This window comes from Variovorax sp. Varisp46, from assembly GCF_059491885.1.
The window spans coordinates 57,672-284,803 of the sequence record NZ_CP168515.1; the positions used below are offsets into that span (position 1 = coordinate 57,672).

Annotated in this window: 194 protein-coding genes, 1 tRNA gene and 2 pseudogenes (2 of these 197 cut by a window edge); 108 read left to right on the plus strand and 89 right to left on the minus strand. The window is 67.2% G+C overall.

Annotated features, from left to right (window positions below; genetic code table 11):
• From ACEN9N_RS00280 to ACEN9N_RS00300, 5 genes are all read left to right on the plus strand, one after another.
• Positions 1-1,004: the 3' portion of a sensor histidine kinase gene (locus tag ACEN9N_RS00280; RefSeq protein ID WP_495655123.1), read on the plus strand. The gene continues 841 nt to the left of window position 1, outside the view; only the last 1,004 of its 1,845 coding nucleotides appear in the window; its start codon lies beyond the left edge, outside the window; the stop codon is at positions 1,002-1,004.
• Between the two features lie 32 nt (positions 1,005-1,036).
• Positions 1,037-2,191 (plus strand): rod shape-determining protein RodA, encoded by a 1,155-nt coding sequence (rodA, locus tag ACEN9N_RS00285; protein WP_007831412.1) that lies wholly within the window; start codon positions 1,037-1,039, stop codon positions 2,189-2,191.
• 121 nt (positions 2,192-2,312) lie between these two features.
• The gene (gene tldD / locus ACEN9N_RS00290; RefSeq protein ID WP_413315118.1) at positions 2,313-3,773 is read left to right on the plus strand and encodes a metalloprotease TldD; all 1,461 of its coding nucleotides are present in this window, start codon (positions 2,313-2,315) and stop codon (positions 3,771-3,773) included.
• 46 nt (positions 3,774-3,819) lie between these two features.
• The gene (locus ACEN9N_RS00295; RefSeq protein WP_007831416.1) at positions 3,820-4,353 is read left to right on the plus strand and encodes a hypothetical protein; all 534 of its coding nucleotides are present in this window, start codon (positions 3,820-3,822) and stop codon (positions 4,351-4,353) included.
• A gap of 228 nt (positions 4,354-4,581) precedes the next feature.
• Positions 4,582-5,700, plus strand: coding sequence for a 3-deoxy-7-phosphoheptulonate synthase (locus tag ACEN9N_RS00300; protein WP_495655124.1), 1,119 nt, complete (start codon positions 4,582-4,584; stop codon positions 5,698-5,700).
• Here ACEN9N_RS00300 and ACEN9N_RS00305 read toward each other — a convergent pair.
• Both ACEN9N_RS00305 and mpl read right to left on the minus strand, forming a co-directional pair.
• Positions 5,697-6,206, minus strand: coding sequence for a cupin domain-containing protein (locus ACEN9N_RS00305; RefSeq protein ID WP_007831420.1), 510 nt, complete (start codon positions 6,204-6,206; stop codon positions 5,697-5,699). The genes ACEN9N_RS00300 and ACEN9N_RS00305 overlap by 4 nt on opposite strands.
• On the minus strand, positions 6,203-7,606 hold the full coding sequence (mpl, locus tag ACEN9N_RS00310) for a UDP-N-acetylmuramate:L-alanyl-gamma-D-glutamyl-meso-diaminopimelate ligase (protein ID WP_495655125.1): 1,404 nt from the start codon (positions 7,604-7,606) through the stop codon (positions 6,203-6,205). Before mpl ends, ACEN9N_RS00305 begins: the two co-directional genes overlap by 4 nt.
• Positions 7,607-7,717: 111 nt before the next feature.
• On the opposite strand from mpl, the gene ACEN9N_RS00315 reads away from it, so the two are divergent.
• From ACEN9N_RS00315 to ACEN9N_RS00345, 7 genes are all read left to right on the plus strand, one after another.
• Positions 7,718-8,314, plus strand: a complete 597-nt coding sequence (locus ACEN9N_RS00315) for a hypothetical protein (RefSeq protein WP_413333377.1) — start codon at positions 7,718-7,720, stop codon at positions 8,312-8,314.
• A complete protein-coding gene (locus ACEN9N_RS00320) occupies positions 8,315-8,860 on the plus strand; it encodes a TlpA family protein disulfide reductase (protein ID WP_495655126.1) in 546 nt (181 codons plus the stop codon).
• A gap of 100 nt (positions 8,861-8,960) precedes the next feature.
• Positions 8,961-9,431, plus strand: coding sequence for an acetyl-CoA carboxylase biotin carboxyl carrier protein (accB, locus tag ACEN9N_RS00325; RefSeq protein ID WP_495655127.1), 471 nt, complete (start codon positions 8,961-8,963; stop codon positions 9,429-9,431).
• A gap of 2 nt (positions 9,432-9,433) precedes the next feature.
• Positions 9,434-10,783 (plus strand): acetyl-CoA carboxylase biotin carboxylase subunit, encoded by a 1,350-nt coding sequence (accC, locus tag ACEN9N_RS00330; RefSeq protein WP_007831429.1) that lies wholly within the window; start codon positions 9,434-9,436, stop codon positions 10,781-10,783.
• A gap of 14 nt (positions 10,784-10,797) precedes the next feature.
• Positions 10,798-11,682, plus strand: coding sequence for a 50S ribosomal protein L11 methyltransferase (prmA, locus tag ACEN9N_RS00335; RefSeq protein ID WP_413315114.1), 885 nt, complete (start codon positions 10,798-10,800; stop codon positions 11,680-11,682).
• A 55-nt stretch (positions 11,683-11,737) separates the two neighbouring features.
• Entirely contained in the window at positions 11,738-13,081 is a 1,344-nt protein-coding gene (locus tag ACEN9N_RS00340) for a zinc-ribbon and DUF3426 domain-containing protein (RefSeq protein WP_495655128.1), read from the plus strand.
• A 62-nt stretch (positions 13,082-13,143) separates the two neighbouring features.
• Positions 13,144-14,046: a carbohydrate kinase family protein gene (locus ACEN9N_RS00345; RefSeq protein ID WP_413315112.1), complete on the plus strand. Its 903-nt coding sequence runs from the start codon at positions 13,144-13,146 to the stop codon at positions 14,044-14,046.
• Between the two features lie 82 nt (positions 14,047-14,128).
• Here ACEN9N_RS00345 and ACEN9N_RS00350 read toward each other — a convergent pair whose 3' ends face one another.
• The 8 genes from ACEN9N_RS00350 to ACEN9N_RS00385 all read right to left on the minus strand — a co-directional run bounded on the left by ACEN9N_RS00350 (position 14,129) and on the right by ACEN9N_RS00385 (position 24,429).
• A complete protein-coding gene (locus ACEN9N_RS00350; protein ID WP_413315111.1) occupies positions 14,129-14,635 on the minus strand; it encodes a histone H1-like DNA-binding protein in 507 nt (168 codons plus the stop codon).
• Between the two features lie 196 nt (positions 14,636-14,831).
• Positions 14,832-16,034 carry a ribonucleotide-diphosphate reductase subunit beta gene (locus ACEN9N_RS00355; RefSeq protein WP_413315110.1) on the minus strand — a complete coding sequence of 401 codons (1,203 nt, stop codon included), beginning with the start codon at positions 16,032-16,034 and terminating at the stop codon, positions 14,832-14,834.
• Between the two features lie 185 nt (positions 16,035-16,219).
• Positions 16,220-19,135 carry a ribonucleoside-diphosphate reductase subunit alpha gene (locus ACEN9N_RS00360; RefSeq protein ID WP_007831437.1) on the minus strand — a complete coding sequence of 972 codons (2,916 nt, stop codon included), beginning with the start codon at positions 19,133-19,135 and terminating at the stop codon, positions 16,220-16,222.
• A 349-nt stretch (positions 19,136-19,484) separates the two neighbouring features.
• Positions 19,485-20,108 (minus strand): 1,6-anhydro-N-acetylmuramyl-L-alanine amidase AmpD, encoded by a 624-nt coding sequence (gene ampD / locus ACEN9N_RS00365; RefSeq protein WP_007831439.1) that lies wholly within the window; start codon positions 20,106-20,108, stop codon positions 19,485-19,487.
• A complete protein-coding gene (locus ACEN9N_RS00370) occupies positions 20,095-21,660 on the minus strand; it encodes a sigma-54-dependent transcriptional regulator (protein ID WP_495655129.1) in 1,566 nt (521 codons plus the stop codon). The genes ampD and ACEN9N_RS00370 overlap by 14 nt, the downstream gene beginning before the upstream one ends.
• Positions 21,661-21,665: 5 nt before the next feature.
• Positions 21,666-23,363: a two-component system sensor histidine kinase NtrB gene (locus tag ACEN9N_RS00375; protein WP_007831441.1), complete on the minus strand. Its 1,698-nt coding sequence runs from the start codon at positions 23,361-23,363 to the stop codon at positions 21,666-21,668.
• A complete protein-coding gene (locus ACEN9N_RS00380; protein ID WP_413315107.1) occupies positions 23,360-23,620 on the minus strand; it encodes a PP0621 family protein in 261 nt (86 codons plus the stop codon). Before ACEN9N_RS00380 ends, ACEN9N_RS00375 begins: the two co-directional genes overlap by 4 nt.
• Positions 23,617-24,429, minus strand: coding sequence for a cytochrome C assembly family protein (locus tag ACEN9N_RS00385; RefSeq protein ID WP_007831443.1), 813 nt, complete (start codon positions 24,427-24,429; stop codon positions 23,617-23,619). Before ACEN9N_RS00385 ends, ACEN9N_RS00380 begins: the two co-directional genes overlap by 4 nt.
• 184 nt (positions 24,430-24,613) lie before the next feature.
• Here ACEN9N_RS00385 and ffh point away from each other — a divergent pair, with 184 nt between their 5' ends.
• A complete protein-coding gene (ffh, locus tag ACEN9N_RS00390; RefSeq protein WP_056597394.1) occupies positions 24,614-26,002 on the plus strand; it encodes a signal recognition particle protein in 1,389 nt (462 codons plus the stop codon).
• A 190-nt stretch (positions 26,003-26,192) separates the two neighbouring features.
• Here the strand turns inward: ffh and mdoH are convergent, their stop codons facing one another.
• The 7 genes and pseudogenes from mdoH to ACEN9N_RS00425 form a co-directional block, all read right to left on the minus strand.
• Positions 26,193-28,199: a glucans biosynthesis glucosyltransferase MdoH gene (gene mdoH, locus ACEN9N_RS00395; RefSeq protein ID WP_007831446.1), complete on the minus strand. Its 2,007-nt coding sequence runs from the start codon at positions 28,197-28,199 to the stop codon at positions 26,193-26,195.
• 5 nt (positions 28,200-28,204) lie between these two features.
• A complete protein-coding gene (locus ACEN9N_RS00400; protein ID WP_056509013.1) occupies positions 28,205-28,408 on the minus strand; it encodes a hypothetical protein in 204 nt (67 codons plus the stop codon).
• 193 nt (positions 28,409-28,601) lie between these two features.
• Positions 28,602-29,990, minus strand: a complete 1,389-nt coding sequence (locus ACEN9N_RS00405) for a sigma 54-interacting transcriptional regulator (RefSeq protein WP_007831448.1) — start codon at positions 29,988-29,990, stop codon at positions 28,602-28,604.
• Positions 29,987-30,604, minus strand: a complete 618-nt coding sequence (locus tag ACEN9N_RS00410) for a hypothetical protein (protein ID WP_413333231.1) — start codon at positions 30,602-30,604, stop codon at positions 29,987-29,989. Before ACEN9N_RS00410 ends, ACEN9N_RS00405 begins: the two co-directional genes overlap by 4 nt.
• Positions 30,605-30,704: 100 nt before the next feature.
• Positions 30,705-32,049 (minus strand): annotated as a pseudogene (locus tag ACEN9N_RS00415) (sensor histidine kinase).
• Between the two features lie 71 nt (positions 32,050-32,120).
• A complete protein-coding gene (gene miaB / locus ACEN9N_RS00420) occupies positions 32,121-33,470 on the minus strand; it encodes a tRNA (N6-isopentenyl adenosine(37)-C2)-methylthiotransferase MiaB (protein WP_413316243.1) in 1,350 nt (449 codons plus the stop codon).
• 81 nt (positions 33,471-33,551) lie between these two features.
• A complete protein-coding gene (locus ACEN9N_RS00425; protein ID WP_007831453.1) occupies positions 33,552-34,010 on the minus strand; it encodes a hypothetical protein in 459 nt (152 codons plus the stop codon).
• A 254-nt stretch (positions 34,011-34,264) separates the two neighbouring features.
• Here ACEN9N_RS00425 and ACEN9N_RS00430 point away from each other — a divergent pair, with 254 nt between their 5' ends.
• Positions 34,265-35,428, plus strand: coding sequence for an efflux RND transporter periplasmic adaptor subunit (locus ACEN9N_RS00430; protein WP_413316255.1), 1,164 nt, complete (start codon positions 34,265-34,267; stop codon positions 35,426-35,428).
• A complete protein-coding gene (locus ACEN9N_RS00435) occupies positions 35,425-38,583 on the plus strand; it encodes an efflux RND transporter permease subunit (RefSeq protein WP_413316245.1) in 3,159 nt (1,052 codons plus the stop codon). Before ACEN9N_RS00430 ends, ACEN9N_RS00435 begins: the two co-directional genes overlap by 4 nt.
• Positions 38,584-38,651: 68 nt before the next feature.
• Here ACEN9N_RS00435 and ACEN9N_RS00440 read toward each other — a convergent pair whose 3' ends face one another.
• Genes ACEN9N_RS00440 through ACEN9N_RS00460 form a run of 5 tightly spaced genes read right to left on the minus strand, consistent with a single transcriptional unit; the run spans position 38,652 to position 42,134 of the window.
• Positions 38,652-39,296 carry a histidine phosphatase family protein gene (locus ACEN9N_RS00440; protein WP_413316247.1) on the minus strand — a complete coding sequence of 215 codons (645 nt, stop codon included), beginning with the start codon at positions 39,294-39,296 and terminating at the stop codon, positions 38,652-38,654.
• 20 nt (positions 39,297-39,316) lie between these two features.
• The gene (locus ACEN9N_RS00445) at positions 39,317-39,940 is read right to left on the minus strand and encodes a DUF4136 domain-containing protein (protein WP_413316249.1); all 624 of its coding nucleotides are present in this window, start codon (positions 39,938-39,940) and stop codon (positions 39,317-39,319) included.
• 46 nt (positions 39,941-39,986) lie between these two features.
• On the minus strand, positions 39,987-40,919 hold the full coding sequence (gene ttcA, locus ACEN9N_RS00450) for a tRNA 2-thiocytidine(32) synthetase TtcA (RefSeq protein WP_413316251.1): 933 nt from the start codon (positions 40,917-40,919) through the stop codon (positions 39,987-39,989).
• 43 nt (positions 40,920-40,962) lie between these two features.
• Complete coding sequence (locus ACEN9N_RS00455; protein WP_007831468.1) at positions 40,963-41,343, minus strand: dihydroneopterin aldolase; 381 nt, start codon at positions 41,341-41,343, stop codon at positions 40,963-40,965.
• 8 nt (positions 41,344-41,351) lie between these two features.
• Positions 41,352-42,134 (minus strand): SDR family oxidoreductase, encoded by a 783-nt coding sequence (locus ACEN9N_RS00460; RefSeq protein WP_007831470.1) that lies wholly within the window; start codon positions 42,132-42,134, stop codon positions 41,352-41,354.
• A 21-nt stretch (positions 42,135-42,155) separates the two neighbouring features.
• Here ACEN9N_RS00460 and ACEN9N_RS00465 point away from each other — a divergent pair, with 21 nt between their 5' ends.
• From ACEN9N_RS00465 to ACEN9N_RS00485, 5 genes are all read left to right on the plus strand, one after another.
• On the plus strand, positions 42,156-43,271 hold the full coding sequence (locus ACEN9N_RS00465) for a class I SAM-dependent methyltransferase (protein WP_495655130.1): 1,116 nt from the start codon (positions 42,156-42,158) through the stop codon (positions 43,269-43,271).
• 542 nt (positions 43,272-43,813) lie between these two features.
• Positions 43,814-44,704 (plus strand): TauD/TfdA dioxygenase family protein, encoded by an 891-nt coding sequence (locus tag ACEN9N_RS00470; protein WP_495655131.1) that lies wholly within the window; start codon positions 43,814-43,816, stop codon positions 44,702-44,704.
• A gap of 25 nt (positions 44,705-44,729) precedes the next feature.
• The gene (locus ACEN9N_RS00475; protein WP_413315339.1) at positions 44,730-45,740 is read left to right on the plus strand and encodes an ABC transporter substrate-binding protein; all 1,011 of its coding nucleotides are present in this window, start codon (positions 44,730-44,732) and stop codon (positions 45,738-45,740) included.
• Positions 45,740-46,588 carry an ABC transporter ATP-binding protein gene (locus tag ACEN9N_RS00480; RefSeq protein WP_413315338.1) on the plus strand — a complete coding sequence of 283 codons (849 nt, stop codon included), beginning with the start codon at positions 45,740-45,742 and terminating at the stop codon, positions 46,586-46,588. The genes ACEN9N_RS00475 and ACEN9N_RS00480 overlap by 1 nt, the downstream gene beginning before the upstream one ends.
• Positions 46,585-47,454 (plus strand): ABC transporter permease, encoded by an 870-nt coding sequence (locus ACEN9N_RS00485; protein ID WP_495655132.1) that lies wholly within the window; start codon positions 46,585-46,587, stop codon positions 47,452-47,454. Before ACEN9N_RS00480 ends, ACEN9N_RS00485 begins: the two co-directional genes overlap by 4 nt.
• A gap of 20 nt (positions 47,455-47,474) precedes the next feature.
• On the opposite strand, the gene ACEN9N_RS00490 is transcribed toward ACEN9N_RS00485, so the two are convergent.
• Positions 47,475-47,867, minus strand: a complete 393-nt coding sequence (locus ACEN9N_RS00490) for a DUF5329 family protein (RefSeq protein WP_495655133.1) — start codon at positions 47,865-47,867, stop codon at positions 47,475-47,477.
• Positions 47,868-47,979: 112 nt separating this feature from the next.
• On the opposite strand from ACEN9N_RS00490, the gene hisN reads away from it, so the two are divergent.
• Genes hisN through ACEN9N_RS00515 form a run of 5 tightly spaced genes read left to right on the plus strand, consistent with a single transcriptional unit; the run spans position 47,980 to position 51,911 of the window.
• Complete coding sequence (gene hisN / locus ACEN9N_RS00495; RefSeq protein WP_413315335.1) at positions 47,980-48,768, plus strand: histidinol-phosphatase; 789 nt, start codon at positions 47,980-47,982, stop codon at positions 48,766-48,768.
• 12 nt (positions 48,769-48,780) lie between these two features.
• A complete protein-coding gene (locus tag ACEN9N_RS00500) occupies positions 48,781-48,975 on the plus strand; it encodes a DUF2905 domain-containing protein (RefSeq protein ID WP_007831478.1) in 195 nt (64 codons plus the stop codon).
• 17 nt (positions 48,976-48,992) lie between these two features.
• Positions 48,993-49,919: an ROK family protein gene (locus ACEN9N_RS00505; RefSeq protein WP_413315334.1), complete on the plus strand. Its 927-nt coding sequence runs from the start codon at positions 48,993-48,995 to the stop codon at positions 49,917-49,919.
• Between the two features lie 25 nt (positions 49,920-49,944).
• Positions 49,945-51,468, plus strand: a complete 1,524-nt coding sequence (locus ACEN9N_RS00510) for a tetratricopeptide repeat protein (protein WP_413333213.1) — start codon at positions 49,945-49,947, stop codon at positions 51,466-51,468.
• Positions 51,465-51,911, plus strand: a complete 447-nt coding sequence (locus ACEN9N_RS00515; protein WP_413315330.1) for a DUF1877 family protein — start codon at positions 51,465-51,467, stop codon at positions 51,909-51,911. Before ACEN9N_RS00510 ends, ACEN9N_RS00515 begins: the two co-directional genes overlap by 4 nt.
• Positions 51,912-51,918: 7 nt before the next feature.
• On the opposite strand, the gene ACEN9N_RS00520 is transcribed toward ACEN9N_RS00515, so the two are convergent.
• Positions 51,919-53,364: an aminotransferase-like domain-containing protein gene (locus ACEN9N_RS00520; RefSeq protein WP_495655134.1), complete on the minus strand. Its 1,446-nt coding sequence runs from the start codon at positions 53,362-53,364 to the stop codon at positions 51,919-51,921.
• Between the two features lie 179 nt (positions 53,365-53,543).
• Between ACEN9N_RS00520 and ACEN9N_RS00525 the strand changes: the two genes are divergently transcribed.
• On the plus strand, positions 53,544-53,876 hold the full coding sequence (locus ACEN9N_RS00525) for a hypothetical protein (protein WP_495655135.1): 333 nt from the start codon (positions 53,544-53,546) through the stop codon (positions 53,874-53,876).
• A 116-nt stretch (positions 53,877-53,992) separates the two neighbouring features.
• Here ACEN9N_RS00525 and otsA read toward each other — a convergent pair whose 3' ends face one another.
• The 4 genes from otsA to ACEN9N_RS00545 all read right to left on the minus strand — a co-directional run bounded on the left by otsA (position 53,993) and on the right by ACEN9N_RS00545 (position 59,330).
• Positions 53,993-55,378 carry an alpha,alpha-trehalose-phosphate synthase (UDP-forming) gene (otsA, locus tag ACEN9N_RS00530; RefSeq protein WP_495655136.1) on the minus strand — a complete coding sequence of 462 codons (1,386 nt, stop codon included), beginning with the start codon at positions 55,376-55,378 and terminating at the stop codon, positions 53,993-53,995.
• Positions 55,375-57,297, minus strand: a complete 1,923-nt coding sequence (locus ACEN9N_RS00535; protein WP_413315326.1) for a glycoside hydrolase family 15 protein — start codon at positions 57,295-57,297, stop codon at positions 55,375-55,377. The genes otsA and ACEN9N_RS00535 overlap by 4 nt, the downstream gene beginning before the upstream one ends.
• Positions 57,294-58,085, minus strand: coding sequence for a trehalose-phosphatase (gene otsB / locus ACEN9N_RS00540; protein ID WP_495655137.1), 792 nt, complete (start codon positions 58,083-58,085; stop codon positions 57,294-57,296). The genes ACEN9N_RS00535 and otsB overlap by 4 nt, the downstream gene beginning before the upstream one ends.
• Before the next feature lie 81 nt (positions 58,086-58,166).
• On the minus strand, positions 58,167-59,330 hold the full coding sequence (locus ACEN9N_RS00545; protein ID WP_413315324.1) for a tRNA nucleotidyltransferase/poly(A) polymerase-related protein: 1,164 nt from the start codon (positions 59,328-59,330) through the stop codon (positions 58,167-58,169).
• Positions 59,331-59,493: 163 nt separating this feature from the next.
• Between ACEN9N_RS00545 and ACEN9N_RS00550 the strand changes: the two genes are divergently transcribed.
• A complete protein-coding gene (locus ACEN9N_RS00550) occupies positions 59,494-60,219 on the plus strand; it encodes an OmpW/AlkL family protein (RefSeq protein WP_413315323.1) in 726 nt (241 codons plus the stop codon).
• A gap of 22 nt (positions 60,220-60,241) precedes the next feature.
• On the opposite strand, the gene ACEN9N_RS00555 is transcribed toward ACEN9N_RS00550, so the two are convergent.
• The 3 genes from ACEN9N_RS00555 to ACEN9N_RS00565 form a co-directional block, all read right to left on the minus strand.
• Positions 60,242-60,928: a glutathione S-transferase family protein gene (locus tag ACEN9N_RS00555; RefSeq protein WP_007831497.1), complete on the minus strand. Its 687-nt coding sequence runs from the start codon at positions 60,926-60,928 to the stop codon at positions 60,242-60,244.
• A 110-nt stretch (positions 60,929-61,038) separates the two neighbouring features.
• Entirely contained in the window at positions 61,039-61,566 is a 528-nt protein-coding gene (locus ACEN9N_RS00560) for an MgtC/SapB family protein (protein WP_413315321.1), read from the minus strand.
• A gap of 10 nt (positions 61,567-61,576) precedes the next feature.
• The gene (locus tag ACEN9N_RS00565; RefSeq protein WP_495655138.1) at positions 61,577-63,610 is read right to left on the minus strand and encodes a lytic transglycosylase domain-containing protein; all 2,034 of its coding nucleotides are present in this window, start codon (positions 63,608-63,610) and stop codon (positions 61,577-61,579) included.
• Positions 63,611-63,619: 9 nt separating this feature from the next.
• Here ACEN9N_RS00565 and ACEN9N_RS00570 point away from each other — a divergent pair, with 9 nt between their 5' ends.
• A complete protein-coding gene (locus tag ACEN9N_RS00570; protein ID WP_007831500.1) occupies positions 63,620-64,237 on the plus strand; it encodes a 5-formyltetrahydrofolate cyclo-ligase in 618 nt (205 codons plus the stop codon).
• 9 nt (positions 64,238-64,246) lie between these two features.
• On the opposite strand, the gene ACEN9N_RS00575 is transcribed toward ACEN9N_RS00570, so the two are convergent.
• Positions 64,247-65,230 (minus strand): LysR substrate-binding domain-containing protein, encoded by a 984-nt coding sequence (locus ACEN9N_RS00575; RefSeq protein ID WP_007831501.1) that lies wholly within the window; start codon positions 65,228-65,230, stop codon positions 64,247-64,249.
• A gap of 173 nt (positions 65,231-65,403) precedes the next feature.
• On the opposite strand from ACEN9N_RS00575, the gene ACEN9N_RS00580 reads away from it, so the two are divergent.
• Complete coding sequence (locus ACEN9N_RS00580) at positions 65,404-65,721, plus strand: DUF2917 domain-containing protein (RefSeq protein WP_056597326.1); 318 nt, start codon at positions 65,404-65,406, stop codon at positions 65,719-65,721.
• A gap of 76 nt (positions 65,722-65,797) precedes the next feature.
• Here the strand turns inward: ACEN9N_RS00580 and ACEN9N_RS00585 are convergent, their stop codons facing one another.
• Entirely contained in the window at positions 65,798-66,214 is a 417-nt protein-coding gene (locus ACEN9N_RS00585) for a BLUF domain-containing protein (RefSeq protein WP_495655139.1), read from the minus strand.
• A gap of 136 nt (positions 66,215-66,350) precedes the next feature.
• Between ACEN9N_RS00585 and ACEN9N_RS00590 the strand changes: the two genes are divergently transcribed.
• The gene (locus ACEN9N_RS00590) at positions 66,351-67,076 is read left to right on the plus strand and encodes a Crp/Fnr family transcriptional regulator (RefSeq protein ID WP_495656434.1); all 726 of its coding nucleotides are present in this window, start codon (positions 66,351-66,353) and stop codon (positions 67,074-67,076) included.
• A 13-nt stretch (positions 67,077-67,089) separates the two neighbouring features.
• Here ACEN9N_RS00590 and ACEN9N_RS00595 read toward each other — a convergent pair whose 3' ends face one another.
• The gene (locus ACEN9N_RS00595; protein WP_495655140.1) at positions 67,090-67,926 is read right to left on the minus strand and encodes a DUF6279 family lipoprotein; all 837 of its coding nucleotides are present in this window, start codon (positions 67,924-67,926) and stop codon (positions 67,090-67,092) included.
• 49 nt (positions 67,927-67,975) lie between these two features.
• Here ACEN9N_RS00595 and glmU point away from each other — a divergent pair, with 49 nt between their 5' ends.
• Positions 67,976-69,403 (plus strand): bifunctional UDP-N-acetylglucosamine diphosphorylase/glucosamine-1-phosphate N-acetyltransferase GlmU, encoded by a 1,428-nt coding sequence (gene glmU, locus ACEN9N_RS00600; RefSeq protein ID WP_413315318.1) that lies wholly within the window; start codon positions 67,976-67,978, stop codon positions 69,401-69,403.
• A 12-nt stretch (positions 69,404-69,415) separates the two neighbouring features.
• Here glmU and ACEN9N_RS00605 read toward each other — a convergent pair whose 3' ends face one another.
• Positions 69,416-69,907, minus strand: coding sequence for an Lrp/AsnC family transcriptional regulator (locus ACEN9N_RS00605; RefSeq protein WP_413315317.1), 492 nt, complete (start codon positions 69,905-69,907; stop codon positions 69,416-69,418).
• A gap of 139 nt (positions 69,908-70,046) precedes the next feature.
• On the opposite strand from ACEN9N_RS00605, the gene glmS reads away from it, so the two are divergent.
• Complete coding sequence (gene glmS, locus ACEN9N_RS00610) at positions 70,047-71,927, plus strand: glutamine--fructose-6-phosphate transaminase (isomerizing) (RefSeq protein ID WP_495655141.1); 1,881 nt, start codon at positions 70,047-70,049, stop codon at positions 71,925-71,927.
• A gap of 465 nt (positions 71,928-72,392) precedes the next feature.
• Here the strand turns inward: glmS and ACEN9N_RS00615 are convergent, their stop codons facing one another.
• Positions 72,393-73,007 (minus strand): hypothetical protein, encoded by a 615-nt coding sequence (locus ACEN9N_RS00615; RefSeq protein WP_495655142.1) that lies wholly within the window; start codon positions 73,005-73,007, stop codon positions 72,393-72,395.
• Between the two features lie 42 nt (positions 73,008-73,049).
• Positions 73,050-73,772, minus strand: a complete 723-nt coding sequence (locus ACEN9N_RS00620) for a hypothetical protein (RefSeq protein ID WP_495655143.1) — start codon at positions 73,770-73,772, stop codon at positions 73,050-73,052.
• A 643-nt stretch (positions 73,773-74,415) separates the two neighbouring features.
• Here ACEN9N_RS00620 and ACEN9N_RS00625 point away from each other — a divergent pair.
• Both ACEN9N_RS00625 and ACEN9N_RS00630 read left to right on the plus strand, forming a co-directional pair.
• Positions 74,416-75,399 carry a hypothetical protein gene (locus ACEN9N_RS00625; RefSeq protein WP_495655144.1) on the plus strand — a complete coding sequence of 328 codons (984 nt, stop codon included), beginning with the start codon at positions 74,416-74,418 and terminating at the stop codon, positions 75,397-75,399.
• A gap of 125 nt (positions 75,400-75,524) precedes the next feature.
• Positions 75,525-75,602: transfer RNA gene (locus ACEN9N_RS00630), tRNA-OTHER, on the plus strand.
• 374 nt (positions 75,603-75,976) lie between these two features.
• On the opposite strand, the gene ACEN9N_RS00635 is transcribed toward ACEN9N_RS00630, so the two are convergent.
• Positions 75,977-76,300 carry a hypothetical protein gene (locus ACEN9N_RS00635; RefSeq protein WP_495655145.1) on the minus strand — a complete coding sequence of 108 codons (324 nt, stop codon included), beginning with the start codon at positions 76,298-76,300 and terminating at the stop codon, positions 75,977-75,979.
• Positions 76,301-76,310: 10 nt separating this feature from the next.
• On the minus strand, positions 76,311-77,342 hold the full coding sequence (locus tag ACEN9N_RS00640; protein WP_495655146.1) for a hypothetical protein: 1,032 nt from the start codon (positions 77,340-77,342) through the stop codon (positions 76,311-76,313).
• A 372-nt stretch (positions 77,343-77,714) separates the two neighbouring features.
• On the opposite strand from ACEN9N_RS00640, the gene ACEN9N_RS00645 reads away from it, so the two are divergent.
• Positions 77,715-79,487 (plus strand): hypothetical protein, encoded by a 1,773-nt coding sequence (locus tag ACEN9N_RS00645; RefSeq protein ID WP_435461001.1) that lies wholly within the window; start codon positions 77,715-77,717, stop codon positions 79,485-79,487.
• A gap of 34 nt (positions 79,488-79,521) precedes the next feature.
• On the opposite strand, the gene ACEN9N_RS00650 is transcribed toward ACEN9N_RS00645, so the two are convergent.
• Positions 79,522-80,439, minus strand: coding sequence for a hypothetical protein (locus ACEN9N_RS00650; protein ID WP_495655147.1), 918 nt, complete (start codon positions 80,437-80,439; stop codon positions 79,522-79,524).
• A gap of 681 nt (positions 80,440-81,120) precedes the next feature.
• Here ACEN9N_RS00650 and wrbA point away from each other — a divergent pair.
• From wrbA to ACEN9N_RS00670, 4 genes are read left to right on the plus strand one after another with little or no spacing between them, the layout of a single operon-like run.
• On the plus strand, positions 81,121-81,720 hold the full coding sequence (gene wrbA / locus ACEN9N_RS00655) for an NAD(P)H:quinone oxidoreductase (protein WP_495655148.1): 600 nt from the start codon (positions 81,121-81,123) through the stop codon (positions 81,718-81,720).
• Positions 81,721-81,746: 26 nt separating this feature from the next.
• Positions 81,747-82,211 (plus strand): ester cyclase, encoded by a 465-nt coding sequence (locus ACEN9N_RS00660; protein ID WP_495655149.1) that lies wholly within the window; start codon positions 81,747-81,749, stop codon positions 82,209-82,211.
• Positions 82,208-82,978, plus strand: a complete 771-nt coding sequence (locus ACEN9N_RS00665; RefSeq protein WP_495655150.1) for an SDR family NAD(P)-dependent oxidoreductase — start codon at positions 82,208-82,210, stop codon at positions 82,976-82,978. Before ACEN9N_RS00660 ends, ACEN9N_RS00665 begins: the two co-directional genes overlap by 4 nt.
• A 25-nt stretch (positions 82,979-83,003) precedes the next feature.
• Complete coding sequence (locus ACEN9N_RS00670) at positions 83,004-83,663, plus strand: hypothetical protein (RefSeq protein WP_495655151.1); 660 nt, start codon at positions 83,004-83,006, stop codon at positions 83,661-83,663.
• Positions 83,664-83,678: 15 nt separating this feature from the next.
• Here ACEN9N_RS00670 and ACEN9N_RS00675 read toward each other — a convergent pair whose 3' ends face one another.
• Positions 83,679-84,587: a LysR family transcriptional regulator gene (locus ACEN9N_RS00675; protein ID WP_495655152.1), complete on the minus strand. Its 909-nt coding sequence runs from the start codon at positions 84,585-84,587 to the stop codon at positions 83,679-83,681.
• A 100-nt stretch (positions 84,588-84,687) separates the two neighbouring features.
• Here ACEN9N_RS00675 and ACEN9N_RS00680 point away from each other — a divergent pair, with 100 nt between their 5' ends.
• The 3 genes from ACEN9N_RS00680 to ACEN9N_RS00690 all read left to right on the plus strand — a co-directional run bounded on the left by ACEN9N_RS00680 (position 84,688) and on the right by ACEN9N_RS00690 (position 86,361).
• The gene (locus ACEN9N_RS00680) at positions 84,688-85,545 is read left to right on the plus strand and encodes a pirin family protein (protein WP_495655153.1); all 858 of its coding nucleotides are present in this window, start codon (positions 84,688-84,690) and stop codon (positions 85,543-85,545) included.
• Between the two features lie 57 nt (positions 85,546-85,602).
• Complete coding sequence (locus tag ACEN9N_RS00685; RefSeq protein WP_495655154.1) at positions 85,603-86,031, plus strand: DoxX family protein; 429 nt, start codon at positions 85,603-85,605, stop codon at positions 86,029-86,031.
• Positions 86,032-86,232: 201 nt separating this feature from the next.
• Positions 86,233-86,361: a hypothetical protein gene (locus tag ACEN9N_RS00690; RefSeq protein ID WP_495655155.1), complete on the plus strand. Its 129-nt coding sequence runs from the start codon at positions 86,233-86,235 to the stop codon at positions 86,359-86,361.
• Positions 86,362-86,587: 226 nt separating this feature from the next.
• On the opposite strand, the gene ACEN9N_RS00695 is transcribed toward ACEN9N_RS00690, so the two are convergent.
• Positions 86,588-87,541 carry a quinone oxidoreductase family protein gene (locus ACEN9N_RS00695; protein ID WP_495655156.1) on the minus strand — a complete coding sequence of 318 codons (954 nt, stop codon included), beginning with the start codon at positions 87,539-87,541 and terminating at the stop codon, positions 86,588-86,590.
• Positions 87,542-87,804: 263 nt separating this feature from the next.
• Here ACEN9N_RS00695 and ACEN9N_RS00700 point away from each other — a divergent pair, with 263 nt between their 5' ends.
• The 3 genes from ACEN9N_RS00700 (at position 87,805) to ACEN9N_RS00710 (ending at position 91,060) form a co-directional block, all read left to right on the plus strand.
• A complete protein-coding gene (locus ACEN9N_RS00700; protein WP_495655157.1) occupies positions 87,805-88,200 on the plus strand; it encodes a hemerythrin domain-containing protein in 396 nt (131 codons plus the stop codon).
• 148 nt (positions 88,201-88,348) lie between these two features.
• Positions 88,349-90,547, plus strand: a complete 2,199-nt coding sequence (katG, locus tag ACEN9N_RS00705) for a catalase/peroxidase HPI (RefSeq protein ID WP_495655158.1) — start codon at positions 88,349-88,351, stop codon at positions 90,545-90,547.
• Positions 90,548-90,667: 120 nt separating this feature from the next.
• Entirely contained in the window at positions 90,668-91,060 is a 393-nt protein-coding gene (locus tag ACEN9N_RS00710) for a carboxymuconolactone decarboxylase family protein (protein WP_007836531.1), read from the plus strand.
• 20 nt (positions 91,061-91,080) lie between these two features.
• Here the strand turns inward: ACEN9N_RS00710 and putA are convergent, their stop codons facing one another.
• Positions 91,081-94,809 carry a trifunctional transcriptional regulator/proline dehydrogenase/L-glutamate gamma-semialdehyde dehydrogenase gene (gene putA, locus ACEN9N_RS00715; protein ID WP_495655159.1) on the minus strand — a complete coding sequence of 1,243 codons (3,729 nt, stop codon included), beginning with the start codon at positions 94,807-94,809 and terminating at the stop codon, positions 91,081-91,083.
• 173 nt (positions 94,810-94,982) lie between these two features.
• Between putA and ACEN9N_RS00720 the strand changes: the two genes are divergently transcribed.
• The 3 genes from ACEN9N_RS00720 to ACEN9N_RS00730 are packed head-to-tail and all read left to right on the plus strand — an operon-like array spanning position 94,983 to position 97,339.
• A complete protein-coding gene (locus ACEN9N_RS00720) occupies positions 94,983-96,083 on the plus strand; it encodes a hypothetical protein (protein WP_495655160.1) in 1,101 nt (366 codons plus the stop codon).
• Between the two features lie 60 nt (positions 96,084-96,143).
• Positions 96,144-96,755, plus strand: coding sequence for a helix-turn-helix domain-containing protein (locus ACEN9N_RS00725; protein WP_478179869.1), 612 nt, complete (start codon positions 96,144-96,146; stop codon positions 96,753-96,755).
• Positions 96,752-97,339: a GNAT family N-acetyltransferase gene (locus tag ACEN9N_RS00730; RefSeq protein ID WP_495655161.1), complete on the plus strand. Its 588-nt coding sequence runs from the start codon at positions 96,752-96,754 to the stop codon at positions 97,337-97,339. The genes ACEN9N_RS00725 and ACEN9N_RS00730 overlap by 4 nt, the downstream gene beginning before the upstream one ends.
• On the opposite strand, the gene ACEN9N_RS00735 is transcribed toward ACEN9N_RS00730, so the two are convergent.
• Positions 97,309-98,040, minus strand: coding sequence for a DMT family transporter (locus ACEN9N_RS00735; RefSeq protein WP_495655162.1), 732 nt, complete (start codon positions 98,038-98,040; stop codon positions 97,309-97,311). The genes ACEN9N_RS00730 and ACEN9N_RS00735 overlap by 31 nt on opposite strands.
• A gap of 353 nt (positions 98,041-98,393) precedes the next feature.
• Between ACEN9N_RS00735 and ACEN9N_RS00740 the strand changes: the two genes are divergently transcribed.
• From ACEN9N_RS00740 to ACEN9N_RS00755, 4 genes are all read left to right on the plus strand, one after another.
• Entirely contained in the window at positions 98,394-99,272 is an 879-nt protein-coding gene (locus ACEN9N_RS00740) for a LysR family transcriptional regulator (protein WP_007836542.1), read from the plus strand.
• Between the two features lie 131 nt (positions 99,273-99,403).
• A complete protein-coding gene (locus tag ACEN9N_RS00745) occupies positions 99,404-104,155 on the plus strand; it encodes a CapA family protein (protein WP_495655163.1) in 4,752 nt (1,583 codons plus the stop codon).
• The gene (locus tag ACEN9N_RS00750) at positions 104,152-105,108 is read left to right on the plus strand and encodes an alpha/beta hydrolase family protein (RefSeq protein ID WP_495655164.1); all 957 of its coding nucleotides are present in this window, start codon (positions 104,152-104,154) and stop codon (positions 105,106-105,108) included. The genes ACEN9N_RS00745 and ACEN9N_RS00750 overlap by 4 nt, the downstream gene beginning before the upstream one ends.
• Positions 105,105-106,184: an aldose epimerase family protein gene (locus ACEN9N_RS00755; RefSeq protein WP_495655165.1), complete on the plus strand. Its 1,080-nt coding sequence runs from the start codon at positions 105,105-105,107 to the stop codon at positions 106,182-106,184. The genes ACEN9N_RS00750 and ACEN9N_RS00755 overlap by 4 nt, the downstream gene beginning before the upstream one ends.
• 31 nt (positions 106,185-106,215) lie before the next feature.
• On the opposite strand, the gene ACEN9N_RS00760 is transcribed toward ACEN9N_RS00755, so the two are convergent.
• The 6 genes from ACEN9N_RS00760 to ACEN9N_RS00785 form a co-directional block, all read right to left on the minus strand.
• Positions 106,216-107,307, minus strand: a complete 1,092-nt coding sequence (locus ACEN9N_RS00760; RefSeq protein WP_495655166.1) for a tetratricopeptide repeat protein — start codon at positions 107,305-107,307, stop codon at positions 106,216-106,218.
• A gap of 79 nt (positions 107,308-107,386) precedes the next feature.
• The gene (locus ACEN9N_RS00765) at positions 107,387-108,703 is read right to left on the minus strand and encodes a tetratricopeptide repeat protein (protein WP_495656435.1); all 1,317 of its coding nucleotides are present in this window, start codon (positions 108,701-108,703) and stop codon (positions 107,387-107,389) included.
• A gap of 118 nt (positions 108,704-108,821) precedes the next feature.
• Positions 108,822-110,126, minus strand: coding sequence for a tetratricopeptide repeat protein (locus tag ACEN9N_RS00770; RefSeq protein WP_495656436.1), 1,305 nt, complete (start codon positions 110,124-110,126; stop codon positions 108,822-108,824).
• 134 nt (positions 110,127-110,260) lie between these two features.
• Positions 110,261-112,336, minus strand: a complete 2,076-nt coding sequence (locus ACEN9N_RS00775; RefSeq protein ID WP_495655167.1) for a phospholipase D-like domain-containing protein — start codon at positions 112,334-112,336, stop codon at positions 110,261-110,263.
• A gap of 53 nt (positions 112,337-112,389) precedes the next feature.
• Positions 112,390-115,095, minus strand: a complete 2,706-nt coding sequence (locus ACEN9N_RS00780; RefSeq protein WP_495655168.1) for a type VI secretion system Vgr family protein — start codon at positions 115,093-115,095, stop codon at positions 112,390-112,392.
• A gap of 268 nt (positions 115,096-115,363) precedes the next feature.
• Positions 115,364-116,323: an SMP-30/gluconolactonase/LRE family protein gene (locus ACEN9N_RS00785; protein WP_495655169.1), complete on the minus strand. Its 960-nt coding sequence runs from the start codon at positions 116,321-116,323 to the stop codon at positions 115,364-115,366.
• A 133-nt stretch (positions 116,324-116,456) separates the two neighbouring features.
• Here ACEN9N_RS00785 and ACEN9N_RS00790 point away from each other — a divergent pair, with 133 nt between their 5' ends.
• On the plus strand, positions 116,457-117,230 hold the full coding sequence (locus tag ACEN9N_RS00790) for an SDR family NAD(P)-dependent oxidoreductase (RefSeq protein WP_495655170.1): 774 nt from the start codon (positions 116,457-116,459) through the stop codon (positions 117,228-117,230).
• Positions 117,231-117,338: 108 nt separating this feature from the next.
• Here the strand turns inward: ACEN9N_RS00790 and ACEN9N_RS00795 are convergent, their stop codons facing one another.
• Entirely contained in the window at positions 117,339-118,298 is a 960-nt protein-coding gene (locus ACEN9N_RS00795) for a LysR family transcriptional regulator (protein WP_007831791.1), read from the minus strand.
• Positions 118,299-118,446: 148 nt separating this feature from the next.
• Here ACEN9N_RS00795 and ACEN9N_RS00800 point away from each other — a divergent pair, with 148 nt between their 5' ends.
• The 10 genes from ACEN9N_RS00800 (at position 118,447) to ACEN9N_RS00845 (ending at position 131,143) form a co-directional block, all read left to right on the plus strand.
• Positions 118,447-119,901, plus strand: coding sequence for an aldehyde dehydrogenase family protein (locus ACEN9N_RS00800; RefSeq protein ID WP_007831789.1), 1,455 nt, complete (start codon positions 118,447-118,449; stop codon positions 119,899-119,901).
• A 50-nt stretch (positions 119,902-119,951) separates the two neighbouring features.
• Positions 119,952-120,917 (plus strand): ABC transporter substrate-binding protein, encoded by a 966-nt coding sequence (locus tag ACEN9N_RS00805; RefSeq protein ID WP_056509196.1) that lies wholly within the window; start codon positions 119,952-119,954, stop codon positions 120,915-120,917.
• A 12-nt stretch (positions 120,918-120,929) separates the two neighbouring features.
• Positions 120,930-122,000: a multiple monosaccharide ABC transporter substrate-binding protein gene (gene chvE / locus ACEN9N_RS00810; RefSeq protein WP_007831785.1), complete on the plus strand. Its 1,071-nt coding sequence runs from the start codon at positions 120,930-120,932 to the stop codon at positions 121,998-122,000.
• Positions 122,001-122,026: 26 nt separating this feature from the next.
• The gene (gene mmsA / locus ACEN9N_RS00815) at positions 122,027-123,553 is read left to right on the plus strand and encodes a multiple monosaccharide ABC transporter ATP-binding protein (protein ID WP_042673160.1); all 1,527 of its coding nucleotides are present in this window, start codon (positions 122,027-122,029) and stop codon (positions 123,551-123,553) included.
• Positions 123,540-124,751 carry a multiple monosaccharide ABC transporter permease gene (gene mmsB / locus ACEN9N_RS00820; RefSeq protein WP_007831782.1) on the plus strand — a complete coding sequence of 404 codons (1,212 nt, stop codon included), beginning with the start codon at positions 123,540-123,542 and terminating at the stop codon, positions 124,749-124,751. The genes mmsA and mmsB overlap by 14 nt, the downstream gene beginning before the upstream one ends.
• A 6-nt stretch (positions 124,752-124,757) precedes the next feature.
• The gene (locus ACEN9N_RS00825) at positions 124,758-126,281 is read left to right on the plus strand and encodes a sugar ABC transporter ATP-binding protein (protein ID WP_495655171.1); all 1,524 of its coding nucleotides are present in this window, start codon (positions 124,758-124,760) and stop codon (positions 126,279-126,281) included.
• A gap of 117 nt (positions 126,282-126,398) precedes the next feature.
• Positions 126,399-127,433 carry an ABC transporter permease gene (locus ACEN9N_RS00830; protein WP_007831778.1) on the plus strand — a complete coding sequence of 345 codons (1,035 nt, stop codon included), beginning with the start codon at positions 126,399-126,401 and terminating at the stop codon, positions 127,431-127,433.
• Entirely contained in the window at positions 127,430-128,461 is a 1,032-nt protein-coding gene (gene yjfF, locus ACEN9N_RS00835; protein WP_413315387.1) for a galactofuranose ABC transporter, permease protein YjfF, read from the plus strand. The genes ACEN9N_RS00830 and yjfF overlap by 4 nt, the downstream gene beginning before the upstream one ends.
• Positions 128,462-128,465: 4 nt before the next feature.
• Positions 128,466-130,202, plus strand: a complete 1,737-nt coding sequence (locus tag ACEN9N_RS00840) for an IlvD/Edd family dehydratase (RefSeq protein ID WP_495655172.1) — start codon at positions 128,466-128,468, stop codon at positions 130,200-130,202.
• 23 nt (positions 130,203-130,225) lie between these two features.
• On the plus strand, positions 130,226-131,143 hold the full coding sequence (locus tag ACEN9N_RS00845) for a dihydrodipicolinate synthase family protein (protein ID WP_495655173.1): 918 nt from the start codon (positions 130,226-130,228) through the stop codon (positions 131,141-131,143).
• Between the two features lie 434 nt (positions 131,144-131,577).
• On the opposite strand, the gene ACEN9N_RS00850 is transcribed toward ACEN9N_RS00845, so the two are convergent.
• From ACEN9N_RS00850 to ACEN9N_RS00870, 5 genes are all read right to left on the minus strand, one after another.
• Positions 131,578-131,832 (minus strand): hypothetical protein, encoded by a 255-nt coding sequence (locus tag ACEN9N_RS00850; protein WP_007831762.1) that lies wholly within the window; start codon positions 131,830-131,832, stop codon positions 131,578-131,580.
• A 133-nt stretch (positions 131,833-131,965) separates the two neighbouring features.
• Complete coding sequence (locus ACEN9N_RS00855; RefSeq protein WP_495655174.1) at positions 131,966-132,454, minus strand: hypothetical protein; 489 nt, start codon at positions 132,452-132,454, stop codon at positions 131,966-131,968.
• A 68-nt stretch (positions 132,455-132,522) separates the two neighbouring features.
• Positions 132,523-132,933: a hypothetical protein gene (locus ACEN9N_RS00860; RefSeq protein WP_495655175.1), complete on the minus strand. Its 411-nt coding sequence runs from the start codon at positions 132,931-132,933 to the stop codon at positions 132,523-132,525.
• Positions 132,934-133,090: 157 nt separating this feature from the next.
• Positions 133,091-135,658: a cyanophycin synthetase gene (gene cphA, locus ACEN9N_RS00865; protein WP_007831759.1), complete on the minus strand. Its 2,568-nt coding sequence runs from the start codon at positions 135,656-135,658 to the stop codon at positions 133,091-133,093.
• Positions 135,655-137,907 carry a cyanophycin synthetase gene (locus tag ACEN9N_RS00870; protein ID WP_495655176.1) on the minus strand — a complete coding sequence of 751 codons (2,253 nt, stop codon included), beginning with the start codon at positions 137,905-137,907 and terminating at the stop codon, positions 135,655-135,657. The genes cphA and ACEN9N_RS00870 overlap by 4 nt, the downstream gene beginning before the upstream one ends.
• Before the next feature lie 139 nt (positions 137,908-138,046).
• Between ACEN9N_RS00870 and ACEN9N_RS00875 the strand changes: the two genes are divergently transcribed.
• Both ACEN9N_RS00875 and ACEN9N_RS00880 read left to right on the plus strand, forming a co-directional pair.
• On the plus strand, positions 138,047-140,362 hold the full coding sequence (locus tag ACEN9N_RS00875; RefSeq protein ID WP_495655177.1) for a cyanophycin metabolism-associated ABC transporter: 2,316 nt from the start codon (positions 138,047-138,049) through the stop codon (positions 140,360-140,362).
• The gene (locus ACEN9N_RS00880) at positions 140,359-140,838 is read left to right on the plus strand and encodes a cyanophycin metabolism-associated DUF1854 family protein (RefSeq protein WP_495655178.1); all 480 of its coding nucleotides are present in this window, start codon (positions 140,359-140,361) and stop codon (positions 140,836-140,838) included. Before ACEN9N_RS00875 ends, ACEN9N_RS00880 begins: the two co-directional genes overlap by 4 nt.
• A 3-nt stretch (positions 140,839-140,841) precedes the next feature.
• Here ACEN9N_RS00880 and ACEN9N_RS00885 read toward each other — a convergent pair whose 3' ends face one another.
• The 3 genes from ACEN9N_RS00885 to ACEN9N_RS00895 all read right to left on the minus strand — a co-directional run bounded on the left by ACEN9N_RS00885 (position 140,842) and on the right by ACEN9N_RS00895 (position 144,685).
• On the minus strand, positions 140,842-141,513 hold the full coding sequence (locus ACEN9N_RS00885; RefSeq protein ID WP_478179877.1) for a hypothetical protein: 672 nt from the start codon (positions 141,511-141,513) through the stop codon (positions 140,842-140,844).
• A 113-nt stretch (positions 141,514-141,626) separates the two neighbouring features.
• Positions 141,627-143,147, minus strand: coding sequence for an alkaline phosphatase (locus ACEN9N_RS00890; protein ID WP_495655179.1), 1,521 nt, complete (start codon positions 143,145-143,147; stop codon positions 141,627-141,629).
• A 44-nt stretch (positions 143,148-143,191) separates the two neighbouring features.
• Complete coding sequence (locus ACEN9N_RS00895) at positions 143,192-144,685, minus strand: alkaline phosphatase (protein WP_478179879.1); 1,494 nt, start codon at positions 144,683-144,685, stop codon at positions 143,192-143,194.
• Between the two features lie 233 nt (positions 144,686-144,918).
• Here ACEN9N_RS00895 and queC point away from each other — a divergent pair, with 233 nt between their 5' ends.
• Complete coding sequence (queC, locus tag ACEN9N_RS00900; protein ID WP_007831740.1) at positions 144,919-145,623, plus strand: 7-cyano-7-deazaguanine synthase QueC; 705 nt, start codon at positions 144,919-144,921, stop codon at positions 145,621-145,623.
• On the opposite strand, the gene ACEN9N_RS00905 is transcribed toward queC, so the two are convergent.
• The gene (locus ACEN9N_RS00905) at positions 145,605-147,395 is read right to left on the minus strand and encodes an ABC transporter ATP-binding protein/permease (protein WP_413315393.1); all 1,791 of its coding nucleotides are present in this window, start codon (positions 147,393-147,395) and stop codon (positions 145,605-145,607) included. The two genes, queC and ACEN9N_RS00905, sit on opposite strands and share 19 nt — an antisense overlap.
• Before the next feature lie 108 nt (positions 147,396-147,503).
• Positions 147,504-148,064, minus strand: a complete 561-nt coding sequence (locus tag ACEN9N_RS00910; protein ID WP_495655180.1) for a phosphonate degradation HD-domain oxygenase — start codon at positions 148,062-148,064, stop codon at positions 147,504-147,506.
• Between the two features lie 187 nt (positions 148,065-148,251).
• Here ACEN9N_RS00910 and ACEN9N_RS00915 point away from each other — a divergent pair, with 187 nt between their 5' ends.
• The 6 genes from ACEN9N_RS00915 to ACEN9N_RS00940 all read left to right on the plus strand — a co-directional run bounded on the left by ACEN9N_RS00915 (position 148,252) and on the right by ACEN9N_RS00940 (position 155,597).
• Positions 148,252-149,286 (plus strand): putative 2-aminoethylphosphonate ABC transporter substrate-binding protein, encoded by a 1,035-nt coding sequence (locus ACEN9N_RS00915; protein ID WP_007831737.1) that lies wholly within the window; start codon positions 148,252-148,254, stop codon positions 149,284-149,286.
• A gap of 118 nt (positions 149,287-149,404) precedes the next feature.
• Complete coding sequence (locus ACEN9N_RS00920) at positions 149,405-150,487, plus strand: ABC transporter ATP-binding protein (RefSeq protein ID WP_495655181.1); 1,083 nt, start codon at positions 149,405-149,407, stop codon at positions 150,485-150,487.
• 3 nt (positions 150,488-150,490) lie between these two features.
• Positions 150,491-152,206: a putative 2-aminoethylphosphonate ABC transporter permease subunit gene (locus ACEN9N_RS00925; protein ID WP_413315396.1), complete on the plus strand. Its 1,716-nt coding sequence runs from the start codon at positions 150,491-150,493 to the stop codon at positions 152,204-152,206.
• Positions 152,206-153,336, plus strand: a complete 1,131-nt coding sequence (locus tag ACEN9N_RS00930; protein ID WP_413315397.1) for a TIGR03364 family FAD-dependent oxidoreductase — start codon at positions 152,206-152,208, stop codon at positions 153,334-153,336. The genes ACEN9N_RS00925 and ACEN9N_RS00930 overlap by 1 nt, the downstream gene beginning before the upstream one ends.
• Before the next feature lie 49 nt (positions 153,337-153,385).
• A complete protein-coding gene (phnX, locus tag ACEN9N_RS00935) occupies positions 153,386-154,219 on the plus strand; it encodes a phosphonoacetaldehyde hydrolase (RefSeq protein WP_495655182.1) in 834 nt (277 codons plus the stop codon).
• 112 nt (positions 154,220-154,331) lie between these two features.
• On the plus strand, positions 154,332-155,597 hold the full coding sequence (locus ACEN9N_RS00940; RefSeq protein ID WP_495655183.1) for an MFS transporter: 1,266 nt from the start codon (positions 154,332-154,334) through the stop codon (positions 155,595-155,597).
• On the opposite strand, the gene ACEN9N_RS00945 is transcribed toward ACEN9N_RS00940, so the two are convergent.
• Positions 155,545-156,963, minus strand: coding sequence for an aminotransferase-like domain-containing protein (locus ACEN9N_RS00945; protein WP_495655184.1), 1,419 nt, complete (start codon positions 156,961-156,963; stop codon positions 155,545-155,547). The genes ACEN9N_RS00940 and ACEN9N_RS00945 overlap by 53 nt on opposite strands.
• Positions 156,964-157,062: 99 nt before the next feature.
• Here ACEN9N_RS00945 and ACEN9N_RS00950 point away from each other — a divergent pair, with 99 nt between their 5' ends.
• Genes ACEN9N_RS00950 through ACEN9N_RS00960 form a run of 3 tightly spaced genes read left to right on the plus strand, consistent with a single transcriptional unit; the run spans position 157,063 to position 159,261 of the window.
• The gene (locus tag ACEN9N_RS00950) at positions 157,063-157,251 is read left to right on the plus strand and encodes a DUF2970 domain-containing protein (RefSeq protein WP_042673158.1); all 189 of its coding nucleotides are present in this window, start codon (positions 157,063-157,065) and stop codon (positions 157,249-157,251) included.
• Positions 157,248-157,964 carry a c-type cytochrome gene (locus tag ACEN9N_RS00955; protein WP_007831721.1) on the plus strand — a complete coding sequence of 239 codons (717 nt, stop codon included), beginning with the start codon at positions 157,248-157,250 and terminating at the stop codon, positions 157,962-157,964. The genes ACEN9N_RS00950 and ACEN9N_RS00955 overlap by 4 nt, the downstream gene beginning before the upstream one ends.
• A 13-nt stretch (positions 157,965-157,977) precedes the next feature.
• Positions 157,978-159,261, plus strand: a complete 1,284-nt coding sequence (locus ACEN9N_RS00960; RefSeq protein WP_495655185.1) for a c-type cytochrome — start codon at positions 157,978-157,980, stop codon at positions 159,259-159,261.
• Positions 159,262-159,279: 18 nt separating this feature from the next.
• Here the strand turns inward: ACEN9N_RS00960 and ACEN9N_RS00965 are convergent, their stop codons facing one another.
• From ACEN9N_RS00965 to gspG, 17 genes and pseudogenes are all read right to left on the minus strand, one after another.
• Positions 159,280-161,289: a lipoxygenase family protein gene (locus ACEN9N_RS00965; RefSeq protein WP_495655186.1), complete on the minus strand. Its 2,010-nt coding sequence runs from the start codon at positions 161,287-161,289 to the stop codon at positions 159,280-159,282.
• Between the two features lie 174 nt (positions 161,290-161,463).
• Positions 161,464-162,858, minus strand: a complete 1,395-nt coding sequence (locus ACEN9N_RS00970) for an 8-oxoguanine deaminase (protein WP_495655187.1) — start codon at positions 162,856-162,858, stop codon at positions 161,464-161,466.
• A gap of 20 nt (positions 162,859-162,878) precedes the next feature.
• Positions 162,879-165,149, minus strand: a complete 2,271-nt coding sequence (locus ACEN9N_RS00975; protein ID WP_007831714.1) for a phosphocholine-specific phospholipase C — start codon at positions 165,147-165,149, stop codon at positions 162,879-162,881.
• 20 nt (positions 165,150-165,169) lie between these two features.
• Positions 165,170-165,367 carry a hypothetical protein gene (locus ACEN9N_RS00980; protein ID WP_495655188.1) on the minus strand — a complete coding sequence of 66 codons (198 nt, stop codon included), beginning with the start codon at positions 165,365-165,367 and terminating at the stop codon, positions 165,170-165,172.
• A gap of 206 nt (positions 165,368-165,573) precedes the next feature.
• Positions 165,574-166,473: a 5'-nucleotidase gene (locus ACEN9N_RS00985; protein WP_007831710.1), complete on the minus strand. Its 900-nt coding sequence runs from the start codon at positions 166,471-166,473 to the stop codon at positions 165,574-165,576.
• Positions 166,474-166,488: 15 nt separating this feature from the next.
• Entirely contained in the window at positions 166,489-167,070 is a 582-nt protein-coding gene (locus tag ACEN9N_RS00990; RefSeq protein WP_495655189.1) for a DUF7822 domain-containing protein, read from the minus strand.
• Positions 167,071-167,086: 16 nt separating this feature from the next.
• Positions 167,087-168,325, minus strand: a complete 1,239-nt coding sequence (gene gspF, locus ACEN9N_RS00995) for a type II secretion system inner membrane protein GspF (RefSeq protein WP_495655190.1) — start codon at positions 168,323-168,325, stop codon at positions 167,087-167,089.
• A gap of 14 nt (positions 168,326-168,339) precedes the next feature.
• On the minus strand, positions 168,340-169,731 hold the full coding sequence (locus ACEN9N_RS01000) for a GspE/PulE family protein (protein WP_042673156.1): 1,392 nt from the start codon (positions 169,729-169,731) through the stop codon (positions 168,340-168,342).
• A gap of 5 nt (positions 169,732-169,736) precedes the next feature.
• Complete coding sequence (gene gspD, locus ACEN9N_RS01005) at positions 169,737-172,031, minus strand: type II secretion system secretin GspD (RefSeq protein ID WP_495655191.1); 2,295 nt, start codon at positions 172,029-172,031, stop codon at positions 169,737-169,739.
• Positions 172,032-172,036: 5 nt separating this feature from the next.
• On the minus strand, positions 172,037-172,837 hold the full coding sequence (gene gspN / locus ACEN9N_RS01010; protein ID WP_413315181.1) for a type II secretion system protein N: 801 nt from the start codon (positions 172,835-172,837) through the stop codon (positions 172,037-172,039).
• A gap of 19 nt (positions 172,838-172,856) precedes the next feature.
• Positions 172,857-173,402 carry a type II secretion system protein M gene (locus ACEN9N_RS01015; protein ID WP_413315182.1) on the minus strand — a complete coding sequence of 182 codons (546 nt, stop codon included), beginning with the start codon at positions 173,400-173,402 and terminating at the stop codon, positions 172,857-172,859.
• The gene (gene gspL / locus ACEN9N_RS01020) at positions 173,399-174,616 is read right to left on the minus strand and encodes a type II secretion system protein GspL (protein WP_413315183.1); all 1,218 of its coding nucleotides are present in this window, start codon (positions 174,614-174,616) and stop codon (positions 173,399-173,401) included. Before gspL ends, ACEN9N_RS01015 begins: the two co-directional genes overlap by 4 nt.
• A 125-nt stretch (positions 174,617-174,741) precedes the next feature.
• A complete protein-coding gene (gene gspK / locus ACEN9N_RS01025) occupies positions 174,742-175,731 on the minus strand; it encodes a type II secretion system minor pseudopilin GspK (protein ID WP_007834142.1) in 990 nt (329 codons plus the stop codon).
• Positions 175,728-176,417: pseudogene (locus ACEN9N_RS01030) on the minus strand (PulJ/GspJ family protein). Before ACEN9N_RS01030 ends, gspK begins: the two are co-directional and overlap by 4 nt.
• A complete protein-coding gene (gene gspI, locus ACEN9N_RS01035) occupies positions 176,417-176,800 on the minus strand; it encodes a type II secretion system minor pseudopilin GspI (RefSeq protein WP_495655192.1) in 384 nt (127 codons plus the stop codon). The pseudogene ACEN9N_RS01030 and the gene gspI overlap by 1 nt, the downstream one beginning before the upstream one ends.
• On the minus strand, positions 176,797-177,309 hold the full coding sequence (locus tag ACEN9N_RS01040) for a prepilin-type N-terminal cleavage/methylation domain-containing protein (RefSeq protein WP_007834132.1): 513 nt from the start codon (positions 177,307-177,309) through the stop codon (positions 176,797-176,799). Before ACEN9N_RS01040 ends, gspI begins: the two co-directional genes overlap by 4 nt.
• On the minus strand, positions 177,284-177,724 hold the full coding sequence (gene gspG / locus ACEN9N_RS01045; RefSeq protein ID WP_042673496.1) for a type II secretion system major pseudopilin GspG: 441 nt from the start codon (positions 177,722-177,724) through the stop codon (positions 177,284-177,286). The genes ACEN9N_RS01040 and gspG overlap by 26 nt, the downstream gene beginning before the upstream one ends.
• 50 nt (positions 177,725-177,774) lie before the next feature.
• Between gspG and ACEN9N_RS01050 the strand changes: the two genes are divergently transcribed.
• A complete protein-coding gene (locus tag ACEN9N_RS01050; protein ID WP_007834127.1) occupies positions 177,775-178,404 on the plus strand; it encodes a type II secretion system protein N in 630 nt (209 codons plus the stop codon).
• Between the two features lie 5 nt (positions 178,405-178,409).
• On the opposite strand, the gene ilvA is transcribed toward ACEN9N_RS01050, so the two are convergent.
• Positions 178,410-180,026 (minus strand): threonine ammonia-lyase, biosynthetic, encoded by a 1,617-nt coding sequence (gene ilvA, locus ACEN9N_RS01055; RefSeq protein WP_495655193.1) that lies wholly within the window; start codon positions 180,024-180,026, stop codon positions 178,410-178,412.
• A 49-nt stretch (positions 180,027-180,075) separates the two neighbouring features.
• Here ilvA and ACEN9N_RS01060 point away from each other — a divergent pair, with 49 nt between their 5' ends.
• Complete coding sequence (locus ACEN9N_RS01060; protein ID WP_413315186.1) at positions 180,076-181,206, plus strand: site-specific integrase; 1,131 nt, start codon at positions 180,076-180,078, stop codon at positions 181,204-181,206.
• Between the two features lie 93 nt (positions 181,207-181,299).
• Here ACEN9N_RS01060 and ACEN9N_RS01065 read toward each other — a convergent pair whose 3' ends face one another.
• Positions 181,300-182,502 (minus strand): porin, encoded by a 1,203-nt coding sequence (locus tag ACEN9N_RS01065; protein WP_042673499.1) that lies wholly within the window; start codon positions 182,500-182,502, stop codon positions 181,300-181,302.
• Between the two features lie 269 nt (positions 182,503-182,771).
• Between ACEN9N_RS01065 and ACEN9N_RS01070 the strand changes: the two genes are divergently transcribed.
• Positions 182,772-183,221, plus strand: a complete 450-nt coding sequence (locus ACEN9N_RS01070; protein WP_007834112.1) for an OsmC family protein — start codon at positions 182,772-182,774, stop codon at positions 183,219-183,221.
• Between the two features lie 9 nt (positions 183,222-183,230).
• Here ACEN9N_RS01070 and coq7 read toward each other — a convergent pair whose 3' ends face one another.
• On the minus strand, positions 183,231-183,860 hold the full coding sequence (gene coq7 / locus ACEN9N_RS01075) for a 2-polyprenyl-3-methyl-6-methoxy-1,4-benzoquinone monooxygenase (RefSeq protein ID WP_413315187.1): 630 nt from the start codon (positions 183,858-183,860) through the stop codon (positions 183,231-183,233).
• 282 nt (positions 183,861-184,142) lie between these two features.
• Between coq7 and ACEN9N_RS01080 the strand changes: the two genes are divergently transcribed.
• The 8 genes from ACEN9N_RS01080 (at position 184,143) to ygiD (ending at position 193,550) form a co-directional block, all read left to right on the plus strand.
• Positions 184,143-185,405, plus strand: coding sequence for a porin (locus tag ACEN9N_RS01080; protein WP_495655194.1), 1,263 nt, complete (start codon positions 184,143-184,145; stop codon positions 185,403-185,405).
• A 195-nt stretch (positions 185,406-185,600) separates the two neighbouring features.
• A complete protein-coding gene (locus ACEN9N_RS01085; protein WP_007833981.1) occupies positions 185,601-186,581 on the plus strand; it encodes an ABC transporter permease in 981 nt (326 codons plus the stop codon).
• Positions 186,582-186,585: 4 nt separating this feature from the next.
• Entirely contained in the window at positions 186,586-187,857 is a 1,272-nt protein-coding gene (locus ACEN9N_RS01090) for a M20 aminoacylase family protein (protein WP_007833982.1), read from the plus strand.
• 31 nt (positions 187,858-187,888) lie between these two features.
• Entirely contained in the window at positions 187,889-189,475 is a 1,587-nt protein-coding gene (locus ACEN9N_RS01095) for an ABC transporter substrate-binding protein (protein WP_007833984.1), read from the plus strand.
• Positions 189,476-189,546: 71 nt separating this feature from the next.
• Positions 189,547-190,458, plus strand: a complete 912-nt coding sequence (locus tag ACEN9N_RS01100) for an ABC transporter permease (RefSeq protein ID WP_007833986.1) — start codon at positions 189,547-189,549, stop codon at positions 190,456-190,458.
• A 19-nt stretch (positions 190,459-190,477) separates the two neighbouring features.
• Positions 190,478-191,548: an ABC transporter ATP-binding protein gene (locus ACEN9N_RS01105; RefSeq protein WP_007833988.1), complete on the plus strand. Its 1,071-nt coding sequence runs from the start codon at positions 190,478-190,480 to the stop codon at positions 191,546-191,548.
• Positions 191,545-192,552, plus strand: coding sequence for an ABC transporter ATP-binding protein (locus tag ACEN9N_RS01110; RefSeq protein WP_007833990.1), 1,008 nt, complete (start codon positions 191,545-191,547; stop codon positions 192,550-192,552). The genes ACEN9N_RS01105 and ACEN9N_RS01110 overlap by 4 nt, the downstream gene beginning before the upstream one ends.
• 77 nt (positions 192,553-192,629) lie before the next feature.
• Entirely contained in the window at positions 192,630-193,550 is a 921-nt protein-coding gene (ygiD, locus tag ACEN9N_RS01115) for a 4,5-DOPA-extradiol-dioxygenase (protein WP_495655195.1), read from the plus strand.
• Positions 193,551-193,572: 22 nt separating this feature from the next.
• Here ygiD and zwf read toward each other — a convergent pair whose 3' ends face one another.
• Positions 193,573-195,045 (minus strand): glucose-6-phosphate dehydrogenase, encoded by a 1,473-nt coding sequence (gene zwf / locus ACEN9N_RS01120; RefSeq protein ID WP_413315194.1) that lies wholly within the window; start codon positions 195,043-195,045, stop codon positions 193,573-193,575.
• Between the two features lie 155 nt (positions 195,046-195,200).
• Between zwf and ACEN9N_RS01125 the strand changes: the two genes are divergently transcribed.
• The 4 genes from ACEN9N_RS01125 to ACEN9N_RS01140 are packed head-to-tail and all read left to right on the plus strand — an operon-like array spanning position 195,201 to position 200,206.
• A complete protein-coding gene (locus tag ACEN9N_RS01125; protein WP_042673464.1) occupies positions 195,201-196,211 on the plus strand; it encodes an ABC transporter substrate-binding protein in 1,011 nt (336 codons plus the stop codon).
• Between the two features lie 12 nt (positions 196,212-196,223).
• Complete coding sequence (locus ACEN9N_RS01130; protein ID WP_495656437.1) at positions 196,224-198,485, plus strand: ABC transporter permease; 2,262 nt, start codon at positions 196,224-196,226, stop codon at positions 198,483-198,485.
• The gene (locus ACEN9N_RS01135) at positions 198,482-199,531 is read left to right on the plus strand and encodes an ABC transporter ATP-binding protein (protein WP_007834001.1); all 1,050 of its coding nucleotides are present in this window, start codon (positions 198,482-198,484) and stop codon (positions 199,529-199,531) included. Before ACEN9N_RS01130 ends, ACEN9N_RS01135 begins: the two co-directional genes overlap by 4 nt.
• Before the next feature lie 12 nt (positions 199,532-199,543).
• Positions 199,544-200,206 (plus strand): HAD family hydrolase, encoded by a 663-nt coding sequence (locus ACEN9N_RS01140; protein WP_007834003.1) that lies wholly within the window; start codon positions 199,544-199,546, stop codon positions 200,204-200,206.
• Here ACEN9N_RS01140 and ACEN9N_RS01145 read toward each other — a convergent pair.
• On the minus strand, positions 200,152-200,823 hold the full coding sequence (locus tag ACEN9N_RS01145; RefSeq protein WP_413335588.1) for a lipocalin family protein: 672 nt from the start codon (positions 200,821-200,823) through the stop codon (positions 200,152-200,154). The genes ACEN9N_RS01140 and ACEN9N_RS01145 overlap by 55 nt on opposite strands.
• Positions 200,824-201,051: 228 nt before the next feature.
• Between ACEN9N_RS01145 and tal the strand changes: the two genes are divergently transcribed.
• The 3 genes from tal to ACEN9N_RS01160 all read left to right on the plus strand — a co-directional run bounded on the left by tal (position 201,052) and on the right by ACEN9N_RS01160 (position 204,040).
• Entirely contained in the window at positions 201,052-202,008 is a 957-nt protein-coding gene (gene tal / locus ACEN9N_RS01150) for a transaldolase (protein WP_007834007.1), read from the plus strand.
• 2 nt (positions 202,009-202,010) lie between these two features.
• Positions 202,011-203,564 carry a glucose-6-phosphate isomerase gene (gene pgi / locus ACEN9N_RS01155; RefSeq protein WP_495655196.1) on the plus strand — a complete coding sequence of 518 codons (1,554 nt, stop codon included), beginning with the start codon at positions 202,011-202,013 and terminating at the stop codon, positions 203,562-203,564.
• Positions 203,565-203,707: 143 nt separating this feature from the next.
• Complete coding sequence (locus tag ACEN9N_RS01160; RefSeq protein ID WP_007834009.1) at positions 203,708-204,040, plus strand: DUF805 domain-containing protein; 333 nt, start codon at positions 203,708-203,710, stop codon at positions 204,038-204,040.
• A gap of 31 nt (positions 204,041-204,071) precedes the next feature.
• Here the strand turns inward: ACEN9N_RS01160 and ACEN9N_RS01165 are convergent, their stop codons facing one another.
• Both ACEN9N_RS01165 and ACEN9N_RS01170 read right to left on the minus strand, forming a co-directional pair.
• Complete coding sequence (locus ACEN9N_RS01165; RefSeq protein WP_413332217.1) at positions 204,072-205,124, minus strand: 4-hydroxythreonine-4-phosphate dehydrogenase PdxA; 1,053 nt, start codon at positions 205,122-205,124, stop codon at positions 204,072-204,074.
• Between the two features lie 46 nt (positions 205,125-205,170).
• Positions 205,171-206,145 carry a Bug family tripartite tricarboxylate transporter substrate binding protein gene (locus tag ACEN9N_RS01170; RefSeq protein WP_413315199.1) on the minus strand — a complete coding sequence of 325 codons (975 nt, stop codon included), beginning with the start codon at positions 206,143-206,145 and terminating at the stop codon, positions 205,171-205,173.
• A gap of 94 nt (positions 206,146-206,239) precedes the next feature.
• On the opposite strand from ACEN9N_RS01170, the gene ACEN9N_RS01175 reads away from it, so the two are divergent.
• The 11 genes from ACEN9N_RS01175 to xylB all read left to right on the plus strand — a co-directional run bounded on the left by ACEN9N_RS01175 (position 206,240) and on the right by xylB (position 218,104).
• A complete protein-coding gene (locus ACEN9N_RS01175; protein ID WP_007834019.1) occupies positions 206,240-207,169 on the plus strand; it encodes a LysR family transcriptional regulator in 930 nt (309 codons plus the stop codon).
• Between the two features lie 179 nt (positions 207,170-207,348).
• Positions 207,349-208,659, plus strand: a complete 1,311-nt coding sequence (locus ACEN9N_RS01180; RefSeq protein WP_495655197.1) for an ABC transporter substrate-binding protein — start codon at positions 207,349-207,351, stop codon at positions 208,657-208,659.
• A gap of 148 nt (positions 208,660-208,807) precedes the next feature.
• The gene (locus ACEN9N_RS01185; RefSeq protein ID WP_495655198.1) at positions 208,808-209,665 is read left to right on the plus strand and encodes a carbohydrate ABC transporter permease; all 858 of its coding nucleotides are present in this window, start codon (positions 208,808-208,810) and stop codon (positions 209,663-209,665) included.
• A 149-nt stretch (positions 209,666-209,814) separates the two neighbouring features.
• Complete coding sequence (locus ACEN9N_RS01190) at positions 209,815-210,648, plus strand: carbohydrate ABC transporter permease (protein WP_413315201.1); 834 nt, start codon at positions 209,815-209,817, stop codon at positions 210,646-210,648.
• Between the two features lie 17 nt (positions 210,649-210,665).
• Positions 210,666-211,706, plus strand: coding sequence for an ABC transporter ATP-binding protein (locus tag ACEN9N_RS01195; protein ID WP_413332221.1), 1,041 nt, complete (start codon positions 210,666-210,668; stop codon positions 211,704-211,706).
• A 76-nt stretch (positions 211,707-211,782) separates the two neighbouring features.
• Positions 211,783-213,174: a D-arabinitol 4-dehydrogenase gene (gene dalD, locus ACEN9N_RS01200; RefSeq protein WP_495656438.1), complete on the plus strand. Its 1,392-nt coding sequence runs from the start codon at positions 211,783-211,785 to the stop codon at positions 213,172-213,174.
• On the plus strand, positions 213,171-213,959 hold the full coding sequence (locus ACEN9N_RS01205) for an L-iditol 2-dehydrogenase (RefSeq protein ID WP_413315203.1): 789 nt from the start codon (positions 213,171-213,173) through the stop codon (positions 213,957-213,959). The genes dalD and ACEN9N_RS01205 overlap by 4 nt, the downstream gene beginning before the upstream one ends.
• A 28-nt stretch (positions 213,960-213,987) precedes the next feature.
• Positions 213,988-214,659: a transaldolase family protein gene (locus tag ACEN9N_RS01210; protein WP_495655199.1), complete on the plus strand. Its 672-nt coding sequence runs from the start codon at positions 213,988-213,990 to the stop codon at positions 214,657-214,659.
• Between the two features lie 20 nt (positions 214,660-214,679).
• Positions 214,680-215,648, plus strand: coding sequence for a carbohydrate kinase family protein (locus ACEN9N_RS01215; protein ID WP_495655200.1), 969 nt, complete (start codon positions 214,680-214,682; stop codon positions 215,646-215,648).
• 12 nt (positions 215,649-215,660) lie between these two features.
• Positions 215,661-216,614 carry an AraC family transcriptional regulator gene (locus ACEN9N_RS01220; RefSeq protein WP_413315206.1) on the plus strand — a complete coding sequence of 318 codons (954 nt, stop codon included), beginning with the start codon at positions 215,661-215,663 and terminating at the stop codon, positions 216,612-216,614.
• A 20-nt stretch (positions 216,615-216,634) separates the two neighbouring features.
• The gene (gene xylB / locus ACEN9N_RS01225; RefSeq protein ID WP_495655201.1) at positions 216,635-218,104 is read left to right on the plus strand and encodes a xylulokinase; all 1,470 of its coding nucleotides are present in this window, start codon (positions 216,635-216,637) and stop codon (positions 218,102-218,104) included.
• 161 nt (positions 218,105-218,265) lie between these two features.
• Here the strand turns inward: xylB and groL are convergent, their stop codons facing one another.
• The 3 genes from groL to ACEN9N_RS01240 all read right to left on the minus strand — a co-directional run bounded on the left by groL (position 218,266) and on the right by ACEN9N_RS01240 (position 221,998).
• Complete coding sequence (gene groL / locus ACEN9N_RS01230; protein ID WP_495655202.1) at positions 218,266-219,918, minus strand: chaperonin GroEL; 1,653 nt, start codon at positions 219,916-219,918, stop codon at positions 218,266-218,268.
• A 29-nt stretch (positions 219,919-219,947) separates the two neighbouring features.
• A complete protein-coding gene (locus ACEN9N_RS01235) occupies positions 219,948-220,238 on the minus strand; it encodes a co-chaperone GroES (RefSeq protein WP_007835162.1) in 291 nt (96 codons plus the stop codon).
• A 158-nt stretch (positions 220,239-220,396) separates the two neighbouring features.
• Positions 220,397-221,998, minus strand: a complete 1,602-nt coding sequence (locus ACEN9N_RS01240; protein WP_495655203.1) for a phospholipase D family protein — start codon at positions 221,996-221,998, stop codon at positions 220,397-220,399.
• Between the two features lie 175 nt (positions 221,999-222,173).
• Here ACEN9N_RS01240 and ACEN9N_RS01245 point away from each other — a divergent pair, with 175 nt between their 5' ends.
• The 4 genes from ACEN9N_RS01245 to ACEN9N_RS01260 form a co-directional block, all read left to right on the plus strand.
• Positions 222,174-224,270, plus strand: coding sequence for a TonB-dependent siderophore receptor (locus ACEN9N_RS01245; protein WP_495655204.1), 2,097 nt, complete (start codon positions 222,174-222,176; stop codon positions 224,268-224,270).
• Positions 224,271-224,297: 27 nt separating this feature from the next.
• The gene (locus tag ACEN9N_RS01250; RefSeq protein ID WP_495655205.1) at positions 224,298-225,488 is read left to right on the plus strand and encodes a PepSY-associated TM helix domain-containing protein; all 1,191 of its coding nucleotides are present in this window, start codon (positions 224,298-224,300) and stop codon (positions 225,486-225,488) included.
• On the plus strand, positions 225,485-225,673 hold the full coding sequence (locus ACEN9N_RS01255; RefSeq protein WP_042673654.1) for a hypothetical protein: 189 nt from the start codon (positions 225,485-225,487) through the stop codon (positions 225,671-225,673). Before ACEN9N_RS01250 ends, ACEN9N_RS01255 begins: the two co-directional genes overlap by 4 nt.
• Positions 225,674-225,736: 63 nt before the next feature.
• Positions 225,737-227,132, plus strand: partial view of a TonB-dependent receptor domain-containing protein gene (locus ACEN9N_RS01260; RefSeq protein ID WP_495655206.1) — the 5' portion only. Its footprint extends 740 nt past the window's final position; 1,396 of the gene's 2,136 nt are visible here — the first part of the coding sequence; it begins with the start codon at positions 225,737-225,739; its stop codon lies off the right edge, out of view.

The window sequence follows — 227,132 nt, forward strand, 5'->3', positions numbered from 1 at the left end:
TGCGCTGGCCGATCGCGGGCGTCGTGGCGGGGACGGTGCTGTCCAGTGCGCTGTCGCTGCAGCGCGACGAGCCGATGTGGCTCACCGGCTGGCTCGCCGTCGAGATCGTTTTCGTCCTGGCCTTCGCCGGCGCCTTCGCGGTTGCCACCCTGCGCAAGCCGAACGCCGAGAAGCTGCTGGTGGCCGGCGCTGCCCTGGTGACGGTGGCCTTCGGCACGCGCGACTGGCTGGTGATCCGCCTCGGCGACGCCTATGGCGAGACCACCTGGGTGCGCTATTCGTCGGTGTTCTTCGGCGTGGCGCTGCTGCTGATCGTGCTGCGGCGCTTTCGCGCGGCGAGCGTGCAGGCGCGCGGCTCGGTCGCGGCGCTCGCCGAGCGGGTGGCCCAGCGCGAGCGCGAGCTCGCGGCCACCTACGCAGAGCTCGAAGCGGCGGCGCGCGACCAGGCGCGCACCCACGAGCGCGAACGCATCCTGCGCGAGATGCACGACGGCGTGGGCTCGCACATCAGCTCGGCGATCCGGCAGCTGCAGTCGGGCCAGAGCAGCTCGGGCGATCTGCTGCGCACGCTGCGCGATTCGCTGGACCAGCTGAAGCTGTCGATCGATTCGATCCACCTGCCGCCGGGCGACGTGGGCGCGCTGCTGGCGGCGGCGCGCTACCGGCTGGAACCCCGGCTGGCGGCGGCGGGCATCGAGTTCGAATGGGCGGTGGACGAGGTGGAGCCGGTAGAAGGGCTCGACGCGCTGGGCATGCGGCAGTTGCAGTTCCTGCTGTTCGAGGCGATCTCCAACGTGCTGCAGCATGCGCAGGCCACCGTGCTGCGGTTCGAAGCCGGCATGCAGGGCAAGACGGTGCAGCTGCGGGTGATCGACAACGGCAAGGGCTTCGACGCGGTGAAGCACCTGCCGCGGTCGCTGGCGGAGCGCTCGGGGGCCATCGGGGCCCGGCTGGCGGTGGAAAGCCGACCCGGGCGCACGGTCGTTCAGCTCGAATTCGATTGAGGGGGCTGGCGGGGCAGGGATAATCCGCCCCCATGTCTGCCGTGTTCAACCAGCCCTCCCTGGCGCGTCGCATCGCGCCCATCTTCCAGGGCTTCGACGGCTTTCTGGCCTTCGCCGTGCTGCTGCTCGCGTTCGCCGGGCTGCTGACCATGTATTCCTCCGGCTACGACCACGGCTCGCGCTTCGTCGACCATGGCCGCAACATGCTGCTGGCCGGCTTCATCATGTTCGCGGTGGCGCAGGTGCCGCCGCAGCGGCTGATGCTGGCGGCCGTGCCGCTCTACACGATGGGCGTGGCCCTGCTGGTGGCGGTGGCGCTGTTCGGCATCACCAAGAAGGGCGCCACGCGCTGGATCAACGTGGGCGTCGTGATCCAGCCCAGCGAAATCCTGAAGATCGCGATGCCGCTGATGCTGGCCTGGTGGTTCCAGCGGCGCGAGGGCCAGCTGCGGCCACTCGATTTCGTGGTGGCGACGGTGCTGCTGGCGGTGCCGGTCGGCCTCATCATGAAGCAGCCCGACCTCGGCACCTCGCTGCTGGTGCTGGCGGCCGGGCTGGCGGTGATCTTCTTTGCCGGGCTGCCATGGAAGCTGATCGTGCCGCCGGTGCTGATCGGCGCGGTGGCCGTCACGCTGATCGTGGGTTTCGAGTCGAGGCTGTGCGCCGACGGGGTCGACTGGCGCGTGCTGCACGACTACCAGAAGCAGCGCGTGTGCACGCTGCTCGACCCCAGCAAGGACCCGCTGGGCAAGGGCTTCCACATCATCCAGGGGATGATCGCCATCGGTTCGGGCGGGGTGGGCGGCAAGGGCTTCATGCAGGGCACCCAGACGCACCTCGAGTTCATTCCCGAGCGCACCACCGACTTCATCTTTGCCGCGTATTCCGAGGAGTTCGGGCTGATGGGCAACCTGGCGCTGATCTCGGCCTTCATCCTGCTGGTCTTTCGCGGGCTGGTCATCGCGACCAACGCGGCCACCCTGTTCTCGCGCCTGCTGGCGGGAGCGGTGACGATGATTTTCTTCACCTATGCCTTCGTGAACATGGGCATGGTCAGCGGCATTTTGCCGGTGGTGGGGGTGCCGCTGCCGTTCATCAGCTACGGCGGCACCGCCATGGTGACGCTGGGGCTGGGGCTGGGCATCCTGATGTCCATCGCCCGGGCCCGAAAACTGGCTCAAAGCTAGCGCACCCCCAGGCCAGGAACATCGGGGAACCGGCCTTGCCGGGCCTCTGGTGTCCCCGGCAGGGGGAAGGCGAAGCGACGCGAAGTGCGCGCAGCCTGGGGGCGAGCCATAGAATCCTGAAATGATCTCTCGCGAACCCACCATCGAGCGCCTCGCCACGGCGCAACAGCTCCTGCTCACGCCGTTCGGACTCGACGAATCGCACCTGAGCAAGGCCTTGGCCGAGATCACCGCGCACCGGGTGGACGACGCCGACCTGTACTTCCAGTACACCCGCAGCGAAGGCTGGAGCCTCGAAGAGGGCATCGTCAAGACCGGCAGCTTCAGCATCGACCAGGGCGTTGGCGTGCGCGCGGTCAGTGGCGAGAAAACCGCCTTCGCTTACTCCGACGATATTTCCGAAGCCTCGCTGCTCGACGCGGCGCGCACGGTCCGCTCCATTTCCTCCGCTGGCCGCACCGGCCGCGTGAAGACGGCGACCCGCAAGATCGCCTCCAGCCGCTCGCTCTACGACGGCATCGACCCCATCGCCACGCTCGACAGCACCGCCAAGGTGAAGCTGCTCGAAAAGGTCGAAAAACTGGCCCGCTCGCGCGATCCGCGCGTCGCGCAGGTCATGGCCGGCCTCGCAAGCGAATACGACGTGGTGCTCGTGGCCCGCGCCGACGGCACGCTGGCCGCCGACGTGCGCCCGCTGGTGCGCCTGTCGGTCACCGTGATCGCCGAGCAGAACGGCCGTCGCGAAATCGGCTCCGGTGGTGGCGGCGGGCGTTTCGGCCTGGCCTATTTCACCGACGAGCAGATCGCCGAATACGTCGACCACGCCGTGAAGGCCGCGCTGACCAACCTCGACGCGCGCCCGGCCCCGGCCGGCGAAATGACCGTGGTGCTCGGCTCCGGCTGGCCCGGCATCCTGTTGCACGAGGCCATCGGCCACGGGCTCGAGGGCGACTTCAACCGCAAGGGCTCCAGCGCATTCTCGGGCCGCATCGGCCAGCGCGTGGCGGCCAAGGGCGTCACCGTGCTCGACGACGGCACCATTGCCGACCGCCGCGGCTCGCTCAACGTCGACGACGAGGGCAACGCCAGCCAGCGCAACGTGCTGATCGAGGACGGCATCCTCAAGGGCTACATCCAGGATGCGCTCAACGCGCGCCTCATGAAGGTCAAGCCCACCGGCAACGGCCGCCGCGAGAGCTACGCCCACGTGCCGATGCCGCGCATGACGAACACCTACATGCTCGGCGGCGACAAGGACCCGAAGGAAATCGTCGCCAGCATCAAGAAGGGCCTGTACGCCACCAACTTCGGCGGCGGGCAGGTCGACATCACGAGCGGCAAGTTCGTGTTCTCGGCCAGCGAGGCCTACTGGGTCGAGAACGGCAAGATCCAGTACCCCGTGAAGGGCGCGACCATCGTGGGCAACGGCCCCGACGCGCTCACCCGCGTGACCATGATCGGCAACGACATGGCGCTCGACTCCGGCGTCGGCACCTGCGGCAAGGAAGGCCAGAGCGTGCCCGTGGGCGTCGGCCAGCCGACCCTGCGCATCGATGGTTTGACCGTAGGCGGAACGGCCTGAGAGCTTGCTAAGCTGCGCTCCTTCACAAACTAGGAAGGAGCTTTCGATGATGAGGATCAGGATCAATTCGTCCGCGACCCTGTGGGCCGTGACTGCAGCGGTGGCGCTGGCAGGCGCAGGCTGCGCGTCGCGCGGCGGCAGCCAGGGCGCGGCTGCGCCGGCACCCGCGGCCGCTCCCGCCGCACCGGCCCGCGGCGGCGCGAAGGCCGGCATGGATGCCCAGGGCAACGTGGTCGATTCCTCCAAGGTCGAGGCTGGCAGCGGCCGCACCGTCAAGGGCCTGAACGGCTACGAAGGCGAGATCACCGGCAACCCGGCGCGCAACAGCAAGTTCGCGCGCCTGCAGATCGGCATGAGCGCCAGGCAGGTCACGGACCTCGCGGGCCCGCCGACCGACCAGGGGGCCTACGTCACCGGCAAGGCCTTCATTCCGTTCTATTTCGGCAGCGACCGCCACCGCTACGAAATGACCTACAAGGGGCAGGGGCGGCTGGTCTTCGCGGGCGGCGGCATGGGCGACTATTCCAGCGGCAACCTGATCTGGATCATCCACAACCCGAACGAATCGGGCTACCGATAAACAACGCACGTCCCGGCCGCTTGACCGGGATTTTTCTTTCCGTGCTACATTTCGCCTCCATGTCCGCTCTTCGCGCTTATTTCTTTGCCTACTTTTGGTTCCCGGTTTCCGGCGGACGAGAGGCGAGCGCGTAAAGCAAACGAACACCCTCCCAAAACCGCCGGTGGCCTCAAGCCCCCGGCGGTTTTTTTATGCCCTGACGACATTCACTCCAACAAGGAAGCACCCATGAGCACGAACACTGCCCCCGCCAGCGACAGCTGGTATGCGAGCGTCGAAAAAACCAGCAAGACCGACGACGAACGCATCAAGGACATCAACGTGCTGCCCCCTCCCGAACATCTGATCCGCTTCTTCCCGATCCGCGGCACGCCGGTCGAAACGCTGATCGAAGGCACGCGCCGCAGCATCCACAACATCATGGCCGGCAAGGACGACCGGCTGCTGGTGATCATGGGTCCCTGCTCGATCCATGACCCGGCCGCCGCGCTCGAATACGCCCGCCGCCTCAAGATCGAGCGCGAGAAATACGCCGGCACGCTCGAGATCGTGATGCGCGTGTACTTCGAGAAGCCGCGCACGACGGTCGGCTGGAAGGGCCTCATCAACGACCCGTACCTCGACGAGAGCTTCCGCATCGACGAAGGCCTGCGCATCGCGCGCCAGCTGCTGATCGACATCAACCGCCTGGGCCTGCCGGCGGGCAGCGAGTTCCTCGACGTGATCTCGCCGCAGTACATCGGCGACCTGATTTCCTGGGGCGCCATCGGCGCGCGCACCACCGAAAGCCAGGTGCACCGCGAACTGGCCTCGGGCCTGTCGGCTCCGATCGGCTTCAAGAACGGCACCGACGGCAACATCCGCATCGCCACCGACGCCATCCAGGCGGCGGCGCGCGGCCATCACTTCCTGTCGGTGCACAAGAATGGCCAGGTCGCCATCGTGCAGACCAACGGCAACCGCGACTGCCACGTGATCCTGCGTGGCGGCAAGGCGCCGAACTACGACGCCGCCAGCGTCGAGGCCGCCTGCAAGGACCTGGAAGCCGCCAAGCTGCCGCCCACGCTGATGGTCGACTGCAGCCACGCCAACAGCTCAAAGCAGCACCAGAAGCAGATCGACGTGGCGAAGGACATCGCTGCGCAGATCGCCGGCGGCTCCAACCGCGTGTTCGGCGTGATGGTCGAAAGCCACCTGCAGCCGGGCGCCCAGAAGTTCACGCCGGGCAAGGACCAGCTGTCGGGCCTCGAGTACGGCAAGAGCATCACCGACGCCTGCATCGGCTGGGACGATTCGGTGCAGGTGCTCGACACGCTCTCGCAAGCGGTCAAGCAGCGCCGGGGTTAAAGCATTTCGGCCAGGTCGGGCCAGTGGTGCCGCATCGACGCAGCCTCGCTGCTGTCGGTCGGGACCATCGAGAAGTCGGCGAAATCGAAGCCCGGCCCGACCATGCAGGCGACCAGCGTGTAGTCGCCCGAGCTGTGGCCCTGAATCGGCCGGGCGGCCTGCCATTGGCCGGCGGGCACCACGTGCTGGGGGCGCGTGCCGTGTACATCGACCGGGCCCAGCTTCACGTGGGCCGGCGCCGTGCGCATCGCGGCGTCGCAGGTCCACAGTGCCAGCGGCACGCCTTCAAGATGAACCCAGACCTCGTCGGACAGCACCCGATGCCAGCGCGAATGCTGGTTTGCTTCGAGCAGGAAGTAGATGCTGGTCAGCGCGCTGCGGGGCGCGCGGCCGTCGACGGGCTCCACGCTGGCGGGCGATCGGAACACCTCGGCATACCAGCCGCCCTCGGGGTGGGGCTGGAGCTTCAGGGCGTCGATCAGCTCACGCGCGCGCATGGCGCTCATGATGCGTGGGTGGCGCGTAGCGCCGCAAGCAGTTTGTCGTGCACGCCGCCGAAGCCGCCGTTGCTCATGCAGACGATGTGATCGCCCGGCCGGGCGGCGGCCACGACCTGCCTCACGAGCGGCTCGATGGCCCCGGCCACCTGCGCGCGCGCGCCCATCGGCGCAAGCGCCGCCGCCGCGTCCCAGTCGAGCCCCGTCGTGTGGCAGAACGACAGGTCGGCCGACTCCAGGCTCCACGGCAACTGCGCTGCCATGACGCCCAGCTTCATCGTGTTGCTGCGCGGTTCGAAGGCCGCGAGGATGCGCTCACTTTGCTTGCCGGCCGCGTCGAGCTTCTGGCGCAGGCCGTCGAGCGTGGTGCGGATGGCCGTCGGATGATGCGCGAAATCGTCGTAGACCGTGATCGCCCCGCCGTTGTGCTCGACCGTGCCGCGCAGTTCCATGCGCCGGCGCACATTGCGGAAGCTGCCCAGCGCCCGGGCCGCTTCGGCCGGCGCCACACCCACGTGCTCGGCCGCGGCGATGGCGGCCAGCGCATTCATCTGGTTGTGCAGGCCCGAGAGCTCCCATTCGACCCGGCCGACGACTTCGCCCCGCTGCAGCACGTCGAAGGCGTCGTGCGAGCCGCGCGCCTGCCATTCGCCGCCGGCACCGAAGCGCGCGAGTTCGCTCCAGCAGCCCAGGGCCAGCACGCGCTGCAGGCTTTCTTCGGCAGCGTTCACCACCACCCGGCCGGTGCCCGGCACCGTGCGCACGAGGTGATGAAACTGGCGTTCGATGGCGGCAAGATCGTCGAAGATGTCGGCATGATCGAACTCGAGGTTGTTCAGCACGGCGGTGCGCGGCCGGTAGTGCACGAACTTGCTGCGCTTGTCGAAGAAGGCCGTGTCGTACTCGTCGGCCTCGATCACGAAGGCAGGGCCGTCGCCCAACCGGGCCGAGACGCCGAAGTCCAGCGGCACGCCGCCCACCAGGAAGCCGGGTGCCTTGCCGCCTTTTTCCAGCACCCAGGCCAGCATCGACGTGGTCGTCGTCTTGCCATGCGTGCCGGCCACGGCCAGCACATGGCGGCCCAGCAGCACGTGTTCGGCCAGCCATTGCGGGCCGCTGGTGTAGGGCTTGCCGGCGTCGAGGATGGCCTCCATCAGCGGGAACTTGGGGCTGCCGTCAGGCAGCCGCGCCCGGGACACCACGTTGCCGACCACGAACATGTCCGGTGCCAGGGAGAGCTGCTCGGCGCCGAAACCCTCGATCAGGTCGATGCCGAGGGCGCGCAGCTGGTCGCTCATCGGCGGGTACACGCCGGCGTCGCAGCCCGTGACCCGGTGGCCTGCCTCGCGCGCCAGGGCGGCCACGCCGCCCATGAACGTGCCGCAGATACCCAGAATATGAATGTGCATCGGTCGATTCTAGGGAAGCGGCATGCCGCGCCCGTGCCGGGGCCGCGTGTTTTTCCCGCTCTTCGTACTGATGTTCATGTGAGGGGCGCCCGCTGCGGGCAAAATGCCCCGATGGACACGTCCAAGCGTGAAATTGCCGCTGCTGCTGCCCGCCTCGTCGTCGAGGAGGGGCTGGAATACGGCCCGGCCAAGCGCCGGGCCCTGCGCGACCTGGGCCTTTCGGCGCGCACCGCGCTGCCGAACAACGACGAGGTCGAGGCCGAGGTGCGCGAGTACATCGAGCTTTTCTGCGCCGATACCCAGCCTCAGGAACTGCATGTGTTGCGGCTGCTCGCGCTCGAGTGGATGGAGCGCATGGCCGCGTTCCGCCCCCATGTGGGCGGTGCCGTGTGGCACGGAACGGCGACACGGTTGTCGGATATTTATATTCAGTTGTTCTGCGATGACTCCAAATCGGCCGAAATCGCCTTAATTGATCACCATGTGGACTATGAGCCGCGCATGGTGACCGGCTTCCACGGCGAGCAGGTCGAGGCCCTGAGCGTGCATGCTCCGAGCCGCGTGCTCGGCGAGGAGATCGGTGTGCACCTGCTGGTCTACGACCTCGACGACCTGCGCGGTGCCCTGAAGCCCGACGCCCAGGGGCGCGCGCCGCGGGGCGACCTGGCTGCGCTGCGCCGACTGATCGAACAAGAAAAGGACAAGTGAATGATTTCTTCGCCCACCCGACGCGGCATGCTTTATGCCGGCGTGGCGGCAGCGGCTGCGGCCGCCGGGTTTGGCGGCGCCTGGTGGAAGGAGCGCAGCAGCGGCGCGGGCGGTGAGATGCTCGACGCGGCCTTCTGGGCCCAGAGTTTCGAGCGGCCGGAGGGTGGTGACCTCGTGCTGTCGAGCTTGCGCGGCAAGCCGCTGCTGCTCAACTTCTGGGCGACGTGGTGCCCGCCATGCGTCGAGGAAATGCCCCTGATCGACGCCTTTTTCCGCGAACAGGGTGCTAATGGCTGGCAAGTGGTCGGATTGGCCATCGACCAGCCGAGTGCCGTGCGCAAGTTTCTGCAGCGTACGCCGGTGACCTATCCGACGGGCCTGGCCGGCTTGCAGGGCACGGAGCTGGTCAAGAATCTAGGCAACACGGGCGGCGGTTTGCCCTTCACGCTGGTCCTGAATGCGAACGGCTCCGTGGCCGCCCGTAAAATGGGCAAGCTCGATGCTGCCGACCTGAACACTTGGCGGCGTGAACTGGTTCACGGTTAGAATCACTTCCTTACGCTGGCGTTAGACGCCGAAAGCCGAAAATCACCGATTTTCGAACAAGTTATATCCTGAAGACCGGCTCAGCCGGCACTGGAGTCCCATGGATCTGCGCAAACTCAAGACACTGATCGATTTGGTGTCCGAATCGAATATTTCCGAACTGGAAATCACGGAAACCGAAGGCAAGGTTCGCATCGTCAAGGGCGGTGGTGCCGCCCCCGTGCAGTATGTGCAAACCCTGGCAGCGCCTCAGGCGGCCGCTGCACCGGCAGTCACCGCTGGTGCTCCGGCGGCATCCGCCGTGGCCGGCGCACCGGCAGCCGAAGCCGCCCCGACAGGCCATGCCGTGAAGTCGCCGATGGTCGGCACCTTCTACCGTTCGTCCAGCCCGGGCGCCCCGGCGTTCGTCGAGGTCGGCAGTAAGGTCACCGAGGGCGACACCGTCTGCATCATCGAAGCGATGAAGATCCTCAACGAAATCGAAGCCGACAAATCCGGCACGATCACCCAGATCCTCGGCGAAAACGGCCAGGCGGTCGAATACGGACAGCCGCTGTTCATCATCGAGTGACCATGTTCAAGAAGATTCTGGTTGCGAACCGGGGGGAGATTGCACTCCGGATTCAGCGTGCCTGCAGTGAACTCGGCATCAAGGCCGTGATGGTCTATTCCGAGGCTGACCGCGAAGCGAAGTACGTCAAGCTCGCCGAAGAAGCGGTGTGCATCGGTCCGGCCCCGTCGGCGCAGAGCTACCTCAACATGCCGGCGATCATTTCGGCGGCCGAAGTGACCGACGCCGAAGCCATCCACCCCGGCTATGGCTTCCTGAGCGAGAACGCGAACTTTGCCGAGCGCGTGGAGCAAAGCGGTTTCCAGTTCATCGGCCCGACGCCCGACAACATCCGCACGATGGGCGACAAGGTGTCGGCCAAGCAGGCCATGATCAAGGCCGGCGTGCCGTGCGTGCCCGGCTCCGAGGGCGAACTCTCGGACGACGCCGCCACCAACAAGCGCATCGCGCGTGCCATCGGCTACCCGGTCATCATCAAGGCGGCGGGCGGCGGCGGTGGCCGCGGCATGCGCGTGGTGCACACCGAGGCGGCGCTGGTCAATGCGATCCAGATGACCAAGGCGGAAGCCGGCGCGGCCTTCAGCAACCCGGCCGTGTACATGGAGAAGTTTCTCCAGAACCCGCGCCACATCGAGATCCAGATCCTCGCGGACAAGCACAAGAACGCGGTCTACCTGGGCGAGCGCGACTGCTCCATGCAGCGCCGCCATCAGAAGGTGATCGAGGAATCGCCCGCCCCGGGCATTCCGCGCAAGCTGATCGAGAAGATCGGCGAACGCTGCGCTGCCGCCTGCAAGAAGATCAACTACCGCGGCGCCGGCACCTTCGAGTTTCTCTACGAAAACGGCGAGTTCTATTTCATCGAGATGAACACGCGCGTGCAGGTGGAGCACCCGGTGACGGAGTTCACCACGGGCATCGACATCGTCAAGACGCAGATCATGGTCGCGGCCGGCGAGAAGCTGCCGTTCACGCAGCGCCAGATCCAGATGCACGGCCATGCCATCGAGGTGCGCATCAATGCCGAGGACGCGTGGAAGTTCACGCCGTCGCCAGGCCGCATCACGATGTGGCATCCGCCGGGCGGCCCGGGCGTTCGCGTCGATTCGCACGCGTACACCAACTACTTCGTGCCGCCGAACTACGACTCGATGATCGGCAAGATCATCGTCTACGGCGACACGCGCGAGCAGGCCATGGCCCGCATGCGCACGGCGCTCAACGAGACCGTGATCGAAGGCATCCAGACCAACATTCCGCTGCACCGCGAACTGATGGTCGATTCCAAGTTCATGACGGGCGGCACCAACATCCACTACCTCGAAGAGTGGCTGGCTGCGCACAAGCGCTGACCCGGGACGTCGCGATGTTCGAACTCCGCCTGATGGCGCCGGAAGACCGGGTCGAAACGCTCGGTGAAGCGCTCGATGCACTCGATGCATTGAGCGTGTCGGTGGAAGACGCCGACGCGCAGACCGATGCAGAGCAGGCACTGTTCGGCGAACCGGGCATGCCGCCGCCGAAAGAAGGCTGGCAGCGTTCGCGCGTGATCGCGCTGTTCCCCAACGAGGCGCTCGCGAAAGAGGCCGCGTCGGTGCTGGTGCTGCAGGACTTCTTCGAAGGCTGCGAGGTGCTCGGCATCGCGCCCGTGCCCGAGCAGGACTGGGTACGCCTCACGCAATCGCAATTCGCGCCGGTCGAGATCACGCCCGAGTTCTGGATCGTGCCGACGTGGCACGAGCCGCCCGGGCAGGCCAGGCAGGTGATCCGGCTAGACCCCGGCCTGGCCTTCGGCACCGGCACGCATCCCACCACGCGCATGTGCCTGCGATGGATCGCCACGCAAGGCACGCTCGGCAACCAGCGCGTGCTCGACTACGGCTGCGGCTCCGGCATTCTCGCGATCGGTGCGGCGAAGTTCGGTGCAGCCGAGATCGACGCCGTCGACATCGATGAAGCCGCGGTCTCCTCGACCCGGCTCAATGCCGAGGCCAACGGCGTCCGGCTGAACGCCGGCCTGCCCGAAGCGGCCAAGGGCCACTACGACACCGTGCTCGCCAACATCCTGGCCACGCCGCTCAAGGTGCTCGCGCCGCTGCTGCGCAGCCATGTGAGGGCGGGTGGATCGCTGGTGCTGGCCGGCATTCTCGAGCGCCAGGCCGACGAGTTGAAGGAAGCCTACGCGCCTTACGCCGCGCTCGAAGTCAGCGACACCGAGGACGGCTGGATCCTCATGACCGCGCGCTGCTGAGCCACCGCATCGCGCCCCTCTCGCGGCGAGGGCGCAACCCTACAATCGCCCGGTCATGAGTCTCGTCACGCGCTGCCCTGCCTGCACCACCACCTTCAAGGTGGTGCGCGACCAGCTTCGCATTTCGGACGGCTGGGTGCGCTGTGGCCGGTGCAGCCACGTGTTCGACGCCACGCTCGATCTGCACGAGGCGCCAGATGGCGCCCCGGCAAATGCGTCGCCGCCGGTGCCGGGTGGCGGCTACATGCCGGGACTGGTCGAATCTTCCCCGGAGTCCGAAGCGACGCCCCCTCCGGAACGCCGGAAGCCGGCGGAAGATGCGGATTTCGTCGGCGACGAGCCCGAGCCACAACCTCTGCACACGCTGCCACCGGGAGTTCCGGCATCCGCACCGTCACCTGCGGCTGTGTCGCCGCCGGCGTTCTCGCTGTCATTGCCCGAACACGGCATTGACGAGCCGTGGTCCGACCTCGACGCCAGCGAACCCGCGTGGAAGCCGCCGCCGAGCACGCTGCCACCGTTTCCGAACATCGACCTGAACCTCGCTTCGCCGCCCCCAGCGCCGTCGCCTCCGGCACCGCCGCTGCCCATTGCCTCGCGCATCAGGACGCGCGCGCTGATCGAGCATGCGAGCATCGACGACGATGGGGAGGGGGAGCGCCAGCAGCAAGAGAAGGACCATGACCAGGTGCAGATGCAGAAAGCGCTGCGCCGGGCCCGCATCAAGTCGGCCAAGATCGCGAGCGCCAAGGCCCGCGAGGAGCGTGCAGCCGCGAAGGCGCCGGCCGTGGTGGTGCAATCCGAGAGCGAAAGCGAGCCTGCCCCTGCGTTCTCCTCGGACTTGGAGCTGCCGGTGGGCCATCCCCTCGCGGACGAGGACGAGCTTGCCGAGAAGGCGCCCGGCTTCTGGCAGCGCAAGGGTGTGCGCATCGTGCTGATCTTGCTGGCGGTGCTCGCCGTGCTGCTGCTCGTCGTTCAGGTCATTCGCCATGAGCGCGACGGCATCGCGGCGCGCCAGCCGAACCTGCGGCCTGCCCTCGCGGCGCTGTGCCAGCACACCGGCTGCGAACTCGCTGCCCTGCGCCAGATTGGCGACATCGTCATCGAAGGCGCGGCCTTCGCGCGTGAGAAGAGCGGAGGCAACGACTACCGCCTGAGCTTCACCCTGCGCAATGGCGCGACCGTGCCGCTCGCCATGCCGGCCGTCGAGCTCTCGCTGCTCGACACGCAGGAGCGCGCCGTGGTGCGTCGCGTGCTGATGCCGGCGGACTATGGCGCGCCGGCAGTACCGCCGGCCCGCGCCGACCGCGCGGCCTCGCTGCCCCTGGCCTTGTCCGCCTCGGAGGCCGCGGCGCTGCCACCCATCGCGGGCTATCGCGTCGAGGCTTTCTATCCCTGAGCGGCGGCGCCTGCCTGCACGCGTCCTTTTTCCTCCCCAATTCTTTTATCAACGGTGCACCCATGGCAGCAGTGATTTGCGGTTCCCTCGCATTCGACACCATCATGACTTTCGAGGGCCGGTTCGCCGACCAGATCCTTCCGGACCAGTTGCACATTCTCAATGTGTCGTTCCTGGTGCCGACCCTGCGTCGTGACTTCGGCGGCTGCGCGGGCAACATCGCCTACAGCCTCAATGCATTGGGAGGTACCGCGCTGCCCATGGCCACGCTCGGCAGCGACGGCGCGTCGTACCTCGAGCGCATGCGCTCGCTGGGCATCGATACCGGGTTCGTGCGCCAGCTCGACGACACCTTCACCGCGCAGGCGATGATCATGAGCGACGTCGACAACAACCAGATCACCGCCTTCCACCCCGGAGCGATGCAGCAGGCGCACATCACGAAAGTGGCGGCGCGTGACGATATCAAGCTCGGCATCATCGCGCCCGATGGCCGCGACGCGATGCTGCAGCACGCGGAGCAGTTCGCCGCCGCGGATGTCCCGTTCGTGTTCGATCCGGGCCAGGGCCTGCCGATGTTCGACGGCGAGGCGCTGCGCCATTTCGTCGACCTTGCGAGCTGGGTTGTGGTGAACGACTACGAAGGCAAGATGCTTTCGCAGCGCACCGGCTGGAGCCTGGCCGAGATCTCGAAGCGCGTGCGCGGCCTGGTCGTTACGCTGGCGGCCGAGGGCTGCGAGGTATGGACCGATGGCGAGCGCGAGCATGTGCCTGGCGTGGTCGCGACCGAAGTGGTCGAGCCCACGGGTTGCGGCGACGCCTGGCGCGGCGCGCTGCTGTTCGGTCTGGAAAAGGGTTGGCCGCTGGCGCGATGCGCCGCACTTGGCAACAAGGTCGGTGCGCTCAAGATCGCGCAGCGCGGCCCGCAGAACTACGAGATCGACCGAAAGGCCCTGGGTCTCTGATCTTCCTTCTTCCCGAAGCACCAATAAAAAAGCCCGGCACCGCAAGGTACCGGGCTTTGCGCCTTCAAGGCCGCTGAGAAGCTCAGGGCTTGCTGGCCGTGGGGAACGGCCAGGCTGCCTGGGGATTCAGCGTCGTTTGCGCTGCAGGGGCAGGCGCTACGGCTGCGGCCTTGGCGGGCGCAGCGGCCTTGGGAGCCTTCTTCGCAGCAGGCTTCTTGGCAGCAGGCTTTTTCGCGGCTTTCTTGGCCGCGGCCTTTTTCGCAGGCGCCTTCTTGGCAGCAGCCTTCTTCGCAGGGGCCTTCTTCGCGGCTGCCTTCTTGGCAGGAGCCTTCTTCGCCGCCGCCTTCTTGGCAGGAGCCTTCTTCGCTGCGGCCTTCTTGGCCGGAGCCTTCTTGGCCGGTGCTGCCTTCTTCGCGGCTACCTTCTTGGCAGGCGCCTTCTTGGCGGCTACCTTCTTCGCTGCGACCTTCTTGGCCGGAGCCTTCTTCGCAGCTACCTTCTTGGCGGGAGCCTTCTTGGCTGCGACCTTCTTGGCCGGAGCCTTCTTTGCAGCGGCTTTCTTAGCCGGCGCTTTCTTTGCAGTTGCCATTTCTATTTCTCCTTGATCAAGTTGAAAAAATCAACCTATTGAAGCACTCCACGCACGTTGGGTAGCGTGAAGCGATTCATGGCGTTGGAATCTGAGCCCAGCACCATGAACACCTGAGCCCTCGTCCATGCCGCGCTCTTCGGCGCGATCGGTGGCAAGGGCAATTCTTGAATTCATTAATTATTGTCGGAAAGATTCAATCCCAGGAGAGCGCACCACCCGACTGGTACTCGATCACGCGGGTTTCGAAAAAGTTGCGCTCTTTCTTCAGGTCAATCATTTCGCTCATCCAGGGGAAGGGATTTTCTTCGTTCGGGAAGAGCGTTTCGAGGCCGATCTGCTGCGCACGCCGATTGGCGATGTACCGCAGGTAGCCCTTGAACATGGAGGCGTTCATGCCGAGCACGCCGCGAGGCATGGTGTCTTCGGCGTATTTGTATTCGAGCTCGACGGCGCGCATGAAGAGCGCCTTGATCTCGGCCTTGAACTCCGCCGTCCACAGGCCGGGGTTCTCGAGCTTGAGCTGATTGATCAGGTCGATGCCGAAATTGCAGTGCATCGACTCGTCGCGCAGGATGTACTGGTACTGCTCGGCGGCGCCGGTCATCTTGTTCTGGCGGCCGAGCGCAAGGATCTGCGTGAAGCCGACGTAGAAGAACAGGCCCTCCATCAGGCAGGCGAACACGATGAGCGATTTGAGCAGCGTCTGGTCGGTCTCGTGCGTGCCGGTCTTGAAGAGCGGGTCGCTGATGGCTTCGATGAACGGGATCAGGAACTGGTCCTTCTCGCGGATCGACGGCACTTCGTTGTAGGCGTTGAAGATCTCGCTCTCGTCCAGGCCGAGCGACTCGACGATGTACTGGTACGCGTGCGTGTGGATCGCTTCCTCGAAGGCCTGGCGCAGCAGGAACTGGCGGCATTCGGGCGCCGTGATGTGGCGGTAGGTGCCCAGCACGATGTTGTTGGCGGCCAGCGAGTCGGCGGTCACGAAGAAGCCGAGGTTGCGCTTGACGATGCGGCGCTCGTCTTCGGTCAGGCCGTTCGGGTCTTTCCAGAGCGCGATGTCGCGCGTCATGTTCACTTCCTGCGGCATCCAGTGGTTGGCGCAGGTGGCGAGGTACTTTTCCCAGGCCCATTTGTACTTGAACGGCACCAGCTGGTTGACGTCGGTCTGACCGTTGATGATGCGCTTGTCGGAAGCCTTGACGCGCTGGGCGACGGGTGCCGCGGCACGCATCGCGTGTTGCTGCGCAAGCTGTGCAGTTTGCGCGAGCGACGAAGTCGGAGCATCCACCACACGGCCTGCGGGCGAACCGCTGGTCGATGCGTTGTGGTGCTGCAATCCTTGCTGCATATCCTTTGGTAAGGAGGGCTTGACTTCTTCGTCCCAGGTCAACATAGAAAAATCCAATGCTCAATTATCGGAGCAACGCGTGAGAGTTGCAAAGTGCTCGTTCACACCGTGCTCCATTTATGTGGTTGTTATGTTGCTCGCATGCGTCGCGCGGTGTCGGTCAATGCCTCGATTGACCGAACGCCGCGCGATTTTTTTCTTCGCACGCGCCTCGCTGATTCAGCGCAGCGTCACTGGCACGCTTCGCAGGTCGGATCGTCGACACCGCAGAACGCGATGTCGGTGGCGGGCATCGCGCTCATCTGCGCCTTCGCTGCGGCAGCGGCGGCTTCGAGTGCGCTCATGCCCGAGGGTGCGTCGTTGCCCGACGACACTGCGTTGAGACGGCCCGATTGCACCGTCGATTTTTCGGCGTGCGTCGCGCTCTGCGTGCGCAGGTAGTACGTGGTCTTCAGGCCGCGCACCCATGCGAGCTTGTAGGTGTCGTCGAGCTTCTTGCCCGATGCGCCGGCCATGTAGATGTTCAGCGACTGCGCCTGGTCGATCCACTTCTGGCGGCGCGCGGCGGCCTCCACCAGCCATGTCGTTTCGACTTCGAACGCGGTGGCGTAGAGCGCCTTCACGTCCTGCGGCACGCGGTCGATGGGGCGCAGCGAGCCGTCAAAGTGCTTCAGGTCCATGACCATCACGTCGTCCCACAGGCCCAGGCGCTTCAGGTCGCGCACCAGGTAGTGGTTGATCACGGTGAATTCGCCCGACAGGTTCGACTTGACCGACAGGTTGCCGAAGCAGGGCTCGATCGAAGCGTCCACGCCGATGATGTTCGAGATGGTCGCGGTCGGGGCGATGGCCACGCAGTTCGAATTGCGCATGCCGTCGGCCTTGATCTTCTGGCGCAGCGTGTCCCAGTCGAGGGTGGCCGAGCGGTCGACCTCGACGTAGCCGCCGCGGGCCTTCTCGAGCAGGTCGAGCGAGTCGATCGGCAGGATGCCCTTGTCCCACAGCGAGCCCTTGTAGCTCGAGTACTTCCCGCGTTCGCGGGCCAGCTCGGTCGAGGCCCAGTAGGCGTGGTAGCAGATGGCTTCCATCGACTCGTCGGCGAACTGCACGGCTTCCTGCGAGGCGTAGGGAATGCGCAGTTCGTACAGCGCGTCCTGGAAGCCCATCAGGCCCAGGCCGACCGGACGGTGGCGCAGGTTGGAGTCGCGCGCCTTCTTCACGGCGTAGTAGTTGATGTCGATCACGTTGTCGAGCATGCGCATCGCGGTCGAGATCGTGCGCTTGAGCTTTTCCTGGTCGACCTTGCCGTCCTTCAGGTGCTGCAGCAGGTTCACCGAACCCAGGTTGCAGACGGCGGTTTCGGTGTCGCTGGTGTTCAGCGTGATCTCGGTGCAGAGGTTCGACGAGTGCACCACGCCGGCGTGCTGCTGCGGCGAGCGCACGTTGCAGGCGTCCTTGAACGTGATCCAGGGGTGGCCGGTCTCGAACAGCATCGTGAGCATCTTGCGCCACAGGTCGGTCGCCTGGATGGTGCGCGCGGGCTTGATGTCGCCGCGGGCAGCCTTCTCTTCGTAGGCCACGTAGGCCTTTTCGAAGTCGGCGCCGAACAGGTCGTGCAGGTCGGGCACGTTGGAGGGCGAGAACAGCGTCCAGGTGCCCTTTTCCATCACGCGGCGCATGAACAGGTCGGGAATCCAGTTGGCAGTGTTCATGTCGTGCGTGCGGCGGCGGTCGTCGCCGGTGTTCTTGCGCAGCTCCAGGAACTCCTCGATGTCGAGGTGCCAGGTTTCCAGGTACGTGCAGACCGCGCCCTTGCGCTTGCCGCCCTGGTTCACGGCCACGGCCGTGTCGTTCACCACCTTCAGGAACGGCACCACGCCCTGCGATTCGCCGTTCGTGCCCTTGATGTGGCTGCCCAGCGCGCGCACGCGGGTCCAGTCGTTGCCCAGGCCGCCGGCGAACTTCGAGAGCAGGGCGTTTTCCTTGATCGACTCGTAGATGCCGTCCAGGTCGTCGGGCACGGTGGTCAGGTAGCAGCTCGACAGCTGCGAGCGCAGCGTGCCGGCGTTGAACAGGGTGGGCGTGCTCGACATGAAGTCGAACGACGACAGCACTTCATAGAACTCGATGGCGCGGGCTTCGCGGTCGATTTCGTTCAGCGACAGGCCCATGGCCACGCGCATGAAGAACGCCTGCGGCAGCTCGATGCGGGTCTTGCGCACATGCAGGAAGTAGCGGTCGTACAGCGTCTGCAGGCCAAGGTAGTCGAACTGGTTGTCGCGCTCGGCCTTCAGGGCGGCGCCCAGGCGGGGCAGGTCGTACTGCAGCAGTTTCTCGTCGAGCAGCTCGTTCTCGACGCCCTTCTTGATGAACTGCGGGAAGTAGTCGGCGTAGGCGGTGGCGCGCTCGACCGGCATCACTTCGCGGCCGATGATTTCCTTGAAGATCGTGTGCAGCAGCAGGCGCGCGGTGGCGAAGGTGTAGTCGGGGTCCTTCTCGATCAGCGTGCGGGCTGCGAGGATGGACGCCTTGTAGACCTCGTCGAGCGGCACGCCGTCGTACAGGTTGCGCATCGTCTCGGCGACGATCGGCGCGGCCGTGATGCTGTCGCCCAGGCCTTCACAGGCGGACTCGATCAGGCCCTTGAGTTCGTTCAGGTCGAGCGCGACCAGTTCGCCGTTGTCCAGCACGTGCAGCGCGGGCGCGGCCGGCACGTCCTGTTCGCCCTGCTTCGAACGCTCTTGCGAGCGGCGCTCGCGGTACAGCACGTAGGCGCGGGCGATTTCATGGTGGCCGCCGCGCATCAGGCCGAGCTCGACCTGGTCCTGCACGTCCTCGATGTGGAAGGTGCCGCCGCCCGGACGCGAACGCACCAGCGCGCGGATCACACCCTGCGTGAGCACATCGACCGTTTCGCGCACGCTGGCGGAAGCCGCGCCCTGGGTGCCGTGCACGGCCAGGAAGGCCTTCATCATCGCGATCGCGATCTTGTTCGGCTCGAAGGGAACAACGGCGCCGTTGCGCCGGATGATCTGGTAGTGGGCGAGGTTCTGGCCGCTGGGGGAGCCAGCAGTGTCTCGCTGCTGTTGCAGTGACGTCGAGGGAACGGCACGCGGGGTCGATTGGGGGTTCAGGGCTGTTTGCATTCGCTTCCTCTCGGTTGGCAATTCTTGTTGGATGGCGGCGCCTGGTCGGGGCACCGCGCCGGTGTGGATGACCGGACGGAGGACACTATATCTAGGGTGCCGGGGGTCTACAAGCCACTACAGGTAGTGTTTTGCGGCAATTTTTGGTAGTAGGGGTAACTATCTAGGCATCGGCACGGCCGTCGATGCCGCGTGGACACTGGACTATGGTCGCGCAACCCGCATGGAGCTTGGCTTGCAAGACGATTTGGGCCTGCAGGGCGCATGGTTGCTGCATCGCGCGTTCGCAACTTTCGTACTGCTGCGCTGCACGAGTGGCGCATCGCGGGGCGCCGGGCGATTGAAAAAATTAGCGCTGCGTCACCTGCGGCGGAAACATCTGTGGATTCCAGCCGAGCTGTTCGCGCAGCCGACGCCACTCGAAGCCCGCGCCTGGGTCCTGCTTGCGGCCCGGCGCGATGTGCTCGTGGCCGGCGATGTGCGCGATCGGATAGTGCTGCGCGACCGCTGCGCACAGGCTCGCTAGCGTCTCGTATTGCGGCTCGTCGAACGGCTGGCCCTCGAGTCCTTCGAGCTCGATGCCGACGGAGTCATCGTTGCAGTTGCCGCGGCCGCGCCACGACGATGCGCCGGCGTGCCAGGCACGGTCGTCGCAACTCACGAACTGCCAGAGTTCGCCGTTGCGGCGCACGTAGAAATGAGAGGACACCTCGAGCCCGCGGATCGACTGGAAATAGGGGTGCGCGTCCCAGTCGAGCTGGTTGGTGAAGAGCCGCTGCACCGCATCGCCGCCGTATTCGCCGGGCGGCAGGCTGATCGAGTGCAGCACGATGAGGTCGGTCTGCGCGCCAGCGGGCCGGGGCCCGAAGTTGGGCGAGCGCAGCGCCTTCGCGAAGCGGTACCAACCGGCTTGCCAGAGTCCGTCGTCGCCGTTGTCAGGAGCGCCGGGCGTGGGTGCTTCAGTCGTCGGCATGGTTGCTCGCGCCATCGTCGCCGTTGGGCGTGGTGATGCCCAGCCGCGCGATGCGGTAGCGGATCTGGCGCAGGCTCATGCCGAGCCGTGCGGCGGCCGCGGTGCGATTGAAGCCGCTCTCGTGCAGCGCGCGCACGAGGATTTCGCGCTCCTGCTGGTCGAGGTAGGCCTGCAGGTCGGAGGGCAGCGGCGGCGGTGCGGCCTTGGGTGGTGCGACCGGTGCCATCGGCAGCGGGGCCGGCGCGGCAGCGGATGCATCGGCGGCGGGCGACAGCGGCGCCGGCGCGGATGCCGCGGCTTCGACGGAGGCGGTGAAGCCGCCCATCAGATCGAGGTGCAGTTCGTCGCCGTCGTTCAGCGCCACCGCGCGGTGCAGCAGGTTCTCGAGCTCGCGCACGTTGCCGTTGAGCGGGTGCTGCGCGAGGCGGCGCAGCAGGTCGTCCGAAAGGTGCGGCACCGGCAGCCCGCCGTCCTGCGCGATGCGCGACAACAGCGCGGCGCACAGCGCGGGCAGGTCCTCGCGGCGCTCGCGCAATGCGGGCACCGCGATCTCGATCACGTTGAGGCGGTAGAAAAGGTCTTGCCGGAAACGGCCTGCCTGCACTTCGGCGTGCAGGTCTTTATGGGTGGCGCTCACGATGCGCACGTCGACGGCATCCTCCTGCGTCGAGCCGATCGAGCGCACGCTGCGCTCCTGGATCGCGCGCAGCAGCTTCGACTGCATGGCCAGCGGCAGGTCGCCGATCTCGTCGAGAAACAGCGTGCCGCCGCGCGCGGCCTGGAAGTAGCCGTCGCGGTCCTGCGACGAGCCGGTGTACGAGCCCTTCTTGGCACCGAAGAACTCGGCTTCGAGCAGGTTCTCGGGAATCGCGCCGCAGTTCACCGCGACGAACGGACCCTCGCTGCGCTGGCTGCAGGCATGCACCGCGCGCGCCACCAGCTCCTTGCCGGTGCCGGACTCGCCGCGTACCAGCACCGGTGCCATGCCGCGCGCCACCTTGGCGATGCGCGACTTGACGAGGCGCATGGGCTCCGACTCGCCCACGAGACGGTCGAGTGCGGCGATGCCGGTGCTGGAGGTGGCCACCACGGCGTCGCTGATGACGTTGTTGTTGACGGCGGGCGCAGCCTGCGCCAACTTGGCCGTCGGCTGCGGCGCGTGCCGCGCCTGCACCGCGGAGGCCACCACGGCGCGGAACTGCTTCAGATCGACCGGCTTCGTGAGGTAGTCGAAGGCGCCGGCCTTCAATGCTTCCACCGCGTTCTCGGCGGAGCCATAGGCCGTCATCACCACGCAGCGCTCGCTGCGCTGGTCTTTCTGGATGCGGTGGATGATTTCCATGCCTTGCCCGTCGGGCAGCCGCATGTCGGTGATCACCGCGTCGAAACGGCCGGCCTCCAGGTGCTCCCACGCTTCCGACACGCTGCCGGCGGCCTCGACGCGATAGCCCTCGCGCAGCAGCGTCAGTTCGTACAGCGTGCGCAGGTCGGGCTCGTCGTCGATGACCAGGATCTGCGCCGGCCGCTGTGTGGAAGGGGTGGAGTTGCTCACGGGCGTTATTGTGTCAGCCGGTTTTCGCTGGCGGCAAAGCTGACGAAGAATTCGTTGCCCTCGGGTCCGCCCGGCACCAGCGCGCGCCGCTCATAGCCGATGGTGGCGCCGTGCCGCCGGCACAGTTCGCGGCACAGGAACAGGCCCAGCCCGCTGGAGCGGCTCTCGGATGAGAAAAAGGGTTCGAACAGGTGCCGCTGCACCGCCGGTTCCAGCGGCGCGCCGTCGCTCCACACCATCAGGCTCGGGCGGTTGCTGCCGCCGCGCTGCTGCGCGGTCAGCACCTGGATCGAGCCTTCGCTCTTGCCGGCGTAGCGTGAGGCGTTGTCCAGCAGGTTCACGATCAGCCGGCGCAGGTGCTCGGCGTCGAAGCGCACCTCGCTGCCGGGCGCGTCGAGCGACACCAGTACGCCCTTGCGCTGGGTCTGGCGCACCCATTCCTCGGCCAGCACCTGCACCGCGGGGTCGAGCACGACCTGCTCGCCGAGCGACAGCACGCGCTGCTGGCGCGCGCGCGAGACGTCGAGCACGTCGTCCACGATGCGCGCGAGCCGCTGCGCGTTGTGCTGCACCATGCTCGTGAGCTTGCGGTGCGCGGGATCGGTCAGGTCTTCGTTGAGCAGCGCGCTGGCCTGCGTGATGGCGGCCAGCGGATTGCGGATTTCATGCGCCACGGCGGCCGACATGCGGCCCATCGCGGCCAGCTTCTCGGTGCGGATGCGGGCCTCGAGCTCGCGCAGGTCCTGCAGGAACATCACGCACAGGCTGTCGAGGCGCTGGTCGCTAGTGGGCGTGAGCCGCGTGCGCACGCGCACTTCGCGCGCCGCACCGCGCGCCTGCGCGACGGGAATTTCTTCCGTCTGCGGCGCCCGGCGCGCGAAGGTCTGGCGCGCCAGCGCGGCCAGTGCATGCCAGGCGGGCTGGGCATGCAGCGGGAACGGCAGCGTCAGCTTCGCCAGGCCCTGGCCGAGGATCGCGTCGGCCGCCGGGTTGGCCGCATGCACCAGGCCTTCGGCGTCGATCACCAGCACGCCTTCGCTCAGGGTCTCGATCACCAGGTCGTTGACCTGCGCCTGCATCTGCGCGCTGCTGCGGCTGCGCTGCGCCACGGCTTCCTCGCGCGCCAGCCGGCGGGCCATTTCGTGCGCGAGCAGCGCCACCACGAACAGCCCGGTGCCGGTGAGCGCCGCCTGCACGAAGCGTGCCGACGAATCGACCGGCTGCTGCAGCCAGTGCCAGCCCGCGTCGGCCAGCAGCAGCAGCGTGACGGTGGCGGTGGTGCCCAGGCTCACGATCATGGTGCCGAGCACCGCGCTCATGAGCACCGGCAGCGCGAACAGCGGCGTGTAGTTGACGCTGCCGCCCTGAAGCACCTGCAAGGCGGTGAAGGCGGCCAGGTCGATGCCGATGGTCAGCAGCCAGAGCGCGGCGAAGCCGCGGATCGGCGGCTGGACGCGCCTGTAGCGCATGCCCAGCCAGGTCGCGACGAGGTACAGGGCCGAGATGGCGATGGCCACCGGCTGCATCGTCTGCCCGATGGCAAAGGCCACGCCCTGCAGCAGCACCAGCACCAGCGCGACGAAGCAGCGCGCGCCCATGAAGCCGCGCCAGAGCCGGATCAGCGCCGTGCTCTCGTCCGGGTGCTGGTCGAGCACGTCCCAGTCGGTGACCGGCTCGCCGCGCGCCCAGAGCGGGGAACTCATCGCGCGGCGGCCGCTTCGCGGTGCGCAGCGCTGCAATAGACCGCGCCGCCTGGGCCGGAGATGGCGTCGGTCGCGGGCAGGTGCAGCCCGCAATGAGCGCAGCGCACCATGGCCTGCGGCGGCCCGGGCGGAGTGGGGACGCGTTGCTGTGCCTTGGCCGCACGCTCGCGCATGGCGTCGCGCATTTCTTCGCGCCGGTTCTTGCGCCAGAGCCAGATCGCGACCCAGAGCACCGCGAGAACGAGGAGGTATTTCATACGGGAGGCCGGGCCAGCACCACTTCGAACACGAAGCGGGAACCCACGTAGGCCAGCAGCAAAAGGGCGGAGCCGGCATACAGCACGCGCCGCGCCGTACGGCCGCGCCAGCCGAAGCGGGCGCGGCCGGTCAACAGGATCGCGAAGGTGAGCCAGGCGAGCACCGAGAAGGTGGTCTTGTGGTCCCACTTCCAGACACGGCCCGCGGCGCCGTACAACTGTTCGCTGAACAGCAGGCCGGCCAGCAGCGTGGCCGACAGCAGTACGAAGCCGGCTGTGACGAAACGGAAGGTGAGCCGCTCGAGCGTGAGCAGCGGCACGCCGCCCTGCGGTTCGGCGGTGGCGAGCCGGATCTGCTTTTCGGCGCGGGTGATCAGCCAGGCGTGCACGACCGCAGCGCCGAACAGGCCGTACGAGGCGATGCCGAGCGCCAGGTGCAATGGCAGCCACGGCGAGGCCGTGACATGCAGCGGCGTGCCCGGGAACAGGATGGCCAGCAGCACCGCGGCCGCGCCCAGCCAGGCCAGCGCGCGCCGTACTTTCAATTGGGGATACATGCGGCTTTCGACCGCGTAGACGGTGAGCACCAGCCACGCGGTGACCGACAGGGCGGGCGCAAAGCCGAAGCGCGGCTCGCCGCCGATGAGGCCGTGGACCAGCACGGCGGCATGCAGAAGCCATGCAATGCCGAGTGCCCACTGGGTCGATTGGCGGCTCAGTCTTGCGCCGGCAGCGGCGACAAAACCGTAGGCAGCCCCGGCGGCGATGCCCAGCGCCACGCCGAGTGGGGAGGGGATCGCTAAAATCATCGGCTGGAGTTTATCTCCCCCAGGCTTGCGCACTTCGTGCCGCAGCGCCAACCCCCTCACCGGGGGCGGCACCGGAGGCCCGGCCAAGCCGGTTCCCCGGCGTCTCGCGAAGGGGCGCAAGCCGCCGATTCAGGTACACGACTTTCCAATGACCCGCTGCGGCGGGCAGCAAGGCATCCCGCTCATGGCCACCGCCCTCACAGAAAAGTTCTCCCGCCTCGTCAAGACGATGAGCGGCCAGGCCCGCATCACCGAAAGCAACGTGCAGGACATGTTGCGCGAAGTGCGCATGGCGCTGCTGGAAGCCGACGTGGCGCTGCCCGTGGTGCGCGACTTCGTGGCCCGGGTGAAAGACAAGGCGCTCGGCCAGGAAGTGCTGGGCTCGCTCAAGCCGGGCCAGGCGCTGGTCGGCATCGTCAACCGCGAACTGGCCGCCACCATGGGCGAGGGCGTGTCCGACATCAACCTCGCGGCTCAGCCGCCGGCCGTGATCCTCATGGCCGGCCTGCAGGGCGCCGGCAAGACCACCACCACCGCCAAGCTGGCCAAGCACCTGATCGAGAAGCGCAAGAAGAAGGTGCTGACGGTGTCAGGCGACGTGTACCGCCCCGCCGCCATCGAGCAGCTCAAGACCGTCACCAAGCAGGCCGGCGCCGAATGGTTCCCGAGCACGCCCGACCAGAAGCCGCTCGACATCGCGCGCGCAGCGCTCGACCACGCCAAGCGCCACTATTTCGACGTGCTGCTGGTCGACACCGCCGGCCGCCTTGCGATCGACGAAGCGCTGATGACCGAGATCAAGCAGCTGCACGCGGCGGTCGACCCGGTCGAGACCCTGTTCGTGGTCGATGCCATGCAGGGCCAGGACGCGATCAACACCGCCAAGGCCTTCAAGGAAGCGCTGCCGCTCACCGGCATCATCCTGACCAAGACCGACGGCGATTCGCGCGGCGGTGCGGCGCTGTCGGTGCGGCAGGTCACGGGCGTGCCGATCAAGTTCGCCGGCACCAGCGAGAAGATCGACGGCCTCGAGGTATTCGATGCCGAGCGCCATGCGGGCCGCATCCTCGGCATGGGCGACATCGTCGCGCTGGTCGAGCAGGTCACGGCCGGCGTCGACGTGGCGGCGGCGCAGAAGCTCGCGGCCAAGGTCAAGAGCGGCGCGGGCTTCGACCTGAACGACTTCCTGGGCCAGCTGCAGCAGATGAAGCAGATGGGCGGGCTCTCCAGCCTGATGGACAAGCTGCCCACGCAAATGGCCGCCAAGGCGACCGAAGCCGACATGACGCGCGCCGAGCGCGACATCCGCCGCAAGGAAGGGATCATCCAGAGCATGACCCCGCTGGAGCGCCGCAAGCCTGAGCTGTTGAAGGCCACGCGCAAGCGCCGCATCGCGGCCGGCGCCGGCGTGCAGGTTCAGGAGGTGAACCGCCTGCTCAACGAGTTCGAGCAGATGCAGGGGATGATGAAGAAGATGAAGGGCGGCGGCCTCATGAAGATGATGAAGAAGATGGGCGGCATGAAGGGCATGGGCGGGATGGGCGGCCCTGGTGGCCCGAAGCTGCCGTTCTGAGCGAACGCCACACGCACATATATATATAAGAAGGCCCGCCGATTCGCACCGGCGGGCCTTCTGTCTTCAGGGCTGCACTTCGTAGACCTGCTGCGCCTCGGCGGCTGCGTGCAGGTCAGCGCGACCTGCATGCCCGCCATGAAAAAAGCCGACCCTGAGGCCGGCTTCGGGGCGCTGTGTCTTCAGCGCATCAGGCGGTTGCCAGTGCAGCAGGCCGCGCGAGGCGAACCGCATGCATCCACGCACGGCGCAGCACGGCCGGCGAGCGCGATTCCTCTGGAATCAGCAGGAAGCCGCGATCGCGCAGCGTGGTGCCCAGGGCGATCTGGCTGGTCAGCACCGTCAGCGGGATCGCCAGCAGCAGCGGCAGGCCGACGGGCATGAGCCAGATCAGCGCGCTCGGGTCGATCATCGCGACGCCGACGGCCAGCATGGCGATCACCAGCGTCATGGGGGCCAGCTGCGACGCGGCGACCTTCCACGGCACGGCGGCGGCTTCGCGCGGGGGCGACTTCCAGTCGAGCTTGATGCCGGTGAGGGCGACCAGCACGAACAGCGAGTGGGCCAGCATGCGGACCGGGGCCTGCACGATGGCGAGGCCGCTTTCCATCATGGAGCTCTTCACGAGGCCCCACACACCGCCGTACTGGCGTTGCTCGCCGCGCATCAGCACGGCAGCGATGCCCAGCACGCGCGGCAGGAACAGCAGGCACAGGGTCCAGACCCACAGGCCGGCCAGTTCGGCGGGCAGCACGCTCCAGCTCGACACGAGGCTCGAGCCGCTGAGCCACAGGGCGGTGCCCAGCGTCAGGAAGGCCAGCCACAGCGGGGCGGAGACGTAGGCCATGGTGCCGGTCACGAACATCGCGCGGTGCACCGGGTGGATGCCGGGCTCGGCCATCAGGCGGGCGTTCTGCAGGTTGCCCTGGCACCAGCGGCGGTCGCGCTGCAGTTCGGCCAGCAGGTCCGGCGGTTGCTGCTCGTAGCTGCCAACGAGGTCGGACACCAGCCACACGTTGTAGCCGGCACGGCGCATCAGCGCGGCTTCGACGAAGTCGTGCGACATGATGCCGCCCGACATGCCGCCGGTGCCCTTGATCGGGGCCAGCGCGCAATGCTTCATGAAGGGTTCGACGCGGATGATCGCGTTGTGGCCCCAGTAGTGCGATTCGCCCAGTTGCCAGAACTGCATGCCCAGCGTGAACAGGCGGCCCGTCACGCGGGAAGCGAATTGCTGTGCGCGGGCATGCAGCGTGACGTGGCCGATGGCCTGCGTCGCGGTCTGGATGATGCCGGCGGTGGGATTGGCTTCCATCAGCTTGACCATCGAGGTCAGGCAGTCGCCGCTCATCACCGAGTCGGCGTCGAGCACGACCATGTAGCGGTAGTCCTTGCCCCAGCGGCGGCAGAAGTCGGCCACGTTGCCGGCCTTGCGGTGCGTGCGGCGGGTGCGCAGGCGGTAATACACCTCGACCTGCGGCTGGTTGGGGCTCTCGGCCAGGGCGGCACGCAGGTCTTCCCAGGCGGCGCGCTCGGCGGCGGCGGTCTCGGGGTTGTAGCTGTCGGACAGCACGAACACGTCGAACTGCTTTGCGTGGCCGGTGGAGGCGACCGATTCGCAGGTGGCGCGCAGGCCGGCGAATACCGTGGCAACGTCTTCGTTGCAGATCGGCATGATGATCGCGGTGCGGGCCTCGGGGTTCATCGGGTGGTTGGCCACCTGTTTCGCCGACAGGGCGTGCTTGTCACCGCGTACCGAGACGTAGAAGCCCATGAGCGCGGTCACGAAGCCGGTCACGACCCAGCCCGAGAGCAGGCCGTACAGGCCGATCTGGCCGTATTCGAGCCAGACGTTGTCGTAGTCGGGTTGCACGCCGGCGAACAGCGTCGAGGCGATCACGGTGCTCAGCACGGTGAGCAGCATGAACGCGTTGCGGCGCTGGGCTGCGGCACGCTGCCATGGTTGGCGGGCTTCGGCCGGGCCGGCGCTTTGGCGCTTGCCGCCGGCACCGAGCCTGACCAGCAGGGCGGTGCCGATGCTGTTCCAGAAACCGCGCCAGGGGCGGGGCGTCATCGAACCGCGGTTGACTGGCGGGGCGGTGACCGAATTGGGATGGCGTTCCTCGCGAACCGCGCTGCGGTGCGAAAAATCGGTGTCGGCCAGCACGTTCAGTTGGGAGAAGTCGTTCGGCTTCATGTGATTTACCAACGTTGCTTGTCGAGGGAAGGGGTGTCGCCAATGGCAGGAAAGCGCTTGATCACGCAATCCGGCTCGGCGCCGCCAGCGCTTGCGAGCGCGGCGAGCGAATGGCCCGCGGCACGGGGCCGCGAGGAGGAAAACTGCTTTTGACGCAGGCCGTCGCGCTGCTGGCGCAGTGCGAAAGATGGGCTGGTTAGTGCTGTCATGCCAGTACAGGGGCAAACCCTGTGCCAGGCTGAAAAAATGCTTTCAGATCAACGACTTGGACCGATCCGGAGGTGTTTTTCGCGGGAGGAGGCTGCCGGAAGGCCTCCAAACCCCTCATTTTGTCGCCGAATCCCGACAAGCCTCCTGGGCGGGTAGGGATTGGCTATATAAATCAATGACTTAGGGGCGTCGCTACTCGGCGACAGGGTCCCCGCCAGGAGCGACAGCGTCGGCCTTGAAGTGGCCTGGCGTGAGTTCGTGCTTCTGCAGAAGCCGGTAGAACTCCGTGCGGTTGCGATCGGCCAGGCGGGCCGCATCGGCCACGTTGCCGTCGGTCAGTTTCAGCAGGCCGACGAGGTAGTCGCGCTCGAAACGCTGCTTGGCCTCGGCGTAGGTCTGGACCTCGACCGTCGGCACGCGCAGCGCGCGCTGCACCAGCGCCAGAGGAATCAGCGGCGAGCTCGACAGTGCGCAGACCTGCTCGACCACGTTGAACAGCTGGCGCACGTTGCCCGGCCAGGCGGCCGTGGTCAGCGCCTTCAGCGCCTCGGGTGCGAAGCCCGACAGCCGCTTGCCGTACTTGGTCGACAGGCGCTGCAGGAAGTGGTTGGCCAGCAGCGGAATGTCCTCGCGCCGCGCCGACAGCGGTGGCAGCGTGAGCGTCACCACGTTCAGGCGGTAATACAGGTCTTCGCGGAACTGGCCGGCCTCCATTGCGGCGTCGAGGTCGCGATGTGTGGCCGAGACGATGCGCACGTCGACCTGGATCGACTGGCTCGCGCCCAGCGGGCGCACCGCGCGCTCCTGCAGCACGCGCAGCAGCTTGACCTGCAGCGCGGGCGGCATGTCCCCGATTTCGTCGAGCAGCAGCGTGCCGCCGTCGGCCTGCTGGAACAGGCCCTTGTGGTTGGCATGGGCGTCGGTGAAGGCGCCCTTCATGTGGCCGAACAGCTCCGACTCGAGCAGCGCTTCGGGAATGGCGCCGCAGTTGACCGCCACGAAGGGCTTGTCGGCGCGCGCGCTGGCCTTGTGGATCGCGCGCGCGAGCATTTCCTTGCCGGCGCCCGAGTCGCCGCGCAGCAGTACCGAGGCGTCCGACTTGGCGACCATGCGCGCCTCGGCCAGCAGCTCGGCCATGCGGTTGCTGCGGCTCACGATCTCGGAGCGCCAGCTGTCGTCGCCGGCCTTGCTCGGCGTGGTGGCGGGCGCGCCGAGCGCCAGCGCCTGCGCGATCTTGTCGAGCAGCTCACGGCCGTCGTAGGGCTTGGTGAGGTAGGTGAACACGCCACGCGCCGTGGCCTCGACCGCGTCGGGGATGGTGCCGTGCGCGGTGAGCAGGATCACCGGCAGCGAGGGATGGCGCTTGCGGATCTCGTCGAAGAGCTGGAGGCCGTCGCGCCCGGGCAGGCGCACGTCGCTCAGCACGAGCTGCGGGTGTTCGATCTCGAGCTGCGTGAGCGCAGTCTCGGCCGAGGTGACGGCCGTGACCTGGTAGCCCGCCGAGCTCAGCCGCATCGAGAGCAGTCGCAGCATGTCCGGGTCGTCGTCGACCACGAGGAGGCGGGCGCCGGTAGTGCTCATGGGGTCGGTTTGCTTCCGTTGGGCGCCGCCGGTGCTGCGGGCGCCGTGTTGGGCCGCGCGAAGCTGCGCTCGATGGCGCGCAGCGCTTCGATGCGGTCGTTCAGCTGGTCGATGCGGCGCTGGCTGTCGCGCAGCTGCTGCACCTGCTTGTCGCGATCGTCCTCGACGCGGCGCTGCTCCACGTAGCGCGCGGCCAGGGCTCGTGCCAGCGGGTGCAGGGCCTGGGCCTCGGGTGCGGGGTTGGCGATCACGCGCTGCAGCAGGCCCAGGGCACGCGCCAGGTCGGCCGGCACGCGGGTCTGCGAGAGCAGCAGCGCCAGCTGCATCTGCGTGGTGGGCGAATCGCCCGGGTCGCCGATGCGGGAGATTTCCGTGCTCAGGTCGGCGCCGTTCAGCGGGCGCACCTTGTCGGCATACGACAGCATGGCCGCCTGCGGCCCCTGCGTCATCAACGTAAAGAGCGACGAGGCGGGCTGCGTGGCCGGCGCCTTCGGCTCAGCCTCCACCGGCATCACGCGCGGCACGACCGGCGGCGGCGGCAGCGCCTCGGCCTCCGCGGGCGGCTTGGGCTGCGTGGCGCAGGCGGCCAGCAGCAGGACGAAAGGCACGGTCATCGCCCCGGCGAAGGAGGAACGGCGGACGAACGAAAAAGACATGGGTCGAAGAAAGGACGCGAGGCGGTGAGGCAGTGTTGGAGAGGAGACGCCAGGGTGGTCAGGCCGTGCGCGGCAGTTCGATGCGAAAGCGAGCACCGGGTCCGCCCGGCTGCAGGGTGATGCGGCCCCCGTGGGCTGCAATGTACTCCTGCACGATGGAAAGTCCGATGCCCGTGCCTTTCACCGTGTGCTCGGGCTGGCGCTCGCCGCGGAAGAAAGGTTCGAAGATCCGGTCGCGGTCGCCCTCGGCGATGCCCGGCCCGGCGTCGTTGACGTCGATGTGCACTGCCTCGGGCGTCCCCGATACCGCCAGGGTGATGACACCGCCCGTTACCGAAAAGCGAATGGCGTTGCTCAGCAGGTTGGCGATCGCGGTGCCGAGCTTGGTGCGGTCGACCGTGATCGCGATGGGGTCGCCCTCGGCCCGCACGCGCAGGCCATGCGACTGCCATTGCAGGCGCTGGGCCTCGATCTGCTCCTCAATCAACGGCAGCAGCTCGGTGCGCTCGCGGCGCAGTTCGCGCGCCTCGAAGGCGGCGGCGTTGAAGCGCAGCAGCGCCTCGATCTGGCCCTGCAGCGACACGGTGTTCTGCTGCAGGATCTGCGCAACCTCGAGCTGCGCCGGGTTCAGCGGACCGGTCACTCCGTCTTCGAGCAGCGAGACACCCTCGCGCAGCGCGGCCAGCGGCGTCTTCAGCTCGTGCGACACGTGGCGCAGGAAGCGCGCCTTGTCGGCATCGAGCTCGGTCAGGCGCAGCCGCAGCCACTCGAGCTGCTGCGACACGCGCCGCACGTCGGCCGGGCCGCGGATGTCGATGGGCTCGTCGAGCCGGTTCTGGCCGAGGCCGACGATGGCGTGCTCCAGCCGCTTGAACGGCCGAGCCAGCCAGATGCCGAAGGCCAGCGCCAGCGACACGGCCAGCACGCTGGCGGCCACCACTTCGCGCATCAGCCGGCGGCGCGCGTTCTCGATGCGCCTGGCCAGCGCGTCGTTCTGCGTTTCGATCAGGAACTGCGCCTGCTGCGCAAGGTTGGTGTTGAGCGCGTCGAGTTCGCGGAATTGCATCGCCATCGTGCTCTCGCGGGCCAGGGCGCTGTCGGCGTTGCCGCTCATCAGGCCCTCGATCACGCCGAGCTGGGTGCGCCACATCTCGATGCCGGCGGGCGCCAGGCCGTTCTTCTCCAGGCGCTCGAGCACCTGGTGCGCCTCGCGCGCAGCGTCGTCGAAGCGGCGGCGCAGCACTGCGTCGTTGAGCACCAGCGACTGGCGCCCGGCGCGCTCCATGGCCGCGCTGCGCCTGGGCCGCGCCCGACAGGCGCAGCGCGCGCGCGGCCGCGTCGCGGCTCTGCGTCATCAGCGCGTCGTACTGCAGCACCGAACGCAGCGCCACGCCGACCAGCAGCGCGGTGATCAGCAGGAAGGCAAACAGCAGGAGCTGCTGGAACGAGCCCCGGGTAGACGGTCGCTTCGCCATCAGTGGGCGAGCACCGGCATCGGCGATTCGCTCGTCACGACCTCGCCGCGCAGCGTGTAGGCCAGCGAGCGCGTGATGCGCAGGTCGGCCATCTGGCCGACGAGGCGCGCGTCGCCTTCGAAGTTGACGACGCGGTTGCAGGCGGTGCGGCCCATGAGTTCGTTCGCGTCCTTGCGCGAGGCGCCTTCCACCAGCACGCGCTGCGTGGTGCCGACCAGCGCCTGGCCGAAGCGCTTCACGTTGACGTCGATCACGGCCTGCAGCGTGTGCAGGCGAGCGAGCTTCACTTCATACGGCGTGTCGTCCTGCAGCGCGGCGGCGGGCGTGCCGGGGCGCGGGCTGAAGATGAAGCTGAAGCTGGCGTCGAACTGGCAGTCGTCGATCAGCTTCATCATCTTGTTGAAGTCGTCGTCCGTCTCGCCAGGGAAGCCGACGATGAAGTCGCTGCTCAGGGCGAGCTCGGGTCGAATGGCGCGCAGCTTGCGCACCGTGCTCTTGTATTCCATGGCGGTGTAGCCGCGCTTCATCGCCATCAGGATGCGGTCGCTGCCGTGCTGCACCGGCAGGTGCAGGTGGCTCACGAGCTGCGGCACCTTGGCATAGGCCTCGATCAGCCGGGGCGTGAACTCGTTCGGGTGGCTCGTGGTGTAGCGGATGCGCTCGATGCCGGGGATCTCGGCGACGTATTCGATCAGCAGCGCAAAGTCGGCGATCTCGGCGGTGTCGCCCATCCTGCCGCGGTAGGCGTTCACGTTCTGGCCCAGCAGCGTGATCTCGCGCACACCCTGCTCGGCCAGGCCGGCGATCTCGACCAGCACGTCGTCGAGCGGGCGGTTCACCTCCTCGCCGCGGGTGTAGGGCACCACGCAGTAGCTGCAGTACTTGGAGCAGCCTTCCATGATCGACACGAAGGCCGTCGCGCCCTCGACGCGCGCGGGTGGCAGGTGGTCGAACTTCTCGATCTCGGGGAAGCTGATGTCCACCTGCGGGCGGTTCAGGCGCTCGCGGTCGTTGAGCATCTCGGGCAGGCGGTGCAGCGTCTGCGGGCCGAACACGATGTCGACGTACGGCGCGCGCGCAATGATGGCCTCGCCCTCCTGGCTCGCCACGCAGCCGCCCACGCCGATCTTCACGCCCCTGGCCTTCAGGTGCTTCACGCGGCCGAGGTCGGAGAACACCTTTTCCTGTGCCTTCTCGCGCACCGAGCAGGTGTTGAACAGGATGAGGTCGGCCTCGTCCACGTTCTGCGTGGGCTCGTAGCCCTGCGCGGCGTTGAGCACGTCGGCCATCTTGTCCGAGTCGTACTCGTTCATTTGGCAGCCGAAGGTCTTGATGAATACTTTTTTCATGGGGAGCTCTCTCTCATGCCCTCCGCAACAACGGGGAGGGCTCGGCGGCGGGCAGCGCATGGGCCGCGCCGCCGTCTTTGCCTACTGCGTGTTGACGGTGTCGTTCGAGGTGAACGGCCAGATGTTCAGGAACGGCTTGTTCAGCGATTCGCGTGGGGCCGAGGCTTCGTCGGCCGTGAGGATCCAGACCTCGCGCAGCAGGCCGGCGGCATCGCGCGTGTAGTTGACCAGGTACTTCTGGCCGGTGATGGCGCCGGGCATGACCAGCATGTTCTGCGGGCTCCGGATGCGCGCGCCGGCCCCCAGCCGATCCGCATGGCCGTCGAGGTCGACGTCGGGCGCGTTGAGGACCGTGAACTTGCCGCGCAGGGTGCCGATGGGGAAATTGCGGCCCCCAACGAGCGATTCGTTCTGGGTCTGCGGCCGGGGCACTTCGTCCTGCGCGCTGGCGGTGAGCGGAAAAAGGCCTGCCGCAGCAATGGCTGCTGTGCAAAGCGCTATGAAGGTGAGAGCATTCGTGGGTGTCTTGCAGCGGTTCATGGGGTTTATCCAGAGGCTGTGGAGCGGCGATTTTAGCGAGGGGGTGCGGTTCCCCGGCGCCGGCCACAGCAGGTAGTGTGGGGCTTTTGGTTGACTGGCTTTACATTTCTTTACGGGGGCCACGAACACCGGGAGTCGGCCGCTGATCCAATAGCCGCTGTCAGCCCAAAGTGCACAAAGAACCCATGAAGAAAAATGTCGCCGTCGCCCTTGCGGGCGTGTTGATCGTAGCCGTCGCGGGCGGGTGGTGGAGCATGTCCGGGGACAAGTCTGCCGGCAAGGACGCAAAGGCTCCGGCCGCGAACAGCAGCGGCGGCGCACCTGCACTCGTGACGCTGGCCACGGCGCAGAAGCAGGATGTGCCGGTGACTGTGCAGGTCAACGGCAGCGTGGTGTCTCTCAACAGCGTCGACCTGCGTCCGCAGGTGACGAACACGGTGAGCGCGGTGCATGTGAAGGAAGGCCAGTTCGTCAAGGCCGGCCAGCTGCTCTTCACGCTCGACGACCGCAACGACCAGGCCAACCTCGCCCGCGCCCGCGCGCAGCAGCAGAAGGACGAGGCCACCATGGCCGACCTGGAGCGCCAGTACAAGCGCAGCCAGGACCTCGTGGCGCAGAACTTCATCGCCAAGAGCGCGGCCGACGCCACGCTCTCGCAGCTCCAGGCTCAGCGCGCCTCCGTGGCCGCCGACCGCGCGGCCGTGCAGTCGGCGCAGGTAGCGCTGGGCTACGCAACGCTGCGCGCGCCCATCGCCGGGCGCATCGGCGCCGTCAACATCTACCCGGGCACGCTGGTGCAGCCGACGCTGTCGCTCGTCACCATCACGCAGCTCGACCCGATTGCCGTGAGCTTCCCGGTACCCGAAGGCAACCTGCAGGATCTGCTGGAAGCCGCGCGCACGCACGCCAAGGTCGAGGCCGTCGTCACCGGCGGCAAGGCGCCGCTGAGCGGCACGCTCGACTTCGTCGACAACACCGTCGACCCGCAGATCGGCACGGTGCGCGCCAAGGCCGTGTTCGCGAATGCCGACCAGAGCCTGTGGCCAGGCCAGTTCGTGGGCACGCGCATCACGGTGCGCACGCTCAACGGCGCCACCGTAGTGCCGGCCGCGGCGCTGATGATGCTGTCCGACGGCACTTCGCTCTATGTGGTCGACGGGGGCAAGACCGCCACGCGCCGCAAGGTGAAGACGCTGCACACCTTCGGCACCAATGTGGCGGTAAGCGGCGTGGAGCCGGGCGAGCAGGTGGTGATCGAGGGCAGCCAGAACGTGCGCCCGGGCGGCAAGGTCCGCGTCGATGCCAAGGCGCCGGGTGCGCCTGGCGCAACGGGCAACGGCACCACCGGCGTCACGCCCGGCAGCGCCGCTTCTTCCGACGGCGCCGACATCAAGCCGCCGCAGCGGGAACGCGCATGAACATCTCTGAGCTCTGCATCCGCCGTCCGGCGATGACGGTGCTGCTGTCCGCGGCGGCCGTGGTCGTCGGCATCTTCGCGTACTTCAGCATCCCCGTCGCCGCGCTGCCCAGTTACAACACGCCGGTCATCAACGTCAATGCGCAGTTGCCGGGCGCGAGTCCGGACACCATGGCGAGTTCGGTGGCACTGCCGCTCGAAAAGCAGTTCTCCACCATCCCGGGCCTGCAGACCATCAGTTCGGTGAACACGCAGGGCGTGTCCTCGATCACGCTCGAATTCGTGAGCAGCCGCGACATCGACGCCGCCGCGGTCGACGTGCAGGCCGCGCTGCTGCGCGCCCAGCGCCAGCTGCCGCAGGAGCTCACGCAGCTGCCCTCGTACCGCAAGGTCAACCCGGCCGACGCGCCGGTGCTGTTCATCGCGCTGATCTCGCCGTCGATGAACCCGTCGGAGCTCAACGACTACGCCGAGAACCTGATCTCGCCCACGCTGTCGACCATCGATGGCGTGGCGCAGGTGGGCGTGTACGGCCGCAAGGCTTTCGCGGTGCGCATCAAGGCCAATGCCGACCTGCTCAACGCGCGCAACATCACGCTCGACGAATTGGCCAAGGCCGTGAACTCGGCCAACGCCAACACGCCGGTCGGCGTGCTCGACGGCCCGCGCCAGACGCTCACCATCCAGGCCAACCGCCAGCTCCTGAAGGCGGCCGACTTCGCCAAGCTGATCGTCGGCCAGCACAACGGCGCGCCGGTGCGGCTCGACGAAGTGGCCACCATCGAGGACAGTTTCGAGTCGGTGAAGACCGCGAGCAGCTTCAACGGGCAGGACTCGATCTCGCTGGCCGTGCAGCGCCAACCCAACGCCAACACCGTGCAGGTGGTCGATGCGGTGCGCGCGCTCATCCCGCGCTTCAAGGCGGAGCTGCCGCAGTCGGTCGAGATCCAGATGGTGAACGACCGCTCCATCTCCATCCGCGAGGCGGTGCACGACGTGCAGCTCACGCTGCTGGGCACCATCGCGCTGGTGGTGCTGGTGATCTTTCTGTTCCTGCACCGGCTGGTGGCCACGCTGATCCCGGCCGTGACCATTCCGATTTCGCTGATCGGCGCGGTGGCGCTGCTCTATGCCTTCGGCTACAGCCTGGACAACATCTCGCTGCTCGGCATCACGCTGGCCGTGGGGCTGGTGGTGGACGACGCCATCGTGGTGCTGGAGAACATCATGCGCTACGTCGAGAAGGGCATGGACCCGTTCGCGGCGGCGCTGCGCGGCGCGCGCGAGGTGGGCTTCACCATCGTGTCGATCTCGATCTCGCTGGTGGCCGTGTTCATCCCGATCTTCTTCATGCCCGGCGTGATCGGCCTGCTGTTCCACGAGTTCGCGGTGGTGGTGGCGCTGGCGGTGCTGGTGTCGGCCGTGGTGTCGCTCACGCTGGTGCCGATGCTCGCGAGCCGGCTGCTCAAGCAGGTGCCGCGCCGTGCGGGCGCGCTCGATCACGAAGAAGAGCATCCCGAGCCGGGCACGGCCATCGGCCGAGCCTTCGAGCGCGGCTACCGCGCGGTGCACGCAACCTACATGCGCTCGCTCGGCTGGACGCTGATGCACCGCAAGGTGATGCTGGCGATCGCGGGGCTGACCTTCGTCGTCACCGGCTGGCTGTTCGCGACCATCCCGAAGGGCTTCTTCCCCGAGGAGGACATCGGCCAGATCCAGATCACGACCGAGGCTGCTGAGGACATTTCATTCAGCGCCATGAAGGCGCTGCAGGACCGCGTGGCCGCCACCCTCAAGGACGACGCGAGCGTCAACTACGTGAGCTCCTTCGTCGGCGTGGGCGGTCCCACGGCCACGCAGAACTCCGGGCGGCTGTTCGCGGTGCTCAAGCCGCGCAGCGAGCGCCCGCCAATGGCGAAGGTGCTCGAATCGCTGCGCCAGCGCTTCCGCGAGATCCCCGGCATTGCCGTCTACATGCAGCCGGTGCAGAACCTGCGCCTGGGCGGACGCCAGAGCAAGGCGCGCTTCCAGTACACGCTGCAGAGCGTGAACGCGGGCGAGATGGTGCCGTGGGCCACGCGGCTCATGGAGCGCATGCGCGCCGACCCGGCTTTCCGCGACGTGACCAGCGACTCGCAGAACCGCGGCCTGCAGGCCACGCTCGACATCGACCGCGACAAGGCCGGCGTGCTCGGCGTGGCGGTGGGCGACCTGCGCACCGCGCTCTACAACGCCTACGGCGATCGCCAGATCGGCAGCATCTACGGCACGAGCAACACCTACCAGGTGATCCTTTCGGCGGCCGACAACGATCGCCAGTTCGAGGAAGACGTCTCGCGCCTGTCAGTGCGCAGCACCACGGGCAGGCTGGTGCCGTTGTCGGCCTTCTCGACCGTCAAGCGCACCGTGGGGCCGACCGCGGTCAACCACCAGGGCCAGCTGCAGGCGGTGACGGTGTCGTTCAACCTCGCGCCCGACGTGCCGCTGGGCGACGCGACCGCGAAGATCGACCGCTTCAAGGACGAGCTGAAGATGCCGCCCTCGATCATCACCACCTACGGCGGCGACGCGGCGGTGTTCCAGAGTTCGCAGTCCAGCCAGGCGGTGCTGCTGGTGCTGGCGGTGCTCGTGATCTACGTGCTGCTCGGCGTGCTGTACGAGAGCTACATCCACCCGATCACGATCCTCGCCGGGCTGCCTTCGGCGGCGGTGGGCGCGCTGATCTCGCTGAAGCTCTTCGGCTTCGACCTGACGCTGATCGCGACCATCGGCATCCTGCTGCTGATCGGCATCGTGAAGAAGAACGCGATCATGATGATCGACTTCGCGCTCGATGCGCAGCGCACCGAGGGCCTGCAGCCGGTGGACGCGATCCGCGAGGCCTGCCGCCTGCGCTTCCGGCCGATCATGATGACCACGCTGGCCGCGCTGATGGGCGCGCTGCCGCTCGCGCTGGGCCTGGGCGCCGGCGCCGAGCTGCGCCAGCCGCTGGGCGTGGCGGTGGTGGGCGGGCTGATCTTCTCGCAGGTGATCACGCTGTACATCACGCCGGCGATCTACCTCGCGCTGGACCGCTACAGCGGGACGGGGCCGATGGTGAATCTGCCGGACGAGGCGAAGGCGGAAGCGGGCCATGGGGCTGCTTCGCACGCTTGAGGGATTCGGGGGCGTGTGCGAAGGGCGCACCTCGGACAACACACACAGCGCATCGTGAAGAGCGATGCTTAGCTCGTCGTCTCGTCGAGCGCGTCACCTGCCGTCAGATGGGCGGTGTCGCTCCAGCCCACGAGGCTGAAGCCTTCCGGCGTCCAAAGCATGCGGTTGATCGCGGCATTGCCGAGTTGCCAGGTGCGCGGCGCCTGCAGCTCCTGGCGGGTGGCGGCGCGGTAGAGCACGTCCATCACGCCGCCGTGCGCGACCAGAACCACCAGTTCGCCCGGATGGCGCGCCGCCAGTTCGGCGGCCACGCCAGTCACACGGTCGCGGAACATCAGCAGGCTCTCGCCGCCCTCGGGCTCGAATTCGGGATCGCGCTCGCGCCAGAGCCTGGCCTGCACGGGCAGCGTGGCTTCGATCTCGGCAAAGCTCAGGCCCTCGAAGTTCCCGAAGGCCCGCTCGCGCAGGCGCGGCTCGGGCTGCACGGCCAGGCCGTGGGGCCTGGCGATTTCCTCGGCGGTCTGCCAGGCGCGCGAGAGGTCGCTGGCATAGACGACGCCGATGGGCTCGTCGGCCAGCGCACTGCCGGCGCGCTGTGCCTGCCAGATGCCCGTGGCGTTGAGCCCGATGTCGAGCTGGCCCTGGATGCGGGTGTCGACGTTCCAGGCGGTTTCGCCGTGGCGAACGGCGATCAGGCGGGTGGCTTCTTCCATCCGGGGAATTCTAGAAGGCGCTACTTCCGGGCCTGCGCCGTCGGCAGCTCGATGTTGACCCGGCGCTCGCCCTGCGGCGGGTTCGGGAAGCCCTGCAGCGCGGCCTGGAACATCACCGGCAGGATCGCCGTGCTCGAGGTGTAAGGGCCGTCGTTCCGGGCGCGAGTTTCGTACACCACGCGGTTGGAGCCTGCCTCGCGCAGCACGATGCTGACCTCGCGCTCGTACCAGGGGTTGGCCGGCGGCGCGAACATCGGGCCGCCATACCAGCCGCCGCCGTACCAGCGCCGGCCGTAGTTGCCATAGCCGCCGTAACCGTAGCCCCAGGGACCGTTGTAGAGCCACGGATCGGCCCAGGGCGAGAGGCCTGCCGTCACGCGCGCGCCGATCTGCGCGGTGTACTGGGGCCTGGCATCGTCGCGGCGCAGGCCGACCTTGTCGAGCGCGGCGCCGGCCATGGCTTCGAGCGATTCCTGCCGCGCGCCGTCGGCCTGCTGCGAGGGCAGGCGGTCGAAGCGGTAGGTGGCGCCGGGGGCCACGGTGCCGATGGAGGAAAAGCTCTTCACGTCGCTGTCGACCACCCAGGAGGTGGCGCAGCCCGTCAGGCTTGCGGCAAGAAGAAGAGCCGAGAACGCAGATTTCATGAGGGTCTCCGGGCGCTGAAGCCCAAAATTCCCCTGGGTTGCCCGTTCAGCCCTGGACGATGCGCAGGGCGGCAGGTGCCTGGGAGAGCAAATCGAAGGAAGGCGGGTCGAAGGCCTTGTCGCCATCGTCGTTCGCCACGCCCGTTGCCTTCAGACCCTTGAAGTCATGCTGCGTTCCGTCGAGCAGGTGCGAAGGCACCACGTTCTGCATCGCGGTGAACATGTTCTCCACGCGGCCGGGATACTTCTTGTCCCATTCGCGCAGCATTTCGCCTACCTGCTTGCGCTGCAGGTTTTCCTGGCTGCCGCACAGCGTGCACGGAATGATCGGGAACTCGCGGTGCTGGGCCCAGCGCACCGTGTCCTTCTCGGCCACGTAGGCCAGCGGGCGGATCACGACGTGCTTGCCGTCGTCGCTCACCAGCTTGGGCGGCATGCTCTTGAGCTTGCCGGCGAAGAACATGTTGAGGAAGAAGGTCTGCAGCATGTCGTCGCGGTGGTGGCCCAGCGCGACCTTGGTGGCGCCCAGCTCGTCGGCCACGCGGTACAGGATGCCGCGGCGCAGCCGGCTGCACAGGCCGCAGGTGGTCTTGCCCTCTGGAATGACGCGCTTGACGATGCTGTAGGTGTCCTGGTTCTCGATGTGGAAGTCCACGCCCAGGTCGCTCAAATACCTGGGCAGCACCTCTTCGGGAAAGCCGGGCTGCTTCTGGTCGAGATTGACCGCGACGATGTCGAAGTGAATCGGCGCGCGCGCCTTCAGCTTGAGCAGGATGTCGAGCAGCGCGTAGCTGTCCTTGCCGCCCGAGACGCACACCATGACCTTGTCGCCCTCTTCGATCATGTTGTAGTCGACGATGGCCTGCCCGACCTGGCGGCACAGGCGCTTTTCGAGCTTGTGCGTTTCGCGCTCGATCTTCAGGGAATTGGCAGTGGCGTCGGCGGCGGCGGGCGCCTCGTCGATCCAGACGGCGTTCATGGGCAGCAATGTCTTGGGGGGAAAGGGGGGATTTTGCCCCGGATCACCATTCCCCGGCTTCCATGCGGATCGCCACCTCGCAGTCGTCGAAGATTTCGAGCTTGGCGATCTTCACGCGCACGCCCAGCACGCCGGGCAGTTGCAGCAGGCGCTGCACCAGCTTGCCGATCAGGCTTTCGAGCAGGTTGACGTGCTCGGCGGTGCACTCCTCGATGATGATGCGGCGCACCTTGCGGTAGTCGAGCACGTGGAAGATGTCGTCGTCCTGCGGCAGCAGCGGTTGCGGGCCGAGGCTGAGCTCGGCATCGACCAGGATCGGCTGCGGCGCCGTCTTTTCCTGCTCGAGGATGCCCAGGTTGGCGTCGAAGCGCAGGCCCTGGAGGGTGAGTGTCTGGCGGCCTTGCACGGGCATGGGAATGGACATGGTGGTGCTCACATGAGCGAGAAATCGCGCTCGAATTTCATCAGGTGCTGGCCGCCGTCCACCAGCAGCGTGGTGCCGGTGATCGAGCGGTTCTCCAGCGCGAACCTCACCGTGGCGACCACGTCGTCCGGGGTGGAGGAGCGGCCCAGCGGCGACAGCTTGTGCAGCTGCGCGAACCTGTCGTCGTCCAGCATGTGGCTCGCCAGCGTAAGGCCGGGCGCCACGCCGACCACGCGCACGCGCGGTGCAAGGGCCAGCGCCAGCATCGGCGTGGCGGCTTCGAGCGCGGCCTTGGAAAGTGTGTAGCTCAGGAAGTCGGGGTTCGGGTTCCAGAGCTTCTGGTCGAGCAGATGGACCACCGCGCCTTGCGCGTCGCGGGCCGCCAAGTGCTCGTGCAGGGCATGCGCCAGCAGGATTGCCGCGCCGGTGTTGCTGCGCGCATGGCGCTCCATGAGTGCGTAGCTGAAGGTGGCGGCCTCGTCGTGCTCGAACAGCGCGGCGCTGTGCACCACGGCATCGACGCCGCGAAAGCGCGCGACCACGCGCGGCAGCAGGGCGCGCGTGGCCTGTTCGTCCTCGAGGTCGGCCGCGAAGAGCGCCGAATCGCCCGAGAGCGCGGCGCAGTCGGCCACCGTCTGCTCGGCCTCGGTGCGCGAACTGCGGTAGTGCACCGCCACCTGCCAGCCGCCCGCGGCGAGCGCCAGCGCGATCTCGCGGCCCAGCCTGCGGCCCGCGCCGGTGACGAGGACGGTGCGGCGGGAAGCGGAGGAGGAGGGCGCGGCGGGGCTCATGCGAGGAGGGAGAATGGCGCTGTGACGACAAAGACGACCCCCAGCAGTTTACCCACCGCCCTCGACCACCTCATCGCGCGCTCCGTCGAGCGCGCGGGCGGATGGATCGGGTTCGACCGCTTCATGGCGCTCGCGCTGTACGCGCCGGGCCTGGGCTATTACGCCAACACTTCGGCCAAGTTCGGCCACATGCCCTCGTCGGGCAGCGACTTCGTGACGGGGCCCGAGTTGACGCCGATGTTCGGGCAGACCCTGGCGGCGCAGGTGGCGCAGGCACTGGAGAAGACGGGCACCGACACGGTGTGGGAATTCGGCGCAGGCTCGGGGGCGCTCGCGGTTCAACTGCTGCATGCGCTCGACGAGATGGGGCGCAGTGATGTGCGCTATCGCATCGTCGACCTGTCGGGCACGCTGCGCGAGCGGCAGCAGCAGGCGCTGGTGCGCTATGCGGACCGCGTTGAATGGCTCAACGAGCTGCCCGATTCGATGGAAGGCGTGGTGGTCGGCAACGAGGTGCTCGATGCGATGCCCGTGCAACTGCTGGCGCGTGTGGGTGGGCAGTGGTTCGAGCGGGGCGTGGTGCGCAACGCGCAAGGCGACGGCTGGGCCTGGGCCGATCGCGTCGCCGAACTGCGGCCGCCAGTCGAGGTGCCCGGCGAGCACGACTACCTGACCGAGATCCATCCGCAGGCGCGGGCCTTCATCGCCACGCTGGCCGACCGGCTCGGCAAGGGCGCGGCCTTTCTCATCGACTACGGTTTTCCCGAGGCCGAGTACTACCACCCGCAGCGCCACATGGGCACCGTGATGTGCCACCGCGCGCACCAGGCCGATGGCGACCCGCTGGCCGACGTGGGCTACAAGGACATCACCGCGCACGTCGACTTCACCGGCATTGCGTTGGCGGGGCAGGACGCGGGGCTCGAAGTGCTGGGCTATACGAGCCAGGCGCGGTTTCTGCTGAACTGCGGGTTGCTGGCTCGGATGGAAGCGGGGTCCGTCGCGGAGCGGGCGATGGCGGCGCGGCTGATCCATGAGCACGAGATGGGGGAGTTGTTCAAGGTGATTGGCTTTGCCGTCGGCGAGGCTTGGGATGCGATGGGGTTTGCCGAAGGGGATCGCAGTCATACGCTTTGAGCGGTTGGCTTGGGTTGTTTTCCGGGGCCGGGCGACCCCACTGTCTGCGACCCTTCGCTTCGCTACGGGCAACCTGCGGTGCTCGCGTTTCGCGGGGTCTCGCAGAACTCGCTTCGCTCAAACAGCTGCGAGCCCTGATCCGCGAAACGCTGCGCTCCTCGGCGCAGCCAGAGGGGAGGGGAACCCTCCCGGGCCTTTGCTTCGCTTGGCCACCAAGTCACCGCAGGCGCAAAGCGCCTGCGGTGACTTGGTATCGGCTTTTGGTTTTGGTATTGGCTGTTCCGGAGCCGAGCGCAGCGACGGCGCGTTCTGCGGACCCCCTCCGGAGTCGAGCACCGCAGGCTGCCCGTAGCGAAGCGAAGGGACGCAGACAGCAGGGTCGCCTTTTCTTTGCTTACTTTCTTTTGGCGAAGCAAAAGAAAGTGAGTCGCCTGCCGGGGCGAGACCCGGCCCCGGAAAGACATCAGCCCCTCAAAACAAAGTCATAAGCTAGCAACAAAGAGTTCGTTGGCGATCCAAACCCCGCCCCCTACATTCCCGGCATGACTGCCGCCCCCACCAGCGAGGTAAATGCCCCTTCGCAGCACTTCGAAGTGCGCCCTTTCGATGCCCCGGTCGGCGCCGAGGTGGTAGGCCTCGACATCTCGAAGCCCATCAACACCGAAGACTTCATCCGCCTTCACAAGGCCCACCTCGACCACCACGTCCTGGTCTTCCGCGACCAGCAGATCACCCCGCAGGAGCACATCGATTTCAGCCGCCGCTTCGGCCCGCTCGAAATCCACGTGCTGCACCAGTTCCAGCTGAAGAACCACCCCGAGGTCCTCATCGTCTCCAACATCAAGGAGAACGGCGAGCCCATCGGCCTCGGCGATGCGGGCGTCTACTGGCATTCCGACATCTCGTACAAGCCCAACCCCAGCCTGGGCTCCCTGCTGCATGCCCAGGAACTGCCGAGCGAAGGCGGCGACACGCTGTTCGCCAACCAGCATCTTGCATGGGAATCGCTGAGCCCCGAGCTGCAGCAGCGCATCCTGCCGCTGAAGGCCGAGCACAGCTACCTCGCCAAGTACGAAGAGTTGCGCGCGAAGAATCCGTGGCGGCCCAAGCTCTCGCAGGCGCAGATCGACCAGGTTGCGCCCGCCGTGCAGCCGGTGGTGCGCACGCACCCTGAGACGGGCCGCAAGGCACTGTTCGTCAGCGAGCATTTCACGACGCGCATCGTCGGCCTGCCCGCGCAGGAAAGCGATGCCCTGCTCGCCGAGCTGTTCGCGCACAGCGTGAAGCCCGAGTTCGTGTACCGCCACAAATGGGCGCCGCACGACCTGGTGTTCTGGGACAACCGCTCGCTGATGCATCTCGCGGCGGGTACGCCCGACCACCTGCGCCGCCGCCTCAACCGCACCACGATCGTCGGCGATACCCCTTTCTGATCTTCTCGTTCCCGGACCGACTTCAATGAACCGCTTCACCCGCAAAGCCGCCGCGCTCGTCGCCGGCCTGGGCCTCCTGGCCGGCAGCCTCGCCGCACACGCCGAGGGCCGGATCCGCATCGCCGAGCAGTTCGGCATCGTCTACCTGCTGCTCAACGTGGCGCAGGAGCAGAAGCTCATCGAGAAGCACGCGAAAGCCGCGGGTGTCGATGCCAAGGTCGAATGGGTCAAGCTCTCCGGCGGCTCGGCGGTGAACGACGCGCTGCTCTCGGGCAACATCGAGATCGCGGGCGCCGGCGTGGGGCCGCTGCTCACGCTCTGGGACCGCACCAAGGGCCGGCAGAACGTGAAGGGCGTGGCCTCGCTGGGCAACTTCCCGTACTACCTGGTGAGCAACAACCCGAACGTGAAGACCATCGCCGACTTCACCGACAAGGACCGCATCGCACTTCCTGCCGTGGGTGTCTCGGTGCAGTCGCGCGTGCTGCAGTTCGCCTCGGCCAGGCTCTGGGGCGACAAGGAGTTCGACAGGCTCGACAGGATCAGCGTGGCGGTGCCGCACCCCGATGCTGCAGCGGCCATCATCAAGGGCGGCACGGAGATCACGGGGCACTTCGGCAATCCGCCGTTCCAGGAGCAGGAGCTCGCGGGCAATCCGAATGCGCACATCGTGCTCAACTCGTACCAGGTGCTGGGCGGTCCGTCGTCTGCAACGGTGCTGTACGCAACGGAGAAATTCCGCAGCGAGAACCCGAAGACGTACAAGGCCTTCGTCGATGCGCTCGACGAGGCGGCGAAGTTCGTCACCGCCAACCCTGAGAAGGCGGCCGACATCTACCTGAAGGTGAGCAACGCCAAGCTCGACCGCGATCTGCTGTTGAAGATCATCAGGAACCCCGAGGTGCAGTTCAAGACCACGCCGCAGAACACCTATCCGCTGGCGGAGTTCATGCACCGAGTGGGCGCGATCAGGAACAAGCCGGCTTCGGTGAAGGACTACTTCTTCGACGATGCGCAGAACGTGTCGGGCAACTGATGAGCGGCACGGCGGCGGTCCTTGATTCGCGGGGTGACTCCCTCTCCCGCGAGCGGGAGAGGGGGCAAGACACTGCCGCGGCACCGGCACTGCTGCGGGTCGACAATGTCAGCCTCGAATACCGCACCCCCCAGCGCCTCGTCCGCGCCACGCACCGCGTGAGCTTCGACGTGCATGCCGCCGACCGCTTCGTGCTGCTCGGTCCCTCGGGCTGCGGCAAGTCCACGCTGCTGAAGGCCGTGGCCGGCTTCATTCCCCCGGTCGAAGGTGAGATCCGCATCGACGGCCGGCGCGTGGCGCAGCCCGGTCCCGACCGCATCGTCGTGTTCCAGGAGTTCGACCAGTTGCCGCCGTGGAAGACCGTCAAGCAGAACGTGATGTTCCCGCTGCTCGCTTCGCGCACGCTGGGCCGGAAGGAGGCCGCGGAACGCGCGCTGCACTATCTAGGCAAGGTCGGCCTGGCGAAGTTCGCCGAAGTGCATCCGCACCAGCTTTCCGGCGGCATGAAGCAGCGCGTGGCCATTGCCCGCGCGCTCGCGATGCAGCCGCGCGTGCTGCTGATGGACGAACCCTTCGCCGCGCTCGATGCGCTCACGCGCCGCAAGATGCAGCAGGAACTGCTCGAGCTGTGGGACGAGGTGCGCTTCACGCTGCTGTTCGTCACCCACTCCATCGAGGAGGCGCTGGTGGTGGGCAACCGCATCGCGCTGCTGTCGCCGCACCCGGGGCGCATGCGCGCCGAGGTCAACAGCCATGGCTTCACACTGGCGAGTGTGGGCGGTGCCGAATTCCAGGGCACGGCGCAGCGGATCCACGACATGCTGTTCGAGGAAGAGGCCGTCGCATGAGTGCCATCGTCCCGCCGGTCCGCCCCGAGTACGAGCGCACGCTGGAGCCCTTCACCGAAGCACCGGTGGAGCGTTCGCTGCCGATGGGCGAGCGCATCTGGTCGCAGGCATGGCTGCGCAAGGGCCTGATCCTCGCCGTCGTCGCCGTGCTCTGGGAGCTCGCGGCCCGCTGGCAGGACAACGACCTGCTGCTGCCCACCTTCACCGCCACGGCAACGGCGCTGTTCGGAGGCCTCGCGAGCGGTGAGCTGATCGAGAAGGTGCGCATCTCGCTGGCCGTTCTGTTGCAGGGCTACCTCGCCGGCGTGCTGCTGGCCTTCGCGCTCACCACGCTCGCGGTGTCGACGCGCGTCGGCCGCGACCTGCTGGACACGCTCACGTCCATGTTCAACCCGCTGCCCGCCATTGCGCTGCTGCCGCTGGCGCTGCTGTGGTTCGGGCTGGGCCGCGGCAGCCTCGTGTTCGTGCTGATCCATTCGGTGCTGTGGCCGTTAGCGCTCAACACCTATGCCGGCTTCCAGGGCGTGCCCGAGACGCTGCGCATGGCGGGGCGCAACTACGGCCTGAAGGGCCTGCCCTACGTGCTACAGATCCTGGTGCCGGCGGCGCTGCCGTCGATCCTGTCGGGGCTGAAGATCGGCTGGGCCTTTGCATGGCGCACGCTGATCGCGGCGGAGTTGGTGTTCGGTGCCTCGTCGGGCAAGGGCGGGCTGGGCTGGTACATCTTCCAGAACCGCAACGAGCTCTACACCGACCGCGTGTTCGCGGGCCTCGCCCTGGTGGTGCTGATCGGCCTGCTGGTCGAGAGCCTGGGCTTCAAGACGCTGGAGCGCCTGACCGTTCGCCGCTGGGGCCAGCAGCGCTAGAGAGCGCGGACGAGGCCCTCTCAGCCGCCGGTCTTCTTCGCGGCCTGCCGCAGCGCGCGCAGCTCGCTGTTGAGAAACTCGTTGGCGTCGCGCACCATGCCATCGGTCAGCTTCACCTTGTAGGCCTGCCCCGTCATCTCCGAGCGCGAGGCGCAGCGCTCGATGAAGTCCTCGGCCGTCACCAGTTCCTTTTTGAAGTAGTCGTACTTCGCCTGCATGTGCTTGGCGGCATCGGCGGCGTTGTATTCGTTGCCGTTGCGCATGAAGACCATGGCCGACATCTTCGAGACGCGCTGGATCAGCGTGTCGATCAGCTTTTCCTCCGTGGCGGAAGGGGTGGCGTGGGCCAGCAGGGCCGAAGCGCCGAGCAGGAGGGCGAGCCACGCGCTTCGCAGCAATCTGGATGAAGTCATTTGTCGTGTTCCCTGGCAATTTCCGGGCCATGCTAGGGCTGGCGCCACTGCCGTGTCAAACCCGGCCCGGCTCGGGTCTAATCGCAGCTTTTGGCACGTTCTCCTCTCTCCCATGAGCTCTTCGACCCCCGATCTCCCGTCGATTGCCCAGGCGCTGGCCGATGCCGCGGCCGCGCAGTCGATGCGCTACTTCCGCACACCGCTGGACATCATCACCAAGGCTGATGAAAGCCCCGTCACGCTGGCCGACCGCGCGGCCGAGACGGCCATGCGCGACATCCTTGGCGCTCGCGTGCCGGCCGACGGCATCTACGGCGAGGAGCATGGCCCCGAGCGGCTCGACGCCGGGCGCATCTGGGTGCTCGACCCCATCGACGGCACGCGCAGCTTCATCACCGGCTCGCCGCTGTGGGGCACGCTGATCGGCGTGCTGGAGGGCGGCCGCGTGGTGCTGGGCATGGTCGACATGCCGGTGCTCGAGGAGCGCTGGATCGGCCACAACCCCAAGGACGGGGGCAAGGGCGCCACGCGCGACGGCCAGCCCGTGCGCGCGAGCGGCTGCACCGACGTGGCCAAGGCCCGCATCGTCACCACCTCGCCCGACATCTTCGCGCCGGCCGACTGGGCCGCCTTCGACAGGCTCAGCCGCCAGTGCGCGATGCGCCGCTTCGGCGGCGACTGCTACGGCTACGCCCAGCTGGCGGGCGGCACCATCGACCTCGTGGTCGAAACCGGCCTGCAGCCCTACGACTACCTCGGCCCGGCCGGGCTGATCGAGGCGGCGGGCGGCGTCATCACCGACTGGCAGGGCCAGCCGTTGGGGCTGAAGTCCGACGGGCGGGTGATCGCGGCGGCAACGCCCGAACTCCACCGGCAAGCCATGGCCATTCTCTCGGCCTAGACTGTTGTCCATATGTTCCGCTGGCTGATCGTCGTCGTCCTGGCACTGGTGCTCATGAGCGGGCTGGCCGCCTGGCTGCGCCGCTTCGGCTTCGGACGCCTGCCCGGCGATTTCGAGTTCCGCGCCTTCGGCCGCGAATGGCAACTGCCGATTGCGAGCACGGTGGTGCTCAGCATGATCGCGGCGCTGGTCGCGCGCCTTCTGTAGACAAGAGACAAACAGCAATGAGAGCCTGCGTAGACATCGGCGGCACCAAGGTGGCCGTGAGCCTTTCCGCCTCGAGCGACGCGCCGCTGATCGGCCGCCGCAGCGAGCCCACGGCCAAGACCGGCGACAACGATGCGGTGGCAGTGCAGATCATGCGGATGATCGACGAAGTCTGTGCGCAGCAGGGCATCGATGCGGCGAGCATCGATCGCGTGGGCGTGTCGTCGGCCGGGCCTTTCGAGCTGCGCGACGGCCAGGTCGAACTGGCCACGCCCAACATCTGCGGCGGCATCGCCGGCCCGGCGCGCGGCCTGCCCAACACCTGGATGACCGCGCTGATCGAGGCCCCGCTGGCAAAGCGCTTCGCCCGCGTGCGGGTCGAGAACGACGCCGTGGCCGCGCTGGAGGCCGAGCGCCATTGGGGTGCGCTCCAGGGCGTGGACGATTGCGCCTATGTCACCTGGAGCACCGGCGTCGGCGTCGGCCTGTGCGTGGACGGCCGCGCGTTGCGCGGCAAGAACGGCAACGCCGGCCATGCCGGCCACAGCTTCGTGGTGGACGACGCCAGCGGCGCGCTGTGCGGCTGCGGCAACGTCGGCGACGTCGAAGGGCTGATTGCCGGCAACTCCATCGCGCGGCGCTTCGGCCAGCCTGCGGCCGATCTTTTCAGTTCGGCTGCGGGTGGCGAGCGGCATTCGCTCGAGATCGTCGATGCGCTGTGCCGCGTGATGGGCCGCATGCTCTACAACCTGATCGCCACGCTCGACCTGCAGCGCATCAGCCTGGGCGGCAGCGTGTTCTGGCACCACCGCGACTTTCTGCTGCCGAGGCTGCAGGCACAGGTCGACGGCAAGCTGCCGCCGCTCACGCACGGCGTGCGCCTCGTGCCTGCCGGCCTGGGCGACAAGGTCGGCGACTACGCGGCGCTGGCGCTGCTCGACTGAACGGCCACGCGCGCCGGCGAAACCAATGACTCAGCTGCCCCGCCGCCGCTCCTATGCCTACCTGCTGTGGCTGGTGGGCGGCTTCATCGGGGCGCATCGCTTCTATTTGGGGAGCTACCTGGGCGGCGCGGCGCAGCTGGCGCTGCTGCTGTACGGAATGGCGGGCCTGCCGGGATCGCGTTTCGGCCTGGTGCTCGTCCTGCCGTGGCTGCTGTTCGACCTCTACTGGATTCACCGGCAGCTGGCGCGGCAGGGTGCGGCCGGGGCCAGGAAGGAAGACGCCGCGGCCCGGCGCAACGTCCGCCGCGCCGCGGCGAGCGACGCCAAGGACTTCGACCTCGCCGCCCTCGCCGAAGCCAGCCGGCTGCAGGAGCGCTTCGTGGCCGCAGCCGAGGCCGACGACTGGGCCGGGGCCGTCGCCATCGGCGAGCAGGTCGTCGCCAGCGCGCGCCGCGTGTTCAAGGGCCCGCACCAGAACCTCGCGATGAGCCTGTGCATGCTGGGGCAGGCCTGCCACCAGCTCGGCGCCCTCGACAAGGCCCGGGCCTGCCTTGAGGAAAGCCTGTCCATCGGCCGCAAGATCGGCATGCCGGCGGAGGACATCGACATCGCCCGCAAGGCACTCGACCTGGCCCTGGCCGACATTGAGGAGCGCAAGGCCCGCGGCGCGGCATCCGATGAGCAGGGCGCATTGCTGAAGCTGCTCGAAGACCGCGAGGCGCGCTACCGCGACGCGCTGGCCCAGGGCGACCTGCCGAGTGCCGAGAAGCTCTGTGCCGAAACCGTCGCCGCCAGCCGCCGGCTGTACGGCGGCCCGCACAAGGCCGTGGTGCTCCACCTGTCCAGCCATGCGGAGCTGTGCCGCCGGCTGCACTGGAACGACGAGGCGCAGGCCGCGGCCGACGAGGCGCTGGCCATGGCCGGGCAGCTCGGCCTCGACGACAGCTGGCGGCGCGGGCCGACCAACACCCTTGCGCTGCTGCACGCCGCGGCCGGGCGCTCCGACGAGGCCGAAACGCTCTACAAGAAGACCATCGCCATGGCGGTTGCCGAGGCCCGGGGCGGCTCCAGCGACGGTGTGGTGCGCGCCTTCAACAACCTCGCGTTCCTCTACGCCGACTCTGGCCAGGACGAGAAGGCGGAGCTCTGCTACGCGCGCGCCCTCGTGCACCTCGACAAGCTCCCGCCGGGCGAAGGCGATGCCGAACTGCATTCCGACATGCTCAACAACTTCGCCGGCCTTTACATGGCGCGGCGCGACTTCGTCCGGGCCCGTGAACTGTTCGAGCGTTCGCTCGACATCCAGCAGCGCGACTGCCGCGGCATCTCCCCGGCGGCCGCCACCGCCCACAACGACCTGGGGCTGATCGCGCAGGAAGAGGGCGACCTGCGCCAGGCGCTGGTGCACTTCAAGCGCACGCTGCTGCTCAACCAGATCTGCTCGCCCGACCACTTCAGGAACATCGACAACGCGCAGCGCAACATCGACAGCGTGAGCATGGCGCTCGCGGCCGTCGCACGCGCCGCACGCATGGAGCCCAGCACTTGAGCATCGGCGCTGCCTTCTACGCCCTCGACCGCTACCGGCTGCGCGCGCTGGTGATCGATCCGTCCACCGTGTCGGACTTCCTGCACTCGCCCGCCGAGCAGGGCGGTCCGCACGACAGCCAGACGGTGGAACAGGCCTGGGACGTGGTACGCACGCTGATGCCCGAGGCGGTGGATGGCGAAGAGCTCGAAGGCACCGACGGCCTGGGCTGCATCTATCTCACGGCGGCCCACGTGGAGCGCGCGGCGGCGCGGCTCGCGCAGTGCGACGTGGCGGAACTGATGGGCCGTTTCATGGGCGAGCCGGCAAAGTTCGCCGAGCTCTACTGGGCCAGGGTCTGGCAGGACGGCACACAGGATCTCGCGGGCTTCATGGAAGGCGTGAAGCGATTCTTTGCAGCCGCGGCCGCTAGGCGCGACGCGGTCGTCTTCTACATCGTCTGAATCGCAGCTAGCCCGGCGGCCGCACGGCCGCCACGATCTCGCCCAGCCGCCTCAGCCCCGCATCCACCGCCTTCGAATACGGCCAGCCGCAGTTGAGGCGCAGGTAGTTGTCGAAGCGCCCCGAGTTCGAGAACTGCGCGCCCGGCGCCACCAGCACGTGCTCGCGCAGCGCGGCTTCGAACACGTCCACCGACGAGCGCTGCGCCGGCAGCTCGACCCACAGCTGCAGCCCGCCGCGCGGCAGGTTCAGCCGCGTGCCGGCCGGAAAATACCTGGCGATGGCGTCCGCCGTCTGGTCGCGCTGCACGTGCAGCCGCTCGCGCAGCCGGCGCAGGTGGCGGTCGTAGGCACCGCTGGCGATGAACTCGCCCGCCGCGATCTGCGCCAGCGCCTCGTTGTTGCGGGTCTGCGCGTACTTGAGCATTTCCACCTGCGCATGCCAGCGTCCGGCGGTGATCCAGCCCAGTCGCAGCCCCGGCGCCAGTACCTTGTGCAGCGAGGCGCAATAGATCACGTTGCCCGTGCGGTCCCACGACTTCATGGCGCGCAGCGGCGTGTCGCTTTCCACAAGGTCGCTGTAGGTGTCGTCCTCGACCAGCGCAATGCCATGGCTCTCGCACAGGTGCACCAGCCGCTGCTTGTGGGCGTCGGGCATCACGCTGCCGATGGGGTTCTGCAGGTGCGGCACCACCACCACGGCCTTGATGTCGTCGTAGGTGTGGATGGCGAGGTCGAGCGCCTCGAGGGAGATGCCGGTCTGAGGGCTGGTCGGGATCTCCAGCGCGCGCAGCCCCAGGCTTTCGAGCACCTGCAGCAGTCCGTAGAAGGTGGGCGACTCCACGGCCACCGTGTCGCCTGGCTTGGCGATCGCGCGCAATGCGAGGTTCAGCGCCTCGATGCAGCCGTTGGTGACGAGCACTTCGTCGGGCGACACCGTCATGCCGACGCGCAGGTTGCGCTGCGCCAGCGCCTCGCGGAACTGCTCGTGGCCTTTCTGCGACGAGGCGGTGGTCAGCAGCTCGGGCCGCTGGCGCAGCGCGCGCGTCATCGAGTTGCGCAGCGCCTCGGCCGGATAGAGCTCGGGGGCTGCGCGGGCGATGGCGAAGTTGAGCTTCACGCCCGTGTGCCGGCCGCGCGCCATGAAGTTGGCCATGCGCGCCCGCATGCTGACGAACTGCGCCGGGTCGGGCGGCACGCCAGCCACCGGCTCTTCCATCGGCGCGATGGCCAGCCGCTGCGGCCGCCGCACGAAATACCCCGAGCGGTCGCGTGCCTCGACCCAGCCGTCGCTCTCCATCGCGCGGCAGACCTGCAGCGCGGTCGACAGGCTGATGTCGTGCAGCCGCATCAGGCTGCGCAGCGACGGCATCTTGTCGCCCTGCTTGAGCGAACCAATGTGGATCGCGTCCACGTAGTGCGCGGAGAGCTGGCGGTAGAGCGGTAGCGAGTCCATGGCGTCGATGTTCCCCGCACCGGGCATCCGAAAACAGATGCAGTTGCTCGGGAAAACGACCATAACAGATGCGTTCACAGCCGGGCTGTTCCGGTCGCAATAGCCGTGGCGTGTGCCTGTTTTTTGAGTGGCCGGATTTCTACGATCGATACCCGAATCACCGCTTTTCAAGGCACGCCATGATCACCACGCTCACCTCCGCACCTGCCTCCGTCATCCTGGAGCCGGGCCAGTCCCTGCGTACCGCTGTCGATGCCGGCACGTGGCTGCAGGTGGCCGAGGGCCGGGTGCGCGTGGTGTCCCCGCCCGGGTGGTTCGGCGAGACGGTGTTCATGGCGCAGGCGGTGCTGAACGAGGGCGATATGCATCACCTGGCGCATGGCGGCTGGATCGAGGTGTCTGCGCTGGCGACGGCGCATCTGCGGATTCATGCGCCGGCGGCGGGGCTGGTTTCAGGACCCGAACAGGGCCGGCCGGTGATGCGTTTCGTGCGCTTGCTCACTGGCTGGTGAGCGTCTCATTCCGTGGCGCGTGCGAAGGACGCCCATCAACGACTGCTCAGTCCAACGCTCACCCCGTCGGCGTGAGCGCGCCCCGAACTGAACTGAACTGAACTGAACAGACAGTTTCAGCGCTCGCTCGCAGCCTCCCGCAGCGCATCGAGAAAGCTCCGGCGCCACCAATGGATGTCCTGCTCGCGAATGCGAGACAGCAGCTTCTGGTGCCGTTCGCGCCGCTCCTCCAACGGCATCTGCAGCGCCTGCTGCACCGTCTCGGCCGTGCCATGGGTGTCGTACGGATTCACCAGCAGCGCTTCCTTCAGCTGCTCGGCCGCGCCGGCAAAGCGCGACAGCACCAGCACGCCCGGGTCGGCCGGGTCCTGCGCCGCGATGTATTCCTTGGCCACGAGGTTCATGCCGTCGCGCAGCGGCGTCACCAGCCCGACGGCCGCCGCGCGGCACAGCCCCGGCACGCGCTTGCGCGCCACCATGCGGTGGATGTAGCGCACCGGCATCCAGTCGAGCTCGCCGTAGTCGCCGTTGATGGCGCCGCACAGCGATTCGAGCTCGCGCCGGATGTCGCCGTACGCATCGACCGTCTCGCGCGTGGGCGAGGCGATCTGGATCAGCGTCGCGCTGCGCCGGTTCTCGGGGTAGTTGGCCAGCAGCTCGCGGAATGCGCGCACGCGCTGCGGAATGCCCTTGGAGTAGTCGAGCCGGTCGATGCCCAGCAACAGCCGGCGGCTCGAGTACTCGCGCTTCATGGTCTCGTACATGTCGCGCGACTCCTTCGCGTGCGTGAGCGCCGCGAACTCGTCGACGTCGATGCCGATCGGGAAGGCGTTGCTGCGCACCGTCTGCCCGTAGGCGCGGTACATGTCGTTGCCCAGGTACTCGCCGTGGGCCTCGTTGCGCACGTAGTGCTCGAAGTGCTGCACGTCCTGCTGCGCCTGGAAGCCGATCAGGTCGTAGGAGAACAGCGAGCGCATCAGCCACGCGTGCTGCGGAATGGCCGCGGTGATGATCTGCGGGGGCAGCGGAATGTGCAGGAAGAATCCGATGCGCTGCCTGCAGCCCATGGCGCGCAGATCGGCCGCCAGCGGGATCAGGTGGTAGTCGTGCACCCAGATGATGTCGTCGTCCTTCAGCAGCGGCAGCAGCTTGCGCGCGAACAGCTGGTTCACGCGCCGATAGCCGCCGATGAAGCCGGCCTCGAAGTGCGCCAGGTCCAGGCGGTTGTGGAACACCGGCCACAGCACGTCGTTGCTGTAGCCGAGGTAGTAGCTGTCGTGGTCCTCGCGGCTCAGGTCGATGGTGGCGAGCGTGACATTGCCGGCCTGCTGCCTGTGCAGTTCGCCTTCGCCGGTCGGGCCACCCTCGACGATCTGTCCGCTCCAGCCGAACCACAGGCCGCCGCTTTGCTGCAGGCTCTCGCCGAGCGCCACGGCGAGGCCGCCGGCCGCCGGCTTGCGCGGGTCCGCCACGCGGTTGGAAACGACGACGAGTCGGCTCATATGCAGGAATCCCAGGGCGCCGACAGGCGCACGGCCGCATTGATGATGCCGACCATCGAATAGGTCTGCGGAAAGTTGCCCCACATCTCGCCGGTGACCGGGTGCGTGTCTTCCGACAGCAGGCCCAGCGGGTTGCGTGCCGCGAGCATGGTCTCGAAGATCTGGCGCGCCTCGGCCTTGCGGCCGATCTTGGCGAGCGCGTCGATGCGCCAGAAGGTGCAGATGTTGAAGGCGGTCTCGGGCTTGCCGAAGTCGTCGGCGGCCTCGTAGCGGCGCATGTAGGGGCCGTCGCACAGCGACTTTTCCATTGCATCCACGGTGGAGATGAAGCGGGGGTCGCGCGCGTCGATCAGGCCGACCTCCACCATCAGCAGGATGCTCGCGTCGAGCTCGTGGCCGCCGAAGCTTTCGGCGAAGGCCTGGCGCTCCTCGCACCACGACTTGGCGAGGATCTCTTCCTTCATGCGCGAGGCATGGCCGTGCCAGTAGGCCGCGCGCTCGGGCAGGTTCAGCGCGCGTGCGATCTTGGAGAGCCGGTCGCAGGCGGCCCAGCTCATCAGCGCCGAGCTGGTGTGCACGCGTGCGCGCGTGCGCAGCTCCCACATGCCGGCGTCGGGCGTGCCGTACACGCGCACCGCCTGCTCGCCCACCGCCTCCAGGTGCGGAAACTCCGCCGCGCCCGCGCGGCTGAGCAGCCGATGGTCGTGGAAGGCCTGTGCCGCGCCGAGCACGATGTTGCCGTACACGTCGTGCTGGAAGTGCTCCTGCGCCTGGTTGCCCACGCGCACCGGACCCATGCCGCGGTAGCCCGGCAGGCCTTCGACGAAGGACTCGGGCAGCTCGCGCTCCAGCCCGATGCCGTACAGCGGCTGGATGTGCTCGCCGTGCGAGCCGATCACCACGTTGCCGAGCCAGCGCAGGTAGTCTTCCATGGTGCCCACTTCGCTCAGCGAATTGAGCGCGCGCACCACGAAGAAGGCGTCGCGCAGCCAGCAGTAGCGGTAGTCCCAATTGCGCTGGCTGCCCGGCGCCTCGGGGATGCTGGTGGTCATGGCGGCCACGATGGCGCCAGTGTCCTCGTACAGCGAGAGCTTGAGCGTGATGGCCGCGCGGATCACCGCCTCCTGGTACTCGAAGGGAATGGCCAGGCGCTTGCTCCAGGTGCGCCAGTAGGAGATGGTTTCCTGCTCGAACTTGCGCGCGGTGTCGGCGATGCCGTCGAGCAGCGTCTCGTCCACGCCGAACATGAAGTTGTATTCGCGCGAGATCACGAAAGGCTGGCGCGCGAGGATGTGCGAGATCGAGGCGTCGGTGTTCAGCCGCAGCGTCACGTCGGGACCGACGTAGCGGATGTGGTTGCTGCCGCGCGTCACCTCCTCCGGCGCCACGGCGCCCCATTGGAAGCGCGGGTCGAGCGACACGCGCACGCGCGGCGCTCCGGCGATCGGCCGCACGCGGCGCACCATCATCAGCGGGCGGAAGTAGCGCGAGCGGCTGTAGAAGCGCGGCGCGAAGTCGGTGATCTCGATGCCCTGGCCCGCGCTGTCGAACAGCTGCGTGCGCAGCACCGCGGTATTGGGTTCGTACCACTGCTTGCTGGAGGCGAAGTCCTCGATCTCGATGGCCCAGGCGCCGGCGTCTTCGCCGGGATGCAGCAGGGCATTGAAGACCGGATCGCCGTCGAAGCGCGGCAGGCAGCACCACACGGCACGGCCGCGCGCGTCGATGAGCGCGCTGTAGGCGCAGTTGCCGATCACGCCCACGTTCAGCGAAGGTTCGGCCGGCGGCGCGAAGCCGCGCGTTCCGGGCGCGGCGGCCGCCTTTGCATCGACGGGGGCCTTGTCGTCGGGACCGGCGGCACCGGCCAGCGCCTCGCCCGCGCGGTCTTCGGGAGCCTCCATCAGTTGTTGCTCGCTCATCGGGGGCTCCTCGGGGGTTCGGTGTTCTTGTTTTCGGGGGCTGTCAGCAGGTCGCGTGCCTGCACCAGCCATTCATAGACGTCGCGCGGCGATTCGAGGCGGTGCAGCGCCAGGCTCGGCCCGGAGCCGACCTTGACGGCGATGCCGCCGCGCGGCTGCACCACGGCAAAGCCGGTTTCGTCGGTGGTGTCGTCGCCGAGGAAAACCGGCATGCGGCCCGCGAAGGGCGCTTCGCTCATGAAGGCCTCGATGGCGATGCCCTTGTGCACGCCGGTAGGCTTCACCTCGAAGACGAACTTGCCGTGCATCAGCTCGAGCTGCGGTTCGTGCGCGATGGCGCGCGACATCGCGTCGCGGCACACCGCCTCGAGTTGCGGCGCGAGCCGGTAGTGCAGCGCGATGGCGGCGTGCTTGCGCTCCACCAGCAGGCCTTCGTGCACACGCGCGAGTTCGTTGGCGATGTCGAGGATGGATGCGAGGTCGGGCGCGCGCTGCTCCTGCATATGGCCCTCGGCGTCGCGGCGCTGCACGCCGTGCTCGCCGGCCGCGGGCAGGCGCAGCGGAGCCAGGAAGCGGTCGATGGAATCGATCTGGCGGCCCGACACCACGGCGAGCGCGCCGCCGAGCAGGTCGCGCAGATCGCCCAGCAGGGGCACGAGGGCAGGGGGAATCTCGATGGCTTCAGGCGTGGGCGCGAGTCCGACCAGCGTACCGTCGAAGTCGAGAAAGAGGGCTGCGTCCCGGCCTAACGGAGGAGGCAACTGCAAGTTGCTGGAGGACTTTGGCATTGGGAAAAACCATAACACGCGCCATCATGCGCGCGTGTCGGCAAATGCCGAATCTCCCTTTGGCGTCAGCGGGCGGCCGTTTCAGGTTCGTGCCGGCAGCGATGCCGCGACGGCTTCCACCCGCGCCCGGTGAATCGCCTCGCCGATCTTCGGGCCGGTGGCACCCGACTGCTGCGCAGCCTTCGCCACCGCATCGGTGGCCACTGCCGCCGCCGTTGCCAGCACCGCGAGCAGGCGCTCGCGCTGCGGGTAGGTCGCGTTGCCGAAGCCGGGCCGGCCGCGCGCATCGCACTCGCAGGCCAGCAGCGCCTCGGCGAAGCGTGCGGGCTTGCGGAAAGCATCGCAGCGCTCCAGCAGGCGCACCAGCCCCGTTGCATCGAGTGCGCCGCTGCCGTCGACGTGGCCATGCTCGCGCGCCACCACCTCGGCCAGCTCCCGGATGTCCACCGGCACGCGCCAGCGGTCGCACACCTGCTGCAGCTGCGGTTGTCCAACGCTGCGCATGAGGCAGGCGAAGCGCACCGCCAGCGAGGCCCGCAGGCGCGCACCGGCATCGATGGCCGCCATGGCTTGCGTGCCGGTTTCGATCCCGGGCAGCAGCACGGCCAGCGCGCCGCAGTCGCGCAGCACTTCGAACATGCGCGAGGGACGCGCTTCCATCAGGCCGCGCGACAGCTCCTGCCACACGCGTTCGGGCACCAGCGCATCGGCCTCGCCGGCCGCGACCATCTCGCGCATCAGCGCCATCGTTTCCGGGGCGACGGAGAAGTCGTCGAAGCGGGCCGCGAAACGCGCCACGCGCAGGATGCGCACCGGGTCTTCGCGGAAGGCGTCCGTCACGTGGCGCAGCACCTTGTCGCGCAGGTCGCGCTGGCCGTGAAAAGGGTCGGCGAGCGCGGCGGGCGTGGGGTCGAAGCGGCCGTCGGCGCCCACCAGCTCGGCCGGCAGCGCGATGGCGTTGACGGTCAGGTCGCGGCGCGCGAGGTCTTGTTCCAGCGTGACGTCGGGCGCGGCATGCACGGTGAAGCCGCGGTAGCCCGGGGCGCTCTTGCGCTCGGTGCGGGCCAGCGCGTATTCCTCGCGCGTCTCGGGGTGCAGGAACACCGGAAAGTCGCGCCCCACCGGCAGGTAGCCCCGGGCCACCATTTCTTCGGGCGTCGCGCCGACCACCAGCCAGTCGTGGTCGGACACCGGGCGCTCCAGCAGGCGGTCGCGCAGTGCACCGCCAACGAGAAAAATCTTCATGGGTGCAGTGTAGGGATACTCCCGGGTTCAAAAAATAGAACGGTCGTTCGATAATTTTCGAAGCAAACCGGGTAATCGTTCGTCGACCGGACGAAATGAAGCGGCAGACACAAGCCAGCTCCCGAATCCGCGGAGGGATCTTTCAACCAAAGGAGCAATTCGCATGAAGAAGACGATGTTTGCGCTGGCAACTCTGGGGGCCTTGGCGTCCGGAAGTGCGATGGCGCAACAGGCCGGCAACTGGGTCCTCGGCACGGGCTGGTTCCATCTGTCACCGCAGGATTCCAGCAAGCCGCTGACCGTGACTTCGCCCATTCCGGCCGTGCTGCCCGGCTCCGGCGCGAGCGCCAGCGACTCCGACACCCTCGGCCTCAGCGCCATGTATTTCCTCGACAGCCACTGGGCGGTGGAAGGCGTGTTCGGCGTGCCGCCGAAGTTCAAGCTCGACGGCACCGGCACCCTGGGCCGCGTCGGCCAGCTTGGCGAGGCCCGCCAGTGGAGCCCGACCATCCTGGGCAAGTACTACTTCAACGAGGGCAACGACGCCTTTCGTCCCTATGTCGGCCTGGGCGCCACCTACGTCTGGTACAGCGGCGTCAAGCTGACCTCGAACCTGCAGGGCGCGCTGGCCAGCCAGTTCCACCAGTCGCCGTTTGCGGTCAACACCACGGCCAAGCTCGACAGCTCGTTCGCACCCGTGGTCAACGTCGGCGTGGCCTACCAGTTCGACAAGCACTGGGGCCTCTCGTTCTCGGTGTCGTACATCCCGCTGAAGACCAAGGCCAAGCTGACCACGACCTCGGTCACCGGCCTGCCGGTGGCCACCAGCGAGGCCAGCCTGAAGCTGAACCCCATCGTGACCTACCTCGCGGCCACCTACCGGTTCTGACCTGCCACCTGCCTCCAGGACCCTAGCGCCGGGTGCGGTAGGGCTCTTCGAATGGCAGGAAGTCCTTCTCCGCCAGTGCATCGTCGATCCAGGCCTTGACGCCCGGCAGCGCCTGCACGCGCTCGATGTAGGCCGTGATGTGCGGCGGCACCGGCAAGCCAAAGGTCTTGATGCGCGTGCCGACCGGTGCGAAGTAGGCGTCGGCGATGCCGAACTGGGCGCCGAACAGCATCGGGCCGCCGTGCGCCTCCAGCAGGCCGCTCCACATCTGCACGATGCGCGCGAGGTCGCTGGCGACTTCAGGCACCTCCTTCATCAGCCGCGCACCCACTTCGGGCAGCGAAGCCTCGATGTTCATGCCGCAATGGTTGCGCAGGCCGCCGAAGCCCGAATGCATTTCGGCGCAGACGCTGCGCGCGCGCGCACGGTCGGCCACCGACCGGGGCCAGAGCTGCTTCTCGGGGAAGGCTTCGGCGAGGTATTCGGCGATGGCCAGCGTGTCCCAGACGACGAGTTCGCCGTCCACCAGCACCGGCACCTTGGCCACCGGGTTGAGCGCGCCGATGGTGTGCTTGAACTGCGAGTCGGCATCGAACGAATCGAAGCGCAGCACGACTTCCTCGAATTCGATGCCGGCCTGCTTCATCAGCACCCAGGGCCGCATGGACCACGACGAGTAATTCTTGTTGCCGACATAGAGCTTGCGCATGGGGAGGCCTCCGTTCGTTGCGGTGATTCGGGAAAAGCCTTCGATGCTAGCCGGGCGCTGCCCAGCGATTGATGCCGAACGCGGCGCGAATTGATGCGGGGGCGCCGCGCTCAGCGTTTGCGGGCGTCGCCGCCATCGCCCTTCGGTGGACTGCCCATGCGCTCGATCAGGCTCACGAGGTGCGGCACCAGCGCCAGCACGGCGAGCGCGAGCAGCGCGCTCAATATGGCGGTGGTCTCCCGGCCGAGCCCGCAGGCCATGCCGATGGCGGCCGTCATCCACAGCCCCGCGGCGGTGGTCAGGCCCTGCACATGGCTCTCGTCCTTGCCCTGCTTGAGGATGGTGCCGGCGCAGAGAAAGCCCACGCCCGCCACCAGCCCCTGGATCACGCGGCTCATGTCGGCCGGCACGATGCCGGTCTGCTGCGGGATCAGCACGAACATCGCCGAGCCGATGGCCACCAGCATGTGGGTGCGCACGCCCGCAGCCTTGCCCTGCTGCTCGCGCTCGAAGCCGAGCACGAAGCCCAGTGCGCCCGCGAGCGTGAGGCGCAGCACGATGCGCGTGAGCTGCGCGACGTCGGCCGCGTCCGAGAACTCGGACGCGATGGTGGCGAGGACCTCGTCGCGCCAGCTCATCGGGCGGGCCTCAGGGCAGGTCCTTGTTCGGTTCCGGCTCGGCCGCGTCGCGCGGCCCCACGCGGCCCAGGCGCTCCTTCAGCGACTGCGGCCGGCCGCTGATGATGGCGGCGTAGTTGGTGGTGTTGGCCAGCACCTTCTTCACGTAGTCGCGCGTCTCGGTGAACGGCACGTTCTCGGCCCAGATGGCGGCGTCGAGCATCGGCCCGTTGCGCCAGCTGCGCGGGCGGCCGGGGCCGGCGTTGTAGGCGGCGGCGGCCAGCGCCATCGATCCGTCGAAGTCGTCGAGCGCGAGCTTCAGGTAGTTGGTGCCGATGGTGATGTTGGTCTCGCGGTCGTTGATCTGGCCGGGCGAAAAGTCCGACATGCCGATCTTGCGGGCCGTCCAGCGCGCGGTGGCGGGCATGACCTGCATCAGGCCCGAGGCGCCGACGCCGGAGCGTGCATCCATGATGAAGCGGCTTTCCTGGCGGATCAGGCCGTAGACGTAGGCCGGGTCGAGGCCGATGTCCTGGGCCTTGCGCAGCACCGTGTCGTGGAAGGGCATCGGGAAGCGCTGCTCCACGTCGACCACGCCCTTGGTGCGCTCGCTGGTGTTGATGCAGCGGTCCCACACCTCGCGCTGGCAGGCGAAGTCGGCCGCGGCCAGCAGCGCGCGGTCGTCCATGCCGCCCTTGTCGTGCAGGTTGGTGGCGTAGTTCCACTCGCGCGTGCCTTCGGGGCGCAGGCCCATCGCGATGGCGTAGAGGCCGCGGGCGAGCGCCGGGTTGTTGCGCGCGGCGGCCTTTTCCTCGGGCGTGAGCGGGGCGGGGCGCGTGGGCACCATGGTGCGCTGGCCCAGCTCTTCGAGCGCCAGCATTTCGTAGAAGCCGCGCGAGCCGGCGATGCTCTGGTAGAGCTCGCGGGCCTGGGCGCGGCGTTCGTCGCCGCCGACGCTGGCCAGGGCGCGGGCTTTCCAGTAGACCCAGGTCGGGTCGAGCTGGGCGGTTTCGCTCATGGCGTCGATGGCGGGCGCCACCTCTTTCCACTGGCCCGCACGCAGGGCGGCGCGCACGCGCCAGCCGAGCATGTCGTCGGACAGGTCGCCGTTCTTCGTGACGTTGGCGAAATAGCTGCCGGCCTGCGGCCAGAGCTTGATGGCGGCGGCGCGGCCGATGGTTCCCCAGAGCCAGTTGCGCTCTTCGGCGGAGAGCATCGGGCCCCACTTGCTGTCGAGCTGCGAGGCGGCCAGTTCGGGATCGGCAATGGCGACCTTGATGAGCGCCAGCACCACCAGCTCCTTGCGCGACTTGGCTGCCACGAAGGCGCGGCCGGTCAGGAACTTGGCCGAGCTGGCGTTGAGCTCGTCGAACAGCGGCAGCGCATCGGGCGCGGCGATGGTGACGGCGGCGCGCGCGGCCTGCGGGCGGTTGGCCTCGATGGCCAGGCGGGCCTTCTTCCAGACGTCGTTGGTCGACATCAGGCGGGCGGCGACCATGCGGTCTGCGGCGGTGAGGCAGCCGTCGTCCAGGTCTTTCTGGGCGAGCCAGCTGCGACGCACCTCGTCGGCCTGCGCCTGCGTGGCGGTGCCGCTGCGCAGCGTGTCGACCAGGACCGCGTAGCAACGCACCTGTGCATCGTCGCCCATGCGGAAGCCGTCGAGCGAGGCGGAGAAGTTGTCCCAGTCGCGGCGCTGGCCGGTGAGCAGCAGCCAGTCGTTGCGCAGGCGATCTTCCTGGTAGGTGCCGGGGTAGCGCGCGAAGAAGTCCTGCACTTCGTTGGGGGCGGCTTCCTGCAGGCGTGCCTTGAGTTCCCAGTAGGCGGCCCAGGGTTCCAGCGCATGGCCTCGGGCTTGCGGCAGCAGGGCGGCCAGGCGGGTTTTGTCGCCGCGCTGGAAGGCCTGCTTCATCTGGATCAGCACGTCGTCGTTGGTGTTGCCGTTCTGTGCCGCGGCGGGCTGCTGCGAGAGCAACGCGGCGAGGGCCAGGACAGCGGAAAAAACGAGTGCGGGGGTTGTGTTGCGCGGGTAGGCGCGCTTGGGTGCCAAAATGCTTGGGAACTGCATCGGGGGATTATGGACAAGTCAAAGGATGCCGGCACTTCGGCGACGGCGAGTTTTCTGAAGGATCAGCTGCGCAAGGCATTGATCGCACAACGCCTGGCCATGCCGGACCGGCTGACACGCGCAGACCTGCTGCAGCGCGTGATGCGCATCTGGCTGGTGGGCCGGCCCGACACCGTGATTGGCGCCTACTGGCCGATCAAGGGCGAGTTCGATCCGCTGCCCGCGCTACATCGATGGAAGGAAGACGGCGAGCTGATGGAGGAGGCGCAGCGTCGCCGCATCGGACTGCCGGTGATCGACAAGGTCCACAAGACGCTGACCTTCCATGCCTGGTACCCGGGCTGCCAGATGGAAGAAGACGCCTACGGCATTCCCAAGCCCAAGGACACCGAGCTGATCGTGCCGACCCTGCTGTTCGTGCCCTGCGTGGGCTACAGCGCGGGCGGCTACCGGCTGGGCTATGGCGGCGGTTTCTACGACCGCACGCTGGCCGCGCTGGAGCCGCGGCCGTTCACGGTGGGGCTGGGGTTCACCCACGGCTTCCTTGAAGACTTCGAGCCAGAGGCGCACGACCTGCCGCTCGACGCGATCCTCAACGACAACGGCGTCGTCTGGCCAACGAGCTGAGCGGCTCGGTCAGTCGATGTTGTCGACGGTGTCCGGATCGGGCACCTCGCCGATGGTTTCGCGCGTGGTCACGGCCTGCAGCTGCAGCCAGTCGCAGAAGGCCCTGATCTCCGGGCGAAGCGCATTGCGCGGCCCGGCGATGAGCCAGTAGGACATCGGCGAGTCCATGCGGTGCTGCGGCAGCACCTCCACCAGGTCGCCGTTGGCCAGGCTCTCGGCAATCAGCGAACTGCGCGCCAGCGTCACGCCCTGGCCGGTGAGCGCGGCCTGCACCATCTGGTAGGCGTAGTTGAAATAGAGCCAGCGCTTGGGCTGTGCGCGCTCCAGCCCGTTCACCTCGAACCAGCGGCGCCAGGTCAGCCACTCCAGGTGCGTGCGGTGCGCGTCGCCGGCCTCGATCAGCGTGAACCGGGTGATGTCCGCGGGCGTCTTGATGGGCGGGTTGCTCTTCAGCAGCCAGGGGCTGGCCACGGGCGTCAGCGTTTCGCCGAACAGGCGCACGGCGCCGGCGGGCATGCTTTCACGCGGGCCGTAGCGCAGGGCGATGTCCACGTCTGCCACTTCGAGGTCGACCGCGACGTCGCTGGCGTCGATGCGGATGTCGATCTCGGGGTTGTCGCGCTGGAAGGCCTCCAGCCGCGGGATCAGCCACATCGAGGCGAACGAGGCAAAGGTGGTCAGCGACACGCTCTGGCGTCCCGCGCTCTGGCGGATCTGGCGCACGGCCATGTCGATGCGCGGCAGCGACTGCTGCACCGCCAGCAGCAGCAGGGCGCCGGCGCTCGTGAGCTCCACCGCGCGCGTATGGCGCAGGAACAGGGCCACGCCCACCTCTTCCTCGAGCGATTGGATCTGGCGGCTCACGGCCGACTGGGTCAGCGCCATTTCTTCCGCTGCGGCGCGGAAGTTCAGGTGCCGGGCCACCGCCTCGAAGGCGCGCAGGTGCCCGGCGGAGATCGGGCGGGAGCGCAAATGGGTCTGCGAATGTTGCATGGGTATGACTTTGGAGGGCGAGTCGGCGTCCAGGTCGATTGATGCTGAACACGCATCAGTAGGCTAACTCGTTTTCATTGGACCGCCAACGCCGTAGAAACGATCATTCATTCCCGAACTGCGCTATTGCCTCTTTCTGTCAAGCGCTTCGGCAAAGCCCAAGGAGTTACACCATGTCCACCGCTGTCTGCACCACCGAATCGTTCTCGCCCCTGTCCGTTCCTGCCCGCGCCGCCGCCGTTCCGCCGGCCGTGCGCCGTGGCGCCTGGCAGATCGCGCCCGGCGAGGCGATGAGCCTGAAGGCACGGTCGGCCAGCATCCTGCGGGTCAAGCAGGGCCGGGTGTGGATCACGCCCGACGCCACGCTGCGCAATCCCAGCGAAGACCTGGTGCTCGCACCCGGCGAATCGCTGACGGTGGCCGCGGGCCAGCGCATCGTGATGGAGGCGTGGGACGGCTACGGCGCGACCTACAGCTGGGACAACGCCTGATCGACCGCCCGCCTCCAGGAGCTGAAAAAGCGGCCTTCCGGCCGCTTTTCTCTTTTTGGGGAACCGGCCGCTCCATTCAGCAGTTGATGTCGAAGCTGGGCTGCAGGTCCAGGAAGTGCCGAAGGGCCGCCTCGCCGTCCAGCACGTGCACGCCGGCCATCAGGTCGAGGCCCTCGCATTCGGCCAGCCCCATGCCGAAGCCGCTGTAGCGGCGGGCCTCCAGGGGGGCCTCGTAGAGCACCCTGACGTCGACATGGCGCGGATCCTTCTCGATCTGCCGCATCAGCATGTCGACGGCCTCGCGCGGGCCTTCCAGGTGCTGGCAGAAACGCAGGCCGTCGAACACCAGCAGCCCCGTGATGCCGCGCTCCGCGTTGCGCGCGCGTGCCTGGGAAGTGATCGACCCTACGGTAGCCGGGGACTGGTCCTGGGCCAGCGTGCTGCAGTAAAGGACCTCGTGGAGCGGGAGTTTCTGCGGTTGTTCGTCTGTCATGCGTCTGGTGAGGGGAGGACGTGCGCAGTGTAGGAAAGCCGGGGACGCCGCGAAATGTCAAAAGACACAGGCGAACGGCCTATAGTGAAGCGTGAAATTCGAGGACTACCCCGTTGCCGCGTCGCCTCCCCAGGGCATGAATCCGTGCGACCAATGCGTATTGCGCCGCCTCGATGCGTTCCTGCCGGTCTCGGGCGAAGAACTCGCGACCATCCAGGCGTTTCGCGTCGGCTCCCGGCGGGTGGAAGCCGGCAGCTCGATCATCGACGAGCACCGGCGCAGCCCGCAGCTCTTCACCCTCTATTCGGGCTGGGCCTTTCGCTACAAGACCTTGAGCGACGGCCGGCGGCAGATACTGAGCTTCCTGCTGCCCGGCGACTTCCTCGGTCTGCAGGACGAGTTCGCCGACGGCCACACGCACGGCGTGGAGGCGGTGACCGACGTCGCGCTGTGCGCGTTCTCGCGCGAGCGGCTCTGGGAGCTGTTCCATGCCCAGCCCAAGCTCGGCTACGACATCACCTGGCTGGTGGCGGGCGAAGAAAAGATGGTCGACGACAGCCTCGTCACCTCGGGGCGGCGCAACGCCGCCGAGCGCGTGGCCATGCTGCTGATGCACCTGTACCGCCGCGCGGAACGCGTGGGCATGGTGCGCGACGGCTGGGTCGAGTTTCCGTTCAACCAGCAGCACATCGCCGACGCGCTCGGGCTCTCGCTGGTGCACACCAACAAGACGCTGCGGCGGCTGCAGCGCCTGGGGTTCTACAAGATCGACGCCGGCTGGCTGCGCATCATGGAGCCGCATGCGCTGGAAAAGCTGGGCGACTACTTCGAGCGCCCGATGCGTCCCACGCCCTTGATCTGAGGAGGCAGGCCCTTCAGCGCGTGGCCGTCAGCTGGCGCAGGTCTTCCTGGTAGGCCTGCAGCCGGCGCACCGCCTGCGCGCGCTGGCTGGCGGTGGTGCTGTTGTGCAGCGCCGCCGTGTTGCGGCAGCCTTCCTGCAGCAGCGCCTGCTGCTGGTCGCGCCAGGGTCCGGGCGGCGGCTCAGCGATGCGCTGGATGTAGTCGTGCAGCGCGGCGCGCGCCTCGGCGGGCGATGGCTTGCCGGCGACGAAGCCGCGCAGCACCGCCAGTGCGTCCTGCTGGCGCCTGCGGCGCTCGGCATCCGTCAGCCGCGGGTCGAACACCGACTGCGCCGCCTGCTGCTTCAGCAGGTCGCGCTGCTCGTCGGTGAGCCGGCCATAGAAATCCTCGGCCCGGTCGAGGGCCCGGTCGTAGCGCTTTTCCTGCACCTGCGCCGGAGTGCGCTCGAGCCAGCCCTTGCGGTATTCGGCGTTGACCTTCGCGTACTTGCGTTCCAGCTGCTGCAGCTGGGACTCGCTCAGGCTGAGCGCCAGTTCGGTACCAGCGAGCTCGGCGCGCTCGGTCACGGCCAGCAGGCGCTCGCGGATGCGGTCGGTCATGGCGCATACCTGTGCCGGCGTCACCTCGCCCGGCGCCAGCGCCTGCGCCTCCTGCAGCAGCGAGGCGATGCGCGGCAGCTCGTTCTGCCGGTGCCAGGCCAGCAACTGCTCGAGTTCGTCGCGCACCTTCGGAGTCTGCGCACCGTTGAAGTCCAGGTAGGCGTCGAGCCGCCAGTAGCTCACCGTGGGCAGGTTGTTGTAGGCCAGCTTGATCGCGCTGCAGGCGCCCAGGGCGGCGGCGGCAAGCAGCACGCCGATAATCCGCGCCACTGCAGCGCAACGAAATCGGGAAGAAAAACGCATGAATCAAACTCCGCAACAAGACAACCAGGGGCCGGTCGACATCGTCATCATGGCCGCCGGCAAGGGCACGCGCATGAAAAGCAGGCTGCCCAAAGTGTTGCATCGATTGGGTGGCCGCGCCCTGCTGGCGCATGTGGCGGGCACCGCCGCGCGCATCGGTGCGCGCAGCGTGGTGGTTGTCACCGGGCACGGCGCGGCCGAAGTCGAGGCTTCGCTGGACAGCGGCATCCCTGGTGCCACGCTGCGCTTCGCGCGCCAGGAGCCGCAGCTCGGCACCGGCCACGCGGTGCAGCAGGCCGCGCCGCTGCTGCCGGACGACGGCACGGTGGTCGTGCTGTCGGGCGACGTGCCGCTGATCGGCGAGAACACGCTGCGTGCGCTCATCGCGGCCAGCGGGGGACAGCGGCTCGCGCTGCTGACCATCGAATTCGACGACCCGAGCGGCTACGGACGCGTCATCCGCGCGGCGGGCGGTGGCGAGGTCACTGCCATCGTCGAGCACAAGGACGCAAGCGAAGCGCAGCGTGCCGTGCGCGAGATCTACAGCGGCGTGATGGCAGTGCCCGCGCGCCTGCTCAAGGGCTGGCTCGCGCGGCTGGACAACAGGAACGCGCAGGGCGAGTACTACCTGACCGACGTGGTGAAGTTCGCCGCCGCCGACGGCGTGCCCGTGGTCGCGCACGTCACCGCCGATGCCCTTCAGGTGGCCGGCATCAACAGCCCCGCCCAGCTCGCGGCGCTCGAACGTGCCTGGCAGCTGCGCCAGGCCAACGCGCTGATGGAGCAGGGCGTGCGCCTGGCCGACCCGGCGCGCTTCGACCTGCGCGGCACGCTCGAATGCGCGGGCGACGTGGAGATCGACGTCAACTGCATCTTCGAAGGCGTGGTGTCGTTGGGCGAGGGCGTGCGCATCGGTGCCAATTGCGTGATTGCCAATGCGCGCATCGAGGCCGGTGCAGTGATCCACCCGTTCACCCACGTCGACGGCGAGAAGGCTGGCGTGACGGTGGGTGCGGGCGCACTCGTCGGCCCCTTCGCGCGGCTGCGTCCCGGCGCGCAACTGGGCGCGGAGGTCCACATCGGCAACTTCGTCGAGGTCAAGAACTCGACGCTGGCCCCCGGCGCCAAGGCCAACCACCTGGCGTACCTGGGCGACGCCACCGTGGGCGAGCGCGTCAACTACGGCGCGGGCAGCATCACCGCCAACTATGACGGCGCCAACAAGCACCGCACCGTGATCGGCGACGACGTGCACGTGGGCAGCAACTGCGTGCTGGTGGCGCCGGTCACCATCGGCGCGGGCGGCACCATCGGCGGTGGGTCGACCATCAACAAGTCGACCGAGCCTGGCGCGCTGACCGTGGCGCGCGGCAAGCAGGTCAGTTTCCCGAACTGGAAGCGCCCGCAAAAAAAACCGAAGGCCTGATCGCCTTCTTCCTCATGCCCGGGGTGCCAGCGGCACCTTGGGCTCGAACTTGGCGCGCTTGAGGCTGAAGAAGGCCTTGACGTTGCGCACGTTCGCATCGGCCGTGAACAGGCGCTGCGTGAGCGCGCCGTAGTCCGGCATGTCGCGCGCGGCCACCACCAGCACGAAGTCCGGCCCCGGCGACACGCGCCAGCACTGCTGCACCGCGTCGTCTGCGATCACGCGGGCCTCGAAGGCGTCGAGCGACGCGGCGTCCTGCCGGTCGAGCGAAATCTCGATCACCGCCTGCAGGCCGTGGCCCAGCGCCGCGGCGAGCCGGTCGGGCGACAGCAGCGCGACCTGGCGTTCGATGAGCCCTTGCTCGTGCAGCCGCTGCACCCGGCGCAGGCAGGTGGGCGGCGAGATGCCGGCATCGGCGGCCAGGCGCTGGTTGGTCTGCGAGGCGTCGCGCTGAAGGGCGTCGAGCAGGCGCAGGTCTATTGAATCTAGCGATATTGATTCCATATTCGGTGAAATTATGGAATAAAAATCCATACATGTAATGGCATGAAATAAAAAGTCAAAACTATCGGTATTAAGAAGACATATTTCTTTCTGGCCTGCCTACCATTCAGGCTCCTCTCCATTCAAAAGGCAGCTCACCATGTGCGGCATCGTCGGGGCAGCGTCCCATCGCAACATCGTTCCGGTCCTGGTCCAGGGCCTTCAGCGGCTCGAATACCGCGGCTATGACTCGTGCGGCGTGGCGGTGCATGCCGGCGGCCTGACGCGCGCGCGCACCACCTCGCGCGTGGCTGACCTCGTGGCGCAGGTGCGCGACGACAAGGTCGAAGGCCTCACCGGCATCGCCCACACGCGCTGGGCCACGCACGGTGCGCCGGCGGTGCACAACGCCCACCCGCATTTCAGCCATGGCCCCGGTGCCGATGCGCCGGCCGCGCGCCCAGGCCGCATTGCGCTCGTGCACAACGGCATCATCGAAAACCACGAAGCCCTGCGCGCCACGCTCGAAGCCAGGGGCTACGTGTTCGAGAGCCAGACCGACACCGAGGTCATCGCTCACCTCGTCGACAGCCTCTACGACGGCGACCTGTTCGAAGCCGTGAAGGCCGCCGTGCTGCAGTTGCACGGCGCCTATGCCATCGCCGTGATCTGCCGCGACGAAGCGCAGCGCGTGGTCGGCGCACGCGCGGGTTCGCCGCTGATCCTCGGTGCAGGCAAGGACGGCGCAGAGAACTTCCTCGCCAGCGACGCGATGGCCTTGGCCGGCGTGACCGACCAGATCATCTACCTCGAAGAAGGCGATGTGGTCGACGTGCAGCCCGGCAAGTACTGGATCGTCGACAGGAACCACAAGCCCGTGACGCGCGTCGTGCGCACCGTGCAGGCCCACAGCGGCGCGGCCGAGCTCGGCCCCTACCGCCACTACATGCAGAAGGAAATCTTCGAGCAGCCGCGTGCCATCGGCGACACGCTCGAAGGCGTGGAAGGCATCGTGCCCGAGCTGTTCGACGGCGTCGGCCAGGATGGCGCCACGGGCGCCAGCGCCCACCGCGTGTTCCAGGACATCGACAAGATCCTCATCCTCGCCTGCGGCACCAGCTACTACAGCGGCTGCGCCGCCAAGTACTGGCTCGAAGGCATCGCGAAGATTTCCACGCAGGTCGAGATCGCGAGCGAATACCGCTACCGCGACTCCGTGCCCGATCCGAAGACGCTGGTCGTCACCATCAGCCAATCGGGCGAAACCGCCGACACGCTGGCCGCGTTGAAGCATGCGCGCTCATTGGGCATGGAGCAGACGCTGACCATCTGCAACGTGGCCACCAGCGCGATGGTGCGCGAGTGCAAGCTGGCGTACATCACGCGGGCGGGCGTGGAGATCGGCGTGGCGTCGACCAAGGCCTTCACCACGCAGCTCGCGGGCCTGTTCCTGCTCACGCTGGCCATCGCGCAGGCGAAGGGCCGGCTGAGCGAAGCCGACGAGGCGCGCTACCTGAAGGAGATGCGCCACCTGCCTGTCGCGCTGCAGTCGGTGCTGGCGCTGGAGCCGCAGATCATCGGCTGGGCCGAGGACTTCGCGCGCAAGGACAACGCGCTGTTCCTGGGCCGCGGGCTGCACTACCCGATCGCGCTCGAAGGCGCGCTCAAGCTCAAGGAAGTGACGTACATCCACGCCGAGGCCTACGCCGCCGGCGAGCTCAAGCACGGCCCGCTCGCGCTGGTGACGAGCGAGATGCCCGTGGTGGCCGTCGCACCGAACGATGCGCTGCTCGAGAAGCTCAAGAGCAACCTGCAGGAAGTGCGCGCGCGCGGCGGCGTGCTCTACGTGCTGGCCGACGGCGACACGAAGATCACGAGCAACGAAGGGCTGCACGTGATCCGCATGCCGGAGCACTACGGCGCGCTCTCGCCGATCCTGCACGTTGTGCCGCTGCAGCTGCTGGCGTATCACACGGCGTGTGCGCGGGGGACGGACGTGGACAAGCCGCGCAACCTGGCGAAGAGCGTGACGGTGGAGTGAGTGCGGGCGAACGCCAGGGCTTTCTTTTGTTCTTTGCCATTAATGTCTGAGACAGCGCATTAAAGTCCGAGACAGCGCATTAATGATTGAGACGTGGCCGCCGGTAAGCAACGCCAAGCAGTCAACTCTGCAACTGCGACCAGTTTCACGGACGGAACCATGCACGCGGGCCAGCCCAAATGACTTCGACGGAAGACTTCTTGGCTGCAAAGTAGCCCGTGTCCGTCGTTTCGTAGGCATCTGGTGAACTCGCCTTGATGACGGCTGCGGCGAACAACCTGCTGCCAGTGATGCGGCAGCGCTCTTCGATACGGCTGACAGGATGGCAGTAGAGGGGTAAGGAAGAGGCGCTGCGGAAGAGCCATTAGGAATTGGGGATGTTTTGCGCGATGCCGAGCGAGGAGAGGGCCGTCGTCTTCACCCGCATGCCACCTCCGAAAAAAGGCCACGATAGTTCGGGCAAGGTCAGGACTTGCCCTTAAGGGATGAGTGGAACGCAACCATGTCTTGGATCGCCTGTAGGAGCGTGGTCCTGGCTGAGTTGACAGTTGGCCGAGTGCGACTCGCGCCTTCTTTCGTGCGAGAGGTGGAGTCAATCCCCAGCGGCTCCAGTTCAGCAGGCGAAAGCTGACTGGCCGCGTAGCTGATCTTCCCGAGAGCTGCGGCAACATCAACAGCCATGCTTCCGGGGGCATGGGTCAAACGAAGGAGTTGTTCCTCGCTGGGGGCCGGCAGACCCTTCAACCTGTTCACTAGGAGTGCAATTGTTGCAGGCCCGGTGCCGTTGACTTGTATGTTCTCCAGGGAGGCTTCGATTCGTTCCAACTCTTCAATCAGCCGAGATGAAATTGATGCCACTGTCACCGAGGTGATGCGTGCGGATCGCATGGCTTCCCTTTGCTGTCGATCTTCCGCGGCGAAGGTAGCCCAAACTGCCACGAAGACGGCAGCCATTGTTCCAATCGCGGATGCCCAGCTTGCCCAATCTGACGGCTGCACGGGTGGATGGCAGTAAAAAATCCCGCCCACGACTGCCGCCAGACCAATGGTAACGGCCCACACTACGGCTCGAACAGTCATCCTCAATCCTCCAAGTCGCCGGAGTATAGGCAGGAGAAGCGACTAGCCTCCAATCTTCCCGGCCAGCCCTCCGATGATTGCAGCTACAACTGGATGAGAAAGAAACTCGGCCAACTTTGACTTTGCAGCCTCCTTATCCGGGGGGGCTACATTTGAGGCATCGATCTTAGAAATCAGCTCTGCGACTGAGAGCAACATAACCGGTGCGGCAATGGAGTGTCCCGCGACGTTGACATGTCCTGAAACCGGGCCATTGAACGTGATATTGGTGTTGGACATCGGTTTCTCCTGATGTAGTTGGGCGTACATGGGACAGTCTGAATAATGGAGCGGCTCTACGTGGCTCCAAGTCCAGCGCCAGTCTTTTTCCGCAGGAGCAGGATCTTCCTCGATCAATCGTTCGCCAATCTGTCGATCAACCGGGTCGTCTCCCACGAGAATGAGCGTACTGCCGAACAGCTTGAATGTGTCGTAGGCGACCTCTGGGCAGAAGTTCGAGAAGGACTTAGGTGCCGTGTTATGAGACGTGATTGAGGTCTCTGTCTCGGCTGTCGCAGGAGCGAGTTCGTGGGAGTGCCATTTCGCGAGAGTGATGTCATGCAACGCCTTCGACATCCGGGTCGTGATTCCCGTGTCTGAGAGAAGTGCCGCAGAATAGAAGTAGCGGGGACAGCGTTGGATGTTCGCATGCGGACATCGGCCCGGGAGGCCTTTTCGCTCGCTCTGCGCTGAGTACCACGCAAGGTCGGGATAGATTGGTGGCATGTTGCTTTCTTAGGGCATTGATCAACGTCCAGAACGGCAGGGTGTCCACTCCATTAATTGGGGCTGTTCTGAGCCGCAGGCCTCAAGCGTAGCGTCTCTCTCTGATCGCCGCTATTGGATCCTTATCGAGTCGTTTGGCTCCACGGTGTCTACACGTCACGTGAAGTGCTCGCAGTTGCACAGCAAGTAAATGCAGTAGCAGCTGATTAGCACGAGGCTCCAGCCCTGTGGATCTGGGCGGTCGCTGGCACCCAGCGAGGTGGCAAGATTCGTCGACGCGGCTGTGCAGATGCGTGGGCAAGCGTTCAAGAACGCCGCGTAGATAAGCGGTAAGCGTGCGGGGAAGTCAGGTTGACGACCGCTTGCGGCCACAGTGCGATCAACTCTTGGCAGCTGTTGTCATGACCGAGAACGACCCGTTGCAGACGTTCGTAGGAGGCGCCGCAACGCACGAGGGCCGCTGTTCGAGTCAACTCTCATCCGCTCACGATGCTCGCGTCGGGGGGGGGGCGAAGAACGACGGAAACTGGCGATCAAATTCGAAGCATCAGGTGAATGTGCAACGGATTTCCTAGTACCTACAATGCTCCGCTGACAAGGGGAGAGCAGGGTGGCGAGACCTAAGAAATCGGCAGAGAACTTCATGACGGAATTCGCCGTCAGCCTTATTAGTTCTCGGTACTTGCTGACCTCGGCTAATCAGCTGATGTCAGACGGAGAGATGCCTCCGAACGAACTGGAGGTCTCGAAGAACTGTCACATCTATATGGTCGTTACACGGCCGGCCGTTCACTTCGATCCCTCCGACTTCACGTACGCCGACGGTGTGATCTCAGGCTCGCTCGTCTACCGCAATGACGACGGCGAGCAACGGCATCAATTCTCCAGTCCGTTCCCGCTCATGGACGGCGCGATTCGACTTGATCTGTCGCCGTACCCTTACAACGAAATCAGGACGTATGACTCGGAAGGAAGCATCGTCCGCTGGATGCCAGCGAACGCGGTCAGCGTTTACCAAACTCAACTGTCCTACGAACACGCATTTCGCAAGCTCAAAGTGCTGTACGTTGGTCAGTCATACGCAGGCGGGCACAGCTCTGCGTTTGATCGCCTTCGAAAGCACGACACGCTGCAAAAAATTCTTGCTACCACCGCCTATGAATCGCCTTCGAGCGAGATCCTGGTGCTGACCGTCGAATACTTGCCGCCACGGCTCATTAGCATGATGAACGGAATGGACAAGAGCTTGATCCGCGACGAGCGAGACGAGAAGCGTTTCACCAAGGCATTGGATGCCGACTTCAGCAAGAAGCTCCAGATCTCACTGGTCGAAGCAGCTCTCATCCGGTACTTCCAGCCGAAATACAACACCGTCTACAAGAAGAAGTTCCCATCTCGCGACCTGAAGGTGCTTCAAGAGTGCTACCAGTACGACTTCTCCAGCCTCGCGGTGGAATTTGACACGTCTGAGCTGCGGATGGTGACGTACTCGGATGTTGTGGCACCCAGCGACCACCACATTGCAAACTTTATGCTCACTGATGATGCTGCTCGAACGCAGTTCTTCGCGATGCGGAGCCGCCCCGGCGACGTTGACCTAACGACTCCTATCGCGGCGTCGAAGTAGTCAGACCAAAGAAGTCTGGGCGTCGTCAGGGCCAAGGCTTAGCGTACCGAAAGCAGCCGCTCGACGAAGGCAGCTCCTGGCCGAGGGCCGCCGCTTTCAGGCAGCCCGTCGCTATGACGCCCTTGGGCAGCGTGGCGGAATTTGGTAGACGCATGTGCAAACTCATCCTCTCGCAGGTACAGGTTCGACCCCTGTCGCTGTCCATCCTAGGCCAACCGTAAACCAGTCGCCGCAACCGACTGGTCCTGGCCGAGGCCGGGCGCTCGCCACAGGATTGGCGGGCGGCTGCTCAGCGACAGTATGCGGTCATTGTGAGCTTGCTGGCATCGGGCTTCAACTCAACAAGGAGCTGGGAGTCTTGAGCTGATCGGAGTTCTACTTTCTCTGGGCAAAAGTCTGCAGTGTTGCAGAGGGAAGTCCAGGCAGATGGGCCCCGAGGTGAGGTATCTGCCCGTCACGCTTGGCTCCGCCGAGAACACCGACCCAGCTGCCGCCCGTGGCACCGGGGGGCGGGGTCGCCCATGGAGATGGCAGCCGCCGCAGGATCGAGGCTGAGCGCAACCAACAACGCGCCGATTTAGCCCGTGTTTCGTGTTTGTGTCTCGAAGATGTATCGCTCGACTTCGCTAGATGCAACGCCCGGCGCGTTCCGGGCTTTGCCGAAGTCGTAGAGCGACTTGTAGAGGTTTGACGCAGCAAGCGCGTAGTCGTCGAAGCCTTTCCAGTGCTGAGCGATCAACTCTCTGATGTCGCTTTCGGAAGGCGGTCGCCGCGAGTAGCGGATCACTGCCCACACGAATGCGTGAAAGCGCGCTAGATCGTTGTCATGACCGGTGTACCAGGCGTCGTGTTTGATCCACGAATCGAACGCACGCTGAGTTGTCGGTGCCAGTTTCGTCATCTATGACCTCCTAAACCAGCGTCAGCTCGAAACTGCCAGAGTTTTTGAAGTCGAGCACCTTGGGGCCGGCGCCTGGCATGTCGAACGACATTCGCATCGTCGACGTGAAGTCGCCAGCGAACTTCTGGCCAGCAAGATGGCCACGGGCCTCGATGACTACTTGGACGCGAAAATCCACGGGCGCATTCGCATGCTGCCACGTGTTGATGTCGATAGTGGGCGAGCCCTTAGGAATCAACATTTCGCGAGCAGCTCGAAACACTGTTGGATGCGCTGGGTCAGTTGAGAGCACGTCATCGTCGGTCACGAGGTCAACGATGTTCAGGCCGATCTGCTCGTTCATGGTCTGCAGCACGTTCACCGCAACCTCTGTTCGGTAGCTGACCGTGATCCCACCATCGGGCCGGCGGGATGCAGAACCATCGACGATGCTCACTGTCATTTGGTCAATGGGCGCGATTGCCGGTTCGACTCGGTGGACTTTCAGGCGGCCGCTGCTGATCCGAAGTGTTGATCGCAGGCCGGGGCCCAGCGGCTCCCCGTCGTCGATCACGATGTCCGGATGGTCTCGAAGCATCGCAGCTGGTCCGAGAGTGTTGGTGATCGCAGCGAGGCGCTGCGGTATCTCTTCGTACGCAAATTCCAGCACCGGCGCGGCGTCTGGCCCGCGATTCGTCACGTAAAGGCGAAATTGCCGGCCATTCGTGACCAAGAAATAAATGGCTCTGACCTCCGGATGGTTTGCGTATGACCATGCCTGAGCTTCAACAGCGGCATCCAGCGGGTCGGCCGGCGCCTTGGCTTCGATGATCCAGCGAACTCGACCGCCGGCTTCCAAGACGTAGTCGGCTTTGCCACGCAAGGGCGGATCGTTCGCTTTTTCGCGCCCGAGCTGCACGCGGCTGTAGGTCAGGCTGAGTTCTCGCAGGACGTTGTGCTCGGTGCCGGTGCGATACCCCATCGCCTTGATCAAGGGTGCGATCACTTCCTCGCGAACGTCAGCTTCGTTCATCGCGTCGAAAACAGGTGCTCCAAGTTCCATCGCTAGTCCCTCCAGTTCGCAGCGTAGCGCAACGCCACCCTAGTGGGGATGTGGTGCCGGACTTCAGATGGATCGACCAGCTGTCATGGGTTAGAACCTACCGCGGTCAGACAAATCTGCTGCTGCTACTACGATAAGCCTCTCGGAGGCGCATGCCGAACTTGGTGTCTCTGCCGATGACCGGCGCACCGCCATGCATCTGCTTGCGCGTCGGAAGATTCATTGTTCGCCCTTAGATCAGCGTCGCGTAGGTCGTCGCGTTGAGCGTGTGCCATAGTCTGCCTAGTTCCCTTCAGACGCAATGGGTTTTACTTGAACGCAAGAGAAGAGATCAGTCGAGGGTGGGCGCGCTGGACAGCCCGCACTTTCAGGATGCGCTATCCGCAATACGAGACTCGGCTGTACGAGGATTCGACAGGCTTTGTGCTGCACAGCAACATCCCGAACGAAGACCTAGTCGCGGTCCAGGCTGTTGTTGACCACGAGATCCGACCTGTCACCTGCCGCCTGCGACTCGTCAACGCGATTCACGCCGGTGCCACGCCCATCGACGTCACGCAGGACTATGAAAAGGAGCTATGGCTTCATGATTCGCCCTTGTCCGTACCTGCTTTGAACCAGCTTCTTGGTCTTGCTGATCCGGACGTACCAATGGGAGGGCTTGACGCTACTCCCGACGGTGGGTGGCTTTTCAAGAGCTTCGAGGCCTTGGACGAAGTCCAGCGCAACCAATTGCGCTCAGCCATGAAGACGCTGGGGTTCACGGCAGATGTGCAGTTCGAAACGGTGCCCCGGCCCGACCAGAATCCGCCACGACCCTCAGGAGGCGTGGCGGATTTCGATCTTTCACTGGTGTCATCCCGATCCGAACGCCTGGGCCCTGGGGTAAGGCTGCTGCTCGCACAGGATGAGGACGAGTGGCGGGTGTTTCTCAAGCAGCGGGGCATGCGGGAGCCGATGCAGCCAACCATCGACGAGAGCGGAGATTGCCTCTTCGATGCGGCAGACAAAAGTGATGTGCGCCTTTCTGAGTTGCTGACACTGTACGAGCGCGTAAACCTCATTCCGGACCACAGCGATCCCAGTTGGATGCAACGCCACGGCATCGGCATAGTGGACTTGCAGGAACTGATAGGGCTCGGGCGCTGCAAGATCATCCTGCCGTTTTCGGCGGCGCGATATGCGCCTGCGTTGCTTGAGGCGGTCGCCGAGGTCGACCGGGAGGCGCTTGTGTTGTCGCGCTCACTTGCTAGGCGGACGATCATTGCCGGGCAGGCCAAAGATCCGTTGCTCTACGGACCTTTCACCGCATCCCAGAGAGCCGGAATGCTCTCGTTGCTTCACCTCACCACAAGTGGCGCCGCGGGTGCTGAGGGCGTCTTGAGCCAAAGCTACGCGTCGATCCTGCGGGATCAGCACTATGCCTTCATGATGAATGGCGCGACCGCCTGTTTGGGCGGCGGGATCGGCGCCTATCTAGGCGAGTTGATCTTCCGATTGAAAGGTAAGGATGCGCGGCTGGAACTTAGTACCGCGGGCGCGGCGGTGGAGTGGGCACTGGGACTTGGTGCGGCGCTCATCCCCCGCAGTTTTTCGGGGGGCTATGACGAAACCGGCAATTGCCACACAGTGGCTAGCTTCATAAGCCGCTCGCAAGGGAAGCCCGTCGATCCGGTCGCACCGCGTATGCACACGCTTGTCGATGGCCTGTTGGCGCTCGCCGACGTGCCCGCCATGGAGGTCGCGCGCAACTTCAAGGGGGCTCCAGCCCATCGGTTCCGAACTCTCGCCGCACGCCTTATGCGCCAGGCTCCGTCCCTGGAGTCCATGGAAGAGGTGGTCCAACAGATCAACGCCGAGACACAGAAATTTGAGCGCCGCCGAGACCGGCTGAAAAAATGGCAACTCGACACAGTCGCCGTGGGAGTGCTGGCAAAGCCAGTGGCAGATGCTTTCGATGCCCGTTTCGGTTACTACGCTTCGGTGGGCGCATCTGTTCTCTACAACCTCCTTTCTGCGCGGGCTCCTGAGCGGGTAAAGGAGGAGGTAGGCACGGTCACGGCCGTCATGCAAGGACTGATGCTAGGTGCCAGCCTGGATGCAGTAATCGTCAGCCGTTCTCGCGCACGACTTCCGAACGGCTGACTCGGTCAAGCGGATTTCAAAAACAGCTGAATCCTCACGACTCGATGTCCGCCTCGAGGACGCAAGGAGTTCCGTCGGGCAGATGGATGACCAGGCGCCCTCGATGGCCCAGCTTCTTGGCTGCCGTATTAACCGCGATCACCAGATGGCGCATGGTGCTGGAGCCGGTATCGGCCTGGAATTGTGGAATCACGTAGTGAGCGACGAAATCGATGATCTGACCGAAAGCCTGGTGATCGCCATCGGCCGCCGCCACGCTCACGCGGATGGCCAGTGCGTCCAACAGATTGTCTGTAACGTTTGCATGTTTGAAATTTAGAGCCGCTGTCCTCCCGACCGGCATCGCGTTGATCTGGTAGCTCTCGGGGAATTCGAAGGACACCATGCCCCGTACCCGCTTGTCGATGTTGGCCTGGTCAAGTTCGATCCAGAAGCGCAGGATCTGACGCGCGTGGGTGCGCCACCCATCGTCACCAATGTTTGCGACACTGAACGCGAGGATCGGTGGCCCTAATGTCAGCACGACCTCCTCCTCGCTGCCGTGTCGCGCGGAAAACGAAGGGGCGGGACCGCCCGGTTGCGGGGTGACGCGCAGTGCATTGAGATGGGTGATTTGGACCAACTCAGCCGTCTGATAGATCGCAATGTCGCCCGTGCGCTTTTTGACGTGGACGAAGATTAATGGGTAGCGATGCGCGCATAGCCACTTCACGGAGTCTTGGCCTTCGTAGGAGCCAAAGTCATCGGTGCTTTTGACCTGCGCAAGGTAGTAGTTACGAATGGACAAGCGCTGGCCGATACGCTCACCAAGGGCGCACTGCAGATCGATTCCCACATCTTCCTGTCGCGGCAGAAGTGCTGCCATGCCGAGTGCGGAAAGCGCATACTGAGCTAGGTACTCAGAGCGGGATCCTTCGTGGAGATTGGCGGCGAGTGAGCCAGTTTGAGGCATGGCAGTTGATCCAAGGTGACGAGTTCGGCGGGTCTCTAGATGGGCGCGCTCGGGTCTTCCGGACACTCCTCTCGGAGGGCTAAGAGTCTTGTCTAGCGGCCCCTAGGCCGATCAGGCCGAGCGATCTAGGCATTGGCGGCTGCACATGTCTCAGACATTTGTGGACGGGTTCGAGACAAAATTCCCGTGTCGCGGACCTCGTCTCGGACTTTAAACTCAGATCGTAGGGTTCGAGATGTGCATTCTCATACACATGTGTGTCTCAGACTTCAACGGCGACGAACAGCTTTGCCCAATCACAATAAAGTCAGTCAAGAACAATAGAGTCTGTCGCACTCACAACTCAAACTGAGTTCAAGGGCGCTTTTGCCCGCGGCAGGTTCTCTATGTTGGATTCCACCGACCTCTGACCTTAAGGGGGCAATTTTCGGTGGCACTCAACAGCCAGCCCATGCGCATCTGCAGCACGACGCTCTTGCCGTCATGGACGACGGCGCATTAGGGGGCCGATGGGAACCCCCTTTTCCGGTGCAGTAGTCCATCCATTTTCTCGATGGATTCCATCGAAACAAACAGGCTTTCGCGAGAGATGCCTGGCTCCTACGCTAGCGCCATGTCATCGAAGTTCAGTCTTCGTTCTTCGTCCGCCGGCGTTCGGCGATTCCTTTCCAGGAGATACCCATGAGCAAAGTTCTTGTCCTGTACTACTCGTCCTACGGCCACATCGAAACGATGGCCCGGGCCATCGCCGAAGGCGCCCGCAGTGCCGGTGCCGAGGTCGACATCAAGCGCGTGCCCGAGACCGTGCCGCTGGAAGTCGCGAAGGGCGCGCACTTCAAGCTCGACCAGTCGGCGCCGGTCGCAGCAGTGGCCGATCTCGAAAAGTACGACGCGATCATCGTCGGCACCGGCACGCGCTTCGGCCGCATGTCGTCGCAGATGGCGGCGTTCCTGGACCAGGCCGGCGGCCTGTGGGCGCGCGGCGCGCTCAACGGCAAGGTGGGGGCGGCCTTCAGCTCGTCCGCCACGCAGCACGGCGGCCAGGAGACGACGCTGTTCTCGATCATCACCAACCTGCTGCACTTCGGCATGACCATCGTGGGTCTGCCGTACAGCCACCAGGGCCAGATGAGTATGGACGAGATCGTCGGCGGCGCGCCCTACGGCGCCACGACCGTGGCCGGCGGCGACGGATCGCGCCAGCCGACCGAAATCGATCTGGCCGGCGCGCGCCACCAGGGCGAGCTGGTGGCCCGGACCGCGGCCAAGCTTTTCGGTTGAGTGCCGGGCTGCCAAGGAGAACCACCATGAGCCAGCAGAACACCGCAGGCGAAGCGGCCAAGGCCGTCGTGCGCCGCAACACCGAAGAGGTCCAGGGCGGCGGCGACTACGCGCTCTTCGACGCGCTCTTTGCCGACAACTTTCTCGACCACACGCCGCAGCCCAACTGCACGCCCGACAAGGCGGGCGCCCTGGGCCTGTACAAGACGCTTCGCGCCGCGTTTCCCGATTTCCATGCCGAGATCCATTGGCAGCGCGTGGACGGCGATGTGGTGACGACCTTCAAGACCTACCACGGCACGCACCAGGGCGAGGTGTTCGGGATTGCGCCCACGGGCCGCAAGATCCACTTCGAGACCGTCGACGCGATGCGCGTGCAGGACGGAAAGATCACCGAGCACTGGGGCGTGGCCAACCTCTTTTCGCTGCTGCAGCAGCTCGGCGCGTGGCCGCCGGCCGCCGCAAGCGCCCGCGAGGGAGCACGGCAATGAGCGACATTCTCAAAGACAAGGTCGTTGTCGTCACCGGCGCCGCCAGCGGCATCGGGCGCGCGATCGCCATCGGCGCCGCGCAGCATGGCGCCAGGGCGGTGATCGTCTCGGACATCACCGAAACGTCGAACGAAGGCGGCCGCACCACGACCTCGGAGATCGAGGCGCTGGGCGTGGCCGTGCGCTTTCACCGCACGGACGTGAGCCAGCGCGCGCAGGTCGATGCGCTGGTCGAGGCGGCGGCGGAATTCGGCGGCGTCGACGTGATGGTCGCCAACGCCGGCATCACGCTGCGCTCGGACGGCCCCGACGTGGCCGAAGACGACTACCGGCGCCTGATGACCGTCAACCTCGACGGCGTGCTGTTCAGCGCGCAAGCCGCCGCGCGGCAGATGAAGGCGAATCGCAAGGCCGGCAGCATCGTGCTGATGGCCAGCATGGGCGGGATCGCAGGCGCCGGCATGACCGTGGCCTATTCCACCAGCAAGGGCGGCGTGGTGCTCATGGCCAAGGCCCTGGCGGATGCGCTCGGGCCCGACGGCATCCGCGTCAACGCGGTCGCGCCGGGCGTCATCGACACCCACCTGGTGCGCACGAACCCGGGTATCGCCGCCGCGTCCGAAGGTTTTCGGCAGCGCACGCCGCTGCGCCGGCTCGGCAAGCCCTCCGAGATCGCGGACGCGGTGGCGTGGCTCGGTTCGGACATGGCCAGCTATGTGAGCGGCATCGCGCTGCTCGTGGACGGCGGCTTGCTGTCGGTGATCTGAACCGCGCCTGGACAGGAGAAACACCATGCACGCCGAGCCCGTGAACCCGAAGAACCAGCGCCTGGACACCGCGGACGCACTGACGCTGATGCGCGTGCCGCCGAAGTTCGACGTCACCGAGTGGCCGCGCCAGGTCGAGGCCTTTCTGCAGGCGACCGAGAAGCCGCTGCACCGGGCCATCCTGAAGAACTACCTGCGGCACTTGCTGCTGGAGGTGGCGGGCTACTGGGACCGGATCATCGTGCCCGAGCTCACGGTCGACGAGCCCGAGTACCGCGTCGGCGACCGGGGGGCGGTGCATGTCCTGTCGGGCAAGGCGGCAGTGGAGGGTTTCTACCGGCAGACCTTCGAGACCCGGCAGAACGTCATGGGCGCCCGGACGATGAACATGGGGGTGGAGGACTACGGCGTGACCACCGAGGCCGTCTGGACGCACGTGGTGCCCGGTGCCTGCCTGAAGGACCATCCGGTCGATGCCGACCCGCGCGCCTGGTACCTCATGAACCACCACCTGTTCCAGATCTTCACGTACACGCGCGACGCGCAGCCCAAGCTGATCTCGGAGCGCATCTACGACGATCCGCAGAGCTACAGCTACGAGAAGCTCGCGACCGCGGATGTCGTGACGCCGGAGATGGCGCGCGCACAGCTGGCGCCGTTTCTTGCGCGGGCGACGCTCGCGTAGCGCCGCCTCGCTGCATCACGCGCGGGCGGGCGAATCGGCCTGCTTGAGCTGCTCGAGAAACCAGCGCCCGGCCGGCCCCGGCGGCGCATCCTTGCGGTAGGCCGCGAACATCGCGATGGGCGGTGTGCGCGGCTGGAAGTTCTCGATCTGGATCTGCACCAGCGCGCCGGTGTCCAGGTCGTGCCGTACCATGGCCTGTGGCATGTGTCCCCAGCCGAACCCCGCGCGCAGGAAGGCGTGCTTCGCGCCCAGGTCCGCCAGGCGCCAGGTCGAGGGCGAGAAGACGCCATAGGTCTTGCCGTCCGACAGGCTCGTGCGGTCCGTGAGGACCAGCTGCACGTGGTCTTCCAGCTCGCGCATCCGGATCAGCCCCTTGCGGCGCGCCAGCGGATGCGCGTTGCCCGTCACCGTGACCATGGGCACGTCGAGCAGCTTCTCGGCCTCCACGGCATCGGGCACGACGGGCATGGACCCGATGATGCCCAGGCGGCACGTGCCCTGCAGCACGGGCTGGATGACGGCGCCCAGCGCCTCCACATAGAGCCGAAGCGGCGTATGGGGAAAGGCCGCGCGGAACAGGCCGACGGCCACCGTCAGCGACTCCATCGGGTACATCACGTCCACCGCGACCGACAGCTCGGGCTCCAGCCCTTCGGCCATGGTGCGCGCCTTGGCCTTGAAGCCGTTCATGCTGCTCACGACCGCGCGGGCCTCTGCGAGGAGGGCGGTGCCTTGCTCGGTGAGCTGCGGGTAGCGCGCCGAGCGGTCGAACAGCTGCACGTCGATCTGCGCCTCGAGGTTGGCCAGCGTCTGGCTGACCACCGATTGCGCCCGGCGCAGCTTGCGGCCCGCCGCCGAGAAGCTGCCTTCGTCGGCTGCCGCGATGAAGGTGCGCAGTTGGTCCATGGACAAGCCGTCGAGCATCTATCGTTCCTTTGGATGGTTTTCATCGAAAGATATAGGCTTCTCAGGGGGATGTCCAGCTCCTAACCTTCAGGCCATCTCATCACCTGAAGGAAATTTCATGGAGCACGCAGTCAGCGAATCCCCGCCGGCCCTGTCTGTTCAGACACGCCGCATCGTGGCCCGCACCCGGGGCCGGGCGCACGGACCGGTCACGCGCGTCGTCAGCCCCGCGGACCTCGGCGAGCTGATCAAGCCGTTCGTCTTTCTCGACTACTTCGATTTCAAGCCGACCGGCAACGCGCTGTTCCCGATGCATCCGCATTCGGGCATTGCAACGATCACCGTGCTGCTCTCGGGCGACCTGCGTTACGAGGACACGACCGGCGCGTCGGGCACGCTGTCCGCGGGCAGCGTCGAATGGATGCGGGCCGGGGATGGCGTGTGGCACGACGCGAGCCCGAGCGGGTTCGAGCGCTTCCAGGGCTACCAGGTGTGGGTCGCGTTGCCGCGCAGCCTGGAGAACCGCATGGCGCAAAGCCAATACCTGCCCGCCGAGGCCGTGCCGCAGGCCGGCCCCGCGCGCATCGTGCTGGGGCGCCATGCCGGCGCGCACAGCCGCGTGGCCGCGCCGGAAGGCATGAACCTGCTGCACGTGCGGCTGGCCGCGGGCGAGCGCTGGCGCTACCAGCCGCCCGCGGGGCACGACGTGGCCTGGACCCACGTGCACCGCGGCGGACTCTTGGTGGCCGGCGACCGGCTGCAAGGCGAGCTCGCGGTGTTCGACGAATCGAACAGCGCCATCGATTTCACTGCCGAAGGCGACACCGACTTCATCGTCGGGTCGGCCGTGAAGCACCCGCACGACCTGGTGCTGGGCTACTACTCCGTTCACACCTCGCCCGAGGCGCTTCAACGAGGCGAGGCGGAAATCGCCCGGCTCGGGCGGCAGCTTCGTGCGGACGGACGCATCCGTTGATTCCATCTCGCTCTTTTTTTCAACCCTGTGCTTTCAACCAACCTTAGGAAATTCATCATGAACACAACCATCGACAACAAGAACTCCGTCCTGCCTTTCGTCGGACGCATCCTCCTGGCCACGATCTTCATCATCAGCGGCCTCGGAAAAATCGCGGCGCCCGAGGCAACCCAGGGGTACATCGCATCCGTCGGGCTGCCAGCGCCGCTGCTCGGCTACCTTGCGGCAATTGCCGTCGAACTGGGTGGCGGTGCGCTGCTTGTGGCGGGCTACCGCACCCGGGTGGTTGCAGCCGGGCTCGCGGCCTTCTCGATCGTCTCTGCGCTCATCTTCCACCACGCGCTGGGCGACCAGAACCAGCTGTTCCACTTCCTGAAGAACCTCGCGATGGCCGGTGGCCTGGTCCAGGTCGTGGCCTTCGGCGCCGGTGCCTTCAGCATCGACAACCGCAAGCAGGTGCCGCGTCATTCGCTGGCCGCCCGCTGAGCTGACGTGAACACAAGGCCCGCCCCAGTGATGGGGCGGGCTTTTTTTCGCGGGGGCGGGGAGGCGACTCCCGGCAGATTGCGTTGAAGCCAGAGCGCCATCCATCGGTCGAATCGATGGCTCGGATCGAGAAATTCAGGCTTCTGCGCGAGGCGAAATCTCCCTAACCTGTCACTTGAATCATCCCATCAGGAGATCGAAATGAAGCTCTGGAATTTCATCGACAAGCACCACGAAGACCTCGGCGTTGCGCTCTTCGTTCTTCCTTGCCTGCTGACGGCGTTTGCGACGGCCGGGATCGTTTTCGGCATCGGCCTGCTGTTCCGCTAGGACCTCGCCGTATCGGCGTTGCGGCGTCGGGTGGAGGAGGGCGGCCGATACTTTCGCCCTTCGCGCCCGCCGCCCTCAAGGCCTTCATGCCTGCAGCGTTTCGCAGGCGCGCGTCACGCAGAGAAGGGTGATGCGATCACGGCACTTGCTTGAATGCAAAAAAAGCCCGCCAGTATTGCTGGCGGGCTTTTTTTCTTTTATAGGGAAGCGCCGAAGGCGCGTCGGGTCAAGGCACCAGGATGGCCGACCCCGAGCGACTGCGGGCTGCGATGTCTGCATGCGCAGTGGCCGCAGCCGACAGCGGATAGCGCGTGACCTCGATCTGGCCGAAGACGCCGGCGCGCAGCGCATCGAACACTGCGCGTGTCGCCCGGGCGCGCGCATCGCCTTGCAGATGCTGCGCCATCGGGCCGCCGAGCACCTTCACACCCCGGGCCGCGAGCGAGGGCGCGTCGATCTCGGGTGCACCGGAGGCGGCGCCGATGTTGACGATCGTCCCGCCGTCGCGAACGCTCGCGTGCGAGGCCGCGAAGGTGGCTTTTCCGACGAACTCGTAGACGATGTCGACACCCTGCGGTGCGATCGTGCGGATCTGCGCAGCGAGGTCGGCGTCGCTGGAGACCAGCGCGTGGTGCACGTCGGCGCGCAGGGCATCGCGCTTGCCAGCGCCCGCGGTGCCGATGACTGTGGCGCCCCGGGCCCTGGCCCAACGGGCGAGCAGCAAGCCGACGCTGCTGGACGCGCCCTGCACCAGGATCGTTTCGCCGGGCTGCAGTCGGTGGAACCCGTTCAGCGCGGTCCATGCGGTCAGGCCCTTGGTCAGCACGGTGGCCGCCTGTTCGGTCGAAACGTCGTCAGGCAGCTTCACCAGCGCCTCGGCTTCAATCAGCCGATCGGCCGCATAGCTGCCCGGCGCCAGGAAGTAGGCCACGCGATCGCCCGCGGCGAACGTCTCGACGCCGGGGCCGACAGCCTCGACCACACCGGCGCCCTCGACGCCCGGCACCGACGGCAAGGCCACCGGATAGATGCCCTGGCGAAAGATCGTGTCGATGAAATTGACGCCGATGGCGTCGTGGCGCAGGCGCACCTGGCCGGGACCCGGCGCGCCGACGCTGCGGTCTTCCACCTGCAGGACTTCGGGGCCGCCGTAGGCGTGGAAACGGATGACTGTGCTCATGATGGGCTCTCTTCTGGACGGTAGGGACTTGGGATGGTTGTCAGCAGGGCACCAACGTCGGCGATCTGCATGTCCAAAGAGTAGGGGCGCTCCATCCATCGGAACAGCCTGTTTTTCTAGATGGTTCCTATCTGAAAGGAAGATGAGTCAGGGCTCACGCATCGGCGATGAAGTCGATGTCGTTCCAGTAGTTGGGGCCTCGAACAAGACAAGGCCAACACCCTCATCTGACACTGGGCAACAACCCCGGCTACCGGGCCTTCGTGATAGCGCGCGCGGCTTCTGCGGAGAGCAAGAAGCGCGAACTCACCAACCACATCTGCACGGAACTCACCGTCCATGCACAGATAGAGGAAGAGATCTTCTACCCCGCGGTGCGCGCGGCCATCAAGGAGACGGACCTGCTCGACGAAGCCGAGGTGGAGCATGCAAGCGCCAAGGACCTGATCGCGCAGATCCAGGAAGCCACGGAGATCGACGAAAAGTTCGATGCCAAGGTCATCGTCCTTGGCGAATACATCGACCATCATGTGAAGGAAGAGCGCAACGAGATCTTCGTGAAGGCGCGCGCCGCCCGCGGCCTGGACCTGGTCGCCATGCGCGGGCAACTGGCCGCGCGCAAGGAAGAGCTGATGGAGGAACTCGACGCCATGGCCTGAGTTCGCGCGCAGGGGGCTCTCCGCAAGACCGAAGGCGATCTCATAGCAATGCGCTATGAGATCAATATGCTCAATCTGGTTGTTGAAGGGGCAGTCCAAACCTAGACTGGCTCCGATCGCGAGTGATCGACAACCAAAGGAGAACCCCTTGTCCGATGAAACGAAGTGCCCCTTCCCGGGCCATGCGCGCACGCACTCCATGACGGGTGCTTCGGCAAATGCAGGCTGGTGGCCCAACCAGCTGAACCTGAAGCTGCTGCACCAGCACACCGCCAAGTCCAATCCCATGGGCGAGGCGTTCGACTATGCCGAGGAGTTCAAGAGCCTCGACCTCGACGCGGTGATCAAGGACCTCCAAGCCCTGATGACCGATTCGCAGGATTGGTGGCCCGCCGACTACGGCCACTACGGCCCGCTGTTCATCCGCATGGCCTGGCACTCCGCGGGCACCTACCGCACCTCCGATGGCCGCGGCGGCGCGGGCAACGGCGCGCAGCGCTTCGCCCCCCTCAACAGCTGGCCCGACAACGGCAACCTCGACAAGGCGCGCCGGCTGCTGTGGCCGATCAAGCAGAAATACGGCCGCAAGATTTCCTGGGCCGACCTGATGATCCTCACCGGCAACGTCGCACTGGAGTCGATGGGCTTCAAGACCTTCGGTTTCGCCGGCGGCCGCCCGGACATCTGGGAGCCCGAAGAGGACATCTACTGGGGGCCGGAAGGCAAGTGGCTGGCCGACGAGCGCTACAGCGGCGATCGCGAGCTCGCCAATCCGCTGGCCGCCGTGCAGATGGGCCTGATCTACGTGAACCCCGAAGGACCGAACGGCAACCCCGACCCGCTCGGCTCGGCGCGCGACATCCGCGAGACCTTCGCCCGCATGGCCATGAACGACGAGGAGACCGTGGCGCTGACCGCAGGCGGCCACACCTTCGGCAAGGCCCATGGCGCGGGCGACCCGGCCAAGGTCGGCGCGGAGCCTGAAGGCGCCGACATCGAGGAACTGGGCCTGGGCTGGAAGAACAGCTTCGAAAGCGGTATCGGCGTCCACGCCACCACCAGCGGTATCGAAGGTGCCTGGACCCCCACGCCCACCAAATGGGACAACAGCTACTTCGAGACGCTGTTCGGCTACGAATGGGAACTCACCAAGAGCCCCGCGGGCGCGCACCAGTGGAAGCCCAAGGGCAGCACCGGCGCGGACACCGTGCCCGATGCGCATGACCCGGCCAGGCGCCACGCCCCGATGATGACCACCGCCGACATGGCCATGCGCGTCGATCCGGCCTACGAGAAGATCTCGCGCCGCTACATGGCCAACCCGCAGGAATTCGCCGATGCGTTCGCCCGCGCCTGGTTCAAGCTGACGCACCGCGACATGGGGCCGCGTGCCCGCTACCTCGGCGTGCTGGTGCCGAAGGAAGAGCTGATCTGGCAGGACCCGATTCCCGCCGTGGACCATCCGCTGGTCGACGACAAGGACGTCGCAGCGCTGAAGGCCAAGGTCCTCGCCTCGGGCCTCACCGTATCGCAACTCGTGGGCACGGCCTGGGCCTCGGCCTCGACCTTCCGCGGCAGCGACAAGCGCGGTGGCGCCAACGGTGCGCGCATCCGCCTCGCGCCGCAGAAAGACTGGGAGGCGAACCAGCCGGCCCAGCTGTCGAAGGTGCTGTCGGTGCTGGAAGGCATCCAGAAGGAGTTCAACGGCGCGCAGTCCGACGGCAAGAAGGTCTCGCTCGCCGACCTGATCGTGCTGGCCGGCAATGCGGCGGTCGAGGCTGCGGCGAAGAAGGCCGGGCAGGACGTGACGGTGCCCTTCTCGCCGGGACGCATGGACGCTTCGCAGGCGCAGACCGACGCTGCCTCCTTCGCTCCGCTGGAGCCGCAGGCCGACGGTTTCCGCAACTATCTCCGCAAGGGGATCGACGGGGCGTCCGCCGCGGGGCTGCTGCTCGACAAGGCGCAACTGCTGACCCTCACCGCACCCGAGATGACGGTGCTGGTCGGTGGCCTTCGGGTGCTGAATGCGAACGTGGGCCAGTCCGGCAACGGCGTCTTCACCAAGCGCCCGGAGACGCTCAGCAATGACTTCTTCGTGAACCTGCTCGACATGAACACCGGCTGGAAGAAGTCCGCGACGACCGACGGCGTGCTGGAGGGACGCGACCGCAAGACGGGCGCGCTCAAGTGGACCGGCACCGTGGCCGACCTCGTGTTCGGTTCCAACTCGCAGCTGCGCGCGGTCGCGGAAGTCTATGGGGCCAGTGATTCGCAACAGGTCTTCGTGCGGGACTTCGTGGCCGCCTGGACCAAGGTGATGAACCTCGATCGCTTCGACCTGCGGTGATTGCGGGCGGCCGGTTGCGGCCGCGCCGAGCAGCAGTACAGCCCGAGCCTGGTTCCGGAGAGTCCCGAACCAGGCTCGGGCGTATTCAAGGACAACAGCCTTCGACACCAGGAGCCTTGCATGAAACCCCAGCCCATCGAATACGCCGCCGCTTCCGAGGAAGTCAGGGCGGTCTTCGACGACATCAGGACCACGCGCAACGTGCCGGACGTCAACAACTTCTGGAAGTACCTCGCCAACGACCCGGCCACGCTCAGGCGCACCTGGAGCAGCCTCAAGGAAGTGATGGCGCCCGGCGCGCTCGACCCGGTCGTGAAGGAGATGGTCTATCTCGCCGTGAGCGTCACCAACAGCTGCGGCTATTGCATCGCGAGCCATCACGCCGGTGCCGAGAAGGCCGGCATGACGCCCGCGATGTTCGCCGAGCTGATGGCCGTGGTCGGCATGGCCAACGAGACCAACCGGCTGGTGAACGGCTACCGCGTGCCCGTCGATCCGGCCTTCGACAAATAGCGGGTGTCGGCGGCGCGCGTTCAGCCGATCGTCATCAGGCTCGCGTTGCCTCCCGCCGCAGCCGTGTTGATGCTGAGTGCGCGCTCCACCACGAGGCTTTCGAGCGGTATGTCCGCGTCGCCGGTCGCGAAGGCGCGTACGCCGACGATCGGGCCCGGGCGCGCCGCGATGCGCTGCATCACGCCCGGCAGGCCTTGCGCGCTGCCGTGGCGCAGCGCGACGTCGAACACCACTGTGTCGGACGCCCAGTCGTTCGCGATGGCCACGCACTGCTGCACTTCGGCCGGCAGCGAAGCGCGAAGGCCCTGCGCGGCGGCGTCGGCGGGCCAGATCGCGGTGCTGCCGACCGACAGCACGGCGGCCAGCTGCGCCAGCCGGTCCGCTTCTGCATCCGCACCCGGGTCGACCAGGCACAGCACCGCTTCGCGCGGCGCCAGCGTGTAGACGTTGCGCTCGCCGGTCGGGCCGGCCAACGTGCGCGAACTGCCCGAGCGCGACTGCGCGGCAAAGCGCGCGCATTGCGCCGCCAGCGCGGGGCGGCCGGTGGCTTGCGCCCAGCGCGACAGCGCCGACAGTCCGGCCTGCGGCGCCGAAGCGGCATCCGCCACCGCGCGCGCCATCGCATCGTCGGGCCGCGCCGACAGCATGCGCAGCATGTACAGCGGCCCGCCGGCCTTCGGCCCGGTGCCCGACAGGCCCTCGCCGCCGAACGGCTGCACGCCCACCACCGCGCCGACGATGTTGCGGTTCACATAGACGTTGCCCGCCTTGGCGTTCTCCACGATCTGCGCGATGGTTTCGTCGATGCGCGTGTGCACGCCCAGCGTCAGCCCGTAGCCCGTGCCGTTGATCTGCCCGACCAGCGCACCCAGGTCGCGGCGGCGGTAGCGCACGAGGTGCAGCACCGGCCCGAACACCTCGCGCTGTAGCTCCGCGATGCTGTCGAGCTCGATCAGCGTGGGCACCACGTAGGTGCCGTTGCGCGTGTCGTGCGCGTATTCGCGGGCCTGGCGGAAGACCTTGCGGCCCTTCGAGCGCATGGCCGCGATGTGGCGCTCGATGCCGTCGCGCGCCTCGGCGTCGATCACCGGGCCGACGTCGACGGCCAGCCGCGCGGGGTTGCCGATGCAGGCCTCGGCCATCGCGCCCTTGAGCATCTCGACGAGCCGGTCGGCCGCTTCCTCCTGCACGCACAGCACGCGCAGCGCGGAGCAGCGTTGTCCGGCGCTGTCGAAGGCCGAGGCCATCACGTCCGCGACCACCTGCTCCACGAGCGCCGACGAGTCGACGATCATCGCGTTCTGCCCGCCGGTCTCCGCGATGAGCGGCACGGGGGCGCCATGCGCGCCCAGCCGCTGCGAGAGCGTCTTCTGCAGGATGCGCGCCACCTCCGTCGAGCCGGTGAACATCACGCCCTGAACGCGCGCGTCCGCCACCAGCGCGGCGCCGACGGTTTCGCCCCGGCCGGGCAGCAGCTGCACCGCGGCGCGCGGCACGCCGGCCTCCCACAGCACGCGCACCGCCTCGGCCGCGACGAGCGGTGTCTGCTCGGCTGGCTTGGCCAGCACCGGATTGCCCGCCGCGAGCGCGGCCGCCACCTGGCCGGTGAAGATCGCCAGCGGAAAGTTCCACGGGCTGATGCAGACCATCGGGCCGAGCGCGCGGTGCGTGTCGTTCGAGAAGTCGCTGCGTGCCTGCGCCGCGTAGTAGCGCAGGAAGTCGACAGCCTCGCGCACTTCGGCGATGGCGTTGGCGAACGTTTTTCCGGCCTCGCGCGTCAGCAGGCCGAGCAGCCGGGGCATGCCTTCCTCGAGCTTGCCGGCGGCGCGTTCGAGCAGGGCGGCGCGTTCGGCGGGTGGCGTGGCGGCCCATGCCGGAGCGATGCCATGGGCCTGGGCAATGGCCGATTCGACGTCGGCCAGCGTGGCTTCCTGCACCTGTCCGACGATGTCGCGATGATCGGCGGGATTGGCGACGTCGGCCGCCTCGCCGTGCGGCACGGCTTGCGCGAGCATCGGCGCCGCGTGCCAGTTTTCAAGGGCGCTGCCGGCCAGCGCATGGCCCAGTGCGCGAAGGCTGTCGTCGTTTGCGAGGTCGAGCCCTTGCGAGTTGGCGCGCTGCTGGCCGTACAGCGCCGCGGGCAGCGCAATGGCCGGATGCGGCAGGCCCATCGTGCCTTCCTGCGCAGCCATGCGCTCGACCGTGGCGACCGGGTCTTCCACCAGCGCGTCGAGCGGGATCGCCGGGTCCGCGATGCGGTTCACGAACGAGGTATTGGCACCGTTCTCCAGCAGGCGGCGCACCAGGTAGGCCAGCAGCGTCTCGTGCGTGCCCACCGGCGCGTAGATGCGGCACGGCCGCCCGAGCGGGCCGACCACCTGTTCGTACAGCGGCTCGCCCATGCCGTGCAGGCACTGGAACTCGTATTGCCCCGGCTGATAGCGCGACGGCTCCGCCATCGTGTAGATCGCGGCCAGCGTGTGGGCGTTGTGGGTCGCGAACTGCGGGTAGACGGCATCGGGCGCATCGAGCAGCTTGCGCGCGCAGGCGAGGTACGACACGTCGGTGTAGGCCTTGCGCGTGTAGACCGGGTAGCCGCCGAGCCCGTCGATCTGCGCGCGCTTGATCTCGCTGTCCCAGTAGGCGCCTTTCACCAGGCGCACCATCAGCCGGTGCCGGCTGCGGCGCGCGAGATCGACCACGAAGTCGATCACGAACGGGCAGCGCTTCTGGTACGCCTGGATCACGAAGCCGATGCCGTTCCAGCCCGCGAGCGCCGGCTCGAAGCACAGCCGCTCCAGCAGGTCGAGCGAGAGTTCGAGGCGGTCGGCTTCCTCGGCGTCGATGTTCAGGCCGATGTCGTACTGCTGCGCCAGCAGCGCGAGCTCGCGCAGCACCGGATACAGCTCGGCCATCACACGCGCGTACTGCGCACGGCTGTAGCGCGGGTGCAGCGCAGAGAGCTTGATCGAGATGCCCGGCCCTTCATACACGCCGCGGTGGTTCGAGGCCTTGCCGATCGCGTGGATCGCCTCTTCGTAGGCCACGCGGTAGCGCTTCGCGTCTTCCATGGTGAGCGCCGCTTCGCCGAGCATGTCGTACGAATAGCGAAAGCCCTCGGCCTCCAGCTCGCGCGCATTGCCGAGCGCCTGTGCGATGGTTTCGCCGGTGACGAACTGCTCGCCCATCATGCGCATCGCCATGTCCACGCCCTTGCGGATCAGCGGCTCTCCGCCCTTGCCGATCAGGCGCGTGAGCACGGCCGACAGGCTGGTTTCGCTGTGCGTGGCCACGAGCTTGCCCGTCAGCAGCAGGCCCCAGGTCGCGGCGTTGACGAACACCGAAGGGCTGCGGCCCGCATGCGATTGCCACTGGCCGTGCGCGATCTTGTCGCGGATCAGCGCGTTGCGCGTCTCGGCATCGGGAATGCGCAGCAGCGCCTCGGCCAGGCACATCAGCGCCACGCCTTCCTGCGACGACAGCGCGTATTCCTGCAGCAGGCCCTGCACGAGGCCGGCGCGGCCGCCTGCGTTCTTGCGGTCGCGCAATTGCTGCGCGACGCGGTGGGCGAGTTCCTGTGCTTCCTCTGCCTGGCCTTTGGGCAGCCGGGCCTGCGCGAGCAGCGGTGGCAGTGCCTGCGGTTCGGGGCGGCGACAGGCCGCTGTGATGAGGGCGCGCAGCGGCGAGGGATCGGGCGGCAGTCCGTCGGCGAATGCCGTGAAGGAAGAGGGCAGAGGGTCGGGGCTCATGGGAGGTTTGTGCTGGGAATTGTTGGATGATCCGCGTCCCGATGCCGAATTTGTGTTCAAAGAACGGCGCTTCGATAGAGTAAAACGCTATGTAAAGCAGCGGACAAGTCAGGTTCGTCGGGGGCGGTGGGCAGAGAATCCGCGTTCCGTTCCATCCCGGGAGTCGCACGAACATGCTCAGCTACAGATGGTTCTTTTCCTTGGCCCTCGCGGCCGCGTGCATCGCGCCCTGGCCGACGCATGCGGCAACGGCCGATGCCTCCACCTGTTTGAATTCGGCCGCCGCTGGATGCTTCCGCAGCTTCACACCGCCAGGATCCGGAGGCGCGCTGCACTACTACTCCTCGCTCGATCCCGATGCACCGGCGACAGGCGCCACCGCCGGGCCGACGAAAGCGCTGATCGCCATGCACGGCCATTCGCGCGACGCCAACAAGACATTCGAGGCAGCGCTGAGCACCCTTCGCAACGCCGATGCGCTCGGCGACACGCTGGTGATCGCGCCGCTCTTCCAGGTCGCGGCCGACAAGGCGGTGGCCGGACGCTGCAACACGGTGGGCGTGCCCGTCGCGCAGCCCGGCGACCTGCTGTGGACCTGCGGCTCCTGGCTCGAAGGCGCGCGCTCGGCCTCGGGCAGCCGCATCGGGTCCTTCGCGGTGATGGACGCGCTGGTGGCCGACATCGCGCTGCGCTGGCCCAGCCTGCGCACCATCACCGTCGCGGGTTTCTCGGCGGGCGGACAGTTCGTGCAGCGCTACATCGCCTTCACGCAGCACGACGGCACGGCGGCGGGCAATCCGGCGATGCGCTACGTGGTGGCCGATCCGAGCACCTGGCTCTACTTCGATCCGGTGCGTCCGCAGCTCTCGCCTGACGGCGCCTCCGTGACCGGCTTCTCCGTGCCTGACGCATCCGCGTGCCCGCAGATGAACCGCTGGAAATACGGCACCGACGGCCTGCCCGCCTACTTCGGGCGCACAGCCGCGCAGGCGCGCCAGCAGTACGTGCAGGCCGACATCAGCTATCTCGAAGGCGCGCTGGACAGCAACGACGCGAAGGGCACGGCATACCGCGTGCTCGACAAGTCCTGCGCGGCGCTTGCGCAAGGCTCGTTTCGCATGCAGCGCGGCCTGGCCTATGCGCAGTACGACCGCAAGCTGCTTGCGCCGGACAAGCGCCGGGAGGTCGTGGTAGTGCCGGGCTGCGCGCACGACGTGGCCTGCGTGTTTCCCTCCGAGGCGGCACGCGCCGCGCTGGTCGGCCCTTCTCGCTGATCGGAGCAGCCTGCCGGCGGGCTTGACGCGATTTCCTTTATGGTGGACATTTAATCCAGTATGAAGGAAATCAAGGAGTCGGCCGAAACGGAAGCCCCGTCCGGCCTCAATGACCGCATCGCCCAGCGCGTGCGCGACCTGCGCGCGGCCCGAGGCCTCTCGCTCGATGCGCTGGCCACGCACTGCGGGGTGAGCCGCTCGATGATCTCGCTGATTGAGCGCGGCGAAAGCAGCCCCACCGCCGTGCTGCTCGAGAAGCTCGCAACCGGTCTCGGCGTGTCGCTGGCTTCGCTGTTCGAGGCGCCCGCGCCCGCCGCCGATCCGGTGGCGCGCCTGGCCGGCCAACTGCAGTGGCGCGACCCGCACTCCGGCTATGTGCGGCGCAACGTGTCGCCCGACGGTTTCGCATCGCCCATCCAGATCGTCGAAGTGATGTTCCCGTCCAAGGCCCGCGTGGCCTATGAAACAGCGGCGCGCGAACCCCTGATTCACCAGCAGGTGTGGGTGCTCGACGGCGTCATCGAACTCACGCTGGGCGACGAGCGCCACCGGCTCGAAACCGGCGACTGCCTGGCGATGGTGCTCGACCGTCCCATGAGCTACTACAACCCCTCGCGCAAGACCACCCGCTACGCCGTCGTGATCGCTACCGCGCCCTTTTCCTGGAGATGAACATGCCGACCCTCACTGCCGATGCGCCGCGCATCCGCCTGCTGTCCACCGTCACCGGCACGCAGCTGCAGGGCCTTGCCGCCGTGCTGGCCGATTGCGTCGATGGCGGCGCATCGGTGAGCTTCATGCAGCCGCTGGCCGAAGAGCGCGCCCAGGCCTTCTGGCGCCACGTGGCCGACGGTGTGGCGCGCGGCGAACGCGCGTTGCTGGTGGCCGAGGACGCCGAAGGCATCGTGGGCACGGTGCAGCTCGTGCTGGCCCAGCCCGAGAACCAGCCGCACCGCGCCGAGGTGTCCAAGATGCTCGTGCACCGCCGCGCACGCCGCAAGGGCATCGGCGCGCTGCTGATGCAGGCGGCCGAACAGGTGGCGCGCGAGCACGGCAAGACGCTGCTGGTGCTCGACACCTCCAGCGCCGAAGCCGAGCGGCTCTATGCGCGCGTGGGGTGGACGCGGGTGGGCGCGATTCCCGGCTTTGCCCTGTTGCCGCAGGGCGGGCTGTGCGCCACCACCTTCTTCTATCGCGAGCTGATCGAACAGGGCCCTGGCAGTGATCATGGCGCGGCGGCTCCGCAGGTGCGGTAGGTCTGCGGCGCCGGTGTGACCTGCGCCGCCTTTGCCGCGGAAGCCTTGCGGTTCGACGCCGTATGGAGCAGCAGCGCCACCACCACCATCGCCATGCCCACGGCCTCGTTCACCGTAGGCAGCCTGCCCAGCGCCGCGCTCATCAGCAGCGCCGACACCGGCACGAAGTTCAGGAACGCCGTGCCCGTGACGGCCCCGAGCGTGCGCACGCCGTAGTTGAAAGCCAGCACCGAGATGGCCGAAGGCACCACGCCCACGAAGAACAGGGCCTGCCAGGACAGGCGCAGGCCTTCCAGGCTGGGCACTGCCGACCAGCCCAGCACAGCGGCCCCGATTGCCGCGGCCAGCAGCACGGGCCACGAGGCCAGCACCGTGAGCGCGGTGTACTCGATCACGTCGAGTCCGGGAAAGCGCGTGGCGCCGCGCGTGTACCAGACCCAGCCCAGCGTGCCGGCGAACGCGATGGCGTCGCCGAAGAGCGTCGTCGACCCGGCGGACGCACCCGCGCCGAACAGCAGGCCCGACACGATCGCCACGCCCGCCAGCGCCAGCGCGCTGGTCAGCAAGGTCGCTCGCGACGGACGCACGCCGTCGAGCGCCCAGCGCACCAGCTGCGCGGTCATGGGCGTGGTGGCGATGATCACCGCGCCGTGCGAAGGCACCGAGTGCGCAAGGCCGACCAGCAGCATCACGCTGAACACGCCGAAGCCGGCCGCTGCGCAGCTTGCGCCAGGGCGCCGCGCCGCGCGGCAGGATCAGCAGTACGAACAGCAGCGCCGACAGGGTGTAGCGGATCAGCGTGAACCACACCGGTTCGACATGGTGCAGCACGCCCTTGCTCACAAGGAACAGGGAGCCCCACCCGGAGGTGGCGAGCAGCAGCGCGGCGATGCCGCCCAGGCGTTGGCGTTGGAACATGGGGGAGCCTCTTCTTGCAATGATCGATGCCCCAAGAATCGGTGCTGGAGGCCGCCATTGCCATTCGCTTCTTTGGACAGGGGGCTCCAGAAAAACGAACGGACCGATCCGGCCCTGAAGCTCACAATCCATCGCCATGGAGCTCTATCAACTCAAGACCTTCGTCGCCATCGCGAAGGAAGGCAGTCTGACCCGCGCCGCCGAGCGCGTGTTCACCAGCGCGCCGGCGGTCAGCGCGCAACTCAAGGCGCTGGAAGACGAACTCGGCGTGAAGCTGTTTGAGCGCACGCCGCGCGGCATGTCACCCACCGAGGCCGGCCTCAGCCTGCTCGAAGAGGCCGAACGCACGCTGGCCTCCGCCACGCGCATGCGCTCGGCGGCCGATCAGCTGCGCGGCGCCGCGCAGGGCGTGGTGCGTTTCGGCACGGTGGTCGATCCCGTGGCGCTGCGGCTCGGCGAGGTGCTGGTGAAGCTGGCGGAACGCCATCCGCAGGTTGCGCTGCAGCTGAGGCAGGGGCTGTCGTACGAAACGCTTTCCGCCGTGCAGCGCGGCGACCTTGATTGCGCCTACGTGCTCAGCGACAGCGAGCAGATCGAAGGACTGGAACTGCGCCGCCTCGGTGCGGTCGATCTCGTCGTGGCCCTGCCGTTGCCCGTCGCCGAGGCGCACCCCGGCCTGTCGCTCGACCAGCTCACGAACATGCCGTGGGTAGGCACGCCGCCTTCATGCATCCTGCGCGTGCATCTGGAAAAACTGTTCGCCGGCGCGGGCCGCGAATACCGCCAGGGCCGCACGGCCGACGGCGAGAGCGCCATCCGCAGCATGGTAGCGAGCGGCATGGGCGCGGGGCTGATGCGGCTCGACCAGGCCGAGCAGGGCGAGCGCAACGGCGAGCTTGCGATATGGAACGGCTGGCGGTCGCATACGTGGCTGTGCTGGGTTGCACGGGGGGAGGGCAAACGTCCCGTGGCGGTGGAGGCGGTGCGCAGCGCGGTGATGGAGGCCTGGGGCTGAAACGATGCCTCTCGTTCGGGGCGCGCTCGCGCCGACGGGGTGCCCTGTGCACGCACCTCCGAAACGCACCCGACGCGGCGCAAAGCATTGCCGCGGGGTACCATCCCCGCCGCCGCAACGCTCCGCTCTCCATGAACGCTGAAATCGCTGCCCTGCCCGCCTCCAATCCTCTCGCCGATCTGCTGAGCCGCGCCCGGCAGGCCCTGGCGGATACGGCGGGCGCGCTGCCCGTGCCATCGACTGCCACCAACGAGGCGGGCTGCGTGGTGTTCCTGGCCGTCGGCGAAGACAGCAGCCGGGCCCGCGTCGCTTCGGGCCGGGGCGCCGACTTCGACGCCGCATGGCGTGCCGCCGCCGAGCAAGCGAAGCGCACCGGCCAGGCAGCGCAGCGCCTGCGCGCCGAGGTGGTCGACAAGGTCGAGCCCATGAGCTGGGGCGCGCTGAAAGCGAAGTTGGCGCAGACCAAGCGCAACTACTTCAACGAGGGCATCGCCTTCGATGCGCGCTTCGAAGTCGCGCTGCTCGCGCAGGAAATGCTCGGCAGCGCGATCCTCTACAACGGCGACGTGGAGCATGCCGAACCCAATACGGGCAACCTGCGCCTGCACTGCAAGCGGCGCTTCGGCCGCGAGATCGACTTTCCCGCGGACGACGCGGCGCGGGTCTGGTGCTTCACCACGCGGGCCGTGTACGTGGACGCCGAGGGTGCCTGGCCCCTCGCCGCCGAAGGGCAGGCGGCCGGATTCCGCGAGCTGCGCGAATGGAACGCGCCGCAGGTCCACGCGCTGATCGACGCCGCCGGCAACTACCTGGCCGAGCAGGTCAAGCCCACAGGCGAGTTCCACTACGGCTGGTTTCCCTGCTTCGACCGCCCCATTCCCACCTACAACACGCTGCGCCATGCCAGCTCCACCTACGCAATGCTGGAGGCGTGGGAGCTCACGCGCAGCGACGCGCTCAAGGCGGCCATCGACCGCTCGCTGGCCTTCCTGACCGGCACGCTGATCCGCCAGGCCAAGTTGCCGGACGGCACGCGCGCCGCCTACCTGCTGGACATCGGCAGCGAGATCAAGCTCGGCGGCAATGCCGTGTGCCTGCTCGCGCTGGTCAAGTACACCGAGCTCACGGGCGACCCGCAATACCTGCCGCTGCTGGAGCAGCTCGCGCTCGGCATCCGCCACATGCAGGACCCGCAGACCGGCAGCTTCGTGCACGTGCTCAACGCGCCCGCGCTCGACGTCAAGGACCGGTTCCGCGTCATTTACTACGACGGCGAAGCCGCCTTCGGCCTGATGCGCCTGTACGGGCTCACGCGCGACGCGCGCTGGCTCGCGGTCGTCGAGAAAGCCTTCGAGCATTTCATTGCCGCCGAGCACTGGCGCGCGCACGACCACTGGCTGAGCTACTGCGTCAACGAACTCACGCGCTACAGGCCCGAGACGCGCTACTACCGGTTCGGCCTGCAGAACGTGGCGGGGTACCTCGACTTCGTGCTGGAGCGCATCACCACCTTTCCCACGCTGCTCGAACTGATGATGGCCGCGCGCGACATGGTGCTGCGGCTGGAGGCCGACCCCGCATTGCGCCCGCTGCTGGTGGAGCTCGACCGCGACAAGTTCGACCGCGCGCTGGCGTACCGCGCGCGCTATCTCGCCAACGGCCATTTCTGGCCCGAGCTGGCGATGTTCTTCCGCAACCCGGCGCGCATCGCGGGCTCGTTCTTCATCAAGCACCACAGCTTCCGCGTGCGCATCGACGACGTGGAGCACTACCTCTCGGGCTATGTGGCGTACCACCGGATGCTGAAGGCGGGCGAGGCGCTGCAGCAGGCAAAGGCGGCGACCGGCGTCGTCGCCTGGGGCGGCGACGTCAACCTCGCGCGCCGCCAGCACTACCGGCTGCACGAACTCGGCGGCGCGCACAGGATGCTCGGCGGCATCGCCGCGCTGCGCGAGGCCGACCTGCGCATCGTGAACCTCGAATGCGTGGTCGCCGCCAGCGGCGAGCAGGGCGTCGACAAGGGCGAGTCCGCTCCCTACTACTACCGCGCCCGCCCCGAAATGCTCGCGGTGCTGACCGAGGCCGGCATCGGCATGGTCGCCACCGCCAACAACCACAGCGGCGATTACGGCCCCGATGCGCTCATGGAGCAGCACGGCCTGCTGGATGCTGCGGGCATCGCCCATGCCGGCACCGGCCGCACGCCGGAGGCCGCGCTGCGGCCCGCGTTCCGGCGCGCGGGTGGCGTGCGCGTGGCGCTGTTCTCGCTCGACGCCACGCAGTCCCGCTTTGCTGCCACTGCCGCACGCGCGGGCGCTGCCTGGCTGCCGCTGGGCGACCCGGCCGCCTGGACCGCCACGCTCGCACCGCGCATAGAGGCCGCGCGCCGCGAGGCCGACGTGGTGCTCGTGGCGGTGCACTGGGGCGACAACCTGGAGACCCAACCGACGCAGGCCGAGATCGCCGTCGGCCATGCCATCGTCGATGCCGGGGCGGACGCGATCCTCGGCACCTCGGCGCATGTGCTGCAGGGCATCGAGATCTACCGCGGCCGGCCGATCCTGCACGACGCCGGCGACCTGCTGTTCGATTCGGTGCGCAACGACTTCGGGGATTCGGGCGTGTTCTCGCTGACGCTGGGCCCGCGCGGCGTCGAGGAAGTGATGTTCACGCCCATCGGCGTCGGCTTCGGCTTCTCGCGGCAGCTCGCGGGCGACGAGGCGCAGGCACTGAGCGAACGCTTCGCCGCGCAATGCCGCGCGCTCGGCACCGAGATGGTCCCGGCGGCCGGAGGCCGTTGCGCGGTGCGGCTGTCGCCGCCCGAGCGGCCCGCCTTCCGGCCCGAACCGGCTTCCGCGGTTGCGCCGGTTGCGCGGCCGGCGCCCCTCGTCGGTGCTGTGCCTGCACCGCGGCCCGAGTGGCTGGCCGACGCGGTGCCTGGCGACGCGCGCATCACGCCGCTGCAGATCGGCCCGCTGCGCCTGGTGGGCGTTCGCTGCGCGCCTCGGCAGATCGTCGGGCGCCGGCTGCTGTGGGTCGAATCGTTCTGGACCGTCGATGCACCCCTCGCGGCCGACCTGCGCGTGCAATTTCGCGCGTTGCCGATGCGCAGCACCCGCATGCCGCCATGGGGCGAGGGCATGGAGCACGACCCCTGCGACTGGATGTGGCCCACCAGCCGCTGGGAGCCCGGCCGCATCTACCGCGACCGCTACGGCCTGCGTGCGCCGCGCGCCGGCCTGCTGGAAAGCGACGTGCTGCAGCTCGAAGTGCGCGTGCGCGGCGACGCGCCCGAGCTGCCGCCAGCGCGCCGGCTCCCGCTGTGGTGCGGCCTGCGCGTGCCTGATTTTCCGACGCCCTTGCCCGAGCGCGCCGCGCCCGTGCTCGCGGCCGACCGCCCCGGCGCGGGCTCCGAGCTCGAGCCTGTGTGGACCGTCGCGCAGCTGCAGCAGATCACCGGCGGACACTGGCTGGTCGAGCCGCTGCCCGGATGGTCCGTCAACTCGGTGGTGCGCGGGCCGGTCCACATGGGGCTGCTGCCGAAGCCCTCTCTCTTCATCGCTTCCGACTACCGCACGCTCGCCGCGCACGAGAACTACAGCAAGCCGCGCACCGACAACTGGGACCGTCACCTCGAACTGCCCGGCCTGCACCCTGCGCTGGCCGGCGCCGTGGTCGCGCACCCGGTCGACGGGCTCGACCCGGCCTTTCCGCTGCTGCAGGTGGACGACCCGATCGCCGCGATGCTGGCCATGGGCGCTGCCGCACGGGCGCGCTACAAGGGCTTCGTGGTGGGCGTGACCGGCACGGTCGGCAAGTCGTCCACCATCGCGATGCTGCGCGACCTGCTGCCCGAGCGTGCGCGCGTGCACACCACCATCGACAACTACAACTCGCGCGTCGGCGTGCCGGCCATGCTGGCCAACCTCGGGCCCGACGTGGACGTGTGCATTCTCGAAATGGCGCAGAGCGGGCTCTGGATGGACCGCGGCCCGATCTCGCTGGTGGCGCGGCCGCACGTGGCCCTCATCACCGAGATCGGCCTGTCGCAGACCCGGCAGGCCTCGACGCTGGAGCTCACCGCCGCCTACAAGTCGCGCATCTTCCTGGGCCTGGAGCCCGGCGGCGTGGCGATCGTGCCCGACCACATTCCCTGCCTGCGGCAGGTGGTGGATGCCGCCGCGTGCACGGCCGGTGCGATCTGGGTGGTGGGCAGCGGGCCCGACGCGAACGTGCGCCTGCTCGATACCCGGCCCGAAGCGCGCGGCGGCTGCCGCGTGCGCATCGCGATCCCGGGGCGCACGCTGGAATACCTGTTCCCGGTCGAGAGCGCGGGGCTGGTGCGCAATTCGGCGCTTGCGCTCGCGGCCCTGCTCGCCATGGGCTTCGACGGCGAGGCCGCCTGCGCGCGCATGCCCCAAGTGCGCCTGCCGGCCTCGGTGATGCAGGTGCGCGCACTGCGTACGCAGGCCGGCGTGCAGGCCACGCTGATCGACGACAGCTGGAACGCGGAGATCATGTCGATGCGCAACGCCATGGAGTTCGTGCGCAACTGGCAGCGTGCGGAGAGCGGCCCGGTGGCGCGCAAGATCGGCGTGCTGGGGCGCATCGTCAATCTCGACGGGGAAGCCGAGGCCATGCACCGCGGCCTGGCCGCACCGCTGCTGGCATCCGGCATCGAGCACCTCGTGACGCACGGCGACGAGATGCGCTGGCTGCGCGAGGAGGTGCCGGCCGAACTGCTCGGCCCGCACTTCGACGACGCTGCGCAGCTCGCGGGCTACCTCGGCGGTTTCCTGCGCGACGGCGACCTCGTGCTGGTGAAGGGCGACCGCGTCGGCTCCGACTTCGGCCGCGTGCCAGGGCTGCTGCAACGGCTATGAAGACGCCGGGCCTCTTGCTGCGGTACATGCGCGGTGTCCTGGTGCTGCTCGCGCTGGTGCAGGCGGCCTGCGCGCAGCGCACCGGCCCCGACGTACCCCGGCCCTTCGTCGCGAGCAACGACGAGGTGCTGCACTGGAACCAGCCCGCCGATCGCGCGAGCTGCCCCGACCGGCTCGGCTACCTGTGGGTGCGGCCTGCCGAGGGGCCGGCCTGCATCCGCTACTTTGCGAGCGACGACATCGACGGTGCGCGCATGGCCATCGTGCAGTTCTCGGGCGACCGCGACGGCGTGATGGACCAGGCGCCCGAGCGCATCCCCGGCAACACCGAACCCCTGCGTACGCTCGACGCGCAGCGCAGCCGCGACCGCGCCGGCGTGCCGTGGATCTTCATGGCGCGGCCCGGCACGTACGGCTCATCGGGCGATCACCGCAAACGCCGCCAGCTGGTGGAGTTCCACGCGCTCGATGCTGCGCTCGATGCGCTCATGCAGCGCCACAAGCTGCAGCGCATCGTCATCGTCGGCCACAGCGGCGGCGCCACCGCGGGCGCCGCGCTGCTCACGCTCGGCCGCACGCGCGTGGCCTGCGCGGTGCTCACGTCGGGCGCCTACGGGCTGCTTGAGCGCGCACGCATGCTGGGCCGCTCCAGAGACGGCCGCACCGACACCACCGGCAGCGCGCAGTTCTACGACCCGCTCGACCACGTGGGCGGCATCGCGCGCGACCCGGCGCGGCGCATCGTGCTGATCGGCAGCCGCGACGACAGGAACACGCCCTTCGCGCTGCAGGAGCGCTTCGCCGACGCCGTGGCCAAGGCCGGCCACCGCATCGAGCTGCGCACGCACGCGGGGGAGCCGCCCGACTACCACGATCTCAAGGACAGCATCGCGCTGCGCACCGCCTCGCAGTGCGCGCGCGAGGCGATGCTTCAGCAAGCAGGAAATACATGAGCAAAAGCAACATCACGTCGCGCGAGTTCGGCCGCATGCCCGACGGCCGGCCGGTCACCGAACACACCCTCGACAACGGCCGCGGCCTGAGCCTGAGTGCCATCAATCATGGCGGCATCGTCACCGCGTTGCGCGCCCCCGACCGCCACGGGCGCAGCGGGAACATCGTGCTGGGCCTGCCCACGCTCGCCGACTACCTCAAGCCGCATCCGCATTTCGGCACCATCGTCGGACGCTTCGCCAACCGCATCGCGGCGGGGCGCTTCACGCTCGACGGCACATCGCATCAACTGGGGCTGAACGACGGCGTCAACTCGCTGCACGGCGGCGCGAAAGGCTTGGGCACGCGCTTCTGGGAGATCGTGCCGGTGACGGTGCAGGAGGCCGGCGGCGACATCGCCATCGAGCTGCGCTACACCAGCGCCGATGGCGAAGAGGGCTACCCCGGCGAGCTGCGGCTGACAGTGCGCTACACGCTGTCGGCAACCGCCAACACATGGCGCATCGACTACAGCGCCACGACCGACAAGCCCACGGTTCTGAACCTGAGCCATCACGACTACTTCAATCTTGGGGGCAGCGGCTCGGTGATGGACCACCGCCTGACGATTCCCGCGAGCCGCTACTGCCCGGTGGACGCGACGCTGATCCCGACCGGCGTGGCCGACGTGGCTTCGACGCCGTTCGACTTCCGCACCGCGACCCGCATCGGCGAGCGCATCCGCGAAGGCCACGATCAGCTGCTGCTTGCGCATGGCTACGACCACAACTGGGTGCTCGACAGGGCTCAAGCCGAGCACGGCCTTGCGCTCGCGGCGCGGCTGGAGCACGAGGCCACGGGCCGCGTCATGGAAGTGCACACCAGCGAGCCCGGCGTGCAGTTCTATTCGGGCAATTTCCTCGATGGCAGCCTCTTCGGCAGCGCGGGCGCGAGCCTGCGGCAGGGGGACGGGCTGTGCCTGGAGACCCAGCATTACCCCGACTCGCCGAACCGGCCGGAATTTCCGTCAACGGTGCTGCGGCCGGGGGAGCGCTTCCACAGCGCGACCGAGCATCGGTTCGGGGTGCTTGGCTGAGCCTTCGTGCATCCGGTGCGGCGCGGGGACTTCAGTTCCATCGCCGACCCGGTGCAGTCAAGTCCCGCGCGTCCAGGCGCGTGTGAGCGGACAGCAGGCCGCGCTCGGCACCTTCGAGCTGGCTGGTGCGCTGGGATGATGGTGCCGGCGCCTGCGACGGCGAAGAAGCAGCAGGCACCACAGCCTTGGCGGCATCGATGAGCGTCTTGGGCTCGCTCATGTCCCACTGGGGCAGCGGTGCCGGGGGAAGGGGCAGTACCTTGTCGAGGTTGGGGAAGCGCAGGTCGGGGTTGTGGTAGAGCGCGTCGCCAAGAGCGTTGTAGCGGTCTGCGCGCGACTTGTCGACGGTACCGCTGACCAATGGAGTACCTCTACTGAATGCACCTCGTAAGTAATTCGCGCTTTTCTCGCTACCAAACTTGACGCCTTCATGCAGCACCTTGAGTGCGCGGGAATAGTCCTCACCCAAGGTCGGATCATTGCCGTTTAGATCCGCCCCAAGCTCGTATGCGGCGGGGCCATAGCCTTGTGCGAATGCGCACTCCAGCATCTTGCGCGAGATTGTCCTGTTCGCCCAGAACGATGGCGGATCGTTGTAGGCACCAATCAGCTTTTGCCCAATGTGTGTCTGCGACGCCATGCTTCCCATGTCCGCCGCCTTCTGCCAGAACGCATACGCCACCGTCGCATCCTGCTTGAGCGATCCAACGCCGCCCATGTACATCGTGCCCATGTTGTCCCAGGCCGCCGGCACCCCCTTGCGCATCAGGTCTTCGGTCAGCTCGATGGCCTTCTCCGGGTCTTGCTCAATGCCCAGCCCTTGCAGGTAGAGCCCTGCCAGGTTGAACTGCGCCTTCCAATGGCCCAGCTTCATTGCCTGCCCGTAGAGCTGTGCCGCCTTGGCGTAATTGCGGTCCTCTGACCACTTCTCATAGCTCACGAGCGCCAGCGCCTGCTGGAACAGTGCTTCGGCTTCTGCCGTGATGGGCGGGTTGGCGGCAGCCTCGTGCTTGCACGCGAAGTCCTTGCGGTGCGGATCGAACTTGTCGAGCCTGGTGAAGCGCGGCAGCTTGCTGTCGGACATGAAGGGTTGGTGAGGCTGGGCTTTGGAGTCGTCTTGCATGGGGCATCCCGCCAGAAGGAGTACAGCGGCAAACAGGGTCGCCGCCCCGGCTGTGCGGGTGCCTTGCATCACCGTGCGTTCACCCCGCCACGGGCGGATTGCCCACGCCGACCTGCGGAATCCTGCTGAAGCCCAGAGGGTTGGCCTGGTTCCACCAGGTCCAGATGACCTGCGCCGGATCGATGTCCAGGTGCTGCTCGCGCGGATCGGGAAAGGGCTGGCCTTCCATCACGTAGGACTGGCGATGCCACTGGTTGAACGATGCCGCATGCGGGTGGTCGTCCGGTACGCGCGCCTGCCAGATGCCCGTGACAAGGCAGCGCGCGGCGCCGCTGCATCGCACCAGCGGTGTGGGCAAGTCGGCCTCCCGCGCGATGCCTTGGGCCACGCGCGTGTGAGTGGCAAGAACGCCTCGCTCGAAACTTTTGAGCTGACTGGTGCGCTGGGATGTGGGTGCCGGCGCCTGCGATGGCGAAGAGGCTGAAGGCACCACGGCCTTGGCGGCTTCGATGAGCTTCTTCGGCTCGCTCATGTCCCACTGGGGCAGCAGCGCTGGAGGGAGGGGAAGCACCTTGTCGAGATTTGGGAAGAGAAGGTCGGGGTTGTGGTAGAGCGCATTGGCGAGGGCGTGATAGCGATCAGCTCTTGACGTATCTGGACCTCCTTGTACTGGTGCTTCTCCGCCTCGAAACGAAGCACTCAAGTAGCCTGCGCTTTTTTGGCTGCCAAGCTTCACACCCTCGTGAAATATCTTGAGCGCCCGCTTGTTATCTTCTTGAAGTTCGGAGTGTGTCCCTACGAGAGTGATTGCCAGTTCAAAGGCCCCATTCGCTGAGCCTTGGGCGAACGCGCACTCAAGCATCTTCAGCCCGATAAGACGATTTCCCCAGAAAGTCGGTGGTTCATCGTGCGTGGCCTTCAACTTGGCTCCGATGTATGCCTGTGATGCCATGCTCCCCATGTCTGCCGCTCTTTGCCAGAACGCATAAGCCACGGTCGCATCCTGCTTGAGCGAACCGATGCCGCCCATGTACATCGTGCCCATGTTGTCCCAGGCTGCAGGCACGCCTTTGCGCATCAGGTCTTCGGTTAACTCGATGGCTTTCTCGGGGTCTTGCTCAACTCCCAGACCTTGCAGGTATGAGCCGGCAAGGTTGAACTGCGCTTTCCAGTGGCCCAGCTTCATCGCTTGATCGTAGAGCTGGGCCGCCTTGGCGTAGTTGCGATCCTCGGACCATTTCTCGTAGCTCACCAGCGCCAGCGCCTGCTGGAACAGTGCTTCGGCTTCTGCCGTGATGGGCGGATTGGCGGCAGCCTCGTGCTTGCAGACGAAGTCTTTGCGGTGCGGATCGAACTTGTCGAGCCTGGTGAAGCGCGGCAGCTTGCTGTCCGACATGAAGGGTTGGTGAGGCTGGGCTTTGGAGTCGTCTTGCATGGGACATCCCGCCAGAAGGAATGCGGCAGCAAACAGGGTTGCCGCCCCGGCTGTGCGGGTGCCTTGCATCACCGCGCGTTCACCCCGCCACGGGCGGGTTGCCCAGGCTGACTTGAGGAATCCTGGCGAAGCCCAGATGGTTGGCCTGGTTCCACCAAGTCCAGATGACCTGCGCCGGATCAATGTCCAGATGCTGCTCGCGCGGATCGGGGAAGGGTTGCCCCTCCATCACGTAGGACTGGCGATACCACTGGTTGAACGATGCCGCATGCGGGTGGTCGTCAGAGACCTGTGCCTGCCAGATGCCCGTGACGAGGCAGCGCGCACTGCCGCTGCATCGCACCCGCGGCGTCGGCAACTCGGCCTCGCGCGCGATGCCCTGGGCCACACGCGTGTGAGTGGCAAGAACGCCTCGCTCGGCACCTTCGAGTTGACTGGTGCGCGGGGATGTCGGTGCCGGGGCTTGCGATGGGGAAGGAGCGGCAGACACCACGGCCTTGGCGGCATCGATAAGCTTCTTGGGCTCGCTCATGTCCCACTGGGGCAGCGGTGCTGGAGGAAGGGGCAGCACCTTGTCGAGATTGGGAAAGCGCAGGTCGGGGTTGTGATAGAGCGCGTCGCCAAGAGCGTTGTAGCGGTCTGCGCGCGACTTGTCGACGGTACCGCTGACCAATGGAGTACCTCTACTGAATGCGCCTCGTAAGTAGTTGGCACTTCTCTCGCTACCCAATCTTGTCCCTTGATGAAGCGCACGCAGGGCGCGCGGATAGTCCTCGTCTATGACACTTAGAGTAACGCCCAATTCAAAGGCTGCCTGCCCAGACCCCTGAGCAAACGCACATTCGAGCATCTTCAATCCGATCGCACGATTTCCCCAAAACGAAGGCGGCTCGTCGTGATTGCCAAGCAGCTTGGCGCCTATGTACGTTTGCGATGCCATGCTTCCCATGTCCGCCGCCTTCTGCCAGAACGCATACGCCACCGTCGCATCCTGCTTGAGCGATCCAATGCCGCCCATATACATCGTGCCCATGTTGTCCCAGGCCGCCGGCACCCCCTTGCGCATCAGGTCTTCGGTCAGCTCGACGGCCTTCTCGGGGTTCTGTTCGACACCGAGACCTTGCAAGTAAAGCCCCGCCAAGTTGAACTGTGCCTTCCAGTGGCCCAGCTTCATTGCCTGCTCGTAGAGCTGGGCCGCCTTCGCGTAGTTGCGGTGCTCCGACCACATCTCGTAGCTCACGAGCGCCAGCGCCTGCTGAAACAGTGCTTCGGCTTCTGCGGTGATGGGCGGATTGGCGGCGGCCTCGTGCTTGCAGACGAAGTCCTTGCGGTGTGGATCGAACTTGTCGAGCCTGGTGAAGCGCGGCAGCTTGCTGTCCGACATGAAGGGTTGATGAGGCTGGGCTTTGGAGTCGTCTTGCATGGGACATCCGGTCAGAAGAAGAGCAGCGGCGAACAAGATTGACGCTCCCGCTGTGCGGATACCTTGCGTCATCCAGGTTGTGGAGATGTGCATGACTAGGCAAACTTGACGAATGGGACACCGCGAGGGTCCTCAAAGGGATAGATGAAGCTGCCTTCTTCGGAAGGCCTCCCTCCCGTTCTCAAGGCCTGATTATTTTTCATCCGATCGAGCCAATCCTTGTGCGCTTTCGCTGTCTCCTCCCTCGTACAGTCCCTCCCATCCAAATCATCCCCCGCCAGATTCCCCCACACCCGCTTCCTCGCCGCCTTGGTGAACGCATACTCCTCCGTGCACAGGTTCAGTTCGCTGTCTGCCGCCATGCTGCGCGCGTTGAGGTTCGCGCTGCCCAGCGTCAGGTATACGTCGTCCACGATCATCAGCTTGCTGTGGATATAGATCTCCCGGTAGCGCCTGGGCGTGATGTTGAAGTCGCTCAGGTTCTCGGGGTTCACGTCGTCGGCGTGGCCCCTGGCCTTCTCTTCCACGCCGGCCTGCGCGTCCTGAGCCTCGCTGTCGCGCGCCTTGATGCGGATGTTCTTCGCCCGGTTCGCGCTGTCGAAGGTCAGCAGCATCGCCACCAGCGGCTTGATGCCCAGTTCCTGCAGCTGCGCCTGTGCATCCACCGGCACCGTGTTGGCCGAGGCGCCCACCAGCCCGCCGCCGCCCCGGGCGCCCGCCTGCCGGCGCTTGCGTTCCCCCTGCACCTTCTTGTCGTACTCGCCCATCTGCGCGCCGGCACCCAGCGTGCCGACCGTGTCGTAGGTGCTGGGGACCATCTGGCCGCGCTCGGGCTGCGGAATCACCACGAACAGGTGCAGCGGCGCCATGTCGGTGGGCGCCGCACCTGCCTCCTGCATGGCGCGGCGGTAGCGCCTGCGCACGTCCTTGAGCAGCCTGGGCCACTCGCTCAGCTGGAAGTACTGGTTCTCCACATAGATGTAGTTCAGCGCGTTGGCGCTGGCCAGCGTGTAGCCCTTGAGGATGGTGCCGTCGTCGGATTCCGGCTGGGTGCGCTGGATCTGCACGCGGCAGCGCGAGCCTGACGGGCGCGGGATGTCTCGGGCCTGGATCGACTGGCGCCGGTCGCCCAGCTTTTTGCTGAACGCTCCCGCCCCGTTGGCAGGAAAGAGGCTGCCCGCAGGTCCTGGGATCACCTGCACACCGGCCGCGCTGTCCCAGCCCTGCACGAAGTTCCGGTTCAGGCAGTGCAGCGCCTCGCCCTGCACCCGGATGGCGTAGTCCCGGTATGGCTTGCGGTGCCAGCGCACCTCGTCGTAATTGGTGTAGCTGTTGGGGCTGAGCTCGCGCCGGGGGTCGTTGAAGGCGTGCGAGGTGGTGTCCCAGTAGTCGGTCACGCTGTTCAGGCCCATCACGTAGCCGCAGACGTTGCGCGGCCTGCCGCCGGCGGCAGGCTCGTAGTCGATCAGGATCGGCTTCTGGTGATGGGTGCCCACCGCGATCATGCTGGCGGCCTCGCTCAGGTCGCGCTTCGAGTCGGGCAGGTAGCGCGCCAGGTTGGAGTGGATTTCGAGCGGGCTGCCGCGGCGCAGCCGCACTTCCAGGTTCTTGAAGCGCCCGGCCAGCGCGTCTTCCCACCACTGCTTGCAGTAGTTGGAGCGGTCAGTCAGCACCCAGGCGGAATTGGAACGGTTGTCGTAGGAATCGGCGCCCTCAGGCCAGGTGGTCCGGCTGGTCTTGGAGAAGGAGGTGGGCGCCCAGAACGCGGGAAAGTCCGGCACGTTGCCCGCCGCCTTGTTGACCACCAGGCTGTCGAACCACAGCAGCATGCGCACCTTCACGCCCTCGCCGGCCTTGCGCACCAGCAGGTCACCGTAGGTGGTGCCGTGCGGCCAGGTGGTTCGGCTGCGGGTCAGCTCCATGCCGGGGTCGAAGCCCCACAGCACCAGGTCGATGCTGCTGCCGGCCGCGAGGATGTCTTTCTCGATGGCGGCGAAGCCTTCCTGCCCGCACATGAAGAATTGCAGCGCGTTGTTGTCGTGGATCGGGTGCGTCCTGTGGTCCTTCTCCAGAAACCATTGCAGCGTGCCCTTGCTGCGCCGCTTGATCATGTCGACGTGGCTGACTTCGGGCTTTTGGATTTCGTCGAGGAGCTTGTTCAGATCAGCCATGTCGGTTGTCGGCTCGAGAGAGGTTCATCATAGGGCGGCGTCGATGAGGGCCATCAAGTGGACGCCTGGCCGGCATCCGAGCCGCGCTCGCGCTGCGACCGGCGCTTCGAGCTGTCTTGCCCATCGCCGCGGTACCCCTTGTTGGACAGCTGATGCTCGTTGTACCGGGACTGCCCGGGATCGGGTTCCATCCGGTCCGGCGCCACCGGAACATCGTGGACGGTTCCGTTGAAGAGCCGGACCTGGTAGCGTGCGCCTTTCTCGGCGTGCTCGATGGTCAGCCGTCCGTGTTCATCGAACAAGCCTTTGCGGATTTCGGCGCCATTCTTCAGTAGGGTGTAGGACTGGCCTGAGAAAAGCAGGGGCGAGGGACCGGGGACGTGCTGTACGGAGAACGCGATCTGCGGATCAGGAGGTGTCTCCTTCAAAGCCGCAGCCGTCGATCGGATCGGGGGCACCGGCTTGTTCGCAGGCCCGACCAGGCTGTGCGTTGCCGCATGCTCGCGCCAGATGCCCATCGTGCCGTGCTCGATGCCATTCGCGTTCCAGCGCGTGTAGCTCGAGCCGCCGTTGATCAGCACCTCGTCCCTGGCGGTGATCGTGATGCGGTTGGCCTCCAGCTTGATGTTCATCTTGGCCAGCACATTGACGCTGGCCTTCAGCGCCCTGATGTCGATATCGGAACTGCCGGCGGTGAGTTTCATGCCCGCCTTGTGGGCGAACAGGCGCACGGCCTCCTTCGCACTGACCAGCAGGCTCTTGCCGGCGCCGATGCTGGCATGCGCGCCGCTGGTGAGAGCCGTGTGCTCGCCACTCACGATGTGCGTGCTGCCGGCGGCCGTGGCCTGGATGCCCGCGGGGCTGGCCAGCGTCAGGTGCGGCTCCTGGAATTCGGGGAAGATGCCGTGGGCCGGGTCGCTGCCCTGGCCCCTGATGTCGTCGTTCTGTTCCTTGAGCGCCTTGGTCACTGCATCCTGGTCGCCGCTCTCGTGCGCCTTGGCTTCCTGCGCAGCCTGACTCAATCCTTCGTGCAGATCACGTGCCTGGGTGAGCCTGGCGGTGGTCTCGCGCATGTCCGCGATGTGGGCCTGGGCGTTCGCGCGAGCCTCGGTGCTCAGCAGCAGGCCGTTCGCGGCGCGCACCGCGCCGTGCCCGTCGGTGCGCAGTTCGAAGCCCTGGCCCCGGTCGTCCTTGCGGCCTGCCACGTCCTCGATGCGCGCGATGTGCCCCAGGCTCAGGCTGGAGCTTTGATGGTCGCTCTTGAGCTGGGCCTGGACCTTGCCGCTCGAATCATCGAGTGCGAGATGGTTGCTGCGGCCGCCGCCCAGTTCCCGGCTGCGGATGCCCGAAAGGTGCTTCTGATCGGGTAGCTGCCAGGCCGGCATCTCGTCGGCGTTGTGCACACGCCCGGTGACGATGGGGCAGTCCGGATCGCCATTGAGGAAGTCGACGATGACCTCCTGCCCGATGCGTGGCAGCGCGGCCATGCCGAAGGTCGAACCCGCCCAGGCCGTCGACACGCGTACCCAGCAGCTGGCGTGCTCGTTGTCCTCGCCGATGCGGTCCCAGTGGAACTGGACCTTGATGCGGCCGTATCGGTCGGTCCAGATTTCTTCGCCGGCCGGGCCGACCACCTTCGCCGTCTGCGGTCCCTCGGTCCACGGCTTGGGTGTCGTGCGCCGCGGGCGCCAGGCGAAGCTCGTGGGCTGGGCATCGAAGGTGAAGCGCTGCACGGAGCCCTCGGCGCCGTTCTGTCCTTCACTGGCCTGGATGGTCTCTTGCAGGTGATAGCCGACACCGAGCAGCAGGTACTGCCGGTTCTGGTCGTCGCGCGGGTGGCCGGCGAGGCGGAAGGTGTGGCCCGGCGCCAGTTCGCGCAGGTTGGAGCGGCCCCTGGCCCGGCGGCGTTCGCTCAGTTGCTCCTCCGTGCGGAGGCGCGCGTAGTCCTCGCCGTCGCCGTGCTGGATGAAGCCACCCGGCCACTCGTAGGCTTCATGGCTGTCGTGGTCATGGCCGGGCGGCATTTGCTGGCGGCTCGCCAGGTCGGCCCTCGGCTTTTCGAAGTCGTAGTCGTCGGTGTAGTGGTGGCCGGAGCGAATCTCTTCGGCCTGCTCCCATGCATGAATGCGCTCGCCGGGCTCCAGGCCTCCCGTCATGCCCGAGTGTTCGTGGGGGTGGTAGCGCACGGTCTCGCCGCCAGGCAGGGGGCCGTGCGAGCTGGCGATGTCGTCGGCGAAGACCAGCACGTGCTGCTCGGCTGCATGCCGGAAGAAGAAATAGATGCCTTCGTGCTCGCACAGGCGCGAGACAAAATCGAAGTCGCTCTCGTGGTACTGAACGCAGTAGTTCCAGGTGCGGTAGCTGCGGCTGAGCTTCTGCTCGAGCGGGTGGCCGTAGCGCCCGAGCACCGCGGCAAGGATGTCCGGAACGGTCTGGTCCTGGAAGATGCGGAAGTCGCTTCGGCGGGTGGCGAGCCAGAGCCAGGGACGCAGCCGCATCTTGTAGAAGGACTGTCGCGCGTCTTGCTGCGAAAGGCCGAAGCGCGTGACGATGCCGGCAAGGTGGCGCAGGGCGCCGCTCTCGGTTTCCATCGCGACGGTGGCGGCCTTGCCCAGCAGGGTCTTGGGATCGATGGCGTTGCTGCTGCCCAGCAGATCGATTTCAAAAACGTAAGCCTGGCTGAGCGTCTCTCGACCGACGAGGCGATGGAATTGCAGTGCCTCGCCCAAGGGCGTCTGGATCGTGACGCGGCGCTTCATGGCTGCCGCAGGCGTGCGAGCACGCCTTCGAAGTTGGACATGGGACTCCCTGAATGCGCCTGCCGCTACGGATGAGGGCTGGCTTTTTCCGGGGATTATGTAAGCCCTTGTACTGGCGCCGTAAGTACACGAAAGTAACAGCGCCCGGAACTAGTGCGCAGTTGATGCTTGGCGCTAAGGGCTTGAAACAAGCGTGATCTCCGCGGCATCGTCCAGTTCTACGGCGCGGGTGCGCACCTGCGTCTCGCGGGCGAGTCTGGCAGCTTCTTCAGCCCGCGAACAGCGCCGCCGGCACCCCCGGGCTGCCGATGCGCACCCTGAACAGCCCGCCCGCCAGCGGCTCGGCCGCCTGCTGTTCGGCCGTGAGTCCGTTGCGCGCGGTCGTGATGTAGAGCGTGCACAGGTCGGCGTCGCCGAAGGCGCAGTCGGTGACGTGGCTCGCGGGCAGCGGGATGCGGCACAGCTCGGCCGCGCTCACCGGGTCATGGCAGGTCACGCAGGAGCCGCCCCAGTGCGCGATCCAGAGACGGCCGGCCGCGTCGGTGGTCATGCCGTCGGGCAGGCCATCGGGCTTCGGGAAGCGGTGCCACAGGCGCCGGTTCGACACCGTGCCCGCCTCCACGTCGAAGTCGTAGGCGTAGAGGTTGTTGCGCGCCGTGTTGTTGAAGTACATCGTGCGCCCGTCGGCCGACCATGTCGGGCCGTTGGTCACCTCGAAGCCGTCGTCGTGCCTGGTGCAGCGGCCGTCGGCGTCGTAGCGGTAGAGCGCGCCGGTCGGTGCCTGGCAGTCGAAGTCCATGCTGCCGCCCCAGAAGCGGCCGCGGCTGTCGCACTTGCCGTCGTTGAAGCGGTTGCCGGTGCGCTCGGGCTCGGGCTCGGGCTGGTGCAGGTAGCGCGGCTTCGCGTCGTCGCCGGGCGCGGTGGTGTCGAACAGCGCGAAGCCGCGGCGCAGCGTGACGATGAGGCCCGGCGCCGAGGCGCGCTCGGCGATGGCGGTGATCTCCTCGTCGAAGGTCCAGGTTCGCTGCGCGCCGCTGGCGGGGTCGTAGCGGAACAGGCGCGGCGTGAGGATGTCGATCCAGTAGAGCGCTTGCTCGCGCTGCGACCACATCGTGCCCTCGCCAAGGTTGGCGCCGGCGGCCCAGATGCATGCGAGCTCGCCTGCGACCGACGGCACGGATGCAGATGCGGATGAAGGGGGGAGGACGCCTGTCTCTTGCTTGTTCATTTGTTTTTTCCTCGTCATGTCTTCTTGACTCGGCGGATCGTATCAAGGCATATTGATAACGGAAATTTAAAATTTAGGCATTGATGAATATGCTTTTTGCAATGTCAGTTGCCGAGCACCCTGGAGACTTTTCTTGAATTCCCCCCCACATTCCATTTATCCCAGCCTGAAAGACCGTGCCGTTTTCGTCACCGGTGGCGGCAGCGGCATTGGCGCTGCCATCGTCGCAGCGTTCGCAGCCCAGGGCGCGCGCGTCGCCTTCATCGATATTGCCGAGGGTTCCAGCGCGGCGCTCGCACGGCAGATCGAGGAGGCCGGCCACGCGGCGCCGTGGTGGCGCGCCTGCGACGTGCGCGACATCGCCGCGCTGCAGAAGGCCATTTCCGACGCGGCCACCGAGCTCGGCGACTTCGCGGTGCTGGTCAACAACGTGGCGAGCGATGACCGCCACACGCTCGAATCGGTCACGCCCGACTACTACGACAACCGCATGGCCATCAACGAGCGGCCGGCGCTGTTCGCGATCCAGTCGGTGGTGCCGGGCATGAAGCGCCTGGGCTTCGGCTCGGTGGTCAACCTGGGCTCCACGGGCTGGCAGACGAAGGGCTCGGGCTACCCCTGCTACGCGATCGCCAAGTCGTCGGTGAACGGCCTCACGCGCGGGCTCGCGGTGGACCTGGGCCGCGACCGCATCCGCATCAACACTGTGTCGCCCGGCTGGGTGATGACGGAGCGCCAGGTGAAGCTGTGGCTCGACGACGAAGGCGAACAGTCGCTCAAGCGCAACCAGTGCCTGCCCGACAAGCTGATGCCGGAAGACATCGCGCGCATGGTGCTGTTCCTGGCATCGGACGACGCGAAGATGTGCACGGCCCAGGAGTTCACCGTGGACGCCGGCTGGACCTGAACGGAATTGCTGTGCGCGGAATGCCGCGGAACCGGCTTTGCCGGGCCGCTGGCGTTGCCCCCTGCAAGGGGGTTGGCGAAGCGACACGAAGTGCGCGAAGACTGGGGGTTAGTCCAGTTCCAGTTTCCGCCCGTACACGCTCACAGCCGCCGTCTTCAGCGCCTTCATCATCACCTTCGCCGCCGGCGACGGCAGCCGGTCGGTGCGCGTGATGATGCCGAAGGCGTCCATGTGGCAGGGCATGTCCAGTGGCAGCAGCGACACGATGCCGTGCGCGGCGTAGTAGCGCGCCACGTCGGTCGCCAGCACCGCCACCATGTCGCTCTGCTGCAGCATGCGCGTGATGAAGAGCAGCGCCGGGCTCTCGATGGTGTTGGTCGGCGGCGCCAGGCCTTCTTCCTGGAACATCAGCTCGAAGCGATGCCGCAGCACGCTGCCCGCGGGCGGCACGATCCAGCCTGCGCTCACCACGTCGCGCAGCGTGAGCCCGCTCACGCCCAGCAGTGGATGGCCCGGCCGCACCAGCGCGCACACCGGCTCTTCGCTCAGTGCTTCGTAGCGCAGCTGCGACTTGTCGTGCTCGGCGAAGAGGCGCGCCACCAGGATGTCGAGCTTGCCCTGCTCGAGCCGCTCGATGAGCACCGGGCTGGTCTCGATCTCCAGCGACACGCGCAGGTCGGGCTGCTCGCGCTTGACCATGGCCACGGCCGGTGGCAGCAGCGTGAGCCCGGGCGCGGTGATGGCGCCCACGCTCACCTGGCCGAAGCGCCCGGCCTTGAGCGCGGTGAGCTCGTCGTGCGCCTGGTTCAGGCTCGCGAGCGCCACACGGGCGTGGCGGATCATGGTCTCGCCGTACCAGGTGGGGCGCATGCCGCGCGGCAGGCGGTCGAACAGCGGCACCTCCAGCACGTCTTCCAGGTCCTTCAGCAGCTTGGAGGCGGCGGGCTGCGTCATGTTGAGCACCTGCGCCGCGCGGTGGATGTTGCCTTCCTCGGCCAGGGCCACGAGCAGCAAGAGCTGCCGGGTCTTGAGGCGGGCGCGGATGAACCAGTGGTTGTAGTTGGTCATGTCTCTTTGACTTGAAACGAAGGACTGATCGGGTTTTCCAGAATCCAATGATCGATATCCATTTTGCTTAAAAAACAATTGGATTGATATCATTTTTGTTTCTAGACTCGCCGCACATCCAGAACTACAGAGACAAGGCCCCCGCCCGGTGATTCACGGCGAGCTCCATCAGAACGTGCGGCAGTACATCAATGGCCGCTGGGAAACCAGCGCGACCACGGGTGTGAGCGCCAATCCCTCGGACACCAGCGAAGTGGTGGCCGAGTACGCACGCGCCGATCGCCGCCAGGCCGAGGCCGCCATCCGCGCGGCCACCGAGGCCTTTCCCCATTGGAGCCACAGCACGCCGCAGCGGCGCGCCGACGTGCTCGACCGCATCGGCGCAGAACTGCTCGCACGCAAGGACGACCTGGGCCTGCTGCTGGCGCGCGAGGTGGGCAAGACCCTGCCCGAGGCGGTGGCCGAAGTGGCGCGGGCGGGCCAGATCTTCAAGTTCTTCGCGGGCGAGGCCCTGCGTGGCGGCGGCGGCGAGAACGTCGCCTCGGTACGCGCGGGCGTGCAGGTCGACGTCACGCGCGAGCCGGTCGGCGTGGTCGGGCTCATCACGCCGTGGAACTCGCCGTTCGTCATCCCGGCATGGAAGATCGCGCCCGCGCTGGCCCACGGCAACAGCGTGGTGTTCAAGCCGGCCGAACTGGTGCCGGCCTGCGGCTGGGCGCTGGCCGAGATCATCAGCCGCGCCGCCTTGCCGGCCGGCGCCTTCAACCTCGTGATGGGCAGCGGCCGCGAAGTGGGACAGGCGCTGGTCGACAGCGCGCTGGTCGATGCGCTGAGCTTCACAGGCTCGATGGCCAACGGCGAGCGCATCCTGCAGGCGGCAGCTTCGCGCCGAGCCAAGGTGCAGCTCGAGACCGGCGGCAAGAACGCGCTGGTGGTGCTGGCCGATGCCGACCTCGACCGCGCCGTCGACTGCGCGGTGCAGGGCGCCTATTTTTCCGCCGGCCAGCGCTGCACCGCGTCGAGCCGGCTCATCGTCGAGGCAGCGGTGCACGACGCCTTCGTGGCCAGGCTGCGCCAGCGGCTCAGGACGCTGAAGATCGGCCATGCGCTGGAGCGCGGCGTCGACATCGGCCCGGTGGCCGACGAGGAGCGCCTCGCGCAGAACCTCGCCTGGGTCGAAGTGGCGCGCGAAGAGGGCGCCGAGCACGTGTGGGGCGGCGAAGCGCTCGAACGCGCCACCGCCGGCCACTACATGAGCCCCGCGCTGTTCCTGGCCAAGCCGGCGCACCGCATCGCGCGCGAGGAAATCTTCGGCCCGCTGGCCTGCGTGCTGCGCGCCGACAACTACGATGAAGCACTCGCGCTGTGCAACGACACGCCCTTCGGCCTGTGCGCGGGCATCTGCACCAATTCGCTGAAGCACGCGATGCATTTCAGGCGCCATGCCGTGGTCGGCATGACGATGGTCAATCTGCCGACCGCAGGGGTGGATTTCCACGTGCCCTTCGGCGGCCGCAAGGGGTCGGGCTACGGGCCGCGCGAACAAGGGCGCCACGCCGCGGAGTTCTACACGACGGTGAAGACCGGCTACATGCTGGCCTGAGCCACAAAAAAACCGTTCTCAACAAGCAAGTCAACAGAAGGAGACATCCCATGACGATGAATCGCCGCACGCTCAACACCGCACTGGCCGCCGCCGCCCTCGGCGGGCTGCTGCCCGTTTCTGCGCTCGCGCAGAAAAAACTCGTGCTCGGCTTCGCGCAGGTGGGCGCCGAGAGCGAATGGCGCACTGCCAACACCGAGTCGATCAAGTCGTCCGCGAAGGACGCCGGCATCGAGCTCAAGTTCTCCGATGCGCAGCAGAAGCAGGAAAACCAGATCAAGGCCATCCGCTCGTACATCGCGCAGAAGGTCGACGTGATCGCGTTCTCGCCCGTGGTCGAGTCGGGCTGGGAAACCGTGTTGCGCGAAGCCAAGGCCGCCAAGATCCCGGTGGTGCTGACCGACCGCTCCGTCAACACCAAGGACGACTCGCTCTACGTGACCTTCATGGGCTCGGACTTCACCGAAGAAGGCCGCAAGGCCGGCCGCTGGCTGGTCGAGAAGATGAAGGACCAGAAGGGCGACGTGAACATCGTCGAGCTGCAGGGCACCGTGGGTTCGGCGCCGGCCATCGACCGCAAGAAGGGCTTCGAGGAAATCATCAAGGCCGACCCGAAGTTCAAGATCATCCGCTCGCAGACCGGCGACTTCACGCGCGCCAAGGGCAAGGAGGTGATGGAAGCTTTCCTGAAGGCCGAGGGCAAGAAGATCAACGTGCTCTTCGCGCACAACGACGACATGGCCATCGGCGCGATCCAGGCCATCGAAGAGGCCGGCCTGAAGCCCGCGAAGGACATCACCATCATCTCCATCGACGGCGTGAAGGGGGCGTTCGAAGCGATGATCGCGGGCAAGCTCAATGTGTCGGTCGAATGCAGCCCGCTGCTCGGCCCGCAACTGATGAGCGCCGTGAAAGACATCAAGGCAGGCAAGACGCTGCCCAAGCGCATCGTGACCGAAGAAAGCATCTTCCCGATGGAAGTCGCTGCCAAAGAGTTTCCCAATCGCAAGTACTGAGAGCCCACACCCATGAAACGCAAATTCCTCAAAGCATCGCTCGCGGGCATCGCATTCGCCATCGTCGGCTTCACGCCGCTGGCCAATGCGCAGGACAAGGGCCTGATCGCGATCTCGATGCCCACCAAGTCGTCGGCCCGCTGGATCGCCGATGGCGCCAACATGGTCAAGTACTTCAAGGACAAGGGCTACAAGACCGACCTGCAGTACGCCGACGACGACATCCCCAACCAGCTCGCGCAGATCGAGAACATGGTGACCAAGGGCTCGAAGGTGCTGGTCATCGCGGCCATCGACGGCACCACGCTGTCCGACGTGCTGCAAAAGGCGGCCGACAAGGGCGTGAAGGTCATCGCGTACGACCGGCTCATCAAGGGCTCGAAGAACGTCGACTATTACGCCACCTTCGACAACTTCCAGGTTGGCGTGCTGCAGGCGCAGTCGATCGAGAAGGCGCTCGACCTGAAAAGCGGCAAGGGCCCGTTCAACATCGAGCTGTTCGGCGGCTCGCCGGACGATAACAACGCCTTCTTCTTCTACAACGGCGCGATGTCGGTGCTCGACCCGTACATCAAGAGCGGCAAGCTCGTGGTGCGCAGCAAGCAGATGGGCATGGACAAGGTCGGCACGCTGCGCTGGGACGGCGCGGTGGCGCAGGCGCGCATGGACAACCTGCTGTCGGCCTACTACACCAAGGACCGCGTCGACGCGGTGCTGTCGCCGTACGACGGCCTCTCCATCGGCATCCTCTCGTCGCTCAAGGGCGTGGGCTACGGCTCGGGCTCGCAGCCGATGCCGGTGGTGTCGGGGCAGGACGCCGAGGTGCCTTCGATCAAGTCGATCCTGCGCAAGGAGCAGACCTCGACCGTGTTCAAGGACACGCGCGAGCTGGCCAAGGTGACGGTGGCCATGGCGGACGCCATGCTCTCGGGCAAGCAGCCCGAGGTGAACGACACCAAGACCTACAACAACGGCATCAAGGTCGTGCCCTCGTACCTGCTGAAGCCGGTGAGCGTGGACGCGTCGAACTGGAAGCAGGTGCTGGTCGACAGCGGCTACTACAAGGAAAGCCAAGTCAAGTGAGTCAAGGCGAACGCACGATCCTCGAAATGCGCGGGATCACCAAGACGTTTCCGGGGGTGAAAGCCCTCAGCAACGTCAACCTCGCCGTGCGCGCGGGGGAGATCCACGCGGTGGTCGGCGAGAACGGCGCGGGCAAGTCGACGCTCATGAAAGTGCTGAGCGGCGTCTACCCGTGCGACTCGTACACCGGCGAGATCCATTTCGAGGGCGAGCTTCGCCGCTTCAAGGGCATCGCCGACAGCGAGAAGCTCGGGATCATCATCATCCACCAGGAGCTCGCGCTGGTGCCGCTGCTCTCGATTGCCGAGAACATCTTCCTCGGCAACGAGATTGCGAACGGCGGCGTGATCGACTGGTTCGCCGCCTATGCGAAGACGCGAGAGCTGCTTGCCAAGGTGGGCCTCAAGGAGTTGCCCACCACGCTCGTGACCGACCTCGGTGTCGGCAAGCAGCAGCTGGTGGAAATCGCCAAGGCGCTGGCCAAGGAGGTCAAGCTCCTGATCCTCGACGAGCCGACCGCGAGCCTGAACGAGAACGACAGCGATGCGTTGCTGATGCTGCTGCTGGAGCTCAAGCGCCAGGGCATCGCGTCGATCCTCATCTCGCACAAGCTCAACGAGATTTCCAAGGTGGCCGATTCGGTCACCGTGCTGCGCGACGGCGCGACGGTCGAGACCATGGACTGCCGCGGCCAGCCGATCAGCGAGGACCGCATCATCCGCGGCATGGTGGGGCGCGACATGGCGCACCGCTATCCGCAGCGCCATCCGAAGATCGGCGAGACCGTGTTCGAGGTGCGCGACTGGCGCGTGCACCATGCGCTGCACGCCGACCGCGAACAGATCAAGGGCGTGAACCTGAACGTGCGCAAGGGCGAGATCGTCGGCATCGCGGGCCTCATGGGCGCGGGGCGCACCGAGCTCGCCATGAGCGTCTTCGGCAAGTCCTACGGCCAGCGCATCAGCGGCTCCGTGCTCATGCACGGCAAGCCCGTGGACGTGGGCACGGTGCGCAAGGCCATCGACCACGGCATCGCCTACGTCACCGAGGACCGCAAGGGCCTGGGGCTGGTGCTGGAGGAAGACATCCGCAAGAACATCAGCCTGGCCAACCTCGATGCGATCGCCGATTCGTCGGTCATCGACAACGGGCGCGAATTCAAGGTGGCCAACGAATACCGCAAGGCACTCAACATCCGCTGCTCGGGCATCGAGCAGCTGGTGGTCAATCTGTCGGGAGGCAACCAGCAGAAGGTGGTGTTGAGCAAGTGGCTCTTCACCAAGCCGGAACTGCTGATCCTCGACGAGCCCACGCGCGGTATCGACGTGGGCGCCAAGTACGAGATCTACACCATCATCGACCAGCTTGCGAGCGAGGGCAAAGGCATTCTCATGATTTCTTCGGAACTGCCGGAACTGCTCGGCATGTGCGACCGCATCTACGTAATGAACGAGGGGCGCTTCGTCGCCGAATTTCCGGTGGCCGAGGCCTCGCAGGAACGCATCATGCATGCCATCGTGAGCTCGGGGAGTTCGATCCATGTCGCAGCCTGAAGTCAACGCGGTGAAGGCCGCCGTTCCCGCCTCCGAGGCGCCGAAGCTGCATGTCGGCTTCCTGAAGAACAACCTGCGCGAATACGGCATGCTGATCTCGCTGGTCGCGATCATGGTGCTGTTCCAGGTGCTGACCGACGGCACGCTGCTGCGGCCGCTGAACCTCACCAACCTGCTGCTGCAGAACAGCTACGTGGTCATCATGGCGCTGGGCATGCTGCTGGTGATCGTGGCGGGGCACATCGACCTGTCGGTGGGCTCGGTCTGCGGCTTCATCGGGGCGCTTGCAGCGGTGCTGATGGTCGAGTACGAATGGCACTTCGTGCCGACGGCGATCGTGAGCATCCTCGCGGGCGCCGTCATCGGCGCCGCGCAGGGCTGGTTCGTCGCGTTCCGCAAAATCCCGTCGTTCATCGTCACGCTCGCGGGCATGCTGGTGTTCAAGGGGCTCACGCTGGCGCTGCTGGCGGGACAGTCGGTGGGGCCGTTCCCGGTGGAATTCCAGCGGCTCAGCTCGGGCTTCATTCCCGATCCGCTGGGCGGCGACGCATTGCGCACCACCTCGCTGGTCGTGGGCGCGCTGGCCGCCGCGGCGCTGGTGTTCTTCAAGCTGCGCGGGCGCGCCAAGCTGGCGGCGCACGGCATGGAGCAGGAGCCCTACGCCTTCTTCCTCGTGAAGAACCTGTTCTTCGCGGCCATCATCCTGTTCTTCAGCTACCTGCTGTCGACCTACAAGGGCCTGCCCAACGTGCTGATCGTGATGGCGGTGCTGATCGTGGTGTACGACTTCGTCACCAACCGCACCACCGTCGGCCGGCGAATCTATGCGCTGGGCGGCAACGAGAAGGCGGCGCGGCTGTCGGGCGTGAAGACGCAGCGGCTCGCCTTCCTCACCTTCGTGAACATGGGCGCGCTGGCGGCGCTGGCCGGGCTGGTGTTCGCGGCGCGGCTCAATACCGCGACGCCGAAGGCCGGCCTGGGCTTCGAGCTCGACGTGATCGCGGCCTGTTTCATCGGCGGCGCCTCTGCCTCGGGCGGCGTGGGCCGCGTGATGGGCGCGGTGATCGGCGCCTTCATCATGGGCGTGATGAACAACGGCATGTCGATCCTGGGCATCGGCATCGACTACCAGCAGGTCATCAAGGGCCTGGTGCTGCTGGCCGCGGTGTTCATCGACGTCTACAACAAGAACAAGTAGCCGCGCATGACAGACGGCAGCCTCAGCCCCGTGCTCGAGCTTCGGGGCATCCACAAGCAGTTCGGCAGCATCCAGGTACTGCGCGACGTACGGCTCAACCTGTACCCGGGCGAGATCCATGCGCTGATGGGTCAGAACGGCGCGGGCAAGTCGACGCTGATCAAGGTGCTGACGGGCGTGCTGCCGTCGAGCGGCGGCGAGATGTTCCTCGACGGCCAGCCGATCCAGCCGCACTCGCCGCTCGACGCGCAGAAGCTGGGCATCAGCACGGTCTACCAGGAGGTGAACCTGTGCCCGAACCTGTCGGTGGCGGAGAACGTGTTCGCGGGGCGCTATCCGCGTTGCGGCGCGGCGCAGGGCTTTCGCATCGACTGGGCCGCGGTGAACCGCCGCGCCGAAGAGCTGCTGGGGCGCATCGGGCTCGACATCGACGTGACGCGGCTGCTGTCGGGCTACTCGGTTGCGGTGCAGCAGATGGTGGCGATTGCGCGTGCGCTGGGCGTGTCGTCGAAGGTGCTGATCCTCGACGAGCCGACATCGAGCCTGGACGACGACGAGGTGGAAAAGCTGTTCGAGGTGCTGCGGCGCCTGCGCGGCGAAGGGCTGGCCATCGTCTTCGTGACGCACTTTTTCAACCAGATGTATGCGGTGTCGGACCGCATCACGGTGCTGCGCAACGGCAGCTGGATCGGCGAGTGGCGTGCCGCAGACCTGGGGCCGCAGGCGTTGATCGCAGCGATGCTCGGGCGTGAGCTGGCGGCGCAGTCGGCGCGTCCCGCTGCCTTGCCTTCGTTCGATGAGGCCGCACCCGCATTGCTGCAAGCCGAAGGATTGGGCCAGGCGGGCCAGCTGCAGGCGACGGATTTGCGTGTGCGTGCCGGCGAAGTCGTCGGCATCGCGGGCCTGCTGGGCGCGGGCCGCACGGAACTCGCAAGGCTGCTGTTCGGGCTGGAGTTGCCGGACCGCGGCGTGCTCAAGGTCGATGGCCGCACCATGAGCTTCTCGAACCCGGCCGATGCCATTCGCGAAGGTCTTGCGCTGTGTCCCGAAGAACGCAAGACCGATGGCATCGTTGCCGAGCTGTCGGTGCGCGAGAACATCGCGCTGGCGCTGCAGGCGCGCCTGGGCACTCGGCGCTTCCTGTCGCATGCCGAGCAGACCGAGATGGCCGAGCGCTTCGTGAAGTCGCTCGGCATCAAGGCCGCGAGCGTCGAAACGCCCATCGGGCTGCTGTCGGGCGGCAACCAGCAGAAGGCCATGATTGCGCGCTGGCTCGCGACCGAGCCGCGCCTGCTGATCCTCGACGAGCCCACGCGCGGCATCGACGTGGCGGCCAAGCAGGAGATCATGGAAGAGATCCTGCGGCTCGCGAAGGCGGGCATGGCGGTGATCTTCATCTCGTCGGAAATGAGCGAGGTGGTGCGCGTGGCGCACCGCATCGTGGTGCTGCGGGATCGGCAGAAGGTGGGCGAGCTGCCGGGCGGCTCGAGCGAGGACGAAGTCTACGAAATGATTGCAGCGACAACATGACTCTCCCCCAGTCTTCGCGCACTTCGTGTCGCTTCGCCAACCCCCTTCCGGGGGCGACACCAGCGGCCCGGCAAAGCCGGTTCCGCGGTATCTCCCGCATCAAAGAAGCGCTTTGACATGAACCGCCTTTCATCCTTCATGAGCCACCGCCTCGCCTGGCCTCTCGTCACATTGTTCCTGCTGCTCGCGGTGAACATCGCCTTCAACACCAGCTTCCTGCATCTCGAATGGCGCGAAGGCCATCTCTACGGCAGCCTGATCGACATCCTGAACCGCGCGGCGCCTCTGGTGCTCGTGTCGCTGGGCATGACGCTCGTGATCGCGACGCGCGGCATCGACATCTCGGTGGGCGCGGTGGTGGCCATCGCGGCGGCGCTCGCGGCCTGGATGATCGGTGGCTCGGTGGCCAATGACGTGAGCCGCTTCCCGATGCCGCTCGCCATCCTCGCGGCCATCGGCATCGCATTGCTGTGCGGGCTGTGGAACGGGCTGCTGGTCGCCAAGGTCGGCATGCAGCCGATCATCGCGACGCTGATCCTCATGGTGGCGGGGCGAGGCATCGCGCAGCTCATTGCCGACGGGCAGATCATCACGATCTACTACAAGCCCTTCTTCTTCCTCGGCAGTGGCTACCTTCTCGGGCTGCCGTTCTCGCTGTTCATCGTGGCGGCGGTGTTCGTGCTGCTGTACCTGGCGATCACGCGCACGGCGCTGGGCCTGTTCATCCAGGCAGTGGGGATCAACCCGACGGCGGCGCGCGTGGCGGGCGTGCAGGCGCGGCGGCTGATCGTCGGTGCGTATGCGTTCTGCGGTGCCTGCGCGGGTGTGGCGGGCTTGCTCATCAGCTCCAACGTGAAGAGCGCGGACGGCAACAACGCGGGGCAGCTCATCGAGCTCGACGCGATCCTGGCGGTGACGCTGGGTGGCACGGCGCTGACCGGCGGGCGCTTCAGCCTCGTGGGCAGCGTGATCGGAGCGCTGATCATCCAGACGCTGACCTATGCGATCTATTCGCTGGGGGTGCCGCCGGAGATCAACCTTGTCGTGAAGGCGGGCGTGGTGTTTGCCGTGATGCTGCTGCAGTCGCCGGAGTTCAGGTCGCAAGTGCGGGCGCTGGCGCAGCGGCCGGTGCATGAAGAGGGGCGGGCATGAGCGCGGTGATCGATACGGGACCCTCACCCCAGCCCTCTCCCGCAAGCGGGAGAGGCGGCAAGAGGGGAGGGCTCAATCCAAAGTACCTGCCGTTGGCGGCGACGATTTCGCTGTTCGTGCTGGTGGCTACGCTGGGTTCTGTTTTCTACGATGGCTTCTTCTCGGCGCAGGTGTTCCTCAACCTGCTGATCGACAACGCCTTCCTGATCGTCGTGGCCGTGGGCATGACCTTCGTGATCCTTTCGGGCGGCATCGATCTGTCGGTGGGCTCGGTGATCGCGCTGACCACCATGGTCTCGGCCTCGCTGGTCGAGAAGCACGGCTGGAGCCCCGGCATCGTGATTCCGCTGGTATTGGCGATGGGCACGGCTTTCGGCGCGTTCATGGGGCTGCTCATCGAGCGCTTCCGGCTGCAGCCTTTCATCGTCACGCTGGCCGGCATGTTCCTGGCGCGGGGGCTGTGCTACCTGATCAGCATCGACTCGATCAGCATCACCAACGAGTTCTACTCGGAGGTCTCGCAGATCCGCATTCCGATCTGGGGCGAGGCTTCGGTGTCGATCAGCGCGGTGATCGCCGTCGTGGTGCTGCTGGCGGCGATCTTCATCGCGCATTGCACGCCCTTCGGCCGCGCGGTGTACGCCATCGGCGGCAGCGAGAACTCGGCGATGCTGATGGGCCTGCCGGTGCGCCGCACGCTGGTCGGGGTGTACACGCTCTCGGGCTTCTGCTCGGCACTGGCGGGCGTGATCTTCACCTTCTACATGCTCTCGGGCTACGGGCTGCATGCCATCGGGCTGGAGCTGGACGCCATCGCGGCGGTGGTGATCGGCGGCACGCTGCTAACGGGCGGCGTGGGCTATGTGGCGGGCACGCTGTTCGGCGTGCTGATGCTCGGGATCATCCAGACCCTCATTTCATTCGACGGCACGCTGAGCTCGTGGTGGACCCGCATCGTGGTCGGCGCGCTGCTGTTCGTTTTCTGTTTGTTGCAACGCTTTTTCACCTCGCGCACTCCGCGCCGCTGACTCAATGACAAAAAAACTGCGCTCGACCGAATGGTTCGGCTCCGCCGACAAGAACGGCTTCATGTACCGCAGCTGGATGAAGAACCAGGGCATCCCGGACCATGAGTTCGATGGCCGCCCGATCATCGGCATCTGCAACACCTGGTCGGAACTCACGCCGTGCAACGCGCACTTCCGCAAGATCGCCGAGCACGTGAAGCGCGGCATCTCGGAGGCGGGCGGCTTTCCGGTGGAATTCCCTGTTTTCTCCAACGGCGAGTCGAACCTGCGGCCCACCGCGATGCTCACGCGCAACCTCGCGAGCATGGACGTCGAGGAAGCCATCCGTGGCAACCCCGTCGACGCGGTGGTGCTGCTCACAGGCTGCGACAAGACCACGCCCGCGCTGCTGATGGGTGCGGCGAGCTGCGACATCCCTGCCATCGTGGTCACGGGCGGGCCGATGCTCAACGGCAAGCTCGAGGGCAGGAACATCGGTTCGGGCACGGCCGTGTGGCAGCTGCACGAGTCGCTGAAAGCGGGCGAGATCAACCTGCACCAGTTCCTCTCGGCCGAGGGCGGCATGTCGCGCTCGGCGGGCACCTGCAACACGATGGGCACGGCCTCGACGATGGCCTGCATGGCCGAGGCGCTCGGTACCTCGCTGCCGCACAACGCGGCGATTCCGGCGGTCGATGCGCGGCGCTACGTGCTCGCGCAGATGTCGGGCATGCGCGCGGTGGAGATGGCGAAGGAGGGGCTCACGCTGTCGAAGATCCTCACGCGCGAGGCCTTCGAGAACGCCATTCGCGTGAACGCGGCCATCGGCGGATCGACCAATGCAGTGATCCACCTGAAGGCGATCGCGGGGCGCATCGGCGTCGAGCTGGAGCTGGAGGACTGGACGCGCATCGGCAGCAATACGCCGACCATCGTCGACCTGATGCCTTCGGGGCGCTTCCTGATGGAAGAGTTCTACTACGCCGGCGGCCTGCCCGCCGTGCTGCGCCGGCTCGGCGAGAACGGTCTGTTGCCGCACCCCGCTGCGCTCACCGTCAACGGCCAGTCGATCTGGGACAACGTGCGCGATGCGCCCAGCCTCGACGACGAGGTGATCCGCCCGCTCGACAAGCCGCTGATCGCCGATGGCGGCATCCGCATCCTGCGCGGCAACCTGTCGCCGCGCGGCGCGGTGCTCAAGCCCTCTGCCGCATCGCCGGAGCTGCTGAAGCACCGTGGGCGCGCGGTGGTGTTCGAGAACCTGGAGCACTACAAGGCACGCATCGTCGATGAAGACCTCGACATCGACGCAAGCTGCGTGATGGTGCTGAAGAACTGCGGTCCCAAGGGCTACCCCGGCATGGCCGAGGTCGGCAACATGGGGTTGCCGCCCAAGCTGCTGCGCCAGGGCGTGAAGGACATGGTGCGCATCTCCGATGCGCGCATGAGCGGCACGGCCTACGGCACGGTGGTGCTGCACGTCGCGCCCGAGGCGGCCGACGGCGGGCCGCTGGCGGCGGTGCGCGACGGCGACTGGATCGAGCTCGACTGCGATGCGGGGCGATTGCACCTCGACATCAGCGACGAGGAACTGGCGGCGCGCCTCGCTTCGCTGTCTTCTTCGGATGCACAACCGATGAGCACGCGCGGCGGCGGCTACCAGAAGCTCTACGTCAACCACGTGCTGCAGGCCGACGAAGGCTGCGACTTCGACTTTCTCGTCGGCTGCCGCGGCTCGGCCGTGCCGCGCCATTCGCATTGAACCCACGCAAGCAACGAAACATCATGACCCCCAGATACCGCGGCATCTTCCCGGTGGTGCCTACCACCTTCACCGAACAGGGCGAACTCGACCTGGAGAGCCAGAAGCGCTGCGTCGATTTCATGATCGACGCGGGCTCGGACGGCCTGTGCATCCTTGCCAACTTCTCGGAGCAGTTCGTGCTGTCCGACGAGGAGCGCGAGGTGCTCACGCGCACCATGCTCGAACACGTGAAGGGCCGCGTGCCGGTCATCGTGACCACCACGCACTACAGCACCAAGGTGTGCGCCGAGCGCAGCCGCCGCGCGCAGGACATGGGCGCGGCCATGCTGATGGTGATGCCGCCCTACCACGGCGCGACCTTCCGCGTGCCCGAGCCGCAGATCTTCGAGTTCTACGCGCGCCTGTCGGATGCGGTGGACATCCCGATCATGATCCAGGACGCGCCGGCCAGCGGCACAGTGCTGTCGGCGCCGTTCCTCGCGCGCATGGCGAAGGAGATCGAGCAGGTCGCGTATTTCAAGATCGAGACGGCCGGTGCGGCCGCCAAGCTGCGCGAGCTGATCCGCCTGGGCGGCGAAGCCATCGAAGGCCCGTGGGACGGCGAGGAGGCCATCACGCTGATGCCCGACCTCGATGCCGGCGCGACCGGCTCCATGACCGGCGGCGGCTATCCGGACGGCATTCGCCCGATCATCGAGGCGCACCGTTCGGGCGACCGCGACAAGGCCTTCGCGCTGTACCAGCAGTGGCTGCCGCTCATCAACTACGAGAACCGGCAGGCGGGCCTCCTGGCCTGCAAGTCGCTCATGAAGGAGGGCGGCGTGATTGCTTGCGAGGCGCCGCGGCATCCGCTGCCCGCGATGCACCCCGCGACGCGCGACGGCCTGATCGAGACGGCGAAGCGGCTCGATCCGCTGGTGCTGCGCTGGGGGAGATAGCCGGTTCGCCGTCCCGGGCGAAGTAGGGCGCGAGGATCTCGGTCATCGCGCGGGCGGTGAACGCCGGCATCACCTGCACGAGCGAGCCGGCCGCAAAGCACGGCAGGAGGCCGCCGATCGGCGCCTGGATCAGCCCGAGGCCCGCGACCGCCGCGGCGTTGTAGGCGTCGGTGCCGTTCACCGTGACGATGGAGCGCATCGGCTGCATCCGGTAGCGGCCCTGGGCGGCGTCGAAGTCTTCCCGACCCGCGTCATTCGGCGAGAGGGTCTGTGCGAAGTGCACGATGCGGTGCTGCGCGCGCAGGCTTGCACACGAACTTCGACGCGATGGTCGCGGGCTTGCTCGGGGAGGGGAGTCGCTGGGTGAATGCCCAGCGCATCGAGGTGTCGGGCGGGATGCTGGTCTGAACACGCGGGGGGTGCCCCCGCGGACTTCAGCTTTTCTCGAGTTCGGTGACTTGCAGCGACAGGTCGAACAGCTTGGACTTGCTGGCGTAGTAGCGGTCGAGCCGCCATTCCTTCAGGATGTCCATCGCGAGCTCGAAGCTCTTGTAGTCGAGGTTGTAGAGCGTGACCAACTCGAAGCTGCGTTCGGACTCGAGAGCCAACACGAGCTGGGCCAGGATCTTGGCCGATTCGTTGGCCGGGTCCGTTTCGATGAATCGGCGAGCGACCTTGATGGCATTCATGGGAAAGGATTCCTCGGTAGGCAGGGACCGAGAACTATAGCTAGCAGGCCTGCGCCTTTTATGACAGTACTGTGACAGTAAGGGCATCGCCAGCCGCCGGCAGCGCCTGGCGATGCTTCTTCAGCGAAGACGCTCAGCGCAGGGGCGCGGGCATCGGCCGGGGCATGGGCATCGGCTCGGGCATCGGGGCCGGCATCGGCGTCGGTTCCGGCGCCATCGCCGGTGCGGGCATCACGATGGTGGTGACCGATTCGCGGATCACGCCCCCACCCATCACGCTGCCGTCGACGCTGGCCGTGCTGTTGCCGCTGCTGCCGAGCACGCGGGCCTCGCAGGCGGCGCGGTCGTCTGGCTGCTGCTGCAGGCCGCAGCGGGCGAGCGCATTGGCGCGGTAGTCGGGTGCGCTGGTCAGGCCCCCGCGCGCGGCTTCCAGGCGCGCGGCGCCGGCTTCGCGGATGCAGGCGGCGCGGTCCTGCTGGTTGTGGCCGCAGACCGCCAGTTCCTGCTGGTAGGTGCCCGAGGCTGCTGCGCCGCGCGGCGACGCTGCAAAGGCGATGCTGCCGGCTGCAAGCCCGCCGGCGGCGAGCATGGTGAAGATGATTGAGCGAGTGGTGCTTTTCATGGATGGCTCCTTGAAGCGAGCTTGAAAACCTGGGAAATATTGGAAGCGCCCGAGGAGGGCGGGTTCCTTCAGCGTGCCGGCATGGTCTGCGGCGGCAGCGGCGTCACGGTTTCGCGGATCACGCCGCCGCCCATCACGCTGCCGTCGATGGTGGTGCGTGCGCCGCCCTCGATGCGGGCTTCGCAGTCGGGCCGCTCGGCGGCCGGCAGTTCGCCGCAGCGGGCGAGGGCGTTGACCTGCTCCCGGACCGGGCTCGGACTGGTAAGGCCGCCGCGGCTCGCTTCCTGGCGGGCCGCGCCGGCTTCGCGCAGGCAGGCGGCGCGGTCCTGCTGTACACCGTCGCAGGTGGCGCGTTCCTTCTGCATGCGGGCGTCAGACCCCGGCGCCTGCGCGCCGGCGGTCTGTGCGCCGAAGGCCATGAAGCCGCTGGCGGCGAGGCATGCCGCTGCGGACAGGATGGAACGAACTGTTGTTGTCATGCGGGCTCCTTGGTGAAAGCACGCCCTCCCTGTAATGAGGTGCGTGACAGGAGCCTTAGTCTGGCGTGGCCGGGGGCTGCGGGTCTGTGGGACAGCCGCGCCCGCCGACCGGGCCGGACGCGCCCCTGCATGTGGGACGTGTCCGGCAAGCGGGGCTTCAGCCCGCTGCGATGCGCTGTGCCAGGTGAGCGAGCGCTTCCTCGACCTGGTCCACGAGGATCAGGGACAGGTCGCCTGGCTGCAGGCGGGCCAGCGCGGCGTCGATCGCGACGAACTCGCCGCGGATCTCGTCGATCTGGCGGGTGCGGGCCGCACCCTGCAGGCCCTGGCGCAGCAGTGCCATCACTTCGCCGTCGGCGCGGCCGCGCTGTGCAGCATCCTGATAAAGGATCACGTCGTCGAAGGCTTCGCCGAGGATGGCCGTCTGGTCGCGGATGTCCGAGTCGCGCCGGTCGCCCGCGCCGCTGATCACCACCGAGCGCTTCTTCGCCGGCATCGTGTCCACCGCCGACACCAGTGCGCGCATGGCGTCGGTGTTGTGGCCGTAGTCGGCGATCACGGTGGCGCCGCGGTAGTCCATGACGTTGAAGCGCCCCGGCACGCCGGCCGCGTCGTTCATGAAGCTCGCGAGGCCGCTGCGGATGGTGTCCCAGTCGAGGCCCACGGCCCAGGCCGCGGCCACGGCGGCCATCACGTTGTCGACCTGGAAGCCGATGGTGCCGCCGCGCGTGATGGGCACGTCGCGCAGCGCAATGCGCTCGCGCCACGAGCCTTCGGCCGCGACCAGCGTGTCCTGGTCGACGTACACGGTGCGCTTGCCCTGCGCGCGGTGCGTGGCCATCACCGGGTGCATGCGGTCGGCGGTGAAGAAGATCACGTGGCCGGGGCAGCCGGCCGCCATGGCGGCGACGTTCACGTCGGCCGCGTTGAGCACCGCGTAGCCGTCGGCGGCCACATTGCGCACGATCACGCGCTTCAACACCGCGAGGTCTTCGACGGTGGTGATGTAGTTCAGGCCCAGATGGTCGCCGCTGCCGATGTTGGTGACCACTGCCACCTGGCAGCGGTCGAAGCCGAGGCCTTCGCGCAGCACGCCGCCGCGCGCCACTTCGAACACGGCCGCGTCGACATCGGGGTGCATCAGCACGTTGCGCGCGCTCTTCGGGCCGCTGCAGTCGCCACTGTCGGTCTGGCGGCCGTCGACGTACACGCCGTCGGTGTTGGTCATGCCGGTGCGCAGGCCGCTCGATGCGAGCAGGTGGTTGATGAGGCGCGCCGTGGTGGTCTTGCCGTTGGTGCCGGTGACGGCGACCACGGGAATGCGGCCGTCGTCGCCGTGGGCGTACAGGGTGTCCATCACCGCTTCGCCGACCGCGCGGCCGCGGCCGAACGAGGGCGAGATGTGCATGCGCAGGCCGGGCGCGGCATTCACCTCGACCACGCCGCCGTGCTGTTCCTCGAGCGGGCGCAGCACGTTCTCGCAGACCATGTCGACGCCGCAGATGTGCAGGCCGACCATCTGCGCCGCATCGACGGCGCGCGCCGCGACTTCGGGGTGCACCGTGTCGGTCACGTCGGTGGCGGTGCCGCCGGTCGACAGGTTCGCGTTGTTGCGCAGCACCACGCGCTGGCCGCGCGCGGGCACGCTGTCGGGCGTGAGGCCCTGGGCCTCGAGCCGGCCGATGGCGATGTCGTCGAGGCGAATCTTCGTGAGCGAAGTGGCGTGGCCCTCGCCGCGGCGCGGGTCGAGGTTCACGGTGTCGACCAGCTGGCGCACCGTGGCGCTGCCGTCGCCGATCACCTGTGGCGGATCGCGCCGCGCGGCGGCCACGAGGCGGTCGCCCACCACCAGCAGGCGGAAGTCGAAGCCGGGCAGGAATTTCTCGACCATCACCTCGCCGTAGACGGCGGCCGAGTCGTAGGCCGCGAACAGTTCTTCGCGCGAGTTGATGTTGACGGTGACGCCCTTGCCCTGGTTGCCGTCCTGCGGCTTCACCACGACCGGCAGGCCGATCTCGTTGGCAGCAGCCCAGCCGTCTTCGGCGCTGGCCACGGGGCGGCCCAGCGGCACCGGCACGCCGGCGGCGTTGAGCAGCTGCTTGGTCAGTTCCTTGTCCTGCGCGATCGATTCGGCCACGCCGCTGGTGCTGTCGACTTCAGCGGCTTGAATGCGGCGCTGCTTGGAGCCCCAGCCGAACTGCACCAGGCTGCCGCTGGTCAGCCGGCGATACGGAATGCCGCGCGCCACGGCGGCATCGACGATGGAGCCGGTGCTCGGGCCCAGGCGCTCGGATTCATCGAGGTCGCGCAGCTCGGTGATGGCGGCGTTGGCGTCGAAGGCAGTGTCGGCCAGGGCGGCCTCGATCAGCTGCTCGGCCAACTCGATCGCACGGCGGCCGACGGCTTCTTCGCTGTACTGGAACACGACCTGGTAGACGCCTTCTTCCACGGTGGGCGAGGTGTGGCCGAAGTTGACGGCGCAGCCGGCCTGCGCCTGCAGCGCCACGGCGGCGTTCTCGAGCACATGGGCCAGCGCCAGCGGTTGACCCAGCACCATCGGGTGCAGTTCGCCGATGGTCGGGAAGCGCGCGCGCAGGCGGGCTTCGAAGCCGGCCAGCTTGCTGATGGCGTTCTCGTCGCCTTGGCAGGCAACCACCGCTTCGATGGCAGTGTGGCGGCTCCAGAGATTGGGGCCGCGAAGGGCTCGGATGCGGGTGACTCTCATGCGAATTGCTGTTGGGGGTGTTGCGACGAGAGCGGCTGGGTCTGCGACAGCTGCAGCGAGGCGAGCGCCGCCTGCAGGTCGGCCTCGAAGGCCTCCACGCCGGCGCCGATCAGGTTCAGCGGAATGCCCATTGCCCAGGCGGCGGCCACGGCGGCCAGCAGGCTTTCGAGGCTCACGCCGGCATGGGTGGCGCGCCACACGGTCAGCCGGCCGAGGCCGGGCAGGAACGATTCGCTGTTGCCGTTGGCCAGCACCACACGGTCCTGCCGCACCAGCACGGCCTTGCCGCCGGCGCGCTGATGCGCCGTGAGTTCGGCGGCCTGCGGGTCGGCCGAATAGAGGATGACGGCGCCGTCGCACAGCGGCGCGAGGCCGGCCACGCGCGGGTCGCCCGCATTCAGCACGGCCGTGCCTTCGGACAGCACCACGTCGACCTGCGTGCGCAGCACCTTGACCATCTGGTCGCTCTCGGTGATGTCGTAGTCGGCCAGGGCTTCGAAGCCGTCGAGATCGGTGACGATGCCGACTTCGCAGCGGTCGTAGGGGAGACCGTCGCGCAGGATGGTTTCGGCGCCGTTCTCGATCACCACGGCCTGCACGGCGCGGTTCACGAGCAGGCGGTGGCCGGCGTCCCAGTTGGCGCTGTCGCGCGCATCGACGCGGCGGCGTTCGAGGAACAGGCCGTCGCGGCAGGCGAGGCCGGTCTGGCGCCCGCCCAGGCCGATCAGCCAGGCCACGAGGCGCGCCAGCACGGCGGTGTCGCGCGAGCCGGCCACGCCGACCACGGGAATGCGCCCGGGCGTGTCGTTGGGGAACAGGTGGTCGCAGATGGCGCGGCCCACCGGGCGCGGCGAACCGACGGCCGGCTTCAGGTGCATCAGCAGGCCGGGGCCGGCATTGACTTCGACGATCGCACCGCGCTGCGGGCCCAGCGGCTTGGAAATGTCCTGCGCCACGAGGTCGATGCCCGCGATGTCAAGGCCCACCACGCGCGCGGCGAGCACGGCGGCGTGCGCGACTTCGGGGTGGACCTGGTCGGTGCAGTCGTTGGCCATGTTGCCGTTGCGCTGGATCGTGACCACGCGGCCGGCGGCCGGCACGGCGTTGGCGTCCAGCTCCTGGCGCTTGAGCTCGAGCTGCAGCTTGGCGTCGCTGTCGATCACGATCACGTCGAGCGGAAACTCTTCCTCGGCGCCGCGGCGCGGGTCGCTGTTGAGCTGCTTGTCGATCAGGTCGCGCACGCTGCTCTGGCCGTCGCCGGTCACGGTGATGATCTCGCCGCGCGCGGCCGCCACCACTTCGCCGCCCACCACCAGCAGACGGTGCTCGTGGCCGCGGATGAAGCGCTCGACCATCACGTCGCTGCCCTCGGGCTCGGCGACCGCAAAGGCGGCCATGACTTCTTCACGCGTTGTCAGTTCGAGCGACACGCCGCGGCCGTGGTTGGCGTCGGAAGGTTTCACGGCCACCGGCAGGCCGATGTCCTCGGCGGCTTCCCAGGCTTCTTCGGCGTTGGCGACCACCTGGCCTTCGGGCACCGGCACGCCGCAGCTCGCGAGCAGGGACTTGGTCAGCTCCTTGTCGCTGGCGATCGATTCGCCGATGGCGCTGGTGTAGTCGGTCTCGGCGGTCCAGATGCGCTGCTGGTTGGCGCCGTAGCCCAGCTGCACGAGGTTGCCGCTGTTCAGGCGCATGTGCGGAATGCCGCGGTCGGTGGCGGCGGCCACGATGGCCGCGGTGCTCGGACCGAGGTAGCAGTCTTCCACCTTGGCCTTGACCGCGTCGACGGCCTTCTGCACGTCGGCGGCGCTGAACGGGTCGTTGTTGATGGCCGCCATCAGCAGGCGGTGGCCCTCGGCCAGCGCCACGCGGGCGACCTGCTCGTCACGGGCGCGGAACACCATGCGGTAGACGCCGTGCTCGGAGGTGCTGCGGGTCTGGCCGAAACCGGTCGGCATGCCGGCGAGGTTCAGCAGTTCGATGACCACGTGCTCCAGCACGTGGCCGGACCACGTGCCCTCGGTCAGGCGCTGGATGAAGCCGCCGCGCTCGCCGACGCCGCAGTGGTGCTCGATGAGCGCCGGCAGCAGGCCGGTCAGGCGGTCGGTGAAGCCGTCGATCTTGTTGGAGGGGAAGTCTTCCAGCTGGCCGAGGTCGAGCCAGACTTCGAGTACCGGACGGTAGGTCCAGAGGTTCGGACCGCGCAAATAGTTGATGCGCAGCAGGCGGATGTCGTCGAAACGGGTCATGCAAACGTTCGAAGTGCTTTGGCCGAGCACCACGGCGCCTTCAGGCGCGCCCATGGCAATCGGTCAGAATCGGCGCCCGACCAAGGGCGCCATGACGCGGTCCATGCGGCCCGCGACGGGCAAGAGTCAGAGAAACACAATGCAACATCACGATCCAGTCGGCACCCGGGAGGGCGAAACAGAGGCGGCTTCAGACGCGCTGAAAAACCGGCTCGCAGTCGCGGAAAACGTTCTGGTAATACTGTCGGTTGACCTCGACGACCAACTTCGCTTCGCTTGCGGCCTAGTCGCGCTGACTGACCAGAGGCTGATCGCGCTCGAACCGGGCGGCGAATGGCGTGAGTGGCCGCTAACCGATGCAGCCCTGGAACTGCGCCTGTCCGACCACTCGGGGGTGGGAACCCTCGATTTGACGGGGCCTTCGGGCCGTTTGGCCCGCTGGCGCTACACCCTGGCCGGACAGGTCGCGGCGCTGCGCCTGCTCAAGTTGTTCGGCCAGCGAACGGCCGGTGTCGCCAAGGAGACAGCAGGGGCCGTCGAGGTTGCCGACGGCGAAGAGGGCACCCCCGACGCCGAACTCCAGACCCCGCCATCGACCTGGGTGCTGCTGCGCCTGGGCCGTTTCGCCGGCCCGTACCGCAAGCAGCTGATCCTGGGATTCGTACTCACCCTGATCTCCACCGCCGCCACGCTGGTGCCGCCGTACCTGACCATCCCGCTGATGGACGACATCCTGATCCCGTTCCAGAACGGGCAGAAGATCGACACCATGCGCGTGGGCCTGTACCTCGGCGGCCTGCTGATCGCGGCGCTGGTCGGCTGGGCGCTGGGCTGGGCGCGCACCTACCTGCTGGCGCTGGTGTCCGAGCGCATCGGCGCCGACCTGCGCACCACCACCTACGAGCACCTGCTGACCCTGCCGCTCGACTATTTCGGCGGCAAGCGCACCGGCGACCTGATGGCTCGCATCGGCTCCGAAACCGACCGCATCAACGTCTTCCTGTCGCTGCACGCGCTCGATTTCGCCAACGACGTGCTGATGATCGTCATGACGGCGGCCATCCTGATCTCCATCAATCCGCTGCTGGCCGTGGTCACGCTGGTGCCGCTGCCCTTCATCGCCTGGATGATCCACGTCGTGCGCGACCGCCTGCGCACTGGCTTCGAGAAGATCGACCGCGTCTGGTCCGAGGTGACCAACGTGCTGGCCGACACCATTCCCGGCATCCGCGTGGTCAAGGCCTTCGCGCAGGAGCGCCGCGAGGCCGAGCGCTTCCGCGTCGCCAACACCTACAACCTGCAGGTGAACGACAAGCTCAACCGCACCTGGTCGCTGTTCACGCCGACCGTGTCGCTGCTCACCGAAATCGGCCTGCTCGTGGTGTGGGCCTTCGGCATCTGGCAGGTGGCGCGCGGCAGCATCACGGTGGGTGTGCTCACGGCCTTCATCGCCTACATCGGCCGCTTCTACACGCGGCTCGACTCGATGAGCCGCATCGTCTCGGTCACGCAGAAGGCCGCCGCGGGCGCCAAGCGCATCTTCGACATCCTCGACCACGTGAGCAATGTGCCCGAACCGGCAAAGCCGGTTCCTGTCGGCCTTCCGGCCAAGCCGGGGGAGGTGCCGCGCGTGCAGGGCCGCATCGAGATGAGCGGGCTGGGCTTTCGCTACGGCTCGCGCGCCGTGATCCACGACCTCGACCTGACCATCGAGCCCGGCGAGATGATCGGCCTCGTGGGCCACAGCGGCTCGGGCAAGAGCACGCTGGTCAACCTCATCTGCCGCTTCTACGACGTGACCGACGGCGCCATCAAGGTCGACGGTACCGACATCCGCCGCTTCGCCGTGGCCGACTACCGGCGCCACGTAGGGCTGGTGCTGCAGGAACCCTTCCTGTTCTTCGGCACCATCGCGCAGAACATCGCCTACGGCAAGCCCGACGCCACGCGCGAAGAGGTGGTTGCCGCGGCCCGCGCGGCCCATGCGCACGACTTCATCCTGCGGCTGACGCACGGCTACGACTCGCTCGTGGGCGAGCGCGGGCAGGGCCTGTCGGGCGGCGAGCGCCAGCGCATCAGCATTGCGCGCGCGCTGCTGATCGATCCGCGCATCCTGATCCTCGACGAGGCCACCTCGGCCGTGGACACCGAGACCGAGAAGGAAATCCAGAAGGCCTTGGACAACCTCGTGCAGGGCCGCACCACCATCGCCATCGCGCACCGGCTGTCGACATTGCGCAAGGCCGACCGGCTCGTGGTCATGGACCGCGGCGAAGTGGTCGAGGTCGGGCCGCACGATGCCTTGATGGCGAAGCAGGGCGCCTACTGGCGGCTCTACCAGGCGCAACTGCGCCAGGGCGACGACGATGCGAGCGAAGGCGCCGCCAATGAGCGCGCCAGTGCGCAAGCCCCCCTGGCCATCAGCCACGCAGCACATCCGGCGGGCGACGCATGACCGAACTCAACACCCCATCTTTCGAACTCGAACGCGACGCCTTCGGCCGCCTCGTGCTGACCGACGCGCAGGGCGAGCGCCATGTGGGCGTCACGCCCGTGCGGGCCTTTCCGCTGAGCGCGCCGGGCCATGGCGTGTCGCTGGTCGGCAGCGAAGGCCGCGAGCTGGTCTGGATCGACAGCGCCGACCAACTGCCGGCGCGGGCCAGGGTGCTGCTCGAAGAAGAACTCGCGGTACGCGACTTCGCGCCCACGCTGCTGCGCCTGCACGGCGTGTCGAGCTTCGGCGTGCCCAGCACCTGGACCATCAGCACCGACCGCGGCGACACCAGTTTCGTGCTCAAGGCCGAGGAAGACATCCGCCGGCTCGAAGGCGGCGCGCTGCTCATTGCGAGCGCGCACGGCGTGCAGTTCCGCATTCCCGACGTGAAGACGCTCGACCGCGCGTCGCGCAAGCTGCTCGAGCGTTTTCTCTAGCGCTCAGTCCAGCAGGTCTGAGTACTCGCCGCGCTCGTAGGCATCGGCGGTCTTCCACGGCAGCGTCTTCGGCGCCGCGATGGCCGAGGCGGTCATCACGTTGAGCGAGGTGCCGTGCGCATTGCGTTGCTCGATCTTGCGCGCATAGCGGCCGACCGTGTCCCACTCGATGCGCAGCGTGCTCTCGCCCTGCTGCACTTCGTAGCGCTGCACGCCCCTGCCAGCCGCGCCGAGCGGCTTCATGCGCGGCAGGCTCGCCGGATCGACCAGCCAGTAGGCATTCGCCCACGAGCCGCCATAGCCGACGTTGCCGTAGTCGGCGGCGTCGACCTCGATCACCTTGCGCTGCTCGCGCAGCACCATGCCCACCTGCACCTTGCCGGCCGCATCGCGGCGCAGCCACAGCGGCGCGGCTGTGTTGTCGGCGTGCGAGTGGCCGATGTGCACCTTGCCTTCGCGGGCCTCGTGGTCATGGTCGGCGCGCAGCACGGGCGGCAGCTCGCGCTCGACCCACACGGTGCCGGCGCGGCGGAACATCAGGTCGGCATAGCGGCTGTCGCGCTGCACGCCGTCCTTGCCAATCGACATCACGTGGTGCTGGATGCGCAGGTTCTGGTCGGGCGCCTCGGCATCGCCGGCGGCGCTGGCCGCCAGCGGAAGGCTCAGAACGGCCATCAGCACCATGCCAGGGATACCGCGGAACCGGCTTCGCCGGGCCGCAGGTATCGCCCTCTGCAAGAGGGTTGCCGAAGCGACACGAAGTGCGCGAAGGCTGGGGGTGTGCTTGATCACAGTCCGGCCGCTTCCTTGACCTTGTTGAACACCTTGATGTTCTCCATGGTGCCCTTGAAGCTCTTCGAGCCCGCGCCGCCGGCGAACAGCATCACGTCGCCGCCGCCGTGCGTTTCCGCGCCGGGCGTGCCGAGGTTGATGCCGACTTCCTGCAGGAAGTTGTCGTCCGTGGTGTCCATCGCGGTCTGGTCGTCGCGATCCGTGTCGCGTTTGGGTGCGATCCACGGCCTGTTGCCGTCCTCGGGGTTGGTCTGGCTGGCGAGCGTTGCATTGGGGCGGCCGCCGTTGCCGAACACCAGCGTGGTGTAGGGCTTGCCATCGGCCGCCTTCAAGGGCTTGCCGTCGGCGTAGCCGTTGACGAGGCCGAGGATCGGGTTGCCGATTTTCGGGTAGCCGTTGAAGGCGATGGCATGGTCATGGTCAGCCGTGACCACTACCAGCGTGTTCTGCAGGCCCGGGTCCTTCTTGTTCATGTAGTCGAGCGCGGTCTGGATGGCCGCGTCGAAGGCCAGCGTGTCTTCCAGCGCGCGCTTGGCATTGGTGCCGTGCAGCGCGTGGTCGATGCGCCCGCCTTCGACCATCAGGAAGAAGCCCTTGTCGTTCTTGCTGAGCACGCCGAGCGCTTTCTCGGTCATGTCGGACAGGCTCGGCTGGTCGAGGCTCTGCTTGACGCGGTCCAGCTCGTAGGCCATTTCGCTCTGCGAGAACAGGCCCAGCAGCTTGCCCGTGGCGGCCGTGTCGATGGCCTTGAGCTTGGTGCCCGTGTCGACGTAGGTGTAGCCCTTGGCCGTCATCGCGGCCACCAGGTCCACGTTGTCGGTGCGCTTGCTTTGCGCATTGGTCGACTTCGGCAGGTAGTTGCGCTGGCCGCCGCCGAGCAGCACGTCGACGCCGTCGAGCAGCTTGGGGTTGTAGTTCGGGTGGCCCGGAACGCTCTGCTCTGCGATGGTGTTGTAGCCGTTGCGGTTGCAGATGTGCGCGTAGGTGGTGGCCGGCGTGGCATGGCCGACGCGCGTGGTCGACACGGCGCCGACCGCGCGGCCCTTGGCCTTGGCGAGCTCGAGCAGCGTGTCGGCCGCCTTGCCGTTGGTCGACGGGCAGGTGGTGTCTTCGCCGTTGATGTACTGCTTGCCGGTGCTGTCGACGGCGGTGGTGTCGCTCGACATCGAGATCACCTCGTTGCGCATCTTCACACCGGTCATGTAGGCCGCCATCGAGGGCGCGCTGTCGGTGGTCTGGCCGTCGAGCGAGAAGGTCTTCACGCGCGCCGCGTAGGGCAGCGACTGCATGACGAGGTTGGCGCGCTCGGGGCTCACGAGCGAACCGGGCTTGGCGGCCAGTTGCTTCTCGCCCTTGTAGATGCGCGCGGCGGTCACGGTGACAGGGCCCATGCCGTCGCCGAGGAAGAAGATGACGTTCTTGGCTTCGCCGGCGGCGTGGGCGCTGCCGGCCAGGGTGCCGGCGGCGGCGCAGACGAGGGCGGCGGCCAGACGGGTTTTGCGAGTGATGCGGTTCATGGTCGTGTTCATGGTTGTGCTCATCGGTGCGTGCGGAGTGCCCCTCACAGGCCGACCGCCTTCTTGATCAGGCCGAACACGTCGGTGTTGGTGATGACGCCGGAGAAGTTGTCGGCGCCCAGGCCCTGAGCACCGAGGAAGACGTCGGCGCCGCCATGGGTTTCGGAGTCGCTGGCCGCATCCATCGGCACGACGGCTTCCTGCTTGTAGTCCTTGCTTTCCAGTTCGGCGTCGCTGATCGGGCCGCGCGTGGCGAGACGGCGCGGGCCATTGCCGAAGCCGATGATGGTGTAGGGGTTGCCGCCCACGTCCTTGCTGGTCTTGCTGGTGTCTACATAGTCCTTCACCAGGCCGAGCACGCCCGGCTTGCCGGCCTCGGTCTTGCCGGTGCGCGCGGCATAGCCGTTGAGCTGCAGCGTGTGGTCGTGGTCGGCCGTGACCACCACCAGCGTGTTCTTCAGGCCCGGATCGATCGCCTGCATCTTGTCGAGCGCGAGCTTGATGGCGTCGTCGAAGGCGCCGGTGTCCTGCAGCGCACGGCGCGCGTTGGTGGCGTGCAGCGCGTGGTCGATGCGGCCGCCCTCGACCATCAGGAAGAAGCCCTTCTTGCGCGCCGCCAGTGCATCGATGGCCTTGCCGGTCATCTCTGCCAGGCTCGGTTCCTTGGTGGCGTCACGGTCCAGGTCGTAGGCCATGTGGCTCTTGGTGAAGAGGCCGGCGATCTTGGTGGCGCCGTCTGCAGGCAGCTTGTCGAACTCGCTCTTGCTGCCGGCATAGCTGTACTTGGCAGCCTTCAGTTCGGCGATCAGGTTGCGCTTGTCGTTGCGCTTGCCGCCGTCTTCCTTGGCGGTGAAGTAGTCGGTGCCGCCGCCGAAGAACACGTCGACGCCGTCACCGAGCTTGCCGTTGTAGCCCGCGCCGCCCGGCACCAGCGCCGCGGCGATGGTGTTCTCGGCGTCGCGGTGGCACACATGCGAGTAGGTGGCGGCGGGCGTGGCGTGCGTGATGCGCGTGGTGGTCACCACGCCGGTCGCATAGCCCTTGGCCTTGCTCTGCTCGAGCAGCGTCTCGACGGCCTGGCCGTTGCCCGAGGGGCAGGTGCTGTCGAAGCTGACGTGGTAGGCCTTGCCCGAGGCGTCGGTGGCCTTGGTCTCGGGGCTCATCGAGATGACTTCGTTGTTCATCTTGACGCCGGTCATGTAGGCCGACATCGAGGGGGCGCTGTCGGTCACCTGGGCGTCGTTCGAATAGGTGTGGACGAAGGCCGTCTCTGGCAGTGTGTCCATTGTCAGGTCGCCGTCCTCGCCGACCTTGTAGATGCGCGCGGCGGTCATCGTGGTGATGCCCATGCCGTCGCCCAGGAAGAACAGCACGTTCTTCTGGGGTTGCGCGGCGGGCGGTTGCGCGGCCGGCGGCGCAGTGGTCGGCGGCGGGATCAGTGGCAGCAAGGAAAAGCCGTTGCTGTTGCCGCTGCCGCCGCAGGCGGTCAGCAGCAGCGAGAAACCCAGCAGTGCTGGGGCAATGAAGCGTTGGGTCATGCGACTCCCTTCGATGGTTGTTCGACCGGTGCGCATGACGCGCACCGTTTCTGGGAGTGAAATCTAAAGACGTCAGATGACTCGGCGGTGACGATGCACATCCGCCGAGAAAGTTCAGCCCATTTCAAAAAAGAAAGGCGGCGGAATTCGCCGGCGTGTCATGCCCGGCTGCCAGCGGGCGCGGCCTGCGAAAATCGCGTCTTTGGACTACAGCGGCCTCGCCGTTGACGGATATGCCCCTGCACACCACCGCCCTCGTTCTGTTCTCCGGCGGCCAGGACTCGGCCACCTGCCTCGCCGATGCGCTCTCGAAGTACCAGCGCGTCGAAACCCTGGGCTTCGACTACGGGCAGCGCCACCGCGTCGAGCTCGACGTGCGCGGCACCGTCCTCGCGAAGATGCGCGAGCGTTTCCCCGTCTGGGCGCCCCGCCTCGGCGAAGACCACGTACTCACGCTCGCGGCGCTGGCGCAGCTCGGCGGCTCCTCGCTGACCGAAGAGGTCGCCTTCGCCATGCAGGCCGACGGCCTGCCCAACACCTTCGTGCCCGGGCGCAACCTGCTGTTCCTCACGCTGGCCGGCGCGCTGGCGTACCGGCGCGGGCTGCAGGTGATCGTCACCGGCGTCTGCGAGACCGACTTCTCGGGGTACCCCGACTGCCGCGACGACACCATGAAGGCGATGCAGCTCGCGCTCTCGCTCGGGCTGGAGCGCCGCCTCGTCATCGAGACGCCGCTCATGTGGATCGACAAGGCCGAGACCTGGGCCATGGCCCACCGCCTGGGCGGCGAGCCGCTGGTGGAGCTGATCGTGGAAGAGACGCACACCTGCTACCTGGGCGACCGCGTGCACCGCCAGGCCTGGGGCTACGGGTGTGGCGAATGCCCCGCCTGCGAGCTGCGCAAGAAGGGCTGGGAGCGCTACGCCGCGGCGGGTTGAGCCGCCGAGATGTTCAGCCGGTAGCGCGCGCCGCCCGCCGTTGCTTCTTCCTGCGGCACCAGCGTCCAGCGCTGGTTGTGGAAGTCTCCGACGGCTGCGCGGTGCGCGATCGACACCATCGCGCCGCCCGCTGCATGGACCATGTCCGACAACCGCTTGTAGAGCACACCCTCGGCCTGCGCATCGAGTGCGCTGGTGACCTCGTCGGCGAAGAGCCATGCCGGTTTCTTCAGCAGTACGCGTGCGATGGCCAGGCGCTGCTGCTCGCCGCCGGAGAGTTTCTGGCTCCATGAATCGCTGTCGTCCAGGCGGCTGGCCAGGTCGGGGAGGAGGGCGTCGGTCAGGGCCTTGCGAAGCTGCTCGTCGGTGAAATCGGCGGCGGGGTTCGGGTAGGTCAGCGCGTCGCGCAGCTTGCCGTCGGGCACGTAGGGGCGCTGCGGCATGAACACCGCGCCGTCTGGCATCTTCACGTGCCCGCTCGCGAACGGCCAGATGCCGGCGAAGGAGCGGAACAAGGTCGACTTGCCGCTGCCCGAGGAGCCCTGCAGCAGCACGCTGTCGCCGGGTTTCACGGCCAGCGCGGCGCCGCTCAGCAGCGAAGTGCCGTTTGGCAGCGCCACAGAGAGGTCGTCGCTGCGCAAATCGGCCGCCTCCCCGCGTTGCAGCGGCATGGCCTGCGCCGCGTGGGCGCGCATCGCGTCGTCGAAGCTGGTCAGACGGTCGGTGGTGGCGCGCCAGACCGCGACCTTGTCGTAGTTGTCGACGAACCAGCTCAGCGAGTCCTGCACCTTGCCGAATGCAGACGAAATCTGCATCAGCTGGCCCAACTGGATCGCGCCGCTGAAGAAGCGGGGCGCGGCCACCACGAACGGGAAGATCACCGCAGCCTGCCCGAAGAACGAGGTGAAGGTGATCAGGTTCTTCTGCTGCTTGATGAGCAGCAGGTAGTTGCGCAGCACGCTGCCAAAGCGCATGTCGAGCTGGCCGTGCTCGACCTTCTCGCCCCTGTCCAGCGCGATCGCCTCGCTGTATTCGCGCACCCGCACCAGGTGATGCCGGAAGTCGGCCTCGAAGCGCTGCTGGCGGAAGTTGGTGCCGATCAGCGGGCGGCCGATGAAATGCGTGATGACGGTCCCGACCACGCAGTACGCGATCGCCAGCCACACCATGGCGCCCACGATCTGGTAGGTGGTGCCGCCCATCGAGAATTCGACGCTGCCCGACAGCCCCCAGAGGATGCCGACGAAGCTCACCAGCGTGACCACCGCATTCAGCAGGCCCATCGACAGCGTCATCGTGTAGTCGGTGAAAAGCTGCATGTCTTCCTGGATACGCTGGTCGGGGTTGTCCGGTGTCTGGCCGTCCTTGTTCGCGTAGCGCGCGAGTTCGAGGTGATAGAAGGTGCGGTTGGCCATCCAGCGCGTCATGTAGTCGCGCGTCATCCAGCTGCGCCAGCGCAGCTGCAGCAATTGCGTCACATAGAACTTGAGCACCTGCAGCGCGATGTTGAAAAAGGCCAGCACGACGAACACGCGGATCTCGCGCCAGAAGACCGCCGCATCCTTGTTCTGCAGCCCGTCGTAGAAGCGCCCGTACCACTGGTTGAAGAGCACCAGCGCGTAGACGTAGGCCAGGTTGAGCGCGACGATCGCCGCGAACATGGTCCTCGCGCGCCATTTCTCCTCGGACCTGAAATAAGGCGCCGCGAGCGCAAAGACGCGCCTCAGAACCTGGGTGAACGTGGCGGCTCGCGCCGTGACGGATGAAGACATGCAGGTTTCCTCGCAGGCGCAGGTGCGCCGGACATCATGAGGAAACCATAGTAGACAAATGTTTCTTAAATGGACCTGAAACCCGGCCGCTGGGCAAAAAAAGTACCTTCAGCGCAGAAGGACCCGCGCAGCCGTCGAAAGAAAATGCGCCAGCGGCGGTGTCTTCAACCCCTCGACCTTCGCCTCTTCGTCCCAAAGCCTCAGCCGCACCGCATCGTCGGCCCAGCGATGCTCGGCAAAACGGGCCGCCGCTGCCGCATCCATCACGCCGCCCTGCAGTGCAAGGCTGCGCACGGAATCCGGTGAGAGCTTCGAGAAATAGTCCGGCCGCATCGCGCACAGATAGCGCTTGGCATCCACGTGCAGCCGTATCGGCTCGCGCACTTCCACGTCGAAGGCGCCGCGCAGCAGCGGCAGCGCGATGTATTGATGGCGATCGTCGATGCCCAGCTCGGTGGGCGATTGCGCGAGCGTCTGGTGCTCGGCGATCAGCAGGTGTCCAAGGTCGTGCAGCAGTGCGGCCGTGACCAGCGCGTCGCTCGCACCCGCCTGCTCGGCGAGCCATGCGCACTGCAGCGCGTGTTCGAGCTGCGAGACCGGCTCGCCCGCGTAGGCCACCCCGCCGCGTTCGGCGAACAGGCGTGCGATCTCGGCGAGGTCGAGTGTCATGGAGTTGAAACGAAGCAAACGCCAAGCGCGTGCGGCAGCCTGTGAAGCGTCGTCCCGCGCCATGACATCCGTGTGACGCATCTGACAAACCCCTGTCACACGGCACTGCGAGCATCGCCGCGTCCACGGCCGAGCCGTGCGTACTTTCGTCCGCGTACTTTCACTCCTTCCCGAGGGATCTCCCATCATGTCGTTCCGCTTCATCCGCCGCGTTGCCGTGCCCGCCGCGTTGTTCTCGCTGGCCTTCGCAGCCTCCGCGCAAGGCCGCACCGAGCTGCTGGTCTACACCGCGCTCGAAGCCGACCAGGTGCAGGCCTACAAGGCCGCGTTCGAAAAGGAAAACCCGGCCGTCGAACTGAAGTTCGTGCGCGACTCCACCGGCATCGTCACCGCCAAGCTGCTGGCCGAAAAGGCCAACCCGCAGGCCGACGTGGTGTGGGGCCTGGCCGCCACTTCGCTGATGCTGCTCGACAAGGAAGGCATGCTCCAGCCCTATGCGCCCAAGGGCCTGGACGCCGTGAAGGCCACCATGCGCGATCCGGCCAACCCGCCCAAGTGGGTCGGAATGGACGTGTGGTCGTCGGCCATCTGCTTCAACACCGCCGAAGCCACGAAGAAGAACCTGCCCAAGCCCACCAGCTGGGCGGATCTCACCAACCCGGTCTACAAGGGCCAGATCACCATGCCCAACCCCGCGGCATCGGGCACCGGCTACCTCATGGTGTCGGGCTGGATCCAGATGATGGGCGAGGAAAAAGCGTGGAAGTACATGGACGCGCTGCACCAGAACATCGGCATCTACAGCCAGTCGGGCAGCAAGCCCTGCCGCCAGGCCGGCGCCGGCGAATTCGCGCTCGGCATGTCCTTCGAATACCGCGCCAACAAGACCAAGCGCGACGGCGCCCCCATCGACATCGTGCTGCCCAAGGAGGGCCTCGGCTGGGACATGGAAGCCACCGGCATCATCAAGACCAGCAAGAAGCAGGACGCCGCCAAGGCGCTGGCCGACTGGGCCGTCACCAAGCAGGCCAACGAGCTCTACGCGAAGAACTTCGCCGTGCTCGCGCTGCCGGGCATCCAGGAGAAGCTCGAATTCGTGCCGGGCGACGTCGAGAAGCTGCTCGCCAAGAACGACTTCACCTGGGCCGCCGCGAACCGCGACCGCATCCTCACCGAATGGTCCAAGCGCTACGAATCGAAATCCGAAAAGAAGCCGATGTGATGAGCTCGCCCCCAGTCTTCGCGCACTTCGTGTCGCTTCGCCAACCCCCTACCGGGGGCAACACCTGCGGCCCGGCGAAGCCGGTTCCGCGGTGTTCCTTGACTGACGGGCTTCGACCATGACCAGCTTTCTTTCCCTCCGCGGCATCGGCAAGTCCTTTGGCGCCACCCGCGTGCTCGACGGCATCGACCTGGACATCGAGCCCGGCGAATTCGTGTGCCTGCTCGGTCCCTCGGGTTGCGGCAAGACCACGCTGCTGCGCATCGTGTGCGGCATCGAGCGCGCCGACAGCGGGCGGATCCTGCTCGGCGGCCAGGACATCGCGGGCCTGCCGCCGGCGGCGCGCGGCTTCGGCGTGGTGTTCCAGTCGTATGCGCTGTTCCCCAACCTCACGGCGGCGCAGAACATCGCCTACGGCCTGCATCCCACCGGCGCACTGGCGCGCGAGATGGCCAAGCGCTCGCGCGAGATGCTCGACCTCGTCGGCCTCGCTGCGCACGCCGACAAATACCCGGTGCAGCTCTCGGGCGGCCAGCAGCAGCGCATCGCACTGGCGCGTGCCCTCGCGCCGAACCCGCGCCTGCTGCTGCTCGACGAGCCGCTCTCCGCGCTCGACGCGCAGGTGCGCGCGAGCCTTCGCAGCGAGATCCGCTCGCTGCAAAAGCGCCTGGGCATCGTCACCATCATGGTCACGCACGACCAGGAAGAAGCCCTCTCGATGGCCGACCGCGTGGTGCTGATGCACAACGGCCGCATCGAGCAGGCCGGCACGCCCGACGAGCTGTACCGCCAGCCGCGCACCCGTTTCGCGGCGGGCTTCGTCGGCCGCATGAACATGCTGCCCGCGACCGTGCTGGCCGAGGGCAAGGTGCGCGTGCGCGACAGCGAACTGTTCTGCACGCCGAGCAACCTCGGCACCCTGAGCGTGGGTTCGCAGGCCACCGTGGGCATCCGCCCCGAGCACGTGGTGGTCAAGCGCTTCGGCACCGAACTGGGCGCCAACAGTTTCGCGGCGCGCCTGCTCGACACGGAGTTCTTCGGCAACCGCACCTCGGCGCGGCTGGCTTGCGAGCCACTGGGCATCGAGATCGAGGCCGAGCTGCCGGCCGACGCGCGCTACGGCGGCGAGGAGCCGCTGGTGCCCAGCAGCATGGTGCACATCCAACTGCCCCTGAATGCGCTGTCCATCCTGGCGCACTGAGCCATGAGCAGTTCTCCCGATGCCATCGCCGTGCGGCCGATGGTGCTGCCGCGTGGCAGCGCGTTCGACCGCGAGCGCTGGCTGACCGGTGCGGCCGTCGCGTTGCTCGTGCTGCTGCTGGCCGTGATCGTCGCGCTGCCCGTCGGCGCGCTCGTGGGCCAGAGCTTCTTCGACCGCGCGGGCGCGTTCGTCGGCCCGGCGAATTTCGCGCGCTACCTCGACAGCCCGGCGCTCGTGCAATCGGCCTTCAACAGCCTGTGGCTCGCGGCGATCAGCGCGGTGGTCTGCACGGCGATCGCCTATGTGTACGCCTATGCGCTGACGCTCTCCTGCATGCCGGCCAAGGGCGCGCTGCGCGCGGTGGCGCTCATTCCGCTGCTCGCGCCCTCGCTGCTGCCGGCCATCAGCCTGGTCTACCTGTTCGGCAACCAGGGCCTCTTCAAGGGGCTGATGGGCGAGGCCTCGATCTACGGGCCGCTGGGCATCGTGCTCGGCTCGGTGTTCTGGACGCTGCCGCATGCGCTCCTGATCCTCACGACCGCCATGGCCACGTCCGATGGTCGGCTCTATGAAGCGGCGCAGACGCTCGGTGCCTCGCGCTGGCGCATCTTCCGCACCGTGACGCTGCCGGCCTCGCGCTACGGCCTCATCGTGGCCACGATGGTGGTGTTCGTGCTGGTCATCACCGACTTCGGCGTGCCCAAGGTGGTCGGCGGCCAGACCGGCGTGCTCGCGACCGACATCTACAAGCAGGTGGTCGGGCAGCAGAACTTCCAGATGGGCGCGGTGGTGGGGCTCGTGCTGCTGATTCCGGCGGTGCTCTCCTTTCTCGTCGAGCGGCGCGTGCGCAGCAGGCAGGCGGCGGCGCTTTCGGCGCGCGCCACGCCCTACCAGCCGGAGCCCGTGAAGACGCGCGACCGCGCGCTGCTCGTGTTCTGCGCCCTCACGGCCTGCGCCATCCTCGTGATGATCGGCATGGCGGTGTTCGCATCGCTCGCCACCTACTGGCCGTACAAGCTCGCACCATCGCTGAAGAACTACGACTTCAGCAACATGGACGGCGGCGGATGGGGCAGTTACTTCAACTCGCTGCGCCTCGCAATGTGCGCGGCGGTGGCGGGCGCGCTCGTCACTTTTATCTCTGCCTACCTGGTGGAGAAGCCGCGCCATTTCGGCCTCTTGCGCGAGCTGCTCAACCTGCTGGCGAACCTGCCGCTCGCCGTGCCCGGGCTGGTGCTGGGCGTGGGGTACATCTTCTTCTTCAACTCGCCGTCGAATCCGCTGAACGGCCTGTACGGCGGCATGGCGATCCTCGTCATCTGCACGGTGGCGCACTTCTTCTCGGTGGCGCACCTCACCTCGCTCACCGCGCTGCGCCAGCTCGACCGCGAGTACGAGCTGGTGTCCGAGTCGATGGGCGTGCCGTTCTGGCGCACGCTCTGGCGCGTGCACCTGCCGGTGGCGCTGCCGACCGTGCTCAACGTGGGCGGCTACTTCTTCGTCAATGCGATGACCACCGTGTCGGCCGTCGTGTTCCTCTACTCGCCGCAGACCACGTTGGCCGCCATCGCCGTGCTCAACATGGACGATGCCGGCGACGTGGCCCCCGCCGCTGCCATGGCCTCGCTGATCATGCTCACGGCCGCCGTCGGCCGCGGCGTGTTCGCACTGGCCGGGCACTGGGCGCTCGCGCGCACCCAAACCTGGAGAAACCGGTAATGCCCGGCACCCCCCAAGACAATTTCGACCTCATCGTCGTCGGCGCCGGCATCGTCGGCCTGGCCCACGCCTACACCGCCGCGCAGCGCGGGCTCAAGGTCTGCGTGGTCGAGCGCGATGCGGCCGCCATCGGCGCATCGATCCGCAACTTCGGCTTCATCACCATCACCGGCCAGGCGCCGGGCGACACCTGGCGCCGCGCGATGCATGCGCGCGAGGTCTGGCAGGCCGTCGCGCCGAAAGCCGGCATCGACATCGTGCACCGCAACCTCTGGCTCGCGGCCTACCGGCCCGAGGCGCACTCGGTGCTCGAGGCCTTCATGCGCACGCCGATGGGCGAGGCCTGCGAGCTGCTCGACGCGGCCGACGCGCAGGCCAAGGCGCCCGCGCTGAGCCTGGCCGACGCGCGCTCGGTGCTGTTCAGCCCGCACGAACTGCGCGTCGAGTCGCGCACCGCTATCGGCCTGCTCGCGAAATGGCTGGCCGAGGCGCATGGCGTCGTGTTCCGCTTCGGCGAGACCGTGCACGAGGTGGAAACGCCGCGCGTTCGCACCTCGCGCGGCGTTCTTCGCGGCGAGCGCGTGGTGGTCTGCACCAACACCGAGCTGCACGGCCTCTTCGCCGACCGCATCGCCGCGCACGCGCTCACGCTGTGCCGCCTGCAGATGCTGCGCGTGAAGCCTGAGGCGGGCTTTCGCCTGCCGGGCTCGGTGATGATGGACCTGAGCCTCGTGCGCTACGAGGGCTACAGCACGCTGCCCGAAGCCGCCGCACTGCGCGCGCGGCTGCAGCAGGAAGAGGCTGCGTCGCTCGAACACGGCATCCATCTCATCGTGGTGCAGAGCGCCGACGGCTCGCTCGTGGTCGGCGACTCGCACCACTACGGCGATGCGCCCGAACCCTTCGCGATGGAGGAGGTCGACCAGCTCATCCTGCGCCACCTGCGCAGCACGCTCAACCTCGAAACCGCGCAGATCACCGAGCGCTGGACCGGCGTCTACCCCTCGTCCAGGACCACGCCCTGCGTGATCGACGCGCCCGACGACGCCACCCGCGTGGTGCTGGTCACCAGCGGCAGCGGCGCGAGCACCGGCTTCGGTATCGCGCACGACGTCTTCGACGCATGGTGACGCGCGCGCCGCGCCTTGTCTTGCACCCGATTCTTTCCATCCTCTCGCCATGAACGCCCACAACCGCTCCAAGCTCCAGGCCGTCGTCTTCGACTGGGCCGGCACCATCCTCGATTTCGGCTCCTGCGCACCCATGGGCGCCTTCGTGAAGCTGTTCGAGCAGTTCGGCGTGGACATCGCCATCGCCGAGGCGCGCGGCCCGATGGGCATGGCCAAGTGGGACCACATCAAGGCGCTCGGCACGTTGCCGCGCATCGCCTCGCAATGGGAGGCCAGGCACGGCCGAGCCTTCGACGACGCGGACGTCGATCGCCTCTACGAAGTCTTCACGCCCATGAACGCAGCGAGCGCGCGCGACCACGCCGACTTCATTCCCGGCGCGATCGATGCGGTGAATGCGGCCCGTGAACGGGGCCTGAAGATCGGCTCGACCACCGGCTACAACCGCCCGATCATGGAAGTGGTCGTGCCCATCGCCGCGGCCGGCGGCTATGTGCCGGACAACCTCGTGTGTGCCGGCGACCTCGCCGCGGGCCGGCCGTCGCCGCTCATGATGTACCGCTGCTTCGCCGACCTGGGCGTGTGGCCGCCGCACACCGTGGTGAAGGTCGACGACACCGGCGTGGGCCTGCAGGAAGGCCTCAGCGCGGGCACCTGGGCCGTGGGCCTCGCGGTCACCGGCAACGCGGTGGGGCTGACGCTCGCCGAGTGGACGGCGCTCGACGAGGCGCAGCAGCAGGCCTTGCGGAAGATCGCGACCACGCAGCTGAAGGCTGCAGGCGCGCACTACGTGATCGACAGCGTGGCGGATCTGCCGAACGTGCTCGAGGACATCGAACGCCGGCTGAAAGGCGGCGAGCGTCCGGTCGTTTCGGTGAGCTGATCCGCGCCTTGCACGCGAAGGCGGCACCGTGCCGCCGGGGTTGCATGATCGGACGTGATCGGGCGTGCCAGCATCTTCCCGCCGCGGGGTATCCTCGGCGAGGAGAAAAGCAATGAAGACATCCGAGACAACCGTCCACGCGACGGATTCGCGCTACGCCATGTTCCGCCTCGGCCTCACGCTGCTGGTCATGACGGTCGGCAGCAGCGGCATGTACGTGGTCTCGGTGATGCTGCCCGCGGTGCAGGCCGAGTTCGGCATCGACCGTGCCGATGCCTCGCTGCCCTACACGCTGCTGATGCTCGGGTTCGGCTTCGGCGGCGTCGTCATGGGCAAGCTCGCCGACCGCTTCGGTGTGATGTGGCCGCTCCTGATGGGCTCGGTGTTCCTCGGCGCGGGCTACATCGCCACCGGCATGTCGGGCGGCATCGTTTCATTCACCGTCGCGCAGGCGCTGCTGGTCGGCCTGCTCGGCAGCTCGGTGGCCTTCGCGCCGATGGTGGCCGACACCTCGCTGTGGTTCGTCAAGCGGCGCGGCATCGCGGTGGCGGTGTGCGCCAGCGGCAACTATCTTGCGGGCGCGGTGTGGCCGCCCGTCGCGCAGCACTTCGTCGAAACCGTGGGCTGGCGCCAGACCTACATCGGCATCGGCGTCTTCTGCGGGCTGGCGATGGCGCTGCTCGCGCTGTTCTTCCGCGCGCGCCCGCCGGCGCTCGTCCACGTGCCGCCAGTGAATGCATCGAGCGCGGCGGTCGTGCGCGACATGACGCGGCCCTTCGGCCTGAGCATGGGCACGGCCCAAGGCCTGCTGTGCGTGGCCAGCGTGGCCTGCTGCGTGGCCATGGCGATGCCGCAGGTGCACATCGTGGCCTACTGCGGCGACCTGGGTTACGGGCCGGCGCAGGGCGCGATGATGCTGTCGCTGATGCTGGGCTTCGGCATCGTGAGCCGGCTGGTGTCGGGCGCCATCTGCGACCGCATCGGCGGGCTGCGCACGCTGCTGCTGGGCGGCGTGCTGCAGTGCGTGGCGCTGCTGCTGTTCCTGCCGTTCGACGGGCTGGTGCCGCTGTACGTGATCTCGGCGCTGTTCGGGCTGTTCCAGGGTGGCCTCGTGCCGTCCTACGCGATCATCGTGCGCGAGCACTTTCCGCCGAAGGAGGCGGGCGCGCGCGTGGGCACGGTGCTGATGTTCTCGCTGTTCGGCATGGCGCTGGGCGGGTGGATGTCGGGCAAGGTGTTCGACCTCACGGGCAGCTACCACGCGGCCTTCCTGAACGGCATCGGATGGAACCTGGTGAACGTGAGCATCACAGCGTTTCTGTTGTTCAGGACGCTTCGGCGGCCAGCCGGCCGAGTGTCCGCATCGCCTGCTCGCTGAGCCCGTTCCATGGGTGGCCGTAGTTCAGCCGCAGGCAGTTGGTGAAGGCGCGCGTGGCCGAGAAGATCGGTCCCGGCGCGACGCTGATGCCGAGTTTCAGCGCCTTGCGATGGATGTCGAGCGCGTTCACGCGTGGTGGCAACTCGACCCACAGGAAGTACCCGCCCAGCGGCCGCGTGGCGCGCGTGCCCGGCGGAAAGTGGTGGCCCACGGCCTGCGTGAAGGTGGCCTGCTGCATTGACAGCGTCTGCCGCAGCTTGCGCAGGTGCTTGTCGAAGGCACCCTTTTCGAGATAGCCCGCGAGCGCCAGCTGCGCGGGCGCCGAGGTGCTGAGCGTGGTCGTGAGCTTCTGTCGCGCCACCTTGCGCGCGAAGCGCCCGGCCGAGGTCCAGCCGATGCGATAGCCCGGCGCGAGGCATTTCGAGAACGACGAGCAGTGCAGCACCAGCCCCTGCGTGTCGAAGGCCTTGGCCGGTGCAGGCCGCCGCTCGCCGAAGTACAGCTCGGCGTACACGTCGTCCTCGATCAGCGGCAGTTCGTGCCGCGCGAGCAGGGCGACCAGTGCCTTCTTCTTCGCGTCCGGCATCAGGCTGCCGAGCGGATTCTGGAACGTGGTCATGAGCCAGCATGCCGCGGGCTTGTGTGCCGCGACGGCCAGCTCCAGCGCTGCGAGATCGATGCCTTCGCCCGGATGCGTCGGCACCTCGATGGCCCGCAGGCCCATGCGCTCCAGCGCCTGCAGCGCGGCATAGAAGGTGGGCGATTCGACGATCACGGCGTCGCCCGGCCGAGTCACGGCCGCGAGGCAGAGATTGAGCGCTTCGAGCGCGCCGTTGGTGATGACGATCTCGTCGGCCGGCACCGGCATGCCGTCGGCGAGGTAGCGCAGCGCGATCTGCCGGCGCAGCGCAGCGCTGCCGGGCGTGAGGTCGTCCACCGTGCTCCATGGGTCGAGCGACTTGGCGCTGGCGGCCATGAATTGCCCGAGCCGTGCCAGCGGAAACAGCAGCGGGCTCGGAAAGGCCGAGCCGAAGGGCACGACCTTGCGCGACATGCTGGCTTCGAGGATGTCGAACACCTGGTCGCTCACGTCGAGCGACTTCGGCCCGTCCACGGGACGCGAGGTCAGCGTGGATTCGGGGGGCGCATCACGCAGGCCGCCGCCCGCCACGTAGTAGCCCGAACGGTCCCGTGCACGCACGAGTCCGCGCGCTTCCAGCAGGTAGTACGCCTGGAACACGGTGGACGCGCTCACGCCCCGGCTCTGGCCCGTGTGGCGCACCGAGGGCAGGCGGTCGCCGGTCTTCAGGGTGCCGTTGCGGATCGAGGCCTCGATGTCGGCGGCCAGGGTTTCGTATCGCTTCATTGCGGCTTGCTCTTCATTCGGTCGCACTTTATCTGCACCGGTCGAATGGAGCCGATCTGCATCTGTTTTTTTGAGCCCGACTGGGCCACACTCGGCCTCATGACGAATCTCATGCGCGCGGTGCGCGCCGTTCTGTGGAGTTTCATCGGGCTGGGTGGCCGCCGCGCCGATGCCGACAAGCGGACGGCACAGGTCGGCATCCTGCCGCTGATCGGCGTGGCGCTGGTGATGGTGCTGCTGCTGATCGCGGGGTTGCTCGCGTTGGCGCACTACGCTGCCGGCACATGAAGCTGCGCATTCGCTTCGCCGCCATCGGGCTGATGTTGTTCGCCACGCAGGGCATGGCGGGTGCCGCAACGCCCGCCACGGTGCCCGACACCATCGAGCAGCGCGCAGCCGCCTGCATCGCCTGCCACGGCCGCGAAGGCGCGACCACCAACGCCGGCTACTTTCCGCGCCTTGCCGGCAAGCCGGCCGGCTACCTGTTCAACCAGCTCGTGAGCTTTCGCGACGGGCGGCGCTTCAACAGCGACATGGCGTACATGGTGCAGCACCTGTCGGATGCGTACCTGCGCGAGATGGCCGAGTACTTCTCCGGGCTGCAACTGCCTTACCCGCCCATCGCCACCACCAGCGACGCGACGCCCGAGCAGTTGCAGCGCGGCCGCCAGCTCGTGCACGAAGGCGATGCGGCGCGCGGCGTGCCCGCCTGCGTGCAGTGCCATGGCGCGGCCCTCACCGGCGTGCAGCCGGCCATTCCGGGGCTCCTGGGGCTGCCGCGGCTGTACGTGTCGTCGCAACTCGGCGCATGGCTCACGAGCGAGCGGCATGCGCTGCCGCCCGACTGCATGGCCGACATTGGCCGGCGCATGACCACCGCCGACATCAACGCTGTCGCGAGTTGGCTGGCGGTGCAGCCCATGCCGGCCGACACGAAGCCCGCGGCCTCGCTGCCCGCGCCGCTGCCCGTGAACTGCGGCGGCATGCCGAAGTCGAAGTGACGGGGCCGCGATCATGAAACTGCGACGCCTGGGCTGGACGCTGCTGACGCTGATCGTGCTGGGGGCCGCGGCAGCGGGCACCATCGTCGCGATGAACCTGCGCGGCGAAGACCCGCTGCCCACGCAGGCCGAAGCCTTCGCGGCCACGCCGCAGCTGATCGAGCGCGGGCGCTATCTCGCATTGGCCGGCAACTGCGCGGGCTGCCACACCACGCGCGGCGGCCAGCCCTATGCGGGCGGGCTGCCCCTGGAGACACCCTTCGGCACCATCTTTTCGAGCAATCTCACGCCCGACGGCAAGAGCGGCATCGGCAGCTGGAGCAGCGCGCACTTCTGGCGCGCCATGCACAACGGCCGCAGCAAGGACGGGCGGCTGCTGTACCCGGCGTTTCCGTATCCCAACTTCACGCAGGTGACGCGCGAGGACTCGGACGCAATCTACGCCTACCTGCGCGGCCTGCCGCCCGCGCCGGAGCCCAACAGGGCGCACCTGCTGCGCTTCCCCTACGACACGCAGGCGGCGTTGGCCGTGTGGCGTGCGCTGTCGTTCAAGCCCGAGCCCTTCGTGGCCAATGCCGGCAAGCCCGCTGAATGGAACCGGGGCGCGTACCTGGTCAACGGCCTCGGCCATTGCATTGCGTGCCACGGCAGCCGCAACTCGCTTGGCGCGACGGAAACGAGGCTTGGCCTTTCGGGCGGCCTGATCGCCGTGGAGAACTGGTATGCGCCCTCGCTCAACGACCCGCACGAAGCCGGCGTTGCCGGCTGGCCCGCGGCCGACGTGGTGTCGCTGCTCAAGAGCGGCGTCGCGCCGCGCGGCTCGGTCATGGGGCCGATGGCCGACGTGGTGTTCCGCAGCACGCAGTACCTGAGCGACGCCGACCTCACGGCCATGGCGAGCTACCTGAAGGACCTGCCCGATGCACCGAAGCCCGAGGCTGCGGCCATCGCGAAGGTCCCGATCCGCCGCGACGCCGCCACGATGACGCGCGGCGCGAAGATCTACGACCAGCGCTGTGCCTACTGCCATGGCGACCAGGGGCAGGGCGCCGTGGGCGCCTATCCGCCACTCGCCGGCAACCGCGCTGTCAACATGGCGCGGCCCACCAACCTGATCCAGGTGGTCGCGCACGGCGGCTTCCTGCCCTCGACGCCCGGCAATCCACGGCCCTACGGCATGCCTCCGTTCGGGCAGACGCTGGATGCCGCCGAGGTCGCAGCCGTGCTCACCTATGTGCGCGGCTCCTGGGGCAACGACAGCGCGCCCGTCACGCAGCTCGACACGATGCGGCGCTGAGCGGCGCCTGCGCTTGCTTCAGATGTTCGTGCTCGAGGGAATGCGGCTCGGCAGCAGGTGCTCGTAGGGCCGCGTGCGCGTGGTGTTGCGCTGGCGGATGGTGACCTCGATGGCGGCCAGCGCGTTGCGGAAGCGCTCCAGCGGCCCGCCCGGTCCTGCGATGGCCGGGTCGATCAGCACCGGCAGGTGCGGGAATGCGTTGTCCTTGTACTCGCCCAGCGGCCGGTAGTACACGCCGCCGAGGATGTGGAACAGCAGGATCTGCTCCTGCGCCGCCAGCCGCGACGGCAGCATCTGCGACCAGCTCGCTTCGCTCTGCCCCGCACTGCCCGTCGGTGCCGGCATGCCGCCCGTGCCCGCGCTGAAGGGCGCATACGTCATCACCGAGTACTGCGGAAAGTTCACTGCCGCGTGCTGCGCGCTGGCGTTGAAGATGATCGCGGTCAGCACGTCGACGAGTTGCGCGCGTGTGGTGATGGGGCGCAAGCCGTGCACCTTGCCGCTGGTCGCGAGCTCGGTGGCCCAGGCCTTGAGCTCGTAGTCGCCGGTCACGTCGCCGTCGCTCAGGTAGTAGGTGGCCACGTAGTCGCCGACCCATTGCGCGATGGCGTTCCACACCAGCAGCCCGTCGTCGCGGTACGGGTAGTCGGGCAGCGCCGCCGTGTCGTCCACGCCGCGCGTGCGCAGATCGTTGGGCAGCATCATGCGGTCCTGGAAGTCGTAGGCCAGCCGGTCGCGGCCGCACGCGCTCTGCAGCGTCTCGATGGGCGCGGCGAGGATCACGTCGCCCGTGGTCAGCGGCGCCATGATGATCAGCGTCGCGGCCTCGTTGATGAACATCGCGCCCTCGAGGTGCGGCGACAGCAGCCGGCTCAGCGGATGCGCGGTCGCGAACTGGCGCTGCGTGGCCATCGCGAAGGCCTCCGACATCAGGTGCGTGCGGCCCAGGTGCACGAACATCTCGTGGTAGTTGAAGTCGGCCACCTGCACGGCGGTCTTCGCCGATTGCCAGGCCCACCAGGCTTCGGCGTTGGCGGTGTCGTCCACGCGCAGGAAGATCGGGGCGAGCGTCGGCTCCTGTGCGCACTGGATCGCGACCGGCACCAGCGAGCGGCCGGTCTTCGGCCGTGCGAACAGCGCGATGGGCGCATGGATGTAGCCCGTGCCCGTGAGCGGCTTGGCCTGCGGGCCGGCCGGCGCCATGTCGCCCAGGCCTTCGTAGTCGAGGATGTAGAGACGGCCCGAGGCGGCCGCGTCGGCGAGGCTGTCGCCGGCGCCCATCACCTGGCGGTACTGGGCGTCGCTCAACGGGAACTTGGCCGGCAGCGCCGTCGCCCGCTGGATCAGCGTCGGGTTGGGGCCGGCCACGCGCATGGCCGCGAACAGGTCGTTGTCGTGCAGCAGCTGCGAGATGGCCGGCTTCTCGATGGTGACGAACAGCGCGTCGTACTGCGCCACCGTCTTCGGTCCGTTCAATGCGCCCAGCGGGCCTTGCGAGAGCAGGTCGTGATGGATCTGCCTGAGCTGCGTGCCGATGTCGCCCGCCGTGCTGGTGAGAGTGGCAAGCAGGTTCAACACCGTCGCGGGCAGCGTGAGCAATCCGCCGTTGGCGGCCAGCAGTTGATCGAAGCTGGCCTGCAGCCCCGCGAGGCGCGTGCGCAGGTTGTCGAGCGACTGCAGGCTGCCCGAGGCCAGCGCGCTGGTGGCGAACGAGGCCGCGAAATTGGTGACGGCTTCGACCGCCTTCGAGAGGGTCGCGAGCTGGTGTTCGAGCGCCGGCAGTTCGCCCGGCGGCACCACCGCACCCATCGGTACGCCAGCCAGGTTGATGTGCGATTCGGTCCAGAGGTAGGTCGACTGCCGCCCCACCAGTTCGAGGCGCCGCAGCGTGGCGCTGATCGGGTCGATCTTCTGCGGCAGCGTGGGCTTGGGCACCGGCAGGGCCGCCGAGGCGGTGGAAGGCCTGCCGGCCAGCAGGCCCAGGCCACCCGCCGAGGCCGACCATTTGAGGATGTCTCTGCGTTTCATCGGGGGCGTTCCCTGTTGTGGTGAGTCTGGGGGAAGGCCGACGAGGGGTTCGGCCACCAAATAGAACGCTCGTTCTATTTGGTGGGCGGATTCTGCGGAGGGGCTCTGGCGTTGGCAATGAGGGTTGGTGCCTAGCCTGGAAGCGCGCTCCCGGTGCTAGCGCGAGCGCCGGCGTCAGGCCGTGTGCGGGTGCCGTGCGGCGTCGTAGAGCGTGCGCGCCAGGTCGCGGTGCCTTGCCAGCAGCGGTGCGAGCGCCATGCCGATGAACTCTCCGTCGCGGATGCGAACCGCCCCATTGATCACGCTCAGCGACACCGCCCCCGGCGTGCAGAACACCAGCGCCGCCACCGGGTCGTGCCCCGCACCCGCATGCGCCACGCCGCGCAGGTCGAAGGCCACGATGTCGGCCGACATGCCCGGCGCGATCGCGCCGATGTCGTCGCGCCCGAGCACGCGCGCACCGCCCAGCGTGGCGATCTCCAGCGCCTCGCGCGCCGTCATCGCCGCCGGGCCGTAGCCCACGCGCTGCAGCAGCAGGGCCTGCCGCGCTTCACCGAGCATGTGCGCGCCGTCGTTCGATGCGCTGCCGTCCACGCCCAGCCCTACGGGAACGCCTGCGCGGCGCATCGCACCGATCGGCGCGATGCCCGAGGCCAGCCGCATGTTGGAGCAGGGGCAGTGCGCTACGCCCGTCCCGGTGCGGCCGAACAGCGCGATGCCGGCCTCGTCGAGCTTCACGCAGTGCGCGTGCCACACGTCGCGGCCGACCCAGCCCAGGTCTTCGGCGTATTCGGCCGGCGTCATGCCGAACTTCTCGCGCGAGTACGCCACGTCGTTGTCGTTCTCGGCCAGGTGCGTATGCAGCGACACGCCGCGCTCGCGCGCCAGCTCGGCCGACAGGCGCATCAGGTCGCGCGACACCGAGAACGGCGAGCAGGGCGCGAGCACGATGCGGCGCATCGAATGGCGGCTGGCATCGTGCCAGCGGCCGATGAGCCGCTCGCTGTCGCGCAGGATGGCTTCCTCGGTTTCCACCACCTCGTCGGGCGGCAGGCCGCCGGTGCTGCGGCCCACGCTCATGCTGCCGCGCGCCGCATGAAAGCGCATGCCCATGGCATCGGCCGCCTCGATCGAATCATCGAGCCGCGAGCCGTTGGGAAACAGGTAGAGATGGTCGCTGGTGGTGGTGCAGCCCGAGAGCATCAGCTCGGCCATCGCAGTCTGCGTCGAGACGCGGATCATCTCGGGCGTGAGGCGCGCCCACAGCAGGTACAGGTTGGTGAGCCAGCCGAACAGCTCGGCGTCCTGCGCCTCGGGCACGGCGCGGGTGAGGCTCTGGTACATGTGGTGGTGCGTGTTGACCAGGCCGGGCATCACGACGTGGCCGTGCATGTCGATGGCCTCGGCCTGGCCGTTGCGCAGGGCGTCGAGGTAGACGATGGGCAGCTCGGCGGTGGGGCCCACCCAGGCTATCGCGGGGCCATCGCACACTACGGCGCCGTCGGCGATTTCGCGCCGCGCGGCGTCCATGGTGACCAGAACGTCGGCATGTCGAAGGATCTTCAGCATGCCGGCATTCTTGCCCGCGCTCAGAGGTCGGGCAAGCCCATCGCCGGATCGCTCACCGTGTGCCTGCCGGTTTCCACGCGGCCCGCAAAGCGGCGGTAATAGGCCGGGTCGGCATCGCAGGTGACTGCGAAGTCGTACCACTGACCGCTGCTCGCGAGTTCCCAGTGCTGATCGGTGGTGGCGCCGCCGTTCACTGTCGCGGTCCACGGGCCGTCGTTGCGATAGGCCTTGGCAGTGACGGTGAACCTGCAGGCCGCCTTGCCGTCGTTGCGCATGCTCAGGTAGACATTGCCGTTGGTGATGTCGTAGCAAACGCGAACCTCGGGCGCCGCGGCGTCGCCGGCGCGCAGCGTGCCGAGGTTGCCTTTGAAGTGGCGATGGAAGCCGCTCGGCCCGAGCACCCACAGGTCGTAGCGCCCGCCATCGTCGGCCATCGCGGCCCAGGTGTCGTCGAGCTGCTTTCCTGCTTCCACCATGTAGCGGCGCGGCAGGCGGTCGAGGTGCAGCTTGTCGTACACGTGGAACACCGCCGCGGCCTTGCCGGTGTTGGCGAACAGCAGCTGCAGCTTGCCGTTGACCGCGTCGGCCTTGGCGCTGGTGTGCAGTTCATACGGCAAGGCGCGCGAGGGGCGCGTGCCCGTGGCCTGCTGCGGCAGCGCGGGCGTGAGCGGCAGCGGCACCTGCGCGAGCGCTTGCTGGTCGGCGCGCAATTGGTCGGCCTGGGCCTTGGTGCGGCGCCCGGCGAGCGTGGGCAGCACTTCGTTGTTGGGCGTGGCGAAGTTGAAGGCGCTCGTGAGGTCGCCGCACACCGCGCGCCGGAACGGGCTGATGTTCTTCTCCACGACGCCAAATCGCGCCTCGAGGAAGCGCAGCACCGAGGTGTGATCGAACACCTGCGAGTTGACCCAGCCGCCGCGGCTCCACGGCGAGATGACGTACATCGGCACGCGCGGGCCCGGGCCATAGACGCGGCCGTCCGCAGGCGCGACGGTGGTGCCCACGAGAGGGTATGTGTGGCGCTCGAAGGCGATGTCGCTGTCGGACAGCGTGGTCTTGCCCGCGGCGCTCTTCGGGTCGGCGGGGTCGGCCAGCGAAGGCGCCGAGGGCGACGGCACGTGGTCGAAGTAGCCGTCGTTCTCGTCGAAGTTGACGATGAAGACCGTCTTGCTCCACACATCGGGCGATGCAGTGAGCGCGTCCAGCACCTGCTGGATGTACCACGCGCCCTGCACCGGGCTCGAAGGACCGGGGTGCTCGGAGTAGGTGGCGGGCGCCACGATCCACGACACCTGCGCCAGCTTGCCGTTGAGGACGTCCTGCTGGAACGTTCCCAGCAGGCCGCCGTCGGGCATGGTGTTGGCGATGCCCTTGTAGAGCGGATTGCCGGCATCGTCGCTGGCGGGGTCGTAGGCCGGCAGCGTCACGCCGTCGGGCGGGCTGGCGTCGCCGTCGTAGCGCATGTCGTTCTTGCCCGAGGCCTTGTTGGCCGCACGGTACTGCTGGAAGCCTGCCAGCGGGTTGTCGGTGAAGTTGTCGGGCAGGTTCTGGTAGAGCATCCAGCTGACCTTGGCGTCCTGCAGGCGCTCCGGATATGTCTTCCAGTTGCAGCCGTAGGTGGTCGAGTCGACACCTGGGTTTTTTACCGGGTCCCATGGAAACCGGAGGTTCTCCCACGTGTTGTCTATCGACGAGAGGCCCGCGAGGCCGGCGCCCGTTTCGCCCGATGGGCCGTTGGTGCCGCTCCAGTGGAACAGGCGGTTCGAGTTGGTGCCGGTGTGCATGCCGCAGTGGTAGCTGTCGCACACGGTGAAGGCGTTGGCCAGCGCGTACTGGAACTGCACTTCGGCTTCCTGGAAGTAGCCCATCGAAGCGGTGGTCTTGTACCTGGGCCATTGGCTGAGGCGGCCGCCGTCCCAGGCGTTCTGCGCGTCGTTCCACGAGTGCGGCGTGCCGCTCACGCGCTGCGCGTTGCCCTTGGTCTGGTCGAGGTGATAGGGCAGCACCAGCTTGCCGGCGGCATCGCTCTGCTGCCACACGCTGCGCCCGCCGGGCAGCGGAATGGTGAAGCGGTCGCCGAAGCCCCGCACGCCCATGAGTGTGCCGAAGTAATGGTCGAAGGAGCGGTTTTCCTGCATCAGGATCACGACGTGCTCGACGTCCATGATCGTGCCGGTCTTGTTGTTGGCGGGAATGGCGAGCGCGCGGCGGATGCTTGGCGGAAAGGCATTGAGCGCGGCGGCGGCGATGCCGGTGGTGGCGGCGCCCGTGAGGAATTTGCGGCGGGTGGTCATGGTGTTGTTCCTGGCAATGCTCACGGTGCGCAGCGCATCTCGGGCTTCACGGTGTTGTCGGGTGGGGTGGGCGTCGTGGGTGTAGGCGTGGCCGGGGTCGTCGGCGTGCCGCCGAAGAAGCCGCCGCCGCCACCGGCATCGCCGCCGCCGCAGGCCGAGAGCGCGCAGGCCAGCAACAGCACGGGCGCAAGCCGCGTGCCGGGAAAAAGAAGTCGCATGGAATCGGTCCTTTGTTATGTGGTTCTGGAAGGCGCGACAGGAGCGCGCATCCGAGCCCACAAGACTAGGGAGAACCCGTTACCGGGCGGTTAACTTGCTGTGACGCAGCGAAGTCAGGCGCGTGACAACGCACCGCCGGGCGGGCGCTTTCGGCAACGGCGGAACGACGGTGTGGCGCGGCCTGGCGCCGCGTTCGAGCCCGGGCTCAGGGCTCGTTGCTGATACCGCTGGACACATGTCCGGCGGGCACGTGCCGCGAGGCCGCGTCGACGTGGCCGGTCTGGTCGTCGAAGAAGAAATCGGGCTCGAACTCGCGCAGGAATTCGCCCTTGGGCAGGCCGCCGAGGAACATGGCCTCGTCGACGCGGATGTTCCACTTCATCAGCGTGCGAATGGCGCGCTCGTGCGCCGGTGCGCTGCGCGCGGTGACCAGCGCGGTGCGAATGCGCATCTGCGCGTTGCCGGCCATCTGCAGCCGGTGCAGCGCCATCAGCAGCGGCTTGAAGGGACCTTCGGGCAGCGGCAGGTCGGCCTTGCTGAGTTCGTGCGCCTGGAAGGCGTCGAGCCCTTCGGCCTGGAACACGCGCTCGGCCTCGTCGGAGAACAGCACCGCGTCGCCGTCGAAGGCAATGCGCACTTCGTTCGGCCAGGCGTCGCTGGCCTTCACCGATTCGACCAGCACCCGCGCGGCCGGAAAGCCCGCAATGAGCGCCTCGCGCACGTCCTGACCGTTGACCGACAGGAACAGGTGCGCGCGCAGCGGGCGCAGGTAGCCGAAGGGCGGGCGGCCCTGCGTGAACACGCCGCGCTGCAGCTTGATGTCGGCGGCCGCGCTCGACTTGAAGATGCGCATGCCCGAGACCGGATCGTTGCGCGAAAGAATCACCACCTCGACGCGCTGCACGCCGTCTTCGTTGAAGCGCAGCAGCTTCCGGATCAGCGAGTAGGCGATGCCGGGCGCGGCCGGCACGTCGATGCGGTCGAGCTGCAGCTTCATGTAGCCCTCGTTGTCCCCGGCCTCGAAGATCTTGTTTTCTTCTTCGAGGTTGAACAGGGCGCGCGAGGAGATCGCGACCACGAGCTTGTCTTCGAGGGTGACTGGCATGAGCGTGCGGTGGGTTCAGGTCGCCTGGTCGGGCGCGTAGTAGAGCGTATCCGACCAGTAGCCCAGGCCCAACTCGCGCAGCGGCGCCTCGATGCTCTCCTGGGACGGCGTGAAAACGCGCTGCCAGAAATTCTTCTTCTTCTTCTTCGGCGCGAGCTCGGCCACGGCGGCTTCGATCTCGGCGTCGATGTTCTGCACGTCCTTCAGCAGGTCGGCGGCCTGCTCGCCGAGCGGCGCATCGCCCATGTCGAGGATCTCGGCGCACTCCAGCACGAAGTAGCCGCTGCGGTCGGCGTGGTTGCTCAGGAAGTCGAGTGCCTGCTTGCACAACGGCGCAACCGCCGGATGGTCGATGCGCGCGAGAAACTGCTGCAGCCGGTCGATGCCCGCGCCGGCGCGGCCCGCGAGCGCGGTGGGTTCGGGCCGGCTCCAGATCATCGAGCGGCACAGCCGCACGTCCGCGGACACCAGCAGCCGGTAGACCAGCGGAATGGCGTAGCTGCGCTCCGAGATGCCCTTGACCTGCCGTGGATCGTCCTTCTCGGGATCGGCTCCCGGCACGAAAGGACTGGCGAACAGGTAGCTTCGATTGGCCATGGCGGCGAGGCTCCCGCTATTTGACGAACTGGTTCAACTGGATGATCGGCAGCATCACGGCCAGCACGATCAGCATCACCACGCCGCCCATTGCCACGATCAGCAGCGGCTCGAGGATGGTGGCCAGGTGCATCGCGCGGCGCTGCACCTCGGCGCCGAGTTGGTTGGCCGCGCGCTGCAGCATCAGCGGCAGCGTGCCGGTCTGCTCGCCCAGGCGCGCGAACATCGACACGAGACCCGGAAAGCGCTTCTTCTGCGCGAGCGCCGAAGCGAGCGGCGCGCCTTCGCGCACGAGCACCAGCGCGTCGAGCGCGTCGGCGCGCATCGCGCGGTTGCCCAGCGTCTCGGAGGCGGCCTGCAGCGCGCGCAGGATCGGCACGCCGGCGGTGGCCAGCATGGCGAGCGTGCTGGCGAAGCGCGCCGCGTTGTAGCCGCGAGCGAGCTTGCCGACCAGCGGCAGCTTGAGCCAGGCCGCATCGAATTTCAGGCGAAAGGCTTCCTGCGCCAGCGCCAGCCGCGCGCCGACGGCCGCGAGCACCACTGCGCCCAGCATCCACCAGCCGTAGTTGCGGACGCCCGCGCTCAGCGACAGCATCACGGTCGTGAGAAAAGGCAGCGAGCGCTTGGTGCCCGCGAACACCTGCGCCACCTGCGGCACCACGTAGCTCACGAGGAAGATCACGATCACGATCGCCACCAGCGTGACGATGGCCGGGTACAGCGCCGCGCCGATCAGCTTCTGCTGCAGCGCCTGGCGTTCTTCCAGGTCGTCGGCAAGGCGGTCGAGCACGAGTCCGAGGTTGCCGCTTTGTTCACCGGCGCCGATCACGGCGGTGTAGATGGGCGAGAACTCGCGCGCGTGCGCCGACAGCGCGCGCGCAAACGGCGAGCCCGCGTTGACCTCGGCGCGCAGCGAGGCGACGAGGTAGCGCTGCGGCTCCGATTCGGCCTCGTCGGTGAGCGCCGTGAGCGCGCGTTCCAGCGGCAGGGCTCGTCTCGTCGGGCCTGCGAGCTGCCGCGTCCACACCGCGAGGCCGGTGGAATTGAAGACGCGCTTGCCGCCGCCGAGCCAGCGGCCGAGGCCGCTGCGCTGGCCGGTGCCGTTGACGTGGTCGCTGCCGACCGGCTTGACCGACAGCGGAATGAGCGCCTGCGCCCGCAGCAGGCTGCGCGCGCTGCGGGCAGTGTCGGCCTCCAGCACGCCTTCGCGCGACTGGCCGCTGGCGTCGATGGCTTCGAAGGAATAGGCGGGCATGGCGGAACGGGAACCTAGTCCCGTGTGACGCGCAGCAGCTCGGCGCGCGAGGTGATGCCGGCCTGCACCAGCCGCTCGCCGTCCTCGCGCATCAGGCGCAGGCCGCCGCGCGCGCCGGCCTGCAGCAGCTCGCTCTCGGCCGCCTTGCTGTGGATCAGGCCCTGCACGGTCTCGTCGGCCACCAGCAGTTCGAAGATGCCGGTGCGGCCCTGGTAGCCGGTCTGGCCGCACGCCTCGCAGCCTGCCCCGGCACACACCGTGCAGACCTTGCGCACGAGGCGCTGTGCGAGCACGCCGAGCAGCGAGGAGCTCAGCAGGAAGGGCTCCACACCCATGTCGGTCAGGCGTGTGACGGCGCTGACCGAATCGTTGGTGTGCAGCGTGGCCAGCACGAGGTGGCCGGTCAGCGAGGCCTGGATGGCGATCTGCGCGGTCTCGAAGTCGCGGATCTCGCCGATCATGATCACGTCCGGGTCCTGCCGCAGGATGGCGCGCAGGGCCTTGGCGAAGGTGAGCTCGATCTTGGCGTTGATCTGCGTCTGGCCCACGCCCGGCAGCTCGTACTCGATCGGGTCTTCCACCGTCATGATGTTGCTGCGGCTCGCGTCGAGCCGGGCCAGTGCGGCGTACAGCGTGGTGGTCTTGCCCGAGCCCGTGGGCCCGGTCACGAGGATGATGCCGTGCGGCTGCGCAATGAGCTTCTCGAAGCGCGCGAGCGTGTCGCCCTGCATGCCCACCGATTCGAGCGTGAGCTTCGACTCGCTCTTGTCCAGCAGGCGCAGCACTGCGCGCTCGCCGTGCGCACTGGGCAGCGTCGACACCCGCACGTCGACCGCGCGCGTGCCGATGCGCAAGCTGATGCGCCCGTCCTGCGGCAGCCGCTTCTCCGAGATGTCGAGGTCGGCCATGATCTTCAGGCGCGAGATCAGCGCGGCGTGCAGCGCGCGGTTGGGCTGTACCACCTCGCGCAGCGTGCCGTCGATGCGAAAGCGCACGGACGACGTGCGCTCGTAGGGCTCGATGTGGATGTCGCTTGCGCCGTCGCGCGCGGCCTGCGTGAGCAGCGCGTTCAGCATGCGGATGATGGGCGCGTCGCCCGCGCTCTCCAGCAGGTCTTCGACCGCTGGCAGCTCCTGCATCATGCGTGAGAGGTCGGCGTCGCTCTGCACCTCGCTCACCACCGCGGCGGCGCTCGATTCGCCCTGCGCGTAGGCCGCGCTGATGCGCTGTGCCAACGGGCCGTCGGCCAGCACCTCGAAGGCCTGCACGCCGTACTTGCGCGACACCTCGCCGACCGCGCTGCGCGCCGGGTGGCTCGACATCCACAGCGTGTAGCGGCCGTCGTCGGACTCCTCGAGCAGCAGTTGCTGGGTGCGTGCGAACGCGTAGGGAAGCGGGTAGCGCATGGACATCAAGGCAGTTCGCGTGCGCTGACCGGGTCGGCCGTCGGCGGCAGGGCGCCGCGCAGCGGGCTCGGGGCCAGCTTGCGGCTGTCGGAGAGCGGCTGCGGCGGCGGAATGAGCTGCGTGCCTTCCATGCGGGTGCTGCCGCTGCCGCGGTTGTTCGAGCGCTGCAGTGCGGAGTCGGGCAGCACCGGCGCGGCGTTCACGCCGCGCAGCATGACGTTGTCGGTGTTCGGCTGCGTCTGCAGCTGCTGGCCGCGGATCTCGTCGTAGCGGTCGTAGGCGAAGGCCTCGGACGAAGCGCCGTCGCGCATCACCGCCGGGCGCAGGAACATCATCAGGTTGCTCTTGCTGCGCGTGCGGTTCTCGTTCTTGAACAGGTTGCCCAGCACCGGGATGTCGCCGGCCAGCGGCACCTTCTCGATGTTGTTGTTGTAGGTGTCCGACAGCAGGCCGCCCAGCATGACCAGGCCCCCGTCTTCCACCAGCACGCTCGACTCGATCGAGCGCTTGTTGGTGGTCGGGCCGTTGGGGTTGCTCAGCGAGTTCTGGTCGACGGTCGAGGTCTCCTGGAAGATCGTCATGCGCACCGTGCCGTTCTCGTTGATGGTCGGGCGCACGCGCAGGGTGAGGCCCACGTCCTTGCGCTCGACGGTGGTGAACGGGTTCACGCCCACCGAGCCCGAGGTGCTGGCATACGAGCCGGTGGGGAAGGGCACGTTCTGGCCGATGATGATCTTGGCCTCTTCGTTGTCCAGCGTCAGCAGGTTGGGCGTGGAGAGCACGTTGGCGTCGCCGTCGCTGTTGAAGAAGTTCGCGATCGCGCCCAGGATGTACTGGCCGCCGATCTTGCCGGCGATGCCCAGGTTCAGCCCCGGCTGGATCGACGTCGCCAGGCCGGCGGCATTCCGGGTGGCCAGCGCCTGGGTCAGCGCCAGGATGTTCGTCTTGTTCAGGCTGGAATTGGTGCCGATGACCGCATTGTTGCCCAGCGCGCTCTGCCACTGCACGCCGAAGTTCGCGGCCTTGTTGGCGCTGACCTCGACGATGAGCGCCTCGATCATGACCTGGGCGCGGCGCCCGTCGAGCCGATCGATCACCGCGCGCATCTGGCGGTATTGCGGCTCGGGCGCCGTGATGATCAGCGAGTTGGTCGACGGGTCGGCCTGGATCTGGCCGCCGGTGGAGGGCTGGTTGGCGTTGTTGAGCGGGGCGTTGGCCGCGGCCGAGCCGCCGCCCTGGTTGTTGTTCAGGTTCACCTGCATGGCCTGCGGCGCGCTCTGCTGCGGCACGGCACCGCCGCCTGCGCCACCGGCTGCGCCCGGCGTGGTGCTCTGCTGGTTCGCCGCCATCGCGGCGCGCAGCGTGGCCGCCAGCCGCACCGCATCGGCGTTCTTCAGGTAGACCACGTAGATGTTGCCGGCCGCGCCGTTGCTGCTTTCGCTGGGCGCGCGGTCGAGCTTGTCGACCAGCGTGCGCACCAGCGCCACGCGCGCCGGATTGGCCGCGCGCAGGATCAATGAGTTGCTGCGCGGATCGGCCAGCAGCGTGGTGCGGAACGAGGCATCGGTCGCGCCTGGTGTGGCCGCGTTCGGTGCGGCGGCACTGCCGCCGTCGACCAGGCGCTGCACCAGCGGCACCATGTCGGTGGCGATCGAGTGCTTGAGCTGGATGACTTCGATGTCGGACGCATTGGGTACGTCGAGCGACGCGATGATGCGCGCCAGCCGGCGCATGTTGTCGGCGTAGTCGGTGATCACGAGCGAGTTGTTGCCCGGGTTCACGTTGATGGTGTTGTTCGGCGGAATCAGCGGGCGCAGCACCGGCAGCAGGTTGTTCGGCGACTCGTAGTTGAGGCGGAAGATCTGCGTGACGATCTGGTTGCTGCCGCTCGACGCGGTGGCGCTGATGGAGGTGTTGACCGTGCTGCTCTGCAGCTTGGCGTCGGCCTCGGGCACCACCTTGTAGAGGCCGTCGGCCTCCACCACCGCGAAGCCCTGCAGGCGCAGCGCCGAGGCGAACTGGTTGAAGGCGGCGGCCGGCTGGATCGCGCGGTCGGTGACGAGGTTCATCGTGCCCTTGACGCGCGGGTCGACCACCACGTCGCGGCCGGTGACCACCGCCATGGTGCGGGCCACGGCCTCGATGTCGGCATTGGAGAAGTTCAGCGTGATCGGCTCGCCGCGGCGCGGCGCGTCGCCGGTCTGCGCGAACGCGGCGGGCGCGCCTTGCAGGAACGTGGCGGCGATCAGCACGCGCACGGCGAGTGCGACGGTGCCGGTCGAAAACAGTGGCTTCATCATGAGGGTCAACCCAGGGTGATGATCGAACGTGCGTTGACGCGCCGTCCGATGATGTTCAACAAATTGGAAAGCGCGTCTTCGCGGCCGGGTGCGGCACTGGCTTCGCCGTTGAAGCGGAAGGACGTGCCGCTCCAGCTGCCGCTGCCGTTCAGTTCGAGGCTGCCCTCGCGCGTGCTCAGCAGCAGCGTGGGACGGGGGCCGCCTTCGAGCGTGAGCCGGTAGCTGCCCATCGGCCGCAGGGTCGACAGGCTGGAGGAGACGTCGGTCGCGTCGAGCGTGGCCTGCCCGGCGATGCGCAGCGCCGGCCCGTCCCACTGCATCGAGAAGGCCTTGGTGGAGAGATCGAGCGCACCTTCGAGCTTGAGCGTGTTCCAGGGCGCACCCAGGCCGGTGAGCAGGGTGGCGGGCCAGCGCGAGCGGCTGTCCTGCCATGCCAGCTGCATGCCCCCGGCGCGCGGGCTGGCCTTGAGTTCGAGCGGCCGCTCGGCGCAGCAGGGCAGGTCGAGGCTGGCGGAAATGCCGCTCCAGCCCGGGCGCATGCGCCAGTGCAGCAGGCCGGGCAGCGACACCGCCTGGGTGCCGCCGGCGCCGCTGGCGAGCACCACCGCGGCCGTGCCGTTCCAGACGGTGCCGCGCGGGTTGGCCAGCACGAGGCGGCCATGGCTCCAGCTCGACAATGCCGCCGACAGCCAGCGCGCCGGCGCGAACAGCGCCACCGCCAGCAGCGCGCCCATCGCGAGGCCGAGCAGGGCCCAGCGCCAGCCGCGGCGCGGCCGGGGTTCGGAGATCGGGGGGCGGGTCAGCATGCGGGCTTGCTGTTGCTGCTCATCGCGCCGCGGGCAGCGCCATGACGATGGTGCCGTCCCAGCGGACCTGCGGCGTCGTCGGCGCATCCTTGCCACCGGATGGCGGCGGTGGCGCGGCGGCGGGGGCGCGCGTCAGGTGGACTTCGCGCGGCACTGCATGCGCGTTGCCGCGGGCCTGGCCGAGCCATTGGGCGACGCTGGCCGCGGGCGCCGCGCGCAGCGAGGCGGTGGCGGCGCCGTCGCCGCCGGCCGTCATGAGCTGCGCGTTGCCGGCGCCGAGGCTGTCGCGCACCGAGGCCTCGAGCGCGCGCAGCGCGTCGTCGCGGTTCAGGCGCGGCTGCGACTGCAGCGCCTTCGCGCGGTCCTGAAGGGTGGCCATCTGCTGCAGCTGCGCGTCGAGCTGCGCGTGTTCGGCCGGTGCCGCGGCCAGCGTGCGCAGCGCGGGCGCGAGTGCGATCCACCACAGCAATGCCAGCGCCACGAGCGCGGCGGCGGCGGCGACCATGCGGCGCTCGCGCGCTTCGAGGGTGGCCCAGCGGGCCTTGAGCTGTTCGCTGAAATTCATCGGGCGGCCTCGGCCTGTGCCTGCACGAGCAGCAGGTCGCCTTCGGTGCGCACGTTGTAGCCGCGCGGCGCCATGGCATGGGTGATCTGCGACACCTCCGAGGGCTGCAGCCCGAGGCCGCGCAGGCGCAATTGGCCGGCGCTGAAGTCGACGGCGCTCGGCACCTTGCCGGGCGGGAGGGCGGCGGCGAGCGCGCCGACCATGGGTTCGAAGTCGCTGCCCGCCACGTCGCCCACGGCCTGCTGCAGCGCGGCGACTTCGCGCTGCATCTGAAGCGGCGCGTCGACCACGATCTTCACCGAGGGGAAGGTCTGGGTCAGCATGGTCTTGGCGGCCTGGCGTTTCGATTCGAGCGCATTGCGCTCCTTCCAGGCCCAGGCGTTGAGGCCGATCAATTGGGTGAGCAGCAACACGACAACGCCCCAGCGCGCGGCGCGCCACTCGGGCGCATAGCGCAGTGTTTGCAGGACCGACGCGAATTTCTTGCCGGCGCGCGCGCGGCCGGTCGCGGCGAGGTCGAACTGTGCGAGCTCCCAGGGCGTGCGCGCGGCCTGCAGCCAGCGCTGTGGCGATTGAACGATGGGCACGCGGCGTTCGAGCAACTGCTCGGCTGCTTCGGCCACGGCGGGCTCGGTGGTGATGACGGCGGTGTCCAGCGGCAGGCCGCCAGACAGCGCCAGCCCCGCGCCGGCCAGCGGCAGCGAGACCACGCCGTCGGCATCGCACACCGTGAGCCGCGGCGCCTCGGGCTCGCCCGTGACCAGCAGCAGCGGCGGGCCGTCGGCCGGCTGCGGCGCGAATTCGGGAACGATGCGCACCACGCGCCGGCCGGCTGCTTCGAGCCCTTGCACGACGCTGCGCAGCCAGATGCGGTTGCAGGCCGCAACCCACACGGGCGCGCCGGCCTTGGCGTCGGGTTCGAGCGCGAAATGCAGGACCTCGGGTTCGTCGAGCAGGTGTTCTTCGAGCAGGCCGTCGAGCACCGCACGCAGCTTCGATGCGCTACCCATGCTGCCCTTGGGCAGCGTGACGCGGTGCCACGAGAGCGCGGCGGAAGGAATGCCGAGCATGACCTCCGCGCCCGAGGGCAGCAGGGCCAGCAGCGCGCGGCCCTGGCTGCGCAACGCAATGCCGTCGTCGCCTGCCTGGGCCCAGTCGTACTCGCCCGCGGCATCGGCCGGGGGGAGGGGGGCAATGAGCAGCAGGGGGGTCATGTGGGTCTTGGAAAAGCCGGTGATTGTAGGTGGGGGCCGACAGGTTGGTGCTCTTGTTTCGATAGCGTGTCGCGCAGGTGTGACGCGTGTCGGAAGGCTTTTTGTCTACAAGTAGTGCATTGAAATCAGGGTTTGACCGGGGTGTTCGTTGCGCCGGCGCCGCGGGTGCGCCAGATCGTCGTCACCGTGACACCGCTGCGCTGTAGAAGCGAGCGCTCCTCGACGTAGGTGCGGTCGAGCCGCAGCTTGCCGTAGACCTCGAAATACTGCGTGCCCACGCCGTGCTGCGCCGCGTTGAAGGGCGCGCTGCCGCTGGGCAGCGCGGCGTTGGCGGCGGCGATGTCCTTGAAGAAGGCGCGCGCGCGGCGCTCCACCAGCTGGCGCGCGCTGGCGATGTTGAGCGACTCCATGCTGGCGCTGATGGCCTCGGCGCTCGCGGTGTTGAGGTTGAGCGTGGTCTTCACCGGCAGGATCGTCACGTACGGTTCGAGCGCGGCGGCGGTCGAGGACGACAGGCCGACCCACACCAGTTGCGAGACCTGTTGCGGCATCAGCGGCGCGGCGCCGGAATCGCCGCTGCTGCCATCGGTCGCGGTGCCCATGGCAAGGGCCGCCGCGAGGCCTGTGGTCATCTGGCTCAACTCCGACGCCGGCAGGCCCAGCAGGTTGAACAACCGGGTGAAGGTGGCAACGCTCGCGGGCACCGGCTTGCCGTTGTCGACCAGCGAGAGCACGTTGAGCTTGGACTGCGCGTCGACGATGCGGCCCGAGAGAAAGGCGTCGGGCAACCCTTCGAGGCTGTCGCTCGACACGTTCTTGTCGGCGGACAGGAAGCTCGTGAGCCGTGCTTCCTCGAGCGGTACGGCCCAGGGCTCCGCCAGGTGGTCGGGCCCGCCGGTGCGGCCGTCTTCGCCGAGGATCAGGCGCGACCAGTCGAGCGCGCCGACCAGCACCCAGGCGGCCTGCACGCGCGCGCGCTCGGCGCCTTCGACTTCGGCAGAGCGCCATTGCTGCCACAGTGCCGCGGCGGCGAAGGTGGCCACCAGCATCACGGTCAGCATCGCGGCGAGCAGGGCGGCGCCGGCCTGGTGCTTTTTCTTGTTCGCTGCCGTCATGACGATTTCGGCGCCCCCACGGTCGGCCTGACCCAGTCGCGCGTGAGCGTGCCCGCGAGGCCGTCGCCGGGCGGCAGCGTGATGACGAGGCGCACACCGTCCGGCATGGCGACGACGGGGCCCGCGGGGTTGTTGGGGTTGGGCGCGGCGGTGGGCAGCTGGCCGGCAGGCGCCCAGACGTTGTCGCGTATTTAGTAGCGCTGCCAGCAGCTGGCCGGCACCAGCGGCACGTCGTTGTAGCCGCCCGAACCCGAGCCGCCGTCCTGCGCCCAGGCGGCCGCCAGGTTCCAGGCCTGCTGCCAATCGCCGCGCGTGGTGAAGGGCTGCGACTGCCAGCGCCGCCAGCGCACGCCGTCGGGGCCGGACTTCAGCGTCCAGGCCACCACCTGCACCGACGGCGCCGCATCGTCGCTGCCGCGGCGCGTGAGCCGCAGCGCGCGGCCGTCCCAGTCGATCGGACGGGTCTGCGCGAGCGGGGTCACGGCATCGAGGTCGGCGCCCCACTGTGCGAGCGTGGCCTGCAGTGTGAGGACGGCGTCGGCGCGCTGCTGGTTCTGCAGGGTGGCGCGCGACATGCTGTCGAGCCCGCGCCAGCTCACGAGCGAGAGCAGCGCCATCACGGCGATGGCAACGAGCAGCTCGATCAGCGTGAAGCCGCGCGGTGCGGTGGCTTTGGCGCGTTGCATCAGTAGCGGCCCACCACGGTGGAGATGCGCAGGATCGGCGCGTCGACTTCGTCGCGCACCTGCACGTCGACACGGCGGAAATTCGGGTTCAGCGTGGCGACGGTCGAGGTCGTCACGTTGAACGTGACGCCGGCCTGCAGGCAGATCGACCCGGAGTCGCCGATCGCCGGCATCTGCCGCGAGAGGCGAGCCTTGGCGAGTTCGTTTTCGGCGCACAGGTCGGCCAGCACCAGGTCGGACTGGCGCTGCGCATTGCGCGTGAGCGACATGGTGGCCTGCGAACCCGCGGCCAGTGCCAGCGCGACGATGCCGAGCGCGATCAGCACTTCGATCAGCGTGAAGCCGCCTGCGCGCGGGGACGAAGCAGGGTGCCGCGAGCTCATTGCACCGCCGAGACGGTGAAGGGGCGAACCCCGTCGGTCGCGATGCGCAGCGCGCGTGCGGGCGGTCCGGCGGAATGGAGCATGACCTGCTGCGCCGCAATGATCGGATCGGGTCCGAGTTGCAGCGCCGGAACCGGCGTGCCGTTGGAAAGCGCGGCCTGTGCGGTGATGCCCTCGGCGGCCCATCCGCTGGGCAGCGCACCCGGCGGAAGGCCGTCGAACACGAAGCTGCCTTCGACTGGCCGCCACCTCACCACGATGCCGCTGGCGCGCGACTGGGCGCGGGCCGATTCGAGCAGGGCGGCGAGCCGGTCGGCCTCGCGGTCGAGCTTGGCTGCGCTGGTGTCGCGAATCGCGAAGCTCACGGCGGCAGTGGCCATCGCGATGATGGCGATCACCACGATCAGCTCCAGCAGCGTGAAGCCGCAGGCCGGGCGGGTGTGGCGGCGTGGGAACCGGTTGCGGCGCGGCGCGCCAGTGCCGCTATTGCCAGCTGCCGATGTCGGCATTCTTGCCCTCGCCGCCGCTCTGGCCGTCGGCGCCGAAAGAGAGCACGTCGATCTCGCCCTTGATGCCCGGGTTCATGTACTGGTACGGATGGCCCCAGGGGTCGTTGGGCAGCTTCTCCACGTAAGGCTTCCAGTTGGGGGCAGCGGGGCCGGTGGTCGGACGCGTGAGCAGCGCCTGCAGTCCCTGCTCGGCGGTGGGGTAGCGCTGGTTGTCCAGGCGGTAGAGCTTGAGCGCCTGCATCAGGTTGTTGATGTCGGTCCGGGCGGCCGTCACGCGGGCGTCGTCGGCGCGCTCGATCACGTTCGGCACGATCAGCGCCGCCAGCACGCCGATGATGACCAGCACCACCATCAGTTCGATCAGCGTGAAGCCGCGTTGGGCGGTGCGGGTGGCGGCTCGAAGGAGTTTGTTCATAGGTTGGGCGGACATGATTCGGAAGGCGCGCTGCATGATAATCCGCGCCCATGACAAGTCCTTACTCCGCCGCCCGCTGGCATGCCCCACTTGCTACGACCGGGCTTTGGGCGTTGGCGGCCGGCGCTGCCGTGTTCTGGGCGCTGCGCCTGGCTTCGCCGGCGCAGGCCGTGGCAGCGGCGGCGACGATGCCGCGGCCTTCGGTGGCGGCCGATTCGGATTCGGTGGCACGGCTGCTGGGCGTGCTGCCCGCGTCCCGTACGGCAGCGGTGGCGCCCGAGGCGGCCAGCCGTTTCGCCCTGTCGGGCGTGGTGGCAGACCCTTCGCAGCAGGGCGCCGCGCTGATCTCCATCGACGGCAAGCCGCCGCGGCCGTTCCGTGTCGGCTCGGCGGTCGGCGACAACTATGTGCTGCAGTCGGTGGGCCTGCGCTCGGCGACCATCGGCGCACGGGCCGACGGGCCGGCGGCATTCACGCTGCAACTGCCGGTGCGTGCGCCGATCAGCGTTTCCAGCCCGGGGTTGCCGGCGGTGCCGATGGCTCTGCCGGCCGGGCCTCTGCCCGCGACGATGCCGGCCGTGGTGGCCCCACCGCAATTGCAGCAGCAGCCACAGCAGCCGGTTGGCCCGCTGCAGCAGCCTGCAGCGATGGCGCCGCCGCAGCAGGCGCCCGCGCAGTAGCTTTTTCAGGCCTGCAGGAACAGGCGGTACGCGGGGTTGGCCGTTTCCTCGACGTAGGGATAGCCCAGCGTTTCGAGGAAGGCGTCGAACTCGGCGGCTTCGCCGGCCGGCACCTGCAGGCCCACGAGGATGCGGCCGTAGTCGGCGCCCTGGTTGCGATAGTGGAACAGGCTGATGTTCCAGTTCGGCCGCATCAGGCTCAGGAACTTGAGCAGCGCACCGGGACGCTCGGGAAACACGAAGCGCAGCAGGCGCTCGTCGTGCGCAAGGCCGGTGCGTCCGCCCACGAGGTGCCGTAGATGTTCCTTCGCGAGTTCGTCGTGCGTGAGGTCGAGCGCGTCGAAGCCGTGCTCGTTGAAGGTCCGCGCGATGACGGCCGACTCTCCGCGCGCCGAGGTCGTGAGGCCGACGAACACGTGCGCCTTGGCCGCGTCGCTGATGCGGTAGTTGAACTCGGTCACGTTGCGCGGTGCGCCACCGCCGCCCAACGCAGCTTCGGCATCGCTCGCGGGCATCTCGCCGACCAGTTCGCAGAAGCGGCGGAAGCTGCCGCGCTCCTCGGGAATGGTGACGGCGAACAGCGCCTCGCGTTCTTCGCCGACCTCGGCGCGCTCCGCGACGAAACGCAGCCGGTCGAAGTTCATGTTGGCGCCGCACAGGATGGCCGCGTAGGTCTCGCCGTGGCGGCCGTGCTGCGCAACGTACTCTTTGATGGCCGCGACCGCCAATGCACCCGCCGGTTCGACGATGCTGCGCGTGTCCACGAAGACGTCCTTGATGGCGGCGCACACGGCATCGGTGTCGACCGCGATGTATTCGTCGACCAGTTCGCTGGCGATGCGGAAGGTTTCCTCTCCGACCAGCTTGACGGCCGTGCCGTCCGAGAACAGGCCGACGTCGGGCAGGTTCACGCGCTGGTGCGCGGCGACCGATTGCATCATCGCGTCGGAGTCGTTCATCTGCACGCCGATCACCTTGATCTCGGGACGCACGGCCTTGATGTAGTTGGCCACGCCGGAGATCAGGCCGCCTCCGCCGATCGCGACGAACACGGCATCGAGCGGGCCCTGGTGCTGTCGCAGGATTTCCATTGCGATGGTGCCCTGGCCGGCAATGACGTCGGGGTCATCGAAGGGATGAACGAAGGTCAGGTTTTGCTGTGCCTGCAATTCGAGCGCGTGCAGATAGGCATCTGAATAGCTGTCGCCGTGCAGCACGATTTCGCCGCCGAAGCCGCGCACCGCATCGATCTTCAATTTGGGCGTGGTCACCGGCATCACGATCACCGCGCGCGTGCCGAGCTTGCGTGCACCCAATGCAACGCCTTGCGCGTGATTGCCGGCCGATGCGCAAATAACGCCGCTCGCCAATTGCGCAGCACTCAGGTGCGCCATCTTGTTATAGGCGCCGCGCAGCTTGAAGCTGAAGACCGGCTGCTGGTCTTCGCGCTTGAGCAGCACGGTGTTGCCCAGCCGTTCGCTGAGCGCGCGCGCTTTCTCAAGTGCGGATTCGACGGCAACGTCGTAGACCCGGGCGTTGAGAATTTTTCTGAGATAGTCGGCGGGCGTCAGCGCCGGATTAACAGGTGCATTGCGCACGGTTTTTTCCAAGGGAGTTTTCATTTGCTAACTGTCGATGATAAGAGGCATCGGGATTGCATGCGGGCATGACATGGACACAAATGTCATAAACCTCTTCAGCAACGCTCCAGCCGCAAATGATTCAGGTTTTTTTGGACGCACCTGTCCACCGGCCCCGGCGGCCGCCAATCAGTTCACAATTGAAAAAAATCTGTTATCAATTTCTGTCAGTGATCTTTCGAAAGGGTTGATGCAGGCCGAGGCTGCGCGGGTTCGGCGAAACGAAATCGGCCGCCCCACGTGGCAGGTGATGGGCAACAGATTGCGTGCGCACATCGTTCCGCTGCTGGGTGATGTGCCGGCGCAGTCGTTTGCAACGTCCGACGCACAACGCTTGATCGATCGCCTCGGAGAACGGGGCTTCAGCAGCACGACGATTGCGCAGTACCTCGTGCTGTTGCGCAAGGTGGTGATGCATGGCGTGCACATCGGCGTGCTTCGCGATGTGCCCGCATTTCCGAAGGTCAAGGTGCGCAGCCAGCCGCGCGGCAGCTTCAGCGTTGCGGAGTACCGGGCGATCACCAGGACCGCGCGCAGCCTGCGCGGGCACGCGCATCCGGTGCTCGACCAGCTTGCGGCGGGCGAACGCTTCTGGATTGCGCGCGAACTGCTCGCCATGCCCGACGAGCTGCCCTGGCTGATCCGCTGGATGGTGAATACCTTCGTGCGTCCGAGCGACATCAAGCTCATGAAGCACAAGCACATCGAGATCGTTCGGAGCAAGCACGTCTATTTGCGCATGAACCTGCCGGAGACCAAGCGGCACAGCCAGCCGATCGTGAGCCTGCGGCCGGCGGTGCGGGTCTACGAATGCTTGCTCGCTCATCGCCGCGAACATGGCTGCGGCGCGGCGGACGACTATCTCTTTCTGCCGCAGTTGAAGAACCGCGAGCACGCGCTGGCCGTGCTCAACTTTCTTTTCCATTGGGTGCTCGAGGAGAGCGGCCTTGAAAAAGGACCGCTGGGTCAGTCGAGGACGCTCTACTGCCTGCGCCATACCGCCATCACACTGCGGCTGTTGTACGGCCAGGGAATCGACATGCTGACCTTGGCACGCAATGCGCGAACGAGCGTCAACATGGTCGAACGTTTCTACGCTTCGGTTCTGAGCGGAGAAATGAATGTGGGGCTGCTGCAAAGCAGACGCGGCCGCGCGAGTTGAGAAGAAAAGCAAAAAAACCGCCCGGCATGAGCTGGGCGGCTTGACACTGAATTGACTCGAACTGGCTGCTGCCAGCATCGGGATCAGACTCTGTCAAAAGGCGTGGCGAATGCCGAAGTCGTAGCCGGTCGAGGTCTTCGGGGTGAAGACGTTGGCTGCGTTGTTGTAGAAGACCGGGCCGCCAACCGTGTAGCCAGCACCGTTCTTGTTGCTGACACGAGCGATCGTTGCGTACAGGGCCGTGCGCTTCGACAGGTTGTGCACGTAGCCGAGTGCCAGCTTGTTGGCCTTCTTGTCCGGTGTGTCGAAGTACGGATTGTTATCGTCCGTCTTGTACTTCACGGCCGAATACGATGCACGGATCAGGCCGGCACCCACGGGGGCCGTCACACCCACCAGCCAGCCGTTGAGCTTGTCCGATGCCATCGCAGCCGGCCGGACGAAGAAGTCGCCGTCGATGTCGGTCTTCCGCTTGGCTCGAGACAGTTCGCCGAAGAGCTTCACGGGGCCGAAGTCATACGAAGCGCCGAGGTTGAAGGTGTTGACCTTGGTGGTCGTGCCGGCGTAGTAGTCGTCGCCCACGGTGCTGCTGCCGTAGGCGGCTGCAACGTCCAGGGGGCCGTTGGCGTAGCCGAAACGTCCACCGACATAGCGACCGGTGCGCGAATTGTTAGCCGCATGAGGCGTAGCCAAGCCAGGGCTGTACTTGTCCTTCTCATGGAAGGCGTACTGCAATTGGCCATAGAAACCACCCAGGTTCGACGGCAGGAAGTAGCCGATGGAATTGCCGGTGCGGGTCGGGTTGCCAAAAGCGCCGGTGGCCGTTTGGATCAGGTTGGTGCCAACGCCGCTGGCGCCGAACGGGTCGAACACGCTGTTGTTCCAGAACGTCGGGGTGTAGTCGCGGCCGAGGCGGACTTCACCGAAACCGCCCGACAGGCTCACGGTCGAACGGCGAGAGAAGGTTGCAACACCTTCCGAGCCGTCGTCGTTCTTGATCGGAGCTTCGAGCCAGAAGCTGGCCGCCAGGCCGCCGCCGAGGTCTTCCGTGCCACGGAAGCCCAGTTTGCTGGAGTTGTAGGCCGAGTTGGCCAGTTCGCGGCGGCTGACCCTGACGCTGCCCTGGTTCAGGTAGAACGGGTTGTAAGCGACTGGGAAGCCGAGGGCGTTGTACGTCACGCCGTTGTTCAGGTCGCGTGAGCTGTTCGAGTAGCCGCTGATCGACGCGTCGACCACACCAAACAGCGTGACGGACGATTGGGCCGAGGCAACACCGGCAACAGCCAGGGCAGCCAGAGCAACTACCCTTTCGGCGCGAAAACTAGAGTGGCGCCGAGCCGGCCAGGGGCTGAAAAGAAAAAAGCCCCGAGCTTTGCAGCTCGGGGCTAAATCCACCAATTGGAAGGGTGGAGGAGACAACTGGGTGCGCACAACCAAGCGCGCAATGAAATAAAGTATATCTATTGTTTGTTGCGTTGCAACAAGCGAGTGATGCTTTTCCCACACACAAAGGGAGGCCGGCGTGTATTTTTGCCCGGCATCTCAGACTTGGAGCCCCGAAAACCATGGAATGCACAGTGAGTTGGACCGGCGACGCAGGCACGCGATCGGCCATGGGCTTCGTTGCCGAGACAGGCAGCGGCCACGTCCTGATGATGGACGGCGCCCCCGATGCCGCGAAACCCGAGAACGGCGGGCAGAACCTCGCCGCGCGGCCGATGGAGACCGTTCTTGCCGGCACCGGTGGATGCACCGCCTACGACGTCGTGCTGATACTGAAGCGCGGACGCCATCGCGTCGAGCGCTGCAGCGTCAAGCTCACCAGCGAGCGCGCGGAAAAGGATCCCAAGGTCTTTACGAAGATCCACATGCACTTCACCGTGGCGGGCAAGGGAATTCCGGCCTCCGCCGTAGAACGCGCAATTGCACTGAGCCACGAAACCTACTGCTCCGCCAGCATCATGCTGGCGAAGACTGCCGAGATCACTACCAGTTTCGACCTGATCGAAACTTGAGCGGATGGCCTAGATGCGGTGCGCTACCGTGGTCATCACGCGGGAAGCTACACGCATCAGGGCCTTGGCTGGTGCGGGGAGTTCCGCTGCGCCGGCGTCGACAGCCTGTGACGCATGGCGGGCTTCGTCGAGCTTCATCTGCTCGACCACTGCCTTGGAGGCGCTGTCTGCGGGCGGGAGGCGGCCAAGGTGGCTTTCCAGGTGGGCTTCTACCTGACGCTCGGTTTCCGCAACGAACCCCAGGCTCAGCGGGTCCCCGAGACGGCCCGCAACCAAGCCGAACCCGAAAGCGCCCGCATACCAGAGAGGATTCAGGAGCGACGGGCGTGCGCCCAGTTCGTCCAGACGCTGTCGGGTCCAGGCCAGATGATCGGTTTCCTCGTGCGCCGCCTCGATGAAATGAGCGCGCAGCGCAGGGTCGCGCGCCACGGCCGCCTGGGCCGTGTAAAGCGCCTGTGCACAGACTTCGCCGACGTGGTTCACCCGCATCAGCGCGCCGGCCTCGCGGCGTTCCGCTTCACTCAGTTCGCCGGGCGCCAATGAGGGGGTGGGCGTCGCCCGCGTGGCATGGGGGCGCGCGAAAAGGGTGCGCAACGCCGCGTCTGCCGCGGCCAGGACGGAGTCGGTCATGAGTGTCATGCGCCTATTTGAACGCACATGCGAAATGCCAGGCGGAAGCCTTGTCACATTTCACATGGTGGTGTGTGCCAAGGCCTAAGTCCTTTGTTGCAGGCGTGCAACGAAACGCGCGGGCCATCCAAGATTTCGGGCGAATTGTTTTGCCCTGCCGCATCGGCTCTGGTGCAATAGCATCAACTTCCCAAAAGGAGGTTGGCCCGGGGTCCGGTGGGAGCACAAAAGTGCCAGTCACGGTGAGCCCTTCGCACCGGAGCCCTATGTTTAACCTTGGAGAAACTTGCAATGAAAAAATCTCTAGTTGCTCTGGCTGCCCTGGCTGTTGCCGGTGTTGCCTCGGCTCAGTCGTCCGTCACGCTGTTTGGTGTGGTCGACGCGTCGATCAGCGGCTACTCGAACACCGCCCGCGACAACCGCGCGACCGTGTTCCCCAACGCTTTCGGTATCCCCGTCTACCTGAACCAAGGTTCGGTCAAGACCAGCCGTCGCGAACTGGCTAACTCGGGTTACAACTCGAGCCGCATCGGCTTCCGTGGCACGGAAGACCTGGGCGGTGGCCTGGCAGCCAGCTTCTGGCTCGAAGCTCCGATCTCCAATGACGACGGCCAGCAAGGTATCGCGACGTTCGCTCGTCGTTCGACCGTGAGCCTGTCGGGTGGTTTCGGTGAAGTCCGCCTGGGTCGTGACTACACCCCGACGTTCTGGAACGACACCGTGTTCGATCCGTTCGGCACCAACGGCGTTGGCACCAACCTGGTTTCGACGGCCAACACCGCCTTCGGTGGCTTCGGTACGCCCGCAGCTTCGACCGGCGCGTTCACCAACGTGGGCACCAGCAACTACGTTCGCGCCAGCAACTCGATCGGCTACTTCCTGCCGCCGAACCTGGGTGGTTTCTACGGCCAAGTGCAATACGCCCTGGCAGAGAAGACCAAGTACGACTCGGGCATCTTCACGCCTAACGTGCTCAACAGCCAGCGCCAAGGCCGTTACATCGGTGGCCGCTTCGGCTACGCAAACGGTCCTCTGGACGTTGCGCTGGCTTATGGCAGCAGCACCGTTGGCGACGACTACTACGTCGGCACGACCACCAAGGTCAACACCCTGAACCTGGGCGCTTCGTATGACTTCGGTCCCGTGAAGCTGTTCGGTGAAGTGTCGAAGGCCAAGAACAAGATCGACTACGAAGTGACCCCGCTGGCTGGCGGCCGTCCCGACATCGATCTGACTGGCTACCTGCTCGGCGTGACTGTGCCGGTCGGCGCTGGCCTGATCCGCGCTTCGTGGTCGCACGTCAAGCTGGACACGAACCTGCCGAACAACCCGTTCGCTCTGAACACGCCTGATCCCAAGGCCAACAAGATCGCTCTGGGCTATGTGCACAACCTGTCGAAGCGCACGGCTCTGTACGCTACGATCGCTCGCATCAGCAACAAGAACGGCGCTGGCTACACGGTTGGCGGCCCGGCCTTCTACAACAACGCAGCTGGCGTCTTCACCCCGAAGAGCTCCACCGGCTACGACTTCGGTATCCGTCACGCTTTCTAATTTGATGCTGGCGTAAGCCAGCTTCGAATCAAAAGCTCAAAAGCCACTCGACGTAAGTCGAGTGGCTTTTTTTCGTTCGGGCTCGATCATCGCGAATCATGTTGGCAAAGAGCACCATCTGCGTGCACCCCCGGGGAATCACCGTGCGGGCACGCACCTTGCACTGCTAGCATGCCCGTTCACTTTGTTTGCTGAATGATCGCTTTTGTATTGCGCCGTTTGATCCAGGCCGTGATCGTGATGATCGCGGTCGCCTTCATCGCCTTCCTCCTCTTCCAATATGTTGGCGACCCAGTCGTGTTCCTGCTGGGGCAGGACGCCAAGCCCGAACAGATCCGCGAGCTGCGCTCCGCATTGGGGCTCGACCAACCCTTCTTCGTGCAGTTCTGGCACTTTCTTGTCAACGCTGCACAAGGCGAGTTCGGCCTGAGCCTGCGCCAGGGCGCGAAGGTATCGCGGTTGATTGGCGAACGCTTTCCCGCCACGCTCGAACTGGCACTCGTGGCGGCGGTGCTGGCACTGTTCATCGGCATTCCGATGGGCGTGTACACCGCGCTGCGCCGCGGCACCTTCATGAGCCAGGTATTCATGACCGTGTCGCTGCTCGGCGTTTCGCTGCCGACCTTCCTGATCGGCATCCTGCTGATCCTCGTCTTCGCGGTCACGCTGGGCTGGTTCCCGAGCTTCGGCCGCGGCGAGACCGTGAAGTTCGGCTGGTGGACCAGCGGCCTCTTCAGCGCCGACGGCTGGCACCACATCGTGCTGCCGGCGGTGACGCTGGCGATCTTCCAGCTGACGCTGATCATGCGGCTGGTGCGCGCCGAGATGCTTGAGGTGCTGCGCACCGACTACATCAAGTTCGCGCGCGCACGAGGCCTGTCGAACCGCGCCATCCACTTCGGCCATGCGCTCAAGAACACGCTGGTGCCGGTGATGACCATCACCGGCCTGCAGCTCGGCGGCCTGATTGCCTTTGCCATCATCACCGAGTCGGTGTTCCAGTGGCCCGGCATGGGCCTGCTGTTCATCCAGGCCGTGACCTTCGCCGACATCCCGGTGATGGCGGCCTACCTGTGTCTCATTGCCTTGATCTTCGTGGTGATCAACCTCGTGGTCGACCTGCTGTATTTCGTGGTCGATCCGCGGCTGCGCGTGGGCAAGGCGGGAGGTCATTGACATCATGACGGCAACCACATCCACGGCCCCGCGCCTCAAGGCTTCCGGACGCGCGTTCGCGCACATCGCGAACTTCTACCCCGAGATCACCGCCTTTCGCCGCGACCTGCACGCACACCCCGAACTCGGCTTCGAAGAGGTCTACACATCCGGCCGCGTGCGCGAGGCCTTGCGCGCCTGCGGCGTCGACGAGATTCACGAAGGCATCGGCAAGACGGGGGTGGTCGGTGTCATCCGCGGCCGTTCGACCGCCAGCGGCCGCATGATCGGCCTGCGTGCCGACATGGACGCGCTGCCGATGCGCGAGGACAACGACTTCGGCTGGCGCTCCGCCAGCGACGGCCTGATGCACGGCTGTGGCCACGACGGCCACACCGCCATGCTGGTCGGTGCCGCGCGCTACCTGGCCGAGACGCGCGATTTCGACGGCACCGCCGCGCTCATTTTTCAGCCTGGCGAAGAAGGCTTCGCCGGCGCACGCGTGATGATCGAGGACGGCCTGTTCGACCGCTTCCCCGTCAATGCCGTCTACGCGATGCACAACTGGCCCGCCATGCCGGCCGGCACCGTGGGCATCAACCGCGGCGCGATGATGGCCGCGGCCGATCGCGTGACCATCGAGATCAAGGGCAAGGGCGGCCACGGGGCGCATGCCTACCAGACCATCGACCCCGTGATCGTCGCGGCGCACATCATCACCGCGGCCCAGACCATCGTTTCGCGCAACGTGCGCCCGATCGATGCGGCCGTCGTCAGCATTTGCGCGATGCAGGCCGGCGACCTCGGCGCGATGAGCGTGGTGCCCGGCGAGGCCGCGCTGGTCGGCACGGTGCGCACCTTCAGCGCACGCGTGCAGGCGCAGGTCGAGCAGCGCCTGACCGAACTGTGCACGGCCATCGCCGGCGGCTTCGGTGCGACCGCCACGATCAAGTACGAGCGCATCTACCCGGCCACCATCAATACCGCGCCCGAGGCCATGTTTGCGGCCGACGTGGCCGAGTCGCTGGTCGGCGCAAAGAACGTCGAGCGCAGCATGGAGCCCAGCATGGGCGCCGAAGATTTCTCCTTCATGCTGCAGAAAAAAGCGGGCGCTTACCTGCGCATCGGGCAGGACGTGCGCGAGGGCGCCTTCCTGCACAACAGCCGCTACGACTTCAACGACGAGATCCTGCCGCTCGGTGCCGCATTGCATGCGGGCCTGATCGAGCAGGGCATGCCGCTTTCCGCTACCCGCGGTGCGCGGCCAGAGAAAGCCGCCGCCACCGCGGCGACGTGATGTGTTTGATTCCAACCCGAGGAGTGTTCCCATGAGTTTCAAGAAAAATGTGGCCGCGGCCGCCGTTCTGTGCGCGCTGGGCGCCGTCAGCATGGTCGCCGGCGCGCAGACCATCCGTGTTGCAAACCAGGGTGACGCGCTGTCGCTCGACCCGCACTCGCTCAACGAATCGCTGCAGCTGAGCACCACGGCCAACGTGTATGAAACGCTGGTCGGGCGCAACAAGGATCTGAGCGTCGCGCCGCTGCTTGCCACGAGCTGGAAGCAAACCTCGCCTACCGTGTGGCGCTTCGAATTGCGCAAGAACGTGCAGTTCCACGACGGCACGCCGTTCACCGCCGACGACGTTCTCTTCAGCTTCGCGCGCGCATCGGGCGACGGCTCGGACATGAAGTCCAACACCACCGACATCAAGGAAGTGCGCAAGGTCGACTCGCACACCATCGAGATCGAGACCAAGGGTCCGTTCCCGATCCTCCCCGACGTGATCACGCAGCTCATGATCATGAGCAAGAAGTGGTGCGAGGAAAACAAGGCCGTCACGCCAGTGGACCGCCGCAAGGGCATCGAGAACACAGCTTCCTTCAAGGCCAACGGCACCGGCCCGTACCGCGTGCGCGAGCGCCAGCCGAACGTGCGCACGGTCTTCACGCGCAATCCGACCTACTGGGGCAAGATCGAAGGCAACGCGCAAGAGATCATCTTCACGCCGATCGCCAATCCGGCCACCCGCGTCGCCGCGCTGATCTCGGGCGAAGTCGACGTGATGGAACCCGTGCCGGTGCAGGACATCGCGCGCGTCAACGCCAGCCCGACGGCGCGCGTCATCGCCGGCCCCGAGCTGCGCACGATCTTCCTTGGCATGGACCAGAAGCGCGACGAACTGCTCTACTCGAACGTGAAGGGCAAGAACCCGTTCAAGGACAAGCGCGTGCGCCAGGCCTTCTACCAGGCCATCGACATCGTCGGCATCCAGCGCACCGTGATGCGCGGCGCTTCGCGCCCGACCGGGCTGATGGTCGGCCCCGGCATCAACGGCTGGACCGAAGCCCAGGACAAACGCCTGCCGCTCGACGTCGAAGGCGCCAAGAAGCTGCTGGCCGACGCCGGCTATCCGAGCGGCTTCGAAGTGACCATGAACTGCCCGAACGACCGCTACGTGAACGACGGCCAGATCTGCCAGAGCGTGGCGGCGAACCTGGCGAAGATCGGCGTCAAGATCAACCTCGCGGCGGAGACCAAGGGCACTTACTTCCCCAAGGTGCTGCGCCGCGACACCAGCTTCTACATGCTGGGCTGGACCCCGACCACCTACGACTCGCACAACGCGCTGACCGCGCTGATGGCCTGCCCGGACGACAAGACCGGCGCCGGCCAGTTCAACCTGGGCGCGTACTGCAATCCGAAGCTCGACGAGTTGACGAAGAAGATCCAGTCGGAAACTGACAAGCCCAAGCGCGACGCGATGATCAAGGAAGCCTTCGACATCCACACCGCCGACATCGGCCATCTGCCGCTGCACCAGCAGACGCTGGCCTGGGGTGTCAGCAAGAAGGTGTCGCTCACGCAAATGGCCGACAACTACATGCCCTTCAAGTGGATGAGCATCAAGCCATAAGACTGAGGGCCGCTCGCGCGGTGGCCTGACCATGGGCCCGCTTCTTGCGGGCCCATTCCTTTTGCCTCACGATGAAAAAAACACTAGCCCGCTGGCTCGACAGCGATGTCGGCTACAGCTTCCGTACCTCGCCCGTGGCCATCGTCGCGGCGCTGATCGCGCTGGCCTGCGTCATCTGCGCGGTGTTCGCCGGCTGGGTGTCGCCGCACAACCCCTTCGACCTCGCCACGCTCGAACTCGGCGATGCGCGCCTGCCGCCCGCATGGAGCGCCGAAGGCTCTTCCAAATACCTGCTCGGCACCGACGACCAGGGCCGCGACATTCTCTCGGCAGTGATCTACGGCGCGCGCATCTCGCTGATCGTCGGCCTCGTGTCGGTGGCGTTGTCGCTCGCCGTCGGCGTGGTGCTGGGCCTGCTGGCCGGCTTCTTCGGCGGCTGGCTCGACTCCTTCCTGATGCGCATATGCGACGTGATGCTGTCGTTCCCGCCCATCCTGGTGGCACTGCTCATCGCCGGCGTCGGCCGCGCGCTCTTTCCCGGCGCGCACGAGTCGCTGGCCTTCGGCGTGCTGATCATCTCCATCTCGCTGACCGGCTGGGTGCAGTACGCGCGCACGGTGCGCGGCTCCACGCTGGTGGAGCGCAACAAGGAGTACGTGCAGGCCGCGCGCGTCACCGGCGTGGCGCCGCTGCGCATCATGTTGCGCCACGTGCTGCCCAACGTGATGGGGCCGGTGATGGTGCTGGCCACGATCCAGGTCGCGACGGCGATCATCACCGAGGCCACGCTCTCGTTCCTCGGCGTCGGCGTGCCGCCGACCTCGCCTTCGCTGGGTACGCTCATCAGCATCGGCAACCAGTACCTGTTCTCGGGCGAATGGTGGATCACGGTGTTTCCGGGCCTGATGCTGGTGCTGATCGCACTCAGCGTGAACCTGCTCGGCGACTGGCTGCGCGACGCGTTGAATCCGCGACTGCGCTGAACACAAGGAGAACGCCACCATGACGCTGCTCCAGGTCAAAGACCTCGTCGTCGAATTTCCGGGCCGCCGCGGCACGCTGCGCGCGCTCGACCGCATTTCCTTCGACATCGCGCCTGGCGAAATCCTCGGCGTGGTGGGCGAATCGGGCGCCGGCAAGTCGCTCACGGGCGCGGCCATCATCGGCCTGCTCGAACCGCCGGGCCGCGTGGCCGGCGGCGAGATCGTGCTGGACGGCCAGCGCATCGACAACCTCGGCTTCGATGCGATGCGGCCGATTCGCGGCCGCAAGATCGGCGCGATCTTCCAGGATCCGCTGACCTCGCTGAACCCGCTCTACACCGTGGGCCGGCAGCTGGTCGAGACCATTCGCGCGCACCTGCCCGTGTCGGAATCCGAAGCGCGCAAGCGGGCCATCGGCCTGCTGCAGGACACAGGCATCCCCGCCGCCGAGCAGCGCATCGACCACTTCCCGCACCAGTTCTCGGGCGGCATGCGGCAGCGCGTGGTGATTGCGCTGGCACTCGCGGCCGAGCCCAAGCTCATCGTGGCCGACGAGCCGACCACCGCGCTCGATGTGTCGATCCAGGCGCAGATCATCCAGTTGCTCAAGCAGGTGTGCAAGGACCGCGGCGCGGCGGTGATGCTGATCACGCACGACATGGGCGTGATCGCCGAAACCTGCGATCGCGTGGCCGTGATGTACGCGGGCCGCATCGCCGAGATCGGCCCGGTGCACGAGGTGATCCACCAGCCCGCGCATCCCTACACATCGGGCCTGATGGCATCGATTCCCGACATGGCGAGCGACCGCGAGCGGCTCAACCAGATCGACGGCGCGATGCCGCGGCTCAATGCCATTCCCGCCGGCTGCGCCTACAACCCGCGCTGCCCGCGCACCTTTGCGCGCTGCCTCGTCGAGCGGCCCGAGCTCATGCATGCCGGCGCCACGCGCGCGGCCTGCTGGCTGCACGACGCGACCGACCCGCACGCCGGCCAGGCCGAGATCGCGGCGAGGCACCACGATGCGCTGTCGGCCGGCGAACGCGCCGCGCCTGAAGCAGCCGAGCCCATCTCGGAGGTGACGCGATGAGCGCCGCCGCGAACGAACCGCTCGTGGTCGCGCACGACCTCGCGCGCACCTTCGACGTCTCTCCACCCTGGCTCAACCGCGTGCTCGAACGCAAGCCGCGCGTGCTGCTGCACGCGGTCGACGGCGTGAGCTTTTCCATCGAGCGCGGCAAGACGCTCGCGCTGGTGGGCGAGTCGGGCTGCGGCAAGAGCACCGTGGCGCGCCTGCTGGTGGGCTTGTACGCGCCCACGCGCGGTGGCCTGCAGTTCGACGGGCAGGACGCGCATGCCGCGTTCAAGACGCCCGAGGGCCGCAAGCTGCGCCGCCGCATCCAGATGATCTTCCAGGATCCCTACGCGAGCCTCAACCCGCGCTGGATCGTCGAGGACATCATCGGCGAGCCGCTGCGCGAGCACGGCATCCTGAGCGAAAAGGTCGCGCTGCGCGAGCGCGTGGGCGAGCTGCTCAAGTCGGTCGGCCTCTCGCCGCTGGACATGAGCAAGTACCCGCACCAGTTCTCGGGCGGCCAGCGCCAGCGCATCTCGATCGCGCGCGCGCTCGCCACGCAGCCCGAGTTCCTGGTGTGCGATGAGCCCACCTCGGCGCTCGACGTGAGCGTGCAGGCGCAGGTGCTCAACATCATGAAGGACCTGCAGCGCGAGCAGGGCCTGACCTACCTGTTCATCTCGCACAACCTTGCCGTGGTGCGCCACGTGGCCGACCAGGTCGGCGTGATGTACCTCGGCCGGCTGGTCGAGGTGGCCGACAAGCAGAAGCTCTTTGCCGAGCCGCGGCATCCGTACACGCGCATGCTGCTCGATGCCATCCCGCAGATGAAGCACACGGGGCGCTCGCGCACGCCGGTGCAGGGCGAGGTGCCGAACCCGCTGAACCCGCCGACGGGCTGCGCCTTTCATCCGCGCTGCCCGCATGCCAATGCGCGTTGTTCCTCGGAGCGGCCGAAGCTGCTGAGCATCGCGGGTGTCCAGGTGGCCTGCCACGCGGTGGAAGAGGGCCGCATCTAGCCGCTGAAAAGTGTGCGTTAAGGCACTGCACCGCATCGGGCGCAGCCGCACAGTGGGCGGCTGACCCGGAGGGAACCATGGCAGGCAAGGCAAATTTCTCGGACATCGAACGGCAAGGCGCACCCGAACTGGGCCGCCGAGGTTTCGTCATGGGTACCGCGCTCGGCGCGACCGCCGTGCTGGCATCCCTGGCGTCGCGCGCCCGTGCGGCTCCGCAGCGGCGCATGCCGGTCGTCTTCATCGGCCATGGCACGCCCATGAACGCCATCAGCGACAACGCGTTCACGCGCCGGCTGGCGGCCTGGGGTCGGGAGCTGCCACGGCCGACGGCCATCCTCAGCGTGTCGGCGCACTGGCTGAGCCGTGGCGCCACCGGTGTCGGCATGCAGGTGCGGCCGAAGACGATCCACGATTTCGGCGGCTTCCCGCAGGCGTTGTTCGACGTTGAATACCCCGCGCCCGGCCATCCTTCACTCGCCAGCGAGACCGTCGGCGCGGTGAGGCAGACACCGGTGATCGCCACCGAGCAATGGGGCCTCGACCATGGCACGTGGTCGGTGCTGAAGCATCTCTATCCGAAAGCGGACGTTCCGGTGTTCCAGCTCAGCATCGACTACGACAAGCCGGCCGCCTTTCACTATGCGGTGGGGCGCGATCTCGCAGTCTTGCGTGACAAGGGCGTGCTGGTGATGGGCAGTGGCAACGTGGTGCACAACCTGCGCGCCACCGATCGCGGCACGCCCGATGGGCCGAGCGCCAGCCGGCCATGGGCGCAATCGTTCGACGATGCGGTGAAGTCGGCGCTGGCAGGCCGGGACGACCGTGCGCTGGTCGACTACGCAAAGCTCGACGGAGCCTCCACCGCCGTGGCGACGCCGGACCACTACTACCCCTTCCTCTACGCCCTCGGTGCCGCAGGAACCAGCGAACGCGCGAAGACGGTCTACGAGGGATTCCAGTCGGGCACGCTCAGCATGCGTTGCCTGCAGTTCGGCTGAGCGCGCCGGCGCGGCAGCAGCGTTACTGCTCCTCGCCCCAGGCGAACCCGTCGCGCGCAATCATCGCGCTCGACGCACTCGGGCCCCAGGTGCCGGCCGCATAGGGGCGCGGGCCGCCGTCCGATTCCCAGCTGTCGATCAGCGGCTCGACCCAGCGCCAGGCTTCTTCCTGCTCGTCGCTGCGCACGAACAGGTTGAGGCGGCCGTCGATCACGTCGAGCAGCAGGCGCTCGTAGGCGCCCACGCGCTCGGCGCCGAAGCGCTTGTCGAAGTCGAGGTCGAGCTGAACCGGCGCCAGTTGCGCGGCGTTGCTGTGGCCGTTGCCGCCACGCTGCCGGTTGTCCTGGGCCTGCGCGAGCATGTGCAGTTCCAGCCCGTCCTTGGGCTGCAGGTTGATCACCAGCTTGTTGACGTTGCCGGTCGGCGCGCGGTAGATCGCATGCGGCGTGGGCCTGAAGTTGACCTCGATGCGCGCATCGCGCGAGGCCAGCCGCTTGCCGGTGCGGATGTAGAAGGGCACGCCGGCCCAACGCCAGTTGGCGATTTCGGTGCGCAGCGCCACGAAGGTTTCGGTGCGGCTATCGGGGTTCACACCGGGCTCGTCGCGGTAGCCCGGCACGCGCTCGCCGTAGGCCGTGCCGGCCGTGTACTGGCCACGCACCGTGTGCAGGCCCAGCGTTTCGGGCGTCCAGGGCTTGAGCGCGCGCAGCACCTTGAGCTTTTCGTCGCGGATGGCGTCGGCGTGCGAGTTGATCGGCGGCTCCATGCCGATCGCGCACAGCAACTGCAGCGCGTGGTTCTGCACCATGTCGCGCAGCGCGCCGGTCTGGTCGTAGAAGGCGCCGCGCTTTTCCACGCCCAGGTCCTCGGCCATGGTGATCTGGATGTTGGCGATGTGCTCGCGGCGCCAGATGGGCTCGAACAGCGCATTGCCAAAGCGCATGGCGAACAGGTTCTGCACCGATGGCTTGCCGAGGTAGTGGTCGATGCGAAAGACCTGCTTCTCCTCGAGCACCTTGCCGACCGCGGCGTTGATCGCGCGGTTGGAGGCGAGGTCATGGCCCAGCGGCTTTTCGAGCACGATGCGCGTCCTCGGCCCGTTGAGGCCGGCCGCGGCGATCTGCTCGACCACCTGCGTGAAGAGCGCGGGCGCCGTGGCGACGTACATCACGATCGTCTTCGCGTCGCGCTGCTTGAGCAGGTCGGCCAGCCGCACATAGTCGTCGGGCTTGGACAGGTCCATGCGCAGGAAGTGCAGCATCGACGCGAACTTCTCGAACTCCTCGGGGGAGGGCCGCTTGGCGCCCTCGACCGCGCTGAAGCGCGACTGGATCAGTTCCCGGTACTGGTCGTCCGACAGGTCGTCCCGCGCCACGCCGACGATGCGCCCGTCTTGCGGCAGGCTGCCGTGCCGGAATGCCTGGAACAACGCGGGCATGAGCTTGCGCCACGCGAGATCGCCAGTGCCGCCGAACAGAACGAGATCGAAGCTCATGAAAAACTTTCCTTTGTCTGAATGCCGAGCAGGTCGTGGGCCGCCGAGAGGGCCACTTGCGATGGTACTTGTACCGATTCGCCCGACCTGTACTAAAGCTACGCTGACCTGTGGCCGCGAGGCCTTTTTTTATGCATGAGGCGGAGAAAATTCAAATGAAGAAGCTTTTTACCGCAGCCGCGCTGCTCGGGTTGTCGGCTGCCGCGTCGGCGCAGACCGTCAACGTGATCTGTTCGGTCCAGGCCGAGTGGTGCAGCGTGATCTCCACCGTCTACGCGCGCACCACCGGTGTGCGCATCAACATGGCGCTCAAGGGCTCCGGCGAGGCGCTGGCCCAGCTGATCGCCGAAAAGGACAACCCCAAGACCGACGTCTGGTTCGGCGGCACCGGCGACCCGCACCTGCAGGCGGCCGAGCAGGGGCTCACGCTCGAATACAAGTCGCCCACGCTCTCGCAGCTGCACCCCTGGGCCCAGCAGCAGGCCAGGCAGTCGGGCTACAAGACCGTCGGCATCTATTCGGGTCCGCTGGGCTTCGGCTACAACCCCGAGCTGCTGGCCAAGAAGAAGCTGCCCGTGCCCAAGACCTGGGCCGACCTGCTCAAGCCCGAGTACAAGGGAGACATCCAGGTGGCCAACCCGGCCTCCAGCGGCACGGCCTACACCATGATCGCCACGCTGGTGCAGCTGATGGGCGAGGACAAGGCCTTCGACTACCTGAAGGCGCTGCACAAGAATGTCGGCCAGTACACCCGCTCGGGCACCGGCCCGATCAAGGCGGTGGCGCGCGGCGAAACCGCGATTTCCATCAGCTTCGTGCATGACGGCCCCGGCGAGAAAATGCAGGGCTTCCCGGTCGAGACCATCACGCCGAGCGACGGCACCGGCGCCGAGATCGGCTCCATGAGCATCGTCAAGGGCGCGCGCAACCTCGAGGCGGCCAAGAAGTTCTACGAGTGGGCGCTGACGCCCGCCGCGCAGGAGCTCGGCGCCGCCAACAAGCAGTTCCAGCTGCCGAGCAACGTGAACGCCAAGCTCGACCCGCGCATCCCCGACTTCAAGAAGATCAAGTTCATCAACTACGACTACGCCAAATACGGCGCGAGCACCGAGCGCCGGCGCCTGATCGCGCGCTGGGAAAAAGACGTCAATTCGCTGCCGCGCTGAGTGGCTGCGCATTTGATCGACACCGGCGCGCCGGTCAATCCGGCGTCCCTGGCCGCGGCCAGGCGCTCGCAGCGCTGGATCTGGGCATGGGTCGCGCTGGGCCTTGCCGCGTACCTGCTGCTGCCCTGGTACGCGATTCAGGACGCGACCTGGTACGAAGCCGTTCCGCAGGTGTTCGGCCAGGCGGAGGGTGCCAACGGTCTGATGCAGGCGGCGACGCAGGGTCGGGGCTGGCTCTTCGTCGGCCTTGCTGGGCTGCTGATGTGCGCGGCAGGTGCGTGGCTGCCTGCTGGCCGTAGCCAGGGACGCTGGCTGCTCGCGGGTGGCGCGATCGGCGCCATCGGGCTGGCCGTGACAGGCTTCGCGATCGGCGCGCGGGGCTGGAGCTTCGCGGCGCTCAACACGCAGTTCGGCGATCTGGCCGTCAACCAGTTCGGCATCGGCGCGGGCGGCTTCGTGGCGCTCGCTGCGCTCGTGCTGCTGGCCGCCTTCGGCATCGCGCGGCTCGGCCTTTTCAAGGGTGACCTGTTCGTGGCGGCCGCGGTCATCGGCTGCGGCGTGCTGATGGCGCTGTTCATCGCCTACCCGGTGAGCAAGGCGCTGTCGGGTGCATTCTTCAACGAAGATGGGCAGTGGTCGATCGCCGCGTTTGTCGCGCGCGTGTTCACCGAACGCATCTGGGGGCTGGGGTGCCTTTCCGGCGGCGTGCGCTGCGGCGTGGCGTGGAACACGCTGGTACTGGCCCTGCTCACCGCGGCCGGCACGACCTTTCTCGGCACGCTGATGGCACTGATGGCCGAGCGCGGCAGCAAGCGCGGGCAAGGCGCGCTGCGGGTGCTGGCGCTGCTACCGATCATCACGCCGCCGTTCGTGGTGGGCCTCGGCCTGATCCTGCTGTTCGGCCGCGCCGGCATCGTCAACCAGGTGCTGGAGAACGTGTTCGGCATCGAGCCCACGCGCTGGTTCTATGGCATGCCGGGCGTGCTGGTGGCGCAGCTGTTCGCGTTCACGCCCATCGCCTTCATGATCATGCGGGGCGTGGTGCAGGGCATTGCGCCAAGCCTCGAGGAAGCCGCGCAGATGCTGCGCGCCGACCGCCGCCGCACCTTCTTCACCATCACGCTGCCGCTGCTGAAGCCGGGGCTGGCCAACGCCTTCCTGGTGGGATTCATCGAGAGCATCGCCGACTTCGGCAACCCGGTGGTGGTGGGCGGGCAGTTCTCGGTGCTGTCGACCGACATCTTCTTCGCCATCGTCGGCGCGCAGTACGACCAGGGCCGCGCGGCCTCGCTGGCCTGGGTGCTGACGCTGTTTGCGCTCGGCGTGTTCGCGCTGCAGCGCGGCCTGCTGGGCAAGCAGAACTACACGACCGTCAGCGGCAAGGGCGATGCCGGCATCCCGATGGCGCTGCCCGATGGCGTGCGCCGCACCATCCAGTGCATCGCGCTGCCGTGGATCGCGTTCACCGCGGTGGTCTACCTGTTCGCCTTCGCGGGCGGCTTCGTGCAGACCTGGGGGCGCGACTACAGCTTCACGCTGAACCACTTCAGGAACGCGTTCTCGCTCGAATGGGGGCAGTTCGGGCTGGTGTGGGCGGGTACGGCATGGAACTCGCTGATCACCACGCTCAAGCTCGCGGGCATCTCGGCGCCCATCACTGCGGCGCTGGGCCTGCTGATCGCGTGGCTGCTGGCGCGCAACGAGTTCAGGGGACAGGGGCTGTTCGAGTTCGGCACGCTGCTGGCCTTCGCCATTCCGGGGACGGTGCTCGGCGTGAGCTACATCCTGGCCTTCAACGTGCCGCCATTCGAGCTCACGGGCACGGGGCTCATCATCGTGCTGTGCTTCATGTTTCGCAATTTGCCTGTGGGTGTGCGTGCAGGCACTGCGGCCTTCAAGCAGCTCGACCGCTCGCTCGACGAAGCCTCGCTGATGCTGCGCGCATCGACCTCGCAGACGCTCTTCAAGGTGGTGCTGCCGTTGCTGAAGCCCGCGCTGGTGGCCGCGCTGGTCTACAGCTTCGTGCGCGCGATGACGACGGTGAGCGCGGTGATCTTCCTGGTCACGGCCGAGAACGAGCTGGCCACCACCTACATCATCGGCCGCGTCGGCAACGGCGACTACGGCATCGCGCTGGCGTACTGCACGGTGCTGATGATCCTGATGTCGCTGGCGATTGCACTGGTGCAGTTCGTGGTGGGAGAGCGAAAGCTGGGACGACGAGGGGTCACGCCGCAGCATCAGGGACATCACAAAATGGAAGACCTGGCATGAACGGCATCGAATTCCGCAACGTCACCAAGCGCTACGGCACCGACAGGAACGCGCCGCTGGCCGTCAAGGGCATCAGCTTCGAAGTGCCTGTCGGCACGCTCACCACCATCCTCGGCCCGTCGGGCTGCGGCAAGACGACCACGCTGCGCATGATCGCGGGGCTCGAGTCGCCGACCTCGGGTTCGATTTTCATGGGCGGGCGCGACGTTACCACGCTGGGGCCGGCCGAGCGCAACGTCAGCATGATGTTCCAGAGCTACGCGCTGTTCCCGCACATGAACGTGATCGAGAACGTGGGCTACGGGCTGCGCATGAGCGGCGTGAAGAAGGACGAGGCCACCGCGCGGGCACGCGAGGCGTTGCGCGGCGTGGGCCTGGTCGGCTTCGACGAGCGGTTGCCCAGCGAACTCTCGGGCGGCCAGCAGCAGCGCGTGGCGCTGGCGCGCGCGCTGGTGCTGGAGCCGGCGGTGCTGCTTTTCGACGAGCCGCTCTCCAACCTCGACGCCCGCCTGCGCCGCGAGATGCGCGAGGAAATCCGCGCGCTGCAGCAGCGCTTGAAGCTGACCGTGGCCTACGTCACGCACGACCAGAGCGAGGCGCTGGCCGTGAGCGACCAGATCATCGTGATGGACCACGGCGTGATCGCCCAGCGCGGCACGCCCGAGCAGCTCTACGGGCGGCCCGAGAGCGAGTTCGTCGCTGGTTTCATGGGCGAGGCGATGGTGTTCCCCGCCACGGCGCAGGCCGACGGCAGCGTGGCGCTCGGCCCGCTGCGCCTGCAGCCGCGCCATGCGGTGGCACCCGGCACGGTGAAGGTTGCGGTGCGTCCCGAAGCCTGGCAGATCGGCGCCGCGGACGCGGGCAGCGGCCTGCCGGCCACGCTGCGCAAGGCGGCGTACCTCGGCAGCTTCTACGAATACGGCTTCGACACCACCCTGGGGCCGGTCTTCGTGGTGTCGAACGACCTGTCCCGTCCGCTGGCGGCGGGCGCGCAGGCCACGCTGTCGCTGGGAGCCCACGGCGTGAGCGTGGTGCCCGGTGCATGAAACAATGGCGCCATGAACGTGGTTTTCGACCTGGGCGCCGTGCTGTTCGCATGGGAGCCCACCCGGCTGGTACAGGCCCATCTCGCGCAGCACGCGCCCACTGAGGCCGCCGCGGTCGCCATGGGCCGGGCACTTTTCCATCACGACGACTGGACGGGTTTCGACTGCGGCACCCGCACGCTGGACGATGCCATCGCCCGCATGTCGGCCCGGCTCTCGCTGCCGGCCGGGCCGCTTCGCACCATGCTCGAAGGACTGGGCGAGCGGCTGGAGCCGATCGGCGTCACGGTCGACATGCTCGAACAGCTGGTCGCGCACCGCGAGGCCGGCCAGCCGCTGCGCCTGTACTACCTGTCGAACATGCCTGCGTCGTACGCCCGCGCCATCGAGCGCCGGCATGCGTTCATGCAGCGCTTCGACGGCGGCGTGTTCTCGGGCGACGTGAAGTTCCTCAAGCCCGAGCGCGAGATCTACGAGGTGCTGGCGATGCGCTACGCGCTCGATCCGCAACAGACCGTGTTCATCGACGACTCCGCCGCCAACGTAGAGGCGGCGCGCGCCTTCGGCTGGCAGGCCATCCACTGCACCACGCCGGCCATGCTGCCGTCGCAGCTGCAGCGCTATCTACCGGTCAGCACCACCTTGTCGGTGTCGAACCCCAGGCTGCTGGCGTAGTCCAGCTCGGCCTTCAGCACCGCGTCGTCCAGGCGCGGCGCGCGCGACAGCACCCAGAGGTATTCGCGGTCGGGCGTGCCGACGAGCGACACCTCGTAGTTGCGGTCGAGCTTCAGGATCCAGTAGTCGCCCCAGACCATGGGCAGCCAGCTAAGCCAGGCGGGCGCAAAGCGCACTTGGAGTCGGCCCGCGCCGGGCTGGCCTGCCACGGGCACCACGCGCGCGGTGCCGGTCGCCTGGTCGAAATTGCCGTCCGCGCGCGCGCAGCGGTTCACGACCTGCACGGTGCCGTCGGGCTGGAGTGTGTACTCGGCGGTCACGGGGCCGGCGCAGGCTTTCTGGAAGCGGTTCGGCAGGCGCGCCTGCTCGTGCCAGATGCCGGCATAGCGCCGCAGGTCGACCGGCGCCACCACCTGCAGCGGAGCCCGCATCAGCGGTGCGCCGTCGGCCGGGCCGGCCGGTTGCACACGCGCGGTGCGCGAAGCTTGGAGGGCCAGCCAGGCCGCGGCGCCGCCCATGACGAAAGCGGTGGCCATGGTGCCGATCGCCGCGCTGGTGCGGCGGTCGTCGAAGGGCTGGCCGTCGGGAGGCGCGGGGCCGCGTTGGCGATGGGACATGGAGGGCTCCTGGCTGAAAATTTCGGCGTGGAGCGCAGCGTAGCCCCGGGCGGGCGGCCGATGCCGTCAGCCGCGGACCACAGCCGGTGTAGGGCAGGGCGGCTGACAACCCTGTACGCAACAGGCTGATAGAGCGGCGGAAAACCCGTGCTACGGTGCGCATGAAAACATCGGCCCACGCGCAACTGCGTGCAGGACTTGTCACAACCCGCACTGGATAATCATTTCATGAACCAACTCGATGCCCTCCGCCAGTGGACCACCGTCGTCGCCGACACCGGTGACTTCAAGCAGCTCAGCGTTTCCAGGCCGCAGGACGCGACCACCAATCCGTCGCTCATCCTCAAGGCCGTGCAGAAGGCCGAATACCGGCCGCTGCTCGATGAAACCGTGAAGAAGCACGCCGGCAAGCCGCTCGATGAGGTCATCGATCGCCTGCTGGTGCGCTTCGGCAGCGAAATCCTCTCGATCATCCCGGGCCGCGTGTCGACCGAGGTCGACGCCCGCCTGTCCTTCGACACGGCCGCGACCGTGGCGCGCGGCGAGCGCATCGTGGCGCTCTACAAGGCCGAAGGCATCGACACCGAAAAGCGCCTGCTGATCAAGGTGGCCTCCACCTGGGAAGGTATCGAGGCGGCGCGCGAACTCGAGAGGAAGGGCATCCGCACCAACCTCACGCTGCTGTTCTCGTTCGCGCAGGCCGTGGCTTGCGGCGCGGCCGGCGTGCAGCTCATCTCGCCCTTCGTGGGCCGCATCTACGACTGGTACAAGAAGTCGGCCGGCGCCAAGTGGGACGAAGCGGCCAGTGCCGGCGCCAACGACCCGGGCGTCAAGTCGGTGCGGGAAATCTTCAACTACTACAAGCAGCACGGCATCAAGACCGAGGTGATGGGCGCGAGCTTTCGCAACGTGGGACAGATCCAGGCGCTGGCTGGTTGCGACCTGCTGACCATCAGCCCCGAGCTGCTGGCCGAGTTGGCCGCCAGCAACGAACCGCTGCAGCACGCGCTCGACGCCAAGGCCGCACCCGGGGGCGACATCGCCAAGGTCAGCTACGACGAGGCGGGCTTCCGCTTTGCGCTGAACGAAGATGCCATGGCCACCGAGAAGCTCGCGGAAGGCATCCGCGCCTTCGCAGCCGACGCTGTGAAGCTCGAAAAACTCATGCAGGAAAGCGGCAAGTAAACATGGCCATGACCCTTCGCTGCGACCATGCGCCGGCCTGGGCGCAACTCCAGTCCAGTTTCGAAACGGCGGGCCGCCAGTTCGACGTGCGCCACGCCTTCGTGGACGACGCGAACCGCTTTGCGCGTTTCAGCCAGGAGGCGCCGTATGTCTTCGCAGACCTGTCGAAGAACCTGATCGACGCACGCACCGAGGAGCTGCTGCTCGCGCTGGCCCGCGAATGCGGCCTCGAGGCGCACCGCGACGCCATGTTCGCGGGCGAGCACATCAACGTCACCGAAGACCGCGCCGTGCTGCACACGCTGCTGCGCGCGCCGGCCGATGCGCCGACCGGGCCCAAGACCGCGAACGAGCTGCGCGAGGTGCACGCCACGCTCGACGCGATGCTGGCCTATGCAGAGAAGGTGCGCGGCGACCACACGATCACCGACGTGGTCAACATCGGCATCGGCGGCTCCGACCTCGGCCCGCAGATGGCGGTGCTGGCGCTGGCCGAGTTCGCCGCGCCGGGCAAGCGATTCCACTTCGTCTCGAACGTCGACGGCCACGAGCTGGCCGGCGTGCTGCAGGGCCTGGCGCCCGAGCACACGCTGTTCCTCATTGCCTCGAAGACTTTCACCACGGCCGAGACGATGACCAACGCGCAGTCGGCCAGGCGCTGGTACGAGCAGTCGGGCGGCACCGACATCGCGGGCCACTTCGCGGCGCTCACCACCAACGTGGAAGCGGCGAAGAAGTTCGGCATCGACACCACCTTCGGCTTCTGGGACTGGGTGGGCGGGCGCTATTCGCTGTGGTCGGCCATCGGCCTGCCGATTGCGCTGGCCATCGGCGCCGACGGTTTCCGCCGCCTGCTGGCGGGCGCGCATGCGATGGACGAGCACTTCCGCACCGCGCCGCTGGAGCACAACCTGCCGGTGCGGCTGGGCCTGCTCGACGTCTGGTATCGCAACTTCCACAAGTTCACGAGCCGCAGCATCGCGCCTTACCACAGCGCACTCAAGCGCGTGCCGGCCTATCTGCAGCAGCTCGAGATGGAAAGTAACGGCAAGCAGGTCGATGCCAGCGGCAAGCCCGTGGACTTCGGCACCTCGCCCGTGCTCTGGGGCGAGCCCGGCACCAACGGCCAGCATGCCTACTTCCAGATGCTGCACCAGGGCACCGACGTGATTCCGCTCGAATTCGTGGCGGTGCGCGACGCGGCGCACGACCTTGAAGGCCATCACCCCAAGCTGCTGGCCAACGCGCTCGCGCAAGCGCAGGCGTTGATGGTCGGCAAGCTCGACGAGGGCGGCCACAAGAACTTCCCGGGCAACCGGCCAAGTACCTTCTTCGTGTTCGAGAAGCTCACGCCCGAATCGCTGGGCGCCTTCCTCGCGATGTACGAACACCGCGTGTTCACCAGTGGCGCGCTGTGGGGCATCAACAGTTTCGACCAGTGGGGCGTGGAGTTGGGCAAGGTGCTCGCGCGCGACATCGAGCCGCGCCTGGCCTCGGGCGACGTCGCGGGGCTCGATGCATCGACGGCAGGGCTGTTGAAGCGGCTCGGAAACTGAAGAATCCGGACCCGGATTCGTTGGGCGGCTTCTTGAAATAAGCCGTTTGTTTGCGTACGAATGGCCGAGTTTGCCGTTGGAAGATGCATCGATATGATCGGTCCGGGGAAATTTCCCTGGGACCCATCAAGAGGAGTCGATCAATGGATTTTCAAACAGCGGTCAAGACTTGTTTCAGCAAATACGCCGATTTCAACGGGCGCGCGTCGCGCTCGGAATATTGGTGGTTCGTGCTGGCCGAGGTCATCGTGCTCATCGTTGCGAGCCTCATTCATCAGTTCGTGTACGTCATCGCGGCGCTGGGTTTCCTGCTGCCCGCGCTGGCCGTGGGCGCGCGCCGCCTGCACGACATCGGCAAGAGCGGCTGGCTCCAGTTGTTGATGCTCATCCCGATCGTCAACCTCGTGCTGATCTATTTCTACGTGCAGCCCTCCCAGCCCGAGACCAACCCGCACGGCGCACCGGCGAGCGCCTGAGCTTTGCAACGGCGCACGCAGCGCTGGATCGTCAGGGCCGCGCAAGCGGCCCTTTTTCCTGGCCGCTCGCCATGCGCACGCACAGGTCGAAGGCCTGCTGCAGGCCCTCGATGTTCGCGATGCCCCGGCCCGCGATGTCGAATGCACTGCCGCTGGCCGACGTGGCCACCGGCACAGGCAGGCCGCCATGCAGCGTCACGCCCTGCTCGAAGCCCATGAGCTTCATCGCGATCTGGCCCTGGTCGTGGTACATCGACACCACCGCATCGACGTCGCCGCGGCGCGCGCCGATGAACACCGTGTCGGGCGAGAACGGGCCGCGTGCGTCGAAGCCCTCGGCGCGCAGCCGCTCGACGGCGGGCGCGATGATCTCGATTTCCTCCATGCCGATGGAGCCGCCGTCGCCCGCGTGCGGGTTGAGCCCCGTCACCGCGATGCGCGGTTCCGCCACGCCCGCGCGGCGCAGCGCGGCGGCGATGATCTTCACAGCGTCGCTCACGCCCTGCACGGTGATGTGGCTCGCCACGTCCTTCAGTGGAATGTGCGAGGTCACGCGCGAGGTCCACAGCGAACCGGTGAGGTTGAACTCGCAGACGAAGCCCGTCACCGCGAAGCGCTCCTGCATGTAGCGCAGCTCGTCCTCGTGCACGAGGCCGCCCAGGCGCAGCGAATGCTTGTTGAGCGGCGCGAAAAGGATGCCCTCGGCCTGGCCGCGGCGCACCGCCAGCGTGGCCAGTTCCAGCGCCTCGAACGAAGCCCGGCCGGACTGTTCGTTCGACTCGCCGGGCACCGGCTCCTGTCCCTTCATCCAGTCGCGCGCGAGAAGGCTGGGCCGGCCGTCCTCGAAATGCAGCTCGTCGAGGCTCGCGACCTGCAGCGGGGCCAGCTTCAGGCCCGCCACGCGTTCGCCAGCGGCCAGCACCACCGGATCGGCGATCAGCAGCACGCGCGCGGCGTCCAGGTTGCGCTGGCGCGCCAGCAGCTTCACGGCCATTTCGGGGCCGACGCCGCCGGGGTCGCCGAGCAGCACGGCGATGCGGGGCTTGGCGGAGATCACGCTCGGCGTCTTGGGTGGGGTGGGCATGGTGTCGGTTGGATGCGGTTGAAGAAAAAGGGGAACAAGGGCCGGCTCATTCGGCCTTGATGTTGGCGTCGCGCACGAGCTGGCCGTAGTGGTCGAACTCCTGCCTGTTCATCGCCGCGAAGGGTTCGCCGGTCAGTGTTCCAGGCTCGCCGCCCAGCGCCTTGATGCGGCTCTGCACATCGGCCAGCTTCAGCGTGCGCACGAGTTCGGCGCTCAGCCGCTCGATCGCGGGGCGGGGCGTGCCGGCCGTCACGTAGAGGCCGTACCAGGTGGACACGTCGGCACCCTTGATGCCCTGCTCGGCCAGCGTGGGCACGTCGGGCAGCTCGGGCGAGCGCTGCGGCGCGCTCACGGCCAGCGCGCGGAACTTGCCGGCCCTGATCTGGCCCATGGCCGAGGAGGTGCTGTCGAACATCATGTCGACCTCTCCCGAGATGATGTCGACGTGCGCCTGCGAACTGCCCTTGTAGGGCACATGGATCGACTTCATGCCGGTGGCCAGGTTGAAGGCCTCGCCGCCCACGTGCTGGGTGCTGCCGATGCCGGACGACGCGTACTTGAAGCCGCCGGGTTTCATTGCCATCGCCGTCACAAGGTCCCTCACCGACCTGTACGGCGAGTTCGCGGACACCACCAGCACGTTGGGCATCACGGCCACCAGGCCCACGGGCTGCAGGTCTTTCAGCGGGTCGTACTTGAGCTTGAGGATGTGCGGCGCCACTGCCTGCGCCGTGTTGGTGGCCAGCAGCAGCGTGGCGCCATCGGCCGGCGCGCGGGCCGTGAGTTCGCCGGCAATGGTGTTGGAGGCGCCGGGCCGGTTCTCGACCACCACGGGCTGCTTGAGCGCTGGCGACAGCTTGTCGGCCAGCACGCGCGCAAGGATGTCGGTACCGCCTCCGGGCGAGGCGCCCACCATGATGCGCAGGGGCTTGTCGGGGTAGGCGGACTGGGCGCCGGCCGACGCCGCGGCCAGCAGCGCGGCGGCCAGGCCTGCCGCGCGGGCCAGGGAGTAAAGCTTCATCGGGTCGTCTCCTGCTTGTTGTGGGGACCGAGCGTACGGAGCTTCGCCATCCCGATCCAATCGAAAAAGCCCGAAGCTTCATATACTTTTGTGCATGAACTCCGGCTCGACCGATGCCTCGCTGATGCTCCACGTGCGGCCGCGCCAGCTGCTGCTGCTGGCCCGGCTCGACGCCCACCGCCATCTCGGCCGCGCGGCCGAGGCCATGAACATCAGCCAGCCCGCGGCCACCAAGCTGCTGCAGCAGCTTGAAGACTCGCTCGGTGAAAAGCTCTTCGAGCGGTTGGCGCGGGGCATGGAGCCCACGCCCTACGGCGAGATCCTGATCCGCTATGCCCGCCGCGTGCTCAGCGACTTCGGCACTGCGCGCGAGGAGATGCTGGCCCTGCGCTCGGGCCTGAGTGGCGCCTTGCGCGTGGGCAGCGTACCGGGCGCCGTGCCCGAGCTGCTGGCGCCGGCGCTGGTGGAGTACCACCGCCGCCATCCGCAGGTGGCCGTGTCGGTGGTGGTCGAGACCAGCGACGTGATCCAGGCGCAGCTGGAGCAGGGCGATGTCGACCTCGTGCTGGGCCGGCTCACCGACGGCCACGACGAGGCGAAGTACGCGAGCGTGCCGCTGCTGGGCGAATCGCAGGTGGTGGTGGTGCGCATCGCGCACCCGGTGTTCGACCGCCCCACGGTCACGCTGGCCGAGATGGCGAACTGGTCCTGGGTGCTGCAGCCGCCGGGCTCGCCGCAGCGCGGGCGCTTCGAGGCGGCGATGCGCGAGGCGGGCATCCAGGCCCGGCTCGACATCATCGAAACGGCATCGCCCATTGCCATCACCGCCTTGCTGGAAAGCTCCGACATGGCGGCCGTGATGCCTGCCTCGCAGGCCAGCCACTACGCCCGGCTGGGCGTGCTTCGCACCGTTCCGGTGGAACTGCCGGTGCGCGTGCCGCCGATTTGCCTCATCACCCGCGAGGACCGTGCGCTTTCGCCGGCCGCCGCCCAGTTCCGGCGCCAGTTGCTGGGCGGCGGCTGAAGCCTTTGGGTTGCCGTTTTACATGCTGTCTTGCGTGAACTAGGGAATTCACTAGCCAACTGGTGCATGAAAGTACTGGTATCGACTGCGGAAGTACCAAAACCGCAAGCGCGTTTCTCCAGAATCCGACCACGGCGACCCGACAAACAAGAGGGCGTCGCTCACCTCTAGGAGACAACATGAAGCGTTTTCTGAAAGCGGGCCTCGTCCTCGCACTCATCGGCACGGGCGCCGTGTCCCAGGCTGCCACCGAACTCGTGATCGCGACCGTGAACAACGGCCACATGATCGAGATGCAGAAGCTCACCCCCTTCTTCGAAAAAGCCAACCCCGACATCAAGCTCAAGTGGGTCACGCTGGAAGAGGGCACGCTGCGCCAGCGCGTGACCACCGACATCGCCACCAAGGGCGGCCAGTTCGACGTGATGACCATCGGCCTGTACGAAACCCCGATCTGGTCGAAGAAGGGCTGGCTCAAGCCCATCGCCACCGACGCCGCCTACGACATCGACGACCTGCTGCCCGCCATCCGCAACGGCCTGTCGAACGACGGCAAGCTCTACGCCGCGCCCTTCTACGGCGAGAGCTCGATGCTCATGTACCGCAAGGACCTGGCGGACAAGGTCGGCGTCAAGTTCTCCGACCAGCCGACCTGGGCGCAGGTGAAGGAGTTCGCCGACAAGGCCAACGACCCGAAGGCCGGTGTGTACGGCATGTGCCTGCGCGGCAAGCCGGGCTGGGGCGACAACATGGCCTTCCTGACCACGCTGGTCAACACCCACGGTGGCCAGTGGTTCGACATGCAGTGGAAGCCGCAGATCGACAGCAAGCCCTGGAAGGACGCGATCACCTTCTACGTCGACATGATGAAGAAGGATGGCCCTCCGGGTGCCTCGGCCAACAGCTTCAACGAGAACCTCGCGCTCTTCAACGAAGGCAAGTGCGCGGCCTGGGTCGACGCGACCATCGCGGCCTCGTTCATCAGCGACCCGAAGCAGTCGAAGGTGGCCGACAAGGTGGCCTTTGCGCAGGCGCCCACGGCCACCACGCCGAAGGGTGCCAACTGGCTGTGGTCGTGGAACCTCGCCATTCCGGCCAGCTCGACCAAGGACGAGGCGGCGCAGAAGTTCATCAAGTGGGCGACCTCCAAGGACTACATCAACCTCGTGGCCAAGGAAACCGGCTGGGCTTCGGTGCCGACCGGCACGCGCAAATCGACCTACGCGAACCCCGAGTTCCAGAAGGTCGCCAAGTTCGCCGAAGCGGAGAAGAAGGCCATCGACAGCGCGAACCTCACCGACAGCACGCTGCCCAAGTCGCCGTACGTCGGTGTGCAGTACGCGGCCATTCCCGAGTTCCAGGCCATCGGCGTGGCGGTGGGCCAGCAGATGAGCGCGGCGCTGTCGGGCAAGGTCACTGTGGACCAGGCGCTGAAGACATCGCAGACGGCGGCCGAGCGCGAGATGAAGAAGGCCGGGTACTACAAGTAAGTCTTCGGGCTTGCTCCCTCCCCCGCTGGGGGAGGGTAGGGGTGGGGGCTCGCGGCGCATCGTTCGGTGCCGCGCCTGATCGGGCAGCCCCCATCCCCGCCTTCCCCCAGAGGGGGAAGGAGCCAGAGACAACAAGAAGGGACTGCCCATGAAACGACTCCTGCCCCGCGCCCTCATGGCGCCCGCCGTGCTCACGCTCTTCGCCTGGATGATCGTGCCGCTCGTGATGACGCTGTACTTCTCGCTGGTGAACTACAACCTTATGCAGCCCGGCGAGCACACCTTCGCGGGCATCGAGAACTTTCACTACTTCGTCACCGACCCCGACTTCTGGCCGGCCACGTGGAACACGCTGCTGCTGATCGGCAGCGTGATCGTCATCACGGTGGTGCTGGGCGTGCTGCTCGCGCTGCTGGTGAACGAGCCCTTCCCTGGGCGCGGCATCGTGCGGGTGCTGCTGATCTCGCCGTTCTTCGTCATGCCCGCGGTCAACGCGCTGCTGTGGAAGCACATGATGATGAACCCCATCTACGGCGTGCTGGCCGACGTGTGGCGCGCCTTCGGCGCCCAGCCGGTCGACTGGCTCACCGACGTGCCGCTGCTCTCCGTGATCATCATGGTGGCCTGGCAGTGGCTGCCGTTCGCCTGCCTGATCTTCATCACCTCGCTGCAGTCGCTCGACCGCGAGCAGATGGAAGCCGCGCGCATGGACGGCGCGAGTTCGTTCCAGCGCTTCTTCTATCTCACCATTCCGCACCTCGGCCGCCCGATGGCGGTGGTGATCATGATCGAGATGATCTTTCTGCTCAGCATCTTTGCCGAGATCGCCATCACCACCAACGGCGGCCCGGGCAACGAGAGCACGAACATGACCTACATGATCTTCAAGCAGTCGCTGATGAATTTCGACGTGGGCGTGGCCTCCGCCGGGGCGCTGTTCGCGGTGGTGCTGGCCAACATCGTGGCCGTGTTCCTGATCCGCATCATCGGCAAGAACCTTGACTAGTCATGTTGCACACCCCCAGTCTTCGCGCACTTCGTGTCGCTTCGCCAACCCCCTTGCAGGGGGCAACACCAACGGCCCGGCCGAGCCGGTTCCGTGGTGTTCCTGGAATGGGCCGTGTCTTGCCCTCCGCACGATGGAGTAACTGAACCATGCAACAACAAGCTCCCAGCAACTTCCTGCCGCAGCTGCTGCGCACCGTCGGCGCGTGGGCCGTCGCGCTGCTGCTGTTCTTCCCGCTCGGCTGGCTGTTCCTCACGGCCTTCAAGACGGAGCTGCAGGCGATCCATGTACCGCCGCTCTTCGTCTTCGAGCCCACGCTCGACAACTTCGGTGAGGTGCAGCGCCGCAGCGACTACCTGCTGTACGCGCGCAACTCGCTCATCACCAGCCTGGGCTCGACCATCCTCGGCCTGTTGATCGCGGCGCCGGCCGCGTACTCGATGGCCTTCTTCCGCACGAAGAAGACGCGCGACATCCTGATGTGGATGCTCTCCACCAAGATGATGCCGGCCGTGGGCGCGCTGGTGCCGATCTACGTGATCGCGCAGACCGCGGGCATGCTGGATTCGCTCACCGCGCTGACCATCGTGTTCACGCTGTCGAACCTGCCGATCATGGTGTGGATGCTCTACAGCGCCTACAAGGACATTCCGAACGAGATCCTCGAAGCTGCGCGCATGGATGGCGCCAGCCTGTGGACCGAGTTCCGACACGTCGTGATGCCGCTGTCGGTGGGCGGCCTCGCATCGACCGGCCTGCTGTGCCTGGTGCTGAGCTGGAACGAGGCCTTCTGGGCGCTCAACCTCACCTCCGCCAAGGCCGGCACGCTGGCCACGCTCATCGCGTCGTACTCCAGCCCCGAGGGCCTGTTCTGGGCCAAGTTGTCGGCGGCTTCGCTGATGGCCATCGCGCCCATCGTGGTGTTCGGCTGGTTCAGCCAGAAGCAACTGGTGCAAGGCCTGACCTTCGGCGCCGTCAAGTAAAGAAAGGGAGACATCTCATGGCCTACCTGCAACTCAAAGACATCAAGAAGAGCTTTGGTGAAGTCAACATCATCAAGGGCGTCAACCTCGAAATCCAGAAGGGTGAGTTCATCGTCTTCGTGGGGCCATCGGGCTGTGGCAAGTCGACGCTGCTGCGGCTGATCGCGGGGCTCGAGCCCATCACCAGCGGCAACCTGCTGCTCGACGGCAAGGACATCACCTGGACACCCTCGGGCAAGCGAGACCTGGCGATGGTGTTCCAGAGCTATGCGCTTTATCCGCACATGAGCGTGTACGACAACATGTCCTTCGCGCTCAAGCTCGCGGGCGTGGGCAAGAGCGAGATCAGGACCAAGGTCGAATATGCGGCCAAGACGCTCAACCTCACGCAGTACCTTGACCGTACGCCGAAGGACCTGTCGGGCGGCCAGCGCCAGCGCGTGGCGATCGGCCGCGCCATCGTGCGCGCGCCCAAGGTGTTCCTGTTCGACGAGCCGCTGTCGAACCTCGATGCGGCGCTGCGCGGCAACACCCGCGTCGAGATCCACAAGCTGCACCGCGCGCTCGGCGCCACCACCATCTACGTGACGCACGACCAGGTCGAAGCCATGACGCTGGCCGACCGCGTGGTGGTGCTCAAGGACGGGCTGATCGAGCAGGTCGGCACGCCGCTCGAGCTGTATGACCACCCGGCCAATCAGTTCGTCGCGCAGTTCATCGGCATGCCGTCGATGAACATGGTGGCGGCGAATGCGATTCCCAGCTTCTCGGCCGCCACCGGCGGCAAGCTGCCGGCCGACGGCTTCCTGGGCGTGCGCCCCGAAGGCCTGCGCGTGCATCCGAAGCAGGGCGCGCCGGTGTCGGATGTGCAGGGCCGCGTCGAGCTGGTCGAAGCCCTCGGTGCCGACACGCTGATCCACGTCGACGTGGGCGGCGTGCCGCTGATCGCACGCCAGAACGAGCGCACGCCGCTGCATGCCGGCGACGACGTGGCGGTCGAGCTCGATCCGTCGGTTCTTCATTTGTTCAACCGTGAAGGCCGTTCGGTCTCCGCCTGATTTCTTCCGGAACATTCCCGTGACCCTCGCAGCAGCGCCTCTCGATGCGCCAACTCCACCGGCTCCTTCGGAGTCCATGGTGTTTCACCTTGGACTCGGCTCGTTCCATCGGGCCCACCAGGCCGTCTATTTGCAACGGCTGACCGATGCGGGTGACACCCGCTGGTCGCTCTCGGGCGCCAACATCCGGCCCGACATGGCCGAGGTCGTCGCCGCACTGCAGGCGCAGGGCGGCCGCTACACGCTCGAAACCGTGTCGCCGGCCGGCGAGTACCGCTACGAACAGATCGAAGCCATCCGCGAAGTGCTGCCGTGGGAGCCTTCGCTGGCCGCGGTGGTCGCGCGCGGCGCGGCACCGTCCACGCGCATCATTTCGTTCACCGTGACCGAGGCCGGCTACTACCTCGATACCAAGGGCCGGCTGGACCTGTCGTTCGGCGATCTCGCAGCCGACATCGAGCGCGCGCGCCGCGGCGAGGCGGGTGGCGAGGGCGTGACCATCTATGGCGCCGTCTGCGCGATCCTGCGCGCGCGCAAGGCCGCGCAGGCCGGTCCGGTGACGCTGCTCAACTGCGACAACCTGCGCCACAACGGCGATCGCTTCCGTGCCGGGCTGCTGGAGTTCATCGAACGCGCGGGCGATGCGGAACTGCTTGCCTGGGTGCAAGCGAACACCTCCTGCCCCAACGCAATGGTCGATCGCATCACGCCGCGCCCGCCGCCCGAGCTGCGCGCGCGCGTGAAGGCCGCGACGGGGCGCGACGATGCGGCCGCGATCACCGGCGAGAGCTTCATCCAGTGGGTGATCGAGGACAACTTCGCGGCCGGGCGCCCCGACTGGGGCCGTGTGGGCGTGGAGCTGGTCGAATCGGTACAGCCTTACGAAGAGGCCAAGATCCGCATCCTCAACGCCACGCACAGCTGCATCGCCTGGGCGGGCACGCTGGCAGGGCTGAACTTCATCCACGAAGGCACGCACGACGCGGCCATCCGCCGGATGGCGTTCGACTACGTCACCGACGACGTGATCCCGTGCCTCAGCCCGAGCCCGATCGATCTCGCAGCCTACCGCGACGTGGTGCTCGACCGCTTCGGCAACCCCGCGATCCGCGACACCAACCAGCGCGTGGCGGCCGACGGCTTCTCGAAGATCCCGGGCTTCATCGCGCCCACAGTGCGCGAGCGGCTCGCCGCGGGGCAGCCGATCGACAGCGTTGCGATGCTGCCCGCACTGTTCCTGGCCTTCCTGCAGCGCTGGCATCGCGGCGCGCTGCCTTATGCCTACCAGGACCAGGGCATGGACGAGGCCGCGGCGCACGCGATCTGCGACGCCGCCGATCCGGTGCTCGCGCTGTGTTCGGACGCGGGACTGTGGGGCACCGCCGCGGGCGATGCACGGCTGGTCGACGCCGTGCGCGCAGCGAGCGGGCGCGTGGCAAATTTCCTGAACTCTGGAGCAACGATATGAGCGAACGTTTGAAGAACCGCCATGTGCTGCTGACCGGCGCCGGTGGCGGCATCGGCCTGGCCGTGGCCGAGGCCTGCATTGCCGAGGGCGCGCGCTGCAGCGTGGTCGACCGCGCTGCAGGGGCGCCCGAGGCCGTGCGGGCACTGCAGCAGCGCCACCCCGACAAGCTCGCCTACATCGCGGCCGACGTGACCGACACGCAGGCCATCGCGCACATGCTGGCCGAGGCGCAGGTCGCCTTCGGGCCGATCCACACGCTGTTCAACAACGCTGCCGTGTTCGACCTGGCGCCGCTGCTCGACAGCGACGAAGCTTCGTTCGACCGGCTGTTCGCGGTCAACGTGAAGGGCATGTTCTTCGTGATGCAGGCCGTGCTGCGCCACATGGTCGAAGCGGGCACGCAGGGCGCGTCGGTCATCAACATGGCCTCGCAGGCCGGGCGGCGCGGCGAAGCGCTGGTGTCGCACTACTGCGCGACCAAGGCCGCGGTCATCAGCTACACGCAGAGCGCCGCGCTGGCCATGGCGCCGCACGGCATCCGTGTCAACGGCATTGCACCCGGTGTGGTCGACACGCCGATGTGGGACCATGTCGACAGCCTGTTCGCCAAGGCCGAAGGGCTGCCGCCCGGCGAGAAGAAGCGCCGCGTGGGCCTGGAGGTGCCGCTCGGCCGCATGGGCGTGCCGGCCGACATCGCGGGCGCGGCCGTGTTTCTTGCCAGCGACGAGGCGCGCTACATCACGGCGCAGACCTTGAATGTCGATGGCGGCAATGTCATGAGCTGATGATTCTCTGCATGCTTGCAAAAATGCGATGAACGAAGACTTCCATCTGTACCTCGACAGTGCCGACCTGTCTGAACTGCAGGCCTGCCTGCCGCACCCGGTGGTGCATGGCGTGACGACCAACCCGACCTTGCTCAAGCGTGCGGGCATTGGCCGCGGCGAAGTACCCGGTTTGCTGAAACGCTGCATCGAACTGGGCGCGCGGCAGGTGCAGGCGCAGGTGTATTCGAGCGACGTCGACGGCATGCTCGAAGACGCTGCGGCCTTGCTCTCGCACTTCGACCGGGGCCAGCTGGTCGTCAAGATTCCCGCCACGCGCCAGGGCCTCGATGCCGGCGCGCGGCTCATCGCGCAAGGCGTGCCCGTCACGTGGACGGCCGTGTATGCGCCCGAGCAGGCGCACTTCGCGGCGCAACTGGGCGCGGCCTATGCGGCGCCGTACCTCGGCCGGCTCGACGACGCCGGTGTCGACGGGCTGGCGCTGATCGCGCAGATGCAGTCGCTGGTCGCGCAGCGCCCTTCGTCGGGCACGCGGCTGCTGGTGGCCAGCATCCGTTCGCGCGCGGCCTACCTTGCCCTGCTGGGGCTCGGCGTGGGAGCCATCACCATCCCGCCGCGCCTCTTTGCCGAGCTGCTCGACCATCCCGCCACGCTCGCCGCCGAACGCGGCTTCCTGGCCGATGCACGCGCCTTGCCCTGACAGAGGAAAATCCGAGCACCATGCGCATTGCACTCACGGGCGAAGCCCTGATCGATTTCACCGCCAGCGAGGCCGGCACGCTCGCGTTCCTGGGCCACGAGGGCGGCTCTCCGCTCAACACGGCCGTGGCCTGCGCGCGCCTCGGCCAGCCCACCGGCTTTCTCACGCAGCTGTCGACCGACCTGTTCGGCGAACGGCTGATGCGTTTTCTCGAACGCAACGGCGTGGACACCCGCCTCATTCTGCGCAGCAATGCGCCGTCGACGCTGGCCTTCGTCGAGCGCACGCCGCGGACCAACCGCTATGCCTTCTACACGCGCGGCAGCGCCGACGCCACCTGGGCGCCCGAACCGCTGCCGCAGTTGCCGGCGGAGTGCCGCTTCCTGCATTTCGGCTCGATCTCGATGCTGCAGGAGCCGGCGGCCACGCGCATTGCCGAGCTGGTCACGGCCAACGCGGGCCGCCGCGTGATCGTGTTCGATCCGAACGTGCGGCCCAGCCTGATTCCCGACATGGCCGCCTACCGCGAGCACATGACGGACTGGCTGGCCATGGCCGACCTGGTCAAGCTCAGCGACGAAGATGCCGAACTGCTGGCCCCCGGCCGGCCGGTCGATGCACTGGCGGCGGATTGCCTGCAGGCCGGCGCGCACGCCGTGGTCGTCACGCGCGGCGGCGCGGGCGCCACGCTCTGGCGCACGGGGCACGCGCCGCTCGCCGTGGCGGCGCCCCGCGTCAAGGTGGTCGACACCATCGGCGCAGGCGACACCTTCACGGCCGGGCTCTCGGTGGCGCTGCTCGCGCACGGCGTCGAGCACCCGGCCCAGCTCGGCGAGCTGGGCGACGAGGCCTGGCGCGAGGTGATGCGCTTCGCCGCCACGGCCGCCGCCCTCAACTGCACCCGCGAAGGCGCCGATCCACCCACGCTCGAAGCGGTTCACGCCGCGCTGGCGCAGGAAGACAATGGGGCCGTCGCTTCCCGGTCCTGACCCCGTGCTGCCATGACAACGTCCACACGCAAACGCTCGATTCCCCGTCAGCGCCAACCCGAGCTGGAGCGCGATATTGCGCGCTCCCCGTCGCTGGGCTACGAGGCCCCCGAAACCGGCCTGGTGCGCTGCCTGGCGCACGGCTTCCCGAGCCCGCTGGTGCGATGGCATTTCCATGAAGACTACGAGCTGCACCTGATCACCGAGACCTCGGGCAAGGCCTTCATAGGAGACTGGATCGGGCCGTTCCAGCCCGGACACCTCGTGCTCTGCGGGCCACGCCTGCCGCACAACTGGATCTCGCTCGACGTGCCCGAAGGCGGCGCCGCTGGGCGCGACCGGGTGATCCAGTTCCGCCACGAGCCGATCGAGCACGCCGCGGCCGAGATTCCCGAGCTGCGCGAAGTGATGCAGCTGCTCGAACGTGCGCGGCACGGCATCGAGTTCTTCGGCATGTCGCAGCAGGCGCAGACGCACTGGGACGCCATCAAGGCCGCGCGCGGCGTGCGCCGGCTCGGACGGTTCCTCGAGTGCATGGCCGACCTCGCGCAATGCACCGACTACCGGCTGCTGTCGAGCGTGCAGATGCAGGGCGCCCAGGGCATCGAGGGCGATGCGCAGGTCGACCAGATCAACGACATCGTCAACCGCATCACCAGCAACATGGCGGAGTCGATCTCGATGTCGGACGTGGCGGCCGAACTGGGCATGAGCGAGAGCCGCTTCAGCCGTTTCTTCCGGCGCTCCACCGGCAACAGCTTCACCGACTTCGTCAACCGCGTGCGCATCAACAGCGCCTGCCACCTGCTGATGCAGACCGATCACTACGTGACCGACATCTGCTACCAGGTTGGCTTCAACAATGTGGCGAATTTCAATCGACGTTTTCTTGAAATCAAGGGAATGACGCCGAGCGAATTCCGAAAGCAGGCAGACACCCGCTTCGGCGGCGGCATCTCTTCCTAGACAAAGCCAGGGGGTTCATCTTGTACCTGGGACTCGACCTCGGCACGTCCGAGCTCAAGGCGCTGCTGCTCGCCGACGACCACCGCATCGTCGGCGTGGCCCGCGCGCCGCTCGCGGTCGAACGGCCGCGGCCGCTGTGGTCGGAGCAGGCGCCGCAGCAGTGGTGGCATGCGCTCGAGGAGGTGATGCGTGCGCTCGGCAAGTCGCATCCCGAGGAGCTCGCGGCGGTGCGCGCCATCGGCCTGTCGGGACAGATGCACGGTGCCACGCTGCTCGATGCGGCGGGCGAGGTGCTGCGCCCTGCGATCCTCTGGAACGACGGCCGCAGCGGTGCGCAGTGCGAGGCGCTTGCGCGCGCCGTGCCGAGGCTCGGCGAGATCGCGGGCAACCTCGCGATGCCGGGGTTCACCGCGCCCAAGCTGCTGTGGGTGCGCGAGCACGAGCCTGAAATCTTCGGCCGTGTGGCGCGCGTGCTGCTGCCCAAGGACTGGCTGCGCTTCATGCTCAGCGGCGAGGCGGTCAGCGAGATGTCCGATGCGGCGGGCACGCTGTGGCTCGACGTGGGCGCGCGCGACTGGTCCGACGAACTGCTGGCAGCCACAGGCCTCACGCGCGCGCACATGCCGCGGCTGGTCGAAGGCAGCGAGATGTCGGCGCAGCTCAAACCCGAACTGGCGGCGCGCTGGGGCGTGGGCAGCGCCAGCGTGGTGATCGCCGGCGGTGCCGGCGACAACGCGGCCAGCGCCGTCGGCATGGGCCTCGTCGAGCCGGGGCAGGGATTCGTGTCACTCGGCACCTCGGGCGTCGTGTTCGTCTCGACAGACCGCTTCCTGCCGAACCCCGCGCTGGCGATGCACGCCTTTTGCCATGCGCTGCCGGGGCGGTGGCACCAGATGTCGGTGATGCTCTCGGCTGCGAGCGCGGTGAGTTGGGCCGCAAAGACTTTCAGGTTCGCGGACGAGGCCGCGCTGCTCGAAGCGGCGGCGTCCGTCCCGCTGGCACAGCGCGAGGGCTGCCCGCTGTTCCTGCCGTACCTCTCCGGCGAGCGCTCGCCGCACAACAACCCCAACGCGCAGGGCGTGCTGTTCGGCCTCACGCAGGCACACGGGCCAGCGGAAATCGCGTACGCCGTGGTCGAGGGCGTGAGCTTCGGCCTGCGCGACGGCTTCGACACGCTGCGGCTGCCGGCCGGGATGCCGCTGCGCGACATGGCGCTGGTGGGCGGCGGTGCGCGCAGCGTGTGGTGGGGGCAGCTGCTGGCCGACATCTTCGGCGTGCCGCTCACGCTCTATGCGGGCGGCGAGACGGGTGGCGCACTGGGTGCGGCGCGGCTGGCGTGGTTGGCGGATGGGGGCTCGGTGGCCGAGGTGTGCACGCTGCCGCCTGTGAAGCAGAAGCTGGTTGCCTCGACCGAAGTAGCCGATGTCCACAGGACGAGGCATGCGCGCTTCCAGGCGCTCTACAAGGCGGTGCAGGCGCAATTCCAGTAGCAGAGCGATCACGACCGCCCATGAAAAAAGCCCGGCGCAAGCCGGGCTTCTTTCATTTCGCGAGACACCGCGGATCCGGCTCTGCCGGTCCGCAGGTGTCGCCCCCGGTAGGGGGTAGGCGTAGCGGACACGAAGTGCCGCGCAGCCTGGGGGCGAGCCAATTACATGCCCATGCCGCCCATGCCGCCCATGCCACCCATGTCGGGCATGCCACCGCCGGCTGCGCCTTCGTCCTTGGGTGCGTCAGCAACCATGGCTTCGGTCGTCAGCAGCAGCGAGGACACCGAAGCGGCGTTCTGCAGTGCGGTGCGCGTGACCTTCGTCGGGTCCAGGATGCCCAGCTCGAGCATGTCGCCGTACGTGTCGTTCGCAGCGTTGAAGCCGTAGTTGCCCTTGCCGGCCAACACAGCGTTCACCACCACCGAGGCTTCGCCGCCGGCGTTGTTCACGATTTCGCGCAGGGGTGCTTCGATGGCCTTGAGCACCAGCTTGATGCCGGCGTCCTGGTCGGCGTTGTCGCCCTTGATCGAGTCGCCCACGGCTTGCTTGGCACGCAGCAGAGCCACGCCGCCGCCAGCCACAACGCCTTCTTCCACTGCAGCGCGGGTAGCGTGCAGGGCGTCTTCGACGCGAGCCTTCTTTTCCTTCATTTCGACTTCGGTGGCGGCGCCAACCTTGATCACTGCAACACCGCCGGCCAGCTTGGCCACGCGCTCTTGCAGCTTTTCACGGTCGTAGTCGCTCGTGGCTTCCTCGATCTGCACGCGCACTTGCTTCACGCGGGCTTCGATGTCGGCAGCAGCGCCGGCGCCGTCGATGATGATCGTGTTTTCCTTGCCCACTTCGATGCGCTTGGCCTGGCCCAGGTCGGCCAGCGTCACCTTTTCGAGCGTCAGGCCCACTTCTTCAGCGATGACCTTGCCGCCCGTCAGGATGGCGATGTCTTCCAGCATGGCCTTGCGGCGGTCGCCGAAGCCAGGTGCCTTCACAGCCACGACCTTCAGGATGCCGCGGATCGTGTTCACGACCAGCGTAGCCAGGGCTTCGCCCTCGACTTCTTCGGCAATGATCAGCAGCGGACGGCCAGCCTTGGCGACTTGTTCCAGCGTGGGGAGCAGGTCGCGGATGTTGCTGATCTTCTTGTCGAACAGCAGCACGAAGGGGTTGTCCAACAGCGCCGATTGCTTCTCGGGGTTGTTGATGAAGTAGGGCGACAGGTAGCCGCGGTCGAACTGCATGCCTTCGACGACGTCGAGTTCGCTGTCCAGCGACTTGCCGTCTTCCACGGTGATCACGCCTTCCTTGCCGACCTTGTCCATCGCGTCAGCGATGAGCTTGCCGATGGTTTCGTCGCTGTTGGCCGAGATCGAGCCGACTTGAGCGATTTCCTTCGACGTGGTGGTGGGCTTGGAAGCCTTCTTCAGCTCGGCGACCAGGGCCGTGACAGCCTTGTCGATGCCGCGCTTCAGGTCCATCGGGTTCATGCCGGCAGCCACCAGCTTGAAACCTTCGCGAACGATGGCTTGTGCCAGCACGGTCGCGGTGGTGGTGCCGTCACCGGCGTTGTCCGAAGTCTTGGAAGCCACTTCCTTCACGAGCTGCGCGCCCATGTTCTGGAGCTTGTCCTTGAGTTCGATTTCCTTAGCGACCGACACACCGTCCTTGGTGACGGTGGGGGCGCCGAACGAGCGCTCGAGCACCACGTTGCGGCCCTTGGGGCCCAGGGTCACCTTGACTGCGTTGGCCAGGATGTTGACACCCTCGACCATGCGTGCGCGGGCTTCACCGCCGAAGACTACGTCTTTTGCTGCCATGTTTGTTTACTCCGAATGGATTTGTTGAATTACTTCTCGACGACCGCGAACAGGTCGTCTTCCTTCATGACCAGCAGTTCGTCGCCGCCGACCTTGACGGTCTGGCCGCTGTACTTGCCGAACAGGACGCGGTCGCCGACCTTGACAGTCAGTGCGGCCAGCTCGCCCTTGTCGTTGCGCTTGCCCGGGCCCACGGCCAGGACTTCACCCTGATCGGGCTTTTCAGCGGCTGCGTCGGGGATGACGATGCCGGAGGCGGTCTTGGTTTCGCTGTCAACACGCTTGACGATCACGCGATCGGCCAAAGGACGAAGTTTCATTGCATCTCCTGGATGTATGGATAAGAAACGGATTTGTGGTCGGGTGCCGGACCGGAGGCCGGCAGCCCATCGACTGGAAGCGAGGCTGTTAGCACTCGTCAGCAGCGAGTGCTAATCATAAGGGCAATCGGCGGGCTTTCAAGGGGTTCCGCAGCCGCCTACAACTGGTCCGTAGGCACAAACCACGAGAACAGCAGCAGCTGCAGCCGCGTCAGCATGCTCGAATCCGGTTCGCTGTCGAGCACCTCGTTGTGGACGTCGCCGGTGCCGATCCACTGGACGTTCTGGCCGTCGGGCTTGAGCACCACGCGGTAGACGCCCTCGATGTCGTCGAGCTCGTAGGCGAATAGCAGCGCCTGCGTCAGGTCGAAGCTTCGCACGGCTATGCCGAATTCGGTGTTCAGCCGGGCGGAACGCGGGTCGAGGTTCATGGAGCCGAGCAGCACCCACTGGCGGTCGACCAGTGCCAGCTTGGCATGCAGGCGGCCGCGGGCCTTCTTGAGCAGGTCGCGGAACTGGCCGCTGCGCCGCAGTTGCCGGGTGCTGACTTCGTACAGATTCACGCCCAGCTTGAGCATGTCGACGCGGTAGCGGTTGTAGTTGATGTTGACCAGCGGCTCGTCGCTGTCGGCCAGCGAATTGGTGATGACGGTGATGTTCACACCGTGCTCACGCCCCATGCGGATGCGTTCCATGCCCTCGTCGCCTGGAATGAAGTAGGGCGAGATCACCACCACGTTCGACTTGGCCGTGGCCAGCATCTCGTGGAAGCGCTGTGCCAGCGGCTCCATGGGCTGCGCCATGACGCCCAGCGCCTTGTTGGGACTGTCGGCGGAGGCGTGGGCCTCGGCGCGCATCCACTTGGCCTCGTCGATTCGGGCAAGCTGGGCGCCCAGCGGCAGGTCGCCGAGCAGGTCGGTGGGAGGCAGCGGGTCGGGCGGCGGCGCATGGGCCGGGGAAGTGGCTTCCTCGAAATCGGCTTTCAGCGCCTGCGGCGTGCTGCTGGTGCCGGCCACCCGCTGCAGGGGGTAGACCACGTCGCTGTTCCAGTAGGTGTCGAAGATGGCGGCTGACTCGGGGACCACCGGGCCGGCCAGCAGCAGCTCGAAATCGATGAAGTTCGCGCTCTCGCTGCGCAGGAAATACTCGTCGGCCAGGTTGCGGCCGCCCGCGATGGCCATGGCGCCGTCGGCCACGAACAGCTTGTTGTGCATGCGGTGGTTGAGGCGCCGGAAGTCGGTGAAGAACTCCAGCCACCGCCCTGACGAGTGGTCGCGCGCGTTCACGAACGGGTTGAACAGCCGGATCTCGGCATTGGGCTCGGCGGCGAGGCCGAGCAGCAGGCGGTCCATGCCGGCCGTGTAGAAGTCGTCGAGGAGCAGCCGCACGCGCACGCCGCGCCGGGCGGCATTGCGCATTTCGCGCAGCAGCAGGCGACCGGTCTTGTCGTTGCCGAGCTGGTAGGTCTGGATGTCGAGCGACGACTTCGCGCGCCGCATCAGCTCCAGCCGGGCGTCGAGCGCAAAAGAGGCCTCGATCAGCGGCCGCATGCTGCTCAGGCCGTCGGGTGGGGAGTCGAGGCTGACGGCGGCGCGGCCGAGCTCGGTGGCAGGCGAGGCCGCAATCGCCAGGGTGGGCGGTTCAGGCGTGCGCGGTGGGAGCCCCGCGCAGCCGGCCAGGGCAATGGCAGCCGCGAGGACCATCAGCCGCAGAGCCGGACCGCGCAGTGCGGGAAACAGAGAGGCGATGAGCTTGAGCATGAGGGCTTGCCAACGCACGGGAAGCGTGCGGGCGGCATGGTAGCCGGTTCGCCCTGGACCCGCAGACGCAATTTCGCAACGCAACACCCTTCATCGGAGCGGTGATTGGGGAGGCGCAAAGAAGTCACGTAATAAAATGCGAATCATTCTTAATAATATTTGTAATGAGGCCGGGATGAAGAGGTTGGAGGCGCGGCGCAAGGCTGCATCGGTGCTGATAGGGTGTCTGGCGATCTGCACACAGCGCGAGGTGCTGGCCCAGGCGACGAATGCGGGCTCGCTGCCGGAAGTACGGGTCGACGCGAATGCCGAAACCGAGACGGCGACCACGCCGGTGATCGGCTACCGCGCGAAAAATGCGGTCACCGCCACCAAGACCGACACGCCGCTGTCTGAAACGCCTCAGTCCGTGACCGTGATCACGCGCGACCAGATGATCGACCAGGGCGCGGCCAATGTACAGGACGCGCTCAACTACGCGGCCGGCGTACGTTCCGATGCCTACGGACTCGATTCCCGCACCGACTCCGTGCGGGTGCGCGGCGCCTATCCCGACGTCTACCTCGACGGCCTGCGCCAGGCCTACGGCTACTACACCAGCACCACCCGCACCGAGCCCTACACGCTGGAGCGCCTCGAAGTGCTGCGCGGCCCCTCGGGCATGCTGTTCGGCGCCGGCACGGCCGCCGGCGTGGTCAACATGGTCAGCAAGCGGCCGCTGCAGGAGGCCCAGCGCGAAGTGGGCGTGCAGTTCGGCAGCTTCGGCCGCAAGCAGATCCAGGCCGACCTGACCGGCCCGCTGAACGCCGACGGCTCACTGTCGTACCGCCTGATCGCGCTGCAGCGCAAGTCCGGCACGCAGGTCGACCACGTGCCCGACGACCGCAGCGTGATCGCGCCCTCGCTGACCTGGCGGCCCAATGCCATGACCTCGCTGGCGCTGCAGGGCCTCTGGCAGAAGGACAAGAGCGGCAGCAGCTCGCAGTTCCTGCCGTGGGAGGGCACCTTGCTGCCGAACCCGAACGGACGTCTGCCGAGCAGCCGCTTCATCGGCGAGCCGGGCGACTACTACGACAGCGAGCGCAAGACCTTCGGCTGGCAGTTCGAGCACAAGTTCGACGACAGCTGGACCTTCCGCCAGAACTTCCGCTACGCGCGCAACGAAAACGACAACCGCTACCACTACGGCAGTTCGTTCAGCGGATTCGACAGCTGGTCCACCGACCCGGTCTTCAAGCGCGTGCTCGGCCGCTACTACGACAGCCAACTGACCCGCAACCGCACGCAGACGCTCGACAACCACGTCGAGGGCCGCTTCCAGACCGGCGCGCTGAAGCACACGCTGCTCGTGGGCGCGGACTTCGCGCGCCAGCGCGAGAACGTCTGGGGCGGCACCACCTTCGACACCATCGACGTCTACGCGCCGGTCTACGGCCGTCTCGACGAGCCCGTGCGCGATGCGAGGCCACGCACCCGCCAGCGACAGACGGGCGTCTATCTGCAGGACCAGGTCAGGCTCGACAACTGGATCTTCGTGGCGGGCCTGCGGCAAGACAGGGCCGTGTCCAGTGCCGCGGGAAGCAACGAGGAAAAGAGCAGCGCGACCACCAAGCGCTTCGGGCTGATGTACGCCTCGCCGTCGGGATGGTCGCCGTACCTGAGCTACAGCGAGTCGTTCACGCCGCAGTCGCCGCGCGAAGGCCGCATTTTCACGCCGTTGCGCGGCGAGCAGTGGGAAGCCGGCGTCAAGTACGAGCCCAGGGACCGCGCCCTGGCGTTCAGCGCAGCGGTGTACGACCTGCGCGAGAAGAACCAGATCGTCGAGGAGCAGCCGAACGTGTTCTCGCAGCGCGGCCTGACGAAGACGAAGGGCGTGGAACTCGAGGCCAAGGGCTCGGCCGGCCCGAACCTCGACCTGATCGCCCACTACAACTACGCCGATGCCGATGCGCAGATCGAAGGCCTGCCCAAACACCAGGCCAGTTTCTGGGCGAAGTACAGGTTTTCCATCGGCGGCGTGAACGGTTTTTCGGCCGGCGCCGGCGTGCGCCTGATGAGTTCGTTTCGCGACACGCAGTTCGGCACCGGTCCGCGCGTGCCGGGCATCGCGCTGGCCGACCTCGTGTTCGCCTATGAGACCGACCGCTGGCGCTATGCGCTCAACATCAACAACGTGACCGACAAGATCTACTTCAGCACCTGCCTGTCGCGCGGCGACTGCTGGTATGGCTCGCGCCGCAACATCGTCGCGAGCGCGACCTATCGCTTCTAGAACACGACCTTCAGGAACAGCCCCCACATGAACAGCCGAAAAATCAAGACTTGGGCCTGGGTGCACAAGTGGAGCAGCCTCGTGTGCACGGTGTTCATGCTGCTGCTGTGCATCACGGGCCTGCCGCTGATCTTCCATCACGAGATCGGCCATCTGCTGGGCACCGAGGTCGAGGCGCCGAAGATGCCCGCGGGCGCGCCGCGCGCCAGTCTCGACCGCGTGCTCGACATCGCGAAGTCGAAGCACCCCGGCCGCGTGGTGCAGTTCGTCTCACAGCCCGAGGATGACGACGGCCTGTGGTTCGTCACGCTCACGCCCACGCCGCAAGCCACGGAGGACTTCAAGTCGGTCGCGATCGACGCGCGCACGGGCGAGGTGCTCGCGCAGCCGAAGTTCGACGAGGGCTTCATGTACGTGATGTTCAAGCTGCACGTCGACCTCTTCGCGGGATTGGCGGGCAAGCTCTTCCTCGGCTTCATGGGCCTGCTGCTGCTGGTGGCCATCGTCTCGGGCGTGGTGCTGTATTCACCCTTCATGCGCAAGCTCGACTTCGGCACGGTGCGGCGCGAGAAGCGCCCGCGCCTGAAGTGGCTCGACCTGCACAACCTGCTTGGCATCGTCACGCTGGTGTGGCTGTTCGTGGTGGGCTCCACGGGCATGATCAACACCTGGGCCGACCTGCTCATCAAGTACTGGCAGCACGACCAGCTCAGTTCGCTGCTCGCGCCCTACAAGAGCGAACCCATCGTGGCGGTGAACGAGCGTGCCTCGGTGCAGCGCTCGATGGACGCCGCGATGCAGAAGACGCCCGGCATGAAGCTGTCGTTCATTGCCTTTCCCGGCACATCGTTCTCGAGCCCGCACCACACGACCTTCTTCGTGCGTGGCAACGAGCCCTTCACATCGAAGCTGTTCCAGCCGGTGCTGGTCGATGCCAAGACAGCGGAGGTGACTGCGGTGCCGAAGCTGCCCTGGTACCTCACGGCGCTGCTGGTGTCGCAGCCGCTGCACTTCGGCGACTACGGCGGCATGCCGATGCAGATCATCTGGGCGCTGCTCGACATAGCGACCATCATCGTGCTGGGCAGCGGGTTGTACCTGTGGCTCAAGCGGGGCAACCCCGTGCCCGCGTCCCCGAGGGCCGCGGCGCATGAAGCGCGTGTCTCCGGCGGCACCGCACAACCCGAGCCGGCATCGGCCATGAAGGTGCAGGCATGACGCAGCACCGGAGCTTCTGGCGCATGTGGGGCTGGCCGACGGTGCTGGGCCTGCTGACGACCTTCGGGCTGATCTCGGCGCTTTTCAGCGACGGCGGGCTGGGCGACGTCCTGGCCTGGATCACGCTGGGCATCCCGGTCGTGGTGGGCGCCTGGCATGCCTGGCGCAAGGCGCCGGCCCGCTAGTTTTCCCTGAGAGTCGCGCCACCGCGACATGCGCGGCCGGCATGCCGAAGCAGAATCGGCGCGATGAAACTTGCGCCCGCCGCCGCCTGCCTTCTCTTGCTGGGTGTCCCGCTGGCCGCGCAGGCCCAGCAGGAGCCGCCGGCCGATCCAGGCGCCAGCGGCGCGCGCCTGCGCGAGATCACCGTCTCCACGCCGCGCGGCGAGGTTGCGCCCTTCAACGTGCCCGGCTCGGTCGACCGCGTCGACGGCGACGAGATGCGCGACAGCCGCCTGCAGGTCAACCTCTCCGAAAGCCTGGGCGCGGTGCCGGGGCTGCAGGTGCAGAACCGGCTGAACTACGCGCAGGACCTGCAGCTGTCCATCCGCGGCTTCGGTGCGCGCTCGACCTTCGGCGTGCGCGGCGTGCGGCTCTATGTCGATGGCATTCCGGCGACCTTGCCCGATGGGCAGGGGCAGACCTCGAACATCGACATCGGCTCGCTGGACCGCGTCGAGATCCTGCGCGGGCCGTTCTCCGCGTTGTACGGCAACTCCTCGGGCGGTGTGCTGCAGACGTTCACCGCCTCGGGCGAGGGGCCGCCACGGCTGTCGTACTCGCTCGCGGGCGGCAGCTTCGGCACCTGGCGGCAGTCGCTGCAGCTCAGCGGGTCGCAGGGCGCGGTCGATTACCTGCTCGGCGCGAGCCGCTTCCATACCGACGGCTGGCGCGAGCACAGCGCCGCGCGGCGCGACATCGAAAACGGCAAGCTCGGCATCGCGCTCGACAACGGCGACAGGCTCACGCTGGTCTTCAACAGCGTGCGCGTCGACGCGCAGGACCCGCTGGGCCTCACGGCCGACCAGTACGCGCTGGCGCCGCGCAACGCGCCGCTGGCCACGCAGTACGACACCCGCAAGACGGTCGAGCAGATACAGGCCGGCCTGCTGTACGAGCGTCGCATCAACGCAGAGCAGGGGCTGCGCCTGATGGTCTACGGCGGCGAGCGAAAGACCACGCAGTACCAATCGATTCCGGTGTCGGCGCAGCAGAACCCGTTGCACGCGGGCGGCGTGATCGACCTGTCGCGGCAGTACGGCGGTGTCGACATTCGCTGGAATGCTGCGTTGACCCTGGCCGATCGGCCCTTCGACGTGGTGGCCGGCCTGGGCTACGACAGCCTGCGCGAAAAGCGCCGCGGCTACGAGAACTACCTCGGCCGCGTCGCGGCGCCCGTGCTGGGCGTGCAGGGCCGTCTGCGGCGCAACGAGCTCAACGACGTCTGGAACCTCGATCCCTACGCGCAAGCGACCTGGCGCTTCGCCGAGCGCTGGACGCTCGAAGCCGGCGTGCGCCGCAGCAGCGTGCACTTCAACTCGCAGGACCGCTACATCGTCGGCACGAACCGCGACGACAGCGGCAGTGCGCGCTACAGCAAGACCCTGCCGGTGGCCTCGCTGCGCTACCAGGCGACGCCCGACT

Coding starts and splice junctions, on each gene's coding strand:
- glmU (WP_413315318.1), top strand. CDS start 67,976: ATGAATCAAACTCCGCAACAAGACAACCAGGGGCCGGTCGACATCGTC.
- accB (WP_495655127.1), top strand. CDS start 8,961: ATGGATCTGCGCAAACTCAAGACACTGATCGATTTGGTGTCCGAATCG.
- ACEN9N_RS00485 (WP_495655132.1), top strand. CDS start 46,585: ATGAGTGCCATCGTCCCGCCGGTCCGCCCCGAGTACGAGCGCACGCTG.
- ACEN9N_RS01160 (WP_007834009.1), top strand. CDS start 203,708: ATGGATTTTCAAACAGCGGTCAAGACTTGTTTCAGCAAATACGCCGAT.
- ACEN9N_RS00920 (WP_495655181.1), top strand. CDS start 149,405: ATGACCAGCTTTCTTTCCCTCCGCGGCATCGGCAAGTCCTTTGGCGCC.
- gspL (WP_413315183.1), bottom strand. CDS start 174,616: ATGACCCCCCTGCTGCTCATTGCCCCCCTCCCCCCGGCCGATGCCGCG.
- ACEN9N_RS00985 (WP_007831710.1), bottom strand. CDS start 166,473: ATGCCAGTCACCCTCGAAGACAAGCTCGTGGTCGCGATCTCCTCGCGC.
- ACEN9N_RS00925 (WP_413315396.1), top strand. CDS start 150,491: ATGAGCAGTTCTCCCGATGCCATCGCCGTGCGGCCGATGGTGCTGCCG.
- ACEN9N_RS01095 (WP_007833984.1), top strand. CDS start 187,889: ATGAGTTTCAAGAAAAATGTGGCCGCGGCCGCCGTTCTGTGCGCGCTG.
- prmA (WP_413315114.1), top strand. CDS start 10,798: ATGTTCGAACTCCGCCTGATGGCGCCGGAAGACCGGGTCGAAACGCTC.
- ACEN9N_RS00565 (WP_495655138.1), bottom strand. CDS start 63,610: ATGCAGTTCCCAAGCATTTTGGCACCCAAGCGCGCCTACCCGCGCAAC.
- ACEN9N_RS01015 (WP_413315182.1), bottom strand. CDS start 173,402: ATGAATTTCAGCGAACAGCTCAAGGCCCGCTGGGCCACCCTCGAAGCG.
- ACEN9N_RS01240 (WP_495655203.1), bottom strand. CDS start 221,998: ATGCTCAAGCTCATCGCCTCTCTGTTTCCCGCACTGCGCGGTCCGGCT.
- ACEN9N_RS00380 (WP_413315107.1), bottom strand. CDS start 23,620: ATGAAATACCTCCTCGTTCTCGCGGTGCTCTGGGTCGCGATCTGGCTC.
- ACEN9N_RS00440 (WP_413316247.1), bottom strand. CDS start 39,296: ATGGAAGAAGCCACCCGCCTGATCGCCGTTCGCCACGGCGAAACCGCC.
- ACEN9N_RS00635 (WP_495655145.1), bottom strand. CDS start 76,300: ATGACGAAACTGGCACCGACAACTCAGCGTGCGTTCGATTCGTGGATC.
- ACEN9N_RS00320 (WP_495655126.1), top strand. CDS start 8,315: ATGATTTCTTCGCCCACCCGACGCGGCATGCTTTATGCCGGCGTGGCG.
- ACEN9N_RS00305 (WP_007831420.1), bottom strand. CDS start 6,206: ATGAGCGCCATGCGCGCGCGTGAGCTGATCGACGCCCTGAAGCTCCAG.
- gspF (WP_495655190.1), bottom strand. CDS start 168,325: ATGCCCGCCTATTCCTTCGAAGCCATCGACGCCAGCGGCCAGTCGCGC.
- ACEN9N_RS00550 (WP_413315323.1), top strand. CDS start 59,494: ATGAAGAAGACGATGTTTGCGCTGGCAACTCTGGGGGCCTTGGCGTCC.
- ACEN9N_RS01180 (WP_495655197.1), top strand. CDS start 207,349: ATGAAGCGTTTTCTGAAAGCGGGCCTCGTCCTCGCACTCATCGGCACG.
- gspN (WP_413315181.1), bottom strand. CDS start 172,837: ATGCTGACCCGCCCCCCGATCTCCGAACCCCGGCCGCGCCGCGGCTGG.
- ACEN9N_RS00680 (WP_495655153.1), top strand. CDS start 84,688: ATGGAGCACGCAGTCAGCGAATCCCCGCCGGCCCTGTCTGTTCAGACA.
- ACEN9N_RS00765 (WP_495656435.1), bottom strand. CDS start 108,703: ATGTCGGACAGCAAGCTGCCGCGCTTCACCAGGCTCGACAAGTTCGAT.
- ACEN9N_RS00555 (WP_007831497.1), bottom strand. CDS start 60,928: ATGCGCAAGCTCTATGTCGGCAACAAGAATTACTCGTCGTGGTCCATG.
- ACEN9N_RS00965 (WP_495655186.1), bottom strand. CDS start 161,289: ATGAAACGCAGAGACATCCTCAAATGGTCGGCCTCGGCGGGTGGCCTG.
- ACEN9N_RS00960 (WP_495655185.1), top strand. CDS start 157,978: ATGAAACTGCGACGCCTGGGCTGGACGCTGCTGACGCTGATCGTGCTG.
- ACEN9N_RS01175 (WP_007834019.1), top strand. CDS start 206,240: ATGAACTCCGGCTCGACCGATGCCTCGCTGATGCTCCACGTGCGGCCG.
- ACEN9N_RS00470 (WP_495655131.1), top strand. CDS start 43,814: ATGACTGCCGCCCCCACCAGCGAGGTAAATGCCCCTTCGCAGCACTTC.
- ACEN9N_RS00910 (WP_495655180.1), bottom strand. CDS start 148,064: ATGACACTCGACCTCGCCGAGATCGCACGCCTGTTCGCCGAACGCGGC.
- ACEN9N_RS00720 (WP_495655160.1), top strand. CDS start 94,983: ATGCTCAGCTACAGATGGTTCTTTTCCTTGGCCCTCGCGGCCGCGTGC.
- ACEN9N_RS01170 (WP_413315199.1), bottom strand. CDS start 206,145: ATGAAGCTTTACTCCCTGGCCCGCGCGGCAGGCCTGGCCGCCGCGCTG.
- ACEN9N_RS00445 (WP_413316249.1), bottom strand. CDS start 39,940: ATGAAATCTGCGTTCTCGGCTCTTCTTCTTGCCGCAAGCCTGACGGGC.
- gspD (WP_495655191.1), bottom strand. CDS start 172,031: ATGATGAAGCCACTGTTTTCGACCGGCACCGTCGCACTCGCCGTGCGC.
- queC (WP_007831740.1), top strand. CDS start 144,919: ATGCCCCTGCACACCACCGCCCTCGTTCTGTTCTCCGGCGGCCAGGAC.
- pgi (WP_495655196.1), top strand. CDS start 202,011: ATGGCCATGACCCTTCGCTGCGACCATGCGCCGGCCTGGGCGCAACTC.
- ACEN9N_RS01250 (WP_495655205.1), top strand. CDS start 224,298: ATGAACAGCCGAAAAATCAAGACTTGGGCCTGGGTGCACAAGTGGAGC.
- gspG (WP_042673496.1), bottom strand. CDS start 177,724: ATGAACAAACTCCTTCGAGCCGCCACCCGCACCGCCCAACGCGGCTTC.
- ACEN9N_RS01165 (WP_413332217.1), bottom strand. CDS start 205,124: ATGCCCACCCCACCCAAGACGCCGAGCGTGATCTCCGCCAAGCCCCGC.
- ACEN9N_RS00315 (WP_413333377.1), top strand. CDS start 7,718: ATGGACACGTCCAAGCGTGAAATTGCCGCTGCTGCTGCCCGCCTCGTC.
- ACEN9N_RS00605 (WP_413315317.1), bottom strand. CDS start 69,907: ATGGAATCAATATCGCTAGATTCAATAGACCTGCGCCTGCTCGACGCC.
- ACEN9N_RS00340 (WP_495655128.1), top strand. CDS start 11,738: ATGAGTCTCGTCACGCGCTGCCCTGCCTGCACCACCACCTTCAAGGTG.
- ACEN9N_RS00945 (WP_495655184.1), bottom strand. CDS start 156,963: ATGAAGCGATACGAAACCCTGGCCGCCGACATCGAGGCCTCGATCCGC.
- ACEN9N_RS00490 (WP_495655133.1), bottom strand. CDS start 47,867: ATGACTTCATCCAGATTGCTGCGAAGCGCGTGGCTCGCCCTCCTGCTC.
- ACEN9N_RS00505 (WP_413315334.1), top strand. CDS start 48,993: ATGAGAGCCTGCGTAGACATCGGCGGCACCAAGGTGGCCGTGAGCCTT.
- ACEN9N_RS01125 (WP_042673464.1), top strand. CDS start 195,201: ATGAAGAAGCTTTTTACCGCAGCCGCGCTGCTCGGGTTGTCGGCTGCC.
- tal (WP_007834007.1), top strand. CDS start 201,052: ATGAACCAACTCGATGCCCTCCGCCAGTGGACCACCGTCGTCGCCGAC.
- ACEN9N_RS00345 (WP_413315112.1), top strand. CDS start 13,144: ATGGCAGCAGTGATTTGCGGTTCCCTCGCATTCGACACCATCATGACT.
- dalD (WP_495656438.1), top strand. CDS start 211,783: ATGGTGTTTCACCTTGGACTCGGCTCGTTCCATCGGGCCCACCAGGCC.
- ACEN9N_RS00695 (WP_495655156.1), bottom strand. CDS start 87,541: ATGAGCACAGTCATCCGTTTCCACGCCTACGGCGGCCCCGAAGTCCTG.
- ACEN9N_RS01245 (WP_495655204.1), top strand. CDS start 222,174: ATGAAGAGGTTGGAGGCGCGGCGCAAGGCTGCATCGGTGCTGATAGGG.
- mdoH (WP_007831446.1), bottom strand. CDS start 28,199: ATGAAGCCGAACGACTTCTCCCAACTGAACGTGCTGGCCGACACCGAT.
- ACEN9N_RS00570 (WP_007831500.1), top strand. CDS start 63,620: ATGGACAAGTCAAAGGATGCCGGCACTTCGGCGACGGCGAGTTTTCTG.
- ACEN9N_RS01080 (WP_495655194.1), top strand. CDS start 184,143: ATGAAAAAATCTCTAGTTGCTCTGGCTGCCCTGGCTGTTGCCGGTGTT.
- ACEN9N_RS01235 (WP_007835162.1), bottom strand. CDS start 220,238: ATGAAACTTCGTCCTTTGGCCGATCGCGTGATCGTCAAGCGTGTTGAC.
- ACEN9N_RS00710 (WP_007836531.1), top strand. CDS start 90,668: ATGAAACCCCAGCCCATCGAATACGCCGCCGCTTCCGAGGAAGTCAGG.
- ACEN9N_RS00740 (WP_007836542.1), top strand. CDS start 98,394: ATGGAGCTCTATCAACTCAAGACCTTCGTCGCCATCGCGAAGGAAGGC.
- ACEN9N_RS00950 (WP_042673158.1), top strand. CDS start 157,063: ATGACGAATCTCATGCGCGCGGTGCGCGCCGTTCTGTGGAGTTTCATC.
- ACEN9N_RS01195 (WP_413332221.1), top strand. CDS start 210,666: ATGGCCTACCTGCAACTCAAAGACATCAAGAAGAGCTTTGGTGAAGTC.
- ACEN9N_RS00535 (WP_413315326.1), bottom strand. CDS start 57,297: ATGAGCGAGCAACAACTGATGGAGGCTCCCGAAGACCGCGCGGGCGAG.
- ffh (WP_056597394.1), top strand. CDS start 24,614: ATGGCCACCGCCCTCACAGAAAAGTTCTCCCGCCTCGTCAAGACGATG.
- phnX (WP_495655182.1), top strand. CDS start 153,386: ATGAACGCCCACAACCGCTCCAAGCTCCAGGCCGTCGTCTTCGACTGG.
- ACEN9N_RS01220 (WP_413315206.1), top strand. CDS start 215,661: ATGACAACGTCCACACGCAAACGCTCGATTCCCCGTCAGCGCCAACCC.
- ACEN9N_RS00560 (WP_413315321.1), bottom strand. CDS start 61,566: ATGAGCTGGCGCGACGAGGTCCTCGCCACCATCGCGTCCGAGTTCTCG.
- ACEN9N_RS00500 (WP_007831478.1), top strand. CDS start 48,781: ATGTTCCGCTGGCTGATCGTCGTCGTCCTGGCACTGGTGCTCATGAGC.
- ACEN9N_RS00880 (WP_495655178.1), top strand. CDS start 140,359: ATGACCGAACTCAACACCCCATCTTTCGAACTCGAACGCGACGCCTTC.
- ACEN9N_RS00480 (WP_413315338.1), top strand. CDS start 45,740: ATGAGCGGCACGGCGGCGGTCCTTGATTCGCGGGGTGACTCCCTCTCC.
- ygiD (WP_495655195.1), top strand. CDS start 192,630: ATGGCAGGCAAGGCAAATTTCTCGGACATCGAACGGCAAGGCGCACCC.
- ACEN9N_RS00375 (WP_007831441.1), bottom strand. CDS start 23,363: ATGAGTTCCCCGCTCTGGGCGCGCGGCGAGCCGGTCACCGACTGGGAC.
- ACEN9N_RS00855 (WP_495655174.1), bottom strand. CDS start 132,454: ATGAAAAGCACCACTCGCTCAATCATCTTCACCATGCTCGCCGCCGGC.
- ACEN9N_RS01185 (WP_495655198.1), top strand. CDS start 208,808: ATGAAACGACTCCTGCCCCGCGCCCTCATGGCGCCCGCCGTGCTCACG.
- ACEN9N_RS00575 (WP_007831501.1), bottom strand. CDS start 65,230: ATGCAACATTCGCAGACCCATTTGCGCTCCCGCCCGATCTCCGCCGGG.
- mmsA (WP_042673160.1), top strand. CDS start 122,027: ATGCGCGGGATCACCAAGACGTTTCCGGGGGTGAAAGCCCTCAGCAAC.
- gspI (WP_495655192.1), bottom strand. CDS start 176,800: ATGAGCTCGCGGCACCCTGCTTCGTCCCCGCGCGCAGGCGGCTTCACG.
- ACEN9N_RS00585 (WP_495655139.1), bottom strand. CDS start 66,214: ATGACAGACGAACAACCGCAGAAACTCCCGCTCCACGAGGTCCTTTAC.
- ACEN9N_RS00930 (WP_413315397.1), top strand. CDS start 152,206: ATGCCCGGCACCCCCCAAGACAATTTCGACCTCATCGTCGTCGGCGCC.
- ACEN9N_RS00650 (WP_495655147.1), bottom strand. CDS start 80,439: ATGCCTCAAACTGGCTCACTCGCCGCCAATCTCCACGAAGGATCCCGC.
- ACEN9N_RS01100 (WP_007833986.1), top strand. CDS start 189,547: ATGAAAAAAACACTAGCCCGCTGGCTCGACAGCGATGTCGGCTACAGC.
- ACEN9N_RS00405 (WP_007831448.1), bottom strand. CDS start 29,990: ATGAGCACTACCGGCGCCCGCCTCCTCGTGGTCGACGACGACCCGGAC.
- ACEN9N_RS00970 (WP_495655187.1), bottom strand. CDS start 162,858: ATGCTGAAGATCCTTCGACATGCCGACGTTCTGGTCACCATGGACGCC.
- ACEN9N_RS01050 (WP_007834127.1), top strand. CDS start 177,775: ATGACAAGTCCTTACTCCGCCGCCCGCTGGCATGCCCCACTTGCTACG.
- cphA (WP_007831759.1), bottom strand. CDS start 135,658: ATGAGAGTCACCCGCATCCGAGCCCTTCGCGGCCCCAATCTCTGGAGC.
- gspK (WP_007834142.1), bottom strand. CDS start 175,731: ATGACGGCAGCGAACAAGAAAAAGCACCAGGCCGGCGCCGCCCTGCTC.
- coq7 (WP_413315187.1), bottom strand. CDS start 183,860: ATGACACTCATGACCGACTCCGTCCTGGCCGCGGCAGACGCGGCGTTG.
- ACEN9N_RS00620 (WP_495655143.1), bottom strand. CDS start 73,772: ATGCCACCAATCTATCCCGACCTTGCGTGGTACTCAGCGCAGAGCGAG.
- ACEN9N_RS00895 (WP_478179879.1), bottom strand. CDS start 144,685: ATGACCCAACGCTTCATTGCCCCAGCACTGCTGGGTTTCTCGCTGCTG.
- ACEN9N_RS00590 (WP_495656434.1), top strand. CDS start 66,351: ATGAATCCGTGCGACCAATGCGTATTGCGCCGCCTCGATGCGTTCCTG.
- ACEN9N_RS00860 (WP_495655175.1), bottom strand. CDS start 132,933: ATGACAACAACAGTTCGTTCCATCCTGTCCGCAGCGGCATGCCTCGCC.
- ACEN9N_RS00780 (WP_495655168.1), bottom strand. CDS start 115,095: ATGAAGCGCCGCGTCACGATCCAGACGCCCTTGGGCGAGGCACTGCAA.
- ACEN9N_RS01205 (WP_413315203.1), top strand. CDS start 213,171: ATGAGCGAACGTTTGAAGAACCGCCATGTGCTGCTGACCGGCGCCGGT.
- chvE (WP_007831785.1), top strand. CDS start 120,930: ATGAAACGCAAATTCCTCAAAGCATCGCTCGCGGGCATCGCATTCGCC.
- ACEN9N_RS01210 (WP_495655199.1), top strand. CDS start 213,988: ATGAACGAAGACTTCCATCTGTACCTCGACAGTGCCGACCTGTCTGAA.
- ACEN9N_RS00510 (WP_413333213.1), top strand. CDS start 49,945: ATGACTCAGCTGCCCCGCCGCCGCTCCTATGCCTACCTGCTGTGGCTG.
- ilvA (WP_495655193.1), bottom strand. CDS start 180,026: ATGAAAACTCCCTTGGAAAAAACCGTGCGCAATGCACCTGTTAATCCG.
- ACEN9N_RS00830 (WP_007831778.1), top strand. CDS start 126,399: ATGAACCGCCTTTCATCCTTCATGAGCCACCGCCTCGCCTGGCCTCTC.
- ACEN9N_RS00905 (WP_413315393.1), bottom strand. CDS start 147,395: ATGTCTTCATCCGTCACGGCGCGAGCCGCCACGTTCACCCAGGTTCTG.
- ACEN9N_RS00580 (WP_056597326.1), top strand. CDS start 65,404: ATGTCCACCGCTGTCTGCACCACCGAATCGTTCTCGCCCCTGTCCGTT.
- ACEN9N_RS01040 (WP_007834132.1), bottom strand. CDS start 177,309: ATGCCGACATCGGCAGCTGGCAATAGCGGCACTGGCGCGCCGCGCCGC.
- ACEN9N_RS00295 (WP_007831416.1), top strand. CDS start 3,820: ATGATGAGGATCAGGATCAATTCGTCCGCGACCCTGTGGGCCGTGACT.
- hisN (WP_413315335.1), top strand. CDS start 47,980: ATGAGCTCTTCGACCCCCGATCTCCCGTCGATTGCCCAGGCGCTGGCC.
- accC (WP_007831429.1), top strand. CDS start 9,434: ATGTTCAAGAAGATTCTGGTTGCGAACCGGGGGGAGATTGCACTCCGG.
- miaB (WP_413316243.1), bottom strand. CDS start 33,470: ATGAAAAAAGTATTCATCAAGACCTTCGGCTGCCAAATGAACGAGTAC.
- ACEN9N_RS00760 (WP_495655166.1), bottom strand. CDS start 107,307: ATGCAAGACGACTCCAAAGCCCAGCCTCACCAACCCTTCATGTCCGAC.
- ACEN9N_RS00350 (WP_413315111.1), bottom strand. CDS start 14,635: ATGGCAACTGCAAAGAAAGCGCCGGCTAAGAAAGCCGCTGCAAAGAAG.
- ACEN9N_RS00355 (WP_413315110.1), bottom strand. CDS start 16,034: ATGTTGACCTGGGACGAAGAAGTCAAGCCCTCCTTACCAAAGGATATG.
- ACEN9N_RS00825 (WP_495655171.1), top strand. CDS start 124,758: ATGACAGACGGCAGCCTCAGCCCCGTGCTCGAGCTTCGGGGCATCCAC.
- ACEN9N_RS00385 (WP_007831443.1), bottom strand. CDS start 24,429: ATGATTTTAGCGATCCCCTCCCCACTCGGCGTGGCGCTGGGCATCGCC.
- rodA (WP_007831412.1), top strand. CDS start 1,037: ATGTCTGCCGTGTTCAACCAGCCCTCCCTGGCGCGTCGCATCGCGCCC.
- ACEN9N_RS00980 (WP_495655188.1), bottom strand. CDS start 165,367: ATGCGACTTCTTTTTCCCGGCACGCGGCTTGCGCCCGTGCTGTTGCTG.
- ACEN9N_RS00770 (WP_495656436.1), bottom strand. CDS start 110,126: ATGTCGGACAGCAAGCTGCCGCGCTTCACCAGGCTCGACAAGTTCGAT.
- ACEN9N_RS01060 (WP_413315186.1), top strand. CDS start 180,076: ATGGACACAAATGTCATAAACCTCTTCAGCAACGCTCCAGCCGCAAAT.
- ACEN9N_RS00640 (WP_495655146.1), bottom strand. CDS start 77,342: ATGGAACTTGGAGCACCTGTTTTCGACGCGATGAACGAAGCTGACGTT.
- ACEN9N_RS00745 (WP_495655163.1), top strand. CDS start 99,404: ATGAACGCTGAAATCGCTGCCCTGCCCGCCTCCAATCCTCTCGCCGAT.
- ACEN9N_RS00670 (WP_495655151.1), top strand. CDS start 83,004: ATGCACGCCGAGCCCGTGAACCCGAAGAACCAGCGCCTGGACACCGCG.
- ACEN9N_RS00890 (WP_495655179.1), bottom strand. CDS start 143,147: ATGAACCGCATCACTCGCAAAACCCGTCTGGCCGCCGCCCTCGTCTGC.
- ACEN9N_RS00460 (WP_007831470.1), bottom strand. CDS start 42,134: ATGAGCCCCGCCGCGCCCTCCTCCTCCGCTTCCCGCCGCACCGTCCTC.
- otsA (WP_495655136.1), bottom strand. CDS start 55,378: ATGAGCCGACTCGTCGTCGTTTCCAACCGCGTGGCGGACCCGCGCAAG.
- ACEN9N_RS00645 (WP_435461001.1), top strand. CDS start 77,715: ATGCGCTATCCGCAATACGAGACTCGGCTGTACGAGGATTCGACAGGC.
- ACEN9N_RS00845 (WP_495655173.1), top strand. CDS start 130,226: ATGACCCCCAGATACCGCGGCATCTTCCCGGTGGTGCCTACCACCTTC.
- ACEN9N_RS00300 (WP_495655124.1), top strand. CDS start 4,582: ATGAGCACGAACACTGCCCCCGCCAGCGACAGCTGGTATGCGAGCGTC.
- ACEN9N_RS00885 (WP_478179877.1), bottom strand. CDS start 141,513: ATGGCCGTTCTGAGCCTTCCGCTGGCGGCCAGCGCCGCCGGCGATGCC.
- ACEN9N_RS00875 (WP_495655177.1), top strand. CDS start 138,047: ATGCAACATCACGATCCAGTCGGCACCCGGGAGGGCGAAACAGAGGCG.
- ACEN9N_RS00660 (WP_495655149.1), top strand. CDS start 81,747: ATGAGCCAGCAGAACACCGCAGGCGAAGCGGCCAAGGCCGTCGTGCGC.
- ACEN9N_RS01215 (WP_495655200.1), top strand. CDS start 214,680: ATGCGCATTGCACTCACGGGCGAAGCCCTGATCGATTTCACCGCCAGC.
- ACEN9N_RS00955 (WP_007831721.1), top strand. CDS start 157,248: ATGAAGCTGCGCATTCGCTTCGCCGCCATCGGGCTGATGTTGTTCGCC.
- mmsB (WP_007831782.1), top strand. CDS start 123,540: ATGTCGCAGCCTGAAGTCAACGCGGTGAAGGCCGCCGTTCCCGCCTCC.
- ttcA (WP_413316251.1), bottom strand. CDS start 40,919: ATGAACGCCGTCTGGATCGACGAGGCGCCCGCCGCCGCCGACGCCACT.
- ACEN9N_RS00990 (WP_495655189.1), bottom strand. CDS start 167,070: ATGGCCAATCGAAGCTACCTGTTCGCCAGTCCTTTCGTGCCGGGAGCC.
- ACEN9N_RS00665 (WP_495655150.1), top strand. CDS start 82,208: ATGAGCGACATTCTCAAAGACAAGGTCGTTGTCGTCACCGGCGCCGCC.
- mpl (WP_495655125.1), bottom strand. CDS start 7,606: ATGCACATTCATATTCTGGGTATCTGCGGCACGTTCATGGGCGGCGTG.
- ACEN9N_RS01110 (WP_007833990.1), top strand. CDS start 191,545: ATGAGCGCCGCCGCGAACGAACCGCTCGTGGTCGCGCACGACCTCGCG.
- ACEN9N_RS00455 (WP_007831468.1), bottom strand. CDS start 41,343: ATGTCCATTCCCATGCCCGTGCAAGGCCGCCAGACACTCACCCTCCAG.
- ACEN9N_RS00690 (WP_495655155.1), top strand. CDS start 86,233: ATGAAGCTCTGGAATTTCATCGACAAGCACCACGAAGACCTCGGCGTT.
- ACEN9N_RS01085 (WP_007833981.1), top strand. CDS start 185,601: ATGATCGCTTTTGTATTGCGCCGTTTGATCCAGGCCGTGATCGTGATG.
- ACEN9N_RS00840 (WP_495655172.1), top strand. CDS start 128,466: ATGACAAAAAAACTGCGCTCGACCGAATGGTTCGGCTCCGCCGACAAG.
- zwf (WP_413315194.1), bottom strand. CDS start 195,045: ATGAGCTTCGATCTCGTTCTGTTCGGCGGCACTGGCGATCTCGCGTGG.
- yjfF (WP_413315387.1), top strand. CDS start 127,430: ATGAGCGCGGTGATCGATACGGGACCCTCACCCCAGCCCTCTCCCGCA.
- ACEN9N_RS00400 (WP_056509013.1), bottom strand. CDS start 28,408: ATGACAGCACTAACCAGCCCATCTTTCGCACTGCGCCAGCAGCGCGAC.
- ACEN9N_RS01070 (WP_007834112.1), top strand. CDS start 182,772: ATGGAATGCACAGTGAGTTGGACCGGCGACGCAGGCACGCGATCGGCC.
- ACEN9N_RS00785 (WP_495655169.1), bottom strand. CDS start 116,323: ATGAACAAGCAAGAGACAGGCGTCCTCCCCCCTTCATCCGCATCTGCA.
- ACEN9N_RS00430 (WP_413316255.1), top strand. CDS start 34,265: ATGTCCGGGGACAAGTCTGCCGGCAAGGACGCAAAGGCTCCGGCCGCG.
- ACEN9N_RS00805 (WP_056509196.1), top strand. CDS start 119,952: ATGACGATGAATCGCCGCACGCTCAACACCGCACTGGCCGCCGCCGCC.
- ACEN9N_RS00870 (WP_495655176.1), bottom strand. CDS start 137,907: ATGACCCGTTTCGACGACATCCGCCTGCTGCGCATCAACTATTTGCGC.
- ACEN9N_RS00725 (WP_478179869.1), top strand. CDS start 96,144: ATGAAGGAAATCAAGGAGTCGGCCGAAACGGAAGCCCCGTCCGGCCTC.
- ACEN9N_RS00675 (WP_495655152.1), bottom strand. CDS start 84,587: ATGCTCGACGGCTTGTCCATGGACCAACTGCGCACCTTCATCGCGGCA.
- ampD (WP_007831439.1), bottom strand. CDS start 20,108: ATGCCGACGACTGAAGCACCCACGCCCGGCGCTCCTGACAACGGCGAC.
- ACEN9N_RS00410 (WP_413333231.1), bottom strand. CDS start 30,604: ATGACCGTGCCTTTCGTCCTGCTGCTGGCCGCCTGCGCCACGCAGCCC.
- ACEN9N_RS00750 (WP_495655164.1), top strand. CDS start 104,152: ATGAAGACGCCGGGCCTCTTGCTGCGGTACATGCGCGGTGTCCTGGTG.
- ACEN9N_RS00915 (WP_007831737.1), top strand. CDS start 148,252: ATGTCGTTCCGCTTCATCCGCCGCGTTGCCGTGCCCGCCGCGTTGTTC.
- ACEN9N_RS01145 (WP_413335588.1), bottom strand. CDS start 200,823: ATGTCCCATCGCCAACGCGGCCCCGCGCCTCCCGACGGCCAGCCCTTC.
- ACEN9N_RS01105 (WP_007833988.1), top strand. CDS start 190,478: ATGACGCTGCTCCAGGTCAAAGACCTCGTCGTCGAATTTCCGGGCCGC.
- ACEN9N_RS00795 (WP_007831791.1), bottom strand. CDS start 118,298: ATGACCAACTACAACCACTGGTTCATCCGCGCCCGCCTCAAGACCCGG.
- ACEN9N_RS00525 (WP_495655135.1), top strand. CDS start 53,544: ATGATCACCACGCTCACCTCCGCACCTGCCTCCGTCATCCTGGAGCCG.
- ACEN9N_RS01190 (WP_413315201.1), top strand. CDS start 209,815: ATGCAACAACAAGCTCCCAGCAACTTCCTGCCGCAGCTGCTGCGCACC.
- ACEN9N_RS00940 (WP_495655183.1), top strand. CDS start 154,332: ATGAAGACATCCGAGACAACCGTCCACGCGACGGATTCGCGCTACGCC.
- ACEN9N_RS00730 (WP_495655161.1), top strand. CDS start 96,752: ATGAACATGCCGACCCTCACTGCCGATGCGCCGCGCATCCGCCTGCTG.
- ACEN9N_RS00425 (WP_007831453.1), bottom strand. CDS start 34,010: ATGAACCGCTGCAAGACACCCACGAATGCTCTCACCTTCATAGCGCTT.
- ACEN9N_RS00625 (WP_495655144.1), top strand. CDS start 74,416: ATGACGGAATTCGCCGTCAGCCTTATTAGTTCTCGGTACTTGCTGACC.
- ACEN9N_RS00545 (WP_413315324.1), bottom strand. CDS start 59,330: ATGAAGATTTTTCTCGTTGGCGGTGCACTGCGCGACCGCCTGCTGGAG.
- tldD (WP_413315118.1), top strand. CDS start 2,313: ATGATCTCTCGCGAACCCACCATCGAGCGCCTCGCCACGGCGCAACAG.
- groL (WP_495655202.1), bottom strand. CDS start 219,918: ATGGCAGCAAAAGACGTAGTCTTCGGCGGTGAAGCCCGCGCACGCATG.
- ACEN9N_RS00975 (WP_007831714.1), bottom strand. CDS start 165,149: ATGACCACCCGCCGCAAATTCCTCACGGGCGCCGCCACCACCGGCATC.
- ACEN9N_RS00850 (WP_007831762.1), bottom strand. CDS start 131,832: ATGAATGCCATCAAGGTCGCTCGCCGATTCATCGAAACGGACCCGGCC.
- ACEN9N_RS00360 (WP_007831437.1), bottom strand. CDS start 19,135: ATGCAAACAGCCCTGAACCCCCAATCGACCCCGCGTGCCGTTCCCTCG.
- ACEN9N_RS00775 (WP_495655167.1), bottom strand. CDS start 112,336: ATGGCTGATCTGAACAAGCTCCTCGACGAAATCCAAAAGCCCGAAGTC.
- ACEN9N_RS01090 (WP_007833982.1), top strand. CDS start 186,586: ATGACGGCAACCACATCCACGGCCCCGCGCCTCAAGGCTTCCGGACGC.
- ACEN9N_RS00755 (WP_495655165.1), top strand. CDS start 105,105: ATGAGCAAAAGCAACATCACGTCGCGCGAGTTCGGCCGCATGCCCGAC.
- ACEN9N_RS01140 (WP_007834003.1), top strand. CDS start 199,544: ATGAACGTGGTTTTCGACCTGGGCGCCGTGCTGTTCGCATGGGAGCCC.
- ACEN9N_RS00475 (WP_413315339.1), top strand. CDS start 44,730: ATGAACCGCTTCACCCGCAAAGCCGCCGCGCTCGTCGCCGGCCTGGGC.
- glmS (WP_495655141.1), top strand. CDS start 70,047: ATGTGCGGCATCGTCGGGGCAGCGTCCCATCGCAACATCGTTCCGGTC.
- ACEN9N_RS00520 (WP_495655134.1), bottom strand. CDS start 53,364: ATGGACTCGCTACCGCTCTACCGCCAGCTCTCCGCGCACTACGTGGAC.
- otsB (WP_495655137.1), bottom strand. CDS start 58,085: ATGCCAAAGTCCTCCAGCAACTTGCAGTTGCCTCCTCCGTTAGGCCGG.
- ACEN9N_RS00685 (WP_495655154.1), top strand. CDS start 85,603: ATGAACACAACCATCGACAACAAGAACTCCGTCCTGCCTTTCGTCGGA.
- ACEN9N_RS00435 (WP_413316245.1), top strand. CDS start 35,425: ATGAACATCTCTGAGCTCTGCATCCGCCGTCCGGCGATGACGGTGCTG.
- ACEN9N_RS01135 (WP_007834001.1), top strand. CDS start 198,482: ATGAACGGCATCGAATTCCGCAACGTCACCAAGCGCTACGGCACCGAC.
- wrbA (WP_495655148.1), top strand. CDS start 81,121: ATGAGCAAAGTTCTTGTCCTGTACTACTCGTCCTACGGCCACATCGAA.
- putA (WP_495655159.1), bottom strand. CDS start 94,809: ATGAGCCCCGACCCTCTGCCCTCTTCCTTCACGGCATTCGCCGACGGA.
- ACEN9N_RS01255 (WP_042673654.1), top strand. CDS start 225,485: ATGACGCAGCACCGGAGCTTCTGGCGCATGTGGGGCTGGCCGACGGTG.
- ACEN9N_RS00615 (WP_495655142.1), bottom strand. CDS start 73,007: ATGACTGTTCGAGCCGTAGTGTGGGCCGTTACCATTGGTCTGGCGGCA.
- ACEN9N_RS01000 (WP_042673156.1), bottom strand. CDS start 169,731: ATGCGCTACCCGCTTCCCTACGCGTTCGCACGCACCCAGCAACTGCTG.